This window comes from Pseudomonas sp. 21LCFQ010 (assembly GCF_024129905.1).
Classification (GTDB): Bacteria; Pseudomonadota; Gammaproteobacteria; order Pseudomonadales; family Pseudomonadaceae; genus Aquipseudomonas.
Window position 1 is genome coordinate 1 of the sequence record NZ_JAMYDZ010000010.1, and the last position, 191,958, is coordinate 191,958.

The 191,958-nt window shown below is 59.1% G+C and carries 174 protein-coding genes, 9 tRNA genes and 3 pseudogenes; 72 read left to right on the top strand and 114 right to left on the bottom strand.

The window, feature by feature from the left end; all coding sequences use genetic code 11:
- Positions 1-70: 70 nt before the first annotated feature.
- The 6 genes from NJC38_RS13430 to NJC38_RS13455 all read right to left on the bottom strand — a co-directional run bounded on the left by NJC38_RS13430 (position 71) and on the right by NJC38_RS13455 (position 5,005).
- Positions 71-147 (bottom strand) — tRNA-Asp (locus NJC38_RS13430).
- 12 nt (positions 148-159) lie between these two features.
- Positions 160-235: transfer RNA gene (locus NJC38_RS13435), tRNA-Val, on the bottom strand.
- A 215-nt stretch (positions 236-450) separates the two neighbouring features.
- Positions 451-1,626, bottom strand: coding sequence for an L-rhamnonate dehydratase (locus NJC38_RS13440; protein ID WP_045489106.1), 1,176 nt, complete (start codon positions 1,624-1,626; stop codon positions 451-453).
- An 88-nt stretch (positions 1,627-1,714) separates the two neighbouring features.
- Entirely contained in the window at positions 1,715-2,731 is a 1,017-nt protein-coding gene (locus NJC38_RS13445) for a 4-hydroxythreonine-4-phosphate dehydrogenase PdxA (RefSeq protein ID WP_253115138.1), read from the bottom strand.
- Positions 2,728-3,687, bottom strand: coding sequence for an amidohydrolase (locus NJC38_RS13450; RefSeq protein WP_253115139.1), 960 nt, complete (start codon positions 3,685-3,687; stop codon positions 2,728-2,730). Before NJC38_RS13450 ends, NJC38_RS13445 begins: the two co-directional genes overlap by 4 nt.
- Positions 3,680-5,005 carry an MFS transporter gene (locus NJC38_RS13455; protein WP_253115140.1) on the bottom strand — a complete coding sequence of 442 codons (1,326 nt, stop codon included), beginning with the start codon at positions 5,003-5,005 and terminating at the stop codon, positions 3,680-3,682. The genes NJC38_RS13450 and NJC38_RS13455 overlap by 8 nt, the downstream gene beginning before the upstream one ends.
- A 260-nt stretch (positions 5,006-5,265) precedes the next feature.
- Between NJC38_RS13455 and NJC38_RS13460 the strand changes: the two genes are divergently transcribed.
- The 4 genes from NJC38_RS13460 (at position 5,266) to NJC38_RS13475 (ending at position 9,453) form a co-directional block, all read left to right on the top strand.
- A complete protein-coding gene (locus NJC38_RS13460; protein ID WP_290447253.1) occupies positions 5,266-6,276 on the top strand; it encodes a tripartite tricarboxylate transporter substrate binding protein in 1,011 nt (336 codons plus the stop codon).
- Positions 6,277-6,345: 69 nt separating this feature from the next.
- Complete coding sequence (locus NJC38_RS13465; RefSeq protein WP_253115141.1) at positions 6,346-6,876, top strand: tripartite tricarboxylate transporter TctB family protein; 531 nt, start codon at positions 6,346-6,348, stop codon at positions 6,874-6,876.
- Positions 6,873-8,396 carry a tripartite tricarboxylate transporter permease gene (locus tag NJC38_RS13470; protein ID WP_253115142.1) on the top strand — a complete coding sequence of 508 codons (1,524 nt, stop codon included), beginning with the start codon at positions 6,873-6,875 and terminating at the stop codon, positions 8,394-8,396. The genes NJC38_RS13465 and NJC38_RS13470 overlap by 4 nt, the downstream gene beginning before the upstream one ends.
- A 112-nt stretch (positions 8,397-8,508) precedes the next feature.
- Positions 8,509-9,453: a LysR family transcriptional regulator gene (locus tag NJC38_RS13475; RefSeq protein WP_045489086.1), complete on the top strand. Its 945-nt coding sequence runs from the start codon at positions 8,509-8,511 to the stop codon at positions 9,451-9,453.
- Positions 9,454-9,559: 106 nt separating this feature from the next.
- Here NJC38_RS13475 and NJC38_RS13480 read toward each other — a convergent pair.
- Positions 9,560-9,636 (bottom strand) — tRNA-Asp (locus NJC38_RS13480).
- 12 nt (positions 9,637-9,648) lie between these two features.
- Positions 9,649-9,724 (bottom strand) — tRNA-Val (locus NJC38_RS13485).
- A 157-nt stretch (positions 9,725-9,881) separates the two neighbouring features.
- Here NJC38_RS13485 and rdgC point away from each other — a divergent pair.
- The 3 genes from rdgC (at position 9,882) to tyrS (ending at position 13,232) form a co-directional block, all read left to right on the top strand.
- On the top strand, positions 9,882-10,802 hold the full coding sequence (rdgC, locus tag NJC38_RS13490) for a recombination-associated protein RdgC (protein ID WP_045489083.1): 921 nt from the start codon (positions 9,882-9,884) through the stop codon (positions 10,800-10,802).
- Between the two features lie 70 nt (positions 10,803-10,872).
- Positions 10,873-11,835 carry a bile acid:sodium symporter family protein gene (locus NJC38_RS13495; RefSeq protein WP_253115143.1) on the top strand — a complete coding sequence of 321 codons (963 nt, stop codon included), beginning with the start codon at positions 10,873-10,875 and terminating at the stop codon, positions 11,833-11,835.
- A gap of 164 nt (positions 11,836-11,999) precedes the next feature.
- On the top strand, positions 12,000-13,232 hold the full coding sequence (gene tyrS, locus NJC38_RS13500) for a tyrosine--tRNA ligase (protein WP_253115144.1): 1,233 nt from the start codon (positions 12,000-12,002) through the stop codon (positions 13,230-13,232).
- Here the strand turns inward: tyrS and NJC38_RS13505 are convergent.
- Positions 13,229-15,103 carry an MFS transporter gene (locus tag NJC38_RS13505; RefSeq protein ID WP_253115145.1) on the bottom strand — a complete coding sequence of 625 codons (1,875 nt, stop codon included), beginning with the start codon at positions 15,101-15,103 and terminating at the stop codon, positions 13,229-13,231. The two genes, tyrS and NJC38_RS13505, sit on opposite strands and share 4 nt — an antisense overlap.
- 299 nt (positions 15,104-15,402) lie before the next feature.
- The gene (locus NJC38_RS13510) at positions 15,403-16,713 is read right to left on the bottom strand and encodes an OprD family porin (RefSeq protein ID WP_253115146.1); all 1,311 of its coding nucleotides are present in this window, start codon (positions 16,711-16,713) and stop codon (positions 15,403-15,405) included.
- A gap of 469 nt (positions 16,714-17,182) precedes the next feature.
- Here NJC38_RS13510 and NJC38_RS13515 point away from each other — a divergent pair, with 469 nt between their 5' ends.
- The 4 genes from NJC38_RS13515 (at position 17,183) to NJC38_RS13530 (ending at position 23,779) form a co-directional block, all read left to right on the top strand.
- Complete coding sequence (locus tag NJC38_RS13515; protein WP_253115147.1) at positions 17,183-18,136, top strand: tripartite tricarboxylate transporter substrate binding protein; 954 nt, start codon at positions 17,183-17,185, stop codon at positions 18,134-18,136.
- On the top strand, positions 18,124-18,585 hold the full coding sequence (locus NJC38_RS13520; RefSeq protein WP_253115148.1) for a tripartite tricarboxylate transporter TctB family protein: 462 nt from the start codon (positions 18,124-18,126) through the stop codon (positions 18,583-18,585). The genes NJC38_RS13515 and NJC38_RS13520 overlap by 13 nt, the downstream gene beginning before the upstream one ends.
- The gene (locus NJC38_RS13525) at positions 18,585-20,093 is read left to right on the top strand and encodes a tripartite tricarboxylate transporter permease (RefSeq protein ID WP_253115149.1); all 1,509 of its coding nucleotides are present in this window, start codon (positions 18,585-18,587) and stop codon (positions 20,091-20,093) included. The genes NJC38_RS13520 and NJC38_RS13525 overlap by 1 nt, the downstream gene beginning before the upstream one ends.
- A gap of 212 nt (positions 20,094-20,305) precedes the next feature.
- Entirely contained in the window at positions 20,306-23,779 is a 3,474-nt protein-coding gene (locus NJC38_RS13530) for a PAS domain-containing hybrid sensor histidine kinase/response regulator (protein WP_253115150.1), read from the top strand.
- A 315-nt stretch (positions 23,780-24,094) separates the two neighbouring features.
- Here the strand turns inward: NJC38_RS13530 and aceK are convergent, their stop codons facing one another.
- The 3 genes from aceK to cysK form a co-directional block, all read right to left on the bottom strand.
- Positions 24,095-25,810, bottom strand: a complete 1,716-nt coding sequence (gene aceK / locus NJC38_RS13535) for a bifunctional isocitrate dehydrogenase kinase/phosphatase (protein WP_253115151.1) — start codon at positions 25,808-25,810, stop codon at positions 24,095-24,097.
- 76 nt (positions 25,811-25,886) lie between these two features.
- The gene (locus tag NJC38_RS13540; RefSeq protein WP_045489057.1) at positions 25,887-26,825 is read right to left on the bottom strand and encodes an aspartyl/asparaginyl beta-hydroxylase domain-containing protein; all 939 of its coding nucleotides are present in this window, start codon (positions 26,823-26,825) and stop codon (positions 25,887-25,889) included.
- Between the two features lie 322 nt (positions 26,826-27,147).
- A complete protein-coding gene (gene cysK / locus NJC38_RS13545) occupies positions 27,148-28,122 on the bottom strand; it encodes a cysteine synthase A (RefSeq protein WP_045489054.1) in 975 nt (324 codons plus the stop codon).
- A gap of 145 nt (positions 28,123-28,267) precedes the next feature.
- Between cysK and NJC38_RS13550 the strand changes: the two genes are divergently transcribed.
- From NJC38_RS13550 to NJC38_RS13560, 3 genes are read left to right on the top strand one after another with little or no spacing between them, the layout of a single operon-like run.
- Complete coding sequence (locus NJC38_RS13550; RefSeq protein ID WP_253115152.1) at positions 28,268-29,338, top strand: DUF748 domain-containing protein; 1,071 nt, start codon at positions 28,268-28,270, stop codon at positions 29,336-29,338.
- Between the two features lie 48 nt (positions 29,339-29,386).
- Positions 29,387-30,232, top strand: a complete 846-nt coding sequence (locus tag NJC38_RS13555) for a MoxR family ATPase (protein WP_253115153.1) — start codon at positions 29,387-29,389, stop codon at positions 30,230-30,232.
- A gap of 15 nt (positions 30,233-30,247) precedes the next feature.
- Positions 30,248-31,426, top strand: a complete 1,179-nt coding sequence (locus tag NJC38_RS13560; protein WP_253115154.1) for a VWA domain-containing protein — start codon at positions 30,248-30,250, stop codon at positions 31,424-31,426.
- A 129-nt stretch (positions 31,427-31,555) separates the two neighbouring features.
- On the opposite strand, the gene NJC38_RS13565 is transcribed toward NJC38_RS13560, so the two are convergent.
- From NJC38_RS13565 to NJC38_RS13575, 3 genes are all read right to left on the bottom strand, one after another.
- Entirely contained in the window at positions 31,556-32,080 is a 525-nt protein-coding gene (locus tag NJC38_RS13565) for a DUF2937 family protein (protein WP_045489043.1), read from the bottom strand.
- A 50-nt stretch (positions 32,081-32,130) separates the two neighbouring features.
- Positions 32,131-32,913, bottom strand: a complete 783-nt coding sequence (locus NJC38_RS13570) for a class II glutamine amidotransferase (RefSeq protein WP_045489041.1) — start codon at positions 32,911-32,913, stop codon at positions 32,131-32,133.
- A 67-nt stretch (positions 32,914-32,980) separates the two neighbouring features.
- Positions 32,981-33,463, bottom strand: a complete 483-nt coding sequence (locus tag NJC38_RS13575; RefSeq protein ID WP_253115155.1) for an MFS transporter — start codon at positions 33,461-33,463, stop codon at positions 32,981-32,983.
- A 102-nt stretch (positions 33,464-33,565) separates the two neighbouring features.
- Here NJC38_RS13575 and NJC38_RS13580 point away from each other — a divergent pair, with 102 nt between their 5' ends.
- The 7 genes from NJC38_RS13580 (at position 33,566) to NJC38_RS13610 (ending at position 40,432) form a co-directional block, all read left to right on the top strand.
- Positions 33,566-35,620 (top strand): S9 family peptidase, encoded by a 2,055-nt coding sequence (locus tag NJC38_RS13580; RefSeq protein ID WP_253115156.1) that lies wholly within the window; start codon positions 33,566-33,568, stop codon positions 35,618-35,620.
- Positions 35,621-35,710: 90 nt separating this feature from the next.
- A complete protein-coding gene (locus NJC38_RS13585; protein ID WP_253115157.1) occupies positions 35,711-36,184 on the top strand; it encodes a cyclic nucleotide-binding domain-containing protein in 474 nt (157 codons plus the stop codon).
- Positions 36,185-36,233: 49 nt separating this feature from the next.
- Positions 36,234-36,599 carry a YajD family HNH nuclease gene (locus NJC38_RS13590; protein WP_045489033.1) on the top strand — a complete coding sequence of 122 codons (366 nt, stop codon included), beginning with the start codon at positions 36,234-36,236 and terminating at the stop codon, positions 36,597-36,599.
- 105 nt (positions 36,600-36,704) lie between these two features.
- Positions 36,705-38,444 (top strand): copper resistance system multicopper oxidase, encoded by a 1,740-nt coding sequence (locus NJC38_RS13595; RefSeq protein ID WP_253115158.1) that lies wholly within the window; start codon positions 36,705-36,707, stop codon positions 38,442-38,444.
- A gap of 11 nt (positions 38,445-38,455) precedes the next feature.
- A complete protein-coding gene (locus NJC38_RS13600) occupies positions 38,456-39,409 on the top strand; it encodes a copper resistance protein B (protein ID WP_253115159.1) in 954 nt (317 codons plus the stop codon).
- A gap of 42 nt (positions 39,410-39,451) precedes the next feature.
- Positions 39,452-39,988: an RNA methyltransferase gene (locus tag NJC38_RS13605; protein WP_045489027.1), complete on the top strand. Its 537-nt coding sequence runs from the start codon at positions 39,452-39,454 to the stop codon at positions 39,986-39,988.
- Positions 39,989-40,033: 45 nt separating this feature from the next.
- Positions 40,034-40,432: a DUF2892 domain-containing protein gene (locus tag NJC38_RS13610; RefSeq protein ID WP_253115160.1), complete on the top strand. Its 399-nt coding sequence runs from the start codon at positions 40,034-40,036 to the stop codon at positions 40,430-40,432.
- 4 nt (positions 40,433-40,436) lie between these two features.
- On the opposite strand, the gene NJC38_RS13615 is transcribed toward NJC38_RS13610, so the two are convergent.
- Positions 40,437-40,886: a YcgN family cysteine cluster protein gene (locus NJC38_RS13615; RefSeq protein ID WP_253115161.1), complete on the bottom strand. Its 450-nt coding sequence runs from the start codon at positions 40,884-40,886 to the stop codon at positions 40,437-40,439.
- Positions 40,887-41,088: 202 nt separating this feature from the next.
- Between NJC38_RS13615 and NJC38_RS13620 the strand changes: the two genes are divergently transcribed.
- Positions 41,089-41,682, top strand: a complete 594-nt coding sequence (locus NJC38_RS13620; protein ID WP_253115162.1) for a nitroreductase family protein — start codon at positions 41,089-41,091, stop codon at positions 41,680-41,682.
- A 114-nt stretch (positions 41,683-41,796) separates the two neighbouring features.
- Here the strand turns inward: NJC38_RS13620 and NJC38_RS13625 are convergent, their stop codons facing one another.
- The 5 genes from NJC38_RS13625 to gvpU form a co-directional block, all read right to left on the bottom strand.
- On the bottom strand, positions 41,797-42,729 hold the full coding sequence (locus NJC38_RS13625; RefSeq protein WP_253115163.1) for a D-2-hydroxyacid dehydrogenase: 933 nt from the start codon (positions 42,727-42,729) through the stop codon (positions 41,797-41,799).
- Positions 42,730-42,818: 89 nt separating this feature from the next.
- On the bottom strand, positions 42,819-43,112 hold the full coding sequence (locus NJC38_RS13630; RefSeq protein ID WP_045489014.1) for a YcgL domain-containing protein: 294 nt from the start codon (positions 43,110-43,112) through the stop codon (positions 42,819-42,821).
- Positions 43,109-44,242 (bottom strand): ribonuclease D, encoded by a 1,134-nt coding sequence (gene rnd / locus NJC38_RS13635; protein WP_253115164.1) that lies wholly within the window; start codon positions 44,240-44,242, stop codon positions 43,109-43,111. Before rnd ends, NJC38_RS13630 begins: the two co-directional genes overlap by 4 nt.
- A 143-nt stretch (positions 44,243-44,385) precedes the next feature.
- Positions 44,386-46,077 carry an NAD-dependent malic enzyme gene (locus NJC38_RS13640; protein ID WP_253115165.1) on the bottom strand — a complete coding sequence of 564 codons (1,692 nt, stop codon included), beginning with the start codon at positions 46,075-46,077 and terminating at the stop codon, positions 44,386-44,388.
- Positions 46,078-46,613: 536 nt separating this feature from the next.
- Positions 46,614-47,087, bottom strand: a complete 474-nt coding sequence (gvpU, locus tag NJC38_RS13645) for a gas vesicle accessory protein GvpU (RefSeq protein ID WP_253115166.1) — start codon at positions 47,085-47,087, stop codon at positions 46,614-46,616.
- A 291-nt stretch (positions 47,088-47,378) separates the two neighbouring features.
- On the opposite strand from gvpU, the gene NJC38_RS13650 reads away from it, so the two are divergent.
- From NJC38_RS13650 to NJC38_RS13660, 3 genes are all read left to right on the top strand, one after another.
- Positions 47,379-48,692: a glycosyltransferase gene (locus NJC38_RS13650; RefSeq protein ID WP_253115167.1), complete on the top strand. Its 1,314-nt coding sequence runs from the start codon at positions 47,379-47,381 to the stop codon at positions 48,690-48,692.
- A 75-nt stretch (positions 48,693-48,767) separates the two neighbouring features.
- Positions 48,768-49,889, top strand: a complete 1,122-nt coding sequence (locus NJC38_RS13655; protein ID WP_253115238.1) for a DegT/DnrJ/EryC1/StrS family aminotransferase — start codon at positions 48,768-48,770, stop codon at positions 49,887-49,889.
- Positions 49,886-50,587, top strand: coding sequence for a WbqC family protein (locus tag NJC38_RS13660; RefSeq protein ID WP_253115168.1), 702 nt, complete (start codon positions 49,886-49,888; stop codon positions 50,585-50,587). The genes NJC38_RS13655 and NJC38_RS13660 overlap by 4 nt, the downstream gene beginning before the upstream one ends.
- Before the next feature lie 3 nt (positions 50,588-50,590).
- Here the strand turns inward: NJC38_RS13660 and NJC38_RS13665 are convergent, their stop codons facing one another.
- Genes NJC38_RS13665 through NJC38_RS13685 form a run of 5 tightly spaced genes read right to left on the bottom strand, consistent with a single transcriptional unit; the run spans position 50,591 to position 54,469 of the window.
- Positions 50,591-51,319, bottom strand: a complete 729-nt coding sequence (locus NJC38_RS13665; RefSeq protein ID WP_253115169.1) for a class I SAM-dependent methyltransferase — start codon at positions 51,317-51,319, stop codon at positions 50,591-50,593.
- Positions 51,320-51,321: 2 nt separating this feature from the next.
- The gene (locus tag NJC38_RS13670) at positions 51,322-52,101 is read right to left on the bottom strand and encodes a phytanoyl-CoA dioxygenase family protein (protein ID WP_253115170.1); all 780 of its coding nucleotides are present in this window, start codon (positions 52,099-52,101) and stop codon (positions 51,322-51,324) included.
- Positions 52,102-52,109: 8 nt separating this feature from the next.
- Positions 52,110-52,889, bottom strand: a complete 780-nt coding sequence (locus tag NJC38_RS13675) for a TylF/MycF/NovP-related O-methyltransferase (protein ID WP_253115171.1) — start codon at positions 52,887-52,889, stop codon at positions 52,110-52,112.
- Positions 52,882-53,805, bottom strand: coding sequence for a hypothetical protein (locus NJC38_RS13680; RefSeq protein ID WP_253115172.1), 924 nt, complete (start codon positions 53,803-53,805; stop codon positions 52,882-52,884). The genes NJC38_RS13675 and NJC38_RS13680 overlap by 8 nt, the downstream gene beginning before the upstream one ends.
- A 7-nt stretch (positions 53,806-53,812) precedes the next feature.
- Positions 53,813-54,469, bottom strand: a complete 657-nt coding sequence (locus tag NJC38_RS13685) for an acetyltransferase (protein WP_253115173.1) — start codon at positions 54,467-54,469, stop codon at positions 53,813-53,815.
- A gap of 116 nt (positions 54,470-54,585) precedes the next feature.
- Here NJC38_RS13685 and NJC38_RS13690 point away from each other — a divergent pair, with 116 nt between their 5' ends.
- Positions 54,586-55,431: a phytanoyl-CoA dioxygenase family protein gene (locus NJC38_RS13690; RefSeq protein WP_253115174.1), complete on the top strand. Its 846-nt coding sequence runs from the start codon at positions 54,586-54,588 to the stop codon at positions 55,429-55,431.
- Positions 55,432-55,520: 89 nt separating this feature from the next.
- Here NJC38_RS13690 and NJC38_RS13695 read toward each other — a convergent pair whose 3' ends face one another.
- From NJC38_RS13695 to dapA, 9 genes are all read right to left on the bottom strand, one after another.
- Positions 55,521-56,834, bottom strand: coding sequence for a PAS domain-containing methyl-accepting chemotaxis protein (locus NJC38_RS13695; protein ID WP_253115175.1), 1,314 nt, complete (start codon positions 56,832-56,834; stop codon positions 55,521-55,523).
- 56 nt (positions 56,835-56,890) lie between these two features.
- Positions 56,891-57,292, bottom strand: coding sequence for a hypothetical protein (locus NJC38_RS13700; protein ID WP_253115176.1), 402 nt, complete (start codon positions 57,290-57,292; stop codon positions 56,891-56,893).
- A 136-nt stretch (positions 57,293-57,428) separates the two neighbouring features.
- Positions 57,429-58,430 (bottom strand): GGDEF domain-containing protein, encoded by a 1,002-nt coding sequence (locus NJC38_RS13705; protein ID WP_253115177.1) that lies wholly within the window; start codon positions 58,428-58,430, stop codon positions 57,429-57,431.
- A 36-nt stretch (positions 58,431-58,466) separates the two neighbouring features.
- Complete coding sequence (locus NJC38_RS13710) at positions 58,467-59,321, bottom strand: hypothetical protein (protein ID WP_253115178.1); 855 nt, start codon at positions 59,319-59,321, stop codon at positions 58,467-58,469.
- Positions 59,322-59,715: 394 nt separating this feature from the next.
- A tRNA-Ser gene (locus NJC38_RS13715) sits at positions 59,716-59,805 on the bottom strand.
- An 81-nt stretch (positions 59,806-59,886) separates the two neighbouring features.
- A complete protein-coding gene (gene purC, locus NJC38_RS13720) occupies positions 59,887-60,597 on the bottom strand; it encodes a phosphoribosylaminoimidazolesuccinocarboxamide synthase (protein ID WP_045488992.1) in 711 nt (236 codons plus the stop codon).
- A gap of 27 nt (positions 60,598-60,624) precedes the next feature.
- Complete coding sequence (locus NJC38_RS13725; protein ID WP_253115179.1) at positions 60,625-61,383, bottom strand: MBL fold metallo-hydrolase; 759 nt, start codon at positions 61,381-61,383, stop codon at positions 60,625-60,627.
- A complete protein-coding gene (gene bamC / locus NJC38_RS13730) occupies positions 61,384-62,505 on the bottom strand; it encodes an outer membrane protein assembly factor BamC (RefSeq protein ID WP_045488989.1) in 1,122 nt (373 codons plus the stop codon).
- 18 nt (positions 62,506-62,523) lie between these two features.
- Positions 62,524-63,402, bottom strand: coding sequence for a 4-hydroxy-tetrahydrodipicolinate synthase (dapA, locus tag NJC38_RS13735; RefSeq protein WP_045488987.1), 879 nt, complete (start codon positions 63,400-63,402; stop codon positions 62,524-62,526).
- 314 nt (positions 63,403-63,716) lie between these two features.
- On the opposite strand from dapA, the gene NJC38_RS13740 reads away from it, so the two are divergent.
- A complete protein-coding gene (locus NJC38_RS13740) occupies positions 63,717-64,280 on the top strand; it encodes a glycine cleavage system protein R (protein WP_045488985.1) in 564 nt (187 codons plus the stop codon).
- A 10-nt stretch (positions 64,281-64,290) separates the two neighbouring features.
- On the top strand, positions 64,291-64,764 hold the full coding sequence (locus NJC38_RS13745; protein WP_253115180.1) for a peroxiredoxin: 474 nt from the start codon (positions 64,291-64,293) through the stop codon (positions 64,762-64,764).
- Positions 64,765-64,812: 48 nt separating this feature from the next.
- Here NJC38_RS13745 and NJC38_RS13750 read toward each other — a convergent pair whose 3' ends face one another.
- Positions 64,813-65,883, bottom strand: coding sequence for an AI-2E family transporter (locus NJC38_RS13750; RefSeq protein WP_045488982.1), 1,071 nt, complete (start codon positions 65,881-65,883; stop codon positions 64,813-64,815).
- 29 nt (positions 65,884-65,912) lie between these two features.
- Positions 65,913-66,161, bottom strand: a complete 249-nt coding sequence (locus NJC38_RS13755) for a sulfurtransferase TusA family protein (protein ID WP_045488980.1) — start codon at positions 66,159-66,161, stop codon at positions 65,913-65,915.
- 138 nt (positions 66,162-66,299) lie between these two features.
- On the opposite strand from NJC38_RS13755, the gene NJC38_RS13760 reads away from it, so the two are divergent.
- Positions 66,300-67,730 carry a M48 family metalloprotease gene (locus NJC38_RS13760; protein WP_045488978.1) on the top strand — a complete coding sequence of 477 codons (1,431 nt, stop codon included), beginning with the start codon at positions 66,300-66,302 and terminating at the stop codon, positions 67,728-67,730.
- Positions 67,731-67,793: 63 nt separating this feature from the next.
- Here NJC38_RS13760 and nadA read toward each other — a convergent pair whose 3' ends face one another.
- The 18 genes from nadA to NJC38_RS13850 all read right to left on the bottom strand — a co-directional run bounded on the left by nadA (position 67,794) and on the right by NJC38_RS13850 (position 82,750).
- Positions 67,794-68,852, bottom strand: coding sequence for a quinolinate synthase NadA (nadA, locus tag NJC38_RS13765; RefSeq protein ID WP_253115181.1), 1,059 nt, complete (start codon positions 68,850-68,852; stop codon positions 67,794-67,796).
- Positions 68,853-69,194: 342 nt separating this feature from the next.
- Positions 69,195-69,270: transfer RNA gene (locus NJC38_RS13770), tRNA-Lys, on the bottom strand.
- Between the two features lie 60 nt (positions 69,271-69,330).
- Positions 69,331-70,005 (bottom strand): 7-cyano-7-deazaguanine synthase QueC, encoded by a 675-nt coding sequence (gene queC / locus NJC38_RS13775; protein WP_253115182.1) that lies wholly within the window; start codon positions 70,003-70,005, stop codon positions 69,331-69,333.
- Positions 70,006-70,017: 12 nt separating this feature from the next.
- Complete coding sequence (gene queE / locus NJC38_RS13780; RefSeq protein WP_045488972.1) at positions 70,018-70,665, bottom strand: 7-carboxy-7-deazaguanine synthase QueE; 648 nt, start codon at positions 70,663-70,665, stop codon at positions 70,018-70,020.
- Positions 70,666-70,842: 177 nt separating this feature from the next.
- The gene (gene ybgF / locus NJC38_RS13785) at positions 70,843-71,652 is read right to left on the bottom strand and encodes a tol-pal system protein YbgF (protein WP_253115183.1); all 810 of its coding nucleotides are present in this window, start codon (positions 71,650-71,652) and stop codon (positions 70,843-70,845) included.
- Between the two features lie 6 nt (positions 71,653-71,658).
- A complete protein-coding gene (pal, locus tag NJC38_RS13790) occupies positions 71,659-72,159 on the bottom strand; it encodes a peptidoglycan-associated lipoprotein Pal (protein WP_045488968.1) in 501 nt (166 codons plus the stop codon).
- Between the two features lie 55 nt (positions 72,160-72,214).
- The gene (gene tolB / locus NJC38_RS13795; protein WP_231906435.1) at positions 72,215-73,465 is read right to left on the bottom strand and encodes a Tol-Pal system beta propeller repeat protein TolB; all 1,251 of its coding nucleotides are present in this window, start codon (positions 73,463-73,465) and stop codon (positions 72,215-72,217) included.
- A gap of 47 nt (positions 73,466-73,512) precedes the next feature.
- Entirely contained in the window at positions 73,513-74,619 is a 1,107-nt protein-coding gene (tolA, locus tag NJC38_RS13800) for a cell envelope integrity protein TolA (protein WP_045488965.1), read from the bottom strand.
- Entirely contained in the window at positions 74,619-75,074 is a 456-nt protein-coding gene (gene tolR, locus NJC38_RS13805) for a protein TolR (RefSeq protein WP_173426719.1), read from the bottom strand. The genes tolA and tolR overlap by 1 nt, the downstream gene beginning before the upstream one ends.
- 23 nt (positions 75,075-75,097) lie before the next feature.
- Positions 75,098-75,763, bottom strand: coding sequence for a protein TolQ (gene tolQ, locus NJC38_RS13810; RefSeq protein ID WP_045494459.1), 666 nt, complete (start codon positions 75,761-75,763; stop codon positions 75,098-75,100).
- Between the two features lie 19 nt (positions 75,764-75,782).
- Positions 75,783-76,262 carry a tol-pal system-associated acyl-CoA thioesterase gene (gene ybgC, locus NJC38_RS13815; protein WP_045488960.1) on the bottom strand — a complete coding sequence of 160 codons (480 nt, stop codon included), beginning with the start codon at positions 76,260-76,262 and terminating at the stop codon, positions 75,783-75,785.
- A 136-nt stretch (positions 76,263-76,398) separates the two neighbouring features.
- Positions 76,399-77,457: a Holliday junction branch migration DNA helicase RuvB gene (ruvB, locus tag NJC38_RS13820; RefSeq protein ID WP_045488957.1), complete on the bottom strand. Its 1,059-nt coding sequence runs from the start codon at positions 77,455-77,457 to the stop codon at positions 76,399-76,401.
- Positions 77,458-78,066, bottom strand: coding sequence for a Holliday junction branch migration protein RuvA (gene ruvA / locus NJC38_RS13825; protein WP_045488954.1), 609 nt, complete (start codon positions 78,064-78,066; stop codon positions 77,458-77,460).
- Positions 78,067-78,156: 90 nt separating this feature from the next.
- Entirely contained in the window at positions 78,157-78,681 is a 525-nt protein-coding gene (ruvC, locus tag NJC38_RS13830) for a crossover junction endodeoxyribonuclease RuvC (RefSeq protein ID WP_045488951.1), read from the bottom strand.
- Positions 78,682-78,791: 110 nt separating this feature from the next.
- Complete coding sequence (locus NJC38_RS13835) at positions 78,792-79,538, bottom strand: YebC/PmpR family DNA-binding transcriptional regulator (RefSeq protein ID WP_045488949.1); 747 nt, start codon at positions 79,536-79,538, stop codon at positions 78,792-78,794.
- A gap of 119 nt (positions 79,539-79,657) precedes the next feature.
- Positions 79,658-81,433, bottom strand: a complete 1,776-nt coding sequence (gene aspS / locus NJC38_RS13840) for an aspartate--tRNA ligase (protein ID WP_045488948.1) — start codon at positions 81,431-81,433, stop codon at positions 79,658-79,660.
- A 244-nt stretch (positions 81,434-81,677) separates the two neighbouring features.
- On the bottom strand, positions 81,678-82,007 hold the full coding sequence (locus NJC38_RS13845) for a ribbon-helix-helix domain-containing protein (protein ID WP_144403265.1): 330 nt from the start codon (positions 82,005-82,007) through the stop codon (positions 81,678-81,680).
- Between the two features lie 269 nt (positions 82,008-82,276).
- The gene (locus tag NJC38_RS13850; RefSeq protein ID WP_045488947.1) at positions 82,277-82,750 is read right to left on the bottom strand and encodes a Dps family protein; all 474 of its coding nucleotides are present in this window, start codon (positions 82,748-82,750) and stop codon (positions 82,277-82,279) included.
- Between the two features lie 300 nt (positions 82,751-83,050).
- On the opposite strand from NJC38_RS13850, the gene NJC38_RS29040 reads away from it, so the two are divergent.
- On the top strand, positions 83,051-83,656 hold the full coding sequence (locus NJC38_RS29040; protein WP_045488945.1) for a cold-shock protein: 606 nt from the start codon (positions 83,051-83,053) through the stop codon (positions 83,654-83,656).
- Between the two features lie 46 nt (positions 83,657-83,702).
- On the opposite strand, the gene NJC38_RS13860 is transcribed toward NJC38_RS29040, so the two are convergent.
- Together NJC38_RS13860 and NJC38_RS13865 are read right to left on the bottom strand one after the other, a co-directional pair.
- A complete protein-coding gene (locus tag NJC38_RS13860) occupies positions 83,703-83,909 on the bottom strand; it encodes a SlyX family protein (protein ID WP_045488941.1) in 207 nt (68 codons plus the stop codon).
- Complete coding sequence (locus NJC38_RS13865) at positions 83,906-84,334, bottom strand: HIT domain-containing protein (protein ID WP_045494454.1); 429 nt, start codon at positions 84,332-84,334, stop codon at positions 83,906-83,908. The genes NJC38_RS13860 and NJC38_RS13865 overlap by 4 nt, the downstream gene beginning before the upstream one ends.
- Positions 84,335-85,042: 708 nt before the next feature.
- Here NJC38_RS13865 and NJC38_RS13870 point away from each other — a divergent pair.
- The 3 genes from NJC38_RS13870 to NJC38_RS13880 all read left to right on the top strand — a co-directional run bounded on the left by NJC38_RS13870 (position 85,043) and on the right by NJC38_RS13880 (position 89,277).
- Positions 85,043-86,365 carry an OprD family porin gene (locus tag NJC38_RS13870; protein ID WP_045488938.1) on the top strand — a complete coding sequence of 441 codons (1,323 nt, stop codon included), beginning with the start codon at positions 85,043-85,045 and terminating at the stop codon, positions 86,363-86,365.
- Positions 86,366-86,533: 168 nt separating this feature from the next.
- The gene (locus NJC38_RS13875) at positions 86,534-88,249 is read left to right on the top strand and encodes a proline--tRNA ligase (protein WP_253115184.1); all 1,716 of its coding nucleotides are present in this window, start codon (positions 86,534-86,536) and stop codon (positions 88,247-88,249) included.
- A 71-nt stretch (positions 88,250-88,320) separates the two neighbouring features.
- A complete protein-coding gene (locus tag NJC38_RS13880; RefSeq protein WP_253115185.1) occupies positions 88,321-89,277 on the top strand; it encodes a hypothetical protein in 957 nt (318 codons plus the stop codon).
- Positions 89,278-89,280: 3 nt separating this feature from the next.
- Here NJC38_RS13880 and dinB read toward each other — a convergent pair whose 3' ends face one another.
- Positions 89,281-90,336, bottom strand: coding sequence for a DNA polymerase IV (dinB, locus tag NJC38_RS13885; protein WP_253115186.1), 1,056 nt, complete (start codon positions 90,334-90,336; stop codon positions 89,281-89,283).
- 224 nt (positions 90,337-90,560) lie between these two features.
- Here dinB and NJC38_RS13890 point away from each other — a divergent pair.
- The 5 genes from NJC38_RS13890 to NJC38_RS13910 all read left to right on the top strand — a co-directional run bounded on the left by NJC38_RS13890 (position 90,561) and on the right by NJC38_RS13910 (position 95,632).
- A tRNA-Met gene (locus NJC38_RS13890) sits at positions 90,561-90,637 on the top strand.
- Positions 90,638-90,928: 291 nt separating this feature from the next.
- Positions 90,929-91,005 (top strand) — tRNA-Met (locus NJC38_RS13895).
- A gap of 135 nt (positions 91,006-91,140) precedes the next feature.
- Positions 91,141-91,217: transfer RNA gene (locus NJC38_RS13900), tRNA-Met, on the top strand.
- A 435-nt stretch (positions 91,218-91,652) separates the two neighbouring features.
- Positions 91,653-94,295, top strand: a complete 2,643-nt coding sequence (gene mprF / locus NJC38_RS13905) for a bifunctional lysylphosphatidylglycerol flippase/synthetase MprF (RefSeq protein WP_253115187.1) — start codon at positions 91,653-91,655, stop codon at positions 94,293-94,295.
- A complete protein-coding gene (locus NJC38_RS13910; RefSeq protein WP_045488925.1) occupies positions 94,295-95,632 on the top strand; it encodes an AcvB/VirJ family lysyl-phosphatidylglycerol hydrolase in 1,338 nt (445 codons plus the stop codon). The genes mprF and NJC38_RS13910 overlap by 1 nt, the downstream gene beginning before the upstream one ends.
- Before the next feature lie 58 nt (positions 95,633-95,690).
- Here NJC38_RS13910 and NJC38_RS13915 read toward each other — a convergent pair whose 3' ends face one another.
- Positions 95,691-97,586 carry a potassium transporter Kup gene (locus tag NJC38_RS13915; protein WP_045488922.1) on the bottom strand — a complete coding sequence of 632 codons (1,896 nt, stop codon included), beginning with the start codon at positions 97,584-97,586 and terminating at the stop codon, positions 95,691-95,693.
- Between the two features lie 257 nt (positions 97,587-97,843).
- On the opposite strand from NJC38_RS13915, the gene rimO reads away from it, so the two are divergent.
- The 5 genes from rimO (at position 97,844) to tsaA (ending at position 101,675) form a co-directional block, all read left to right on the top strand.
- Positions 97,844-99,190: a 30S ribosomal protein S12 methylthiotransferase RimO gene (gene rimO, locus NJC38_RS13920; RefSeq protein ID WP_253115188.1), complete on the top strand. Its 1,347-nt coding sequence runs from the start codon at positions 97,844-97,846 to the stop codon at positions 99,188-99,190.
- Between the two features lie 74 nt (positions 99,191-99,264).
- A complete protein-coding gene (locus NJC38_RS13925) occupies positions 99,265-99,705 on the top strand; it encodes a GNAT family N-acetyltransferase (RefSeq protein ID WP_253115189.1) in 441 nt (146 codons plus the stop codon).
- A 69-nt stretch (positions 99,706-99,774) separates the two neighbouring features.
- Entirely contained in the window at positions 99,775-100,488 is a 714-nt protein-coding gene (locus NJC38_RS13930) for an rRNA pseudouridine synthase (protein ID WP_045488800.1), read from the top strand.
- A 24-nt stretch (positions 100,489-100,512) separates the two neighbouring features.
- Positions 100,513-100,983 (top strand): DUF1456 family protein, encoded by a 471-nt coding sequence (locus NJC38_RS13935; protein ID WP_045488797.1) that lies wholly within the window; start codon positions 100,513-100,515, stop codon positions 100,981-100,983.
- Complete coding sequence (tsaA, locus tag NJC38_RS13940; RefSeq protein WP_253115190.1) at positions 100,980-101,675, top strand: tRNA (N6-threonylcarbamoyladenosine(37)-N6)-methyltransferase TrmO; 696 nt, start codon at positions 100,980-100,982, stop codon at positions 101,673-101,675. Before NJC38_RS13935 ends, tsaA begins: the two co-directional genes overlap by 4 nt.
- 61 nt (positions 101,676-101,736) lie before the next feature.
- On the opposite strand, the gene fpr is transcribed toward tsaA, so the two are convergent.
- Positions 101,737-102,516 carry a ferredoxin-NADP reductase gene (gene fpr, locus NJC38_RS13945; RefSeq protein ID WP_045488791.1) on the bottom strand — a complete coding sequence of 260 codons (780 nt, stop codon included), beginning with the start codon at positions 102,514-102,516 and terminating at the stop codon, positions 101,737-101,739.
- Positions 102,517-102,639: 123 nt separating this feature from the next.
- Here fpr and NJC38_RS13950 point away from each other — a divergent pair, with 123 nt between their 5' ends.
- The gene (locus NJC38_RS13950; RefSeq protein ID WP_045488788.1) at positions 102,640-103,572 is read left to right on the top strand and encodes a LysR family transcriptional regulator; all 933 of its coding nucleotides are present in this window, start codon (positions 102,640-102,642) and stop codon (positions 103,570-103,572) included.
- 6 nt (positions 103,573-103,578) lie between these two features.
- Here the strand turns inward: NJC38_RS13950 and NJC38_RS13955 are convergent, their stop codons facing one another.
- The 3 genes from NJC38_RS13955 to NJC38_RS13965 form a co-directional block, all read right to left on the bottom strand.
- Positions 103,579-103,947 carry a diacylglycerol kinase gene (locus NJC38_RS13955; RefSeq protein ID WP_162484335.1) on the bottom strand — a complete coding sequence of 123 codons (369 nt, stop codon included), beginning with the start codon at positions 103,945-103,947 and terminating at the stop codon, positions 103,579-103,581.
- A 75-nt stretch (positions 103,948-104,022) separates the two neighbouring features.
- On the bottom strand, positions 104,023-104,670 hold the full coding sequence (gene erdR, locus NJC38_RS13960) for a response regulator transcription factor ErdR (protein WP_253115191.1): 648 nt from the start codon (positions 104,668-104,670) through the stop codon (positions 104,023-104,025).
- A gap of 199 nt (positions 104,671-104,869) precedes the next feature.
- Positions 104,870-105,580, bottom strand: coding sequence for a tRNA-uridine aminocarboxypropyltransferase (locus NJC38_RS13965; protein WP_253115192.1), 711 nt, complete (start codon positions 105,578-105,580; stop codon positions 104,870-104,872).
- A gap of 197 nt (positions 105,581-105,777) precedes the next feature.
- Here NJC38_RS13965 and NJC38_RS13970 point away from each other — a divergent pair, with 197 nt between their 5' ends.
- The gene (locus NJC38_RS13970) at positions 105,778-106,206 is read left to right on the top strand and encodes a quorum-sensing-regulated virulence factor family protein (RefSeq protein ID WP_253115193.1); all 429 of its coding nucleotides are present in this window, start codon (positions 105,778-105,780) and stop codon (positions 106,204-106,206) included.
- A 56-nt stretch (positions 106,207-106,262) separates the two neighbouring features.
- Here the strand turns inward: NJC38_RS13970 and NJC38_RS13975 are convergent, their stop codons facing one another.
- The gene (locus NJC38_RS13975; RefSeq protein WP_045488776.1) at positions 106,263-106,478 is read right to left on the bottom strand and encodes a hypothetical protein; all 216 of its coding nucleotides are present in this window, start codon (positions 106,476-106,478) and stop codon (positions 106,263-106,265) included.
- Between the two features lie 344 nt (positions 106,479-106,822).
- On the opposite strand from NJC38_RS13975, the gene NJC38_RS13980 reads away from it, so the two are divergent.
- Positions 106,823-107,938: a TIGR00730 family Rossman fold protein gene (locus tag NJC38_RS13980; protein ID WP_253115194.1), complete on the top strand. Its 1,116-nt coding sequence runs from the start codon at positions 106,823-106,825 to the stop codon at positions 107,936-107,938.
- 5 nt (positions 107,939-107,943) lie between these two features.
- Here NJC38_RS13980 and recX read toward each other — a convergent pair whose 3' ends face one another.
- The 3 genes from recX to NJC38_RS13995 form a co-directional block, all read right to left on the bottom strand.
- Positions 107,944-108,408, bottom strand: a complete 465-nt coding sequence (gene recX / locus NJC38_RS13985; protein WP_253115195.1) for a recombination regulator RecX — start codon at positions 108,406-108,408, stop codon at positions 107,944-107,946.
- An 8-nt stretch (positions 108,409-108,416) separates the two neighbouring features.
- Positions 108,417-109,484 carry a recombinase RecA gene (recA, locus tag NJC38_RS13990; protein ID WP_253115196.1) on the bottom strand — a complete coding sequence of 356 codons (1,068 nt, stop codon included), beginning with the start codon at positions 109,482-109,484 and terminating at the stop codon, positions 108,417-108,419.
- Positions 109,485-109,576: 92 nt separating this feature from the next.
- Positions 109,577-110,077: a CinA family protein gene (locus tag NJC38_RS13995; protein ID WP_253115197.1), complete on the bottom strand. Its 501-nt coding sequence runs from the start codon at positions 110,075-110,077 to the stop codon at positions 109,577-109,579.
- Between the two features lie 208 nt (positions 110,078-110,285).
- Between NJC38_RS13995 and mutS the strand changes: the two genes are divergently transcribed.
- The gene (gene mutS, locus NJC38_RS14000) at positions 110,286-112,853 is read left to right on the top strand and encodes a DNA mismatch repair protein MutS (protein WP_253115239.1); all 2,568 of its coding nucleotides are present in this window, start codon (positions 110,286-110,288) and stop codon (positions 112,851-112,853) included.
- Positions 112,854-113,098: 245 nt separating this feature from the next.
- Complete coding sequence (gene fdxA / locus NJC38_RS14005; protein WP_045488752.1) at positions 113,099-113,422, top strand: ferredoxin FdxA; 324 nt, start codon at positions 113,099-113,101, stop codon at positions 113,420-113,422.
- A 530-nt stretch (positions 113,423-113,952) separates the two neighbouring features.
- Here the strand turns inward: fdxA and rpoS are convergent.
- From rpoS to NJC38_RS14045, 8 genes are all read right to left on the bottom strand, one after another.
- Positions 113,953-114,963 (bottom strand): RNA polymerase sigma factor RpoS, encoded by a 1,011-nt coding sequence (gene rpoS, locus NJC38_RS14010; RefSeq protein WP_045488748.1) that lies wholly within the window; start codon positions 114,961-114,963, stop codon positions 113,953-113,955.
- A 105-nt stretch (positions 114,964-115,068) separates the two neighbouring features.
- Positions 115,069-115,926, bottom strand: coding sequence for a peptidoglycan DD-metalloendopeptidase family protein (locus NJC38_RS14015; RefSeq protein ID WP_045488745.1), 858 nt, complete (start codon positions 115,924-115,926; stop codon positions 115,069-115,071).
- Between the two features lie 185 nt (positions 115,927-116,111).
- Positions 116,112-116,747 (bottom strand): protein-L-isoaspartate(D-aspartate) O-methyltransferase, encoded by a 636-nt coding sequence (locus tag NJC38_RS14020; RefSeq protein WP_045494436.1) that lies wholly within the window; start codon positions 116,745-116,747, stop codon positions 116,112-116,114.
- 35 nt (positions 116,748-116,782) lie between these two features.
- Positions 116,783-117,532 (bottom strand): 5'/3'-nucleotidase SurE, encoded by a 750-nt coding sequence (surE, locus tag NJC38_RS14025; RefSeq protein WP_045488742.1) that lies wholly within the window; start codon positions 117,530-117,532, stop codon positions 116,783-116,785.
- Positions 117,520-118,578, bottom strand: coding sequence for a tRNA pseudouridine(13) synthase TruD (gene truD, locus NJC38_RS14030; RefSeq protein ID WP_253115198.1), 1,059 nt, complete (start codon positions 118,576-118,578; stop codon positions 117,520-117,522). The genes surE and truD overlap by 13 nt, the downstream gene beginning before the upstream one ends.
- On the bottom strand, positions 118,575-119,048 hold the full coding sequence (ispF, locus tag NJC38_RS14035; protein ID WP_045488736.1) for a 2-C-methyl-D-erythritol 2,4-cyclodiphosphate synthase: 474 nt from the start codon (positions 119,046-119,048) through the stop codon (positions 118,575-118,577). Before ispF ends, truD begins: the two co-directional genes overlap by 4 nt.
- Positions 119,049-119,258: 210 nt before the next feature.
- Entirely contained in the window at positions 119,259-120,107 is an 849-nt protein-coding gene (gene fghA, locus NJC38_RS14040; protein ID WP_253115199.1) for an S-formylglutathione hydrolase, read from the bottom strand.
- An 80-nt stretch (positions 120,108-120,187) separates the two neighbouring features.
- Positions 120,188-121,300 (bottom strand): S-(hydroxymethyl)glutathione dehydrogenase/class III alcohol dehydrogenase, encoded by a 1,113-nt coding sequence (locus tag NJC38_RS14045; RefSeq protein WP_045488731.1) that lies wholly within the window; start codon positions 121,298-121,300, stop codon positions 120,188-120,190.
- A gap of 123 nt (positions 121,301-121,423) precedes the next feature.
- Here NJC38_RS14045 and NJC38_RS14050 point away from each other — a divergent pair, with 123 nt between their 5' ends.
- On the top strand, positions 121,424-122,326 hold the full coding sequence (locus NJC38_RS14050; protein WP_253115200.1) for a LysR substrate-binding domain-containing protein: 903 nt from the start codon (positions 121,424-121,426) through the stop codon (positions 122,324-122,326).
- Positions 122,327-122,741: 415 nt separating this feature from the next.
- Here the strand turns inward: NJC38_RS14050 and ispD are convergent, their stop codons facing one another.
- From ispD to rpsB, 23 genes are all read right to left on the bottom strand, one after another.
- Positions 122,742-123,452, bottom strand: coding sequence for a 2-C-methyl-D-erythritol 4-phosphate cytidylyltransferase (gene ispD / locus NJC38_RS14055; protein WP_253115201.1), 711 nt, complete (start codon positions 123,450-123,452; stop codon positions 122,742-122,744).
- An 8-nt stretch (positions 123,453-123,460) separates the two neighbouring features.
- Positions 123,461-123,739 (bottom strand): cell division protein FtsB, encoded by a 279-nt coding sequence (gene ftsB / locus NJC38_RS14060; RefSeq protein ID WP_045488725.1) that lies wholly within the window; start codon positions 123,737-123,739, stop codon positions 123,461-123,463.
- Positions 123,740-124,029: 290 nt separating this feature from the next.
- Positions 124,030-125,319, bottom strand: a complete 1,290-nt coding sequence (gene eno, locus NJC38_RS14065) for a phosphopyruvate hydratase (RefSeq protein ID WP_045488724.1) — start codon at positions 125,317-125,319, stop codon at positions 124,030-124,032.
- Positions 125,320-125,460: 141 nt separating this feature from the next.
- The gene (gene kdsA, locus NJC38_RS14070; protein WP_253115202.1) at positions 125,461-126,306 is read right to left on the bottom strand and encodes a 3-deoxy-8-phosphooctulonate synthase; all 846 of its coding nucleotides are present in this window, start codon (positions 126,304-126,306) and stop codon (positions 125,461-125,463) included.
- Between the two features lie 17 nt (positions 126,307-126,323).
- Positions 126,324-127,955, bottom strand: coding sequence for a CTP synthase (locus NJC38_RS14075; RefSeq protein WP_045488719.1), 1,632 nt, complete (start codon positions 127,953-127,955; stop codon positions 126,324-126,326).
- A 274-nt stretch (positions 127,956-128,229) separates the two neighbouring features.
- Positions 128,230-129,552: a tRNA lysidine(34) synthetase TilS gene (tilS, locus tag NJC38_RS14080; RefSeq protein ID WP_253115203.1), complete on the bottom strand. Its 1,323-nt coding sequence runs from the start codon at positions 129,550-129,552 to the stop codon at positions 128,230-128,232.
- A gap of 50 nt (positions 129,553-129,602) precedes the next feature.
- Complete coding sequence (gene accA, locus NJC38_RS14085) at positions 129,603-130,550, bottom strand: acetyl-CoA carboxylase carboxyl transferase subunit alpha (protein WP_045488716.1); 948 nt, start codon at positions 130,548-130,550, stop codon at positions 129,603-129,605.
- Between the two features lie 112 nt (positions 130,551-130,662).
- Entirely contained in the window at positions 130,663-134,181 is a 3,519-nt protein-coding gene (dnaE, locus tag NJC38_RS14090; protein ID WP_253115204.1) for a DNA polymerase III subunit alpha, read from the bottom strand.
- A 66-nt stretch (positions 134,182-134,247) separates the two neighbouring features.
- On the bottom strand, positions 134,248-134,889 hold the full coding sequence (rnhB, locus tag NJC38_RS14095; RefSeq protein WP_253115240.1) for a ribonuclease HII: 642 nt from the start codon (positions 134,887-134,889) through the stop codon (positions 134,248-134,250).
- A gap of 11 nt (positions 134,890-134,900) precedes the next feature.
- Positions 134,901-136,037 (bottom strand): lipid-A-disaccharide synthase, encoded by a 1,137-nt coding sequence (gene lpxB, locus NJC38_RS14100; RefSeq protein WP_253115205.1) that lies wholly within the window; start codon positions 136,035-136,037, stop codon positions 134,901-134,903.
- A gap of 2 nt (positions 136,038-136,039) precedes the next feature.
- Positions 136,040-136,816: an acyl-ACP--UDP-N-acetylglucosamine O-acyltransferase gene (lpxA, locus tag NJC38_RS14105; RefSeq protein ID WP_045488706.1), complete on the bottom strand. Its 777-nt coding sequence runs from the start codon at positions 136,814-136,816 to the stop codon at positions 136,040-136,042.
- Positions 136,813-137,253, bottom strand: coding sequence for a 3-hydroxyacyl-ACP dehydratase FabZ (gene fabZ, locus NJC38_RS14110; RefSeq protein WP_045488704.1), 441 nt, complete (start codon positions 137,251-137,253; stop codon positions 136,813-136,815). Before fabZ ends, lpxA begins: the two co-directional genes overlap by 4 nt.
- Positions 137,254-137,361: 108 nt before the next feature.
- Positions 137,362-138,417, bottom strand: coding sequence for a UDP-3-O-(3-hydroxymyristoyl)glucosamine N-acyltransferase (lpxD, locus tag NJC38_RS14115; RefSeq protein ID WP_045488701.1), 1,056 nt, complete (start codon positions 138,415-138,417; stop codon positions 137,362-137,364).
- 2 nt (positions 138,418-138,419) lie between these two features.
- Positions 138,420-138,923 carry an OmpH family outer membrane protein gene (locus NJC38_RS14120; RefSeq protein WP_045488698.1) on the bottom strand — a complete coding sequence of 168 codons (504 nt, stop codon included), beginning with the start codon at positions 138,921-138,923 and terminating at the stop codon, positions 138,420-138,422.
- A 45-nt stretch (positions 138,924-138,968) separates the two neighbouring features.
- On the bottom strand, positions 138,969-141,353 hold the full coding sequence (gene bamA, locus NJC38_RS14125; RefSeq protein ID WP_253115206.1) for an outer membrane protein assembly factor BamA: 2,385 nt from the start codon (positions 141,351-141,353) through the stop codon (positions 138,969-138,971).
- 71 nt (positions 141,354-141,424) lie between these two features.
- Positions 141,425-142,777 carry a sigma E protease regulator RseP gene (gene rseP, locus NJC38_RS14130; protein WP_253115207.1) on the bottom strand — a complete coding sequence of 451 codons (1,353 nt, stop codon included), beginning with the start codon at positions 142,775-142,777 and terminating at the stop codon, positions 141,425-141,427.
- Positions 142,778-142,876: 99 nt separating this feature from the next.
- Positions 142,877-144,067, bottom strand: a complete 1,191-nt coding sequence (ispC, locus tag NJC38_RS14135) for a 1-deoxy-D-xylulose-5-phosphate reductoisomerase (RefSeq protein WP_253115208.1) — start codon at positions 144,065-144,067, stop codon at positions 142,877-142,879.
- Entirely contained in the window at positions 144,064-144,879 is an 816-nt protein-coding gene (locus tag NJC38_RS14140; protein WP_253115209.1) for a phosphatidate cytidylyltransferase, read from the bottom strand. Before NJC38_RS14140 ends, ispC begins: the two co-directional genes overlap by 4 nt.
- Positions 144,879-145,634, bottom strand: coding sequence for a polyprenyl diphosphate synthase (gene uppS / locus NJC38_RS14145; protein ID WP_045488687.1), 756 nt, complete (start codon positions 145,632-145,634; stop codon positions 144,879-144,881). Before uppS ends, NJC38_RS14140 begins: the two co-directional genes overlap by 1 nt.
- 15 nt (positions 145,635-145,649) lie before the next feature.
- Positions 145,650-146,207 (bottom strand): ribosome recycling factor, encoded by a 558-nt coding sequence (gene frr, locus NJC38_RS14150; protein WP_253115210.1) that lies wholly within the window; start codon positions 146,205-146,207, stop codon positions 145,650-145,652.
- A complete protein-coding gene (pyrH, locus tag NJC38_RS14155) occupies positions 146,207-146,947 on the bottom strand; it encodes a UMP kinase (RefSeq protein ID WP_045488672.1) in 741 nt (246 codons plus the stop codon). Before pyrH ends, frr begins: the two co-directional genes overlap by 1 nt.
- Before the next feature lie 214 nt (positions 146,948-147,161).
- Positions 147,162-148,025 carry a translation elongation factor Ts gene (gene tsf, locus NJC38_RS14160; RefSeq protein ID WP_045488670.1) on the bottom strand — a complete coding sequence of 288 codons (864 nt, stop codon included), beginning with the start codon at positions 148,023-148,025 and terminating at the stop codon, positions 147,162-147,164.
- 189 nt (positions 148,026-148,214) lie between these two features.
- A complete protein-coding gene (rpsB, locus tag NJC38_RS14165; RefSeq protein ID WP_045488668.1) occupies positions 148,215-148,952 on the bottom strand; it encodes a 30S ribosomal protein S2 in 738 nt (245 codons plus the stop codon).
- A gap of 281 nt (positions 148,953-149,233) precedes the next feature.
- On the opposite strand from rpsB, the gene map reads away from it, so the two are divergent.
- The 6 genes and pseudogenes from map to NJC38_RS14195 form a co-directional block, all read left to right on the top strand.
- The gene (map, locus tag NJC38_RS14170; RefSeq protein ID WP_045488666.1) at positions 149,234-150,019 is read left to right on the top strand and encodes a type I methionyl aminopeptidase; all 786 of its coding nucleotides are present in this window, start codon (positions 149,234-149,236) and stop codon (positions 150,017-150,019) included.
- A 30-nt stretch (positions 150,020-150,049) separates the two neighbouring features.
- Positions 150,050-152,746: a [protein-PII] uridylyltransferase gene (locus NJC38_RS14175; protein WP_253115211.1), complete on the top strand. Its 2,697-nt coding sequence runs from the start codon at positions 150,050-150,052 to the stop codon at positions 152,744-152,746.
- A gap of 57 nt (positions 152,747-152,803) precedes the next feature.
- Entirely contained in the window at positions 152,804-153,997 is a 1,194-nt protein-coding gene (dapC, locus tag NJC38_RS14180; RefSeq protein ID WP_253115212.1) for a succinyldiaminopimelate transaminase, read from the top strand.
- A gap of 159 nt (positions 153,998-154,156) precedes the next feature.
- Positions 154,157-155,026: a hypothetical protein gene (locus NJC38_RS14185; RefSeq protein WP_253115213.1), complete on the top strand. Its 870-nt coding sequence runs from the start codon at positions 154,157-154,159 to the stop codon at positions 155,024-155,026.
- A gap of 577 nt (positions 155,027-155,603) precedes the next feature.
- Positions 155,604-156,062 (top strand): hypothetical protein, encoded by a 459-nt coding sequence (locus NJC38_RS14190; RefSeq protein WP_253115214.1) that lies wholly within the window; start codon positions 155,604-155,606, stop codon positions 156,060-156,062.
- Positions 156,063-156,404: 342 nt separating this feature from the next.
- Positions 156,405-157,019 (top strand): annotated as a pseudogene (locus NJC38_RS14195) (tyrosine-type recombinase/integrase); the annotation flags it as partial.
- On the opposite strand, the gene NJC38_RS14200 reads toward NJC38_RS14195, so the two are convergent.
- From NJC38_RS14200 to NJC38_RS14210, 3 genes are read right to left on the bottom strand one after another with little or no spacing between them, the layout of a single operon-like run.
- Positions 157,016-157,627, bottom strand: coding sequence for a hypothetical protein (locus NJC38_RS14200; RefSeq protein ID WP_253115216.1), 612 nt, complete (start codon positions 157,625-157,627; stop codon positions 157,016-157,018). The pseudogene NJC38_RS14195 and the gene NJC38_RS14200 sit on opposite strands and share 4 nt — an antisense overlap.
- Positions 157,624-157,995, bottom strand: a complete 372-nt coding sequence (locus NJC38_RS14205; RefSeq protein ID WP_253115217.1) for a hypothetical protein — start codon at positions 157,993-157,995, stop codon at positions 157,624-157,626. The genes NJC38_RS14200 and NJC38_RS14205 overlap by 4 nt, the downstream gene beginning before the upstream one ends.
- Entirely contained in the window at positions 157,992-159,137 is a 1,146-nt protein-coding gene (locus NJC38_RS14210; RefSeq protein ID WP_253115218.1) for a hypothetical protein, read from the bottom strand. The genes NJC38_RS14205 and NJC38_RS14210 overlap by 4 nt, the downstream gene beginning before the upstream one ends.
- A gap of 167 nt (positions 159,138-159,304) precedes the next feature.
- On the opposite strand from NJC38_RS14210, the gene NJC38_RS14215 reads away from it, so the two are divergent.
- From NJC38_RS14215 to NJC38_RS14230, 4 genes are all read left to right on the top strand, one after another.
- Positions 159,305-159,652 carry an ArsC family reductase gene (locus NJC38_RS14215; protein WP_253115219.1) on the top strand — a complete coding sequence of 116 codons (348 nt, stop codon included), beginning with the start codon at positions 159,305-159,307 and terminating at the stop codon, positions 159,650-159,652.
- Between the two features lie 46 nt (positions 159,653-159,698).
- Positions 159,699-160,733, top strand: coding sequence for a 2,3,4,5-tetrahydropyridine-2,6-dicarboxylate N-succinyltransferase (gene dapD, locus NJC38_RS14220; RefSeq protein ID WP_253115220.1), 1,035 nt, complete (start codon positions 159,699-159,701; stop codon positions 160,731-160,733).
- Positions 160,734-160,802: 69 nt separating this feature from the next.
- Positions 160,803-162,008, top strand: coding sequence for an aminotransferase class V-fold PLP-dependent enzyme (locus NJC38_RS14225; RefSeq protein ID WP_253115221.1), 1,206 nt, complete (start codon positions 160,803-160,805; stop codon positions 162,006-162,008).
- Positions 162,005-162,415 (top strand): SufE family protein, encoded by a 411-nt coding sequence (locus NJC38_RS14230; protein ID WP_253115222.1) that lies wholly within the window; start codon positions 162,005-162,007, stop codon positions 162,413-162,415. Before NJC38_RS14225 ends, NJC38_RS14230 begins: the two co-directional genes overlap by 4 nt.
- A 142-nt stretch (positions 162,416-162,557) precedes the next feature.
- On the opposite strand, the gene tcdA is transcribed toward NJC38_RS14230, so the two are convergent.
- Positions 162,558-163,373 (bottom strand): tRNA cyclic N6-threonylcarbamoyladenosine(37) synthase TcdA, encoded by an 816-nt coding sequence (gene tcdA / locus NJC38_RS14235; protein WP_045494430.1) that lies wholly within the window; start codon positions 163,371-163,373, stop codon positions 162,558-162,560.
- A 179-nt stretch (positions 163,374-163,552) separates the two neighbouring features.
- Here tcdA and dapE point away from each other — a divergent pair, with 179 nt between their 5' ends.
- From dapE to NJC38_RS14265, 6 genes are all read left to right on the top strand, one after another.
- On the top strand, positions 163,553-164,704 hold the full coding sequence (dapE, locus tag NJC38_RS14240) for a succinyl-diaminopimelate desuccinylase (protein ID WP_253115223.1): 1,152 nt from the start codon (positions 163,553-163,555) through the stop codon (positions 164,702-164,704).
- The gene (locus tag NJC38_RS14245; protein ID WP_253115224.1) at positions 164,704-165,513 is read left to right on the top strand and encodes a putative RNA methyltransferase; all 810 of its coding nucleotides are present in this window, start codon (positions 164,704-164,706) and stop codon (positions 165,511-165,513) included. The genes dapE and NJC38_RS14245 overlap by 1 nt, the downstream gene beginning before the upstream one ends.
- A 19-nt stretch (positions 165,514-165,532) precedes the next feature.
- On the top strand, positions 165,533-165,910 hold the full coding sequence (locus tag NJC38_RS14250; protein ID WP_045488643.1) for a hypothetical protein: 378 nt from the start codon (positions 165,533-165,535) through the stop codon (positions 165,908-165,910).
- A gap of 441 nt (positions 165,911-166,351) precedes the next feature.
- Entirely contained in the window at positions 166,352-168,838 is a 2,487-nt protein-coding gene (plsB, locus tag NJC38_RS14255; RefSeq protein WP_253115225.1) for a glycerol-3-phosphate 1-O-acyltransferase PlsB, read from the top strand.
- Positions 168,839-168,891: 53 nt separating this feature from the next.
- Positions 168,892-169,293, top strand: coding sequence for a YbaY family lipoprotein (locus NJC38_RS14260; protein ID WP_045488637.1), 402 nt, complete (start codon positions 168,892-168,894; stop codon positions 169,291-169,293).
- A gap of 55 nt (positions 169,294-169,348) precedes the next feature.
- Positions 169,349-170,038 carry a DUF4197 domain-containing protein gene (locus NJC38_RS14265; RefSeq protein WP_045488634.1) on the top strand — a complete coding sequence of 230 codons (690 nt, stop codon included), beginning with the start codon at positions 169,349-169,351 and terminating at the stop codon, positions 170,036-170,038.
- Positions 170,039-170,121: 83 nt separating this feature from the next.
- On the opposite strand, the gene NJC38_RS14270 is transcribed toward NJC38_RS14265, so the two are convergent.
- Positions 170,122-173,187, bottom strand: a complete 3,066-nt coding sequence (locus tag NJC38_RS14270; protein ID WP_253115226.1) for an efflux RND transporter permease subunit — start codon at positions 173,185-173,187, stop codon at positions 170,122-170,124.
- A 6-nt stretch (positions 173,188-173,193) separates the two neighbouring features.
- Positions 173,194-174,294, bottom strand: a complete 1,101-nt coding sequence (locus tag NJC38_RS14275) for an efflux RND transporter periplasmic adaptor subunit (protein ID WP_045488629.1) — start codon at positions 174,292-174,294, stop codon at positions 173,194-173,196.
- Positions 174,295-174,393: 99 nt separating this feature from the next.
- Here NJC38_RS14275 and NJC38_RS14280 point away from each other — a divergent pair, with 99 nt between their 5' ends.
- The gene (locus tag NJC38_RS14280; RefSeq protein WP_253115227.1) at positions 174,394-175,029 is read left to right on the top strand and encodes a TetR/AcrR family transcriptional regulator; all 636 of its coding nucleotides are present in this window, start codon (positions 174,394-174,396) and stop codon (positions 175,027-175,029) included.
- Positions 175,030-175,120: 91 nt separating this feature from the next.
- Here NJC38_RS14280 and NJC38_RS14285 read toward each other — a convergent pair whose 3' ends face one another.
- Entirely contained in the window at positions 175,121-175,903 is a 783-nt protein-coding gene (locus NJC38_RS14285) for a class I SAM-dependent methyltransferase (RefSeq protein WP_253115228.1), read from the bottom strand.
- Positions 175,904-176,001: 98 nt separating this feature from the next.
- Between NJC38_RS14285 and NJC38_RS14290 the strand changes: the two genes are divergently transcribed.
- The 3 genes from NJC38_RS14290 (at position 176,002) to NJC38_RS14300 (ending at position 178,675) form a co-directional block, all read left to right on the top strand.
- Positions 176,002-176,625, top strand: a complete 624-nt coding sequence (locus NJC38_RS14290) for a hypothetical protein (RefSeq protein ID WP_045488623.1) — start codon at positions 176,002-176,004, stop codon at positions 176,623-176,625.
- Between the two features lie 130 nt (positions 176,626-176,755).
- Positions 176,756-177,658, top strand: coding sequence for a LysR substrate-binding domain-containing protein (locus NJC38_RS14295; protein ID WP_045488621.1), 903 nt, complete (start codon positions 176,756-176,758; stop codon positions 177,656-177,658).
- Positions 177,659-177,748: 90 nt separating this feature from the next.
- Positions 177,749-178,675 carry an AEC family transporter gene (locus tag NJC38_RS14300; protein WP_253115229.1) on the top strand — a complete coding sequence of 309 codons (927 nt, stop codon included), beginning with the start codon at positions 177,749-177,751 and terminating at the stop codon, positions 178,673-178,675.
- 15 nt (positions 178,676-178,690) lie between these two features.
- Here NJC38_RS14300 and NJC38_RS14305 read toward each other — a convergent pair.
- A pseudogene (locus tag NJC38_RS14305) lies at positions 178,691-178,879 on the bottom strand (PLP-dependent aminotransferase family protein); the annotation flags it as partial.
- 281 nt (positions 178,880-179,160) lie between these two features.
- Positions 179,161-180,858, bottom strand: a complete 1,698-nt coding sequence (locus NJC38_RS14310; RefSeq protein ID WP_253115230.1) for a phosphoethanolamine--lipid A transferase — start codon at positions 180,856-180,858, stop codon at positions 179,161-179,163.
- Positions 180,859-181,960: 1,102 nt separating this feature from the next.
- Here NJC38_RS14310 and NJC38_RS14315 point away from each other — a divergent pair.
- Positions 181,961-182,719, top strand: a complete 759-nt coding sequence (locus tag NJC38_RS14315) for a hypothetical protein (RefSeq protein WP_253115231.1) — start codon at positions 181,961-181,963, stop codon at positions 182,717-182,719.
- Positions 182,720-182,806: 87 nt separating this feature from the next.
- Here the strand turns inward: NJC38_RS14315 and NJC38_RS14320 are convergent, their stop codons facing one another.
- From NJC38_RS14320 to NJC38_RS14345, 6 genes are read right to left on the bottom strand one after another with little or no spacing between them, the layout of a single operon-like run.
- Entirely contained in the window at positions 182,807-183,799 is a 993-nt protein-coding gene (locus tag NJC38_RS14320) for an SdiA-regulated domain-containing protein (RefSeq protein WP_253115232.1), read from the bottom strand.
- 42 nt (positions 183,800-183,841) lie between these two features.
- Positions 183,842-185,371 (bottom strand): glycosyltransferase family 39 protein, encoded by a 1,530-nt coding sequence (locus tag NJC38_RS14325; protein ID WP_253115233.1) that lies wholly within the window; start codon positions 185,369-185,371, stop codon positions 183,842-183,844.
- On the bottom strand, positions 185,371-185,652 hold the full coding sequence (locus NJC38_RS14330) for a lipid-A-disaccharide synthase N-terminal domain-containing protein (RefSeq protein ID WP_045484948.1): 282 nt from the start codon (positions 185,650-185,652) through the stop codon (positions 185,371-185,373). The genes NJC38_RS14325 and NJC38_RS14330 overlap by 1 nt, the downstream gene beginning before the upstream one ends.
- Entirely contained in the window at positions 185,649-186,392 is a 744-nt protein-coding gene (locus NJC38_RS14335; protein ID WP_253115234.1) for a glycosyltransferase family 2 protein, read from the bottom strand. Before NJC38_RS14335 ends, NJC38_RS14330 begins: the two co-directional genes overlap by 4 nt.
- An 11-nt stretch (positions 186,393-186,403) precedes the next feature.
- Entirely contained in the window at positions 186,404-187,399 is a 996-nt protein-coding gene (locus NJC38_RS14340) for an NAD-dependent epimerase/dehydratase family protein (protein ID WP_253115235.1), read from the bottom strand.
- Entirely contained in the window at positions 187,396-188,724 is a 1,329-nt protein-coding gene (locus tag NJC38_RS14345; protein WP_253115236.1) for a UDP-glucose/GDP-mannose dehydrogenase family protein, read from the bottom strand. The genes NJC38_RS14340 and NJC38_RS14345 overlap by 4 nt, the downstream gene beginning before the upstream one ends.
- Positions 188,725-189,508: 784 nt before the next feature.
- Between NJC38_RS14345 and NJC38_RS14350 the strand changes: the two genes are divergently transcribed.
- Both NJC38_RS14350 and NJC38_RS14355 read left to right on the top strand, forming a co-directional pair.
- Positions 189,509-191,443 (top strand): LTA synthase family protein, encoded by a 1,935-nt coding sequence (locus tag NJC38_RS14350; protein WP_253115237.1) that lies wholly within the window; start codon positions 189,509-189,511, stop codon positions 191,441-191,443.
- Between the two features lie 284 nt (positions 191,444-191,727).
- Positions 191,728-191,829: pseudogene (locus NJC38_RS14355) on the top strand (EamA/RhaT family transporter); the annotation flags it as partial.
- Between the last annotated feature and the right edge of the window lie 129 nt (positions 191,830-191,958).

A 191,958-nucleotide genomic window follows, 5' to 3' on the forward strand; every position in this document is an offset into this window, starting at 1 on the left:
AGCAAAAAGGCGACCCTGAGGTCGCCTTTTTGGCAGTGATTCAAGCCGTTCAGTGAGCTTGAATCGAAAGTGGCGCAGCGGACGGGACTCGAACCCGCGACCCCCGGCGTGACAGGCCGGTATTCTAACCGACTGAACTACCGCTGCGCATTACACTGATGGTGGGTGATGACGGGATCGAACCGCCGACCCTCTGCTTGTAAGGCAGATGCTCTCCCGGCTGAGCTAATCACCCTCTCGGTGTGGCGCGCATTCTACGGAGCAATTCCATAGCTGGCAAGCACTTAGCTGCAAATAATTGAAAAAAATCGATAATCCGAAAAACCCTCGGCACCCGGCTGCTTCGTGACGCTTGCGCGGCCAGCGCCCTCCCTCATGCGTGTGCATGGGCATACTGCCCTCTTTGACCGAGGGCAGCAGGGGCCAGAGCGTTATGCTTGAGCCAGGCCGTCACTCGATGATGTTGAACTCGCTCAAGTACTCGGTCGATATTTCCAGACCAAGGCCCGGTTTGTTGTCATCGAGTTGAATGTAGCCATCGACCGGCGCCGGTTCGCCCTTGAACACGTAATAGAACAGTTCGTTACCCACCTCAACGTCAAACACCGGGAAGAACTCGGACATTGGCGAGGCGGTGGTGGACATGGTCAGGTGATAGTTGTGCATCTGCCCGGCATGCGGGATGACCGGCACCGACCAGGCTTCGGCCATCGCGTTGATCTTGCGTGCAGCGGTGATGCCTCCGACCCGGTTGGTGTCGTACTGGATCACGTCGACGGCCCGGCGTTCGAGCAGGTCCTTGAAGCCATAGGAGGTAAACTCGTGCTCACCGCCGGAGATTGGCATGATGCCCATCTTCTTCAGCTCGATGTAGCCTTCCAGGTCATCAGCGATCACCGGCTCTTCCAGCCAGCGCGGCTCGAACTCGGCCAGCTTCGGCAACATGCGCCGGGCGTATTCCAGGGTCCAGCCCATGTAGCACTCAAGCATGATGTCGACATCCGGACCTGCCAGCTCACGCAGGGCACGCACCTGCTCGATGTTGCGGCGCATGCCGGCCGGGCCGTCTTTGGGGCCGTAACCGAAACGCATCTTCAAGGCAGTGAAACCCTGATTCAGGTAGCCTTGGGCTTCTTCGAGGAACAGGTCGAGGTTGTCGTTGGCATACAGCTTGGATGCGTAGGTCCAGATCTTTTCCTTGGTGCGGCCGCCGAGCAGCTTGAACACCGGCTTGCCGACCGCCTTGCCCATGATGTCCCAGATGGCGATATCGATTGCCGAAATCGCCGCCATGCCGATGCCTTTACGCCCCCAGGCATGGCTCTGCCGGTACATCTTCTGCCAGATGTATTCGTTGTCGAACGGGTCTTCGCCAATCGCAATCGGGGCCAGATAGGTGTCGATGATTTGCTTGGCGACCCGCGGCGCCAAGGCACAGTTACCGATGCCGACGATGCCGTTGTCAGTCTCCACTTCCACCACCAGCCAACCGTGGAACCGGAACGAGCCCATGGCATCGCCACGCTCGAAAAGAATGTCGCTGGCGTTGGTGCAGAAATGTGCCTGGGGCGGTACGACCTTGCCCTTCCATTCGAAAACGCGGGTGCGGATGGATTTTATTTTCATGGTCTAGCTCCTGTTTCAAAGCATGAGTCAACCTGACCGGCTGACGAGCGCGAGCCGGCAGAGAAAAAATCAGCAATACGGTCTGGCGTCAGGCCTGACGTCGAGCGCCCATACGGCAAGCGATCTCGAAGGCCTGCCGGGTTGCGCCGACATTGGCCTTGCCCTGCCCGGCAATATCAAACGCCGTGCCGTGGGCCGGGGTAGTGATAGGGATCGGCAAGCCGCCCTGCACCGTCACCCCTCGGGAAAAGCCCATCAGCTTGATCGCGATCTGGCCCTGATCGTGGTACATGGTCACCACCGCATCGAAGGCCTGGCTATCGCCCTGCACCTTGAGAAAGATGGTGTCGCCCGGATATGGGCCGACGGCGTCGATGCCCTGCTCGCGAGCCAGTTCCACTGCCGGGCCGATGATGTCCAGCTCTTCCCGACCGAAGCTGCCGTTGTCGCCGTTATGCGGGTTGAGCCCGCAGACGCCGATGCGTGGTTTATCAAGACCATTGCGCTTGAGCGCGGTATCGATCAGGCCAATGGCCTCCAACACCCGTTGCTGGCTGAGCATGCCAGGCACATCGGCCAGCGCCACGTGGGAGGTCACCCGCGAGGTCCACAGGTTATCGAGCACGTTGAATTCGCAGAACGGTCCCTCGAACCCCAGGTATTCGGCGAACCAGTGCAGCTCATCGCTGTGCCCCATGCCAGCCATGTGCAGTGAGGTTTTGTTCAACGGCCCGAACAGTATCGCGTCGGTGCTGCCGGCCGCCGTCAGACGCAGTGCCTGCTCCAGGGTATCGAGGCTGTAGCGGCCGCCGATGACACTGGCTTGGCTGCGCACAAACTCGCCCTCGGCATGGCCGCGAAATGGCAACAGCAAGGGTGTGTCGTCGGTGAATTGCAGCGCCTCGGTCGAGTCGATGATGCGGTAGGGAAACGACCGCCCCGCAATGTCCATACCGCGGCGCATTTCTGCTTCATCGGCGATCAGCAAAACATGGGCCTTGCCCCGCACCTCCGGCTCGCTGAGCAGCCGGGCGATCAGTTCAGGACCGATGCCGGCCGGATCACCCAGCACCATGGCCAGACGGGGAAGAGTCGAGTTACTCATGCAATGGTCCTCAGGTCGGCAGAGACGTCCGCAAGGCGGATGACATCCGGCACGGTGCGATAAAGGCGCCGCGCATTGGTGTGAAATAGCTGCTCCTGCTGCTGGCGCGGCAGGTCGGCGACGATGCGTTTGAAGCCGCCGTAGATGTCGTCGAACGAGCCACACAGGCTGTCGACCGGAAAATTGCTGGCGAACATCACCCGCGCGGCGCCGAACATGGCGATGGTTTCGCGCACGATCCAGGCGCTGTCTTCAACGCACCAGCGCTTGCCGGGCAGGCCGATGCCAGAGACCTTCACCGCGACGTTTGCGCAATCAGCCAGGCGCGCCATAGCGGCATGCCAGCCTGCCAGCCCCTGCTCGCTGCGATCCGACGGCAGCCCGGCGTGGTTGAGGATCAGTTGGGTTTGTGGAAAGTCGCGGGCCAGTTCGATTGCCTCATGCAGGTTCCACCACGGGCTTTGCAGGTCGAAGTGCAGGCCATGGCGCGCCAGCTCGGCATAGCCGCGGCGCCATTGCTCATCACTCATCAACGTCCGCTGCTGACCGACGTGATCCGGCGTAGCCGGACCACCCGGCTTGTGGCGTACGCTGCGTACGCGCTCAAAACCTGCCTGGGCGGCCAGCACCTCAGCAGCATCCGGGGCGTCCAGCCAGGCTTGCGCGACCACCGCATTGGGCGCGCCATACTGCGCGGCGACCTGATGAATGAAGCGCGTCTCACCAATCGGGTCGCGGGCATCCCACTCGGTCTCCACATACACAGTGGCCACCACCTGATGCTCACCGGCATCGGCCAGGTAATCATCCGGAAAGTAACGACGCTTGATCGCGCTGTAGTCACCGTAACGGAACGGGATGTTTTGCTTGCCCGACAACCACGGATGGTAATTGCGCTGTGGGTCCCAGAAATGATGGTGGGCATCAGTGATCGGCCCGTCATACAGATCAGCCATGGGCCACCTCGGCCTGGTCCAGAGAAATCAACAGCGTGCCGGCGATAAAAAGCCCCGAGCACACGGCGAAGAAGCCCAATACCGCGCTGTAGCCGCCAGCATGTTGCAACAGCAGGCCGACCAGGATCGGCACCGCGATACCGCCCAGACTACCCGCCAGATTCATCACGCCACCGATCAGGCCCACCCTTGCCGGCGATGCCAGCAGGCCTGGAAAACTCCAGTACAAACTGCCCCACATCAGGAAGAATGCCGTTAGCGAAAGTAGCCCGACCGCTTGGTAGGGGTCGCCAAGGCCGGGCAGCAGCAAGAAGGCGCACAGCGCGATCAGCCCGGAAAACGTCAGCAGCCCTTTGGCGGCCAGCCCCCGGCGCATGCCTTTGCGGATCAGCAGATCACAGAGAAAGCCACCGGTCAGCGAGCCGGCGGCGCCACACAGAAAGATCACGAACGTCGCCGCGCCAATGCCCTTTATGTCGAAGCCACGCGCCTGCGCCAGATAGCTTGGCCCCCAGGTCAGCAGACCGAAGAACACCATGGCCCAACTGGCCCGGCCAAGCATGATGCCGGTCAACGAGCGGGCGGCGATGCCCAGGCCCTTCACGGCCTGCTGCGCGGCCTCGGCCATCGGCACGCTGCGCCCCTCATTGATCGACGCCAGCTCAGCCTTATTGACACCTGGATGTGCCGCCGGATCGTCACGCAGGTAATGCCAGGCCAGCCAGCCCATCGCCAGGGTGGCGATACCGGCGATGAAGAACGCGATCCGCCAGGAGTCGAGCACGGCAATCATGTAGGCGATCAACAAGCCACCCAGCGCCACGCCCAACGGCCCGCCGCAGTCCATCAGCACCGCACCGCGACTGCGCTCGCCAGAGCCCAGCCACAACGAGTTGAGCTTGCCGCCTGCCGGAAACAACGGTGCCTCGGCAGCGCCCAGAGCGACCCGCGCGAACATCAGCGAGAGCCCTCCGGTGGCAAATGCGGCCAGCGTCTGGAAAGTCCCCCACAGCCCGGTTGACCAACCGATGACCCGACGCGGGCCGTAGCGGTCGATCAGCCAGCCGCCGGGAATCTGCAGCAATGCGTAGGCCCAGAAGAAGCTGCTGAGAATCAGCCCTTGCATGCTCGGGCTGAGGGTGAACTCCTTGGCGATGATCGGCATGGCGATCGACAGCGATACCCGATCGACCAGATTGATAACCGTAAGCGCGAAGATGATCGCGAAAATGCGCCAGCGCACACGACTGGGACTGGCAGCCAGAACCTGGTCCGAGGCGGCGCGCACTTGTCGGGCGACAGGGTGAGCCTGAGCCATTGAAAGTACCTCTGCATTGTTGTTTTTGTAATTCCGGGACGGCAGGGGACCGTCCGGGCTGAGCGCACTATCGGCCTGCGAAACGATAACCGTCTAATCAAAGATTCTCATATGGACATAGCCTGGGGTTATCACTCGACCGACGCGGTCGACATAACCTGAGGCTATCGGAGTATCAGTTATTTTGAGTAGACGCTTATCGAGATGCTTCGCACACTCCCGGCATCCCACATAACAACGACAACAATGAGGTAGCCCCGATGCGCATCGTTCGCTCGCGTCACATTCCCGTCCTGCTCAGCGCCTGCTGCTTGCTGTGCAGCGCTCCGCTCAGTGCCCTGGCCGACTGGAAACCGCAGAAAAACGTAGAGATCGTTGTGGCCGGCGGCCCCGGCGGCGGCACCGATCAACTGGGCCGGGTGATCCAGTCGGCGATTACTCAGCACAAGCTGCTCGACGTCAATACTGTGGTGCTCAACAAGGGCGGCGGCAACGGTGCCGAAGCCTTTCTGGAGATGAAGCTGGCCAACCGCGACGCCCACAAGCTGGTGATCGGCACCAATAACATCTACTTGCTGCCACTGGTCGCCAAGCTGGGCTACCAATGGACCGACCTGACCCCGGTAGCCGCCGTCGCGGAAGATGACTTCATCCTCTGGACCTATCAGGACTCACCGTGGAAGGACGCCGCCGCGTTCAAGGCCGCCCTTGCCCAGGATCCGGCAAAGATGCGAATCGGCGGCAGTCAGTCCAAGGATGTCGACCAGACCCTGACCCTGCTGCTCGGTCAGCAGACCAACACCCGGCTCACCTACATACCGTTCAAGAGCGGCAGCGAAGCGTCCACCCAGTTGGCCGGCAAGCACATCGCAGCCAACTTCAACAACCCGGCCGAAAGCGTCAGCCAGTGGCGCGGCGGCCAGGTGGTACCACTGTGCGTGTTCAGCCAGCAACGCATGAGCTACACCCAGAAAGTCACCGACACGCAGTCCTGGGCCGACGTACCCACCTGCAAGGAGCAGGGCCTGGGCATCGACCAGTACCGCTTCCCGCGTACGGTGTTCCTGCCTGGCGGGGTCAGCGACGAGCAGCGCGAGTTCTATGTCGAATTGCTGCGCAAGGTCAGCCAGACCCCGGAATTCAAAACCTACGTCGAGCGCTCGGCGCTGGCCCCGACCTTCCTCGCCGGCCAGCAACTGGTCAGCTACATCGAGAAGGATCGCGAGCGCGTCATCCCCGTGTTCAAGCAGGCCGGCTGGCTGCGCGAGTAAGCCTCGCCTCGACCTCTCCCGGCGCGCAGCGAAGCCGCCGGGCTGCCCAGCCCACAGCGAGGAACTCTCATGTCCAACACCACCGACACGCCGCTGGTGACCACCCGCCGGGTGGAAATCGGCCTGGCATTGTTTACCGCCGCACTTGGCAGCATCGTCATGTATGGCGCCATTGATATCGGTATCGGCTGGGGCGATGCCGGCCCCCAGGCCGGTTACTTCCCCTTCTACATCGGTCTGCTGATGACCGCCGCCAGTCTCGGCAACCTGATTCTGGCGCTGCTGCGCAGCCCGGCGATGAGCGCCGGGTTCGTCGGCCGCCAGGCCTTTCGCCAGGTGCTGGCGGTATTCGTGCCGATTACCCTGTATGTAATCGCCATGCCGTTTGCCGGTATCTACCTGGCCTCGGCGGTGTTCATCGCCTGGTTCATGTGGCGCGACCGCCAGCGCAACAAGCCTTACGGCATCGCCCTGATCGCTACCATAGCCTGCGGCGCGGCATTGGCCAGCTATCTGATCTTCGCCCTGTGGTTCAAAGTGCCGCTGGACAGCGGCCTGCTGGGTGATCTGCTGACCCTGGCCGGAGGAAAGCCGCAATGAGCGAAATCGACTCTCTGATGCAGGGCATGGCGCTGATCCTGACCCCGCATCACATCGGCCTGATGGTCATCGGTGTGCTGCTTGGCATTCTGGTCGGCGTACTGCCCGGCCTCGGCGCGCCCAACGGCGTGGCGCTGCTGTTGCCGCTGACCTTCACCATGGAGCCGGTGTCAGCGATCATCCTGCTGTCGTGCATGTACTGGGGCGCACTGTTCGGCGGCTCCATCACCTCGATCCTGTTCAACATACCCGGCGAACCCTCGTCGGTGGCGACCACCTTCGATGGCTACCCGATGGCGCGCAACGGCCAGGCCGGCGAAGCACTGACCGCCGCCTTCACCTCGGCGCTGCTCGGGGCACTGGTGGGCGTGCTGCTGCTGACCTTCCTGTCGACCCGTATCGCCGAATTCGCCATGGCGTTCAGCTCGCCCGAGCTCTTCGCCGTGTACCTGCTGGCGTTCTGTACTTTCATTGGCATGAGCAAGAACCCGCCACTGAAAACCGTGGTCGCGATGATGATCGGTTTTGCCATGGCTGCCGTGGGGATGGACACGGTGTCTGGCGAACTGCGGCTGACCTTCGACCAGACCTGGCTACTTTCCGGCCTGAGCTTTGAAGTGGCGGTGATCGGCCTGTTCGGTATCGGCGAGATTCTCTGCACGGTCGAGGAAGGCCTGGTGTTTCGCGGCGAACGGGCGCGCATCACGCCAATGACCATCCTGCGCACCTGGGCCAAATTGCCACGCTATTGGCTGACCTGGCTGCGCAGCGCGCTGGTCGGTTGCTGGATGGGGGTTACACCCGGCGGACCGACCGCCGCCTCGTTCATGAGCTACAGCCTGGCGCGACGCTTCTCGAAGAACCGGGACAACTTCGGCAAAGGTGAAGTGGAAGGTGTTATCGCCCCTGAAACCGCCGATCACAGTGCCGGCACCAGCGCCCTGCTCCCGATGCTGACCCTGGGGATTCCGGGCTCGGCAACCGCCGCGGTGATGCTCGGCGGGCTGATGATCTGGGGCCTGCATCCAGGACCGACACTGTTTGTCGAGCAGCACGATTTCGTCTGGGGGCTGATCGCCAGTATGTATCTGGGCAACGTGGTCAGCCTGATCGTGGTGCTGGCGACCGTGCCACTGTTCGCCTCGATCCTGCGCATCCCGTTTTCGATCATTGCGCCGATCATCATCATGATCTGCTCGATTGGTGCCTACTCGGTGCACAACTCGATGTTCGACGTCGGCTTGATGCTGATCTTTGGCGCGCTCGGTTACCTGTTCAAAAAGCTCGGCTACCCGATTGCGCCATTGATTCTTGCGGCGGTGCTGGGCGACAAGGCCGAAGACGCCTTTCGTCAGTCGATGCTGTTCTCCGACGGGCAATTATCGATCTTCTGGTCGAATCCGCTGGTTGGCAGCCTGACCACGGCAGCCCTGCTGATGCTGTTCTGGCCACTGCTGGCGCGCGCCATAAAAGCACTGTTCACGCGCCAAGGCTGCGGGCAGACCAAGCATGTCTCGTGACCGGGCACAGGCCGGGCTGTTTCCGGGCATTGCCAGGGGCCGCTCGCTTATGACTGGCGAGCGGCGCGATTTGTTGTCACCCTTGGCCGGTTCTCCTGCCAAGAGTCGCGCCATGTCCCGTATTCCAGACGCCAGCATCATCCACAGCCGCCTGCGTTTGCGGCAACTGCGCCTGATGCTGGCGCTTCAGGAGTTCGGCTCATTGCGCCGCGCGGCCGAAGAGATCGGCATGACCCAGCCGGCAGCCACCAAGATGCTCCACGAAGCGGAAAGCCTGCTTGGCGTCGAGCTGTTCGAGCGCTTGCCGCGCGGCATGCGCGCCACCGCGTTTGGCGAGACGGCGATCTACTACGCGAAGATGATCTTCGCCGAGCTGTCGGGCATGCGTGAGGAGTTCGTGGCGCTGGAGTCCGGCAATCTTGGCAGGGTAACCATCGGCGCCATTCCGGCGCTGGCTTGCGGGCTCCTGACCCGCACCATCGCCACCCTCAAGAACAGTCATCCACGGCTGTCGATGAGCATTCAGGTCGATACCAGCGATGTACTGGTGCAGGCCCTGCAACAGGATCAACTGGACGTGGTGCTCGGCCGTATTCCAGATGGCGCCCGCACCGATGATCTGCTGTTCGACAGTCTGGGTGAAGAAACCCTGTGTGTAGTTGCCGGCGCCCAACACCCGATGGCAGGCGCCACCGAACTGAGCTGGGAGCAACTGCAGGACATGACCTGGGTACTGCAACAGCACCCCAGCCCGATGCGCACCATCATCAATCAGGCCTTCCACAACGCCCGGGTGGATATCCCCAACAGCATCGTCGAAACCACTTCGATCATGACCCTGCTGTCGCTGCTGCAGCAGACCGACATGATTGGTGTGACGCCGGTGTCGGTAATCAACGATTACCCCGGCAAGCACCTGCTGGCGGTACTGCCGATCATCTTCGAACCGCGTCTGCCGCCTTACGGCCTGATCACCCGCCGCCATCGCATCCAGTCATCGGCCATGCAGGCGTTCATGGACGCGGTGCGGGCTGAAAGGACCCGTGAAGACGATTGAAGGCTTGCGCCTGAAGCGCCGAACAAAAGCCGGAAAAGCAAAAAGGCGACCCTGAGGTCGCCTTTTTGGCAGTGATTCAAGCCGTTCAGTGAGCTTGAATCGAAAGTGGCGCAGCGGACGGGACTCGAACCCGCGACCCCCGGCGTGACAGGCCGGTATTCTAACCGACTGAACTACCGCTGCGCATTACACTGATGGTGGGTGATGACGGGATCGAACCGCCGACCCTCTGCTTGTAAGGCAGATGCTCTCCCGGCTGAGCTAATCACCCTCTCGGTGTGGCGCGCATTCTACGGAGCACCCCAAACTCTGACAAGCACTTTTTGAAAAAAAATTTATAAATTTTCCAATGACTTAGCTCAGGGCTGGTCCAAGGGAGCCGGGCAGCGAATAATGCCCCACTTTGTATATGAGGAGAGACTCAGCCCATGTGGTTCAAAAACCTGCTTGTCTATCGACTGACCCAGGACGTGCCCTTTGACGCCGAAGCGCTGGAAACTGCACTGGCGACCAAGCCTGCCCGCCCCTGCGCCAGCCAGGAGTTGACCACTTATGGCTTCACGGCGCCGTTCGGCAAAGGCGAAGACGCACCCTTGGTGCATGTCAGTCAGGACTTCCTGCTGATCGCGGCGCGCAAGGAAGAGCGCATTCTGCCTGGCAGCGTGGTGCGCGATGCCCTCAAGGAAAAGGTCGAAGAGATCGAGGCCGAGCAGATGCGCAAGGTCTACAAGAAGGAGCGCGACCAGCTCAAGGATGAAATCATCCAGGCCTTCCTGCCGCGCGCGTTCATCCGCCGCTCGGCGACCTTCGCCGCCATCGCGCCGAAACAGGGCCTGATTCTGGTCAACGCCTCCAGCGCCAAGCGCGCTGAAGACCTGCTGTCGACCCTGCGTGAAGTGATCGGCTCGCTGCCGGTGCGCCCACTGACGGTCAAGGTCGCCCCAAGCGCCACCCTCACCGACTGGGTCAAGACCCAGAAAGCCGCCGACAATTTCTTCGTGCTGGATGAATGCGAACTGCGCGACACCCACGAAGACGGCGGCATCGTGCGTTGCAAGCGCCAGGACCTGACCGGCGATGAGATCCAGCTGCACCTGAACACCGGCAAAATCGTCACCCAGCTGTCGCTGGCCTGGCAGGACAAACTGTCGTTCGTGCTCGACGACAAGCTGGTAATCAAACGCCTGAAGTTCGAAGACCTGCTGCAAGAGCAGGCCGAGCAGGACGGCGGTGACGAAGCCCTGGGCCAACTGGACGCCAGTTTCACCCTGATGATGCTGACCTTCGGCGAGTTCCTGCCCGAGCTGTTCGAAGCCCTGGGCGGCGAAGAGCAGCCACAAGGCATCTGATCAGCCCAGCGCCATCGCGCCGCCCTCGCTGGCGGCGCTTTTCATTAAGCAATCACAAAAGGATAAGGCCATGCGCGCACTGGCAGCCTTGAGCCGCTTCGTCGGCAACACCTTCGCGTACTGGGTGCTGTTGTTCGCCATCCTGGCGTTCCTGTTCCCGCAGGTTTTCATTGGCCTCAAAGGCTGGATCGTCCCGCTGCTGGGGCTGGTCATGTTCGGCATGGGCCTGACCCTCAAGCTTGAAGATTTCTCGGAAGTGGCGCGCAACCCCTGGCGCGTGGCACTCGGCGTGGTCGCCCACTTCGTGATCATGCCCGGCGTGGCCTGGCTGCTTTGCCAGGTCTTCCACCTGCCGCCGGAAATCGCCGTCGGGGTGATCCTGGTCGGCTGCTGCCCCAGCGGCACTTCGTCCAACGTCATGGCCTGGCTGGCCAAGGGTGACCTGGCCCTGGCAGTGGCCATCGCTGCGGTGACCACCCTGCTCGCCCCGCTGCTAACCCCGGCGCTGATCTGGTTCCTGGCCTCTGCCTGGCTGCCGGTCTCGTTCGCCGACATGTTCATGTCGATCCTGCAACTGGTGATGCTGCCGATCATCCTCGGAGTACTTGCCCAACGTCTGCTGGGCGCCCGGATCAGCTATGCGGTAGAGGTGCTGCCGCTGGTGTCGGTGGTCAGTATCGTGATGATCGTCTGCGCCGTGGTGGCGGCCAGCCAGGCGAAGATCGCAGAATCAGGCCTGCTGATCATGGCCGTGGTGATTCTGCATAACAGCTTCGGCTTCCTGCTCGGTTACTTCACCGGCAAGCTGTTCAAGCTGCGCCTGCCACAGCGCAAGTCGCTGGCGCTGGAAGTCGGCATGCAGAACTCCGGCCTCGGCGCCGCCCTGGCTGCCGCACACTTCTCGCCACTGGCGGCGGTGCCCAGTGCGCTGTTCAGCGTCTGGCACAACATCTCCGGTGCATTGCTGTCGACGTATTTCCGCAAGATGAAAGACGAGCAGCCGCAAGTGGCAAGCCACAAGCTGCAAGACTAAGCGCGCCTTTCGTGGACCGGCCGATACAGGCTGGTTCACGCCCCTCCTCTGCTCCTGACTTATCGAGTCATTGCCCTGCCGGGCAAGCTTGTCTATGATCGGCCCAGCAAGCCTACCTATCGGTAGGTTTTATAGTTTTTCATCTATACAACGGCCGAGCCACCATGAGCGCACCCTCCGACATCATCGAAACCCTGCAACAACGCGGTTTCATTCATCAATCCACCGACCTGGATGGCCTGCGCGAGCATCTGGCCGAGGCGCCGCGCACCGTGTATCTGGGTTTCGATGCAACCGCCGACAGCCTGCACGTGGGGCACTTGCAAGGCCTGATGCTGATGCGCTGGCTGCAAAAGGCCGGACATCGACCGTTGATGCTGATCGGCGGCGCCACCACGCGCATCGGCGACCCGAGCTTTCGTGACGAGAGCCGCCCGCTGCTGAACCAGGCGCAGATCGAGGCGAACATCGCCGGTATCTGCAAGACCTTCGCCCGTTATGTCGAACTGGGTGACGGCGCCGGGCGTGTGGTGGATAACGCCCAGTGGCTGGACGGTATCGGCTACCTGCAATTTCTCGACGAGGTGGGCCGCTACTTCTCGATCAATCGCCTGCTGACCTTCGATGCCGTGCGCCAACGCCTGGATCGTGAGCATTCATTGTCGTTTCTGGAATTCGGCTACACCCTGCTGCAAGCCCATGACTTCACCGAGCTGGCCAAACGTTTTGACTGTACCGTGCAACTGGGCGGCGCCGATCAGTGGGCCAATATTATCAATGGTGTAGAGCTGGGTCGGCGCCGCGACAGCCGCGAACTGTTCGGCCTGACCATGCCGTTATTGGCCACCAGCGACGGCAAGAAGATGGGCAAATCCCTTAACGGCGCAGTGTGGCTCAATGGCGAGCGCTTGGCGCCGTTCGAGTTCTGGCAGTTCTGGCGCAACTGCGATGACCGCGACGTGGCCCGCTTTCTCAAGCTGTTCACTGAATTGCCGCTGGACGAGATCGAGCGCCTGACAGCCGCAGGCGGTGCGGCGCTGAACCAGGCCAAGATCGTGCTGGCCAATCAGGTTACTGCCCTGGCCCACGGTCAGGACGCGGCTGACCAGGCGCAGCGGCAGGCCAACGCAATCTTCGCCGAACACGACAGCGCCGGGCTGCCGCAGATTGCGCTGAAGCGTGAAGCGCTGCACGCCGGGGCTACGCTTGCCAGCGTGCTGGTCGATGCCGGACTGGAGCCGTCACTTAGCGCCGTGCGCCGGCTGGCGGCCGGCGGCGGCTTGCGCTGCAAGGGTGAGCGGCTGGACAACCCGGACCTACCACTGGATGCCGAGCAGGCACCGTGGCAGGTCAGTCTGGGCAAGAAACGCCATGTACTGATTGTGCTTGCAGACTAACGGGCCTGGCCGCGCAACTGCTTGACCACCTCACGCACCTCCACCGGCTTTGCCGCTTCGGCGGCAATCTGCAGGCCAGCCACCAGCACCACCCTTGACCACAGGCGACGGAACAGCCCCTTGCTCGGATCACGACTGAAAAAGCTGCCCCACAGACCTTGCAGCGCCATGGGAATCACTGGCACCGGGGTTTCCTCGATGATCCGGCTCATGCCCGCCTTGAAGCCGCTGATTTCACCGTCAGTGGTCAGCTTGCCTTCCGGGAAGATACACACCAGTTCACCGTCGGCCAGATAACGGGCAATGCGGGCAAAAGACTGCTCGTAGATCTGCATGTCTTCGTTGCGCCCGGCAATCGGAATGGCCCCAGCGGTACGGAACACAAAGTTGAGCACCGGCAGCTGGTAGATCTTGTAGTACATGACGAAGCGGATCGGCCGCCGCACGGCACCGGCGATCAGCAATGCATCGACAAACGACACGTGATTGCACACCAGCAACGCCGCGCCCTCATCAGGGATCTGATCCAGGTTGCGGTGTTCGACGCGGTACATGGAATGGCTGAGCAGCCAGATCAAAAAGCGCATGGTGAATTCGGGCACGATGCGGAAGATGTACACGTTGACCGCGATATTCATCAGCGAAACGGCCAGGAACAGCTCCGGGATCGACAGCTTGGCCACACTGAGAAACAGGATCGAGACCAGTGCCGAGATCACCATGAACAACGCATTGAGGATGTTGTTGGCCGCGATGATCCGCGAGCGCTCCTTCTCGGCGGTGCGCGACTGGATCAGGGCGTACAGCGGCACGATATAGAAGCCGGCAAAGACCCCGATGCCAAGGATGTCCAGCAACACCCAGCGCCCGGCACTCAAGCCGAGAATCTCGCGCCAGCCATGCACCGTGGCAGGCTCGATCAGATGCGCCGAATGCCACCACAACAACAGGCCGAACAGGGTGATGCCGAACGAGCCGAACGGCACCAGGCCGATTTCGACCTTGTGCCCGGACAGCCGCTCACAGAGCAGCGAGCCCAGCGCAATACCCACCGAGAACACCGTCAGAATCAGGGTGACCACGGTTTCATCGCCGTGCATCAGGTCCTTGGCATAGGTTGGAATCTGGGTCAGGTAAATCGCCCCGACAAACCAGAACCACGAGTTGCCGACGATCGAGCGCGACACCGCCGGGGTCTGGGTCAGGCCCAGCCGCACGGTTGCCCAGGTTTCACTGAAAATGTTCCAGTTCAGACGCAAATCCGGCGTCGCAGCGCCCGCCTTGGGAATGCCGTAACTGGCCAACAGCCCCAGGCACGCTGTGAGCAGGATGGCGGCCGAGACGATCCAGGCGTAATGGCTGAATGACAACATGATTCCGGCACTGATGGTGCCGGCCAGAATGGCCAGGAAGGTGCCCATTTCCACCAGCCCGTTACCGCCGACCAGTTCGTTCTCGCGCAGATGCTGGGGCAATATCGAGTACTTCACCGGACCGAACAGCGCCGAGTGAGTGCCCATGGCGAACAGTGTCAGCAACAGCAGCGGCAGATTACTGAACACAAAGCCCACCGCAGCGACAGCCATGATGCCGACCTCGGCCAGCTTGATCAGGCGGATCAGCGCATCCTTGGGATACTTCTCGCCCAACTGCCCGGCCAGCGCCGAAAACAGAAAGAACGGCAGAATGAACAGCATGGCGCAGAGGTTGACGTACACCGAGGTGTCGCCCTGGATGCTGAGTTTGTAAAGGATGGCGAGGATCAGCGCCTGCTTGAACACGTTATCGTTGAAAGCCCCGAGGGACTGGGTGATAAAAAACGGCAGGAAGCGCCGCTTTTTCAGAAGATCGAATTGTGACTGCTGACTCATCGTCCGTGCACCTGAGAGGCTTTGAATAGAGGCGCGCAACACGCCAAAGCCGCTAATCTGCACGTTCACGGCACAGACTGACAAGCCGCATTGCAAATCTCTGTGCGATGACAGGCATTCTGTAGGAGCGACCTTGGTCGCGAAGAGGCCAGTAAAAACACTGCATCTGCTGTGACTTTACCGTCCCTTTCGTCGGAATGCTGCCCAGACCAAGGTCGCTCCCATAAAGGCATGCAGCGCTTATCCGCGGTGCCGAGGCGGCGGGTGATCTCCCACAGCGGTTCGCAATGCCTGCGATTTTAGAACAGCGCCAAGGTGTAGTTGATGATCACCCGGGTCTGGTCGGCATCACGCGCAGCTTCGCTGCGGGCCACGGCATGCCGCCAGGCAACGCCAAGGCCTTTGAAAGCGCCGTCCTGCACGACGTATTCCAGTGCCAGGTTACGCTCCCATTCCGACTGTTCGGCGCCGTTCACGGTCTGGATATTGTCGCCCTTGAGGTACATCACGCTGGCCTTGAGCCCCGGCACGCCGTTGGCGGAAAAATCGTAGGCGTATTGCGCAAAGGCGGTCTGCTCGCCGGCACGGCTGAAGTTGAGCACCATTTTCTGGGTCCACAGGTACAGGGTGGTCCCCCCGGCGCCCTCATCGATCGAACCCTGATTGAGCTGGACGAAGTTGCTGTCGTCGGAAACGCTCTGGTAGCCGAGCAACACCGAATGGCCGCGCAGCCGGTAAGTAAACGCCGCGCTCCACAAGCTATTGTCGATTTCGCCATTGCCTGCCGAGGTATAACCACTGGTGCGATAGCCTTGGGCGCGACCGGAAGCACTGCGGTTGGCGCCGTCGGCAAGGGTGCGGAAATAGCGCAGGTCGGTGGTCAGCGAGCTGTCGTCGCCCAGCGTCCATTTGTGATTGAGGCCCAGAAAATGCTGGGTGTAATAGTCTTCGAGCTGGCCTGCGTAGTATTGCAGCAGCAAGTCGCGGTCAACCCGGTAATCGACCCCGGCGAAGTAGAAGCGATCGCTTTGCTGCGAACCACCGGCCACCGCCATGCCGGTACGGTTGGTCGAGCCGCGCCCTGTGGCCCGGTTCAGGCCACCTGCCAGAAAGGTGAAGTCGTCCAGCTCTTTGGACTGCACCTGCACGCCCTGATAGGTCTGCGGCAGCAGGCGACCATCAGTGGCCACCAGTACCGGAATTTTGGGGATCAACTGGCCGTAGCGCAGTTCGGTCTTGCTGGCCTTGAGCTTGGCTGTCGCACCGAAGCGGCTCCACTGATCGGCGGCGCGGTCGCCGTCAGACGGAATCATCGTGCTGCCGACATGCCGCCCACGACCACTGTCGAGGGTCAGGCCGAGCATACCGGTGGCATCCACCCCCAACCCGACCGGCCCTTCGGTAAAGCCTGAGCGGTAGTTGAGCATGAAGCCCTGCGCCCATTCTTCGGTTTTCGAAGGATCGGCGCTGCCATCGCGGTTGTCGTTGTTGAAATAGAAATTGCGCATCGACAGCGTGGCTTGGCTGTCCTTGAGCAAGTCGGCATGCGCCTGCAGGCCGACGATCGCGCAACCTGTTGCGATTGCCAGACGAGAGATGGAAAGGCTCACAGAGCCAGGCCTTGGCAGTGACAAGCCACGTAATAGCAAACCGCCGTTCAGGACCGGATGGCGCAGGGAAGGTTTTGCAGCGCAGTGCATATGCAGCTCCATTTTTCTTGTTTTTTTGAAATAGCATTCCCTTTATAAAAATTCACAGCCCCCTTCCTGTCAACCCCAGATGGACACACCAGGAAGCGCCCTACACGACTTTCAGAAAGCGCTGACAGCGCTATTGATTGCTATCGAAACACCAAGAAATATCTTGTCACAAAAGCTTATTTTTAAAATATCATTTCAATCTGTTAGCTTTTTTAACGTCACCTCATACCTGAACAATAAAAATACAGGTCAGCCTATGCCCCGCCTTGCCGCTCATCCCAAGCCGCTGCGTCATTCATTGTCACGCCGTCCACTGTCGCGCCGACTGCGCTGAATTTCACCTGCCAGTACCTCAATAAAAACAACCCGAGGAACCTTGATGAACAAGCCCACATTCTGTTCGAGTGCAGCCCTGCTCGCCCTTGCCCTCAGCTCATTCAACGCCCATGCGCAATGGCCGCAAGACCGGCCGATCGAGTTTCTGGTGGCCTATGCACCCGGTGGCAGCACTGACGTGATGGCCCGCGCCATGGAGCCGTTCATCGAGAAGCGCCTGGGCGCCGACATCGTGATCGTCAACCGTCCCGGTGCAGCCGGCGAAATCGCCTACACCGCGCTGAGCAAAGCCAAGCCTGACGGCTATACCTTTGCCTTTATCAATACCCCGGGTTTTCTCAGCACCCGCGTACAGCGCAAGGTCGGCTACGACACCGACAAGATCCGTCCGGTGGCGCGGATCGTCGATGACCCGACCGTACTGGCGGTGCCCAAGGAGTCGTCCTACAAGAACCTTGCCGACTTCATCGAAGCCGCCAAAGCCGCGCCGGGCAAAATGTCGATCGGCACCTCCGGCGTAGGCACCGACGATCACCTGATGATGGTCCAGTTGCAGCAACTGACCGGCACCCAACTCACCCACATCCCGTTCAGCGGCGCGTCCGAATCACGCACTGCCTTGATGGGCGGGCATATCAGTGGTGCCGGGCAGAACATCAGCGAACTGAACGCCGACGACGACTTCCGGGTGCTGGCCCAGTTCTCGGCCGAGCGCATGCCGCAGCAACCGGACCTGCCAACTGCCAGGGAGCAAGGTGTCGACCTGGTCATGAGTTCCGAACGTGGTATTGCGGCGCCTTCAGGCATTTCTGCCGACATCGAAAAGCGCATGTCCGAGGCGGTCCGCGATGTGCTGCAAGACCCTGATTTTCTCAACAAGGCCAAGGACCTGATGCTGCCGATCGCCTACTTGTCAGGTGAAGACTGGGCAGCGCAAATGCCCGCCCAACTGCAAGGCTACCAGAAGCTCTGGAGCGTCTCGCCATGGGTGCAGTAAGCGCAGCAACACGCGGCAACCGTCCCGATCTGCTGGCCAGCGCCACCCTGATCGGGCTGGGCGGCCTGGCGTTATGGTCGAGCAAAGACCTGGCCTTTGGCAGCGCGGCCATGATGGGGCCGGGCTTCATGCCCATGGTGGTTGGCAGCATGGTGCTGGTACTGGGCCTGATCATTGGCCTGGCAGGTTTGTGCAAGGGCGCCGAACCCATCGGCAAGGTGCGCTTGCGCCCCCTGCTGATCCTGCTGGCCGCTGTTGGCGGGTTCGCGCTGGCGGCCGAGCTGGCCGGTTTTCTGATCGCGTCGGCCGGGCTGATCCTGTTCGGCAGCATGGCCGACAGAGAGTGGCGCCTGCGTGAAGCCCTTATCTCCAGTGTCGTGCTTAGCCTGTTCGGGCTGGTCGTGTTCATCTACGGACTGGACGTCCAAATGCCAGTGGGGCCGTTCTGATGGAATTTTTCGACGCGCTGTACCTGGGCTTTTCTGCCGCAATGAGCCCGACCAACCTGGCGTTCTGCCTGATTGGCGCGCTGCTGGGCACCCTGATTGGGGTCTTGCCGGGTATCGGCCCGACCGCCACGGTGGCAATCCTGCTGCCGATCACTTACTTCCTGCCGCCGCTGGCAGCGCTGATCATGCTCGCCGGCATCTTCTATGGCGCCCAGTACGGCGGCTCGACCACAGCCATTCTGGTCAACCTGCCCGGTGAAGCGTCTGCGGTGGTGACCGCACTGGATGGTCATGCCATGGCCAAGCGCGGCCGGGCCGGTGCGGCACTGGCCACTGCCGCACTGGCTTCGTTCTTTGCCGGCACCGTGGCCACCGTTGCACTGGCGGTGGCCGGCCCGCTGTTGTCGAAGTTCGCCCTGTCGTTCGGCCCGGCCGAATACGTCGCCCTGACCGTCTTTGGCCTGATGGCCGCCACCATCCTGGCCAGCGGCTCGGTAATCAAGGCGGTGGCCATGGTCTGCGTAGGGCTGTTGCTGGGCATGGTCGGCATGGATGTCAGCAGCGGCAGCACACGCCTGACATTCGGCTCCACCGACCTGTATGACGGCATCGATTTTGTGGTCATCGCCGTGGGCCTGTTCGGTATCGCAGAAATCGCCGTTAACCTTGAATCACCCGAAGCACGGGGCTCACTGGCCGGCAAGATCACCCGCCTGTGGCCGACCCGTGAGGACTTTCGCAAAGCCTGGCCGGCCACCCTGCGCGGCACCGCACTGGGCACCTTCCTGGGGGTGCTGCCGGGCGGCGGCGCGACCTTGAGTGCGTTCAGCGCCTACTCGCTGGAAAAGAAAGTCTCCAAAACCCCGGAAAATTTTGGCAGCGGTGCAATAGAAGGGGTCGCCGCACCGGAAGCGGCCAACAACGCCGGCGCACAATCGTCGTTCATTCCTTTGCTGACCCTGGGCATTCCGTCCAACTCGATCATGGCGATGATGCTTGGCGCGATGATGATCCACGGCATTACCCCCGGCCCGTCGGTGATCAATCACCAGCCCGAGCTGTTCTGGGGACTGATCGCCAGTATGTGGATCGGCAACGTGATGCTGCTGGTGATCAACCTGCCGCTGATTGGGGTCTGGGTTCGCTTGCTGCGCGTGCCTTACCGCCTGTTGTTCCCGGCAATCCTGCTGTTCTGCTGTGTCGGCGTCTACAGCGTCAACAACCGCGGCTTTGATGTGGCACTGGTGATCATCTTCGGTTTGCTGGGCTACCTGTTGCGCAAAGCCAAATGCGAGCCGGGGCCGCTGCTGCTGGGCTTCGTGCTCGGGCCACTGCTGGAAACCAACCTGCGCCGGGCGATGCTGATCTCTCAGGGCGACCCGATGGTGCTGGTCGAGCGTCCGATCAGCGCCGGCCTGTTCGCCGCCTCGGCCATCCTGCTGGTGCTGATGATCCTGCCCGCGCTGCGCAAAAAACGCGAAGAAGCGTTCAAGGACGAAGAAATCTGACCGCCATCTGAGCGCAAAAGCCCTGACACGGGGGCGAGGCTGCCCGGCGCAACCTCGCCCCCGTTGTTTCAGGTTTGCCTTCATAGCCCTCGGCACTGACTGCGCCGCCAATTGATTTACAGCCACTGCGACCATGGTCGGCGCTGACTTGCCACGAGCCACGTGCCAGACTCTCAGGCCAGATTGCGTTCCATTTCTGCTCCGGAGTTTCCATGTCGTTGTCCAGCGGCCTTATTGCGGTCGTCGCCCTGTCCTATATGGCGATCATGTTCGCCATCGCCTTCTATGGCGACCGCTACAGTAACGCCCTGCGCCCGACCCAGCGGGCCTGGGTGTACAGCCTGTCGCTGGCGGTGTACTGCACCAGCTGGACGTTCTTCGGCGCAGTGGGCCAGGCCGCCGAGCAGTTGTGGTCGTTCCTGCCGATTTATCTGGGGCCTATCGTGCTGATGCTGCTGGCGCCTTGGGTGCTGCAGAAGATGGTGCTGATCAGCAAGCAGGAAAACATCACCTCGATTGCCGACTTCATCGCCGCACGGTATGGCAAATCCCAGCCACTGGCGGTGATGGTGGCGGTGATCTGCCTGGTCGGCATGCTGCCCTATATCGCCTTGCAGCTAAAAGGCATCGTGCTGGGGGTGAATATCCTGATCGGCGCCGGGCCCGACTCGACCGGCACCAGCGCCCAGGACACGGCACTGGTGGTGTCACTGGTCCTGGCCTTGTTCACCATCGTGTTCGGCGCGCGCAATCTGGACGTCACCGAACACCACCGGGGCATGGTCCTGGCGATTGCCTTCGAAGCGGTGATCAAGCTGCTGGCATTCATGGCCGTCGGGGTGTTCGTCACCTACAGCATGTATGACGGTTTCGACGACCTGCTCAGCCAGGCACGCACGGCCCCGCAACTGGAAGCCTACTGGCAGGAGACCATCAACTGGCCGGCGATGATCGTGCAGACCGGGGTGGCGATGATGGCCATCGTCTGTCTGCCGCGGCAGTTTCACGTGACGGTGGTGGAAAATATCGAGCCTGGCGACCTGAACCTGGCCAAATGGGTATTTCCTGCCTACCTGGCGCTGGCTGCGCTGTTCGTGATCCCCATCGCCCTGGCCGGGCAGATGATGCTGCCCGACGGGGTACTACCCGACTCGTTTGTAATCAGCCTGCCGCTGGGCCACGCCCACCCTGCCCTGGCCTTGCTGGCCTTTATCGGTGGCGCTTCGGCGGCCACCGGCATGGTGATCGTCGCCAGCGTGGCGTTGTCGACCATGGTGTCCAACGACATGCTGCTGCCATGGCTGCTGCGGCGCAAAAATGCCGAGCGGCCGTTCGAAGCCTTCCGCCACTGGATGCTCACCGTGCGCCGGGTAAGCATCGTGGTGATTCTGCTGCTGGCCTACGTCAGCTATCGCATGCTGGGCTCCACCGCCAGCCTGGCGACCATCGGCCAGATCGCCTTTGCGGCCATCACCCAACTGGCGCCGGCGATGTTCGGCGCGCTGTACTGGAAACAGGCCAACCGCCGTGGCGTATTCGCCGGCCTGGCCACGGGTATTTTCCTGTGGTTCTACACCCTGGTGCTGCCGGTGATTGCCCACAGCATGGGCTGGGCACTGGAGAGTTTCCCGCTGCTGGCCTGGCTGCACAGCAACCCCTTCAATCTGCCGATCAGCCCGCTGACCCAGGGGGTGGTGCTGTCGATGACCGGTAACTGCATCCTGTTCGCCTGGGTCTCGATCCTCTCGCGCCCACGGGTCACCGAACACTGGCAGGCCGGGCGCTTCATCGGCCAGCAGACCCAGGCCCGCTCCGGCAGCCGCTCGCTGCTGTCGGTGCAAGTCGAAGACCTGCTGCACCTGTCGTCGCGCTTCGTCGGTGACGACCGGGCGCATAAAAGCTTCCTGCGCTTCGCCTTCACCCAGGGCCAGGACTTCAACCCTGGCCAGAACGCCAACGGCGAATGGATCGCCCACACCGAACGCCTGCTGGCCGGTGTGCTGGGCACCTCTTCGGCACGCGCGGTGGTCAAGGCAGCCATCGAAGGCCGCGAGATGCAGCTTGAGGACGTGGTGCGCATCGCCGACGAAGCCTCGGAAGTGCTGGAGTTCAACCGCGCCCTGTTGCAAGGCGCCATCGAGAACATCACCCAGGGCATCAGTGTGGTCGACCAGTCGCTGCGCCTGGTGGCCTGGAACCGCCGCTACCTGGAGCTGTTCGACTACCCCGAGGGTTTGATCGGGGTCGGCCGGCCGATTGCCGACATCATTCGCTTCAACGCCGAACGCGGCCTGTGCGGCCCTGGCGAGGCCGAAGTCCACGTGGCCAGGCGTCTGCACTGGATGCGCCAGGGCCGTGCGCACACCTCCGAACGGCTGTTTCCCAATGGTCAGGTGATCGAACTGATCGGCAACCCAATGCCCGGCGGCGGTTTCGTCATGAGTTTTACCGACATCACCGCGTACCGCGAGGCGGAAAAGGTCCTCAAGGATGTCAATGAGAGCCTTGAACAAAGGGTAACCGAGCGCACCCATGAACTGTCACAGCTCAACCAGGCACTGGGCGAGGCCAAGGCACATGCCGAGTCGGCCAACGAATCAAAAAGCCGCTTTCTGGCCGCCGTCAGCCATGACCTGATGCAACCGCTCAATGCTGCGCGGCTGTTTTCCGCCGCGCTGTCGGCGCAGCAGGAAGGCATTTCCTGCGACGCCCAGCAACTGATCCAGCACCTGGACAGCTCATTGCGTTCAGCCGAAGACCTGATCAGCGATCTGCTGGATATTTCGCGCCTGGAGAACGGCAAGATCGCCCCGGATCGTCAGCCCTTTGTCCTCAACAGCCTGTTCGACACACTCGGCACCGAGTTCAAGGCTCTGGCTCAGGACCAAGGCATCCCGTTCAGGGTGCGGGGCAGCGCGTTGCGGGTCGACAGTGATATCAAGCTGCTGCGCCGGGTCTTGCAGAACTTCCTGACCAACGCCTTCCGTTATGCCAAAGGCCCGGTGTTGCTGGGTGTGAGGCGTCGCGGCCGGCATCTGAACCTTGAGGTCTGGGATCGCGGGCCAGGCATTGCGCAGGACAAGCTGCGGGTGATTTTCGAGGAGTTCAAGCGTCTGGACAGCCATCAGACCCGCGCCGAAAAAGGCCTGGGGCTGGGGCTGGCGATTGCCGATGGCTTGTGCCGGGTGCTTGATCATCCGTTGCAGGTTCGCTCATGGCCGGGCCGTGGCAGTGTGTTCAGTGTGCAGGTGCCACTGGCCGAGACTCAGCCGCTGGCGCAGGCGGTGGTGGTCGAGGCGGACAAGCAGCCGCTCAATGGGACGCAGGTACTGTGTGTCGATAACGAAGACAGCATCTTGATCGGCATGCAGAGCCTGTTGAGTCGCTGGGGTTGTCAGGTGTGGACCGCGCGCAATCGCAGTGAGTGTCAGGCGTTGCTGGACACGGGGGTCCGGCCGCACCTGGCGCTGGTCGATTACCACCTGGATGACGGTGAGACCGGCGCTGAGTTAATGGCCTGGTTACGCACGCGGCTGGGTGAGCCGGTGCCGGGGGTGGTGATCAGTGCCGATGGTCGCCAGGAGTTGATTGCGCAGGTGCATGCAGCCGGGCTGGATTACCTGCCCAAGCCGGTCAAGCCTGCGGCGTTGCGGGCGTTGTTGAGTCGGCATGTGGATTTGCATTGAGGATATAGGGCTCAACCGCAGGACTAATGATCAACGCGGTCTCTGCGGGAACGAGTTCGCTCGTGAAGAGGCCGGTAAAATTCATACATCTATTGTGAATGTGCTGCACTCTTCGCTAGCACGGCGATCTTTCGATCAATGGAAAATCCAATACCGAGTTGCTTGAGACGCAGGTTTCGCCCTGCTGGGCGAGTTACTTTGGAGCGCCAACGTAACCAAAATGCTTGCGACGGCTAGTCCCGCTTCAAGCGGGATTCGAAGAGCAAAAGCAGAAGCAAGATCAACAGCAACGGCGACCTTTGTCGTCCGCTCGATTCAGTGCCCTCTGCGGTAGGGAAATACGTCGATCACGTTGCCGGCGCGGATGTCGGTTTGAACGCTTTGCCACCAGTGGGCATCGAACAGTTCGCCATGCAGGCGGGTAAAAAGCTGGCGTTGTTCGCGGTCGGCGAACAGGAAGGTAGGGAACTCTTCGGGAAAAACGTCGTGGGGGCCGACGGCGTACCAAGGCTCAGCGGCCCATTCATCTTCCGGGGTGCGCGGTGCAGGGATGCGGCGGAAGTTGACCTGGGTGAGCAGGCTGATTTCGTCGTAGTCGTAGAACACCACCCGACCATGACGGGTGACGCCGAAGTTTTTCAGCAGCATGTCGCCGGGAAAGATGTTCGCCGCTGCCAGTTGGCGGATCGCCAGGCCGTAGTCGTCCAGTACTTCATGTCGCTGCGCCGCGCTGGCCTGCTCCAGATACAGGTTCAACGGCATCATCCGCCGTTCGGTCCAGCAATGGCGGATCAGCACCGTATCACCATCCACCACCTGGACAGTCGACGGCGCTGCCAATAGCAGCTCGGTCAGGCAGGCAGGTTCGAAGCTGGTCAAGGCAAAGCGAAAATCGGCAAATTCCTGGGTGTCGGCCATGCGGCCGACCCGGTCGCTGTTTTTCACCAGCCGGTAACGGTCGATCACCGTGGCACGGTCAACCAGCTTGGCCGGCGCAAAGCGGTCGCGGATGATCTTGAACACGGTATTGAAGCCAGGCAGGGTAAATACGCTCATGACCATGCCCGGAACACCCGGGGCCATGACAAAACGGTCGTCAGTGCGATTGAGATGACGAATCAGGGCCCGGTAGAACTCCGACTTGCCCTGCTTGTAGAAGCCGATCGAGCTGTACAGCTCGGCCAGGTGCTTGCCCGGCAGGATGCGCTTGAGAAAGGCCACGAACTGCCTGGGCACCCGCACATCAACCATGAAGTATGAGCGAGTGAAGGAGAAGATGATCGACACCTCGGCCTCGTCGACAATCAGGGTGTCAATCCGCAGGCCCTCGCCTTGGTGGTGCAGCAGGGCAATCACCAACGGCCAGTGTTCATCTGCGGTAAACAGCCGGCCTACCAGGTACGCGCCCTTGTTGCGGTAGAACACGCAGGTAAACAGTTCGATACACAGTTCAGGGTCACGCACCACCCAGTCCGGCAAGTTGGCTTGCAGCAGCGCCTCAAGGCGCAGCAGGTCTGCGTCCAGGTCGCAGTAAGGGACCTTGAAGCGGTAATCATTGAAAATCCTGCGCAGCAGCACCGGCAGGTTGCCATTGGGCCAGTAACGCCGGATCTGCGCGAGCGCAGGCTTGCCCCGTAACGGTGGACAAGTGCTGTGCACGAACATGCAGCCATCGCTGATCAGGTCATGACTGAACAACCCGCAGAACACCGAGTTGAACCAGGTCTCGGCCAGTTCGCCGTCGCGGCGCGGGGCGATCAGGCCGGTGAACAGGGTCTTGATCAGGGGCCATCCCCTCACCCCCGGCCAGCGCTCACCGGCAAAGCGTCGGCGCAGCCGGACAATGGTGCGGTTGACCTGAACTTCATAGAGTTCGATGCGCTGCGCGGAGGCATCCTGAATGGCTTGCCAGCGCGCTTGCTCGAAGCGTTGCCGGGCAGCGTCGGTGATGCGCCGGAAATGCCTGCGGTAATCGTCAAAGCCGGCCAGGATCAGCCGGGCGATGGCCTGCGCGAGGGGGTGGGGAGGCACGGTCAATCCTCCAGAGCGCCCTCTATGGGGCACCCTATGGGCGTGAGTATCTGCCGGCCCCTACCCCGTTATGGGCTCAACCAAACAGCCAGTAACCCAGCAGGGTCAGCACCAGCACGGCCAGCACCGGGCGCAGGATGCGGTAGGCCTTGGGGTTGCTGCGCTTGAACTGCTTGACCTGAGTGCTGATCACGTTGCTGAAGCGCTTGCTGAAAGCATAGGCCTGGTTGATGCCGCCGACGCGCTCGTCGTCGAGATTCTGCGGCGCGGTGGCGCGGCCCAGAAAGGCGCTGACGCTGCGGTTGATGCGGGTCATCAGGTTATTGGTCAGTGGCCGCTCGACATCACAGAACAGAATCACCCGGGTCACGCTGGTCTCGTTCTTGACCCAGTGCACGTAGGTTTCGTCGAACATCACGTCTTCACCGTCACGCCAGGCGTACTCCTCGCCATCGACGAAGATCCGGCAGGCGTCGGAGTTGGGCGTCGACAGGCCCAGGTGATAGCGCAGCGAACCGGCGAACGGGTCGCGATGCGGGTTGAGGTGGCTGTCGCCAGGCAGCAAGGCGAACATCGCGCCCTTGACGTTGGGGATGCTGTTGACCAGCGCCACGGTTTGCGGGCACAGGGTTTCGGCCGACGGCAGGGCCTTGTCGTACCATTTCAGGTAAAACCGCTTCCAGCCTTTCTTGAAGAACGAGCCAAAACCGGCGTCGTTATCCTTGGCTGCAGCACGGATGTAACCCTCGTCGAACAGGCGCATGGCCTCTTCACGAATGACTTGCCAGTTGTCCTTGAGCACATCGAGCTCGGGAAACTCGCGGCGGTCCAGGTATGGCTTGGACGGCACTTTGGAAAACAGGTACATCAGGCTGTTGTAAGGAGCGAACAACGCCGAATGATTGACAAACTGACGCAGCAGCGGCAAGCGTGCCCGGCCACGCAAGTGGACGTACAGCGTGCTGCCCACGAACAACAGCAGGATCGACGCCTTTACAGCGAACGATAGGGTCATGGAGCTCTCCTTGAAAACCAACGGGCGGCCTTTGGATCAAGGCCGCCCGTCAGTTCGGGTCGTAAGGCAAATACTGTTCAGTTAAGTGCTTTATGGCCCCGGTGGGAGCGAGCTTGCTCGCGAAGAGGCCGGTAAAGCCACAGCACCTGCTGCGAATGTGCTGCCGTCTTCGTTGTGGTCCGGCACTCCGGCAAGCCAACTCCCACCGGTCTAACTGAACAGTATTGGTCGTAAGGCCGGTACGCACCGGCCAGAAGTTCTTCAGCGCATCAAGCACTTAACAAGTCGGCCATCATAAACCTTTGACCGACCGGCAAGAAACTCACTGCTGCAATTGCTGGTCGGTGAACAGGTCGCTGAACAGCATGCTCGACAGGTAGCGCTCGCCCGAGTCGGGCAGGATCACCACCAGGGTCTTGCCCTGCATCTCGGGCTTTTCAGCCAGCCGCACGGCAGCGGCCATGGCAGCACCGCAGGAAATACCGCACAGGATGCCCTCTTCCTGCATCAGGCGCAGGGCCATGCTCTTGGCTTCGTCTTCGCTGACAGACTCGACGCGGTCGAGCAGCGACAGATCGAGGTTGTTCGGGATGAACCCGGCGCCGATGCCCTGAATCTTGTGCGGGGCCGGCTTGATTTCTTCACCAGCCAGCGCCTGGGCGATGATCGGCGAGGTCTCAGGCTCGACCGCCACCGACAGGATCGGCTTGCCAGCGGTTTGTTTGATGTAGCGCGAGACGCCGGTGATGGTGCCGCCGGTACCAACACCCGCGACCAGCACGTCGATCGCGCCGTCGGTATCAGCCCAGATTTCCGGGCCGGTGGTTTTCTCGTGAATCGCCGGGTTGGCCGGGTTGTCGAACTGCGCCGGCATGAAGTACTCGCCGGGGTTGGCCGCCAGCAACTCTTCAGCCTTGGCAATCGCGCCTTTCATGCCCTTGGCAGGCTCGGTCAACACCAGCTCTGCACCGAGCGCCTTGAGCACTTTGCGGCGCTCCAGGCTCATGGAGGACGGCATGGTCAGGATCAGCTTGTAGCCCCGCGCCGCCGCAACGAAGGCCAGACCAATGCCGGTGTTGCCGGAAGTCGGTTCGACAATGGTCATGCCCGGCTTGAGTTTGCCGCTGCTCTCGGCGTCCCAGACCATGTTCGCGCCGATCCGGCATTTGACCGAATAGCCAGGGTTGCGACCTTCGATCTTGGCCAGGATGGTCACGCCGCGCGGCGCTATCCGGTTGATCTGCACCAGCGGCGTATTGCCGATGGAGTGGGCATTGTCTGCATAGATCCGGCTCATGACGGTGTCCTTGTTGCAAAGGCATTTGAGAAAGACCCAACAGCCTATGCGCAAGGCTGTTTTGCGTCCAGTCACAGCGAAACGATTGATCTTGACGGCAGTCAACTCTCAACAGCCTGTTAACCGTCTTTTCGAGGCCAATACCATGAAACGTCGCTACCGCTGGCCATTATGGACCCTGGCCGGTCTGGCCAGCCTGCTGCTGGCCCTGCACCTGGCCCTGCCTTATCTGGTGCGCGACTACCTGAACGACAAGCTGGCAGACATGGGCGATTACCGTGGCCGCATCGCCGATGTCGAGCTGGCCTGGTGGCGCGGCGCCTATCGGATCAAGGCGCTGCAGATCGTCAAGGTCGACGGCAAAGTGCCGGTGCCGTTTCTGCAGGCGCCGCTGATCGAACTGGCCATAAGCTGGCGCTCGCTGTGGCAGGATCATGCCGTGGTCGGTGAGGTGATTTTCAGCGAACCGCAACTCAACTTCGTCGACGGCGGCCAAGACCGCAGCGCTTCGCAGACCGGTCAGGGCACCGACTGGCGGGCGCAACTGGATAAAGTCCTGCCGTTCACCCTCAACGAGTTGCGCATCGATAACGGCCAGATCACCTTCAATAACTTCAGTACCACCCCGAAAGTGCGTATCGAGGTCGATCAGGTCAACGCCAGCCTGTACAACCTGACCAACGTGGTCGACCTGCAGGGCCCTCGGGACGCACGCTTCGAAGGCAAGGCCCGGCTGTTGCAGAGCGCCCGCCTTGAAAGCACCGCCACGTTCGATCCGATGAACAACTTTCAGGACTTTGACTTTCGTCTGCGCGCCACCGGCATAGAGCTCAAACGCATGAACGACTTTGCCTCGGCCTATGGCAAGTTCGACTTCAACGCCGGGCACGGCGATCTGGTCATCGAAGCCCAGGCGGTCGACGGCCGGCTGGACGGCTACATTAAGCCCTTGCTGCGCGACGTCGAGGTGTTCAACTGGCAGCAGGACGTCGAGAACCAGAACAAGGGCTTGTTGCGCTCGGTCTGGGAGGCCCTGGTCGGCGCCAGTGAAACCGTGCTCAAAAACCAGCAAAAGAACCAGTTCGCGACCCGTGTAGCGCTGTCCGGCAGCGTCAAGCAGCAGAACATCAGTGGCTTGCAGGCGTTCTGGGGGATTTTGCGCAATGGCTTTATCCAGGCCTTCAATGCCCGATATGAAGGCACCGATGCGCAGTGATACAGGCTATATTCATCCCTTTGCCCGGGTTACGAGGATCCATCAACGATGAAGTTCGAAGGCACCGCCACCTACGTCGCCACCGACGACCTCAAACTGGCGGTCAACGCCGCCGTCACTCTGGAGCGACCGTTGCTGGTCAAAGGCGAGCCAGGCACCGGCAAGACCTTGCTGGCCGAGCAGTTGGCCGAATCCTTTGGCGCACGGCTGATCACCTGGCACATCAAGTCCACCACCAAGGCCCATCAGGGCTTGTACGAGTACGATGCGGTCAGCCGCCTGCGCGACTCGCAACTGGGCGTGGACAAGGTTCACGACGTGCGCAACTACCTGAAAAAGGGCAAGCTCTGGGAAGCCTTCGAAGCACCCGAGCGGGTGATTCTGCTGATCGACGAGATCGACAAGGCCGATATCGAGTTCCCTAACGACCTGCTGCAAGAACTCGACCGCATGGAGTTCTACGTCTACGAGACCGACGAGACCATCAAGGCCCGGCACCGGCCGATCATCATCATTACCTCCAATAACGAGAAGGAACTGCCCGACGCCTTCCTGCGCCGTTGCTTCTTCCATTACATCGCCTTCCCCGACCGCCAGACACTGCAAAAGATCGTCGATGTGCACTTCCCGAACATCAAGCAAAGCCTGGTCAGCGAAGCGCTGGATGTGTTTTTCGATGTGCGCAAAGTGCCGGGCCTCAAGAAGAAGCCCTCGACCTCGGAACTGGTCGACTGGCTGAAGCTGTTGATGGCCGACGAGATTGGCGAAGAAGTGCTGCGCGAGTGCAATCCGACCAAGGCCATTCCACCGCTGGCCGGTGCCTTGGTGAAGAACGAGCAGGATGTGCAATTGCTCGAACGCCTGGCGTTCATGAGCCGGCGCGGCAACCGCTGAACAAAGGCCCTCGCCATGCTGATCAATCTGTTTAACGAAATGCGTGCCGCAAAAGTACCGGTGTCGTTGCGCGAACTGCTGGACCTGATCGAGGCCCTGCAACAACGTGTGGTGTTTGCCGATATCGACGAGTTCTACTTTCTGGCCCGCACCATTCTGGTCAAGGACGAGCGCCACTTTGACAAGTTCGACCGGGCTTTTGGCGCTTACTTCAATGGCCTGCAGGATCTTGATGATGCGCTGCAGGCGCTGATTCCCGAAGACTGGTTGCGCAAGGAATTCGAACGTTCGCTGACGCCTGAAGAGCGGGCGCAGATCCAGTCACTCGGAGGCCTGGACAAACTGCTGGAGGCGTTCAAGCAGCGCCTGGCCGAACAGAAAGAGCGCCACGCTGGCGGCAACAAGTGGATCGGCACCGGCGGCACCAGCCCGTTTGGCTCCGGAGGCTATCACCCCGAAGGCATCCGGGTGGGCGATGCCGGGCAGCGTCAGGGCAAGGCGGTCAAAGTCTGGGACCAACGCGAGTACCGCAACCTCGATGATCAGGTCGAGCTGGGCACCCGCAACCTGAAAGTCGCACTGCGAAGGCTGCGCAAGTTCGCCCGTGAGGGGGCGGCCGAAGAGCTGGACCTCGATGGCACTATCGAACACACCGCGCGCGATGCGGGACTGCTGAACATCCAGATGCGCCCGGAGCGGCGCAACGCCGTGAAACTGCTGTTGCTGTTCGACATTGGCGGCTCGATGGATGCGCATGTGAAGGTTTGCGAAGAGCTGTTCTCGGCGTGCAAGACCGAGTTCAAGCACCTGGAGTATTACTATTTCCACAACTTCGTTTATGAAACGCTGTGGAAGGATAATCAGCGGCGCAATGCCGAGCGCATCGCCACCCAGGACGTGCTGCATACCTATGGCGCCGATTACAAAGTGATCTTCGTCGGTGATGCGTCCATGGCACCTTATGAGATCACCCATGCCGGTGGCAGCGTCGAACACTGGAACGAGGAGCCGGGCCATTTGTGGATGCAGCGGTTCATGAGCAAGTTCAAAAAGCTGGTGTGGATCAACCCTTACCCGAAGGATGTCTGGGATTACACCACCTCGACGCACATTGTGCGCGACCTGGTGGAACAGCGGATGTATCCGCTGACCCTGGAAGGGCTGGAGGAAGGGATTCGTTATTTAGCCAAGTAAGAGCGGCCGATACGGTTCAGCCGGGAAGCCTTCGCGGCTAAAGCCGCTCCTACGGGGCCGTGTTTACTGCGCGACAGCGCGGCGCCGAGGCGGCGGGCGATCTCCTGCGGACAATCACCAGCGTTTTGCTCAACGCCACTCGGCGCGCATTTTCGGTTTGCGCCGGCCGCCGTTGACCACCCAGCCCAGCAGCAGGAACAGGCCTTCAACCAGGAAGGTGAGGATGACCGCGCTGGCGATACCCCAGCCGATCACCACGGGGGTGAGCAGCAGTTGCCAGGTGTAGCCATCAAGGGTTTCGCGGCGGATGTCAGGGTCGGCGGCAGTCGCGACGTGCCAGGCTTTGCCGGCCATGGAGCCTTGCAGGCCCAGCCATTGACGTTCCAGTACCTGGGTGCGGCTGAGCAGGTTTTCGATGTTGCTGGCGTCGTTGCGAAATACCGGGTCTTCGCTGTTGCGGTAGTGCTGGATCAGTGCCTGAATGTCACCGTTGAAGAACTGCTGCGCGGTCGCCTTGAAGCCCTTGATCGCCTGCTGCGCCTCGATCAGGTGCGCCTCGACCCGCTTGCTGTAATCACTGATGAACCCTGGCGCCTGGACGCCGAACAACAGTGCGGTGGTGAACAGAACCAGTCGCAGGTAACTACGCAGCATCGATATCCCTCTTTTTGATTTTTTGGCGGGTCGGTCGTTCAAAGCAGGTATTACGGTGTTGCGGTGGTGCCGTGGGTTACACACTCCCCCTTGCGCCACAGCCCCCACTGGCCCGGTTCGTAACCGGTCCAGGTCTCATTCTCGGTCAAGGCTTCGGTGGCGATCACGGTGACCACGTCGTGGGGCGTTGTTTCAGCCTGGAAATCGACGATCACATCGACATCCTTCAACCGCGCAGGGCCAAATGGCGCCCGTCGGGTAATGTGCACCAGCTTGGTGGAACAAAAGCAAAATAGCCAGTCGCCATCACTCAGCAAGCCATTGAATACCCCTTTGCCACGGTACTCGTTACAGGCCTCTACCAGCGTTGGCAAAAGCTGCTCGATTTCCACGGGCTCAGGGTACGCCTCGCGAATGCGGTTAAGCAGGTCGCAGAACGCCGCTTCGCTGTCAGTATCGCCCACCGGCCTATAGAAACTGTGCTGCGGATTGAAATCCGCCAGCTGGCCATTGTGGGCAAAGCACCAGTTCCGGCCCCACAGTTCACGTACAAACGGGTGCGTGTTGGACAGGCAGACTTTGCCGACGTTGGCCTGGCGGATATGGCCGATCACCACTTCGCTCTTGATCGGATAACGCTGTACCAACTGCGCGACTTCCGACTCGCTGCTGGCCGCCGGATCCTGAAACAGGCGCAGGCCGCGCCCCTCATAAAAACCGATGCCCCAGCCATCACGGTGCGGACCGGTGCGGCCGCCGCGCTGCATCAGGCCGGTAAAGCTGAAAACGATATCAGTCGGGACATTGGCACTCATGCCCAGCAGTTCACACATGTTCAGGTACTCGCTTCAAAACATTGCCTGCGCAGGCGTACAGCCGGCGCCCCCACGAAGCGAAAGGTTACAGCCGCGGCTCGACCCGGGTGCGCAGCGTCGGCGCCGGTTCCGGGCTGCGGGCGTAAGGCTCACTCTTGCCGAACGGCTCATCGTCCTCATCATCCTGCGCAGCGGCCTGTTGCTTGCGGGCTTCAAGCTGCTCCTGGCGTGCCTTGCGGCTTTTTTCGATGGGCATGCGCACCAGCACGAACACCAGGTAAGCAATGAACGCACACAGACCGTACATGGCAAGGTCGAGCACTGCAGTCCAGACATTGCTGCCCACCTTGAACAGCAGATCCAGTGCCGAAATGGCCACCGCCGGCGCGTAAAGATCACGTGCCGGATCAACCACGGTCGGGGTAAACAGCAGCACCGCGCCAATCACCCGCAGCGGCTCCTTGAGGTAGCGCCACATCCAGCCGGTCATTACAAACAGCACCAGCAGGCAGCCCAATGCGGCAACGGCGTAGAGACCCCAAGCGATCAGATAGTCATGTTCAGTCATGTGGTGCGTGGTCAGCCAGTCAAATAGACGCTTATGATAACGGCTTTTCACGGCCCCGGCGCGTCCGGCATGTGAACCACGTTTTATCCAGGAGAGCCCGGCATGACTTCACCTACTACCTGCGCCAGCGCCCCTGTAGCCCGTAAGGCCGATGGCCAGGACCCTTATGTCTGGCTGCAAGAGCGCGACAGCACTGAAGTACTCGATTACCTGAAAGCCGAAAACGCTTATACCGATGCACAGCTAGGCGACCAACAGGCTCTGCGCGAGGCGCTGTTTGAAGAAATCAAAGCGCGCATCCAGGAGACCGACCTTTCGCTGCCCTCGCCCTGGGGCCCGTACCTGTATTACACCCGCACCACCGCCGGCGACGAATATGCCCGGCATTACCGCTGCGCACGCCCGGCCGACGGCTCCCATCAGGCAGACGAACCCAGCGAACAGCTGTTGCTGGACCCGAACGTACTGGCCAACGGCGGTTTCCTGTCGCTGGGCAGCTTCAGCATCAGCCCTGACCACCGCCGTCTGGCCTACAGCCTGGACACCTCGGGCGATGAGATCTACCAGTTGTTCGTCAAGGAACTGGACAGCGGCGAGGTGCACAGCCTGCCCTTCGAGGACTGCGACGGGAGCATGACCTGGGCCAATGACAGCCAGACCCTGTTCTTCGCAACGCTGGACGACACCCACAGACCCTGGAAGCTCCATCGCCATCGTTTGGGCGAGGCAAATGCCGAGGAGGTGTTTTGCGAGCCGGACGGGCGCTTTTTCCTGCAATGCGCACGCAGCAGCTCGGAGCGCCAGTTGCTGCTGCAACTGGGCAGCAAGACCACCAGCGAAGCCTGGGTACTGGACGCCGATCAGCCAGCGCAGGCGTTCACTTGCCTGGCACCACGGGTCGAAGGCCACGAATATGACGTCGACCATGGCCTGCTCGATGGCCAATGGACCTGGTTCATTCGCAGCAACCAGGACGGTATCAACTTCGCGCTTTACCAGGCACCGGCCACCGGTATTCCAGCCCGCGCCGACTGGCAGCCGCTGGTGCCCCACAGCGAAACAGTGATGCTCAATGGCGTGACCCTCAATGCCAAAGCCATCACCCTGAGCCTGCGTGAAGGCGGCCTGCCAGTGATCGAGGTGCGCCCGCAGAACCTGCCGTCCTACCGCGTGCAGTTGCCTGATGCCGCCTACAGCCTGTACGTGCAGGACAGCCTGGAGTTCGACAGCGACCGTATTCGTCTGCGCTACCAGTCACTGAACCGCCCGTCTCAGGTACGCCAGTTGCAACTGGACAACGGCCAGCAACAGGTACTCAAGCAGACCCCGGTACTCGGCGAGTTCGATGCCGATGCCTATGTGAGTCAGCGCCTGTGGGCAACCGCCGCCGACGGCACTCAAGTGCCGATCAGCCTGGTGGTGCGCCGTGACTGCCTGGGCCAGCCGACGCCGGTTTACCTGTATGGCTACGGCGCCTACGGCGCGAGCCTCGACCCGTGGTTTTCCCATGCCCGCCTGAGCCTGCTCGACCGCGGCGTAGCCTTTGCCATCGCCCACGTGCGTGGCGGCGGCGAGCTGGGCGAAGCCTGGTATCGCGCCGGCAAGCAGGAACACAAACACAACACCTTCGGCGACTTCATTGCCTGCGCCGAACACCTGATCGACAAAGGCCTGACCCGTGCCGGGCAACTGGTGATCAGCGGCGGCAGCGCTGGCGGGTTGTTGATCGGCGCGGTACTCAACCAGCGCCCTGAACTTTTCCGTGCGGCAATTGCCGAAGTGCCGTTTGTCGACGTGCTCAACACCATGCTCGACCCGGAGCTGCCACTGACCGTCACCGAATACGACGAATGGGGTAATCCGCAAGAATCGCAAGTGTATGAGCGGATCAAAGCCTATGCGCCTTATGAAAACGTCCAGGCCCAGGCCTACCCGGCGACGCTGGTGATCGCCGGTTACAACGACAGCCGCGTGCAGTACTGGGAGGCAGCCAAGTGGGTGGCGCGGTTGCGCGAGCACAAGACCGACGACAACCTGCTGCTGCTCAAGACCGAGCTGGGCGCCGGCCATGGCGGCATGAGCGGCCGCTATCAGGGCCTGCGGGATGTGGCACTTGAGTACGGTTTCGTGTTCAAAGTGCTTAACCTGGCAGGTTGATAGCCGTGCTTCGCAGCCAGACCGTCATCGGGCGCCTGGCTGCGACAAGCGTTGACCGTGAGCGTAAACCAATCAGAACAAGACCGAATCATGCCTGAACCGTCCAACATGAACACCGCGATTCACACCATGCTGCTCGACTGCGGGCTGTTTGATTCCGTGTCATCCAGCGAGTTGGCCAGCGTCGCCGGTTATTTCAGCATCACTGAATTCGACAAGGACCAGGTCATCTTCAATGAAGGCGACCCCGGAACCTTCATGTGCATCATTGACCAAGGCAGCGTGGTGGTGCGCAAACTCAACCCCGATGGCCAGGCGGTGGATATCGCCAGCCTGCGCCGCGGCCGGGCGTTGGGCGAAATGGCCGTGCTCGATGGCGAACGTCGCTCGGCCAGTTGCATCGCTGCCAGCCACTGCCAGTTGCTGACCCTGGGGCGTGACTCGCTGGACAAGATGATCGAGGAGGCGCCGAAGATTGCGGCAAAGATTATTCGCGCATTGGCGATTTCATTGTCCAGGCGGCTGCGCATGGTCGATGGGCAGTTGCTTGCACAGCAGGTTTGACAGCCTGATAGACTGACGGCGTATTCCACACCTGCAGCAAGGCCATTGTATGAGCACGCCGTCGAACACTTCCAAACTGGACCGCATCCTCGCCGAAACCCAGCGCGAACGGGAAAAAGGCTACCGTGACAAGGCCCTGCGCATGTACCCGCATGTCTGCGGGCGCTGCGCCCGGGAGTTTTCCGGCAAGCGCCTGAGCGAGCTGACGGTGCACCATCGTGACCACAACCACGACAACAACCCGCAGGACGGCTCGAACTGGGAGTTGCTGTGCCTGTACTGCCATGACAACGAACATGCGCGATACACCGACCAGCAGTACTTCAGCGAAGACTCACTGAGCACACCGAAAATCGCCAAGGCCACGCATAACCCGTTTGCGGCGCTGGCAGGCTTGATGAAGAAGGATGAGTGAGCGCTGCACAGCCACTCATGCTTTTTCACCTGACGTAAATGTAATCACCCGCCGCAGTGCGTTATGGCATCTTCACGCCCATCGATGCATGGGACTTCTACTGCGATGCCTTTCAAGACTTCACGACGTACGTTCGTTCAGGGCCTGGCCGCCGGCGGGCTGCTGGGTGGGCTGGGCCTGCTGCCTGCGCCGCTGCGGGCCGCTGCGGTCGGCAATCAGCAGCCGCTGGAACTGAACGGCACCGAATTCGAGCTGTTCATCGGTGAAACGCCGGTGAACATCACCGGCCGACCGCGTACCGCACTGACCATCAATAACGGCTTGCCCGGCCCGCTGTTGCGCTGGCGTGAGGGCGATACGGTGACGGTGCGCGTGCGTAACCGGCTGCAAGAACCGACCTCCATTCACTGGCACGGCATCATCCTGCCAGCCAATATGGACGGTGTACCGGGCCTGAGTTTTGCCGGAATCGCCCCTGACGGCATGTATGAGTACCGCTTCAAGGTGCGCCAGAACGGCACCTACTGGTATCACAGCCACTCCGGGTTACAGGAGCAGGCCGGGGTCTACGGGCCGCTGATCATCGATGCCAGGCAACCCGAGCCGTTCGAGTACCAGCGTGAGCATGTGGTGATGCTCACTGACTGGACCGACGAGAAACCTGCCACGCTGCTGAAGAAACTCAAGCAGCAAGGCGATTACTATAATCGCCAGAAACGCACCCTGATCGACTTCATTGACGACGTCGGCCGGCACGGCTGGAGCCAGACTGTCGCCGATCGGAAAATGTGGGCGCAGATGCGCATGAACCCCACCGATATCGCTGATGTCGGCGGCGCGACCTACACCTACCTGATGAACGGCCAGGCACCGGACATGAACTGGACCGGGCTGTTCACGCCCGGCGAAAAGGTCCGCCTGCGGCTGATCAACGGCTCGGCCATGAGCTACTTCGACCTGCGCATACCGGGCCTGAAAATGACCGTGGTTGCCGCCGATGGCTTGCATGTCGAACCCGTGACCGTCGATGAACTGCGTATCGCCGTGGCAGAAACCTATGACGTGATCATCGAGCCACAGGCCCCCGCCTATACCCTGTTCGCCCAGGCCATGGACCGCAGCGGCTTTGCCTGCGGCACGCTGGCCAGCCAGCCGGGGCTGCGTGCGCCAGTGCCGCAGTTGGACCCACGGCCACTGCTGGGCATGGCCGATATGAACATGAGCCATGCGGGCATGGGCCATGACCAGATAAACCATGGCCAAATGAATCACGCCGCCATGCCAGCGATGCCGGGCATGCAGCATGGCAGCGGTTCGCAACCCATCGAACACCCCGCCAGCGAAGAGGGCAATCCGCTGGTTGATATGCAGACCACCCAGCCAACGGCCAAGCTGGATGATCTAGGTATCGGCCTGCGCGATAACGGCCGACGGGTGCTGACTTACGCTGACCTGCGCAGCCGCTTCGCTGACCCCGATGGCCGCGAGCCAGGCCGCAGCATTGAACTGCACCTGACCGGGCACATGGAAAAATTCGCCTGGTCGTTCAATGGTGTGAAGTTTTCCGACGCCGAACCCTTGTTGCTCAGGTATGGCGAGCGGGTGCGTATCGTGCTGGTCAACGACACCATGATGACCCACCCCATTCACTTGCATGGCATGTGGAGCGATCTGGAGGACGAGCACGGGCGCTTCATGGTCCGCAAGCACACCATCGACATGCCGCCCGGCACGCGGCGCAGCTACCGGGTGACTGCCGACGCGCTGGGCCGCTGGGCCTATCACTGCCACCTGCTGTACCACATGGAGACCGGCATGTTCCGCGAAGTGAGGGTACAAGAATGAGCCTGACGCACATGAGCCGCCGCCCTGCCCTGCTATTGACCACCAGCCTGCTGTTCAGCCCGGTCGCGCTGGCCGCGCAAGGCACCGGTCACAATATGGACCACTCCAGCCACGGCGCCATGGCGGACCCTGCCATGCACGCCCAGCCGCTAGACGAGCATGCAGGACACGCGCCTGCGCCCGCCACTGATGCTCATCAGGGTCACGCAGGCCACGACATGAGCACACACAGCGGCCATTCAATGCCAGCCGCCGTTGCCTCGCCAGTCCCGCCCCTGACCGACGCTGACCGGGCGGCGGTGTACCAGCACCCGGCAGGGCACCAGATGCACGACAACGCCTGGAATCACCAGGTGTTGCTGGACAGGCTCGAACGGCAGGATGGCGAACACGGCAGTGCGCTGGCCTGGAATGTCGACGGCTGGGTCGGTGGGGACATCGACCGGTTGTGGTTACGCAGCGAGGGCGAACGCAGTCAAGGGCGTACCGAGCACGCCGAAGTACAGGCGCTGTGGGGCCATTCAATTTCGCCCTGGTGGGATTTGCTGGGTGGCATACGTCAGGACTTCAAGCCCGGTGCCGCGCAAACCTGGGCGGCGTTCGGGATTCAGGGCATGCCGCTGTCCGGGCTGGAAACCGAAGCTACGGCGTTTATCGGCGAAGGCGGCCAGGCTGCGCTACGCCTGGAGGCCGAGTACGACTTGCTGATTACCAACCGGCTGATCCTGCAGCCTTCGGCAGAGGTCAACCTGTATGCCAGCAACGATGAGCAACGCGGGGTCGGTGCAGGTCTTGCCGACAGCGAACTGGGTTTGCGCCTGCGCTATGAGATCCGCCGCGAGTTTGCGCCCTATATCGGCGTGACCTGGAACCATCGCTACGGCAATAGCGCTGACTACGCCAGGGCTGAGGGTGAAGCGCGCAGTGAAACACGGCTGGTGCTGGGGGTACGGCTGTGGTTCTGAATCTGCCGTATACTTGCCGGCTTTTCTCCAGAGCACTTCACCGTGGGCAACAAACGCTACGCCTGTATCGGACTGTATAACCCCAAATCCCCGGAAAATGTCGGCTCGGTCATGCGCGCCGCCGGTTGCTATGGCGTGGCGTCGGTGTTCTACACCGGTAAACGCTATGAGCGCGCCAGGGACTTTGTTACCGACACCAAGAAGATCCACCAGGATATCCCGCTGATCGGTATTGAAGACCTCAAACAGATCCTGCCGCTGGGCTGCACGCCAGTGGCAGTCGAGCTGGTCGAAGGTGCCCGCGCCTTGCCGGAGTACACCCACCCTGATCGCGCCCTGTATATCTTCGGCCCGGAAGATGGCTCGCTGGACCAGGAGATCCGCGACTGGTGCGAGGACGTGGTGTACATCCCTACCGAAGGCTGCATGAACCTCGCGGCGACGGTCAATGTGGTGCTCTACGACCGCATGGCCAAGGGCAACAACACCCGCTCCGGTGCGCAGTTCGGTCGTGACAAGGTCACCGAGCCCACGCCAGCCGCCCGCGCAGCCATTGATGCAGATTCGGGGAACAGTTGACTTGGCTGGCAGTCAGTAATGGTTCAACCCGTCAGGAGAGCAATCATGAGCGATACCCCGATCATCGAACGCATTGACCGCCCATTCCCGCCACAACGCCCGGAACAGAACGTTCAGGGCTGGGAGCGCATCACCTCGCTGGCCGGTGGCGTGGCGCTGGTAGGCAAAGGGCTGCGCCGGGGCGGGCTGTTCGGTCTGGTACAGCTGGCCATCGGCGGCGCGGTTCTGGCCCGTGGCATCACCGGCCACTGCTCGGCCAAGAGCCTGCTGGAAAACAGCCGTAGCGATCTGCACCGTGCACGGACCGATATCGAACGTGCCGGCGCCGAACTGCACCATCTGAAAAGAAAAGCCGAAAAAACCGCGCCCAAAGTGATCGAGGCGGTGAAAGAGACGGTCATTGACGAGGTCGCCACCGCGAAGACCTCCAGGCCTGAGATCTGAAGCGTTAGCCGGCGCGGAAAATCAGGTAATCCTCCCAGTCATCTTCAGGCACGCTGTCTTCGCTGAGCATGCGTCCGGACTGGGAGATACGCTTGCGGTGGACCGCCTTGCGGTCACCGCTGACCAAGTGGTGCCACTCAGGCAGATCCTTGCCTTCGCTGACCAGCCGATAACCACAGGTCGGCGGCAGCCACTTGAACTCATCGGCCTGGCCTGGGGTGAGCTGGATACAGTCCGGCACGGCCTCGCGACGGTTCGGGTAGTCCGAACACTGGCACGTCTTGAGGTCCAGCAGCTTGCAGGCGATGCGTGTGTAGTAGACGCTGTTGTCTTCTTCGTCTTCGAGCTTTTGCAGGCAGCACAATCCGCACCCATCGCACAGCGACTCCCACTCATCCCGGTTCAGTTGGTCGAGGCGCTTGTGGATCCAGAAAGGTTCGAGTGTGGCGGTCATGGGCGGCTAAACAGCGTCGGTGCAGGAAAAGGCCGCCAGTCTAGTGGCACAACTGCTGCGGGCCAAGCGCTGGCTGTCGCCAGACTTGTCATTGGTAGTGCGAAACAGTAATTTTGACAGGCTTTGTTACATCCTGATGCCTGCCGACCACGGCCCATCCTGTCTGCCCGTCATTCAACCCCTCCCTACGACAAGGACTGCCATGAGCACTCATCCTCGCGTTGCCGACTTTGACATTCACCCGCAATTCATCCAACGCTGGTCGCCGCGGGCGTTCAGCGATGCGGTGATCCCGGAAGAAACCCTGCTGAGCTTCATCGAAGCCGCGCGCTGGGCGCCTTCGGCCTACAATTCACAGCCTTGGCGCTTCCTGTATGCGCGCCGTGGTACACCGAACTGGGAACGCTACCTGGGCCTGCTCAATGAATTCAACCGCAGCTGGGCCCAGCACGCCTCAGCCTTGGTGGTCATTGTGTCGAAGACCACCTTCACCGCACCGGGCGCCAGCGAAGAAAGCCCGGCCCTGTGGCACACCTTCGACACCGGCTCCGCCTGGGGGCTGTTTGCCCTGCAGGCCAGCCTGAGCGGCTGGCACACCCACGGCATGGCCGGCTTCGATCAGGACCTGACCCGTCAAGAGCTGAAGATTCCGGAGCACTACGCGATTCACGCGGTGATCGCAGTGGGCAAGGCCGGTGACAAGGCAAGCCTGCCGCAATACCTGCAAGGCCGTGAAGTACCGAGCCCGCGCCAGCCGGTCAGCGAGCTGGCTGCCGAAGGTGATTTCAGCCTGTAGGTTGAATCACGCAGCAAACACCGGGCCTCGTAGGAGCTGCTTCAGCGGCGAAGGCTTCGCCGCTGAAGCGGATCGCCGCCCGGCGGCTCCTACGGATTTTGACAGGCGCAGCCGTCAGTAACCGCGCGCGAAATCCACTTCACCGCGCAATGGCTCGCCCGCTTCAAAGGCGCGCAGGTTGTCCAGAAACAGTTCGACCATCGCCGGTGGCGAGGTGGGCGCTGAACTGTGTCCGGTCAACAACAGGCCGTAAGCAGTCCAAAAAGGATGACGCCGGGGCAGGGGCTCCTGGCGGCAGACGTCGATCACTGCACCGGCCAGATGGCCTTCCTTGAGCGCCTCTACCAGGTCGGCATCGACCACCGACACACCGCGCCCGGTGTTGATGAACAGCGCCGAAGGCTTGAAGCAAGCGAACAGCTTCGCATCGTACAGGTCATGGGTCTGCGGCGTGTTGGGCAGCAGATTGATCACATAGTCCATATCACCGAGCAGTTGCGCCATATCAGCCAGCGTGACGACCTGTTCAAAGGGCGGCAGCTCACGCGCCGTGGAGGCCACGCCGAACAACTGCACGCCAAACGGCCGGAGAAACTGCGCGACACTCTGACCAATGTCACCGGCACCAACGATCAGTACCTTGCGCCCGGCCAGGCTATGGCCTGGGCGGTTATCCCATTTGCGCTCGACCTGGCTCATCAGCCGTGCAAGCACTTCACGCTCATGACCAAGCATATAAGTGAGAACATATTCGGCCATCACCTGGCCAAAAATACCCACCGCACGGGTCAGCCGGTACTCACGGCTCAGGTGCTCACTGAGCAGCGGCGTGATGCCGGCCCAGGTTGATTGCATCCACTGCGGTTTGTGCCCCTGACGCAACAACGTGGCGAGCAGATCGGGCTGGCCCAGCCAGACCGGCGCATCACTGGCCATTTCGGCCAACTGCGCCGAATCACCACTGCTCAGGACTTCGAGTTGTGGGGCAGCCTGTTGCAGCAGTCGGGTATAGAGAGCGTAATCATGTTCAGCGATCAGAACGCGCATGCAAGGCAATCCTGGAATTCGGGCAGGCAGGTCAATACGAAGTACCGGGCATCACCAGACCGGCACCCGTCGGATGCCGGCAGACACGATCACACCGGATCGTTGCGACGCAGCAGTTCTTCGGGCAAATGCTCGATGTATTCTTCTTCGGCAGGCGGCATTTGCAGGTGATAACCCTGGTTGTCGAGGTTTTCCAGCACCTTGGTGATGTCCTCACGCGCCAGCGCACGCTCAGGGCTCAGGACCAGGTCAAAGGCATGCTGCGGCTTGCCGAACGCGGTCAGCAAACCCTCAGGTACACGGCTGAGCACGTCACTTTTCAGGACGTACAGGTACATCTCGTTCTTCTTGGGGCTGCGATAGATGGAGCAAATACGTTTCAAGGCTGTTCTCCGACACTGGCCAGGCTGTCGAGCAGTGCCTGGCCCATCAACTCACGGCGCCAGCCACGCAGCGAATCGGGTAATTGGTAAGGCCCTTGGGGATAGCCGCTTTTGAGCAGCAACTCCAGGGTTTTCTTGCGCAGCATCAATTCCGGCGCCATATCCAGGCGCTCGGCGTACTGCTGGCCGATGGCGCGCAATGACTTGAGCATGGCCGAGGCTTCGATCGGCAGCGGCTCCGGCAGCGGCGCCGGCCATTGCTCGGCAGGGGTATTGCCCGCGCTCTTGATCAGTTGCAAGAGAAACTCGCCATCCTGACGCACGGTACGCGGGTGCATGTCTTCGATGCGCGCCAGCGTGGTGAGCTGATCCGGCTGGGTCTTGGCCAACGGCCACAACGAAGCTTCACGCAGGATACGATTACGCGGCTGGTTGCGAATCCGCGCCTGCTGCTCACGCCAGGTGCACAGCTCACGCAGCACCGCCAATTGCTGACGAGACAGCTTCCAGGCCAGCTTGGCCTCGCGGTAAGCCTCGCGCGGATCGCTTTCGCGACGCAGATTGGCGACCAGTTCGGCGCCGTCTTCCAGAACCCAGGCGTACTTCTCGGCCGATAGCTGTGGCTGCAACTTGTTGAACAGCTCGGCCAGATGCATGGCGTCTTCTGCCGCATAGCTGACCTGCGTATCGGACAGTGGCCGCTGCAGCCAGTCGGAACGGGTCTCGCCCTTGGGCAGTTCGATGTCCAGCACCGCGTGCACCAGCCGCGAATAGCCCATCGAAAAGCCGATGTTCAGGTAACCGGCTGCCAGTTGGGTATCGAACAACGGTAGCGGCAGGCTGCCGGTGAGGCGCAACAGGACCTCGAGGTCCTCACTGCAGGCATGCAGAACTTTGGTAACGGCCGGGTCTTCCAGCAGTACCGCCAGCGGGTGCCAGTCGTTGATCAGCAAAGGATCGATCAGCCAGGCGTTGTTGCCATATCCGACCTGCAGTAAACCGGCGATCGGATAGAAGGTATCGACCCGCATGAATTCGGTGTCGACGGCGATAAACGGCAGGGACTGCCATTGCGTGCATTGGCGGGCAAGGCTGTCGTCGTCGCGGATCCAGTGAATATCGATGGCCACACGGCTCTCCCTTGGATAATGGCGCGCAGTATATATCGCCGTGGGAGCTTGTCGCGCATCAGCCGGCAAGTCTTTGCACAATCTTCATAGTATTGAGCAGATGTTGCAGGAGGCCGGGGCGCATTGCGCGCCCCGGCTGTCGGTCAGTTGGAACGCCGACGGTAGGTACGGTACTCAGGCGTCCAGAAGTTGCGCTCGATGGCGTCGAGAATAACGTCTTCCGGCGTTTCCAGCGCCAACCCTTCGGCCTGGGCCTCTTTGGCCACGGCCAGAGCGATCTTGCGGCTGACCTGCTGAATGTCCTTGAGCGGCGGCAACACCGCATCGCCCTCCCCGGTCACCATAGGCGAGCATTCGGCCAGGGCGTTCGAGGCTGCCATCAGCATGCGGTCGCTGATTCGCGAAGCCTTGCACGCCAGGACACCCAGACCGATGCCCGGGAAGATGTACGAGTTGTTGCACTGGGCAATGTGTACGGTGCGACCGTTGATGTTCACCGGGGCAAACGGGCTACCGGTGGCAACCAGGGCCTGGCCGTCGGTCCAGCGCAGGACTTCCTCAGGCGTGACCTCGACCTTGGAGGTCGGGTTGGACAGTGGCATCACCAGCGGACGCGGGCAGTGCTTGTGCAACTCACGGATCACTTCTTCGCTGAACAGGCCACGCTGACCCGAAACCCCGATCAGTACGGTGGCGCCAGCGTTGCTGACCACATCCAGCAGTGACGCATAGTCCTGACCGGCGCTTGCCCAACCGGCCACGTCAGCAGACTGCTGCGCCAGGCGCTTCTGGAAGTCCAGCAGGTTATCCATGCCCTCGGTGAGCAGACCGAAACGGTCGACCATGAAGATCCGCTTGCGTGCCTGGGCCTCGCTCAGGCCCTCGACCTGCATGGCGGCGATGATGTGTTCGGCGATACCGCAACCGGCGGAACCGGCGCCCAGAAACACCACTTTCTGCTGGCCGAGGGTTTCCTGCTTGGCCTTGCAGGCCGCCAGCAGCGTACCCACCGCCACGGACGCGGTGCCCTGAATGTCATCGTTGAAGCAGCACAGCACGTCGCGGTATTTGTCCAGCAACGGCATGGCGTTGGCCTGGGCAAAGTCTTCGAACTGCAGCAGCACGTCCGGCCAGCGGCGCTGTACCGCTTCGATGAACAGCGCAACGAAGTCTTCGTACTCCTTGCCGGTCACCCGCTCGTGGCGCCAGCCCATGTACATCGGGTCATCCAGCAATTCACGGTTGTTGGTGCCGACATCCAGCACGATCGGCAGGGTGTAGGCCGGGCTGACCCCACCGCAGGCGGTGTACAACGACAATTTGCCGATCGGGATCCCCATGCCGCCGATGCCCTGGTCGCCCAGACCGAGAATGCGCTCGCTGTCGGTTACCACGATGATCTTGATCCGGTCCTTGGTCGCGCTGCGCAGGATGTCGTCGATACGATCGCGGTCAGGATAGGAAATGAACAGGCCGCGGTGGGTGCGGTAGATCTTGGAGAATTCCTGACACGCCTGACCGACCGTCGGGGTGTAGATGATCGGCAGCATCTGTTCCAGATTCGCGTCCAGCAGACGGAAGAACAGCGTCTCGTTGTTGTCCTGGATCGAGCGCAGGAAGATGTGCTTGTCCAGATCACTGGCGCACTGCTGATACTGGCTGTAGGCCCGGGTCACCTGTTCTTCGATGGTTTCCACGTTTTGTGGCAACAAGCCGATCAGGTTGAAATCGATCCGCTCTTGCGGAGTGAACGCACTGCCCTTGTTCAGAAGGGGCATTTCCAACAGGGAAGGACCTGCGTAGGAAATGTACAGCGGTCGTGTGGTATTGGTCATTTCTTCTTCGCCTTTTCGTCTCTCGTAAATTCTGTGCAAGACCGGGGCGTGCAACCTGGCGTGTTGCGTTATTGTTTTTTTGCCAGCTCTCTCAGGCCATACCGGAAAAATTCGGTGAGCAATACAGGCCGCACATATTACTCGCGACACCCGCCCCGCTGCGACATATTGTCGCTAAAAAACGACAGTTTTCAGCGAGATCGCCTGCACCACGCTGCACAGATTTTGTTGCCATCTGACGACAACGGCCAATGACGACGGCGCGCGCTGATTTGGCGCTGGAGAACGTCGACGTGGGAAATTCAGCGGGCATTCGCAACGACGGCCGAAACCCAGCCTTGGCGAACAAAAAAACAAAAACTAACAGACTGCAAAACCATGACATGAAGTTCACGAACTTTTCACAGCGGCTGTTGCATCTTGAAGTCGCTCCCAAGTGTGAACCTTAAGCCCGCTCCCCCCATCCGGCGGGCTTTTCTTTGCCCGTTGATAAAGTGAACCGCCGGCGAGGCTTGCACCGCGCCGGACAGCTGCCATCAATGAGTCACGATCCGACCGATACTGAAGCCGTCTACCGCAGCGATGCGGCCACGCCACAGCACACCGGTTTCGCAGATCGGGCTCTGGTCCGAAGAGTAGGTTTTGGCGTCTTTGAGATGAATGAAGTGGAAGGCGTGATTATCGTCCTCAGCCAGCTCACCGGGTTTGAACGACAGAATCATTTCCTTCATTGATTGATCAGTACCGTTGTGAAATTGACCAAAAGGCGCCGCCAGTTCCTCGGCCAGTTGATCAAAATAGGCATCATGAGAAACAAGATGTCCTGACAGCAGATTTCCACCGACCGACAGGGTGACACCCAGCTCGACCTTGGTACTCACCACAAACCTGACCAGCCACTGCAGCAGCCAATCAATCTGCCGACCCTGTGCCTGAAACTGGGCGATCAGCTCATCGTAGCCTTGATCCGGAAGCGAAGGGGCTTGTTCTGCTTGATCTACATCGGTCATTTGCAACTCCTTGCATGCAACTGAGTGAACCGAGGCCGTGTGGCACTTCGGGCGACAGCGGAGGGTGCTGCGCAACCGTAGGAAGCCCCCGATAGCGTATGCACTTGCAGGGAGAATAGACCAGATGGATGACATGCAGTCGGCCGGGAAAACGCTAAAACGCTTGTTACTTCTGAATGTGACCTACGGTGCAAGGGACAAGCCTGCAAAACACAATCATGATTCACTGATCGCAGCCGATACAAAGGCTGCGGCGGACGAGTCCCTGATCACCTTTTCGAAACGAGAACTATGCACCCCATTTACCTGAACCTCGGTTGTGCCACTCACCTGCGTGAAGGCTTCTTGAATATAGACTTGGATGCCAAAGGCGCTGATTTCCTGTTAGACCCCAACAAAGCGTTGCCTTGGGAGAGATGTACTGTCTCGGGGATTTACAGCGCCCATCTACTCGAACGTCTTAGCCGCAATCAAGGTATTCGCCTATTGCACGAGTGCCGTCGAGTCCTGCAACCTGGCGGCGTGATTCGTCTGATCACCCGTGACCTTGAAACGCTGGTCACCCGTTACCTCAACGCTCCTGCACTATCCGAGACACCCGGGATTAGCAATGGCGAGCGGCTCAATAGCGTGTTACGCCAATGCGCCTGGATCTACGATGCCGAAGAATTGACGAAAGTATGCAAGATGGTGGGCCTGGAGCCTGTTGAAGCCAGTGAGACGAATAGCAGTTGTGATCCGAAATTCAATGGTTTGGATACCCCAGCATCAGGGCAACTGATATTGGAATTGCGCAAGCCACAACGCCAACTGGCTGCGAATGCAGAGCCATTGGTGAGCATCGTAATGCCTACTTATAAAGTCGAGCATCTGCACGAAGCACTGCAAAGCGCGCAAAACCAGACCTACCAAAATCTGGAGATTGTTGTATGCGACGATTGTCCGACGGACATGATCGAGAACATCTGCGCTGAGATCGGCCAGTTCGACCATCGTATCCGCTACGTTCGCAACCCGGATGCGGGCAAGGACATCGGTCGCCTCAATCATGTGCTTTGCCTGAACGAAGCAAAGGGCGAATTCATCAAATTTCTTAATGATGACGACTTGCTGGATATTGAGTGCGTAGAGCGGATGCTTGACAGTTTCCGTCGCTATCCGGATATCACGCTCGTGACCTCCAAACGCCAGCGCATCGACCAACACGGAGCACCGCTACCCGATATTGCCGCGACCCAAGCGCCGGTAGCGGACGACGCGATGATCGAAGGCTTGTCGCTGGGCACAGCACTGATGCAGACTGAAGTCAATTTTGTCGGTGAGCCGAGCACAGTAATGTTTCGTCGCGCAGATATGTTGGAGATCACGCCTGACTTCATGTCGGTAGACGAACAGCCTATCGCCTGGGCCTCGGATGTTGCAATCTTCCTCAATCTTGCATTGCGGGGTAATACGATTTACCTGATCAAGCCGCTGAGTAGTTTCCGTATTCACGGCGAACAATGCCAAGTGCTTTACGGTAGCGCTGCACAATCTGAGTCACGGCGCTGCTGGAATATCATGCGCGACTTCTGGGCTCGCCATGAGTTCGATAAATCGCTCTGACCTCCGTATTGTGCATGGAGCCAAAAAATGAAAGGCCAGCAAGCACCCATAACGGCCAAAGGAACAAAACTGCCCATGACTGACCGGAAGCCGATTTTCGTAACCCAGCCCGCACTGCCCCGACTGGAAGCCTTCACACCTTACCTGCAGGAGATCTGGGACAGCCGCATACTGACAAATGGTGGGGCGATGCATCAGCGGCTCGAAACGGCACTCTGTGAATACCTGGGCGTCGAATACATTTCGCTTTTCTGTAACGGGACCCAGGCGTTGATAACCGCGCTGCAAGTGGCCAACCTGAGTGGCGAAGTCATCACCACACCATACTCGTTCGTGGCCACTGCCCATTCGTTATTGTGGAACAATCTCACGCCAGTATTTGTAGATATCGATCCGGGTACTTTAAACATTGATCCTGCGCGAATCGAGGCAGCTATCACCGACAAGACCACGGCAATCCTGCCAGTGCATTGTTATGGCCACCCCTGTGCAGTCCAGGAAATACGCAAAATCGCACGACGTCACAACCTGCAGGTAATCTACGACGCAGCTCATGCCTTCGGGGTACGCGACACCACTGGGAGCCTCCTCAACCATGGCGAACTGGCAGTCCTGAGCTTCCACGCCACCAAGGTATTCAGTACTGTGGAAGGCGGTGCGATCATCTGCCACGACGAAACGACTAAGCGGCGTATCGATCAGTTGAAAAACTTCGGCCTATCGCCCGACGGCAATACCGTCGAGTTCACCGGCGCCAATGGCAAGCTCAGCGAGATCCACGCCGCCTTCGGACTGTTGCAACTGAAAAGCCTGGACGAAGCCCTGAACAATCGTCGACTGATCGACCAACGTTACCGCACAGGCCTGAGCGGCATACCCGGTATTCGATGTATCGAAGGTGCAGGTGAAACTGTCGCCAACTACGCTTACTTCCCGATTCTGGTAGGCCCGGAATACCCACTGAATCGCGACAAACTATTTGCCCACTTGGCGGCGCACAACGTTCACGGTCGACGCTACTTTCAGCCTCTGATCAGCAGCCTTCCCATGTACTGCGGACACCACTCTTCTAGTGCTGAAAACTTGCCGGTTGCACACAGGGTCGTAGAGCAAGTCATCTGCCTGCCAATCTACCCCAACCTTGAGCACGAAAGCGTCGATTTCATCATCGACTTGATTGCACAGGCCGCCGTATGAGCGCCGTTGCAATCATGCAGCCATATTTGTTGCCCTACATTGGCTACTGGCAACTGCTCTTGGCTTCGGACTGCTTTGTGATCTACGACGATGTGAACTACATCAACCGGGGCTGGATCAATCGTAACAGAATCCTGATCAATGACGAGCCAGGCTTGATCACCTTACCGCTCTTGCGAGCATCGCAGAACCGCAAGATCAATGAAATTAAGATTGCCCCTACCGAACAGTGGCAGCGCCGTATGCTGGCGAGCGTGGAAATGGCTTATCGCAAAGCCCCCTGCTTTGACCAGGTGCTTCCTTTGGTCGAGCGCATACTGAATTACGAAAATAATAATCTTGCGCAATTTCTCACCCATCAAATCCAGGCACTCGCAAACTTCATGGGCCTCAAAACACGAATTGTGCCCAGCAGTCAAGTCTACGGAAATGCACATCTGACTGCGCAAGAGCGGATTCTGGATATCTGCCGTCAGGAAGGTGCCACTCGCTACATCAACGCTCAGGGCGGCCAGTCATTGTACCAGCCATCGGCTTTCGCCAATGCCGGTATCGACTTGAAGTTCATCGCCATGCAGCCACTGCCCTACCGCCAGCGTGGCAAGGCATTTACGCCATACCTATCGATAATTGATACGCTGATGGAAGTCGGTACAGAAGGCATAGGGCCGCACCTGGCGGCCTACGACTATCTGTGAGACTCATGCCTCACAGACCACATACACACTGGCGGTCAGGTCAGGGTACCTCATACCCATTGCGAAACAACCGTCAAAAAACGCTTGATCAATGATTCCCGCGCGCAAAGCTGCATCGAACTGAAAATTGGCCATAGGTTTGAACAAAATACCACCGCGCTGCATTACCTGAAAACCCGCTCGCAAAGCCTCATGCTCAAGAGTGTCGAGGCTGTAAGTGCAGCGGTGACCATGCTTGCGTTCTCCCTCGGTAACGGCAGCATTGAAGTCAATCAAACCCATGCCCACGGCGATCTGCCGCGACGCCGCATTGGCATTAGGCACGACAATAAACAAGCGCCCGCCCGGCGCCAACCACTCCCGCACTTTCCTAAGGACTGATTGTGGCTCGGTCAGGTGTTCGAGTGTATGGATCAAGAAGATATTGTCGAAACAGCTCTCCAGCGTGGCGCTCTCGAACTGATCAAGAATAAACGTCACATGCTCATTAGCAACGTTTTGGCGGGCAATCTCGATCAGGTCAGAGGAGCCTTCAAGCACCGTCACATCCGAAAATACCTGTAACAATTTCTTGGTGAACGCACCGTGATAACAGCCCATTTCCAAAGCATTGCCCGGACGGAGACTTCCCTTGAGCGCCTTGATCATGTAATCACGATGGATGTAGTCGAAATCGTAAGCGTACAGGCGATTTTCTGTGTCTTGGTATTCAGTGTTCAAATCGCGTGACATAGTTAGCCCTGATTGGAGTGGTACATACGCTTGGCAGGTGGTTGGTACCACTCATCCAGCGTCGCAGGTACTCGCGAGTTGTAGCCTATTACTTGGCGCAGCACCGCATCGAAGTCAGCTCCTCGGTCGTAGCCTATGGCGCGTGGGTAATCAAATTGCTGCTTCATGAACGGTTTGGAAAACATCGGCGTGACCGAACGCCGTACCTGATCGGTCAGGTTGCTACCGCCAGCATGCCAGACATTCGAGTTGAACATCAGAATGCTGCCAGCCGGTGCAATAGCTTGTTCGGCATAAGCTTTGAAGTACTCATCATCCGGTTTGGCTTCGGCTTTATGCGACCCGGAAAGCATCCAGGTTGCACCATTATCCGCTGTAAAATCATCAAGCATGACAAGAGTATTGAGCAACAGGGGCATCTCCCCGGAATAAGAGCGAATATCCCGGTGTACACGCTGTGCGTAAGACTGACTGTCACGAGTATTGATAGCACCGCCGAAAGAGTTGAGAATGAACTGACCAGCGAAGTAACGCTCTATAAACCCATAAATAGGGTACGCCTGAAGGCAATCGAGAAAGCTATCGAACTGGCCAAGTAAGTGATGCACCGTAAAGCTGGTGTCTTGATCAATACCATTTTTGATCTGATAATCACGACAAACAATGTATGCTTTGTGAATATCTTCGCGCATCTGCTCAACGATGGCAGGATGAATCGCTTGCTCGAAAATGACCCACCCTTTCTCTGCCATGCACTGGTCGAAAACCTCGGTGGTAATCATAAATCCCCTTACTTGATCACTACAATGCACTTGGACGGATACAGCTCGCATTTTTCAAGGCTATATTCGGCAGGCGTGAAGACCTCCTTGAACGCCAGCGCCTCGCCCGGGGATTCAGGCCAGGTCAACTCATCCATAAGCAGCACGCTGCCAGACACCAAATGCGGTTTTATCGCTTTCAGCGCCGCCAGCGTCGGCTCGTACAGGCCCATATCAAAATAAGCAAAAGCAATGATGGCCGACGCATTGGCCTTGAAGTAATCCGGTGCGGTCTGACACACATCACCTGCGACCAATTGATGTACGCCGCGCTTATGACCCAGCACGTTGTTGCCTTCATGAACCTGCAACAGCTCACTAAGATAATCTTTATAACTAGACTGCGTGGAATAAGAATTTTCCACCCACACGCCACTCTCTTTGCGATCCTTTTCGCCCGGCGCAGAATAACCTTCAAAGGTATCAAAGCCGACAATCTGGCGCTGCTTGTTAAACGGCTCATACATAGCGCGCAGATTCTCAAGCAGCACTAGATTGTGTCCATACCAGGTACCGAACTCGCAAATCATGCCAGGAAGATGTTTGAATCGTTTGTACAGATCGCTCAGCACAATGAACTTTACCAGCACTGAACTACGCGTATACAAACCGATATTAAACAACACATCGTCATCCGACAACGGGCTATTCAGGTACATGTCACGCAGCTTCTCGCGGAATGCGTACTGCAAATCCGACGCCGTAGACTCGAGCTTGTAGACATCGTCTTGAACCTGTTCGTTACTCATCATCACTCCACTGGGCCAAGCCGAAGCCACTGGTCCCGAAACGGTTGCCGTTGTACAGCATGTATTTTTGAGAATTAATTTCGAAGATGAACGGGTAGCACGTCATCAGCGAATCCCAGCCTTCAGCAGAAGGTGCAATGCCGTCATCGTCATGACGGACCCAGGCCTTACCATCAACCGACTCGGCATAGCGGATCCGATAAGAGCCCGCGCCGTTACGGTAATCCTCAGAAGCGCGGGAGCAAAACCACATTTTGAACATCCCGCCTTCCTTGATCACACAAGGACGGGAAAAAGCTTCGGTCTCGAAACGAGACTCAAGACACTGTTGCGTAAAACGGACCCAGTCATAACCATCTCTCGACTCGGCATACTTGATCACATAAAGCGGCTCGTACTTACCACTTACCTCCAGCCAGCGAATACCGGAGACATACCACATTTTCCACAGTCCATCGTCAAGCAAGACCGTAGGTGTCACAGCCAAATAAGGCTCGGTAGCAGTGCGATCCATGATCGGACCTTCGAACACTTTATCGAAGTGCAGGCCGTCGTCATCAGACACCGCAACCCCCATGGCATTGTGGTAAGGCACGGTTAAACGTTGATTCCAGCCGCTGTAGTACAGATAAGTGCGACCGTCTTTTTGTACCGCATAACTTGGCATTACACCCTCATCATCGAAGGTGCCAGGAACGCCAAAACCAAGGCATGGCTCGCGATGACGGGCCACGACCTTGCGTGGATCCTGCTTGTCCAGATCGACTGCATAACACAGGCTTTTACCCTGCGTATTGCGGGTAGAGATAAATACCCGCACAACATCTTCGAGCACAAGTGCCGTAGGCACCTGAGCATGAGAGCCAATCCAGTCTATATCCGGGTCAAAAATTCTACCGAGTTTCTTCCAGGCCATGCTCTACCTAAAAATCCAGGTCCTGACTGCTTTTCACCGCGCGCGCCGGGGCGCCGATATATAACTGCCAAGGTTGAGTGTCTTTAGAAATCAGCGCCCCCATAGCCACACAGGTGCCCTCGCCGATCGTACAATTATTGGTAATGGTCGAATTAACGCCGAACCAGGCATAAGAATTGACCAAGCAATGCCCAGACAGAACGACATGGGACGTGAAAAATGCATGATCACGGATTTCACCATGATGACCGATATGGTTACCGCTCCACATGACCACATTGTTGCCGATGGTGGTGAACGGCTGCAGGGTATTGTCTTCGAGAATGAAACAATTCTCGCCGATCACGTTGTCATTTACCGTCGCCTGAGGGCTGACATAGGAGATAAAGTCATAGCCTTTTTCTTTACCTTGAAGGTAAACCGACTCCCGCTGACGGTTCATCTTGCGACCGGTCATCGGCGCGAACAGTTTGTACTCAGCACAGGGAAAATACTCATGGAGAGACTCGAACGGCACGACCGGCAGCCCCTCGAAATACCTCGATTCGGGGAGATAACGCTCGTTGACAGTGAAGCCGACGACGTCTACCGATGGGTCTTTTTTTAGGTAGTAGTGCGCCAACTGTGCTGTATCGAGTACTCCAAAAATGACAACCTTTTGCATCATGGCACCCTGAGCATTCGAGAGTGAGTCAGGTCAAAACGACGTGAGAGGTACGCTGTGTATAATGATTTCCACGATAGCACTTCCGCTGACGTAACGAAAAGGGAACGGGGAAGATGGGAAAGATTCTTGATCGAGATCAAATCCGCTTTTATCGCGAGCAGGGTTATCTGATAGCCGAGGACATTTTTGACCCTCGATCCCTGGACGAAACTCTTACCCATTTTAATCTGGCGTTCGCCCAGCAGTTGGAGCGCTTGGCTCTGCCTGTCGCCGCTGGCACGACCCTTGACTCCCTGCACCAGAACATGATCACCGTGTTTGGAGCAAGCGTGGAGCTCTATCTCGCAACCTTGCGCATGTGCTCCAAACTCTATGGGGTTTACCAACTGATGACTACGGAGCGATTGCGAGATGTGACCGCCGACCTGGGCATCACCACCCCACTGTTCCAGACCACCCCGGTGCTGCACCTGATGTCCAAGAAACTCATAATCCCCGGGGGGTATCAAGGCTTTGATGCCCATCAGGACTGGACATCGGTGCAAGGCAGCCTGGACACCATTACCACCTGGATTCCGTTCATGGATATTGATCCGCACTTGTTCACCATGGAAGTAATACCAAAGAGCCACCTTCTAGGTCTGCTTAGCGGTGCGCAAGAGCAGCACGTTCTCAAGGTCAGCGACACACATTTCACAGAAGAAGACTTCGTTCCTATCTGTGTCGGCAAGGGGGGCGTTTGCTTGATGTCGAATTTTACGATTCATCGCTCGTCCCGGGACGGAGATGAACGCATTAGAATTTCAGTCAGCGGGCGCTATGAGAATGCCAGTGAACGGTCATTTGTAGAGCGTGAATATCCATTTACCCAGCACAAGTCCATGCAGCGCGGCTTTATTACCGAAAATTTCCCAAGCGTCGAACAGGTCCGTGCCATGTATGCCCGCGAGGGCGAGTAATCAGCCGTTTCGCCCCCCATACTCACAGGCGTTGCACAGGAATCACAGCGACGCCCCACCCACGAGCATTGAGGTTTCCGTCATAACTCTCAACCCAAATCCACCGTGACCCTTCCTACAGCCTGAACCACCTCAATGGCCCCATTGCGAATATCGATGATCGCGGTGTCGGCCTGCTCGGCCATCAGCAGGCCTTGCTCGGCCTTTGTCCGACTGGATTGGATGTCTTCGACCGCCTTGTCAGCCAGGGTCTTGTTGTGCTGGACAATCTGGACGATTTCACCGGTGGCCGCGCTGGTGCGCCCGGCCAGTTGACGCACCTCATCGGCCACGACTGCAAAGCCCCAACCTTGCTCACCGGCACGCGCAGCCTCGATAGCCGCGTTGAGGGCAAGCAGATTGGTCTGCGAAGCAATCGCGCTGATCTTCTCCACCATGCTGCTGATCAGCAACGACTGGTCGCCCAAAGCCTGCATGCTGGCGGTCGCCGATTGCATCTGACCGGCGATGGATTTCATGGTTTTGATGGCCTGCTGTACGACCTCAGTACCCTGCGCGGCGCGGGTCTCGGTCTGGCGCGAAATATCGTAGGCGATCTGTGCAGCGCTTTTGACCTGTGCCTCGCGGCTCACCTGGTCGGTCACGACGCTGGCGAACTTGACCACTTTGTACAGCCGCCCTTCAGCGTCATAGACCGGATTATAGGAAGCCTCCAGCCAGACCGGATGACCACGATTGTGCAGCCGGCAAAACCGGCCCGCCACGTATTCACCCTGCCGCAGCCTTTCCCAAAACGCCACGTACTCGGCAGAGGCGGCATAATCCGTTGCGCAGAAGATCCGGTGATGACGTTTCTGGATCTGCGCCAGCGAATACCCCATGCTCTGCAGGAATTGATCGTTGGCGGTGATCACGGTGCCGTCGGCATTGAACTGGATTACCGCCGTGGACCTGAGCAGCGCCGCCAGGATTTGCGAATGATCGCTGATCTGCTCGACCATGTCGGTGATAGCCGAACCGTAACCCTGCACATGTTCGAGACGGCCCGCATCGTCATACACCGGCAGCCAATGCAGGCTCAGCCAGGCCGTGCCGCCATCGGTGCGTATAAACCGGTAACGATCATGCACAGGCTTTGACAACTTCAGCGCGTCTTCCAGCGCTGCGAAGAGCCTCGCGGTGCTGCCTGAGGTTGGCATGAGCTGCTGCAGACTCTGGCCATGCAGCCGCTCAGGCACGCGCCCCAGCGAATCGGCAAATGCGCTGTTGAATGCCATGACTTTCAAATCCGGACCCAGGCGCACTGAGAGCATGCCCGCATCCAGCTGTGCGCCAAGTTGCTGTAACTGCCGTAACTGGTTATCGCGCTTTATCAGCTCTTGTTTCAAGCGTCGGTCGAACATACTCACACCTCGCAATGGTTACGGCGAATGAGCCACCGGCAGAACCTGCCAAGTGGTCACTCAAGGGCGCCCTTGTTCTGTTTCAAGGCATCAAGCGCCAGCAACTGAACGCTGGATCGCGCCAGAATCGAGACACATAACGACTCGACGTCATCCAGCACCGTCTTCAGGGCATTCAAACGACCACGCGCTGAATCGAACTCGCAAAACACCCGACTGATGATCAACAGTCTCTGACGAACGTCGTCGATCAACATGCCGGTCAGCCCCAGAACTCTTCTGACGCCCTCCTCGACGACCGCAATAAGCCTCAACAACTCGCCCTTGAGATGAACACAGGACGGGTCACTCAAACTGCTCGCATTGGCCTGGGGCCCGCCCATCAACCGATCTGTGCTGGCCAGCAGCGACTTGGCAATGTCAATGGCGCAATCGACCTGGTTGATCTTCAGTAACATGCATGACACTTGACCTTTCAGATGCGCGACACCGGACTCCAGATCGGCAACGGCTGTCGCTATGCTGTGCCTCATGGCACCTCCCTGCTCTATCGCGATGGTTTCTACAGCGGTATGAGCGATAGCAGCCGAACGCTCAGCACACCTGCATCTTGAAGTTGTCTTTACCGGCACTCTTGGCCTCGTAAAGTTTGCGATCAGCGCTTTTGAGCACGTGCGAGACATCCGCCCCCCGCTCGAAAGACACCAGGCCCGCACTCACGGTGAACCTGCAGGGCAAAAAGTCGCAGCCGCGCACCGCCTGCAGCAGGCGCTCGGTATAAGCGACGGCCTCCTGGGTATTACGCGTATCGAGCAGCACACCGAACTCCTCGCCACCAAGGCGCCCATGACAGTGACTGCCTTGCACCTGATCCAGGCAACGCGCCAGGGCACACAGAACCTGATCACCGACGTCATGCCCCCAGCCATCGTTGACACGCTTGAAGTTATCGATATCAATCATCAGAAAGCACCCGCCCCGCACGGACAGCGCCAGGCGCTCGAAACGCGCCATGAACGCACGACGGTTGTAGATACCGGTCAGATAGTCGGTTTCAGCCATGACCCGATACTGTTGCTCGGCCGCCAAAATGCTCCTCAGAGAATCCATGAACGAATAATTGTTAAGCCCACCCAACGCGACGGAAAACAGGGCAAAGATAACGACATACAGATTGGCGTCCGGCACCGCCAAGGGTGGGACGGGCCAGATAATCAACCAGGTCAATAACGCAGTGACCGTGTAATCATGAGGACTGCGTATCAGCAACGAAGCGCCCAATACGGCAATGACTGCAAAAGCCAATGAAAACGCCTGATACAGCTCGGGGTGCGAAACAAATAAAAACTTGTAAGATGCAGAAAACACCAGAACAAATATCACACCCGCCAGCCGCCAGACTTTATCGCTACGGGTAAATGTCTGGACAAGACTGATGGCAATCATCAGAAAAAACAGCAGGAGCGCCTCGATCACTGTCTGACGGGAGTAAATGACCCACTGCACCACACACCAACTGGAAATCGCCAGACACTCCGCACGCACAATACCGCCATGCAACACCGTTCTGATTCGCCTGTCTTGAGTTCGCTGCAACTTTACCCTGCTCCATGTTGGTCTTCATGTGCCTCCTTATTGGCCGGTGTGCTGTTCACCCAGCCGGATGCTTACTCGGGTAATAGCGAAGTTGATCAGCATCATTTTTCGCACCAACTGCATGAAGCTTTCCGACAGTTCCAAGGTGCTCTTGGCCGTTGTGAAATAGCCCTTCGTTTCACCCTCCCTCACCAGCCTGATCAAATGAGTGCTCGACACCGCAAGCCCGGCAGACATTTCTCCGTAGCTCGACCTTTTGCAACCCGACCCGGCCTTGGCCTGCTTTTCCAGCGCCTCGACGAACAGGGCCAGCATCGGCATGTGCCCGCCGTCGCGATTAATCAGCCAGCGGCTTTCCGGCAGCAGCATGTCAAGGGTGATGTCAGCATCCAGAATCCGCTTGAAGCCGCGAAAGAACGCCTCTACCGTTCGTCCACTGACCTTTGCAGAGCCATCACAGGTATCGGTCATACCGAGCGCCGGAAAGTAATAGGCACTGACGATATTGACGGCCTCAGCCATGGCCCGCACAGAAGGCCTGTAAATCCTGAGCCGTCGATCATCCGGGTGATGCGTCACCTCCATGTAACCGGAAATAATGAAAAAGGAGAAATACGACTCCAGGCTGTTTTTGGACAGGTAACCACGCTGCAAACACAACTCGCGAACCTTTGACAGCGAAGGAAGATGCTCATCGTAATAGTTGGTCAACATGGCCAACACCACCATAAACCTGTCAAATTTCAGAACATTCTTATAAAAGAACGGCCGAACTTTATAGTACTGCCCCAGATACTGATAATGCTGCTTGATGAGCGAATCAATATTACCTTGGGCATACAGTTCATCTACCTCAGCCTCCAGGCAGGCTCTTAATTGCGCGCCATCCATAAATAACCTTGCCCACAATCAGGGTTTAAATGCGTGGATCGTCAGACAATACCGGGCCCATGGTAACCGATTTGATACCAGACATATTTCCACCCCAAAAATGTTTTACATCATCCGGGCGAGTGGTAGATAAAAATGATATCTCTGGATCCAATCAAGCCGCTATACCCTTAACTTGTTAATGGGTATGGCAAACCAATTAAATTTATATGATGTCTGACGCAGTTGTAGGATAACTGCCAAGATCTATACAAACGGCAACCGGCTGAAATCAGCAGACCATGCCACGCGATACAGTTGGCTGATACCGGGCCAAGGATGATGCTCAAAAGCATGCAGCAGCAGTGAAACGAAAAAGCCCCGCAGATTTTCATCTGCGGGGCTTTTCGTTGTATGGCGGAGAGATAGGGATTTGAACCCTAGGTACTGTTGCCAGTACAACGGATTTCGAATCCGTCCCGTTCGACCACTCCGGCATCTCTCCAATGGCGCGCATCATACCAGCTTGATCGTAGTTGTCGAGACATTTCTACAATTTTTTTCGTGGTATCAAGCGCTTGCAAACTTACAGTGGCACGCCCAGACGCTGCGCGACTTCTTCATAGGCTTCGATGACGTCGCCCAGCCCCTGACGGAAACGGTCTTTGTCCATCTTCTTGCGGGTTTCCTTGTCCCACAGGCGGCAGCCATCAGGACTGAACTCGTCGCCCAGCACGATCTGGCCGTGGAACACACCGAACTCCAGCTTGAAGTCGACCAGCAGCAGGCCAGCGTCGTCGAACAGCTTGCTCAGCACTTCGTTGACCTTCAGCGACAGCTCTTTCATGCGCGCCAGTTGCTCGGCGGTGCCCCAACCGAATGCCACCACGTGAGATTCGTTGATGAACGGGTCACCCTTGGCGTCGTCCTTGAGGAACAGTTCGAAGGTGTAAGGCTCAAGCTTCAGGCCTTCTTCAACGCCCAGACGCTTGACCAGGCTGCCGGCAGCGTAGTTACGCACGACGCACTCGACCGGGATCATGTCGAGCTTCTTGACCAGTGCTTCGTTGTCACCCAGCAGCTTGTCGAACTGGGTCGGCACGCCGGCCTCTTCGAGCTTCTGCATGATGAAGGCGTTGAACTTGTTGTTCACCATGCCTTTGCGGTCCAGTTGCTCGATACGCTTGCCGTCGAACGCCGAGGTGTCGTTACGAAACAGCAGGATCAAACGGTCGGCGTCATCGGTCTTGTAAACCGATTTGGCTTTACCGCGGTAGAGTTCTTCGCGCTTTTCCATGATGGGCTCCGCTTGCTAATGATTGGGCTAGGCGATCTGTCGCCAGTCGAGCCCACAATCTTGATCGGCCAGTTGCAGCCAGTCCGGGTCGCACCCGAGGGTATCGACGAAACATTGCCGGGCCAACTGCGGCCGGTTGTTCTTGCTGCTCAGATGGGCCAGCACCAGGTGTTGCAGTGTCTGCCATCCCAGCTCGCTCACCAGGCTCGCGGCCTGATGATTGTTCAAATGTCCTGTGTGGCCTCCCACCCGCTGCTTGAGAAAGACCGGATAAGGCCCTCTGGCAAGCAGATCGCGGCAATGGTTGGCTTCGATCATCAGGGCATCCAGGCCCTGATAGCGTTGCAATACGTCCGTGCAATATGACCCCAGGTCGGTCAGCAGGCCAAAGCGCCGCTGCCCGTCGCTGAAGACAAACTGGGTTGGCTCCAGCGCATCGTGGGCGACCGACACCACGTCGATGTCCAGCGCGCCAATGCGCAGCGACTCGCCGGCGCTGAGCAGTGCCGCGGCCTCCACAGGCTTGCGCATGCCGCGCAACGTCCCGCGACTGAGGTACACCGGCACATTGTAGCGCCGAGACAGCAAACCCACGCCATGCACATGATCGGCATGTTCGTGGGTCACCAGAATCGCACTGAGCTGTTCTGCAGCGACGCCCAGCCGGGCCAGGCGTCGCTCGGTCTCACGCAGCGAAAAGCCGCAATCGACCAACACATAAGTATCGTGGCTTGCGACCAGCGTGGCATTGCCACGACTGCCGCTGCCGAGGACCGCGAAGCGCACTTAGCCCAAGTGATCCTGAATGATGCTCAACACGCGACGCGCCACATCGGCAGGTGCCACGGTGTTGATGTTCTTCTCGACCGTCACCTGGACGCTGTCACCGACCTTGCTCAGGCGCACCTGATAACGCTCGGCACGCGCTTCAAGCTCTTCCTTGGTCGGCTTGCTGCCGAACAGACCACTGAAGAAGCCACCGGATTCGTTTTCAGGCGTCTTGGCCCGCTCTGCCAGGTTGATGTAATACAGACCCAGGCTGCGGTTGATGTCTTCAACGCGCCAGTCTCCCTGTTCCAGCGCACGACCGACACTGGACCAGGCACGATCAAGGTCTTCACCCACATTCAGGACCGGGTTACCGCTACCGTCCGAGCCCAGGGCCACGCGGCTCGGGGCATCGTAGTCACGCGCAGCGAGCAGCGACACCGAACCGCCCTGCCCGGCATTGCGGTTCAGGCTGGCCAGCAGGTCGTCGGTCAGCGAAGCGTCAACGCCGAGGTTGGCGCTGCGCGCCGGAAACTCGACATCGCTGGTGCTGCCCGCGGCACGGGAAACGCTGACCACGTAGATTTCACTGGTGTTGCGCTGCACGCCAGGCTCGATACGTACCCGTACGCGGGTTTCGCCGTCAGCGGGGCTACCACCACCGGCCAGACGACGAGCCACCGAAGCCGAGAGTTCGTCGCCACGCTGCCAGCTTGTGGTGAACTCACCGGTCTGCGGGCGCTCTTCAGCGATCCGGAAACCATTGTCTTCGAAGTACTGGTGCGCCACCGGCCAGACTTCGGCCGGCGGGCGTTGGGCCAGGATCGAACGTGCTTCGCCGTTACGCTGCAGGCTGAAATCGCCGGCCTCGGCCAAGGAAGTGCTCAGCGGTTGCGGACGCGGCACGACGTATTCACCTTTGTGGGTGCTATCGGCAACGTTGCGCGGAATCGGCAGCAGCGGATCGAGGCGCTTGGCACCACTGATATCGGCTGGCACCTGCATCGGTGCTGTCTGGGTCGCTTCCAGGTAATCGCTGCCGCGATCACGGAAGTAACCGTCTGGGCCCCATACCCAGCCACAACCACTGGTGCTGGAGATGATCAGGGCAAGTGCGGAAAGTCCGGCCAATCGCTTCATTGCGTTGTACTTCCTCAATTAAACCAGTACGCCGGCCTGGCGCAGGGCCTGGCGCAGCGGCTCGTGACAGGACTGGCTGAGCCAGGTCAGTGGCAGGCGGATACCGCTCTGCATCAGACCCAGCTCGGTCAGCGCCCACTTCACAGGGATAGGGTTGGATTCGACGAACAGGGCGTTATTGAGCGGCGCGAGCTTGTCATTGATGGCCCGGGCGGCGGCGGCATCGCCTCGCAGGGCGGCGGCGCACAGGTCGCTCATGGCCCGTGGCGCAACGTTGGCAGTGACCGAGATATTGCCTTTGCCGCCGAGCAGCATCAGTTCTACCGCCGTGGCGTCGTCACCGGAGTAGACCAGAAAATCACTGCTGACACCGGCCAGGATGTCCTTGGCGCGCTGCAGGTTGCCGGTGGCCTCCTTGATACCGATGATGTTCGGCACGGTCGACAGGCGGATCACGGTCTCGGCCTGCATGTCGCAGGCGGTGCGGCCAGGGACATTGTAGAGGATCTGCGGGATATCGACGGCGCGGGCAATGTGGCTGAAATGCTGGAACAGGCCTTCCTGGGTAGGCTTGTTATAGTACGGCACCACCAGCAGGCAGGCATCAGCGCCGGCATTCTTGGCATTGGTGGTCAGTTCCACCGCTTCGCTGGTGGAGTTGGCGCCGGTTCCGGCGATCACCGGAATGCGCCCGGCCACCTGGCCGACCACGCGACGAATCACTTCGATGTGCTCGTCTACGCTCAGGGTCGCCGATTCGCCGGTCGTACCGACCGCGACAATGGCGTTGGTGCCCTCTTGCAGGTGGAAGTCCACCAGTTTGCTCAGGGCGTCCCAGTCCAGACTACCTTGTGCATCCATGGGTGTGACGAGTGCCACCATACTGCCCGCAATCATGCAACCGCTCCTGCCGGAAAAAGAGAGCCGTAATGGTACTGGCGCCATCAGCCTTGTACAAGCGAACTCCGGCGCTCTGAGCATTCCCCTTGGCGAAGGATTTCGCTACCCTTCACCCTTTGCTCAGTATCGTTCGTCTGCGCTCGGCGACCAATCGCCCGGTTTTGCCCCTGACAGCCCTGTTCCAGCGCGTTGCGACCCTGCCACGGCTGGCCAGGCCAGGAAGGTTCGGAACACCAGCGGAGCAGACCATCCCTGCCAGCGGCTCGAAAAGGCCCGGAAGATACCGACCGTTCATCATCTAGGAATGCTGCATGTCCTCCACCCCCCCGGTTCGCGAACAATTTCTTGTCATCAGCGCCCTAGGCGCCAACCCTATGGAACTGGCCAACATTCTCTCCCGCGCCAGCCATGAAAACCGTTGCGCGGTGGTCAGCTCGCGCCTGACCCGGCATGGCGAGTTCAGCGCCCTGGTGCTGCAGGTGTCCGGCAGCTGGGACGCTCTGGCGCGCCTGGAAGTCGCGCTTCCCAACCTGGCCAAGAAACACACTTTCACCATCAGCGTGGTGCGCAGTGCCGCTCTTGAAAGCCGTCCCGAGGCACTGCCGTACGTTGCCTATGTCAGCTCGGCCTATCGCCCGGACATTATCAATGAGCTGTGCCAGTTCTTCATCGACCACAACGTCGAGCTGGAAAACCTCACCTGCGACACTTACCAGGCACCGCAGACCGGCGGCACCATGCTGAATGCGACCTTTACCGTAACCCTGCCGGCAGGCACCCAGATCAGTTGGCTGCGCGACCAGTTCCTGGATTTCTCCGACGCCCTGAACCTCGACGCGCTGATCGAACCATGGCGCCCACAAGCCCCAATGTAAGGAATGCCTGATGGCCGTTGCAGTAGACCAATCCGTTAGCGATTTCCAGGTAGCCGCCACTGGCGGTCAGACCGTCAGCCTGTCCGGCCTCAAGGGACGTCAGGTGGTGATCTACTTCTACCCCAAGGACAATACCCCTGGCTGCACCACCGAGGGCCAGAACTTCCGTGACAGCATGGCGGCATTCGAAGCCGCCAACACCCTGGTGTTCGGCGTATCGCGTGACAGCCTCAAGACTCACGAGAACTTCAAGGCCAAGCAGGCATTCCCGTTCGAGCTGATCAGCGACAAGGATGAAGCACTGTGCCAGTTGTTCGATGTCATCAAGCTCAAGAAGCTGTATGGCAAGGAGTACCTGGGAGTGGATCGCAGCACCTTTCTGATCGACAAGGGTGGCGTGCTGCGCCATGAGTGGCGCGGCGTGAAAGTGCCCGGCCATGTAGAGCAGGTGCTGGCCAAGGCTCAAGAGCTGAATCAGGCCTGATTGCGCATTATGAACCCGGGCAGCGCGCCCTGCGCCGCCCGGAATACCCTACAACATCGGTGCCACAACAGGCTCCTGGCGCGGCCAGGCATCGAGCACGGCTTTGAACAGGGTGGCCAACGGAATCGCGAAAAAGATCCCCCAGAAGCCCCATAGCCCGCCAAACAGCAACACGGCGCAAATGATTGCCACCGGATGCAGGTTTACCGCCTCGGAGAACAGCAGCGGCACCAGCACGTTGCCATCGAGCGCCTGGATGATCCCGTGAATGGCCATCAGGTAGATGAACTGATCCCCCCAGCCCCACTGGAACAGGCCGATCAATGCCACAGGCACGGTGACGACCACAGCGCCAACGTAGGGCACGACCACCGAAATGCCCACCAGCATCGCCAGCAGCGCCGCGTAGTTGAGCCCCAGCGCGACAAACGCCACGTAGGTCACCCCACCGCAGATGACAATCTCGATGACCTTGCCACGGATGTAATTGGCAATCTGCCGGTTCATCTCTCTGGCCACCCGGGTCAGCAGTGCCCGCTCACGCGGCAGATACCCCCGCGCCCAGCGGCCCATCTGATGACGGTCTTTGAGGAAGAAGAACACCAGGATCGGCACCAGCACCAGATAGATCATCAGGTTGACCAGCAGCGGCAGGCTGGACAATGAAAAGGTCAGTGCCAACTGGCCGACCTTGCCCACCTCACCCCGCGCCACCTCGATTGCCTGCAACACCTGCTCATCGGATACCAGATGCGGATAACGCTCAGGCAGCAACAGCAGCAGCGACTGCCACTTGGCGAGCATGCCGGGCAACTCATTGAGCAAGGTAATCAACTGATGCCACAGCAGCGGCACCAGGATCAGCAAAAACACCAGCAAACAACCGATGAACAAGGTGAACACCAGACTCACCGCTACGCGCTCCGGGATGCGCAAACGCATCAAGAGCCCGACCTGCCCCTGCATCAGAAACGCCAGTACCAGCCCGGCCAGGACCGGCGCAAGCATCCCGCCCAGGGTCAGAATCAGGGTGAAGGCCAGAGCCAACAGAACCGCCAGCACCACCGCCTCTTCATCAGAAAAGTAGCGCTGCATCCAGTCTTGGAGCACCTTGTACATCAAACGTCCTTTTGAAGAAAAACGGCCAGCTACGCTTTGCGCAACCAGTAGGTATAGACCCCCGCGTCGCTCTGCTCATGCAACAGCTGATGACCGGAGAGCCGTGAGAAACTGCGAAAGTCACGCTGGGAGCCGGCGTCGGTGGCCAGCACCTTGAGCACCGCACCACTGACCAGGCGGTTGAGTTCCATCTTGGCCTTGAGCAGCGGCAATGGGCAATTGAGCCCGCGTGCATCCAGTTCAGCATCACAGTTTTCGGGGACTACAGCTTCAGACATCGTTTCTCTCCAGCCAGGCACATCGTTGTGGCAAAAAGTAATCAGGATGTTTCATACATGGCTTGAAGAATACCGCACTCTGGTCAGCAAGCCATTGAGGCAGCTACAGTAGCTGCACATTTACCCAGAGCTTCGTGCATGAATTTTCTGCGTCCTACACTGCTCACCCTCGCCTGCCTGCTGGCCACTCCGGTCATGGCCGATGACCTGCCCTCGCTGGGCGACTCCAGTTCGTCCATCGTCTCCCCGGAACAGGAACATCAATTGGGGCGGGCATGGCTGGGCATGTTGCGCTCGCAGGTCGATCAGCTTTCCGACCCGCAACTCAAAGACTTCGTCGAGTCCTCGGTCTATAAACTGGCCGAGACCAGCCAGGTCCAGGACCGGCGCCTCGAATTCATCCTGATCAACAGCAACCAGCTCAACGCCTTCGCCGCCCCCGGCGGAATCATTGGTGTCAACGGCGGCCTGTTTCTGCACGCCCAGACCGAAGGCGAATATGCCTCAGTCATGGCCCACGAACTGGCCCACTTGTCGCAGCGCCACTTCGCCCGTGGTGTCGAGGCCCAGCAACGCATGCAGGTGCCGGTAATGGCCGCGATGCTGGCCGGTATCGTCATGGCTGCGGCCGGCGCCGGGGATGCCGGCATGGCCGCGATTGCCGGATCACAGGCCGCAGCGATTCAGGAGCAGCGACGCTTCTCGCGCCAGAACGAGCAGGAAGCCGACCGCATCGGCATCCTCAATCTGGAAAAAGCCGGCTACGACCCGCGCAACATGCCCACCATGTTCGAACGTCTGATGCGCCAGTACCGCTTCGATGCGAGGCCGCCAGAGTTTCTCCTGACCCACCCGGTCAGCGAGTCACGTATCGCCGACACCCGTAACCGCGCCGAACAGGCCGCGTCCGGCGGCAAGGAAGACAGCCTGCGTTATCAACTGATGCGTGCCCGCATCGCCTTGATCTATGAAGAAACCCCAGGCATTGCTGCCAAGCGCTTCCGTGCCCAGCTCAGCGAAAACCCGAAGTCAGACTACGCTCGCTATGGCCTGGCAATTGCCCAGATCAAGGGCGGCCAGCTCAACGAAGCACGCGAAGGCCTCAAGCCGCTGCTGGACAAGGCACCTAACGACATCACCTTCAACCTGGCCCAGATCGACCTGGACATCACCAGCAACCGCCTCGCCGAAGCTCAGCAGCGCGCAGAGCGCCTGCTGACTCAATACCCTGGCAACTACCCGCTCAATCAGGCGCGTATCGACACCCTGCTCAAGCAAGGCAAAAACGCTGAAGCCGAAAAAGCCCTGGATGCCTTGCTGAAAAACCGTCCGGTCGACCCGGACATCTGGTATCAGGTGGCCGAAGCCCGTGGCCTGACCGGCAATACCGTCGGCCTGCACCAGGCCCGCGCCGAGTTCTTTGCTCTGGTCGGCGACTTCCGCCAGGCCATCCAGCAACTGGACTTCGCCAAGCGTCGTTCCAGCAACAACTTCCAACTGGCGTCACGCATCGACGCCCGCCAGAAAGAACTGGTCGAACAGGAACGTCTGGTCAAAGGCATGATGTAACAATCGAGGGCAGCGCAAATAAAAAAGCCCGGCAGCGATGCCGGGCTTCTTATATCCACTGCCTCAAGCGTTGCCCGCCTGCTTCAGACGGGCAGCCTGGGTGAAGTCCAGCATGCGCTGCAACGGGCGTACGGCATGCGGAATCAGGGCCGGATCGACAAAGATCTCGTTGCTACCGTCCTGCAGGCACTGCAAGGTACGCTCCAGGGTATTCATGGCCATCCACGGACAATGCGCACAGCTGCGGCATGCCGCGCCGTTACCGGCGGTGGGCGCCTCGATGAAGATCTTGTCGGGGCACACCTGCTGCATCTTGTAGAAAATGCCTCTGTCAGTGGCAACGATAAAAGTCTTGTTCGGCAGACGTTGCGCGGCAGCGATCATCTGACTGGTAGAACCGACTGCATCGGCCAACGCAATCACCGCTTCCGGCGACTCCGGATGCACCAGCACTGCCGCCTCAGGGTACAGCGCCTTCATGTCCTCAAGCTGCTTGGACTTGAACTCTTCATGGACAATGCAGGCACCGTCCCACAGCAGCATGTCAGCGCCGGTCTCGCGCTGGATCCAGCGCCCCAGATGCTTGTCCGGTGCCCAGATGATCTTCTCGCCGTTATCCATCAGGCTTTCGACGATTTCCAGCGCACAGCCGGAAGTCACCACCCAGTCAGCGCGAGCTTTAACGGCTGCCGAGGTATTGGCATAAACCACCACCGTACGGTCAGGATGCTTATCGCAAAACGCCGAGAACTCATCGACAGGACAACCCACATCCAGCGAACAGGTTGCCTCCAGGGTCGGCATGAACACGCGCTTCTCCGGGTTGAGGATCTTGGCTGTCTCGCCCATGAACCGCACCCCGGCAACCAGCACGGTGCTGGCAGGGTGGTTATTGCTGAAACGCGCCATCTCCAGAGAGTCCGCCACACACCCGCCGGTCTCTTCGGCCAGCGCCTGAATAACCGGGTCGCAGTAATAATGCGCAACCAGCACCGCATCACGCGCTTTGAGTTCGGCAGCGATCTGCGCACGGTAGTGGGCTTGTTCTTCGAGGCTCAACTCTCTTGGCTGCTTGGCCGCCAGATGGGCCTGCACCAGAAAGCGTTCGGAAATCTGCGTCATGTTGGCTGGACCTGAGTGCGCGGTGGCGCGTAATGCAAGTTTACACCCGAAAGGCATGCGAAAAAAAAGCCGGCGCCCCGTAGATCTGGGAGCATCCAGCTCTTGAACACAACCTCAAGCCCTGCGGCCTGAAGCGGGCAGATTCTAACCCTAATGAACGGTATCAGCACAAATATTTAAACTGCCAAATCCGCTAATGATTACTATTTAAATAAAGTTCAAAAGTGCTCGGTCGTTGAGCCAAAACAAGCAGTGCCGCAAATCTTGCCCGACAGAAGATCAAAAATTATTTAAGCAGCCAAACGCAAAAACCCTCCACTAGGGAGGGTTTCTGCGTATATATGGTGGGTCGTGTAGGATTCGAACCTACGACCAATTGGTTAAAAGCCAACTGCTCTACCAACTGAGCTAACGACCCGTTGGATGGCGCGTATATTACTGATTTTTCACAGTAATTCAACACCTTCCGATAAAAAAATTAAAAATAATTGGTTGGGTCATTCACACCGGCCGCAGCGAAGCCTTCTGCACGCAGGCGGCAGCTATCGCATTTACGGCAGGCACGGCCCTGATCATCAGCCTGATAGCAGGAAACCGTCAGCGCATAATCCACACCAAGTTCCGTCCCCGCCTTGATGATGTCAGCCTTGCTCAAGTTTTGCAGCGGCGCACGGATGGTAAAGCCTTGCCCTTCTACACCGGCTTTGGTCGCCAGGTTGGCCAGGCGCTCGAAGGCTTCGACGAACTCGGGGCGGCAGTCGGGGTAGCCGGAGTAATCCACCGCGTTGACGCCGATGAAGATGTCCCGCGCCTCCAGCACCTCGGCCCAGCCCAGCGCCAGCGACAGGAACACGGTGTTTCGCGCCGGCACATAGGTAACCGGGATACCTTCGGTGGGCGCCTCGGGCACATCAATGCTGCTGTCAGTCAGGGCCGAGCCGCCCATGCCGTCCAGATTCAGACCGATAACCTTGTGCTCGATGGCACCCAGGTCTTTCGCCACACGTGCAGCTGCATCGAGCTCGGCGCGATGGCGTTGGCCATAATCAAAGCTCATGGTGTAACAGGCGTAACCTTCGGCGCGAGCCATAGCCACAACCGTGGCCGAATCCAGGCCGCCAGACAGCAGGATGACCGCTTTCTTGTCACTCATTGCTTTCTCCTCTCAACGCCCGGGCTCATCGTCCCAAAGCAGCTTGTGCAATTGCATCTGCATACGCACCGGCAGATTATCTGCGACGATCCAGTCCGCCAGATCACGCGCTTTCAACTGATGGTGACTGGCCGAGAACAGGACTTCGCTCACTCGCTGATCAAGCCGGTACTGAATCAGCTTGGACACCGCCCAGTCGTAGTCTTCCCGAGAGCAGAGCACAAACTTGACCTGATCATTAGGCGTCAGCAACTCGATGTTCTCGTAGCGGTTACGCGAGACTTCCATCGAGCCCGGGGTCTTGAGATCCACAACACGACTGACACGGGTGTCGACTGCCGAGATATCAAGCGCCCCGCTGGTTTCCAGAGAGACGTCATAGCCAGCATCACACAGGCGCTTGAGCAGCGCGATCGCATTGGGCTGGGCCAGAGGCTCACCGCCGGTCACGCATACATAGCGCGGTCGCCAGGTTGCAACCTGTTCGACAATGGCGTCCAGCGTCATGATGGTGCCGCCGCTGAACGCATAGGCGCTGTCGCAGTACTGGCAGCGCAGCGGGCAACCGGTCAACCGCACAAATACAGTGGGCAGCCCGGACGTGCGGGTTTCACCCTGCAACGAGTGAAAAACTTCGGTGATACGTAATGTGTCTTGCATGAGAGCCACGGGCGTAACAGCTAAACAGGCCGTCCGCCTCCGTCAGGCACTTCAGGACACCGCGCAATCACGCAATGCCATGAAGCGAAACTAATGATGACCGATATTTCGGGTGGGCGATTCTAACGAAAAAAGCCGCGACAGGCGCGGCTTTTCTGGACAACTGTCAGGTTTGGCTCAAAGACGCTGAAGGTCACGCTGCGCCAATTGAGCAGCGGAAGTACCCGGATACTGGGCTACAACCTGCTGCAAAATACCTTTGACCTTGTCGGTATGACCCAGGCGACGCTCGACATCTGCCAGCTTGTAAAGCGAATCGGGCACTTTACCGTGCTTGGGGTACAGCTGACTTACCTTGGCAAATGCCTGACCGGCACCTTGCAGGTCACCCTTGGCCAGGTTTACCTCACCCAGCCAGTACTGGGCGTTGCCCGCGTAAGTGCTGTTGGGGTATTTACGCAGGAATGCGGCAAGTGCCTGACTGGCCTTGTCGAAATCCTTGGCTTTGACCAGATCCAGGGAAGCGTCGTAGTAGAGCTTCTCTTTGGCCGGGTCTGGCGGCTCGGTGCCAGCCGTCGGAGCCTGGGCTGCCGGGGCCGATGGTGTACCGCTGGCGTCGATTGCGCCGCCAGCCGGTTGGGAATTATTGTTCGCCGCAGCAGAAGCGCCACTGACGATACGCTGGTCCAGGTCCTGATAACGCTCCAGAGCTTCCTGCTTCATGCGCTGGATGTCATTCTGCTGAACTTCGACGATACCGCGCAAACGCGATATTTCTTCCTGCATCTGTTGCAGCTGCATGAACAGCTGACCCTGCGCCGAAGGCGCGGCCGAAGCCTCGCCTCCGACGTAGGCGCCGGACGTGCCATAACCCGCTGGCGGATAACTGCTGCCAGAGCCAGAATTGTCACCGACTACAGGAACCGCACCCCATGCAGTAAGCGGCAGGGTGAGGGCCAGAACGGTTAGAGCACGACGGCAAGTCATATCGAATTACTTACGCAGTTCGACGCGACGGTTCTGAGCCCACGATTGCTCGTCGTTGCCGGTAGCAACTGGACGCTCTTCACCGTAGGAAACCAGCTCCAGCTGAGCTGGAGACACGCCCTGCAGAACCAGGTAGCGTTGAACGGCTTTCGCACGACGCTCGCCCAGTGCCAGGTTGTATTCACGAGTGCCGCGCTCGTCGGTGTTACCTTCCAGAACGACGCGAGCGCCGTTGGCTTTCAGGTCCTTGGCGTGAACGTCCAGCGCGCGCAGGGCTTCTTGCTTCAGGTCCGAGCTGTCGTATTCGAAGTAGAAGGTGGTGATTGCGCGCAGAGCAGCTTCTTCGCTCAGGCTGCCGTCGACAGCACCAGAGTTGGCGCCGTAACCAGCGTTAGGATCAACTGCACCACCAGCGCCGGCATTGTCGCCGCCTTTGGAGGAACAACCTACAGCTACGGCCATGGCCAGAGCCAGCGCAGCAAACTTACCAAACTTCAGCATTTCCATCTTGAAACTCCTAATGAACCCCAGTGTGTTAAGCAAAAACTTGTGTAGCGCCGCGTCAGTTCAGGTAAGGGGACCAGGAAGGTTCTCTGACTTCGCCTTGAGCGGTAGGAAGCGGGAGCCTTACGCGTCCGTTAAGGGACACGAGCATCAAGACTCCCCGGCCCTGCTGGCGGGTGGCGTAGATTACCATGGTGCCGTTGGGCGCAACAGTAGGTGACTCATCAAGGTTGCTATCTGTAAGGATTTTTACACTTCCGCGGGCCAGATCCTGAGCCGCAACCTTGAAATTGGTGAAGCCTTCCTGGCGATGGATCATTACCAGGGTCTTTTCGTCAGCCGACAGTTTCGGATTGGCATTGTAGTTGCCCACGAACGTTACGCGAGTGGCACCACCACCATTAATGCTGGTTTTGTAGATCTGCGGTTTGCCGCCACGGTCAGACGTGAAGTAGATGGTCGAGCCATCCTTGCCGAAGAACGGTTCGGTATCGATCGAAGAATCGTTGGTGACTCGGCTCAGCTGACGGCTGGCCAGGTTGATCACGTAGATCTCCGGGTTACCGTCCTTGGACAGCACGAACGCCAGTTTGCTGCCATCCGGCGACCAGGCTGGTGCACCGTTCAGGCCTTCGAAGTTGGTGATCTGCTCACGGCGACCGGTATCGATATGCTGTACAAAAATACGCGGACGCTTCTGCTCGAACGAGACGTAAGCGATGCGTTTGCCATCCGGCGCAAAGCGTGGCGAAAGGATCGGCTCACGCGATTGCAGCAGGGTCACTGCACGTGCGCCATCGTAGTCGGAACGCTGCAAGGTGTAGCGAGTGTTGGTTTCGGAGAAACGCTCGGCAGTCACGTACAGCATACGGGTCGAGAACGCACCTTTAATACCTGTCAGCTTCTCGAACGACTGGTCGGAAATAAAGTGCGACATGTCGCGCAATTGATCAGTAGTCCCCGACACACTGCCAGTCAGCACTTGCTGCTCGGTAGCGACGTTGAACAGTGCGTACTGCACTTGCAGGCGACCACCAGCGGGCACGATGTTACCCACCATGACGTATTGGGCGCCCAGCGCTTTCCAGTCACGGAAGATCACTTCGCTGGCCTGGGCCGGCAGACTGATCATGTTCTGCTTCGGAATCGGCGAGTAGTAACCCGAGTTACGCAGGTCATTGCCGATGATTTCAGCCATGTCATCTGGCAGGACGTTACCGCCCTGCCAGCCGAATGGCACGACCGCAATCGGCGTGGCGCGGTCACTGCCACTGGTAACCAGAATGTTCTTCTCTTCTGCGTTGGCCATCCCGGCCACACAGCAGAGAACGACGAGCAGTCCTCTAAAAAGCTTGATCACAGGGCTAGATCTCCTGGAGTAAATGTCATCTTGAATGAGCGATAGGGCGCGAACTCAGCCGGCTTCAGACCCTGCATTTCTGTCAAACGCCCAATGTTCCTGACGGCAGCAACAGCAGAGCTGTCAAACGGCCCGTCACCACTGGACTTGGCAACTGTTACCGAAGAAATCGTCCCGTCGGGCAACATCTTGATCTGCAACTGTACAGACATGTTGTTGCGGGCAGACGGCGGACGACTCCAGCCTTCAGACGCGCGCAACCTGATCAGATCGTCGAAACTACCAGCAACCTGATCGCCCACCTCGTCGGCCAATGCCTGCTGTCGCTCCGGCTTGTCGGAAAGCAAGTCAGCCAGCGCCTGCGCTTTCTTGTCTTCGGCTGCCTTGCGTGCAGCTTCCTGAGCCTTCTTGGCAGCAGCATCTGCAGCAGCCTTTTTCTTGGCGTCTTCAGCGGCTTTCTTTTTCGCGTCCTCGGCAGCCTGCTTCTTGGCATCTTCGGCGGCCTGTTTCTTGGCCTCGTCCGCTGCCTTCTTCTTGGCTTCCTCGGCAGCTGCCTTCTTGGCATCTTCCTCGGCTTTTTTCTTCGCTTCTTCTTCAGCTTTTTTCTTGGCTATATCAGCCTGCTGTTTCTCTTCGGCCTTTTTCGCTTCGGCCGCTTTCTTGGCTTCATCAGCCGCCTTGCGCGCCTCTTCGGCTTTCTGTTCGGCAGCTTTCTGTTCAGCCGCCTTCTTGGCTTCTTCGGCGGCAGCAGCTTTCTGTTCTTCGGCTTTTTGAGCCTCATCGGCTTTCTTTTGTTCCGCCGCTTTTACAGCTTCCTGCTTCTGCTGCTCGATCTTTTTCTGTTCCAGCTGCTCGACTTCAGTCTGCCGTGCAGCGGTTCTTTTCGCCTCGCCAGCGATCTTCTGGTTAGTCTGGGTGGTTGCCTGACTCTTGGACTTGAGCTGATACAGCGTAGCCTGAACCACAGGCTTGGCTTCAGGCAGCTCAGGGGTCATGGCAAAACTGACAAAGAGCATGCCGAAAATCAGGATATGCAGGGCCACCGCCCAGACACTGGGCCAGAAGTAGCTTTCCGAGGCGGATGGCTCTCGAATTGGCTGCATCAGGGGGCCTCAGTAATCAGGCCGACATTGGCAATACCGGCTTTCTGCAGTCCACCCATGGTGACCATGACCGAACCGTAGTCCACCGCCTTGTCACCACGGATAAAGACCTGGGTCTGCTTGCCGGCATCACGCCCGGCCGCAATGATCTTGGTCACTGCACTGGTCAGCTGGGGCAAGGTCATCGCCTTGTCCATCTGCTTGTCGGTATCGACCTCGCTGCCCACATTCCAGTAATAGGTTTTGTCAGCCTTGATTGAAATGGTCAGGACCTGGTTGTTGTTGTCCTGCGGCAGGCTCTCACTGGAAACCTTGGGCAGGTCGACCTTGACGCCCTGGTTGATCATGGGCGCGGTGACCATGAAAATGACCAGCAGTACCAGCATCACGTCGATGTAAGGCACCACGTTCATTTCGGCGACCGGCCGGCGTTTGTTGCGACGATCTCGAGCGATCAAAGCCATGGGGAATTACCTGCTCACTCTTCGCTGGTATGCACTTTACGGTGCAGGATGGCCTGGAACTCGTCGGCAAAGGTGTAGTAACGGCCGATCAGAGTCTCGGTGCGCGCGGCGAAACGGTTGTAAGCCATAACGGCCGGGATGGCTGCAAACAGGCCGATGGCCGTTGCAATCAGAGCCTCGGCAATACCTGGCGCTACGGTGGCCAGTGTCGCTTGCTGGGCGGTGGCCAGACCCCGGAAGGAGTTCATGATCCCCCACACAGTACCGAACAGACCAATATAAGGACTGGTCGAGCCGACGGTTGCCAGAAACGGCAGGCCGGTTTCGAGCTTTTCTTCTTCGCGGGAAATGGCCACGCGCATCGCACGCGCTACGCCTTCCATCACCGCATCCGGGTCAACGCCCGGTTGCTGACGCAGACGGGAGAACTCCTTGAAGCCGGCACGGAAGATCTGCTCCACACCCGAATCCGGATCAGGGTTGCTGCCAGCCTGACGATACAGCTTGGACAGATCGATGCCCGACCAGAACCGCTCCTCGAAACTTTCCAGCGCACGCCGGCCGGCCCTGATCATGTTACTGCGCTGAAAAATCATTACCCATGAGGCAACCGAGGCAGCCACCAGGCTCAGCATGACCAACTGCACGACAATGCTGGCATTGCTGACCAAACTCCACATGGAGGTATGGTCGACGACGTTAGCAGCTTCCACGTTCTATCTCCTGCTCTGAATCTGAAGGTAAGCCCGCGCCACTGTGCTGCAAGGCAAAAGCCGCACGCAGCGTTTCTGGAATGGCCCGGGGTCTGAAACTATCGGCGCTGACACACGCCACCAGGAACTGCCCCTCGCAGAGCAGCGTTGCATCGGCCACTCGCGTGACCTGCTGGCGAAAACGCAGGCTGGCGCGGTTGAGTTCGATAACTTGCGCGGTGACCAACAGTTCGTCGTCCAGCCGCGCCGGCTTGTGGTAACGCGCCTCACTGGAATGCACGACAAACAACAGGTTCTCATCGGCCAGCGTGGACTGGTTGAACCCCAGTTGCCGCAGCTGCTCGGTGCGAGCCCGTTCCATGAATTTCAGGTAATTGACGTAGTAGACGACGCCGCCGGCATCGGTGTCTTCGTAATAGACGCGACAGCGATGTGCGAACGACTGAACCCCGTTTTGCGCGCGCATACTCTAGTGCTTACTCCTCGGGTTGCCAATCGGATGTAGCAACTGTTTTTCAAGGTTTGGCCCGCTAACGCAAGGCGCCTGCCCGAGAACAGCAATCCACCAGCTTGCAGCGCAGGCTAGTGCCGCTCCAGAGCCATTAGTCGGCATTATCATCTACAGGTTCCCCGGTAGCTGGCATTTCGCCCATTCGTGACGGAATATTCAGCCCGAAATGCAAATACGCATGGCGAGTGACGACTCGGCCCCGAGGGGTACGCATGATATACCCCTGCTGGATCAGGTAGGGCTCAAGTACATCTTCAATGGTATGGCGCTCTTCACTGATCGCGGCCGCAAGACTGTCGACCCCCACCGGACCACCGTCGAATTTCTCAATCATGGCCAGCAGCAAGCGGCGGTCCTGATGATCAAAACCATGCTCATCGACATCCAGCAGGTTCAAGGCCTGGTCCGCCGCCTGCCGAGTGATCTGGCCATTGCCGCGCACCTGCGCGAAATCGCGTACCCGGCGCAGCAGACGGTTGGCGATTCGCGGCGTACCGCGCGCCCGGCGGGCGATCTCAAAGGCGCCCTCAGGCTCGATGACCAGCCCGAGGATATTGGCCGAGCGCGCGACAATGGTCGACAGGTCGGCAATGTTGTAGAACTCCAGACGCTGCACGATTCCGAAGCGATCACGCAGTGGATTGGTCAGCATGCCGGCACGGGTGGTGGCACCAACCAGGGTGAAAGGCGGCAGGTCCAGCTTGATCGAACGGGCTGCCGGCCCCTCGCCAATCATGATGTCGAGCTGGAAGTCTTCCATCGCCGGATACAGCACTTCTTCGACAATCGGCGAAAGCCGGTGGATCTCGTCGATAAACAGTACATCGTTAGGTTCGAGGCTGGTCAGGATCGCTGCCAGGTCGCCAGGCCGCTCCAGCACCGGTCCGGAGGTACTCTTGATCGAGACCGCCATCTCCTGAGCAATGATATTGGCCAGCGTGGTCTTGCCAAGGCCGGGCGGACCGAAGATCAGGGTGTGGTCGAGGGACTCACTGCGCCCTCGCGCGGCCTGAATGAACAGTTCCATCTGCTCGCGCACGGTGGGCTGGCCAATGTAGTCGGCCAGGCTCAGCGGGCGAATGGCGCGGTCGAACTGCTCGTCCCGGTCGCGCCCCCCGCTGGCAGTTATCAGGCGATCGGCTTCTATCACTTACGCCATCCCCTTCAACGCACGACGAATGAGTTCGGCACTGTTCAAATTCTTTTCCTTGATCGCGGAAACGGCTTTGCTCGCTTCCTGAGGTTTGTAGCCCAGGGATATCAGCGCACTCATCGCATCGGACTCGGCACTGGCCACTGGCTCAAGCGCTTCGGGCCCATTGGAAACCAGGGTAAAGGCACCCGGCAAGACCTCCCAGGCCTTGAAGCGGTCCTTGAGCTCGACCAGCAGACGCTCGGCGGTTTTTTTGCCGACCCCCGGTATACGGGTCAGTGCCGAAGTGTCCTGGGCCTGAACACAACGCACCAGCTCATCGACATCCAGCCCCGACATGAGCGCCAAGGCCAGCTTGGGGCCTACACCGTTGAGCCGTATAAGCTCGCGAAACAGCTCACGCTCGCGCTTTTCGAAAAAGCCATACAGCAGGTGCGCGTCTTCACGCACCACCAGATGAGTGTGCAAGGTCACGGTCTCACCGGCATGAGGCAGCCGATAAAGCGTACTCATTGGCACCTCCAGCTCGTAGCCGACACCATTGACATCCAGCAGCAGATGCGGAGGCTGTTTCTCGATCAGGGCACCGCGTAAACGTCCTATCACCTGTCAAATCCTGTATTGCCTGTCGCCCAGGCGAAAAATGGACATAAAGCTTGCCGCAGGCAAGTGAAAAAATGCGAGCGAATGCTGCAATCAGAGCCGCAAGCGCCCGCCCCGACTGCGTGCAGCCCCCAGGCCATGAGCTATCAGGCTTGAACGGGTATGGGCATGACACAAGGCGATTGCCAAGGCATCGGAAGCGTCAATCTGCGGCTTGCTGGTCAACTTGAGCAGATGCATGACCATGATCATGACCTGTTCTTTGTTAGCCCCGCCGGTACCCGCCACTGCCTGCTTGACCTGAGTCGCCGTGTACTCGGCAATTTCCAGGCTCTCTTCGGCACCGGCCACAATCGCCGCTCCGCGCGCCTGCCCCAGCTTGAGCGCAGAATCGGCATTGCGCGCCATAAACACCTTCTCGATGCCCATGGTGACCGGCTCATAAGTACGAATCACCTCTCGCACACCGCGATAGACGATTTGCAGGCGCTCGTGCAATTGCCCCTCACCGGTACGGATGCAACCGGAGGCCACATAGATGCAACCACGGCCGGTATCGCGCACAACGCCATAACCGGTAATCCGGGAGCCTGGGTCGATACCTAAAATAAGAGTCATAACGCTTGCTGTCCGATCACGCTATCGATACCGCATAAAACAGAAACCGAAGGTGCACAGCGCGGCCGGAGCCGTCACTGCGCGCCTTCGGCGCTCTGGTGTTATCAGGATCAGCCGAGCTGTTCCATGATCTCGTCAGGGATTTCCGCGTTCGAATAGACGTTCTGCACGTCGTCGAGGTCTTCAAGCATGTCGATCAGCTTGAGAACCTTCTGTGCATTGTCCAGGTCCAGCACCGCACTGGTGCTTGGCAACAGCACGATTTCCGCATCACTACCCTTGAAGCCAGCAGCCTCCAGCGCATTACGCACCGCATAGAAACCGGCAAAAGAAGTAAACACATCGAAAGAGCCATCAGGATTACTGACCACGTCGTCAGCATCGGCCTCCATCGCCGCTTCCATCAGGGCATCTTCTTCGACACCGGCAGCGAAAGAAATCTGCCCCTTGCGATCAAACAGGTACGCAACCGAGCCGTCCGTGCCCAGATTGCCGCCACATTTGCTGAAAGCATGGCGCACTGCAGCAGCGGTACGGTTGCGGTTATCGGTCATGGCCTCGACCATGATCGCCACACCGCCAGGACCATAGCCTTCGTAGCTCAGTTCGACTACATCATCACCATCGACGGCGCCGACACCACGTGCCACGGCGCGATCAATGGTGTCGCGAGTCATGTTGGCACCCAGAGCCTTGTCCAGCGCCAGGCGCAAACGTGGGTTGGAAGCCGGGTCGCCGCCACCGGCACGGGCAGCGACAGTCAGCTCACGAATCCACTTGGTGAAGATCTTGCCTTTTTTGGCATCCTGACGCTCTTTGCGGTGCTTGATATTCGCCCACTTGGAATGACCTGCCATTTATTGCTCCGGTATCTCTCAGAAACACGATCGCCTCTCGCCCACACAAAGCAGGCGAAAGGCGCAATTGCATGACCTTGGCGCAAACTGCAAGGCGCGATCAAACGCCCTGCACTGCCTTATTCGGCTTTCTGTTGCTCGCGCAGGCGGATGTGCAGCTCACGCAGGGCTTTGGCATCCACCACACCCGGAGCCTGGGTCATGACGTCTGCAGCACTCTGGGTTTTCGGGAACGCGATGACTTCACGGATGGACTGGGCGCCGGTCATCAGCATCACCAGGCGATCCAGACCGAAGGCCAGACCACCGTGCGGTGGAGCACCGTACTTCAGTGCATCAAGCAGGAAGCCGAACTTCTCTTGCTGCTCGTCTTCGGCAATGCCCAGCAAACGGAATACCGCCTGTTGCATTTCCTTGCGGTGAATACGAATGGACCCGCCACCGAGTTCAGTACCGTTGAGCACCATGTCGTAGGCACGCGACAACGCGGCACCCGGATTGGCTTCCAGCTCTTCAGGGCTGCACTTTGGCGCCGTGAACGGGTGATGCAGCGCCGAGAACGAACCGTCATCGTTCTCTTCGAACATCGGGAAGTCGACAACCCACATCGGCGCCCATTCACAGGTGTGCAGATTCAGATCGTTACCAAGCTTGATCCGCAGCGCGCCAAGAGCCTCGCTGACAACCTTGAACTTGTCGGCACCGAAGAACACGATATCGCCATCGACCGCACCCACACGATCAAGGATCACATTGAGGTTAGCTTCAGGAATGAACTTGACGATCGGCGACTGCAGACCCTCGACACCCTTGGCGCGCTCGTTGACCTTGATGTAAGCCAGCCCCTTGGCGCCGTAGATACCGACGAACTTGGTGTAATCATCGATCTGGCTACGCGGCATGTTCGCAGCACCCGGAACGCGCAGCGCGGCAACACGCCCTTTCGGATCGTTGGCCGGACCGCTGAACACCTTGAAGTCGACCGCATTGAGCTGATCGGCAACGTCGACCAGTTCCAGCGGAATGCGCAAGTCAGGCTTGTCCGAACCGTAACGGCGCATGGCCTCTTCGAAAGGCATGTGCGGGAACTCGCCGAACTCGACGCCCAGCACTTCCTTGAACAGTTGACGAACCATTGTCTCGGTCAGACCAATGATGTCTTCTTCGTTCAAAAAGCTGGTTTCGATGTCGATCTGGGTGAATTCAGGCTGACGATCGGCACGCAGGTCTTCATCGCGGAAGCACTTGGCGATCTGGTAGTAACGATCAAAGCCCGCCACCATCAGCAGTTGCTTGAACAGCTGTGGCGACTGCGGCAGAGCGAAGAAACTGCCGGGGTGGGTACGGCTTGGCACCAGGTAGTCGCGAGCACCTTCCGGCGTAGCGCGCGTCAGGATCGGCGTCTCGACGTCCAGGAAGCCGTTGTCGTCCAGGTAACGACGGATGCTGCTGGTGATGCGCGAGCGCAGCCGCAGCTTCTCTGCCATTTCCGGGCGACGCAGGTCGATGAAACGATACCGCAGGCGGGTCTCTTCACCGACATCGGAGAATTCGTTGAGCGGGAACGGCGGCGTTTCCGACTCGTTCAGCACTTCCAGCTCATAGCCAAGGATTTCAATGGCGCCGGAAGCGATATTGGTGTTGGCAGCACCGGCCGGGCGGGCGCGCACCTTGCCAACGATCTTGACGACGAACTCGCTGCGGACCCGGTCGGCTGCGGCGAAGGTCTCGGCGCGATCAGGATCGAAGACCACTTGGGCCATACCTTCACGGTCACGGATATCGAGGAAGATCACTCCCCCGTGGTCACGACGACGATGGACCCATCCGCAAAGGGTAACTTCCTGACCTTCCAGACTCTCGTTCAGTTGGCCGCAATAGTGGCTGCGCATCATGATGGTGTATTCACTTCCCGTAATTCGAAATTCAGTGGAGGCTTCGTCCTCCCTGGCGTGGACCCAATAGTGCAAGAGCCTGGACGTGCAGTTCAAGCGGATCCGCCCACGCGCAGGCGTGCCAGTGGCAGACGGGGCAGTATATAGAGTTAATCGCAGCGTTGCAGCCGCACGCCCCGCGAATTACGGACAGCAGAACGGGGCTGCCCGAAGGCAGCCCCGCAGAATAGAGAGCCAGGGATACTCAAAGCCGGACTTGCGCCTTGAGCAGATGGGCTACGCACACGACCCGAATCAGACCACTGAAATTCTTGACCCCACCGTAACGCAGATGAACCTCCCGATCGATATTCGACAGCACGGCATTGATTGAACAGTTGTTCGACCGAGCAATCGTCGACAGGACATTCCAGTAGACATTTTCAAGCCGCAGGCAAGTCGCCAGGCCATTGAGCCTGACCGACTTGGAATGGGGCTGGGCCAGCGCCATGCTGAACCCTTCTATAAAGGGATCTTCGGACACCGCACCCAAGCCTCCTGGCTCACCGACCTCACGTTCAACATCTCGAACCATGATAATCATCACCTCTGAACAAGCATCTAAACGAACCTGAGAGAAACATTTAAAAATAAACAAATGCCTCGCTATAAAGCCCGAAACGAGAACGCTTATCCAGCAGGTCTGGCAAGCAAACCATGTAGGACATAACCACTACAACGCGAGGAATAGTCAATTCAACCGCGCTTACAGCAACAACTAACGGAGCGGGTAATAAATATATATATAGAAGCCCCCAGGAATTCTGTCAGTGAGTGGCACCGAAGCGCCACTCACCGGAGAACTCAGCGGGTTTCGAGCATCGAGCGCAGCATCCATGCTGTCTTTTCATGCACCTGCATACGCTGGGTCAGCAGGTCTGCGGTCGGCTCATCACTGACCTTGTCGAGCAGCGGAAAAATGCTCCGCGCAGTGCGGACCACGGCCTCTTGCCCCTGAACCAGGCTGCGGATCATGTCCTCGGCATGCGGCACACCCTCTTCTTCCTTGATGGAAGACAGACGCGCGTAGGTCGAGTAGGTGCCCGGCGCCGGAAAACCAAGCGCACGAATACGCTCAGCGATGGAGTCCACTGCCAGGGCCAGTTCGTTGTATTGCTCTTCGAACATCAGGTGCAGCGTGCGAAACATTGGCCCGCTGACGTTCCAGTGAAAGTTGTGCGTCTTGAGGTACAACACATAAGTATCCGCCAACAGATGGGAAAGTCCGTCAACGATCGACTTGCGATCCTCTTCACTGATGCCGATATCGATTGCCATGCTGCATATCCTTTTAGCGACGATGAAAATTCAACAGGCATTACTTTAGCAAGAGATGCCCTGCGAAGCAGCCCTATCGAGACCATAGAAAACCTTGATACGCCGCGGCCCTGAGAACACTGCAACCGCACAAGGGTTCCACCGGACCAACGGCAACCGGCTCACCTGAGCACTGATTTGAGTAGGTCAAGGCTTTGCTGTTAAATACACAGCCCGTGTATCACGCCTTCCTTATTTTTGAAGCGTACCGGGCGTTACCCGCTATTTCCTCGTGATCCATCCTGATGTGAGTTTTTTGACATGTTGAAAATCGTCCACCTGGTAACGGGAACAGCAGCCTTGCTGCTGTCACTCATACCCAGCCTGCGCAATGAAGCATTATTGTCCTACCTGCCACAGCCCGATGCGTTGTACCTGGCATTCTTCGGCCTGCTCAATCTGTTGATCGCACCGGTCATTCCCCACTGGAAAAAGGGCCCGCGCCGCAGCCTGCAAACCCTGGCCAGCATTCTGCTGGTCCTGGCAGTCGTCGCCCAGATCCTGGTCTTGCTGGTGCCACTGCCAAGCGTCGCCGGTCAGCCCGCCGTCGTGCTCGGGCTGGCAATCACCTTTTGTGCGATCATCCTGCATCTGGGCACCACCCTGCACAAGCGCTCCCCCACACCGGTGCCGCAAAGCCATGAACTTGGCCAGCGCGATACCGGCACGGTGAAGTGGTTCAACTCTTCAAAGGGCTTCGGTTTTATTTCCAGAGACTCAGGCGATGACATCTTCGTCCACTTCCGTGCGATTCGCGGAGAAGGTCACCGCGTCCTGGTCGAAGGCCAGCGTGTAGAGTTCTCGGTCATGAATCGTGACAAGGGCCTGCAGGCAGAAGATGTGGTAGCTGCCGCGCCACGCCGCTAATACCTGGCAACATGAAAAAAGCCGCGTGATACGCGGCTTTTTTCATTTAGTAATGAGGCGGTGGAGCCTCATCATCCAGACCATCGACCCGATGGCTCATTTCTTCCTGGCGCCTGGCGAGCAGCAAAAACTGCTGCTGCAAACGTTCCACGATTCGCTGCTGGCCTACCAGCTCATCATTGAGCGCCTGAATAGTATCGTCCTGAAATGCCAGCCTGCTCTCAAGCTCGGTGATCCGCGCCTCAAGGCTCATACGCTCGACTCCAGCCTGAAATCCTCTGGCAGCACAGGCCGCAGACGCTCAATCAGTGCAGCAACCTGCCTTGGCTCATAAGGCAGCGCCGTCAGCTTGCCCCATACCGGAGCAGGCCACGCCCCATCATCGCGCTTGCGCACGATCACATGCATATGTAACTGGCTGACGACGTTACCCAAAGTGGCAACGTTAAGCTTGTCGGCATTGAAGGTATCTTTAAGGATGGCCGCCAGAGCGGTGGTTTCCCGCCATAACTGCGCCTGGTCATCGGCATCGAGTTCAAAAACCTCGCTGATACCTGCGCGACGCGGCACCAGAATAAACCAGGGATAGCGAGCATCGTTGCTAAGCAGCAAGCGGCATAGAGGAAAATCCCCCAATGGCAGAGTGTCTTGCTGCAAACGTGAATCCAGAGCGAACACCATACGACTCCTGACGGGAGAACAAAAACATCACACAAGGCTGGCAGGATAACAAAAACCCGACACGACCGGCTCGCTCTCAACCCGGCGTGCAGAAACGCCAGCCCCGGCTAAGCTGTCGAGTCAGTCAAAGGACCGCTCGCCGCGTCTTCAGCACGATGAACCAGATTCTGACACTCGCACATGCAAACGCACCAAAACGAATCAAGAATGTGTATCTGGCATACCTCAATACCAGGATCTACCCAGAACCGGCGGCGTCCGGTAACACTTTTTGTCACGCCTGGCCGGATGGGCAGCGGCAAGCAAGAATGACGAGGCCACCGCTAAAAAATGGATTTTTTCCTTAATAAACAAGAATTTATTAACAAGTCAGAATGTAAAACCTGTGATTTTCACAAATTTTTTTCATTTTCTGGGAGTTTGAGCACGCTTGTTGCTTTAACACTCGCACGCCAATTTTGAGCTCAGTCGGCGGCACCCTGTACTTGGCAAGCATCTTGCTCAAGACAAAATAGAGAAAATAAAGTTCTTGTAAAAAAGCGACATTTTAAGCGACATACGTATCCTTTTCGACGACATTGACGTATACAGCATTTGCACCCTGACCGGCACAAACCAAAAATAGCCGGCATAACAAGAAAGAGCCGCCCCTAAAAAAAATACAGATGGGGCAGCGAAAACTTCTAAACCAAAGGAGCAATCACGATGAGAGTGATGAAGTGGAGCGCAATCGCACTGGCCGTTGCGGCGGCAGCCAGCACCCAACTGGCATCGGCTGCGCCGTTTGTCAGCGACCAAGCCGAAGCCAAGGGCTTCGTTGAAGGCAGTTCGCTGAACCTGAAAGCACGCAACTACTACTACAACCGCGACAAGAAAGCTGGCGCAGTTGACGACAAAGACTGGACTCAGGGTTTCTGGGGTATCTACAACTCCGGCTACACTCAAGGCACTGTCGGTGTCGGTGTTGACGCCTTTGGTTACCTCGGCTTCAACCTCGACGGCAGCGACAAGTACTCCGGCTCCGGCAACCTGCAGACCGACAGTCAAGGCCGCAACTCCGACAGCTTCGGCAAAGCCGGTGCCGCCGCCAAATTCCGCATTTCCAAAACCGAGCTGAAAATCGGCGACATGCAGCCTAGCAGCCCGGTATTCGCAGTTGGCGGCTCTCGCCTGCTGCCACAGACCGCCACCGGTATCAGCCTGCAAAGCAGCGAAATCAAGGGCTTGGATCTGGAAGCCGGTCACTTCACTTCGACCACCAGCCAGGATGAAACCAACCGTAGCGGCGAAATCTTCGCCAACTACGCTGGCGTGAGTGCCAAATCTGCCGATTTCGTCGGCGGCAAGTACTCGATTACCGACAACCTCGGTGTAGCCCTGTACGGCGCCAAGCTTGAAGACATCTGGAACCAGTACTACGCCAACGTGAACTACGCCCTGCCACTGGGCGGCGATCAGTCCCTGGCATTCGACGCCAACCTGTATCGCACCGTTGACGAAGGCTCGGCCAAGGCCGGCTCGATCAGCAACACGGCCTTCTCCGGCTCGGTCGCTTACTCGTTCATGGCAGCTCACACCCTGACTGTAGCCCTGCAGAAAATCAACGGTGACACACCGTTCGACTACATCGGCACCGGCAACAACAACCGTGGCGGCGACTCGATCTTCCTCAACAACTCGATCCAGTACTCCGACTTCAACGGCCCGAACGAGAAATCTGCCCAGATCCGCTACGATCTGAACATGGCACCTTACGGGGTTCCAGGCCTGAGCTTCATGACCCGCTACATCAAAGGCTGGGACATCGACGGCAGCAACGCTCCAACCAATGGCCCTTACGGCTATTACGGCGCAGACGGCAAACACCACGAAACCAACTTCGAAGCCAAATACGTACTGCAGTCCGGCCCGGCCAAGGATCTGTCGTTCCGTATCCGTCAAGCATGGCACCGCGCCAATGCTGACCAGGGCGAAGGTGATGTTAACGAGTTCCGCCTGATCGTCGACTACCCGATCTCGATTCTGTAACCAGAATCCTGCACCGTGTAGCACTGGAAGCCCGGCGATTGCCGGGCTTCTTCTTTATATAGCCTTTGCACTGAAGGGCACCTCCCCGGCCATAGCCTGTACTCGACACGCCTGTGGCCGTACAATGCCGAGTCATTTTCAGTCCCAAGCAACCGATAACGGCTAATCATGCGCACCAGTCAATTTTTGCTCGCCACACAGAAAGAAACCCCTTCCGATGCGGTCGTGGTCAGCCATCAGCTGCTGCTGCGTGCCGGCATGATTCGCAAACTGGCTTCGGGCCTCTATACCTGGCTGCCGATGGGCCTGCGCGTACTGCGCAAGGTCGAGGCGATCGTGCGTGAAGAAATGGACGCCGCCGGCGCCCTGGAAATCCTGATGCCGGGCATCCAGCCTGCCGAGCTTTGGCAAGAATCCGGACGCTGGGAGCAATACGGTCCCGAGCTGATGCGCCTGGTCGACCGCCATGCACGCGATTTCTGCCTGGGCCCAACCCACGAAGAAGTGATCACTGATCTGGCCCGCAACGAGCTCAACAGCTACAAGCAGTTGCCGATCAACATGTACCAGATCCAGACCAAATTCCGCGACGAGATCCGTCCGCGCTTCGGCCTGATGCGCGGCCGCGAGTTCGTCATGAAAGACGCCTACTCGTTCCACGCCGACCAGGCTTCGCTGCAGCAGACCTACGATCGCATGCATCAGGCCTACACCAATGTATTCACCCGCCTGGGCCTGAAATTCCGTCCGGTGGAAGCCGACAACGGCTCCATTGGCGGCGCAGGCTCCCACGAGTTCCATGTGCTGGCCGATTCCGGTGAAGACGACATCGTTTTCAGCAACGGCTCCGACTATGCGGCCAACATCGAAAAAGCCGAAGCACTGCCGCAAGAAAAGAGCCGCCCTGCGCCGACCGAAGAGCTGCGCCTGATCGACACCCCGAATGCCAAGACCATTGCGCAACTGGTCGAAGGCTTCAACCTGCCGATCGAAAAGACCGTCAAAACCCTGGTCGTGCGCGCAGCCGAAGAAGGCAAGCTGATCGCGCTGATCATCCGCGGCGACCACGAACTCAACGAAATCAAGGCCGCCAAGCTTGAACAGGTCGCCAGCCCACTGACCATGGCCACCGAAGCCGAACTGCGTGACGCCATCGGTGCCGGCGCCGGTTCGCTCGGCCCGCTGAACCTGCCACTGCCGTGCATCATCGACCGTTCGGTCGAGCTGATGAGCGACTTTGGCGTCGGCGCCAACATCGACGACAAGCACTACTTTGGCGTCAACTGGGAACGTGACCTGCCCGTACCTCAGGTTGCCGACCTGCGCAACGTGGTCAGCGGCGACCCAAGCCCCGACGGCAATGGTGTACTGGAAATCAAACGCGGTATCGAAGTCGGCCATATCTTCCAGCTCGGCACCAAGTACAGCGAAGCCATGAAGTGCCAGGTACTGGGTGAGAACGGCAAGCCGATCGACCTGACCATGGGCTGCTACGGCATCGGTGTTTCTCGCGTGGTGGCGGCCGCCATCGAGCAGAACAACGACGAGAACGGCATTATCTGGAACGACACCCTGACCCCGTTCCACATCGCGCTGGTTCCTTTGCGCTATGAAACCGATGCCGTACGCGAAGCCACTGACAAACTGTATGCCGAGCTGACTGCTGCAGGCTTCGAGGTTCTGCTCGACGACCGCGACAAGAAGACCAGCCCAGGCATCAAGTTCGCCGATATGGAACTGATCGGCATTCCGCACCGCATCGTGGTCAGCGACCGCAGCCTGGCCGAAGGCAACATCGAGTACAAGAGCCGGACCGAGTCGCAACCACAAGCACTGGCCCTGGCCGACGTGCTGTCGTTCATTCAGGCTCGCATCAAGCGCTGATTCAGCGGCGCACCCGCAACCTGCGGGTGCGCCGTTTCAGTTCTTGAGCGCCCAACCTACCCAGAGACCTCATGTTCAAGCGAAGCCCCCTGAGCCTCGGCGGTGCCGCCCTGTGCGGCACCCTGCTTGTCAGCGGCTGTGCCAATCAGCTGTCACAACGCAGCGAGCACGAAGAACGCGTCGAGCGCAAACTCCTCGAACACACCCTGCAAATCGACATCGGCGAGCCCAAGACCCTGGAGCTGCCGCAGCGTCGCATCCGCATTCACGAACACAAGTCGTTTGAAGTCACCGAGTATGAAGTGACCCGCCATTACGACCGCTACACACCCTATCAACCCTGGCGCGAAATCTACGAGATTCCGCTTGGCGCGGTTGCAGTAGTAGCCGGCGCAGGCGCCAACGTGGTGAACATTTTTGCCCTTGGCAACCTGCCCGACAGCGTCACCCACGACTGGATCAACTACGGCGTGGCGGGTCTGAACCCGTTCATGAACGCCCCGTCTCACGGGCGCGCCGAGCAAAACCTGGCCAGCATTGACGAAGTCCAGCAAGACAAACGCATCGAAAATTCGACACTGCCATGGAATGAACGCCCGGTCCTGATCAAGGCCGGCGCCACCACCCATGAGCTGAGCACAGACCGCAATGGCGTGCTGCGCCTGAACCTGCTCGACAGCCCGTTCGCCGAGCAGGACTTGCGTCAGGTCACCCGCCTGTACATCAGCGTGGAAGATGATCAGGACAATGCCCGCGCCAGCGACAGCCTGCCTGTCAGCCGTAATTTGCGTGGCAAGCTGCTCGAAGCTCACGGCTTGATCTACGACGATCTGGAAGATGACGAAGTCAGCCAGTGGGTTCACAGGGTCAAGCGGCTGGCCGAACTGGGTCTGGACGAACAGGCCAGCGAACTCGAACAGAGCCTGCTGGAACTGACCCGCAATGACCAGGAACTGCAGAACGAACTGATCAAGTCACTGGCAAAAGATGCAGGTCGTCTGGTTGCACCGACTGCGGCAGAGGAATAAACGCTAGAAAAGCTCAAGCTGCTCATGTGCGCCACGCAGATCCTGCAGGCGCACGCCTATTCCGAGCAACCGGACCGGCCTGTCGCCCCGGGCAAATGCCTGACTCAGCAACTGCTGATAACTGGCCAGATCCCTTCCCGCCCCCGCCTGCTCCAGGGTGGTCTGGGCGAAATCATGAAACTTGACCTTCACGAACGGTTTGCCGGGCCGGTAATGGCTATCCAGGCGTGCCAGGCGCTTCTCCAGCGACTCCATCAGCTCGGGCAGTTTTGCGACACAACTGGCCAGATCAGGCAAATCGGTGTCGTAGGTGTTTTCGACGCTGACCGACTGGCGCCGACTGTCATTCTGCACCGGCCGCTCGTCGATGCCCCGCGCCAGATTCCACAACCGCTCGCCAAAGCTGCCGAACTCACGAACCAGCGCCAGCTTCTGCCAGCCGGCCAGGTCCGCACAACTGACAATCCCCAGACGCCCCAACTTGTCGGCGGTCACCTTGCCGACACCATGCAGCTTGTTGACCGGCAAACCAGTGACAAACGCCTCGACCAGCTCAGGGGTAATGACAAATATCCCGTTGGGCTTTTTCCAGTCACTGGCAATCTTGGCCAGGAACTTGTTGGGCGCTACCCCGGCCGAGACCGTGATATGCAATTGGCTGGAGACCCGACGGCGAATGTCCTGGGCAATGCGCGTCGCACTGCCGGCGAAGCGACTGGACCCGGAGACATCCAGATAGGCCTCATCCAGCGAGAGCGGCTCGATCAGGTCGGTATAGTCGCGAAAGATCGTATGAATTTCCCGGGATGCTTCTTTATAAGCATCCATACGCGGTTTGACGATGGTCAGATCCGGGCAAAGTTTTAACGCATGGTGGGAAGACATGGCTGAGCGCACACCGAAAGCTCGCGCCTCGTAATTACAAGTCGCAATCACCCCGCGCCGATCCGCAGAGCCTCCCACCGCCAACGGAATACCCGCAAGCTTCGGGTTGTCGCGCATCTCGATGGCTGCGTAAAAGCAGTCACAGTCGATATGGATGATCTTACGCTGCGCCATGTCCTGCGATCAGTGAACTTCAGATGGGCAGTATCGCATCACCCTGCGCAGCTGACACGCCTGAACACGGCAAGGCACTTAAAAAGTCGGCTGATCTGAGTCAACCGACTGACCAAACCCGCCGCCGGTCAGACAAACGATCACTAACTGATTGAAGAAAAAGCACTTTTTTGAATTATGCGCTTGACAGAAAATTATCATTCTGTAGACTCTCCATCCACAGGCGCGGGATGGAGCAGCCTGGTAGCTCGTCGGGCTCATAACCCGAAGGTCGTCGGTTCAAATCCGGCTCCCGCAACCAGATATACGAAAAGGCCACTTGAAAAAGTGGCCTTTTTTGTTGCTTTATTTTTAAAAGCAATACTGTTCGATCAGGCGCTTTATGCCCCCGGTGGGAGCGACCTTGGTCGCGAAGAGGCCAGCAAAGTCACTGCATATGCTGTGATCTTACTGGCCTCTTCGCGAGCAGAGCTCGCTCCCACCCGGTCCGCAGCGTTTATCTGAACAGCATTGTCTTTCAAAGACATATCCCTACTTCTTCGACTATTTTATTGACACACTCTTTTTTATCTGTAGAATGCGCAACCTCAGACGCGGGATGGAGCAGCCTGGTAGCTCGTCGGGCTCATAACCCGAAGGTCGTCGGTTCAAATCCGGCTCCCGCAACCAGATACACGAAAAAGGCCACTTGAAAAAGTGGCCTTTTTTTGTGCACCGTTTTTATCTGCGCCACTGCTTACAACCTGTTATTTTCACTTCACGCTTGACACAAACTTATTAATCCGTACAATGCCGCCTCACAGACGCGGGATGGAGCAGCCTGGTAGCTCGTCGGGCTCATAACCCGAAGGTCGTCGGTTCAAATCCGGCTCCCGCAACCAGATACACAGAAAAGGCCACTTGAAAAAGTGGCCTTTTTTGCGTCTGCACGAAAGCTTTTCCAGCCACCAGAAGCATTCACGCAAGTCGTTGATAAAAAACTCTTTAGCCTGACTGCCAGGAACCCCCTATTATCCTTCCCCGTAACCGGATGTGTCGGCAACACCAGTTTTTTGCTGCCCTGCCGACACCTTTATGACTAGTCTCAAAATGCAACGATCTCAACCGGCTATCAGTAATGGCACGCGCCCACTCATCGTCTTGCGATCATTGTGATAAAGAGCCAGTCTGAATCGCTGCTGAACAGTTGCGCCCTGCTCCATTGGCCAGTCGCTCGCCAGTCGCTGACGCGCTAACATCTCGACATACTTTTGCGTAGGGATCGGTAACTTGGTTGTAGACCTCAATCCTGTCGCGCGCACTCCAGGAAGTGAATGATGCGCGATCATCCGTCAGAGCCCCTCGAAGCCGTTACGGCGACCCAACCGATACAACCTGTGCGCCTGCAATGGCTGGAGCGCCTGAGCAAGTATCGCCAGCCCATAGGGCTGGCAGTCATGCTGGTGCTGTTTGGCATGGCTTTGATCGCCTGCCGGCACATGTTGATCGAAATGGATTTCTTTGCCCTGCGCGACGCACTGTACGCCGTCCCGCTCCCGGCGCTGGGCGGCGCTCTGCTGGCAGCGATCATCGGCTACGTGATTCTCATGGGCTATGAACTCTCAGCCAGCCGGTACGCGGGCGTCAACCTGCCAACCCGCACCCTCTTGCTGGGTGGTTTCACCTCATTCGCGATTGGCAACGCGGTTGGCCTGTCGATGCTATCCGGCGGCTCGGTGCGTTACCGCCTGTATTCACGCCATGGTATCGGCGCCATCGAAATTGCCCGCATGACCGTGTTCGCCAGCCTGTCGCTGGGTTGCGCACTGCCGCCACTGGCCGCCATTGCGACACTGAGTAACCTGTCTGGCGCATCGCTGGCGTTGAAGCTGCCCGTCGACGTGCTGGCCAGTGTGGCCATCGCGGTACTGGCTGGCAGCCTGATCCTGGCTATCGCGGTCTATCGTCGGCGCCTGCCGGAACAAGACGTGCCCCACGTGCTGCTGGTGCGCGCCGGGCGGCGCTCGCTACGTCTGCCAGACCTGCGCCTGACCCTGGCTCAACTGGTGATTACCGCACTGGACGTCGTTGCAGCAGCATTGGTGCTGTACCTGCTCCTGCCACAGTCACCGCCCTTGGGCGCGTTCATTCTGGTTTATCTGCTGGCCCTGGCGGCTGGCGTGCTCAGCCATGTACCAGGCGGCGTCGGAGTGTTCGAAGCCGTCCTGCTGGCGGCGTTCGCCAATGAACTGGGCGCCGCACCACTGGCCGCCGCCCTGCTGCTCTATCGCTTGATCTACGTGGTCCTGCCACTGCTGCTGGCGTGCCTGACGCTGCTGTTCACCGAAGCCAAGCGCCTGCTGTTTGCCCAACAGGCGCTGCGGGTTGCCTCCGGGCTGGGCGCACCGGTCCTGGCATTGCTGGTGTTTCTCTCTGGGGTCGTATTGCTGTTCTCCGGTGCCACCCCAGAGATCGACACCCGCCTGGAAAATGTCGGGTTCATGATTCCGCATCGCCTGATCAATGCCTCTCACTTTGGTGCCAGCCTGATCGGCGTGCTCTGCCTGCTGTTGGCCCAAGGACTGCGGCGGCGCCTGTCAGCGGCGTGGATGCTCACCGTGATCCTGCTGGTGACAGGTGCAGTGCTGTCGATGCTCAAGGGCTTTGACTGGGAAGAAGCCAGTCTGCTGCTGCTGACCGCCGTGCTGTTGATCGCTTTCCGGCGCTCGTTCTACCGTCCCAGCCGCTTGCTGGAACTGCCGTTCTCTGCGCTGTATGTGATTGCCAGTACCTGCGTAGTAGGTGCGTCGATCTGGCTGCTGCTGTTTGCCTACCAGGACGTGCCTTATAGCCATCAACTGTGGTGGCAGTTCACCCTGGACGCCGACGCCCCGCGCGGCCTGCGCTCGGCGCTGGGCAGCGCGGTATTGCTGCTGGTGGTGTCCCTGACCTGGCTACTGCGCACCGCCCGCCCCGGCATCAAACTGCCTGACGCCCAGGAACTGGACAAAGCCGCCGCGATCCTCAAGGCCTCCAACCAGCCCGACGGCGGCCTGGCGCTGACCGGCGACAAAGCCATTCTGTTCCACCCGGACAACAACGCCTTCCTGATGTATTCGCATCGCGGGCGCAGCCTGGTGGCCTTGTATGACCCGATCGGCCCGGCCCAGCAGCGCGCCGAAATGATCTGGCAGTTCCGCGACCTGTGCGACGTACACCACGCAAGGCCAGTGTTCTATCAGGTTCGCGCCGAAAACCTGCCCTACTACATGGATATTGGCCTGACCGCGATCAAGCTCGGTGAAGAAGCACGGGTTGATTTGCGGCGCTTTGACATCGACGCCAAGGGCAAGGAGATGAAAGACCTGCGTTATACCTGGAACCGCGGCAGCCGTGACGGCCTGACCCTGGAGATCCACGAACGCGGGCAGGCTCCGCTGGACGAGCTCAAGGTGATTTCCGATGCCTGGCTCAGCGGCAAGAATGTGCGCGAAAAAGGCTTCTCGCTCGGACGCTTCACCCCCGAGTACCTGCAGTATTTCCGCATCGCCATCATCCGCTTTCAAGGCAAGCCGGTGGCCTTCGCCAACTTGCTGGAGACTTCCAGCCTGGAGCTGTCCAGCCTTGATCTGATGCGCGCCCACCCCGACGCACCGAAGTCCACCATGGAGTTCATGATGATCGGCCTGATCCAGCACTATAAAGCCGAAGGCTATGCCCGCTTCAGCCTGGGCATGGTGCCATTGTCGGGCCTGCAACCAAGGCGCGGCGCGCCGCTGACTCAACGCCTGGGTTCGATGGTGTTTCGTCGTGGCGAACAGCTGTACAACTTCCAGGGGCTACGCCGCTTCAAGGACAAATTCCAGCCTGACTGGGAACCGCGCTACATGGCCGTACCGGCCGGACTCGATCCGCTGGTGGCCCTGGCAGACACCGCCGCCCTGATTGCAGGCGGCCTGACTGGATTGGTGAAACGCTGATGATTCGACGTGTATTACGCTATGTACTGATAATACTGGCGCTGGTTCTGCTTGCCGCATTGGGTACATGGTTCTGGCACCGCCCCGCTACACCGGCCACCGTCGAGCACGCCTCTCTTGAGGATGGCTCGGCTATCACCCTGGTAACCCCGGCCAGCCGGGTCAAGGCCCGCATTGCTCTGGCAGTCAACAGCAAAGACAAACTCAGCGACAAGCAACTGCAGGCACTGGGCACTGACGCCGCCGCCAGCATCATTCAGGTAGAACTGCCTGCCGATGACTGTGTGCTGCAAAGCCAGGTGTTCAGTAACGCTTTGCAGAAACTGGACGGCCCGGCCACCGTCGTCGGGGGCATCGGCCACGGTGCCACCCTGGCCTGGCGCTGGCTGGCTGCCCAGACCGACGACAAGGCCCAGGCAATTTCGGTGGGCTTTGCCCTGCAGCATGTCTCCAATCCGCCACCGGAACTTGAAGAAGGCGACATCCCGCCGCAGATCTGCGACGAGCCACTGCCGCAAAAAGCCCCGCATGGCAAATGGCTGGCAGCCTTCAACGACGCCCCGGATGACCCGAGTGCGGCGTTTGTACGCGACCAGCCCAATGCCGAGACCAGCATCAGCGACTACGACATCCCCCTGAGCCAAGTGCTCAATACCGAGCTGCGTCATGCCCTGCTTGGTGAAAATGACGCCGGCGGCCTGGGCGTGCCCACCGTTGAGGTACCAGCCAGCCAGAGCAGCGATACCGTGACCCTGTTCCTGTCCGGTGACGGCGGCTGGCGCGATCTGGACAAGGTTATCGCTGGTGATATGGCCAAGGTCGGTTACCCGGTGGTGGGCATCGATGTGCTGCGCTACTTCTGGGAGCGCAAGTCACCGGAACAGATCGCCACAGACCTGACCGAACTGATGAATCACTACCGGCAGAAATGGGGCGCCAAGCGCTTTATCCTGGCGGGCTATTCATTTGGCGCCGACGTGTTGCCAGCGGCGTATAACCGCATGGCACCGGAAGATCAGGAGCGCGTCGATGGCATGATCCTGCTGGCCCTGGCGCGCAGTGGCAACTTCGAGATTCACGTCGATGGCTGGCTGGGTAATGCCGGCACCGAGGCCAGGACCGGACCGGAGGTTGCCAAATTGCCGGCAGCCAAAGTGCTGTGTGTCTACGGTGCCGAGGAGAAGAAGGACAGCGGCTGCACCGATACCAGCATCGTCGGCGAGGTGCTGGAACTGCCGGGCGGGCATCACTTTGATGAGAACTATCCGGCACTGGCCAAGCGACTGATGCGCAAAATCGATCAGTGGCAAGGCAAGGTGCCTGCGAACGCTCAATAAGCCGCCAGCTTGGTAAAAAAAGCCCCGCCACCTTCCGGTCGCGGGGCTTTTTTGCGGTCTAGATTTCGACCTGGGTCCCGAGTTCGATCACCCGGTTGTATGGCAACTTGAAGAACCGCAGGTTGCCGTTGGCATTCTTGAGCATGAAGGCGAACAGCGCTTCGCGCCAACGGGCCATGCCGACAATTTTCGAGGGGATCACGGTCTCCCGACTCAGGAAATAGGTGGTGCGCATCGGGCTGAAGTCCAGATCCTCAAGATGACACAGAGCCAGGGCCTGAGGCACGTCCGGTTCGTCAATGAAGCCAAAGTGCAGGATCACCCGATAGAAACCCTCACCATAAGCTTCAACTTCGAAACGCTCACTGGCCGGTACTCGCGGACGATCTTCATAGACGACTGTCAGTAACACCACCTGTTCGTGCAGCACCTGGTTGTGCAGCATGTTATGCAGCAACGCATGCGGCACAGCATCAGAGCGCGCGGTCAGGAATACCGCCGTACCCTGTACCCGGTGTGGCGGTTGCACACGAATACTGCCGATAAAGATCGGCAGCGGCAGACCCGCCTCGTCAATGCGCTCGGACAACAACTGCCGGCCGCGCTTCCAGGTGGTCATCAGGATGAACAGTACCGCACCGGCCAGCACCGGGAAGGCGCCGCCCTGGACGATCTTCGGCACGTTGGCAGCAAAAAACAGACCGTCGACCAGCAACAGGCCGACGAGTAGCGGCACCGCCAACAGCGGCGGCCACTTCCACAGCAGCAGCATCACTGCCGCCACCAGGAACGTGGTGCACAGCATGGTTCCGGTCACCGCCACACCGTAGGCCGAGGCCAGCGCGCCGGACGACTCAAACCCCAACACCAGCAGGATCACGCCGACCATCAGCGCCCAGTTCACCGCACCGATGTAGATCTGCCCTTGGGCGTCACTGGAGGTGTGTTGAATGAACATGCGCGGGATGTACCCGAGCTGAATGGCCTGCAGGGTCATGGAGAAGGCCCCGGAAATCACCGCTTGGGAAGCAATGATGGTCGCCAGGGTCGAGAGCGCGATCAGCGGCAACAGCGCCCAGCCCGGTGCCAGCAGATAGAAGGGGTTGCGCACTGCTTCAGGGTGTTCCAGCACCAATGCGCCTTGACCGAAATAGTTAAGCAGCAGCGCCGGCAGCACCAGGATGAACCAGGCCCGGGAAATCGGCTTGCGGCCAAAGTGGCCCATGTCGGCATACAACGCCTCGGCACCGGTCAGCGCCAGCACCACAGCGCCCAGAATCGCCACGCCGATGCCAGGATGGACGATAAAGAACCGCACCGCCCAGACCGGGTTAACCGCCTTGAGCACCTCGGGCGTATGCACGATGCCATAGATGCCCAGTGCCGCCAGCACCAGAAACCAGGTCACCATCACCGGCCCGAACAGCACCCCGATTCGCGCCGTACCGTGTTTCTGGATCAGGAACAGCCCCACCAGCACCACCAGCGCCATGGGCACGATCCAGCGCTCCAGCCCCTCGAAGGCCAGTTCCAGCCCCTCCATGGCCGACAGCACCGACACCGCCGGGGTGATCATGCTGTCGCCATAGAACAGCGCTGCACCGAACAGGCCAAAGGCAATCATCACCATCTGCAAGCGCGGGTACTGCGTCGTAGCCCGCCGCGCCAGCGCGGTCAGGGCCATGATCCCGCCCTCACCCTGGTTATCGGCACGCAGCACAAACACCATGTACTTGAACGACACGACCCAGATCAGCGACCAGAAGATCAACGACAAGACGCCGAGAATCGCATCATGGGTGACCTCCACCCCATACCCCCCCTGAAACACTTCCTTGAGCGTGTACAACGGACTGGTACCGATATCCCCGTACACCACCCCGACCGCCGCGACCAGCAGACTCAAGGGCTTGGCGGCACTTCCTGTTCCGGCCTGACTACTTGCATGACTCATCGAACACTCCCGAAGCCGGAACCTGAGATCCAAAACAGAATTAACAACAAGAAACAATTGAGTTTGCACGGTTTATTGACATTCGCCGTACGCAACGGCGCGAAGCATAGCGCAGCACTCGTCTTATTTCTCTTCTAACCACTGGTCATGACGCCGCGTGATCGCTAGAATTGCGCACTTTTTGACCAGAGGCGCACCCAGCGCCCAGTCGGTGCCCGCGCTGTGCGACGAGGCCCACCATTACACCGAGGTTTGCCATGTCCACCACTAATACCCCCGCATCCGCTCCCAAAGTCGGATTCGTAAGTCTCGGCTGCCCAAAGGCGCTTGTAGACTCCGAACGCATCCTGACCCAATTGCGCATGGAAGGTTACGAAGTCGTGCCGACCTATCAGGATGCCGATGTGGTGGTGGTCAACACCTGTGGCTTCATCGACTCGGCCAAGGCTGAGTCGCTGGAAGTGATCGGCGAGGCGATTGCCGAGAATGGCAAGGTGATCGTGACCGGCTGCATGGGCGTCGACGAGAACGTGATCCGCAATGTGCACCCGAGCGTGCTGTCGGTCACCGGTCCGCAGCAGTACGAGCAAGTGGTTACCGCCGTTCACGAGGTGGTGCCGCCCAATCACGAGCACAACCCGCTGATCGACCTGGTGCCACCGCAAGGCATCAAGCTCACCCCGCGCCACTATGCGTACCTGAAGATCTCCGAAGGCTGCAACCACAGCTGCAGCTTCTGCATCATCCCGTCGATGCGCGGCAAGCTGGTCAGCCGCCCGGTGGGTGATGTACTGGACGAAGCGCAGCGTTTGGTCAAGGCGGGCGTCAAGGAACTGCTGGTCATCTCTCAGGACACCAGCGCTTATGGCGTGGACGTCAAGTATCGTACCGGCTTCTGGAACGGCCAGCCGGTCAAGACTCGCATGACCGAACTGTGCCAGGCCCTGAGCACGCTGGGCGTATGGGTTCGCCTGCACTATGTTTACCCATACCCGCACGTCGATGAGCTGATCCCGCTGATGGCCGCCGGCAAGATCCTGCCGTACCTGGATATCCCGTTCCAGCATGCCAGCCCGAAAGTACTCAAGCTGATGAAGCGCCCGGCCTTTGAAGACAAGACCCTGGCGCGGATCAAGAACTGGCGCGAACAGTGTCCGGAGCTGATCATCCGCTCGACCTTTATTGTCGGCTTCCCGGGCGAGACTGAGGAGGACTTCCAGTACCTGCTCGACTGGCTGACCGAAGCCCAGCTCGACCGCGTCGGCTGCTTCCAGTACTCGCCGGTAGAAGGCGCACCGGCCAATGACCTGGACGTGGCTGAAGTCCCCGATGACGTCAAACAGGAACGCTGGGATCGCTTCATGGCTCACCAGCAGGCAATCAGCGCGGCACGCCTGCAGATGAAGATTGGCAAGGAAATCGAAGTACTGATCGACGAAGTCGACGAGCGCGGCGCAGTCGGCCGCTGCTTCTTCGATGCCCCGGAAATCGACGGCAACGTCTACATTGGTCTGGAAGACGACAGCCCGGTCAAACCTGGCGACAAGATCATCTGCCGGGTCACTGACGCAGACGAATACGACCTGTGGGCTGAAGTGCTGTAAGCCGCCTGGCGTGCTTTCGAGCCCTGCCATTGGCAGGGCTTTTCATTTTCGGCAGCTGGTTGAAGGATTGCGAGATGGATTTCTACATCCCCGAAAAAAACGACTACCCGCGCCTGCTCGATGTCTGGGAAGGCTCGGTGCGTGCCACCCATCTGTTCCTGCCCGAGCACTACATCATCCGGCTCAGGAAGCTGCTGTTCGAACAGTACCTGGATTCGGTAAGCCTGTTTTGTACCCGTGACGGCGAGTTGATCACCGGGTTTGCCGGCGTCAGCGGCGGCAAGCTGCAAATGCTGTTCATCGCGGCCGACTATCGCGGCCAGGGCCTGGGCCGACAACTGCTGGCCCACGCCATCGAACACTTCGGCATCCGTGAACTGGACGTCAACGAACAGAATCCCAAGGCCTTGGGGTTCTATCAGAAACAAGGCTTCAAGATCAGCGGCCGTACAGCCGTCGATGGCCTCGGCCAGCCCTACCCCATGTTGCGCATGACACTGGCACGCCGCGGCTGATATCCGTACGTTCAGGCGTGCCAGCCAGCGTACAATGGCGCCATTCACCTCTTTCAACGGTTACCAGCAATGTCAGACCCTATACGCCTCTCCAAACGCCTTATCGAGCTGACCGGCTGTTCGCGCCGGGAGGCCGAGCTGTACATCGAAGGCGGCTGGGTGACTGTCGACGGCGAGGTGATCGAAGAGCCGCAATTGAAGGTCACCGCCCAGCAGAAGGTCGAGCTGAACGCCGATGCCAAGGCCACCGCCCCGGATCCCGTGACCCTGATCCTGCACAAACCGGCAGGCATGAGCCTTGACGCTGCGCTGCAGTCGATCACACCGGGCACCTTGTGCAATGAACTGAGCTTCGGTAAACGCGTGCTCAAGGGGCACTTTCTGCGCCAGAAGGCCATTTCCACGCTGCAGGACAACGCCAGCGGCCTGGTGGTGTTCAGCCAGGACTGGAAAACCCTGCGCAAGCTGACCGACGATCGCAGCAAGATCGAGCAGGAATATCTTGTCCAGGTCAGTGGCGAGATGGTCGCTCATGGCCTCAATCGCCTGAACCATGGTGTCACCTGGAAAGGCAAGGAACTGCCTGCCGTCAAGGCCAGCTGGCAAAGCGAAAACCGCCTGCGCCTGGCCATGAAAAACCCGCAACCGGATCTCGTCGCGCAACTGTGCGCGGCAGTCGGCGTGCAGATTGTCAGCTTACGCCGGCTGCGCATTGGCACCGTGTCAATGGGCAAGCTGCCTGAAGGACAATGGCGCTACCTGAGTAGCCGGGAAAAATTCTGAAATCGCTTCACTGGACCTTTCACCATGCTTAACAACGATATCCTGCGCAGCGTGCGCTACATCCTGGCGGCCGGCGACAACAAGATCGTCGAGATTCTGAAACTGGCCGACCAGACCGTAACCCGCGCCGAAGTGGCCGGCTGGATCAAGCGCGAAGAGGAAGAAGGCTTTGTCCGCTGCCCGGACACGGTCATGGCGCACTTTCTCGATGGCCTGGTCTATTACAAACGCGGCAAAGACCAAAGCCGGCTGGCGCCGCCCATCGAGCTGCCGGTCACCAATAATCTGGTTTTGAAAAAACTGCGGGTGGCGTTCGAACTCAAGGAAGAAGACCTGCACGCGATTCTCGATGCCACCGGCTTCCCGGTCTCCAAGCCGGAACTCAGCGCGTTGTTTCGCAAGGTCGGCCACAACAACTATCGCGAGTGCGGTGATCAGTTGCTGCGCAACTTCCTCAAAGGCCTCGCCCAGCGCCTGCGCCCTGCCCAGCCATGAGTTTTCAGGTTTCACCGGTCGGTATCGTCCGCTCCTGTTTCAAGGAGAAGTTCGCCATCCCCCGTCAGCCACAATTGGCGCCGGCGGCGCGGGGGGTTCTGGAGCTGCTACCGCCCTTCGATCAGGGCGATGCCGTGCAGGGACTGGAGCAGATCAGCCATGTCTGGCTGCTGTTCGTCTTCCATCAGGCGCTGGAACAAACGCCGCGACTGAAGGTCAGGCCACCACGCCTGGGCGGCAACCAGAGCATGGGGGTGTTCGCCACCCGGGCGACCCACCGGCCCAACGGCATCGGCCAGTCGGTGGTGCGCCTGGACAAGGTCGAACCCGGCCGCCTGTGGCTGTCGGGCATTGACCTGCTCGACGGTACGCCGGTGCTGGATATCAAACCCTATGTGCCTTACGCCGACAGCATCTGCGAGGCACACAACGGCATGGCCAGTGCCGCTCCTGCGCTGATCCCGGTACTGTGGCAGGACGATGCCTTGCAACAGGCCCACGGGCACGCTCAGCGGCTGGCAGAGCCGCTGGTGGAATTGATCGAACAATGCCTGGCGCAGGATCCGAAGCCGGCCTATCAGACCCCATCCCCCGAACGCCGCTACGGCGCGCAGTTCTGGGATCTGGATGTGCGTTGGCACTACCCGCAGGCCGGGGTCATTCGGGTGCTTGAGGTTGTGCTTTCAGCCTGACGAACAGGCACAAAAAAACCGCCGGTTCTGACGAAACGGCGGTTTTTTTATTACGCTGGGCTTACTTCTCGACGAAAGCACGCTCGATCAGGTAGTCGCCCGGCTCGCGCATGCGCGGCGAAACTTTCAGGCCGAAGCTGTCGAGCACTTCGCTGGTTTCATCCAGCATGCTCGGGCTGCCGCACAGCATGGCACGGTCGTCCTGTGGGTTGATCGGCGGCAGGCCGATGTCTTCGAACAGCTTGCCACTGCGCATCAGGTCGGTCAGACGGCCCTGATTGTGATAAGGCTCGCGGGTCACGGTCGGGTAGTAGATCAGTTTTTCACGCACCGCCTCACCGAAGAACTCGTTCTGTGGCAGGATTTCGGTGATGAACTCGTGATAAGCCACTTCGCTGACCCAACGCACGCCGTGCACCAGAATGACCTTGTCGAAGCGCTCATAGGTTTCCGGGTCCTGGATGACGCTCATGAATGGCGCCAGGCCGGTGCCGGTGCTCAGCAGGTACAGGTGCTTGCCCGGTAGCAGGTCGTCGAGGACCAGAGTACCGGTAGGCTTTTTGCTGATCAGGATCTCGTCGCCTTCCTTGAGGTGCTGCAGCTGCGAGGTCAGCGGGCCGTCTGGCACCTTGATGCTGAAAAATTCCAGATGCTCTTCCCAGTTCGGGCTGGCGACAGAGTAGGCACGCATCAGCGGACGCCCGGTGGGCTGCTGCAGACCGATCATGACGAATTGACCGTTCTCGAAACGCAGACCTGGGTCCCGGGTGCACTTGAAGCTGAAGAGGGTGTCGTTCCAATGATGAACACTGAGGACACGCTCGTGATACATGTTACTCATGTACGGGAAAACTCCTGAAAAAAATCATCCACGCCAGCACAGGCACTATTGCGCGCCATTCTAGTGGCAGACACAATATCTGTTAACTGGATTATCAAGATATGGGTTATCGGTTATATAGATATGCGATTTACTCTCCGCCAGCTTCAAGTCTTCGTCGCCGTTGCGCAGCAGGAAAGCGTGTCCAAAGCTGCGGTCATGCTGTCGCTGTCGCAGTCAGCGGCCAGCACTTCGATTACCGAACTGGAGCGCCAGTCGAGCTGCCAGTTGTTTGACCGTGCCGGCAAGCGCCTGAGCCTTAACGCGACTGGGCGCCAGTTGCTGCCGCAGGCTGTGGCCCTGCTCGACCAGGCCAAGGAAATCGAAGACCTGCTCAACGGTAAATCCGGCTTCGGTTCGCTGGCGGTGGGTGCCACGCTGACCATCGGCAATTATCTGGCGACCCTATTGATCGGCGGCTTCATGCAGCGCCACCCGGAAAGCCAGGTCAAGCTGCATGTGCAGAACACCGCGCATGTTGTACAGCAGGTGGCCCATTATGAAATTGATCTGGGCCTGATTGAAGGCGACTGCAGCCATCCGGACATTGAAGTGCAGTCCTGGGTCGAGGATGAACTGGTGGTGTTCTGCGCCCCACAACACCCACTGGCCCGACAAGGCCGGGCGAACCTGGAAGAGCTGACCCGTGAAGCATGGATTCTGCGCGAACAGGGTTCAGGTACTCGCCTGACTTTCGACCAGGCCATGCGTCATCATCGTAACGGTCTTAACGTGCGCCTGGAACTGGAGCACACCGAGGCCATCAAACGCGCAGTTGAATCAGGGCTGGGGATTGGTTGCATTTCCAGGCTGGCACTGCGCGATGCGTTTCGGCGCGGCAGCCTGGTGGCGCTGGACACTCCAGAGCTGGATCTGTCCAGGCAGTTCTATTTCATCTGGCACAAACAGAAATACCAGACCTCGGCCATGCGCGAGTTTCTTGAGCTGTGCCGCGCGTTCACCGCCGGTGTCCAGCGCAGCGACCAGATTGTGTTGCCAAGCCTTTATCAAGACTAAAAGGCTTCAGCCGAGCAACACCACCATCCATACTGCGGCGATCATGCTCAGGGCTACCAGTTGCGCGGCGCTGCCCATGTCCTTGGCGTTCTTGGACAACGGATGCAGATCCAGAGAGATACGGTCAATCGCTGCTTCCACCGCCGAGTTGAGCAATTCGACAATCAGCGCCAGCAAGCACACAGCAATCAGCAGCGCCCGCTCGCCACGACTGACATCAAGCAAGAATGCCAGCGGAATCAACAGCACATTGAGCAAGACCAGTTGACGAAAAGCGGCTTCGCCCTTGAAGGCTGCGCTCAGGCCATCGAAAGAATAGCCCGCAGCATTGAGAACACGTTTAAGGCCGGTCTGGCCCTTGAAAGGCGACAACATACAAAAACTGCCATGCAGAAAGGATGAGGGAAGCTAAGCGAGGCTCAGTCAAAAAAACGTGAACCTGTGGTGCGATCAATGCGCCGCAATTGATTCCAGCTGTTGCAGCAACAGCGCCGCCTGGGTGCGGGTACGCACACCGAGCTTACGGAAGATGGCGGTTACATGGGCCTTGATGGTTGCTTCCGAAACATTGAGTTCAAAGGCGATCTGCTTGTTGAGCAGCCCCTCACAAACCATGGTCAAAACCCGGAACTGCTGGGGTGTCAGACTGGCCAGGCCGGCGCTGGCGGCCTTGGCTTCAGCCGAGACACTGACCGGCTCATCGGCCTGCGGCGGCCACCAGGTATCGCCGTCAAGCACGGCGCGCACTGCCTGCTGGATCGTCTGCAGAGGACTCGACTTGGGAATGAAGCCACTGGCACCGAACTCACGGGAACGTACGACAATCGCGGCCTCTTCCTGAGCCGAGACCATCACCACCGGAATCTGCGGGTATTGCCCACGCAGCAATACCAGACCGGAAAAGCCATAGGCGCCCGGCATGTTCAGATCCAGCAGAACCAGATCCCAGTCGGTCTTGCCCTGCAGATGCGCCTCGATCTGCGCGATGCTCTCGGCCTCGACCAGTCTCACCCCAGGGCCCAGTCCCAGGCTAAGGGCCTGATGCAAGGCACTGCGAAACAACGGGTGATCATCGGCGATCAAGATATCGTAGGTCATGGTCTGATCCTGTTCTTATAGTGAGTACGGGTACTCAACAAGGCATCCGGGAGATGCTGGCCACTCTCCATTGCCCCTGCGAACCACGTCCGGGAAATCAAGCCTCAGGGCGGCGCCAAGAATGCCCAGCCATCCGGTGCGGGTCAAGCGAGATACCCGCCAGAAGATGGCAATTAGCCTCTTGATGCACGCTTATATATTACCGATAGCCTTTCACCAGACTGTGCGCGGCATCGTCAGGATCAATGGGCCGCTGGAACTTGGCACCCAGATAGTGGGCAGTGAAAACATCCAGCCAGGCATCCAGCACATGGCTCGCCTCGACATCCCCGGCCAGCTCCAAACACAATGCGGCGACTTCGGCCGTACAAAAATGGTCTTCACGCTTTGAACGCCGCAGGCGATAACGCGAAAGCTGCTCCGGCGCCAGGCTCAGCACCGGAAAGCGCTCCAGATACGGACTTTTGCGAAACATCTTGCGCGCTTCGGTCCAGGTCGCATCAAGCAGAATGAACAACGGCCGCTTGCCCGGTTCAGGAATGACCTTATCGACCACCCGCTCCTGCGCCACGAACTCGCCTGGAAACACCAGATAAGGCTGCCACTGGGGATCGTCCAGCAGGCTCAGCAGTTGCGCGTCAACCTCGATGCGCGACCAGCCAAACGCATGAGTGTCTGCGATCACATCCGCAATCAGCCAACCGGTGTTGGTCGGTTTCAACGGCTCGGTGTCGTACATCAGCAGGCATATCCCGGAGCTGGCGGCCACTTTGGGGCGCAAGGCGCACAGGCAATAGCTGAAAATGACCCGGCAATCAGGACAACGCGGCGCCCGCGAACCGCGAGCCAGAAAAGGTTTGCTACTGCGCGCCAGGCGGTCCTGGCGCAAACGGGATACGGCATGGCTCATTGCAGAATGAACCTGCACAACGACAGCATCGGCACAACAGATACCCGACAGAACAGAAAAGTGCGCGAAGTCTACCAGAGCCCGACCGGCAAGTGCCCAGGTGTGAAGCAGCCTGGCAAGCCCTATACTTGTGCCACTACGGTGAACGCCAATCGATGGCGCTGGTCAGACCCTCACCACCGAATCAGGAGAATTCCATGCTGCGCCTCATCGCCCCAACCCTTACCCTGCTGCTGGTAGCCCCTCTGGCTGCCCAGGCGGCCTCCAAGCAGGAGTATGAACTGAGCCAGATGCTGGAAAAGGTCGCCAAAGAGAGCAGCGTCGGTACCCCACGGGCCATCAATGAAGACCTTCTGGATCAAGGTTATACCGTCAACGGCCACGAGCTGATCAATCATCTGAGCGTGCGTGAGGGCCAGGCCCAACAAATGCGTGCCAATCCTGACACCGTGCGCGCTCAACTGGGCGCCAGCGTTTGCCACAATAATGGCTATCGCCAGTTGATGACCAAAGGTGCAGTGCTGAAATATCAATTCAGCGAATACAAAACCAACCGGCCGATCATGGCCCAGACCTTCAGCAACGCCGACTGCACCGCAAAGCCTGCCGCCAAGGCCAAGAAGTAGCAGGCCGTTGAAAAACATAGGCGAGGCAGGTAGTTTTTCAACAGCCTAGCAAGCCTTCAGCCACCCGCCCTGCGCTTGGCTGCCAGCACTGCGCGCCGCTGTTCATCATCGGCACGCAGTTCGGCAATCAGGGCATTGATATAACGTGAACGCCTTCCTTCACCGCACAAGCGCCGCTGGCACTCCTGACGCAGCGTCAGCCTGTTATCCCGAGCCGCCTGTACCAACGCATCGTAAAGTGCCTGATCCACTTCCAGTTCGATGAATACCATCTGCAGCCTCCCTGCATACCTCATCGCACCCACACCAACCCGCTCTGCAGTGCTTGTGAGCGAGTCCTGTTCTAAGTAAATCAGAGCAACGGGCGACCACCTGCCCGCCTGACGAGCGGGCATCGCGACCTCAGTGTTCATGAAGAGAAACATCATCAAGTCGACATCAGCGGCGCGCTGACGCTATAAATCTTCACATGCGTTGCAGATGCTCTGCGCTTTACGGACTACGTGCGGACACCCCACGTATTCCGTCAACCACGTACACCGACAGGACACCTCAGCACCGTTCGAAAGTGCGCTTGTTCAAAGGCAACCAATGCCTGTCGAAGGAGAAGACCTTTATGCCGTATGTAGCCAACGACGTTTTAGCCCGGCACTTCCAGAGCAACGGCCTGGACCTCACCTCGCAGATCGAGGAGCACATCAGGCAGATCGCACCGGCCACCGCCAACCTGCCGCTGTACCGCGACATGATCCTGACGGTGCTGCGCATGGCCGAAGATGACCGCAACCGCTGGAACGCCAAGATCGTCTTGCAGACCCTGCGCGAACTGGACAATGCCTTTCGCGTACTGGAACAGTTCAAGGGGCGCCGTAAAGTCACCGTATTCGGTTCTGCCCGTACACCTGTAGAACATCCGCTTTACGCCATGGCCAGAGACCTGGGCGAACAACTGGCCGAAGCCGACCTGATGGTCATCACCGGTGCCGGTGGCGGCATCATGGCCGCAGCTCATGAAGGAGCGGGTTTCGGTCACAGCCTGGGTCTGAATATCACCTTGCCGTTCGAACAGCACGCCAACCCGATCGTCGATGGCAGCGACCATTTGCTGTCGTTCCACTTCTTCTTCACCCGCAAGCTGTTCTTCGTCAAGGAAGCCGACGCGCTGGTGCTCTGCCCAGGTGGTTTCGGCACGCTGGACGAAGCTCTGGAAGTACTGACCCTGATCCAGACCGGCAAAAGCCCGTTGGTACCGGTGGTACTGCTCGACACAGCTGACGGCAGCTTCTGGCAGAGCGCGCTGGACTTCATGAAAAACCAGTTGCAGGACAACCGCTACATACTGCCCAGCGACATGAAGCTCATGCGTCTGGTGCACAGCCCTGAACAGGCCGTCGATGAGATCAACCGCTTTTACAGCAATTTCCATTCAACCCGTTGGCTGAAGAAGACCTTTGTTATCCGCATGCATCATGCGCTTAGCGAAACAGCGCTGGAGCAGATACGTGAGGAATTTGCCGACCTGTGCCTGAGCGGCAGCTTTGAGCAACACAGCTACCATCCCGATCACGACGAAGAACGCTTCAGCCAGCTCAGCCGTCTGACGTTCAACTCCACCGGCCGTCAGCAGGGGCGCCTCAGAGAATTGATAGACGTGATCAACGAGCCACAGAACCGGGCTGAAAAAACCATAGCACCGGCAGCAGAACAATCCTCAGCGCTCGGCGCGCTCTGAACGGATCAGTCGTCTTCTCGGCCGCTTAACAAGCGGCCAATCAGATCCATTGGATAACCCCGATAAGCCAGAAAGCGGGTTTGTTGAGCCCGCTCACGCGCATCGGCGGGTCGCCGGCCTGCGAACTTGCGCTGCCAGACTTCAGACAGACGAGCTCGCCAATCGACCTCGCACTCTTTTAGCGCCTGCTCGATATCGGCACGCGCCAGACCACGCTGCCCCAGCTCCTCACGAATGCGTAAGGGACCGTAGCCGGAACGTGCACGTGAGGCGACAAAACTCTCAAGGTAACGGGCTTCGGAAAGCAGTCCTTCGTCGGTAAGACGATCCAGAGCAGCTTCGATCATTTCAGGCGGGGCGCCGCGCTGACGCAACTTGCGCGTCAGCTCGACACGACCATGCTCGCGTCGTGCGAGCAGGTCCATTGCAGAACGCCGTACAGCGACAGGCGTATCGAGTACGGTGGTCATGAGCGCAATCAGATATCGGCGTCAGCTTCAGCCATATCGTCAGCGGACTCATCGATGTCCACTGCGCGGTTGTCGGCAGCAGCGGCACCACCACTGAGCAGCTTGTCACGAATCTGCTTTTCAAGTGCCTTGGCAATTTCCTGATTCTCGGCAAGGAACTTGGCCGAGTTGGCCTTGCCCTGGCCAATCTTGTTGCCCTGGTAGCTGTACCAGGCGCCGGATTTTTCCAGGAAGCCATGGGCCACAGCCAGGTCGATAATTTCGCCGTTAAGGTAAATGCCTTTTCCGTACAGGATCTGGAACTCAGCCTGACGGAACGGTGGCGCAACCTTGTTCTTGACGATCTTGACCCGGGTCTCACTACCGACCACTTCATCACCCTCTTTCACCGCGCCGGTACGGCGGATGTCGAGCCGGACCGAAGCGTAGAACTTGAGGGCGTTACCACCGGTGGTGGTTTCCGGGCTACCGAACATCACACCGATCTTCATCCGGATCTGGTTGATGAAAATGACCAGGCAGTTGGCGTTCTTGATGTTACCGGTGATCTTGCGCAGCGCCTGGGACATCAGGCGGGCCTGGAGGCCCACGTGCATATCACCCATCTCGCCTTCGATTTCAGCCTTGGGTACCAGTGCTGCCACGGAGTCGACAACAATCACGTCAACAGCGTTGGAACGCACCAGCATGTCGGTGATTTCCAGCGCCTGCTCACCAGTATCGGGCTGCGACACCAGCAGGTCGTCGACATTGACACCCAATTTACCAGCATACTCGGGGTCCAGCGCGTGCTCGGCGTCAACGAAGGCGCAGGTAGCGCCCATTTTCTGGGCCTGGGCAATGACCGACAGGGTCAAGGTGGTCTTACCGGAAGACTCCGGACCATAGATTTCAACGATCCGGCCTTTGGGCAGGCCACCAATGCCCAGCGCGATGTCCAGACCCAGCGAGCCGGTAGAGATGGAAGGAATCGCCTGGCGCTCGTGGTCACCCATGCGCATTACGGCACCTTTGCCGAATTGACGCTCGATCTGACCCAAGGCCGCAGCCAAGGCTTTCTTCTTGTTCTCGTCCATTGAAGTCCTCACGTAATCAAATTCAAAAAGGGCCTTGCGGCCACAACACCTGTATAAGTAGCCAGTATTATTCCACAGCCTTGAGCGAACGCCTACCCCTGTTTGGAGTTTTCTCCGGCACAAAGCCCTACGAGCCCCTCTAGCGCAGCCTTTACCGTCTGTCGGCGCACGGCATCCCGATCACCGGCAAACACATGGCAACGGGCAATGATCTGCTCGCCGGCCACCCAGCACAGCCACACCGTACCGACCGGCTTGGACGCAGAGCCGCCGCCTGGCCCGGCGACACCACTGACCGCCACCGCAAACCGTGCACCACTGTGACGCTGCGCACCGAGGGCCATGGCCTGCACAACCTCCTGACTGACTGCACCCACGCTGGCGAACAGTTCTTGCGGCACATCCAGCTGGCGGGTTTTCTGCGCATTGGAATAGGTCACATAGCCGGCTTCGAACCAGGCCGAACTGCCCGCTATGCGGGTAATGGCTTCGGCAATACCGCCACCGGTACAGGACTCGGCGGTGCTGACCTGAGCCTGCAGACGTTGCAGATGCTCACCAAGCAAGCCGGCAAGCCGGGTAAGGTCGTCCATGCAGCACTCCTGATGCCATTGATCTGGATAAGTTGGGCGCAAAGTCTACACAGGGAATCGGGGTAGAAGGCAGCAGCAAAACGTGAGGTCATGATTCGACCTGATGCGCATGGTAACCTTGATGTCATTGGTCGGCAGACAACTCGTCTGCCTTGAAGCGCCCTTACTTTATAGAACGAACCCGCCTGACCCACTGATGAATAAAGCCATTACCGATCTGTCCGCCCACACCCCCATGATGCAGCAGTACTGGAAACTGAAAAACCAGCATCCAGACCAACTCATGTTCTATCGCATGGGCGACTTCTACGAAATCTTCTACGAAGATGCGAAAAAAGCCGCCAAGCTGCTGGATATCACCCTCACCGCCCGCGGTCAGTCGGCAGGTCAAAGCATCCCCATGTGCGGCATTCCCTTCCACTCGCTCGAAGGTTACCTGGCCAAACTGGTCAAACTCGGTGAGTCGGTGGTGATCTGCGAGCAGATCGGCGACCCGGCCACCAGTAAGGGACCGGTAGAACGCCAGGTGGTTCGCATCATCACTCCCGGTACGATCAGTGATGAGGCGCTGCTCGATGAGCGCCGTGACAACCTGCTGGCCGCCCTGCTCGGCGATGAGCGCTTGTTCGGCCTGGCGGTGATGGACATCACCAGCGGTCTGTTCAGCGTTCAGGAGATCAAAGGCTGGGAGAACCTGCTGGCCGAACTGGAACGGATCAACCCGGTCGAGTTGCTGATCCCCGACGACTGGCCACAGGGCCTGCCGGCAGAAAAACGCCGTGGTGCCAGACGCCGCGCGCCCTGGGACTTTGAGCGTGACACGGCGCACAAGAGCCTGTGCCAACAGTTCGGCACTCAGGACCTCAAGGGGTTTGGCTGCGAAACCCTGACCCTGGCCATCGGCGCTGCCGGCTGCCTGCTCGGTTATGCCAAAGAAACCCAGCGTACCGCCCTGCCTCACCTGCGCAGCCTGCGCCACGAGCGCATGGACGATACAGTGATTCTCGATGGTGCCAGCCGGCGCAACCTGGAACTGGACACCAACTTGGCGGGCGGGCGCGACAACACCCTGCTGTCGGTCATGGACCGCTGCCAGACACCAATGGCGACCCGCATGCTGATTCGCTGGCTGAACCGCCCGCTGCGCGATCTTGGCGTGATCCAGGCCCGCCAGAGCGCGATCGCCTGCTTCCTGGACCGCTACCGCTTCGAAAGCCTGCAACCGCAGCTCAAGGAAATCGGTGATATCGAGCGCATTCTGGCGCGGATCGGCCTGCGCAATGCGCGCCCTCGTGATCTGGCTCGTTTGCGCGATGCGCTGAGCGCCCTGCCCGAGCTGCAACAGGCGATGGCCGATCTGGAAGCGCCGCACCTGCAACAACTGGCGAAAACCGCCGGCACTTACCCGGAACTGGCAGACCTGCTGCAACGCGCAATCATCGATAACCCGCCCGCGGTGATCCGCGACGGCGGCGTGCTCAAGACCGGCTACGATGCCGAGCTGGACGAGCTGCAATCGCTGAGCGAGAACGCCGGTCAGTTCCTTATCGACCTTGAAGCCCGGGAGAAGGCCCGCACCGGCCTGGCCAACCTCAAGGTCGGCTATAACCGTGTCCATGGCTACTTCATCGAGCTACCCAGCAAGCAGGCCGAACAGGCACCGGCCGACTACATTCGACGCCAGACCCTCAAGGGCGCCGAGCGCTTCATAACCCCGGAACTCAAGGAGTTCGAAGACAAGGCGTTGTCGGCCAAAAGCCGCGCCCTGGCAAGGGAGAAGATCCTCTACGAAACCCTGCTTGAAGACCTGATCGGCCATCTTGCGCCGTTACAGGACACCGCAGCGGCGCTGGCCGAGCTGGATGTACTGAGCAACCTCGCAGAACGGGCCCTCAATCTGGACCTCAACTGCCCGGACTTCGTCGCGCAACCGTGCATGAAGATCGAGCAAGGCCGCCATCCGGTGGTCGAGCAGGTGTTGTCCAGCCCCTTCGTGGCCAACGACCTGGCACTGGACGACAACACGCGCATGCTGGTGATCACCGGTCCCAACATGGGCGGTAAGTCGACCTATATGCGTCAGACCGCGCTGATTGTCTTGCTGGCCCATATCGGCAGCTTCGTCCCGGCTGCGGCTTGCGAGCTGTCGCTGGTCGACCGGATCTTCACCCGGATTGGCTCCAGTGACGACCTGGCCGGCGGCCGTTCGACCTTCATGGTCGAGATGAGCGAGACGGCCAATATCCTGCACAATGCCACCGACCGCAGCCTGGTGTTGATGGACGAAGTCGGTCGTGGCACCAGCACATTCGACGGATTGTCGCTGGCCTGGGCTGCGGCAGAATGTCTCGCCCAATTGCGCGCCTATACGCTGTTCGCGACCCACTACTTCGAGTTGACCGTGCTGCCCGAGAGCGAGCCGCTGGTCAGCAACGTGCATCTCAATGCCACCGAACACAACGAACGGATCGTGTTCCTGCACCGGGTGCTGCCTGGCCCTGCCAGCCAGAGCTATGGCCTTGCCGTGGCCCAGCTGGCCGGCGTGCCGGCGCGAGTCATCAGCCGTGCCAAAGAGCATCTGCAACGCCTGGAAACCACCAGCCTGCCCCACGACCTGCCCAAGGCCAAAGCCGGAAAACCTGCAGCCCCCGTGCAAAACGACCTGTTCGCCAGCCTGCCCCATCCGGTACTTGAAGAACTGGGGCGAATCAGGCCCGATGACCTGACTCCGCGTCAGGCCCTGGACTTATTGTATTCATTGCAAACTCGACTATGACGCGGAGCATAACAAGCTGTTAGAATCCTGCGCGGTTTTGGGATGCTCTCAGTTTGAATCTGGTCGAGCAGTCATATGAGCCGCGTGAACACGCAGCGAACCAAGGTCAAGCGGCAGGCGGATCCAACCAACCTGCCTTAAGGCCGCTTACCTGCACGTGCTTTCATTCGGCCCGGTGTCATTCCCGAGCCCGGTATCGCTGGCTGACACAGCGATGCTGCCGCCGCCTGAGGAGAAAATTAGAAATGACCTTCGTCGTCACCGACAACTGCATCAAGTGCAAGTACACCGACTGCGTAGAAGTCTGTCCGGTGGACTGCTTCTACGAAGGCCCGAACTTCCTGGTGATTCACCCGGATGAGTGCATCGATTGCGCACTGTGCGAGCCTGAATGCCCGGCCCAGGCCATCTTCTCGGAAGACGAGATCCCGGCTGGCATGGAGAACTTCATCGAGATCAACGCCGAACTGGCAGAAATCTGGCCAAGCATCACCGAACGCAAGGACGCTTTGCCGGATGCTGCCGAGTGGGACGGCAAGACCGGCAAGATCGCCGATCTGGAGCGTTGATTCCAGGGTTCTGCGCGGGCCATTCGCGCAGCGCCTGCCGACACTTTCGGGCAGGCAAAAAAAGGGGCGGTATGACCGCCCACATTTTTTCCATGGTCCATTTGATCCTTTTCATCATCCTGATGAATCGCATCCTGCGATGTCCTTGAGGTGTTCTTCCTTGAGCGCCTGCGCCACTCCGTTGGCACAGTTCAGATACTAGTGATTTTTTCGCTCAGGGCAATGCCCTGAAAACCGGAAACAACCGGCGAAGCTTCACGTCAAAAACCTGAAACCCCATTCAAATCAACAGGATGGGAAACTTCCCAATACTCTATAGCTAATAATCTGCAACCCAGGACTACAACGACTTACAACATGGGTAAGCAATGGATTACACGCGCAGTCATCAGTCGCTGAAAGTATTGGTTACAGGATAAAAATGCGGACATATAAACGCTATTGTCAGCAATATGTCATAAGAATATGCAGATATGAAAAAGCCGATATCAACATCGGGTTGGTTGATATCGGCTTTTTCGCTCGCCAGCCTAGCGGAACAGGGATTCGCTGGAGAGGCCGTTCTTTTCCAGAATCTCGCGCAGACGCTTGAGCCCCTCGACCTGAATCTGCCGCACCCGCTCACGGGTAAGGCCGATCTCCAGCCCCACATCCTCCAGGGTACTGCTTTCATGACCACGCAGACCGAAGCGACGGATCACCACCTCACGTTGCTTCTCGGTCAGCTCTGACAGCCACTGGTCGATGCTCTGGGAAAGGTCATCGTCCTGCAGCAGCTCAAACGGGTCGGTTGGCCGATCATCGGTGAGGGTGTCGAGCAGGGTCTTGTCCGAATCAGGCCCCAGCGAGACGTCCACAGAGGACACCCGCTCGTTGAGCCCAAGCATGCGCTTGACTTCGCTGACCGGTTTTTCCAGCAGGTTGGCGATCTCTTCCGGGGAAGGCTCGTGATCGAGCTTCTGGGTCAACTCGCGCGCTGCACGCAGGTAGACGTTCAGCTCCTTGACCACATGAATCGGCAGACGGATGGTCCGCGTCTGATTCATGATAGCCCGCTCGATGGTCTGGCGAATCCACCAGGTCGCATAAGTCGAGAACCGGAAGCCGCGTTCGGGGTCGAACTTCTCGACCGCCCTGATCAGCCCCAGGTTACCTTCTTCGATCAGATCAAGCAGAGACAGACCGCGGTTGACGTACCGCCGGGCAATCTTGACCACCAGCCGCAGGTTGCTCTCGATCATGCGCTTGCGGCCGGCCGGATCGCCCTTTTGCGACAGACGTGCAAAATGGACTTCTTCTTCCGGGGACAGCAAGGGAGAGAAACCGATCTCGTTCAGATACAGCTGGGTGGCGTCCAACGCCCGGGTGTAATCGATGTACTTATGCTGTTTGAGCGACGAGGAAGTTTTGGCCTTGGTGCGAGCCGAGACTGCAGTAGACGGCTGCTTCTCGTCCGACACCTGCTCCAGGACAATGCCAGCGTCCATGAGGAGCACTTCATCATCGATGTCAAACTCCGGCGCCCCGTTGCTAAGAGCCATTGTTATAGTCCTTTGGTGAGTTCGACCTCAAGCTCCAGCGTCGCCTGATCTCCGTGGCAACACTTGAGCCTGTTCCTAATTACGTCAGGAACAGGCTGGCAACACTCAACGGCGCGGCAAAAATTGCAGAGGGTCCACAGGCTTTCCTTGACGGCGAATCTCAAAGTGCAGCTTCACCCGGTCAGTTCCCGTTGACCCCATCTCGGCAATTGTCTGCCCTGCCTTGACTTGTTGTCCTTCCCGTACCAAGAGCCTGCGGTTGTGACCGTAGGCGCTGACGTAGGTATCGCTGTGTTTGATGATGATCAATTCGCCGTAGCCCCGTAATCCACTTCCGGCGTAAACAACAGATCCATCAGACGCTGCCAAAACAGGCTGTCCCAAATCCCCGGCGATATCAATTCCTTTATTCAAACTACCGTTTGATGAAAATTTGCCTATCAACACGCCACTGGCCGGCCATGTCCAGCCGCTCGGCGAACGCTCGGCAACACCGCCCGGGGTGGTTGCCGCAGGCGCAATGACCACTGGCGTGACAGCCACCGGCTTGGAAATGACCGTGGTTTTTACAGAGCCTGAACCACTGCTGGTGGTGGAACTGGAAGTCACCACCGGAGCACGGGTCGCCACGACTGGAGCCGGGTCGGAGCGCCCGTCAAAACGGATTGTCTGACCCGGACGAATGGTGAAAGGCTCGGGGATTCCATTGCGCACCGCCAGAGCCTTCCAGTCCCAGCCATAGCGGAAGGCAATGGAAAACAGGGTATCACCGCGCTTGACCACGTATTGCCCCTTGGTGACCGGCGCCCGTTGCGCGACGGCATTACCGTTGCGATCGACGACGCTCACGCCGCCCGAAGGCGAGCTGGCACAGCCAACCAGCACAACACTGAGCACAACGCCCAGCAGCAGATGCTGAAAACCTGTGAAAGAACCAAGCTGTCGAATGACCCTATGACTCACCCGCCACTCCCTTTACTGGTGACTGAATTGGAAAGACTTCAATTGTGTCGCAACACCACTGAACCGCCAGTGTAACCATTACGAACGCTAGCCTCTGGTGCACAGCCACCGCTCGCTAGTGCCACCTTGCCACATCCGGGGTGCTGGATAGACCGGTAAGCGCGGGCAGAATTCACTGCGACCACTCACGCCAGCGGTCCATTGAGTAACGGCACAAAGCGCACCGAACCCAGTACGTGTCGGGAAAAGCCGTGTTCCTCACGGATGATCAGCATCAGTTGCTGAACCTCACCCGCCCCAACCGGGATGACCATCCGCCCACCAGGCGCCAACTGATCGAGCAGCGCCTGAGGCACATCAGCGGCCACTGCAGTCACGATGATGCCGTTGTAGGGCGCCAGCGGCGGCCAGCCTTCCCAGCCATCCCCCCAGCGGAACACCACATTGCGCAGATTCAGCTCGACCAGACGCTCTTTGGCACGGTCCTGCAGGACCTTGATCCGCTCGACAGAAAACACCCGTTCAACCAGTTGCGCCAATACCGCCGTCTGGTAGCCCGAACCGGTGCCAATCTCCAGCACCTTGTCCAACGGGCCAGCCTCCAGCAGCAACTCGCTCATGCGCGCCACCATGTATGGCTGGGAGATGGTCTGGTTATGGCCGATCGGCAAAGCCGTATCTTCATAGGCGCGGTGCGCCAGGGCCTCATCGACAAACAGATGCCGGGGCGTCTTGAGGATTACATCCAGTACCCGGGAGTTGCTCAGCCCCTCTTCGTACAGACGCTGGATCAGACGCTCGCGGGTGCGTTGCGAGGTCATGCCGATACCACGGCGCAGCAGATCATCCCTTGAATTCAACGCAGCCCCTCCAGCCAGACGTTCAGGCTGTCGAAACCATCCCGATAGGTGCGATCAAGCTGCAATGGCGTGATCGACACATAGCCCTGCATCACGGCATGAAAATCAGTCCCGGCACCACCGTCCTCCGCATCTCCGGCGGCTGCAATCCAGTAGCCGGCGCGGCCGCGCGGGTCGACCACCTTGACCGGCGCAGCCGCACGGGCGCGATGCCCCAGGCGGGTCAACTGGATACCGCGTATCCGGTCCAGCGGCAGATTGGGCACGTTCACATTCAGCACCGTACGCGCAGGCAGATCGAGCTGCTCGTGCGCTTCGACCAGCAGGCGCGCGTAATGCGCCGCCGTGGCCAGGTTGTCCGGCTGACGCGACAAAAACGAAAAGGCGATGCTCGGGCGTTGCAGAAACCGGCCTTCCAGCGCAGCGGCCACAGTCCCCGAATACAGCACATCGTCGCCCAGGTTGGCGCCCAGATTGATCCCGGACACCACCATATCCGGTTCGTCCGGCAACAGACCATTAAGGCCCAGATGGACGCAGTCGGTCGGGGTGCCGTTGACGCTGATAAAGCCGTTGGCCAGCACCTGCGGGTGCAGTGGACGATCGAGGGTCAGCGAACTGCTGGCACCGCTCTTGTCCTGGTCAGGGGCGATCACCACGCACTCGGCATAATCCGACAGCGCTGCATACAACGCTGCCAGACCGGGCGCGGCGACCCCGTCATCGTTAGAAATCAGAATACGCATGGGTTATCCGTAAGCCCCACCGGCACCAGATCGACAAGTTCGCGGACCAGTACGGTCGCGAAACATCCAGGCGGCAGGACGAATTCCAGTTGCAGAATGTCAGGCTCGGGATAATGCCACGTCAGACGACCGATGGGCAGTCGCAGGATGCGACGCTCGTGTTCCATTCCCGCCCTTACCAGCCAGTCACGCAATGCCGGCTCCTGCGCAGCCACGCCATTCTCGAGTTCCGCTGTGGCCGCCGCCGCAGGTGAATCACCCTCGCCCCACTGCGGGCCGGTCGGGTGCAGGTCGAGAATCGCCAGCCGCGGGTCGTTGCATTCCTCAGGCCCGGCCGGGAAAAAGCTGCGGCTGTCAGTGAATGCCAGCAAGTCGCCGACCTGGGCGCGGTTCCAGCTGCCGTCGGCGACCCGTGCGGCCAGTACCCGGTTGAACAGATAACTGCGCGCCGTCGACAACAGCCGCGAGCGTACCGCGCGTTGCTCGGGCAACGCCATGCGCTCGGCATATTCACGAGCGTGCGGCAAATTGCCGCCGTCATGACCAAAGCGCTGGGCACCGAAGTAGTTGGGAATACCCTGCGCGGCAATGGCCTGCAAACGTTTGTCCAAGGCCACCTTGTCGGCATTGAGCGCAGTCAGACGCAGGGTGAAACCGTTGGCCGAGTGGGCACCGCGCTGTAATTTGCGCCGATGCCGGCCGCGCTTGAGGATCGCCAGGCTGGCATCCTCTGCGCCAGCCAGATCAGGGTCAGCCTTGCCCGGCAACTGGATACTGAACCACTGGCGGGTCAGCGCCTGGCGATCCTTGAGGCCGGCATAACTGACCGTGCGCAACGGCACGCCCGCAGCCCGCGCCAGACGACGCGCAGCGTCCTCGGTGTTCAGCTCACGCTTCTCGACCCACAGCCACAGGTGTTCGCCATCGCCAGACAACGGGATGTCCAGCACTTCATCGACCTGGAAATCTTCGGCCACCGCCTTGAGTTGCGCGGTGCCCAGCGCATCGCCATAAGCCCGCGGGCCAAGCAGTTCGAGTTCGGTCATGCGCGCAACAACAACGCGACGGCATGCACCGCGATGCCTTCTTCACGGCCGACGAAGCCGAGTTTTTCCGTGGTAGTGGCCTTGACGTTGACCTGATCGAGATCGACCTGCAGGTCCTGGGCAATCAGCTCGCGCATGGCCTGGATATGCGGGGCCATCTTGGGCGCCTGGGCAACGATGGTGGCGTCGACATTGGCGACCTTCCAGCCCTTCTCCCCGACCAGCTTGATCACATGACGCAGCAGCACGCGACTGTCGGCGCCCTTGAACTGCGGGTCGGTATCCGGGAAGTGCTTGCCGATATCGCCCAGCGCTGCTGCACCCAGCAGAGCATCGCTCAGGGCGTGGAGCAGGACATCGCCATCGGAATGTGCCAACAGGCCGAAACCGTGTGCTATCCGCACGCCGCCCAAGGTAATGAAATCGCCTTCGGCGAAACGGTGCACATCGTAGCCATGGCCTATACGCATAGAAAAACGCCCCGATAAAAGTCAGGGCGAGATTCTACCTGCTTTGGCAGACCTTGGGGGTGCTTCTAAAAACGTAGGCGAGGCAGTCAGCGTAAGGCAAAAACAGGCAAGGAAGCGGAGTTTACGGGTTGTAAATGAGCATTCCGCGCCTGTTTTTAACGCAGCGATGACAACGTAGGTAGTTTTTAGAGGCGCCCTTGGGGCGGCCAGTCAATAGGCTTTGAGGGCCGTCGCGTGATGGCGCAGGTGTTCTTCGATGAAGCTGGCGATGAAGTAGTAGCTATGGTCATAGCCAGGCTGCATGCGCAGGTTCAGCGGATGCCCGGCGGCCTTGGCAGCCTGCATCAGGGCCTCGGGTTTGAGCTGATTGACCAGAAAGTCATCACGGTCGCCCTGATCGACCAGGATCGGCAGCTTTTGCGTGGCCTGGGCCAGCAGCAGGCTGGCATCCCACTCGCGCCAGCGCGAGCGGTCTTCACCCAGATAACGCGAGAAGGCCTTCTGGCCCCACGGGCAATCAACCGGGTTACTGATCGGCGAAAAGGCCGAGACCGACTGGTAGCGACCCGGATTGCGCAGCGCGCAGACCAGCGCACCGTGACCACCCATCGAGTGGCCGCTGATACCACGGGCCTGGGAAGCCGGAAAATGCTCTTCGATCAACGCGGGCAGTTCATCGACCACGTAATCGTACATCCGGTAGTGCCGGGCATACGGCTGCTCGGTGGCGTTGAGGTAAAAACCGGCGCCCAGACCGAAATCCCAGGCACCCTCCGGGTCACCGGCAACATCCGGCCCGCGCGGGCTGGTATCAGGCGCTACGATGATCAACCCCAGCTCGGCGGCCAGGCGCTGGGCACCGGCTTTCTGCATGAAGTTCTCGTCAGTGCAGGTCAGCCCCGACAGCCAGTACAGCACCGGCAGCTTGCCACCCTGTTCGGCCTGCGGCGGCAGATAGACCGCGAACACCATGTCGCAGCCCAGCGCCTTGGAGTGATGCTTGTAACGCTTGTGCCAGCCGCCGAAGCTTTTCTGGCAGGAGATATTTTCCAGACTCATGGAGCCTCCAGCTATAAACCTCAAGCTACAAGCAGCAAGCAAGAGCGAACTCCACTTGCTGCTTGAAACTTGCAGCGCTCTTAGAAGTGGACGACGGAACGGATGCTCTTGCCTTCATGCATCAGTTCAAACGCATGGTTGATCTCATCCAGGCCCATGGTGTGGGTGATGAACTTGTCCAGCGGGATTTCGCCGGTTTCCGACTTCTGCACATAGGACGGCAACTCGGTACGGCCTTTCACGCCGCCGAACGCCGAACCACGCCATACCCGACCGGTCACCAGCTGGAACGGACGGGTGGAGATTTCCTGACCGGCGCCGGCAACACCGATGATCACCGACTCGCCCCAGCCTTTGTGGCAGCATTCCAGCGCGGCGCGCATCAGGTTGACGTTGCCGACGCACTCGAAGGAGTAGTCCACGCCGCCATCGGTCAGCTCGACGATGACTTCCTGGATCGGACGCTCGTGATCCTTTGGATTGACGAAATCGGTGGCTCCCAGCTCACGGGCGATGTCGAACTTGGCCGGGTTGATGTCGATAGCGATGATGCGCGAGGCCTTGGCCATCTTGGCGCCGATGATCGCCGCCAGACCGATGCCGCCCAGACCGAAGATCGCTACGGTGTCGCCTTCCTTGACCTTGGCGGTGTTGAGCACCGCACCGATACCGGTGGTCACGCCGCAACCCAGCAGACAGACCTTCTCCAGCGGCGCCTCTTTGGGGATTTTGGCCAGCGAGATTTCCGGCAGCACGGTGTACTCGGAGAACGTCGAGCAGCCCATGTAGTGGTAGACCGGCTCGCCGTTGTAGCTGAACCGGGTAGTGCCGTCAGGCATCAGGCCCTTGCCCTGAGTGGCACGTACCGCCTGGCACAGGTTGGTCTTGCCGGAGGTGCAGAACTTGCACTTGCCGCACTCGGCGGTGTACAGCGGAATGACGTGATCGCCCACCTGCAGCGAGGTGACACCCTCACCCACCGCCTCAACGATACCGCCACCCTCGTGACCGAGAATGCACGGGAAGATACCTTCAGAGTCCTGACCCGACAGGGTGTAGGCATCGGTGTGGCAGACGCCGCTGGCCACGACACGCACCAGCACTTCGCCAGCACGAGGCGGCTGGACATCGACTTCAACGATACGCAGGGGTTCGTTAGGGGCGAAAGCTACAGCGGCACGCGACTTGATCATGCGGTTCTCCTTGGAAGGCTTTATGGGCTTGAAGGGTAAAAAATGATTTCAGCAGTGTATTACAGGCTGCTCTGGTGAATAATCGGACCAAAGCAAAACATTATTGCCATACAGGGATAATCAATGTTCGCCAGCGGTTGGGAAGGAATGGACGAATTCGTTGCGGTTGCCGAATGCGGGCAGTTCACCGCCGCCGCACAGCGCATGGGCGTCTCGTCGTCACACATCAGTCGGCAGATCGTGCGCCTGGAAGAGCGCTTGCAAACCCGCTTGCTGTATCGCAGCACCCGGCGCGTGGCGCTGACCGAAGCCGGCCAGACGTTTTTGCAGCACTGCCAGCGCTTGCAGGACGGCCGCGAGGAAGCCTTGCGCGCGGTGAGTGACTTGACCAGCGAGCCCAAGGGCTTGCTGCGCATGACCTGCGCCGTTGCTTACGGCGAGCGCTTCATCGCACCGTTGGTGACACGATTCATGGAGCAGTACCCGCAGTTGCGTATCGATATCGAGCTGTCTAACGACACGCTGGATCTGGTTCACGAGGGCCTGGACCTGGCGATTCGCCTCGGGCGGCTGCAGGATTCACGACTGGTCGCCGCCCGCCTGGCACCGCGGCGCATGTACCTGTGCGCTTCACCGTCCTATCTGGAGCGCTACGGCCGACCGCACAGCCTGTCGGAGCTCAACCGCCATAACTGCCTGATCGGCAGCAGCGACACTTGGCTGCTGCAATACAACGGTCGGGAGTTTTCACAACGGATCCAGGGTAACTGGCGTTGCAACAGCGGTCAGGCGGTGCTGGACGCCGCCTTGAATGGCATGGGGTTGTGTCAGTTGCCGGACTATTACGTGCTGGAGCATTTGCAAAGCGGTGCACTGGTGTCGCTGCTTGAAGCGCACCAGCCGCCCAATACCGCGGTGTGGGCGCTGTATCCGCAGCAACGCCACCTGTCGCCGAAAGTGCGCAAGCTGGTGGATTACCTCAAGCAGGGGTTGGCGCAGCGTAAGGAATATGTGGGCGGGGGTTAGTAGGAGCGGCTTTAGCCGCGAATTAACATTTGGCATTTAAAGAGATGGGAAATCTTGCCTAGCGGGGGCAGGGCTGCAGGTTTCGCCCTGCTGGGCGAGTTCCTTTGTCTTGGCAAAGGAACCAAACCGCTTGCTCCGGTCTTGGCCCCGCCCTTGAGGGCGGGGTTCCCTCGCTCCGGCGCCGCATCACCGGTACGCGCTGACGGCCCGTCCATGGGCCGGCAGCGCTGACTCGGCATCAATGCCTCGTCCCCGGTTCTGCGACACCTGCGCTCGGCCAGCGCCAATCGTCGCGTTCGGCGTCGTCTGTGACATCTCGGCTCGAAGATCAAAATCAACAGCAACAGCAACAGCAACAGCAACAGCAACAGCAATGGCAATGGCGCTTTGGGGGCTTAACTGATCGGCATTACACTTACAACCCGTTAAACAAGCGCCGCTGCCGCAACCACTCCAGATCTTCCGGCCGCGTGACCTTGATATTGTCCGACCGCCCCTCGACCAACCGCGGCGCCTGCCCAGCCCATTCAATAGCCGAAGCTTCATCGGTAATTGCAGCGTGAGCCACCAGGCTGTCAGCCAAAGCCCGATGCAAAGTGCCCAGGCGAAACATCTGCGGCGTATACGCCTGCCAGATCAAACTGCGGTCCACGGTTTCCGTCACCCGCCCCTGGTTATCAGCGCGCTTGAGCGTATCGCGCGCTGGCACCGCCAACAGACCACCCACCGGGTCATCGGCCAGTACCGACAGCAAGTTATCCAGGTCGCCACGCGACAGATTGGGCCGCGCCGCATCATGCACCAACACCCAATCATCGTCGTCAGCACCCTGCGCATGCAGATGCAACAACGCATTGAGCACCGAATCGGCCCGTTCCTTGCCGCCATCGACACGCTGGACGCGTGAATCCAGCGCACAGGGCAAGGTCGGCCAATAGGGATCATCCGCCGCCAAGGCGATAACCAGCCCCTTGAGGCGTGGATGATCGAGAAAACACAGCAGGCTGTGTTCAACAATAGTCAGAGCGCCCAATTGCAGGTACTGCTTGGGACGGTCAGCTGCCATGCGGGCACCCACACCCGCAGCAGGAATAACTGCCCAGAAGGCAGGCAATACGCTAGTCATCAGCTTACTCAGCGAGCCAGTTGATAGAGGGTTTCGCCGTCCTTGACCATGCCAAGCTCGTGACGGGCACGCTCTTCGACGGTTTCCAGGCCCTTCTTCAACTCCATGACCTCCGCGTCCAGAACCCGGTTGCGCTCCAGCAGGCTTTCATTCTCGGCCCGCTGCTCTTCAATCTGTTTGGTCAGGCTGGCGACTTGCGCAAGGCTGCCATTACCCACCCAAAGTCGATATTGCAGACCGCCCAGCAACAGCAGAAGGACAAGAAACAACCAGTAAGGACTGCGCATTGAAATATCAGTTACCCGGTAAGAAGACGGCAGAGCCAACACATGGGTGCCTCAAAAAACCTAGGCGAGGCAGCCAGCGAAAGGCAAAAACAGGCAAGCGGAGTTTACGGGTTGTAAATAAGCATTGTGAGCCTGTTTTTAACGCAGCGATGGCAACGCAGCTAGTTTTTAGAGGTGCCCACATGCGACAAACAGCATTGAGCCTGACAGATGCCAGGCTCAATACATTACAACGTTGGCCAAGGCCCGCACAGGTTGCCTGCGGGTCTTGCCGTTTTAACACTTATGACTCAACCGCGAAACTCTGCACGACCGCGGTACACAGCCTTGGAACCCAGTTGCTCTTCGATGCGCAGCAGCTGGTTGTACTTCGAGACGCGGTCGGAGCGGCACAGCGAGCCGGTCTTGATCTGGCCAGCAGCAGTGCCCACGGCCAGGTCGGCAATGGTCGAGTCTTCGGTTTCACCGGAGCGGTGCGAGATCACTGCGGTGTAACCGGCGGCCTTGGCCATCTGGATGGCTTCCAGGGTTTCGGTCAGCGTGCCGATCTGGTTGAACTTGATCAGGATCGAGTTACCGATACCCTTCTCGATGCCTTCCTTGAGGATCTTGGTGTTGGTCACGAACAGGTCGTCGCCAACCAGTTGCACCTTGGCACCGATCTTGTCAGTCAGGATCTTCCAGCCAGCCCAGTCAGACTCGTCCAGACCGTCTTCGATGGAGATGATCGGGAAACGTTCAGTCAGACCTTTGAGGTAGTCAGCAAAACCTTCGGCGTCGAACGACTTGCCTTCACCGGACAGGTTGTACTTGCCGCCTTCATAAAACTCGCTGGCCGCGCAGTCCAGTGCCAGGGTCACGTCGGTGCCCAGCTTGTAGCCGGCTTTTTCAACGGCTTCGGCGATGGCGCTCAGGGCGTCTTCGTTGGAGGTCAGGTTAGGGGCGAAACCACCTTCGTCACCGACGGCAGTGTTCAGGCCACGAGCCTTCAGCACGGCTTTGAGGTGATGGAAAATCTCGGTGCCGATACGCAGCGCGTCGGAGAAGGTCTTGGCGCCAACCGGCTGAACCATGAACTCCTGGATATCGACGTTGTTGTCGGCGTGCTCGCCACCGTTGATGATGTTCATCATCGGCACCGGCAGCGAGTACTGACCCGGCGTGCCGTTGAGGTTGGCGATGTGCGCGTAAAGCGGCAGGTCCTGATCCTGGGCAGCGGCCTTGGCAGCAGCCAGGGACACCGCGAGGATGGCGTTGGCACCCAGGGTGGCTTTGTTCTCAGTACCGTCCAGCTCAATCATGGCGCGATCCAGAGCTTTCTGGTCTACCGGATCCTTGCCCAGCAGCAGGTCGCGGATCGGACCATTGATGTTGGCAACGGCTTTCAGAACGCCTTTGCCCAGGTAACGGCTCTTGTCGCCATCACGCAGCTCAAGCGCTTCACGCGAGCCGGTTGAGGCACCGGACGGCGCACAGGCCGAACCGATGATGCCGTTGTCGAGCAGTACATCTGCTTCCACGGTGGGGTTGCCACGGGAGTCGAGAACTTCACGACCTTTGATGTCGACGATTTTTGCCATTGTTGTAAACACTCCGGGATAGACGAGAACGACACAGCAGTAAAAACGATACACAGCGGGCGAAAAACAGTCAGGCCCGATGGTGGCCCGGCGTCTTGACAGGCAAGACCACCGGGCACGGCACTTTACCGGAAACCGCTATCAGGCGGTTTCGACAGGGGCGAAACTTTTCACCAGATCGTCAAGCGCCTTGAGCTGGGTGAGGAACGGCTCAAGCTTGTTCAGGCGCAAGGCACATGGACCATCACACTTGGCCTGATCCGGATCCGGGTGGGCTTCCAGAAACAGCCCCGCCAGGCCCTGAGACAAACCGGCCTTGGCCAGCTCCAGCACCTGGGCGCGACGGCCGCCGGCGGAATCGCTGCGACCGCCCGGCATTTGCAGGGCATGGGTCACGTCGAAGAACACCGGGTATTGGAACTGCTTCATGATGCCGAAGCCGAGCATGTCCACGACCAGGTTGTTATAGCCGAAGCTCGAACCGCGCTCGCAGAGAATCAGTTGCTCGTTACCCGCTTCCTCGCATTTGGTCAGGATGTGTTTCATTTCCTGAGGCGCGAGGAACTGGGCCTTCTTGATGTTGATCACCGCACCAGTCTTCGCCATCGCCACGACCAGATCGGTCTGGCGCGACAGGAAAGCCGGCAACTGGATGATGTCGCAGACCTCGGCGACAGGCGCCGCCTGATGCGGCTCGTGCACGTCAGTGATGAGCGGTACGTTGAAGGTGCGCTTGATCTCTTCGAAGATGCGCAGGCCTTCTTCCAGGCCAGGGCCACGGTACGAGTTGACCGACGACCGATTGGCCTTGTCAAAACTGGCCTTGAACACGTACGGGATGCCGAGTTTCTCGGTCACCCGCACGTACTCTTCACAGATCTGCATGGCCAGGTCACGGGACTCGAGCACGTTCATGCCGCCAAACAACACCATAGGCTTGTCGTTGGCAATCTCGATGGAACCGACGCGGATGGTTTTCTGAGCCATGTACTTGGTATCCCGAATCAGGCGTTCTTCTGATGTTGAGCCAGGGCGGCCTTGACGAAGCCGCTGAACAACGGATGGCCGTCACGTGGCGTCGAGGTGAACTCAGGGTGGAACTGGCAAGCGACGAACCATGGATGATCCGGTGCCTCGACCACTTCAACCAGCGCGCCGTCACCGGAGCGACCCGAAACCTGCAGGCCAGCCTCAATCAGTTGCGGCAGCAGGTTGTTGTTGACCTCGTAACGGTGACGGTGACGCTCGACGATCACATCCTTGGCATAGCAGTCATGGACCTTGGAACCGGCTTGCAACTGGCATTCCTGGGCACCCAGACGCATGGTGCCGCCCAGGTCGGAGCTTTCGGTGCGGGTCTCGACCGCACCAGTGGCGTCTTCCCACTCGGTGATCAGGCCAACCACCGGATGCTCGACGGTGCGGTCGAACTCGGTGGAGTTGGCGTCTTTCCAGCCCAGCACGTTACGGGCGAACTCGATGACCGCCACTTGCATGCCCAGGCAGATACCCAGGTACGGCACCTTGTTTTCACGGGCGTACTGTACGGCGGTGATCTTGCCTTCCACGCCGCGCAGACCAAAGCCGCCCGGCACCAGAATGGCATCCACCCCTTCGAGCAGGCCAGTGCCCTGGTTTTCAATGTCTTCGGAGTCGATGTAGCGCAGGTTCACCTTGGTGCGGTTGGTGATACCGGCGTGGCTCATGGCTTCGATCAACGACTTGTAGGCGTCGAGCAGTTCCATGTATTTACCGACCATGGCGATGGTGACTTCGTGCTCAGGGTTGAGCTTGGCGTCGACCACCGCGTCCCACTCGGACAGGTCCGCGCCACCGCACTGCAGGCCGAAGCGCTCGACGACGAAATCGTCCAGCCCCTGGGAGTGCAGGATGCCCGGGATTTTGTAGATGGTATCGGCGTCTTCCAGACCGATCACCGCACGCTCTTCAACGTTGGTGAACTGGGCGATCTTGCGACGCGACGAGACATCGATCGGGTGATCGGAACGGCACACCAGAACGTCTGGCTGCAGGCCGATCGAGCGCAGTTCCTTGACCGAGTGCTGGGTAGGCTTGGTCTTGGTCTCGCCAGCGGTAGCGATGTACGGAACCAGAGTCAGGTGCATCAGCATCGCGCGCTTGGCGCCCACTTCAAAACGCAACTGACGGATAGCTTCGAGAAACGGTTGCGACTCGATGTCGCCCACGGTACCGCCGATCTCGACCAACGCCACATCAGCGTCGGCAGCACCCTTGATGATGCGGCGCTTGATTTCGTCGGTGATGTGCGGAATGACCTGGATGGTCGCACCCAGATAATCACCACGGCGCTCTTTGCGCAGCACGTGCTCGTACACACGACCGGTGGTGAAGTTGTTGTTCTGGGTCATCGTGGTGCGGATGAACCGCTCGTAGTGACCCAGGTCCAGGTCCGTTTCGGCGCCGTCGTGGGTAACGAACACTTCACCGTGCTGGAACGGGCTCATGGTGCCCGGATCGACGTTGATGTACGGGTCCAGTTTGAGCATGGTGACCTTAAGTCCCCGCGCCTCCAGGATGGCCGCCAAAGATGCAGAGGCAATGCCTTTCCCCAATGAAGAAACAACACCGCCCGTGACGAAGATGTAGCGCGTCATGAAAAACCCTAGAAGTCTGCGTTAAAGCGGTCAGAGCCGCCGGGGAAAGCGAAGGAAGGCCGAAGCCCCCGGTTACCGACAGGGTACATGGTGCACTCCGAAAACTGCTGCGTTGAAGAACGACCGAGCATAAGCCTGTCCTGTCCTTTGCATAGCGCCACACTTTGAAGATTGCCCAGCAAACACTGGAGGTAAAACCGGCAACTGGTGTCGTTCAGAATCGACTGACACAAGCTGTATCAAGAAGGGAGCGTAGTCTACCGGAAAGGCCTTTTTATCTCAAACATTGGTCGCTCGTCGGTGCGCACCAGATCAGTTTGCCTGCGCCGGGCAGCGGACAATCAAGCCCCGCGAGGTTGGCAACTGCCAGCAACTGATCGCCCTGAAACACCAGCGGCAGACGGCTGCGCGCAAAACCCGGCACGCCGCGCTCGTTGAGCAGGCGCTTGAGGTCACGCTGTCCGCGCCCGGCCAACTGCATCACCTCGCCGCCTTGGCGATAGCGTACCTGCAATACTCCCGACGGCGCTTCGCCGTCAAAGCGTAACCGGCCGTTACCAGGCAATACCAATGGCTGCCGGGGATCATCCCAGGCCATGACGCCAACCGCAGGGCGCAGCCAGTCACCGGCCAGCCACCACAGATGGCCAGCGGCCCGGTGCAGCTCTCCGTCAGCCAGACGCCACAGCGGATGCGCCGCGGCACTGGCATCACGCAAGTCTTCCCAGCCGGCCCAGTGATCGGTGTCGGGCAGCCGGCTCAGCGGCGCCAGCCAATGACGCAGAGCATTGCGTTGCCGCGCCGCAGACAAACCGCTCAGCGGCGTCAGCGCCAGACTTGGCAGGCCAAGCCAGTCAAACCCACTCGGCAAACGAGCACGCTGCAGATCCTGCTCTGCCAGCTCACCGAGCAACTGCTGCGCCTCAGCCAGATGCGCAGCACTGCGCGCCAGGCTGGCAGCCGCCTGCGGCCAGCGCGAACGCAACAACGGCAGCACCTGCCCGCGCAGCAAGTTGCGCGCAAACTGCACATCCTGATTGCTCGGATCCTCGATCCAGCGTAGCCCGTGACGCCGGGCATACGCCTCAAGAGCAGCGCGCGGCACCTCCAGCAAGGGCCGCACCAGATACCCCTGACCAAGCCTGCGTCGCGGCGTCATGGCCGCCAGACCGCGCACGCCGGCACCGCGCAATAACCGCAACAGTAAGGTTTCAGCCTGGTCATCACGGTGCTGGGCACTGAGCAACCACTGCCCTGCCCCCAGCACATCGGCAAATACCGCATAACGCGCCTGACGCGCCGCCTGCTCCAGACTCGCGCCTGAAGCCACCTGCACGTGCCTGACGCTAAGTGGCACACCCAACGCCGCGCAGACCTCACGACAATGTTGCGGCCAGCTGTCAGCTACCGCCTGCAGGCCGTGATGAACATGAATGGCGTGAAGCTCAGGGAGGGATTGGTGCTGGCGCAGATCGCTCAGCAGATGTAGCAGGACAGTGGAGTCAAGACCACCGGAGAAAGCGATGAGCAAGGCCGGGGCCTGGCTTGCGTCAGTCAGCGCGCTGGCGAGCGCGGCGCGCAGCTCAATATCGTTCATGGCAAGAAACCGGCCGGCCAGGCGTGACGCCATGGCCGACCAGCAGCATGTCAGACGCCGTAGCTCATCAGACGCTCATAGCGACGAGCCAGCAGCGCGTCGGTGTCGAGCTTCTTCAGCATGGACAGCTGGCCGAGCAGCTCTTCACGAATAGTCGCCGAAACCAGCACCGGATCGCGGTGCGCGCCACCCAGTGGCTCCTTGATCACCTTATCGACAATGCCCAGGCCCTTGAGGCGCTCGGCAGTGATGCCCATGGCCTCAGCGGCGTCCGGGGCCTTCTCGGCGGTTTTCCACAGGATCGACGCACAGCCTTCCGGCGAGATCACCGCGTAGGTCGAATATTGCAACATGTTCAGTTGGTCGCAGACACCGATGGCCAATGCGCCGCCCGAGCCACCCTCACCGATCACGGTGGCGATGATCGGGGTTTTCAGGCGGGCCATGACACGCAGGTTCCAGGCAATGGCTTCGCTTTGGTTGCGCTCTTCAGCATCGATGCCCGGGTAAGCACCAGGGGTATCGATGAAGGTCACGATCGGCATTTTGAAGCGCTCGGCCATTTCCATCAGGCGGCACGCTTTGCGATAGCCTTCAGGGCGCGGCATGCCGAAATTGCGGCGCACCTTCTCACGCACTTCACGGCCTTTCTGGTGACCGATCACCATCACCGGCTGGTCATCCAGACGCGCAACACCACCAACGATGGCGGCATCATCGGAGAAGTGCCGATCGCCATGCAGCTCATCGAACTCGGTAAAGATGTGCTCGATGTAGTCCAGGGTGTAAGGACGGCGCGGATGACGTGCCATCCGGGCAATCTGCCAACTGGTCAGGTTGCTGAAAATGCTTTCGGTGAGCGTTTTGCTCTTGTCCTGCAGCCGGGAGATTTCGTCGCTGATGTTCAGCGAGTTGTCATTGCCTACCAGGCGCAGCTCTTCGATCTTGGCTTGCAAGTCAGCGATAGGCTGTTCGAAATCGAGAAAATTCGGGTTCATAGGCATCCGTCTTGGGTCGACGGCCAAGAGGCCGGCCGGTTGATCCGTTAGCGCCCCACCTTACGGAAGAGGCGCATTCAGGTCGAGATTAAAAATTCTGGATTTTAAGCGTTTAACGATACTGGAGAAAGACGTTCTCGCGTCCGAACTGGTCACGCAGCGCCTGAATCAGGTTGTCAGCAGGGTCAATTCGCCAACTTTCGCCGAACTGCAGAACCGCTCTGGCGTCCAGCCCGGTGTAATCGAGGGTCACAGGACAGGCACCGCGATGGCGCTTGCACAGCTCGCCCAGCCAACGCAGACGGTCACCCTTGAGTGCCTCGGCACTTACGGTCAGGCGCAGGCTTTCAGCAAGGCCGGTGCGCGCATCTTCGATACTCATGACCCGCTTTGCCCGTAACCGCAGGCCACCGGAGAAATCGTCGTGACTCACTTCTCCTTCGACCACCACGATAGCATCAGTCTGCAATAACGACTGCGCCGAGTGGAAAGCATCGGCGAACAAGGAGGCTTCAATACGCGCCGACCGGTCGTCCAGGGTGATGAATCCCATCTTGTCACCCTTCTTGTTCTTCATGACCCGCAAAGCAATCACCAGGCCGGCTACCGTCTGAGTATCACGTGCAGGCTTCAGATCAATGATGCGCTGGCGAGCAAAGCGGCGAATCTCGCCCTCATACTCATCGATAGGGTGACCGGTCAGGTACAGACCCAGGGTCTCTTTCTCACCACGCAAACGCTCCTTGAGAGTGATCTCGCGGGCTTTGCGATGGTTGGCGTAGACATCGGCGTCTTCGGCCTCGAACAACCCGCCAAACAGGTCCGAGTGACCGCTGTCACGGCTGCGTGCGGTCTGCTCGGCGGCCTGGATGGCTTCCTCCAGGGCCGCCAGCAGCAACGAACGATTACGGTCGATATTGGCCTGATAGGCCTTGGGCTCCAGCTCGAAATACGGCCCCAGACGATCCAGCGCACCACTGCGGATCAAGCCGTCGAGCGTGCGTTTGTTGACCCGCTTGAGGTCGACCCGCGCACAGAAATCGAACAGATCCTTGAATGGCCCATCCTTGCGCGCCTCGGTAATCGCCTCGACCGGCCCCTCGCCCACGCCCTTGATCGCCCCAAGGCCGTAGAGAATGCGCCCGTCGTCGCTGACGGTGAACTTGAATTCGGAGATGTTCACATCCGGCGCATCAAGGCGCAGCTTCATGCTGCGCACTTCCTCGATCAGGGTCACGACCTTGTCGGTGTTGTGCATATCGGCCGACAACACCGCGGCCATGAATGGCGCCGGGTAGTGCATCTTCAGCCAGGCGGTCTGGTAAGAGACCAGGCCATAGGCGGCCGAGTGGGATTTGTTGAAGCCGTAACCGGCAAACTTCTCTACCAGGTCGAAAATGTTACCCGCCAGGTCGGCGTCGATATTGTTCGCCGCACAACCCTCGATGAAACCGCCACGCTGCTTGGCCATTTCCTCGGGCTTTTTCTTACCCATGGCGCGGCGCAACATGTCGGCGCCACCGAGGGTGTAGCCAGCCATGACCTGAGCGATCTGCATCACCTGTTCCTGATACAGAATGATGCCGTAGGTCGGTGCCAGCACCGGCTGCAGGCCTTCGTACTGGTAGTCAGGGTGCGGGTAGGCCAGCTCGGCGCGGCCGTGCTTGCGGTTGATGAAGTCGTCAACCATGCCGGACTGCAAAGGTCCCGGACGGAACAGTGCCACCAGTGCGATCAAGTCTTCGAGGCAGTCGGGCTTGAGCTTTTTGATCAGCTCTTTCATACCCCGCGACTCGAGCTGGAACACCGCCGTGGTCTCGGCGCGCTGCAGCAGCTCGTAGGTCGGTTTGTCGTCCAGCGGGATGAATGCAATATCGAGCGGCTCTTCGCCATCGCGGCGCCGGTCGCGGTTGATGGTGTCCAGCGCCCAGTCGATGATGGTCAGCGTACGCAGGCCAAGGAAGTCGAACTTCACCAGGCCCGCCGACTCGACGTCATCCTTGTCGAACTGGGTTACCAGGCCATCACCGGCCTCATCACAATAGATCGGCGCAAAGTCGGTCAGCTTGGTTGGCGCGATGACCACGCCACCGGCGTGCTTGCCGACGTTACGCACCACGCCCTCAAGCTTGAGCGCCATTTCCCAGATTTCTGCGCCTTCCTCATCGTTCTTGAGGAAGTCACGCAAGATTTCTTCTTGCTCGTAAGCCTTTTCCAGGGTCATGCCGACTTCGAAGGGGATCATCTTCGACAGCCGGTCAGCCAGGCCGTAAGACTTGCCCTGCACCCGCGCCACGTCGCGCACCACCGCCTTGGCCGCCATCGAACCGAAGGTGATGATCTGGCTCACTGCGTTGCGGCCGTACTTCTCGGCCACATAGTCGATCACCCGGTCGCGACCATCCATGCAGAAGTCGACGTCGAAGTCGGGCATCGAAACCCGCTCGGGGTTAAGAAAGCGCTCGAACAGCAGGTCGTATTCCAGCGGGTCGAGGTCGGTAATCTTCTGCACGTAGGCGACCAGCGAGCCGGCACCCGAACCACGGCCCGGGCCTACCGGCACACCGTTGTTCTTGGCCCACTGAATGAAGTCCATAACGATCAGGAAGTAGCCGGGAAAGCCCATCTGGATGATGATGTCCAGCTCGAAATTCAGCCGGTCGATGTAGACCTGCTTGCGCGCCTGGTAGTTTTCAGAATCCGGCGGGAGTAATACGGCCAGACGCTCTTCCAGGCCATCGAACGACACCTTGCGAAAGTACTCATCGATGGTCATGCCATCGGGAATCGGGAAGTTGGGCAAAAAGTGAGTGCCCAGCTTGACGTCGATATTGCAGCGCTTGGCGATTTCGACCGTGTTCTCGATGGCCTCGGGCAGATCGCTGAACAGCTCGGCCATTTCCTCAGGGCTTTTGAGGTACTGCTGATCACTGTAATTGCGCGAACGGCGCGGATCGTCCAGCGCCCTGCCTTCACCGATGCACACGCGGGTCTCGTGGGCCTCGAAGTCGGACTGCTTGATAAAGCGTACATCGTTGCTGGCCACCAGCGGCGCGCCATGTTTATCAGCCAGCGCCACTGCAGCGTGCAGGTGTTCTTCGTCATTGACCCGGTTGGTGCGCTGCACCTCGATATAAAAGCGATCAGGAAAAACCGCCATCCATTCGCTGAGCAACTGATCGGCTTCATCAGTATTACCGGAGAGCAGCGCCATGCCGATCTCACCCTCTTTGGCTGCCGACAAGGCGATCAGGCCGTCGCTGGCCTCAGCCACCCACTGGCGCTGAACCACGACATGGCCGTTGCTCTGCCCTTCGGTGAAGCCGCGAGAGATCAGCTCGGTAAGGTTGCGATAGCCCTGCGGGTTCATGACCAGCAGGCTCAGACGGCTGAGCGGCGCATCGGCGTTCTTGCCGGCCAGCCACAGGTCGGCACCGCAGATCGGCTTGATCCCCGCGCCTTGCGCGGCCTTGTAGAACTTGACCAGCGAACACATGTTGCTCTGGTCAGTGACCGCAACGGCAGGCATGTTCATGCCGGTCAACGCTTTGACCAGTGGCTTGACTCGCACCAGACCGTCGACCAGAGAGTATTCGGTGTGCAGGCGCAGATGAACGAAAGAAGCCGACATGGAGATCCTATAGCGCGAAGACAGGTAAAACGAAGCTCGGGATTGTACCCAGCCCAGACGCAAACGTCAGTGCTGAAGCAAACCGTCCGGCACTTGCGGGGCGACGGCATCGCGCGCTTCCCAGGCGGCACGTACCGGTGCGAACGAGCGCCGATGGATAGGCGTAGGGCCCAGACGCGCCAGCGCCTCCAGATGAACAGGCGTTGGGTAGCCCTTGTGCCCGCCCATCCCGTAGCCGGGATAGATCAGTTCCAGTGCGGCCATTTCCCGGTCGCGACTGACCTTGGCGAGAATCGATGCCGCGGCAATCGCCGGCACCTTGGCATCACCCTGCACCACCGGTGCCGATGGCACCGCCAGCTTCGGGCAGCGATTGCCATCGATCAGGGCCAGCTTCGGGGTAACGCTCAGCCCCTCGACCGCGCGTTGCATGGCCAGCATCGTGGCATGGAGGATATTCAACTGGTCGATTTCCTCGACCTCGGCACGGGCGATATGCCAGGCCAGGGCCTTTTCGCAGATTTCGTCGAACAGCTGTTCGCGGCGCGCCTGGGTGAGTTTCTTGGAGTCGTTAAGGCCAATGATCGGCCGCGCCGGATCCAGAATGACCGCAGCGGTGACCACCGGGCCACACAGCGGGCCACGCCCCACCTCATCGACACCGGCAACCAGCTCTTCGACCAGGGTGAAATCAAGGCCCATCTGCATAGCGTTCACACTCACTCGGGGTTACGACCAATCAGTTCCAGCACCGCTTGTGCCGCCTGGTTGGAGGCGTCGCGGCGCAGGGTGCGGTGAATCTGGTCAAAGCCTTCGGTCTGCACCAGCCCTGCGTCGATCAGGGGCAGCAACTGGCCAGCCAGCGTCTCGGGAGTTGCCGCTTCCTGTAACAGCTCAGGAACCAGCAGGCGACCGGCCAACAGGTTGGGCAACGACACGTAAGGACTCTTGACCAGCCGCTTGAGAATCCAGAAAGTCAGCGGGGCCAGGCGGTAGGCCACGACCATCGGCCGTTTGTACAGCAGCGCTTCGAGCGTGGCAGTGCCCGACGCGATCAGCACCGCGTCACAGGCGGCCAGAGCGACATGGGAGCGGCCATCAAGCAGCGTCACCGGCAGATCACGACCTTGCAGCAACTGTTCGACCTGCGCCCGACGCTGCGGGCTGGCACAAGGCAGGACAAAACGCAGATCAGGACGTTCGGCGAGCAGCCGCGCAGCGGTATCGAAGAACAAGGCGCCCAGGCGCCCGACTTCGCCGCCCCGACTGCCCGGCATCAACGCCACCACCGGCCCGTCACCCAAGCCCAGTTCGGCGCGCGCCGCAGCCCGGTCAGCCTCAAGCGGGATGGTATCGGCCAACGGATGACCGACAAAGCGCACCGGCACGCCCTTTTCTTCGTAGAAACGTGCCTCGAAGGGCAGCAGGGTCAACATCAGGTCGCAGCCTTCACGAATCTTCAGCACGCGCTTCTGACGCCAGGCCCAGACCGACGGGCTGACGTAGTGCACGGTCTTGATCCCGGCCTGACGCAGCTTCAGTTCGATGGTGAGGGTAAAGTCCGGCGCATCGATGCCAATGAACACATCCGGTTGCTCGGCGATCAGCGTCTGGATCAGCTCTTTGCGCCGCCCAAGCAGCTCGCGCAAGCGACCCAGCACCTCAACCAGCCCCATGACCGACAAGCGCTCCATGGGAAAGTACGAGGTCATGCCCTCGGCCTCCATGAGCGGCCCGCCAACGCCGATGAAGGTCGCATCCGGATGACGCGCCTTGATGGCCCGCATCAGGCCGGAACCCAGAATATCGCCGGACGCCTCGCCCGCGACCAGAGCGATACGCAATGGACTGGCCATGATCAGCGGGTAATGCCGCGGGTGGACGATTGAATCGACTGGAGAAAGATCGCGACTTCAGGAAACGCCGCAGCCGGCTCAGCCAGCTCGGCAATGGCCTGTTCGACCGTCAGGCTCTGGCGGTAGACCGTCTTGTAGGCCTTGCGCAGGGCCAGAATGGCCTCTTCGGAGAACCCACGCCGGCGCATGCCTTCAAAGTTCATGCTACGTGCCTCGGCGGGGTTGCCAAACACGGTGACGAACGCCGGCACGTCCTTGCCAATCGCAGTACCCATCCCGGAAAAACTGTGTGCGCCAATGTGACAGTACTGATGCACCAACGTATAACCGGACAGGATCGCCCAGTCATCAACATGCACATGACCGGCCAGAGCAGTGTTGTTGACCAGAATGCAGTGGTTGCCGATCACGCTGTCGTGACCGATGTGCGCATAGGCCATGATCAGGTTGTGATCACCCAGCGTGGTCTCTGCGCGGTCCTGAATGGTGCCGCGATGGATGGTCACACCCTCACGAATCACGTTGTGATCACCGATCACCAGGCGTGTGTCTTCGCCCTTGTACTTGAGGTCAGGGGTGTCCTCACCAACGGAAGAGAACTGGTAAATACGGTTGTGACGACCGATGCGCGTCGGCCCACGCACAATCACGTGGGGGCCGATCACAGTACCCTCGCCAATTTCCACACCGGCCCCGATGATCGACCAGGGGCCGACTTCAACGTTGTCGGCCAGTACGGCCGTCGGATCGATGATTGCGCGAGAGTCAATCAAACTCATAGTTCGCGTTCCGCACAGATGATTTCGGCGGAGCAAACCGACTTGCCGTCGACCGAGGCCTGGCACTCGAACTTCCAGATCTGGCGCTTGCGGCTGACGAATTTGGCCTCAAGCGTCAACTGGTCGCCCGGCACCACTGGCTGGCGAAAACGCAGTTTGTCCGAACCCACGAAGTAATAGAGAGTGCCATCAGCAGGTTTGGCGTCAAGCATTTTGAAACCCAGGATACCCGCAGCCTGAGCCATGGCCTCAATGATCAATACGCCCGGCATGATCGGATGCTGGGGAAAGTGACCATTGAAGAACGGCTCGTTGACACTGACGTTCTTGTAGGCGCGAATGGTCTTGCCCTCAAGATCCAGCTCCGCCACGCGATCCACCAACAGGAAAGGGTAACGATGAGGCAGATATTCGCGTATTTCGTTGATGTCCATCATTTCGAGGGGAAGCCTGTAGTAAAGAGTGAGAGCGCACACAACTGCGGCGCTCTTCTACAACTCAGGGAGGCGGTCCAGCGGCCGCACTCGCCTGATGGGAAAAAGATATCAGCCTTCAGATGATCCAGCGGCGTCGCAGGTCACCGTTTCGACGATCTTTTCCAGTTTCTGCAGCCGACGAGCCATATCATCGAGCTTGCGCAGTCGTGCGGCACTCTTGCGCCACTCCGCTGCCGGCTGCATGGCCGTGCCTGACGAATAGGAGCCAGGCTCGGTGATCGAGTGAGTCACCATGGTCATGCCGGTGATGAACACACCGTCGCAAATCTCGATATGTCCGACCAGACCCACACCACCGGCGAGCATGCAATGCTTGCCGATCCTGGTGCTGCCAGAGATACCGACACAAGCCGCCATCGCGGTGTGGTCACCGACCTGCACGTTGTGGGCAATCTGAATCTGGTTGTCCAGCTTCACACCGTTACCGATGCGGGTATCGGCCAGCGCACCGCGATCAATGGCCGTATTGACGCCGATTTCCACATCGTCACCAATGACCACGCCGCCGATCTGGGCAATTTTCTGCCAGACGCCCTTCTGATTGGCAAAACCGAAGCCTTCGCCACCCAGCACGGCACCGGACTGAATGACCACTCGCTGACCAATGCGCACATCGTGATACAGCGTGACACGTGGCGCCAGCCAGCCGCCCTCGCCAATCACACTGCGTGCACCGATGAAGCATTGGGCACCGACCGTAACATTCGCGCCGATCTGCACGCCGCTCTCGATCACGGCAAAAGCGCCGATACTTGCACTCGGATCGACCTGCGCATCATCAGCGACAACCGCCGTCGGGTGAATCCCGGCAGCAGCTTTTGGCTTGGGGTCGAACAGGTGCGAAATGCGCGCATAAGCCAGATACGGATCCGGCACCAGCAACGCATCGCCGGCATAGCCTTCGGCATCAGCTGGTTTGAGCAGCACGGCACCGGCCTGGGTCTCATTGAGAAACTTGCGATATTGCGGGTTGGCCAGAAAGCTGACCTGCTCAGGACCCGCCTCTTGCAAAGTGGCGAGTCCGGCGATGTCCTTGTCCCCGTCGCCACGCAAGGTGGCGTCCAGGAACTCGGCCAAACGGCCGAGCTTGATGGAGGCGCTCATGGTTACTTCAGCTGGTTCATACGCTCGATGACCTGGCGGGTCACGTCGTATTGAGGCTTGACGTCGATCACGGCGCCACGCTCGAACACCAGGTCAAAACCGCCCTTCTTGATAACCTCTTCAACAGCCTGATCCAGCTTAGGCTTCAGTTGCTTGAGCATTTCGCGGTCAGCAACGGCTTTGGCTTCGCTCAGTTCCTTGGACTGGAACTGGTAGTCACGGGCCTTTTGCTTGAATTCCAGCTCAAGACGCTCGCGCTCAGGCTGGGCCATCTTGTCGCCGCCGCTGACCAGACGGTCCTGGATACCCTTGGCACTGGTTTCCAGGCTTTTCAGTTTGGTGAACTGAGGGCCAAATTTCTTCTCGGCATCCACGGCGTACTTCTTCGCCGCATCGGATTCCAGCAGAGCCATCTGATAGTTCAGCACGGCAATTTTCATGTCTGCCAACGCCGGGGTTGCAACAAGAACGGTGGCCAGCAGTACCAATTGAGTCAACTTACGCACGATACACTCCTACAGAATTCGTTATCGTTTTCGGGAGCCAGACCCTTAGAAGGTCTGGCCCAGGGAAAATTGGAACACTTGGGTTTCGGAATCGTTGTCCGGTTTCTTGATCGGCATCGCTAGCGCGAAGCTCAGCGGGCCAAGCGCGGTAATCCAGGTCACACCGACACCAACCGAGCTGGCCATGCCGGAGAAGTCGACGTTATTGCACTCGACAGGCTCGTTGTTGATGGTTCGGCTGGAGCTGCAATTGCTGTCGAAGACGTTACCTACGTCCCAGAACAGCGAAGTGCGCAAGGAGCGCTGGTCCTTGATGAACGGCAGTGGGAACATCAGCTCCACACCGCCCTGCACCAGCACGTTGCCACCAAATGGCAGCGGATCCTGATCCGGGTCGGCGATGGTACCTGGGCGACCACCATCGGCCTCACCGCGGCTCGGTGTACTGCGCGGACCAAGGGTGCTGTCCTTGAAGCCACGTACCGAGTTGAAGCCACCGGCGTAGTAGTTCTCGTAGAACGGCAGGCCACTGGTCGAACCGTAACCGTCGCCATAACCCAGCTCGGTGTGCAGACGCAGGGTGTAGGTGTCGCTGATCGGATAGAAGTACTGGCCGCGGTAGTCAAGCTTGAAGAACGACAGGTCGCTACCTGGCAGGGTCGACTCAAGCACCAGGCTTTGCGAGTGACCACGGGTCGGCAACACGCCTTTGTTGAGGGTCGATTCGGACCAGCCGACAGACGCCTTGAAGTTCAGGAAGCTGCTGCCCTCACGGTCGATGAAGTCGAAAATCTCTTCAACGGTGTAGGTACCGGTCTTGATCTTGTCCTGCTGCACGTTCAGGCCATAGGTCAGACGCGAGGTTTCGCTGATCGGGTAACCCAGGCTGATACCGGCACCGTAGCTGTCTACCGCATAGCTTGCCACGTCGACGTCGAGGTCATCGTAGTTGGTGCTGCGATAGAAGGCGTTGTAGCCCAGGCTCACACCATCGGGCGTCCAGTACGGATCGACATAGCTGAAGTTATAACGGCTCTGGTATTCGCTGCGGGTCAGGCCGATGCTGACCTTGTTACCGGTACCGAGGAAGTTGTTCTGGCTGATCGAACCACCAAGGATCAGACCGGCGCTCTGGGCGAAACCGACGCTGGCGGTGATCGAACCGGAGGCCTGCTCTTCAACGGTGTAGTTCACATCGACCTGGTCGTCGGTGCCCGGCACCGCCGGGGTCTCGACGTTGACTTCCTTGAAGAAGCCCAGGCGATCCAGACGGGTTTTGGACTGATCGATCAAATAAGTCGAAGCCCAGCCGCCTTCCATCTGGCGCATTTCACGGCGCAGCACTTCGTCGGCCGACTTGGTGTTGCCGCGGAAGTTGATGCGGTTGACGTAGGCACGCTTGCCCGGATCGACCACGAAAGTGATATCGACGGTGTGATCCTGATCATTTGGCGTCGGCACGCCGTTGACGTTGGCGAAGGTGTAGCCTTCGTTACCCAGACGCCGGGTAATCAGTTCGGAAGTCGTGGTCATGACCTTGCGCGAGAACACCTGGCCAGGCTGCACCAGCATCAGCGACTTGACCTGATCCTCGGGCACCTTGAGGTCGCCACTGAGCTTGACCGAGTTGACGCTGTACTTTTCGCCTTCGTTGACGTTGACCGTGATGTACACGCTCTTTTTGTCAGGCGTGATCGAGACCTGGGTCGAGGCGATATCCATGTTGATATAGCCGCGGTCCAGGTAGTAGGAGCGCAGGCGCTCCAGGTCGCCGGAGAGTTTCTCACGGGCGTACTTGTCATCGTTCTTGAAGAACGACAGCCAGTTGGTGGTCTTGAGCTCGAACAGGTCGATCAGGTCCTGATCGGGGAACACCGTATTGCCCACCACGTTGATGTGCTGGATAGCGGCAACGGTGCCTTCGTCGATGTTGATCTTCAGGCCCACGCGGTTACGCGGCTGCGGCACGACTTCGGCCTTCACTTCAGCCGAGTAGCGGCCCTGGGCAACATACTGACGCTGCAGCTCGTTACGCACGCCCTCAAGGGTGGCGCGCTGGAAGATCTCGCCTTCAGCCAGGCCTGACTGCTTGAGGCCTTTGGTGAGGTCTTCAGTGGAAATGGCCTTGTTGCCTTCGATCTCGATACTGGCTACCGACGGACGCTCGACTACAGTAATGACCAGGACGTTGCCCTCGCGGCCCAACTGGATGTCCTGGAAGAACCCGGTCTTGAACAGCGCACGAGTGGCTTCGACCAGACGACCATCGTCTGCGTGCTCGCCGACGTTCAATGGCAGCGCACCAAAGACGCTGCCGGCGGATACCCGCTGCAGGCCATTGACACGAATATCGGAGATGGTGAAGGACTCGGCGTGAACTTCAGCAATCATCAGTGCGGCAAGAGCCGCAGTTAGCAGCAGACGTTTCATGAAGTCCTTTTATTCCAACTGGCAATAAACAAGCTGCCGCTGATGCGGCAGATTCGTAACGGAACGAAGCTTCAGAGTCGGCCCAGATCGTTGACCAGCGCGAGCAGCATAACGCCCACCACCAGACTGATACCGATCTGAACGCCCCAACCCTGTACCCTTTCCGACAACGGGCGACCACGCGCCCACTCGATCAGGTAGAACAGCAAATGCCCCCCATCCAACACTGGAATGGGCAGCAAATTGAGAACCCCCAGGCTTATGCTCAGATACGCCAGGAAATTCAGGAAGTCACCCACGCCCGACTGGGCTGAAGCGCCCGCCACTTTAGCAATGGTTATCGGTCCACTCAAGTTTTTTACCGATAGCTCCCCGAACAACATTTTCTTCAAGGATTCGAGGGTCAGCACACTCATGTTCCAGGTGCGTTTGAAGCCTTCGGCCACCGCTTCCAGCGGCCCGTAGCTGACTTCACGCAGCATGTGTGCAGGCCATTCACCGCCTTTCACACCGGCACCGAGGTAGCCGGTCGCGGCCGCAGCCTCGCCACGGGCCGCCAGCGTGACGGGAATATCCAGTTGCACACCATCGCGCTCGATACGCACGGAAATCTGCACACCGGGTCGCTCACGCACCCAGTCGACCACCTGTTGCCACTCACTGACCGGCTGCTCGTTCAACGCCACCAGGCGATCACCGGTTTTCAGACCGGCTGCCTGTGCTGGCCCTTTGGAGTCGAGCTCGGCCAGCACTGGTGACAGCACCGGGCGCCACGGCTGGATCCCCAGCGAGCGGATCGGATCCGGCTCCTCGGCGCCCTTGAGCCAATCCTTGAGCACCAACTGACGAGAAGTCTCGGTAGCTGAACCTTCGTCACGCACCTTGAGATCGACCGTGCCGGTTTCACCCAGACGACGCACCAGCTGCAGGTTCACCGCCGCCCAACCGCTGGTCGCCTTGCCGTCAACCGCCACGATTTCCTGGCCGGCCTGCAAACCGGCCTGCTGAGCGATACTGCCTTGCTCGACCGAACCGACGACCGGTCGAACCTGCTGACTGCCCAGCATGGCCAGCGCCCAGAAAAACACGATGGCGAGAATGAAGTTGGCCGCAGGACCGGCGATGACAATGGCGATGCGCTGATAGACCGTCTTGCGATTGAACGACTGCCCGGCAAGCTCGGGCGGCACGTGCCCTTCGCGCTCGTCGAGCATCTTCACATAACCGCCCAGCGGAATGGCGGCCACGACGAACTCGGTGCCATGACGATCATGCCACCGCACCAGCGGCGTACCGAAGCCAACCGAGAACCGCAGAACCTTGACCCCGCAACGACGCGCCACCCAGAAATGGCCGAACTCGTGGAAGGTCACCAACACACCCAGGGCGATCAGAGTCCCCAGGATCATGTACAAAGCGCTCATCAACTTTCTCCGGGGACCGGCTTGCCGGCCAGTGAGTCAATCATCGCAAGCCTGTCGCTTGCCCCTGATGCCGCACAAAACCCCAAGCGTCCGAAAATTTCATCGCCCATTGCGTTCCAGCCAGTGCGCAGCCAAAGTCCGCGCCCGGGCATCCATGGCGAAAACAGTCTCCAGCTCATTGACCGGGACCACCGGCTCCTGATTCAGAACCGACTCAATCATACTCGCGATATCCAGATAGCCAATGCGCCGATCGAGAAACGCGGCCACGGCCACTTCATTGACCGCATTGAGTAACGCCGGCGCACTGCCGCCCGCCTCCGCCGCCTGGCGCGCCAGGCGCAGACAGGGAAAGCGCTGTTCATCCGGCGCTTCGAAATTCAACTGACCGATACGAAACAGATCCAGCGGCTCGACACCCGAATCGATACGCGCAGGCCAGGCCAGCGCATTGGCGATGGGGGTACGCATGTCCGGATTGCCCAGTTGAGCCAGCACCGAACCATCCACGTAATCGACCAGCGAGTGAACCACGCTTTGCGGATGAATGACTACTTCGACCTGGTCAGGCCGGGCATCGAACAGCCAGCAGGCCTCGATAAGTTCGAGACCCTTGTTCATCATGGTGGCCGAGTCGACCGAGATCTTGCGCCCCATCGACCAGACAGGATGCGCGCAAGCCTGCTCAGGCGTTACTGCCTGCAATTGCTCAAGCGGGGTCTGCCGGAACGGCCCACCGGAAGCGGTCAGCAGGATCCGCCGGACACCCACTGCGCCCAACCCGCGAGAAAAGTCACCGGGCAGGCACTGGAAAATTGCATTGTGCTCACTGTCGATCGGCAGCAGCAGCGCACCACTGCGGCGCACGGCCTCCATGAACAAGGCGCCGGACATCACCAGCGCCTCCTTGTTGGCCAGCAGCACTTTTTTGCCAGCCTCCACCGCCGCCAGGGTCGGGCGCAAGCCGGCGGCCCCCACGATAGCGGCCATGACCGCATCGACTTCAGGGTGCGCAGCCACTTCGCAGAGCCCATCCTCACCCAACAGCACTCGGGTTCCGAGGCCAGCACCGATCAGCGCGGCCTGCAGGCGTCCGGCAGCTTCAAACGTCGGCACCACTGCATAGCGCGGCTGATGACGCACGCACAACTTCAACAGCTCATCCAGACGGGTGAAACCGCTCAACGCGAAAACCTTGAACAATTCAGGATGGCGAGCAATGACATCCAGCGTGCTCAGACCAATCGAACCGGTCGCGCCAAGCACCGTTACCTGTTGCACCTTGCTCACATCACACCCCAATCAGCGATCCACAACAGCACCGCGAACACCGGCACTGCGGCTGTCAGGCTATCGATACGATCCAGCACACCGCCATGACCCGGCAGCAGATTGCTGCTGTCCTTGATCCCGGACTGACGCTTGAACATGCTTTCGGTCAGATCACCGACAACGGAAATCAGCACGATAACCGCCGCAGCGGCCAGGCCCGCGACAAACTCACCGAACGACCAGTCACGCATGACACCCACCACGAAGGTGAGCATCAGACTGACCGCCAGGCCACCATAAACCCCCTCCCAGCTCTTGCCGGGACTGACTTTTGGCGCCAGTTTGCGTTTGCCGATCGCCTTGCCAGTGAAATAGGCACCAATGTCTGCCGCCCATACCAGCACCATCACCGACAGGATCAACCAGTTGCCCAGCGGCCACTGCTTGATCAGCACCAGACCTTGCCAGGCCGGCAGCAAAATCGCCAGGCCGATGGCCAGCTTGCACAGTGCACTGGCCCAATGCTCGCTGGACGCCGGGTAGGTGAGCACCAGCCAGGTTGCCACCAGCCACCAGATGACCGCAGCGGTGAGCACCCAAGGCGCCAGGCCCGGCAACAGATAAAGCAGAAACAGCAGCACAGCGATGGCCGCTGCATAACCGATACGCATCGACTGACTGGCAAACCCTGCCAGCCTGGCCCACTCCCAACCGCCCAGCACCACAACCGCACCAATGAACAGCGCGAAATTGGCACCCTTGAGCAGAAAGAACCCACACAGGGCAATCGGCAGCAGAATAAGCGCAGTGATGATCCGTTGTTTGAGCATCAGGCACGGGCTCCGGCTTCGACCTGCTCGCTGGTTTTACCAAAGCGGCGCTGGCGCGAAGCAAAATCGGCCAGCGCAGTGCGCATGGCGTCGTGTTTGAAGTCCGGCCAAAAAAGGTCGGAGAAGTACAGCTCGGCATAGGCCAGCTGCCAAAGCAGAAAATTGCTGATCCGGTGCTCGCCACCGGTGCGAATGCACAGATCGGGCAACGGCAGATCGCCGGTAGACAGGCAAGATTGCAACAGCTCGGGCGTGACGTCCTCAGGCTTCAGATGACCTGCCTGCACTTCGCGCGCCAGCCGCTGCGCAGCCTGGGCAATGTCCCACTGGCCGCCGTAGTTGGCAGCGACCTGCAGCACAAAGCGATTGCTGCCGGCGGTAGCCTGCTCGGCCTCACGCATGGCCGCCTGCAACTCTGGATGAAAACGGCTGCGATCACCAATGATCCGCAAGCTGATTTCGTTCTCGTTCAAGCGCCGGGTCTCACGACGCAGCGCTGTGAGGAACAACTCCATCAGCGCACCCACCTCATCGGCCGGGCGCTGCCAGTTCTCGCTGGAGAACGCAAACAGGGTCAACACTTCGACCCCGGCCTCGGCACACACCTCGATCACGGCGCGCACCGCATCCACACCAGCCTTGTGGCCGGCGACACCGGGCAGCAGGCGTTTTTTCGCCCAGCGATTGTTGCCATCCATGATGATCGCGACATGGCGCGGCACTGAAGACAGTGCCGCCTGCTTGGTCTTTTCCATTAAAAAACCCCGACCTCAAACGGCCATCAGGTCTTTTTCTTTGGCTTCCAGTGCCTTGTCGACTTCAGCGACATATTTGTCGGTGAGCTTTTGCAGCTCATCGGCGGCACGACGCTCTTCGTCTTCGCTGATTTCCTTGTCTTTGGACAGCTTCTTCAGGTCAGCCAGAGCATCACGACGCACGTTGCGCACTGCAACCTTGGCGTCTTCTGCCACACCACGCGCCTGCTTGGTGTAACCCTTGCGGGTCTCTTCGGTCAGGGCAGGCATCGGTACACGAATGGTGGTACCGGCACTGCTCGGGTTCAGACCCAGGTCGGAGGTCAGGATGGCCTTCTCGATGGCCGCGCCGAGATTCTTGTCGTGAGCGACGATCTTCAGGGTACGCGCGTCTTCGACGCTGATTGCGGCAACCTGGTTAAGTGGCATCTCGCTGCCCCAGGCAGTCACCTTGACGCTGTCGAGGATGCTGGGGTGTGCACGGCCGGTGCGGATCGAAGCCAGGTTACGGCCCAGCGCTTCGAGCGACTTGCCCATACGTTCCTGGGCATCTTTCTTGATGTCGTTGATCATTATCGAACTTCCTCGATCAGGGTTCCTTCAGCGCCACCTTGCACAATATTGAGCAGGGCGCCGGGCTTGTTCATATTGAAGACACGCAACGGCATCTTGTGGTCGCGGCACAGGCAGATTGCAGTCAGGTCCATCACACCCAATTTGCGATCGAGCACCTCATCGTAAGACAGGTGATCGAACTTCTCGGCATTAGGATCCTTGAACGGATCAGCGGTATAAACGCCATCCACCTTGGTAGCCTTGAGCACAACGTCGGCATCGATTTCGATGGCCCGCAGGCACGCGGCCGAGTCAGTGGTGAAGAACGGATTGCCGGTGCCGGCCGCGAAGATCACCACTTCCTTGGCGTTCAAGTGACGCATGGCCTTGCGCCGATCATAGTGATCGGTCACGCCGGTCATGGAAATGGAGGACATCACGATGGCAGTGATATTGGCGCGCTCCAGAGCGTCACGCATGGCCAGCGCGTTCATCACGGTGGCAAGCATGCCCATGTGATCGCCTGTCACCCGATCCATGCCGGCCGCGCTCAGCGCTGCACCACGGAACAGGTTGCCACCACCAATCACCAACCCTACCTGAACACCGATGCCGACCAGTTGGCCGACTTCCAGCGCCATGCGGTCGAGCACCTTGGGATCGATGCCGAAATCCTCGGAGCCCATCAGGGCTTCGCCGCTAAGTTTGAGTAGAATGCGTTTATAGCGAGCCTGATGACCACTGCCCTGCTGAGCCATTGCGAATCTCTCCTGCGGCATTACTTGATTATGAAATCCATACAGGCCTGACGACCTGCGTCAACTTTAGTCTGACGCTACCGGGGCGCCAGAAAAAGCTGCCTTGCAGACCATGCCTGCAAGCAAAAATTCCTCTGTTTCTTTTGAAAAAGAGGCCGCACGCATGAGCGGGCAGCCTCTTTTTCAGCCTGCAGTACGACAGTTGAAAACCGTCTTACTTCTTGCTGGCAGCCACTTGAGCGGCAACTTCTTCAGCGAAGTTATCAACCGGCTTCTCGATGCCGTCACCCACTTTGAAGTAAGTGAAGGAAACGATCTCGGCACCGGCTTTCTTGGCCAGCTCGCCAACCTTGACTTCCGGGTTCTTGACGAAAGGCTGCTCGACCAGGCTGGCTTCAGCCAGGAACTTGGAGATACGGCCTTTGATCATGTTTTCAACGATGTTCTCAGGCTTGCCCTTGATCTTGTCTTCGTTCAGTTGCAGGAAGACACCCTTCTCGCGCTCGATCGCTTCAGCCGAAACTTCCGAAGGCAGCAGGAACTCAGGGTTGGTCGCCGCAACGTGCATGGCGATGTCTTTGGCCAGCTCGCTGTCGCCGCCCTTGAGGACCACAACCACGCCGATCTTGTTGCCGTGCAGGTAAGCACCCAGCACGTCACCTTCAACACGGACCAGACGGCGAATGTTGACGTTTTCGCCAGTCTTGCCGACCAGTACCAGACGGTCAGCTTCTTGAGCTTCGATCAGTGGCTCGACAGTGGTCAGCTTCTCTGCGAAGGCTTTTTCGACGCTGGCAGCAACGAATGCCTTGAAGTCTTCCTGCAGGGCCAGGAAGTCGGTCTGCGAGTTGACTTCCAGCAGGACAGCGGATTTACCGTCGTCCTTGATGGCGATAGCGCCTTCAGCAGCAACGTTGCCAGCTTTCTTGGCAGCCTTGATGGCACCGGAAGCGCGCATGTCGTCGATTGCCTTTTCGATGTCGCCGCCGGCCTTGGTCAGGGCCTTTTTGCAATCCATCATGCCTTCGCCGGTACGCTCACGCAGTTCTTTGACCAGCGCCGCAGTAATCTCTGCCATTTCAAAATCCTCTTGGATAGGTTTTAACCACACCACCCGAAGTCACGGGCGTTCAAATTCTTGAAAAACCATCTTGGCAGCAGCAGATGACAACATAGCCATGGCCGCGCCAGCCGATGTTTTCCGAGGTGGCAAAAAGGGGGCCAAGCCCCCTTTTTGCGTACTGAGTCAACGCCTGGCGTTGGTTACTCAGCCTTCTACAGCAGCAGCCGGAGCTTCTTCGTAGACTTCGGTGCCGCCAGCAACGTTGTTGCGACCACGGATGACGGCATCAGCCATCGAACCCATGTACAGCTGGATGGCGCGAATGGCGTCATCGTTACCCGGGATCACGTAGTCAACGCCTTCCGGGCTGCTGTTGGTATCGACAACGCCGATGACCGGGATGCCCAGCTTGTTGGCTTCGGTGATTGCAATGCGCTCGTGATCAACGTCGATAACGAACAGGGCATCAGGCAGGCCGCCCATGTCCTTGATACCACCCAGGCTGCGATCCAGTTTTTCCAGATCACGGCTGCGCATCAGGGCTTCTTTCTTGGTCAGCTTGGCGAAGGTACCGTCTTCAGCCTGGACTTCCAGTTCGCGCAGACGCTTGATCGACTGACGAATGGTTTTGAAGTTGGTCAGCATGCCGCCCAACCAGCGGTGATCGACGTACGGCGAGCCGCAGCGTGCTGCTTCTTCAGCAACGATCTTGCCAACGGAACGCTTGGTGCCGACGAACAGGATCTTGTTCTTGCCGTTAGCCAGACGCTCTACGAACGACAGGGCGTCGTTGAACATCGGCAGGGTTTTTTCCAGGTTGATGATGTGAATCTTGTTGCGCGCGCCGAAAATGTACTTGCCCATTTTCGGGTTCCAGTAACGGGTCTGGTGGCCGAAGTGCACACCGGCCTTCAGCATATCGCGCATATTGACTTGGGACATGATAGTTCCTTGATAAGTCGGGTTAGGCCTCCACGCATCCCAATGACCAACCGGCGGCTTTGCCAACGGCACCCAGGTCATCGTGTCGACACGTGTGTGGGTTTATGCTCCAGGGGCAGCCCCTGCAAAGCGGCGCACTTTATATCACATAAAGCTGACAAACAAAACCCACAGTTATTACAGGCTGATTGATCGCCCTGCGTATCCGGTGCCGGGGATCGCCACCAGAGGCCCGGCGGTCTGTTAGAATCGGCGCTTTGTGCATTACCGAGAGCGCCCGAATGACTGTCAGCATTAAAAATCACGAAGACATCGAAAAGATGCGCATCGCGGGCCGCCTGGCCGCCGAAGTACTGGAAATGATCGAGCCCCACGTGAAGGCCGGCGTCACCACCGAGGCACTGGACCGCATCTGCCACGATTACATCGTCAACGTTCAGCAAGCGATTCCGGCACCGCTGAACTACAAAGGCTTTCCCAAGTCGATCTGCACCTCGATCAACCATGTGGTGTGCCACGGCATTCCGGCCGACAAACCGCTCAAGAACGGCGACATCCTGAACATCGACATCACCGTCATCAAGGATGGCTATTACGGTGACACCAGCAAGATGTTCCATGTCGGCCAGGTGCCGGAGTGGGCCGAACGCCTGTCACGCGTCACTCAGGAGTGCCTGTATAAAGGCATCGAGGTCGTCCGTCCTGGCGCCCGGCTGGGCGATATCGGTGAAGTCATCCAGAAGCACGCTGAAAAGAACGGCTTTTCGGTGGTCCGTGAATTCTGCGGCCACGGCATCGGCAAGGTCTTTCACGAGGAGCCACAGGTGCTGCATTATGGCCAGGCCGGCACGGGCATGGAGCTCAAGGAAGGCATGACCTTCACCATCGAGCCGATGATCAATCAGGGCCGCGCCGAAACCAAGATCCTCGGCGACGGCTGGACTGCGATCACCAAGGACCGCAAGCTCTCGGCACAGTGGGAACACACTCTGGTCGTCACCGCTGACGGTTACGAGATCTTCACCCTGCGCAGCGACGACACCATCGCCCGTACCAACGCTGGCTGACAACCACTGACCCGAAGGAAAGCCACGCCCATGCCGCAGGTGGATCCCGAATTGTTCGACCGCGGCCAGTTCCAGGCTGAACTGGCCCTGAAGTCCAGCCCCATCGCCGCGTTCAAGAAGGCCATTCGCCAGGCGCGCGAGGTGCTTGACCAACGCTTTCGCGAAGGCCGCGAGATCCGTCGCCTGATCGAGGACCGCGCCTGGTTCGTCGATAACATCCTGCAACAGGCCTGGAGCCAGTTCCAATGGCAACCTCAGGCCGACATCGCCCTGCTGGCGGTGGGCGGCTACGGGCGCGGCGAGCTGCACCCCTATTCCGATATCGACCTGCTGATCCTGCTCGACAAGGACGATCACGAAGTCTTTCGTGACTCCATCGAGCGGTTTCTGACCCTGCTGTGGGATATTGGCCTGGAAGTCGGGCAAAGCGTGCGCTCGGTGCAAGAGTGCGCCAGCGAAGCCAAAGCCGACCTGACGGTCATCACCAACCTGATGGAAAGCCGCACCATTGCAGGCCCCGAACGCTTGCGCGAGCACATGCTCGAAGCCACCAGCACCGGTCACCTGTGGCCGAGCAAGGATTTCTTCCTCGCCAAACGGGCTGAGCAGCGCGCCCGCCACCACAAGTACAACGACACGGAATATAACCTCGAACCCAACGTCAAGGGTTCACCGGGCGGCCTGCGCGATATCCAGACCATCCTCTGGGTCGCCCGTCGCCAGTACGGCACCCTGAACCTGCAGGCCATGGCCGGTGCCGGCTTTCTGCTGGAAAGCGAGAACCAGTTGCTGGCCTCCTCGCAGGAGTTTCTCTGGAAGGTGCGCTACGCCCTGCACATGCTGGCCGGGCGCGCCGAAGACCGTCTGCTGTTCGACCATCAACGCTCCATTGCTGCGCTGCTTGGCTACCAGGACACCGACTCCAAGCGTGCCGTCGAAAACTTCATGCAGAAGTATTACCGGGTGGTGATGAGCATCGCCCAGTTGAGCGACCTGATCATCCAGCACTTCGAGGAAGTCATCCTCTGCGAGGATGACGGCAACACCCAGCCACTGAACTCACGCTTCCAGCTCCATGATGGCTATATAGAAGCTACGCGTCCGAATGTCTTCAAGCGCACCCCTTTTGCGATCATCGAGATTTTCGTGCTGATGGCACAAAACCCCGAGATCAAAGGCGTGCGGGCCAATACCATCCGCCTGCTGCGTGAGCACCGGTACCTGATCGACGACGAGTTCCGCAACGATATTCGCAATACCAGCCTGTTCATCGAGCTGTTCAAATGCGAGACGGGCATCCACCGCAATCTGCGACGCATGAACCGTTACGGCATCCTCGGCCTGTACCTGCCGGAATTCGGGCATATCGTCGGGCAAATGCAACACGACCTGTTTCATATTTATACCGTCGATGCCCACACCCTCAACCTCATCAAACACCTGCGCAAGTTGCAGTACACCGAGGTGTCGGAGAAATTCCCGCTGGCCAGCAAGATCATGGCCCGCCTGCCCAAGCCGGAGCTGATCTACCTGGCCGGGCTGTACCACGATATCGGCAAAGGCCGCGGTGGCGATCACTCGGAGCTCGGCGCCGTCGACGCCGAAGTCTTCGGCCACCGCCACCAGCTACCGGTGTGGGACACGCGGCTGATTGTCTGGCTGGTGAGCAACCACCTGGTCATGTCGACGACCGCGCAACGCAAGGACCTGTCCGACCCGCAGGTGATTCACGACTTCGCCCTGTTTGTCGGTGATGAAGTGCATCTGGATTACCTGTATGTACTGACCGTGGCCGATATCAATGCCACCAACCCGACCCTCTGGAACTCGTGGCGGGCCAGCCTGTTGCGCCAGCTGTATACCGAGACCAAGCGTGCACTGCGCCGCGGCCTGGAAAACCCGGTGGACCGTGAAGAGCAGATTCGCCGCACCCAGACCGCCGCCCTGGACATTCTGGTGCGCAATGGCACCGACCCGGACGATGTGGAACAGCTCTGGTCAGGGCTGGGCGATGATTACTTTCTGCGCCATACCGCCGGTGACGTGGCCTGGCACAGTGATGCGATCCTGCAACAGCCAGTCAACGGCGGCCCGCTGGTGCTGATCAAGGAAACCACCCAACGCGAATTCGAGGGCGCGACGCAGATCTTCATCTACGCCGCCGACCAGCACGATTTCTTCGCTGTGACGGTGGCCGCCATGGCCCAGTTGAACCTCAATATTCATGACGCACGGATCATCACTTCCAGCAGCCAGTTCACCCTCGACACCTACATCGTGCTCGACAGCGATGGTGGCTCGATTGGCGACAATCCGCAGCGCATCGAAGAAATTCGCCAGGGCCTGACCGAGGCCCTGCGCAACCCGGACGACTACCCGACCATCATCAAGCGCCGGGTGCCGCGTCAGCTCAAGCACTTCAGCTTTGCTCCGCAGGTCACCATCCATAACGACGCCCAGCGCCCGGTCACGGTGCTGGAGCTACTGGCGCCGGATCGCCCCGGGCTGCTGGCACGGATTGGCAAGATCTTCCTGGAGTTCGACCTGTCGCTGCAGAACGCCAAGATTGCCACCCTGGGCGAGCGGGTCGAAGACGTGTTTTTCATCACCGATGCCGACAACCAGCCGTTGTCCGACCCGCAACTGTGTGCCCGCCTGCAGGAAGCCATTGTCGAACAACTGAACGTCAACAGCGAACCGGACGGCGGATTTCGCCTGAGTATCTGAATTTATCCATTTACGGCGCCCGGCTCAGGGCGCCTTGCACCTTGAGACATTTGCCTCATGAACAACGCCATGCAACAGCTTCAGCCCTACCCGTTCGAAAAGCTGCGTGCCCTGCTCGGCAGCGTGACGCCCAACCCCGACAAGCGCCCCATCGCCCTGTCGATCGGCGAGCCCAAGCACAAATCGCCGGCGTTCGTGGCCAAGGCGCTGGCTGACAATCTCGATCAGATGGCGGTGTACCCGACCACCCTGGGCCTGCCGGCCTTGCGTGAAGCCATCGGCCACTGGTGCGAACGACGCTTTGGCGTGCCCGTCGGCTGGATCGACCCGGCCCGCCACGTACTGCCGGTCAACGGCACCCGTGAGGCGCTGTTTGCCTTCACCCAGACCGTGGTCAACCGCGAAGCGGGCGGCCTGGTGGTCAGCCCCAATCCGTTCTACCAGATCTACGAAGGTGCGGCGTTTCTGGCCGGCGCTCAGCCGCATTACCTTCCCTGCCTGAACGACAACGGCTTCAACCCGGATTTCGACGCGGTGGCCCCGCACATCTGGCAGCGCTGCCAGATCCTGTTCCTGTGCTCGCCGGGCAACCCCACCGGTGCACTGATTCCGCTCGAAACCCTGAAAAAACTGATCGCCCTGGCCGACCAGTACGACTTCGTGATCGCCGCCGACGAATGCTACAGCGAGCTGTACTTCGACGAGCAAAGCCCGCCACCCGGCCTGCTGAGTGCCTGCGCCGAACTGGGCCGCCAGGATTTCAAGCGCTGCGTGGTGTTTCACAGCCTGTCCAAGCGCTCCAACCTGCCAGGCCTGCGCTCCGGCTTTGTGGCCGGCGACGCCGAGATCCTCAAGGCCTTCTTGCTGTATCGCACCTACCACGGCTGCGCCATGCCGGTACAAACCCAACTGGCCAGCATCGCAGCCTGGAACGACGAAGACCACGTGCGCAGCAACCGCGACCTGTACCGTGAGAAATTCGACGCCGTGCTCGACATTCTAAGCCCGGTGATGGACGTGCAACGCCCGGACGGCAGCTTCTACCTGTGGCCCAGCGTCGGCCAGGACGACGCCGCATTCTGCCGCGACCTGTACGCTGAACAGCACGTCACTGTAGTGCCAGGTTCGTACCTGTCGCGTGAAGTGGACGGCTTCAACCCCGGCGCCGGCCGCGTGCGCCTGGCCCTGGTCGCACCACTGGCCGAGTGCATCGAAGCGGCTGAGCGGATTCGGGCGTTTGTAACCCGCTGACGTCCCGGCCCTGCTCCACGGCATGCAATGTGCCGTGGGGCACCATTCAGATAGCAGGCGACATCAACCCGTATAACTTTCTCCAATTCCTCCGACGGCTATAGTATCTGGCTACAAAGCCGATACATCAGGCAAACCCATATCAAGGATGAATTCTGGATGACTTCCGTCAACAACCTGCCCAACGCGGCCATTGCCACCTACGGCCGCATGGGCGCGGCGAATCAGGTCAGCACCGGCAACGGCAAGCAGACCACCTCGCAAGCCGAGGTAGCGGGCCAGCCATCGCAAACAACCGATCAGGCAACCTTCTCCAGCACGGCCGTGCAGATGAGTCAGACCACCAACGCTGCCTCGGGACAGTTTCCGGGTCGTCCCGGCATGAGCACCTCGGCGCTGGTCATGGCGACCGGCAATCCGGGACTGGTCAGCAGCTCGAAAGACCTGACGTTCCCTCAAGTCGCCAGCGACGCCCGTGCCCGGCTGGATGCGAAATACGCCCAGATGCAGGCCGGCGGTGCGCCGTATGACGCCAACAGCTACGAAGGTCGGGATACCCATTCGTTGCTGGGCGACCTGGACCGCCGCTCGTTGTATGCCGTCAGCAGCAACAAGGATGGCCTGTTTACCAAGGCCGAGCAGACTGCTGCAGCTAACGCCATGGGCCGACAAGTGGGTATCGCGATGGGACTGTATGACAGCAATGCTGCAGCAGCCTTCGGAGCCGATCCTGCGAAGTCCTACAAGGCAGGCCTGGACTTCCTCAATAACGTCAGCCCCGAAGAGAAGAACTCGGCAGGCTGGCTTGAGCAACACATCAAGCTCGAAGAAGCCTTGACCTCCGTCGCCAAAGAAAAGAAGCCCGACGTACAAAAAACACTGTTCGACATCATTGCCGAAATGTACGCCGAGCAGGCCGAGGACGAACAAGCCGAGCCCCCGCCCGGTGGCGCCTCAGACAGCGCCAGTAGCGCCACGCCGACCTCGGCGTCCACCTCAACGAACAAAACGCAATCATCCGGAGCATAAACTCCGTTCTGATAGCCAACTTGCCATAATGAAGCCCCTTTTGTACGAAAAGTAGGCGAGCGAAGGTCAGGCAAGGCAAAAATAGGCGAGGAAGCGACCGGAGTCGCGCTCGACTTTACGGGTGTAAATGAGCATTCCGAGCCTGTTTTTAACGCAGCATGACCGAACGCAGGCACTTTTCGTACAAAACCTAAAGCCCTGTGCCCGGATTGTCCGACAGATATCGAGACAGGCCGGGCGCAGCACGTGTGGGCATGGCATGATCACCGGCTGTTTTCAGCGATGCATGGGAAGTTTCGGCAATGGCCAATACCGCCAACGACAGCAAGGTCGTACGCATTTACGGCATCAAGGCCTGGAATGCTGCACCGCTCAACGATAAATCTATGTAAATCAACAGCTTGAATAAAAAAAGGCCTCTTTTTAGACGGCCTTTTTTGTGCGTGTGGCACCCAGCAAAATCAGGGGATTGTGGTTGGGTTTTGGGGAGGGACAGGACGGAATTTCAAACTTTACTGCCCGCCCGTTTGTGGATAGCATTTAGAATTCAAAATGCCACTACACGGATGAAACGGTTATGACAAGCAAGACTGAGCTGATTGCTAAGATCAATGCCAGAACGGCCCTCAGCGCCAAAGCGGCCGAAGACAAAGCTCAGCGGAAAAATTTTTTCTTCGCTCAGGCGCGGAAATTTAATACAACGCTTACGAAAATGCTGGATGACATTCCAGAGATAAAGATCACCACCTTCTCAACTCAGGCTGAATCCGATGACCCCGAATCTACTTCTTGGTCAATTACGCTATTTGAGCAGACCATTGATCTAACTCCATTTGAAAGAGATGGCGAATACAGCCTCAAGGCTGACAATCTTTTTGATGAGCAAGTCTTTTTTACTCCGGAAGTGTCTGGTCTCTGGGTAGCCACCAAAGAAGACGGGCAGCGTATCACCCTGAACCATGAGACACTTTTTGGACGACTTTACGAGTTCACCACTGAACGGCCAGCCAGTAAAACAATTAAACTTTGGGATTGAAGGCCAAATAAGTAGGCATACTCCGCCACACTCGCTTGGCTTGACGCATCAGTTGTATTTAGTCAAGTCAAGCGCCACCTCATAAGCTCTTGTAATATCCGTTTCTGGCAGGGAGAACTCTAATTAGACGCCGTCACCAGCCGTAACCTCCCCCGCCACACGACCCTCTCCCGCTCGCTCAACAGCTCAAACGCCAGGTCCTCGGCCTTCATGCCACCCTTGCAGCAGGTCCAACCCTCTACACCATCCAGGTGTCAGTGGCTTAGTCTCGACGGTCGGCTACGTTGATTGCCAATTTTGCAAAACGTATGAGAAGGGCTTACAGGCTATGGACACATCACTGGGTGGGCGGAAACAAACCCGGTCGAAGTGACCAGGGCGGCCAAGGTAACCATCAAACGAGAGCGGCTGACGCTTGACCTTTGGCAGGCAACTTATGAGCAGGCCAAGCAGCCTTGGTTGAAGCGTGCAATGGAACTTGCTGTTCTGACTGGCCAGCGGCGGGATGATATCGCCTCGATGCTATTCAAAGATGAGCGCGACGGATTCTTGCATGTTGTGCAATCGAAGACCAAGACACGACTGCGAATAAGTACCGCACTGAGGCTTGAGTCCTTGAACCTGGAACTTGGCACCGTAATAAAGCAGTGCCGGGACCGAGTTCTGTCACAACATCTGGTGCATCATACACGCACTGTCAGCAGGGCGAAGGCCGGCTCTCCGATAGTGCTCGACACTTTGAGTAGGGAGTTTGCTGCAGCCCGCGATAGAGCGGCCGCAAAGCTGGGCATTGTTCTTGGCAATAGCCCGCCGACATTTCACGAAATGCGCTCGTTGGCGGCCAGGCTGCATGATGCAGAGGGCCGAGATCCGCAGGCACTGCTGGGGCACAGGTCCGCAAAAATGACGGACCTTTACCGAGATAGTAGAGGAGCAGAATGGATTGACGTAGCTTAGCGCTCTCGATCCTGCGGATCGAAATATAAGGGGATATTATAATGGTCAACCAAAAATGATCTACCACTGCCAGCATGAATACCCTTGCTGGCAAAATTTAAACCATCCTCTATTTCACCCAATTCAACATCCGGGTAGTTTTCAACCATAACCTTACGCCACTCATGGGTAACTTGAGCAGCATTTTTATTAAAGTTATAAATCAAAAATGCGCCACAATCTTCACCTGCCATCCCGGTCATATATCGCGTAGTGAGTTGCGCCCAACCTTTTTGAAGGGTCGCATAACAAGTATGAATTTTTGCCTCCCCGTACCATAGATAATCACCATGCTCAATGGTTATATCTACATGACCGCCCACTTGCTTATCATGACTAGCATTAAAACCTAACGAGTGGAATTGCGAGATGACATGAAAAGTTATTTTATCCTCACCCATACCCTCGAAATGATTTCTGCCTCTTACCATATTCTTAATGGTGCGCGAAATCACATGCCGAATGACATCAACAAAATCGCCGTAGCTCTCTATCGCAGACGAAACAGCACCTCTGAAAATCGGATTTAAGTCCTTTTCCCTAGCAGCCTTCAGAGTTAGAGCGGTCATAGAACCACCTCGAACTCTATAATCACCCTACTCTCTACATCCGGATCATCTATGACCGCGTTACTAATTGGATGATAGAGCTCACCGAACTTTAAATAATGATTAACCACATCATTACCAAGCCTGACCAAGCCATATTCATCATCCACATAAAAATAAACATAGTTTAAAACATCAACCCTCCTATTAGATAGGAGCTCAATAATTTCGGCCAACCGACCATCGCCGCCTTCAAAATTTTCAACCTCGAAAATTTTGCGCAGCCTTACAAATGAAAGAATTGCTCCCGCATAGGCCTGTAAACGTCCTCTAGCGTCACTTATCACGCTTTCCGCTTCAGAGCTTCCTATCGGAATGGCCATAATCATATTGAATATGCGAGCAAACGTTCATATGCAAAATCGAACGAAGCCTTTTCAGTACACCCTAAAATCAGAGCATGACGCACATCCCCTGTAGAGAGAGACTTATAACTACCTGGAATACTTAAGATAGGCTGATCCGCGCTCATAACGATTTTCCAGCTAACGCTTAATCTGTAAATATCAATTGTATCAGGGATTTTGGCGGTTGCGATGGCATTGCGACCACCGGCATGCCAAGTTTCAATGCGAAGATCAGCAGTATTTCTCTTCATCTTCTCTTTCTTCACAGAGCCGCCTATGGCCGTGACAAAACCGAGCTCACAGACATTTCCATCTTTAGAATTGTAAATCTTGTCCATCGCACTAAAAAAATTAAGGGACGGAGAAGACTGGAAACTCGGCAACGCACTTTTTAACGCAGCAGAAATCAGAGCATCATACTTTTTCAGCCTTCGTGAAATCTCATCTTGATTCAGCACCGCCGCCCCTGGCCTCGACACGTCCAAAATAAGATCAACGCTAACCTGATCACTCCCCGTAACCCCATGACAGATCCGAATCACATCAACATGCTCGTAGGCCGCTTTTCGGACACCGAATATTTCCGAGTATCCCGATAGCTTACCGACCGCTGCGCTATCAGCCTTTGTGACATTAATCTTTTCTCGTACCATGTACTCAGAAACAGTACTCGTCGTTATAAGTACTTGACTCGAAAGTTTCTCGATATGGCGAAAATAGAATTGCTCTACGATTTTGCCACACTGATCCTTGCTTGACAGCGCAGGGTAATCTCCCGCTGGATGATTTGAGCTAACCCCGGCGTTTGTAAGCCCTTTGATAAATCCATCGGCCAAGGTCAAAAACTGCGACATCGGGCACTGACCAGCTTCAAAAACCGCTATCGCTTTTGATACATTTTTCAGGTATGTCCCTACCCAGGTTACAAGAGTTGCCAAGCTAGCAAGGTCTTTTGGCTGTGCATTTGGAGAGTCGATAATTGCCTGCAAATTGGCCAGCGTCTTGGTCCAAGAGTTTGAAACCGGCAGCCCTAAGGTTCTCAGCTGGACAGTAAAATCAGGTAGGGAAATTTTGCTGCTTAGATTAGCGAGGGCGGCACTAAGGGCATTTGGGTTCGGTGTCATGCGGCGGTTCCATCCAAGGGTATGAGCCGTGGCTTTTTACCATCATCCACGTTAGGGAGAAAGCTGGACGTGCACACAGCCGCGGATCGGCATGGCATAATCGTGGGCTGAATTTTGGGGAGGTATTGGGGGAGTTTTGGGGAAGACCTGCTGCCCTATGTAAATCAATGACTTACACTCTTTACGGCATCAAAGCCTGCGACACGATGAAAAAAGCCCGTACATGGCTAGAACAACACGCCGTGAGCCATGATTTTCACGACTACAAGACCCAGGGCATCGACCGCGAACACCTGAGCCAATGGTGTGACGAACACGGTTGGCAAGTGGTGCTCAACCGCGCCGGTACGACGTTTCGCAAGCTCGAGGAGGCGCAAAAAGCCGACCTCGACCAGAACAAGGCCATCGAGCTGATGCTGGCGCAACCGTCGATGATCAAGCGCCCGGTGCTCGATCTCGGCGAGCGAACCCTGATTGGCTTCAAACCCGAACTGTATGCGGCGGCGTTGCAGTAAGCCCACGAGCTGCTGGCAACCCCCTGATCACTCAAGAGGAATATGCATGTCCACTACTCTGTTCAGCCTGGCCTTCGGTGTCGGCACCCAGAATCGTCAAGGCAACTGGCTGGAAGTCTTCTACGCTCAGCCGCTGCTCAAGCCATCGGCCGAGCTGGTCGCGGCAGTCGCGCCACTGCTGGGCTACAGCGGCGGTAACCAGGCCATCGCATTCAACACCGACCTGGCGTCGAAACTGGCCGAAGCGGTCAAGCCTGTCGATGCTGCACAAGCCGCACTGCTGACCCGGCTGGCCGAGAGCCACAAGCCGCTGGTCGCCACCCTGCTGGCCGAAGACGCCTCACTGACCTCGACCCCTGAGGCCTACCTGAAGCTGCATCTGCTGTCGCACCGTCTGGTCAAGCCGCACGGCCTGAGCCTGGCCGGTATTTTCCCGCTGCTGCCAAACGTCGCCTGGACCAACGCCGGTGCAGTCGATCTGGGCGAGCTGGGCGAGCGGCAACTCGAAGCGCGCCTCAAAGGCGAGCTGCTGGAAGTCTTCTCGGTCGACAAATTCCCGAAAATGACTGACTACGTGGTGCCGGCCGGCGTGCGTATCGCCGACAGCGCCCGGGTGCGCCTGGGTGCCTACATTGGTGAAGGCACCACCGTGATGCACGAAGGCTTCGTCAATTTCAACGGCGGCACTGAAGGCCCGGGCATGATCGAAGGCCGTGTATCGGCTGGCGTGTTCGTCGGCAAGGGCTCGGACCTGGGCGGCGGCTGCTCGACCATGGGCACCCTGTCCGGTGGCGGCAATATCATCATCAGCGTTGGCGAAGGCTGCCTGATCGGTGCCAACGCCGGTATCGGCATCCCGCTGGGCGACCGCAACACCGTTGAAGCCGGCCTGTACATCACTGCCGGTACCAAAGTCGCGCTGCTCGATGAGAACAACGAACTGGTCAGCACCGTCAAGGCCCGCGATCTGGCTGGCCAGACCGACCTGCTGTTCCGTCGCAACTCGCAAACCGGCGCTGTGGAATGCAAAACCCACAAGTCGGCCATCGAGCTGAACGAAGCACTGCACGCTCACAACTGATGCCGTGTACGGGTCCAGGCGCGCGGGCAACCCCGCGGCCTGGACCCGCCTGACAAGCCGGACGGACCAATGCCCCTGATTTCTCCCTGGCGCGCCGACTTTCCTGCCATCGACGCCCTGCAGCGGCAAGGCCAGACCTATCTGGACAGCGCTGCCACCACGCAAAAACCCCAGGCATTGCTCGATGCCTTGATGCATTACTACTGCAACGGTGCGGCCAACGTACACCGTGCCCAGCACCTGCCTGGTGCCCACGCGACCCAGGCCTTCGAAGCCTCGCGCAGCAAGGTCAGCCACTGGCTCAATGCCGCTGACAGCGGGCAGATCATCTTTACCCACGGCGCAACCTCGGCACTCAACCTGCTGGCCTACGGCCTGGAAGGCGTGTTCAGCGCCGGTGACGAGATTGCTATCAGCGCCCTGGAGCACCACGCCAACCTGTTGCCCTGGCAACAACTGGCCCAGCGGCGCAATCTGAAACTGGTGATCCTGCCACTTGATGCGCACGGCCTGATCGATCTCGACGCGGCCAGCGCGCTGATCGGCCCGAATACTCGCCTGCTGGCCGTCAGCCAGTTTTCCAATGTGCTCGGTGCCTGGCAACCGCTGCCACGCCTGCTGGCCCTGGCCCGTGCCCAAGGGGCGCTGACGGTGGTCGATGGCGCGCAAGGGGTGGTGCATGGTCGCCACGATGTGCAGGCGCTGGGCTGCGACTTCTACGTTTTCTCCAGCCACAAGCTGTATGGCCCCGAAGGCCTGGGCGTGATCTACGCAGGCAACGAAGCGCTGCCCAAGCTGGCCCACTGGCAGTTCGGCGGCGAGATGGTACTGACCGCCGACTATCGGCATGCCGAGTTTCGCGCCGCGCCGCTGGGCTTTGAAGCCGGAACCCCGCCCATCGCCAGCGTGATCGGGCTGGGGGCAACGCTCGATTACCTGGACAGCCTCGACCAGCGGGCAGTGGCCGACCACGAAGCGCAGTTGCACAAACGTCTGCTTGAAGGCCTGCAGCAGCGCGACCGGGTCCGCGTGCTGGGCGCGCCTGAACTGGCGTTGGTCAGCTTTGTGGTCGAGGGCGTGCATAACGCCGACCTGGCCCACCTGCTCACCGAACAGGGCATCGCCGTGCGCGCCGGCCATCACTGCGCCATGCCGCTGCTCAAACACCTCGGCCTGCCCGGCGCGATTCGGGTGTCGCTGGGGCTGTACAACGACTCGGACGACCTGCTGCGCCTGTTCAGTGCTCTGGACCAGTCGCTGGAGCTACTGGCATGACGCTGGGTTCAGAAGCCGTCGCGGCGCAGCAAGCTTTCAGCCAGTTACAGGGCTGGGAGCAACGCGCCCGGTTGCTGATGCAGTGGGGTGAACGCCTGAGCGCACTGAGCGAAGCGGAAAAGTCCGAACAGCATCGGGTACACGGCTGCGAAAGCCAGGTCTGGTTGCTCGCTGACGCCGCTGAAGGCCGCTGGCAGTTTCGCGCCAGCAGCGATGCGCGGCTGTTGCGCGGCCTGTTGGCACTGCTGCTGGTGCGGGTCAACGGCCTGTCCGCCGAGCAGTTGCGCCAGGTCGATGTGGCGCAATGGTTCGACAGCCTGGGGCTTGGTCGCCAATTATCGCCGTCGCGCAGCAACGGCCTTAACGCCGTGCTGCAACGCATGCGCGATCTGGCTGCTCAGTCCTGAGCGGCTTCGGCGAGCAAGCCGTTGAAAAACGTAGGCGAGGCAGGCAGTGCAAGGCAAAAACAGGCGAGCAAGCGGAGTTTACGGGTGTAAATGAGCATTGTGAGCCTGTTTTTAACGTAGCAATGGCAACGCAGGTAGTTTTTCAACAGTTTGCTGGCTTGACCCGTTCCGCTGGCCGGCGGGTCCCGGCTACCAGTTTGTCCACCGCCTTGCTCGCCGCGACCATGCCGAAGGTCGCGGTAACCATCATCACTGCGCCAAAGCCTCCGGCACAGTCCAGACGCACGCCCTCGCCGACAAAGGTCTTGCTCTGGCACACGCTGCCGTCGGGCATCGGATAACGCAACTGCTCGCTGGAAAATACACACGGCACGCTGTAGCTGCGGCTGGGGGTACGCGAGAAGTTGTAGTCGCGGCGCAGGGTCGAACGCACCTTGGCCGCCAGCGGATCGTTGAAGGTACGGTTCAGGTCACAGACCTGAATTTGCGTCGGGTCGATCTGCCCGCCTGCACCGCCGGTGGTCACCAGGCCGATCTTGCGCCGTTTGCACCAGGCAATGAGCGCGGCCTTGGCCTTGACGCTGTCGATACAGTCGATCACAAAATCCAGCTCTTGAGTGATGTACTCAGCCAGTGTGTCTGGGGTCACGAAGTCCATCACCGCATGCACCACGCACTCCGGGTTGATCGCCCGAATACGCTCGGCCATCACCTCGACCTTGGCCCGCCCCACAGTACCGTCCAGCGCATGCAACTGGCGGTTGGTGTTGCTGACACAGACGTCGTCCAGATCGAACAGCGATATCTCGCCCACGCCACTGCGCGCCAGCGCCTCAGCAGCCCACGAACCCACGCCACCAATACCAATCACCGCGACATGGGCCGCTTGCAGGCGCTCCAGCCCCTGGCTGCCATACAACCGGGCGATACCGGCAAAACGTGGATCTGCTGTGCTCATGTTCATGACCTCGAAAACCGGCGCGCATTATAGGCATTGGCGCCGCGCAGGACACCCACCGCCAGCAACGGACTGTCGCAAAGCCGCCGATTCAGGCGCATGGAGCGGGCAAATTTGCTTTAAGATATCGGCCTTTTCGCACCTCGCACATTCTGCGCCCTGCAACCGGAGTCCTGTTCATGACGGCCCCAGCCGACCTCTCGCCCACTCTCCAACTGGCCTGCGACCTGATTCGTCGGCCATCGGTTACGCCGCTCGATGCCGATTGCCAGGCGGTGATGATGCAACGCCTGGGCGCGGTCGGCTTCAAGCTCGAACCAATGCGCATCGAAGACGTCGATAACTTCTGGGCCACCCACGGCAACGGTGACGGCCCGGTGCTGTGCTTTGCCGGCCACACCGACGTGGTGCCCACCGGCCCGGTACAGGCCTGGCAGAACGACCCGTTCGACGCGCTGATCGACGAGCACGGCATGCTCTGCGGCCGTGGTGCAGCCGACATGAAAGGCAGCCTGGCGTCGATGGTGGTGGCCAGCGAACGCTTCGTGCGCGACTACCCCGACCACAAAGGCTCGGTGGCCTTTCTGATCACCAGCGATGAAGAAGGCCCGGCGCACCACGGCACCAAGGCAGTGGTCGAACGCCTGGCAGCACGTAACGAGCGTCTGGACTGGTGCATCGTCGGCGAGCCGTCGAGCACCACGCTGGTCGGTGACGTGGTCAAGAACGGCCGCCGTGGCTCGCTCGGCGCCACCTTGCAGGTGCGCGGCAAACAAGGCCACGTGGCCTACCCGCATCTGGCCAAAAACCCGATTCATCTGGCCGCCCCGGCCCTGGCTGAACTGGCTGCCGAGCACTGGGACGAAGGCAACGCATTCTTCCCGCCGACCAGCTTTCAGATCTCCAACCTCAACTCGGGCACCGGTGCGACCAACGTGATTCCCGGTGAGCTGGTCGCGGTGTTCAACTTCCGCTTCTCTACCGAGTCCACTGTCGAGGGCCTGCAACAGCGCGTCGCAGCAATTCTCGACAAGCATGGCCTGGACTGGCACATCGACTGGGCGCTGTCGGGCCTGCCATTTCTGACCGAGCCAGGCGCGCTGCTTGATGCCGTGTCGGCGAGCATCCGTGACATCACTGGCCGCGAAACCCAGGCCTCGACCAGCGGCGGCACCTCTGACGGTCGCTTTATCGCCACGCTGGGCACCCAGGTCGTCGAACTCGGCCCGGTCAACGCCACCATTCACCAGGTCAACGAACGCATCCTGGCCAGCGACCTCGACGTGCTGACCGAGATCTACTATCAGACCCTGGTCAAGTTGCTCGCCTGATGCTCACCTGTCCAATCTGCGCAGCGCCACTGGCCAACGCCGACAACGGCGTGGCCTGCCCGGCCAATCATCGTTTCGACCGTGCACGCCAGGGTTACCTGAATCTGCTGCCGGTGCAGCACAAGAACAGCCGTGAGCCGGGCGATAACCAGGCGATGGTCGAAGCCCGGCGGCGCTTTCTCGACGCCGGCCATTACGCGCCGGTGGCCCGCCGTCTGGCGGAACTGGCCGCCGAGCGAGCGCCGGGGCGCTGGCTGGACATCGGCTGCGGCGAAGGCTATTACACCGCGCAAATTGCCGAGGCACTGCCCAAAGCCGATGGCTATGCGCTGGATATTTCCCGCGAGGCAATCAAACGCGCCTGCCGGCGTGACAGCAGCCTGACCTGGCTGGTCGCGAGCATGGCGCGCATTCCGTTGCCGGACGCCAGTTGTCAGTTTCTGGCCAGCGTCTTCAGCCCGCTGGACTGGCTTGAGGCCAGGCGTCTGCTGACGCCTGGCGGCGGCCTGATGCGCGTGGGGCCGACCAGCGGCCATCTGATGGAGATGCGCCAGAAGCTGTACGACGAAGTCCGCGACTACGCCGATGACAAGCATCTGGCACTGGTACCGGAGGGGATGGAGCTGGCTCACAGTGAGACCCTGACCTATACCCTCAAGCTGATCGACAGCCAGTCGCGTGCCGATCTGCTGGCAATGACGCCACATGGCTGGCGGGCCAGCGCCGAGCGCCGGGCAGCGGTCATTGATTATCCTGGCCCGTTCAAGGTCACCGTTTCCATGCGCTACGATTATTTCGTGCTGCAGTAAGCCATTTTTCGAGGCCATCATGCGTCAACCTGATATCGAGATTTACCTGAAGGACGAAGACGTCGATCACAAGGCGATTACTGCCTGGCTGAGTGTCGCGCTGGGGCCGTGCAGTGAGTGGCAGCAGAAAGGCCAGACCTGGAAGTGCCGGGCCGGCGAGGTGCCGGTGACCTGGGTGCCCAAGGCAGTGGGCAAGTGGAACAGTCTGTTTCTGGAGAGTGACAAGACGCCTTGGGACGACGATATTGCCTGCGCCCATGCGGCGTTTGCGGCGCTGGCTGTTGAGGTACGCTGTGCGCCGGGCAGTTGGGCGGAGGATGATGGTGAGGAGGACGCTGACCGGTGGATCAGGATCAGTGCCGAAGGTGAACAAGAGATTATCTGGCGCACCTCCTGACATCAGCTGGCCTGGCGCGGGATCGCCCGTAGGAGCGGCTTTAGCCGCGAAGGCCTTTCGTTTTGTGCAAGGGTCATTGCCGCGGTTGTTTGATCCTCGGGGGCCGGCGCGATGGGCGTCCTGCCCAGCGCACCTGCTCCTGATATCAAGAGCAGCGACATCCATGTCGGTTTCTCCCCCGAATCGACGCCTACCCTCGGCCTGCGCCAAAGTCGCGATTCGCGTCGTCTGCGCCATCTTGGTTCGAGAGCAAAAGCAAAGCTACAGCAGAGCAAGATCACGAGCCAAGCATGGACAGCGAGCTCCTGCTTGGGGCTGTCGCTGCGAACTTTCCTACGATTCTTGACACCAATAGACGACACCGGTCTTTTTGCCGTTCCCTGGCGGATACGGCACACTGTCGCCCCGGCCGCCCATGCCTTCCTTGTTAGCAGACTCCGTATGACCCGATCTCCGTTGCACCGCCTTGTCTTCGGTGCCTTGCGCCGTGTGTTGTTTCTCTGGGTTCGTTCGGAGACGATCAATCAGTCGTCGCTGAAGCTGGATCTGGATCGCAGCAAGCCGGTGTTTTATGCCTTGCAGTCGCCAGCGCTGAGTGATCTGGCAGTGGTGGATCGGGAGTGCACCAAGGTGGGCCTGCCGCGTCCGGTACTGGAAGTCGCGGTCAATGGTCAGCTAGAGCCAGCCGGGTTCTTCTATCTGACCCCGGAGCCAGACTGGCTGGGGCGCCATGACAAACGCGGGGCGCCACCGGTGCTGGAGCGGTTGCTCAATACGCTCAATGAGTATCCGGGCGAGGATGCGCAGATCATTCCGGTGAGTGTGTTCTGGGGGCAGTCGCCCGACCATGAGTCCAGCGCCTGGAAGTTGCTGTTCGCTGACAGCTGGGCGGTGACCGGGCGGTTGCGGCGGCTGGTGACCATTCTGATTCTGGGCCGCAAGACCCGTGTGCAGTTTTCCGCGCCCATTCACTTGCGCGACCTGCTGGCGCAGAACAAGGGACCGGCCCTGACCCTGCGCATGACCCAGCGGCTGCTGCGGGTGCATTTTCGCAATGTGCGCAGTTCGGTTATCGGCCCGGACGTTTCGCACCGACGCAATCTGGTCAAGGACCTGATCAGAGCACCGTTGGTGGTGCAAGCGATCAAGGAAGCCGCCGAACGCGACAACCTGCCTGAAGCCAAGGTCCGTGAGCAGGCGCTGGGCTATGCCAACGAGATCGCCTCGGACTACACCTATACCGTCATCCGCTTCATGGAAGTGCTGCTCAGCTGGTTCTGGAACAAGATCTACGACGGTATCAAGGTCAATCACATCGAGAACGTGCAAAAGGTCGCACCAGGGCATGAGGTGGTCTACGTGCCGTGCCACCGCAGCCATATCGACTACCTGCTGCTCTCCTACCTGTTGTTCCGCAATGGCCTGACCCCGCCGCACATCGCCGCCGGGATCAACCTCAACATGCCGGTGGTCGGTAACCTGCTGCGCCGTGGCGGGGCGTTTTTCATGCGCCGCAGCTTCAAAGGCAATCCGCTCTACAGCACGGTATTCAACGAATACCTCAACACCCTGTGCAGCAAAGGCTTCCCGGTCGAATACTTTGTCGAAGGCGGCCGCTCGCGCACCGGGCGCATGCTGCAACCCAAGACCGGCATGCTGGCCATCACCTTGCGCAGCTTTTTGCGTAATCCACGCATGCCGCTGGTCTTCGTGCCGGTCTATATCGGTTATGAACGGGTACTCGAAGGCCGTACCTATCTGGGTGAATTGCGCGGCAAGACCAAAAAGAAAGAATCGGTGTTCGATCTGTTCAAGGTCTTCGGCGCGCTGAAAAAACGCTTCGGCGAGGTGGCGGTCAACTTTGGCGAACCGATCCGCCTGGCTGAATTTCTTGACCAGCAACAACCAGACTGGCGTCAGCAGTCGGTCGGCCCGCACGATCGCCCGCAATGGCTGAGCACGACCACTAACCAGCTGGCCGAGCGCGTGGCGCAACGGATCAACGAGGCGGCCGCCATCAACCCGGTCAATCTGGTGGCCCTGGCCTTGCTGTCCACGCCGCGCTTGGCACTGGGTGACCAGGCGCTGGAGCGCACCCTGGATCTGTTCCTGACGCTACTGCGCCAGGTGCCTTACTCCGCGCACACCACGCTGCCGGACGGTGACGGCAAGGCGCTGATCGAGCATGTGAAAAGCATGGAACTGCTGGCCGAGCAAAAGGACGCGCTGGGGCGCATCTATTATCTGGACGAGCAGAACGCGGTGTTGATGACCTACTACCGCAACAATGTCCTGCATATCTTTGCCCTGCCCTCGCTGCTGGCCTGCTTCTTCCAGAGCTGGTCACGGATGAGCCGCGAGTTGATCCTGCGCTACACCCGTGCCCTGTACCCTTATCTGCAGTCGGAGCTGTTCATCCGTTGGTCGCTGGCCGAACTGGACGAAATCATCGAACAGTGGCTGGCAGCGTTTGTCGAGCAAGGTCTGTTGCGCCTGGAAAATGACGTGTACCTGCGCCCCGAGCCCAGCTCGCGGGAGTTCGTGCAACTGACCGTGCTGTCACGCGCCATTGCCCAGACCCTGCAGCGCTTCTATATGGCTGTCGCGCTGCTGCTGGATAACGGCCAGCACGCGCTGAGCGCAGAAGAACTGGAAGACTTGTGCACAGTCATGGCACAGCGCCTGTCGATCCTGCATGGCCTCAATGCGCCGGAGTTCTTCGACAAAAGCCTGTTCCGCCACTTCATCCAGACCCTGCTCGACCAGGGCGTATTGCGCAAAGACGTCAATGGCAAACTCAGCTACCACCCGCAGCTTGGCGAGATGGCCGAAGGCGCCGCCAAGCGGGTACTGACCGCAGAAATCCGCCTGTCGATTCACCAGGTCACGTTGCAGGGCGCAGACGACGAAGCACCTGCAGCTGGCTAGTGTTATGTTCAACCCGCCTGCTCCGGGCAGGCGGTTTCTCAAGGAGCCCCGGCATGAAAGCCATCCCCCTTATCGCCCTGACAGCACTACTGAGTGCTTGCTCGGCCATGCACAAACCCGGCACCGCCAGCCTTGAAGGCGAGGTGTTCTACCTGCAACGCAGTGCCCTGCCGCCTGCCGCGACGCTGAGTGTCAGCCTGCAAGACGTGTCACGCGCCGACGCACCAGCGACCACGCTGGCCCAGTACAACACGCCCATCAACACTCAGGTACCACTGCCTTTTCATCTGCAATACGATCCTGCACAGGTGACGCCCGGCCACAGCTACGCCGTCAGCGCGCGCATAGAGGCCGACGGGCGCCTGTTGTTCATCAGCACTGAACGGCACAGCGTGAACCTGGATGGCAGTGACCGGCAGCCGCTGCGCATCCGGGTCAATCCGGCACTTCCCTGATACTCTTGCAGCACTTGCTCCATTCAAGATGTTTCAACCGGAAAAGGATCCTGCCATGTTTCGCCCCTCGTTCACTTTCGCTGGCCTGTGTGCAGGCCTGTTGCTCTCGGCTAATGTTTTCGCCCTGTCGCTGAGCGATCTGTCGCAATCGGACGCCAGCGGCGGACTCAAGGATGCCCTGACCCAGGGTGCGCAGATCGCGGTCAAGCAACTGGGCACACCGGGCGGTTTCAGCAATAACCAGGACGTGCGCATTGAACTGCCGGGCAATCTGGGCAAGGTCGCCAAGAAGATGCGCCAATTCGGTATGGGCGCTGAGGTCGATCAACTCGAAACCAGCATGAACCAGGCCGCCGAGGCCGCGGTGCCACAGGCTCAGGCGTTGCTGGTCGATGCGGTGAAGAAGATGACCGTGGCTGATGCCAAGGCGATTCTCAGCGGCGGCCAGGATTCGGCTACCCAATACCTGGACAAAACCAGTCGTGAAGCGATTCGCGCCAAGTTCCTGCCGATCGTCAAGCAGGCCACCGACAAGGTTGGCGTGGCGCAGAAATACAACGCTTTCGCTGGCCAGGCTGCCGCGCTGGGCGTGCTGGACGCGAAGAACGCCAACGTCGAAAACTATGTGGCCGAGCAGGCGCTCAATGGTTTGTTCGAGATGATTGCCAAGCAGGAGCAGAGCATCCGCGCCAACCCGGCCGCTGCCGCGACCAGCCTGGCGAAGAAGGTATTTGGCGCGTTGTGATCTCGCGGCTCCCGTAGGACCGGCTTTAGCCGGGAAAGCATCGACTCTTTCCCCGACCAAAGCGGATCGTCGCCCGGCCGGTCCTACTCCGGCTTTTTCACCCTGAACCACGCCGCATACAAGGCCGGCAAGAACAGCAGGGTCAGGGCCGTGGCGACGATCAGGCCACCCATGATTGCCACCGCCATCGGGCCGAAGAACAGGCTGCGTGACAGCGGGATCATCGCCAGCACTGCGGCCAGCGCGGTGAGTACGATGGGGCGGAAGCGCCTCACCGTGGCGTCGATGATCGCGTGCCAGCTGTCTTGCCCGGAGCCGATGTCCTGTTCGATCTGATCGACCAATATCACCGAGTTGCGCATGATCATTCCCGACAGGGCGATGGTGCCGAGCATGGCCACAAAGCCGAACGGCTGGTTGAACACCAACAGAAACAGGGTCACGCCTATCAGCCCCAGTGGCGCGGTGATGAACACCATGAACATCCGCGAAAAGCTGCGCAGCTGGATCATCAACAGGGTCAGCACCACGATGAGGAACAGCGGCATCCCGGCATTGACCGAACTCTGGCCACGCTCGGAATCCTCCACCGTACCGCCGACCTCCAGCAGATAGCCATCGGGCAGTTCGGCACGCACCTGGGCAAGGCTCGGCAGAATCTCCTTGACCAGGCTAGCCGGCTGCTGTGGACCGTAGATGTCAGCGCGCACCGTGACGTTCGGCAGGCGGTTGCGATGCCAGATGACGCCTTCTTCGAAGCCGTATTCGAGGGTCGCGATCTGCGCCAGAGCGATGCTTGTGCCGTTGCTGGTCGGCACGGCCAGGCTCGACAGGTCCTGCAACCGCTCACGCTCACTGCGGGTGCCGCGCATGACGATATCGATCAACTGATCGTCTTCACGAAACTGGCTGACGCTGGAGCCGGTCAGCGACGACTGGAGGAATTTCGCCACGTCGCCGCTGCTCACTCCCAGTGCCCGGGCGCGGTCCTGGTCGATGTTCAAATGCACCACCTTGCTGGGCTCTTCCCAGTCCAGGTGGACGTTGGCCACGTGCGGATTCTCGCGCACTTTGGCCTGGACCTTACGCGCCAGCGCCCGAACCTCGTCGATGTGTTCGCCGGTAATCCGGAACTGCACCGGGTAGCCGACCGGCGGGCCGTTCTCCAGCCGGGTCACTCGTGAGCGCAAGGTCGGGAACTGCTCATTAAGGGCGCTGATCAGCCAACTGCGCAATTGCTCACGGTCTTCGATGGTCTTGGCCAGTACCACAAACTGGGCAAAGCTCGCTGCGGGCAGTTGCTGGTCCAACGGCAGGTAGAAACGCGGTGAACCGGTGCCGACATAGGCCACATAATTTTCGATACCGGGATGATCCTTGAGCAGTGCCTCCAGGCGTTTGACCTGTTCGGTGGTATTGCTCAGCGACGCGCCTTCGGCCAGCTTCAGGTCAACCATCAACTCAAGACGTCCGGACGCCGGGAAGAACTGCTGCGGCACGAAGCGGAACATCACCAGCGACAGTACAAACAGCGCCACGGTGGCAACAATCACCGTCTTGCGGCGCCGCACGCACCATTCGATCACCACCCGTACCCGCTGGTACATCGGCGTCGCGTAGGGGTCAGGCTCAACCCCGCTGCCATGCCGCAGCGCGTGCTTTTTCGCCAGGTCCGGCAGCAGTTTTTCACCCAGCCATGGGACGAACATCACCGCCGCCACCCACGAGGCCAGCAAGGCGATGGTCACGACCTGGAAGATCGAGCGGGTGTACTCACCGGTGCTCGATTGTGCAGTGGCGATGGGCAGAAAGCCTGCTGCCGTAATCAAGGTGCCGGTGAGCATCGGGAACGCGGTGCTGGTCCAGGCAAAGCTGGCCGCCTTGAGCCGGTCGTAGCCTTGCTCCATCTTGATCGCCATCATTTCCACGGCAATGATCGCGTCGTCCACCAGCAACCCCAGCGCCAGTACCAGCGCGCCCAGCGAAATCTTGTGCAGGCCGATGCCCAGATAGAACATGCAGGCAAAGGTCATTGCCAGCACCAACGGGATGGCCAGCGCCACCACCATGCCAGTGCGTACGCCCAATGAGAAAAAGCTCACCAGCAGGACGATGATCAACGCCTCGGCCAGCACCTGAACGAACTCGCCCACGCCGGTGCGCACCGCCGCCGGTTGATCAGACACCTTGCGCAGTTCCATGCCGGCCGGCAGGTTGGCTTGCAAGCGGGCAAACTCGGCTTGCAGCGCTTTGCCCAGCACCAGGATATCGCCGCCACCTTTCATTGCCACGGCCACGCCAATCGCGTCCTGATCCATGAAGCGCATGCCTGGCGCCGGAGGATCGTTGAAACCACGCGTCACCTCGGCCAGGTCACTGATACGCAAGGTTCGACCCTCGACGCGGATCGGGAAGTCACGAATCTCATCGACCGATACAAAGCGCCCGCTGACCCGCAGGTGAATACGCTCCTGTGAGGTTTCGAAGAAGCTCGACGAGGCCACTACGTTCTGCGCTTCCAGCGCCTGCTGGACAGCCTGCAATGGAACCCCCAGGGTCGCCAGTTTGACGTTGGACAGCTCGATCCAGATTTTCTCGTCCTGCACGCCGATCAGTTCGACCTTGCCGACATCCTTGACCCGCTGCAGGCGAATCTGGATGCGCTCGGCATAATCCTTGAGCACCGCGTAGTCAAAGCCCTGGCCGGTCAGCGCGTAGATATTGCCGAACGTGGTGCCGAACTCGTCATCGAAGAATGGCCCCTGCACCCCGGCCGGCAGGGTGTGCCGAATATCGCCGACCTTCTTGCGCACCTGGTACCACAGCTCGGGCAGGAACGCCGAAAAAAGCGAATCGCGGGCCATGAAGATCACCGTGGACTCACCGGGCCGGGAGAACGAGGTCATGCGTTCGTACTCGCCGGTTTCCATCAGCTTTTTCTCGACCCGGTCGGTGACCTGACGCGCCACTTCCTCGGCGCTGGCACCCGGCCACAGGGTACGAACCACCATGACCTTGAAGGTGAACGGCGGGTCTTCGCTCTGCCCCAGCTTGCTATAAGACAACGCACCGACCACGGCCAGCACGATCATCAGGTACAGCACCACCTGGCGATGCCGCAGCGCCCATTCGGAAAGGTTGAAGTGCATCGCGGGTTACTCCTTGCCAGCCAGGTCGACCACCCGGTTACTGCGATCCACCGGGCGGATTCGCTCACCTTCGCGCAGCACATGTACGCCAGCGGCCACCACCCAATCGGTGGCGCGCAGCCCTTCGAGCACCGGCACGGTTTCCTGGCCCCATGGCCCAAGCTGCACGGCAACACGTTTGAGGGTGCTGTCGGCCTCAACCCGCCAGACATAGCTGGCGCCCTGCTCGGCACTGACCGCTGACAACGGCACCGCCAACGCGACTGCATGCTCGTTGGCGACATAGACCCGCGCGCTCTGGCCCAGCTCGACCGGCACCTGACCGGCCTCGAAAGCAATGCGGGCAGCGAAGGTGCGCGAACGCGGATCGGCGGCTGGCGAGAGCTCGCGAACCCGCCCCGGCAGACGCCGGTCACGTTGGGTCCACAGTTCAACCGTAACCGGCTGACCGATCTTGAAACGGGCAAAATTCTGCTCCGGCAGGCTGATACTCACCTCCCGCTCACCATCGGCGGCCAGGGTGAAGACTGTCTGCCCGGCAGCGACCACCTGGCCAACTTCCACGCTACGCCTGGCAATCACGCCCTCTTGCGGCGCCCTCAATACGGTGTAGTCGGCCTGGTTATCGGCCACGGTAAGTTCCGCGCGTTGCTGCTTGAGGCGCGCCTCACCAGAGCGATAGAGGTTTTCGGCATTGTCGTATTGCGACTGGCTGACCATCTGCTTGCCCAGCAGGGTTTTGTAGCGGTCGCGCTCGGCGCGCACCAGTTGCAGGTTGGCCTCGGCCGCTGCCACTTGAGCACGCATCGCCTCGCGTTGCAGGCGTACATCCTGAGCATCGAGCTCAGCCAGCGGCTGGTTGGCCTTGACCCGCTGCCCCTCCTCGACCAGGCGGCGACTGACCTTGCCGCCGATTCTGAAGGCCAGCTCCGGCTCGAACCTGGCACGGACCTCACCGGGGTAGCTGTCCATGGAACGTGACGCAGGGAGGGGTTGCACCACCAGAGCCGGACGGACGGTAACTGGCGCAGCTGCTTCCTGACCACAAGCGGTCAGTAGCGTTACCAAGCCGATAGCGAGGATCGGAGACAGGATATGACGCGGCATGATGTAGGCAGATTCTTCCGTGAGTGTGGGCTTGGAATATTTGTACCGGCGAGTATATTAAAAAATACAAAACTCACCAGTACATTATTAGACCCAAAAATGCCTGATTTACCGTCCACACCTGGCCCTGGCCGTCCCAAGGATCTGGAAAAGCGCCGTGCCATCCTTGAGGCCGCGAAAAACCTGTTCATCCGGCATGGCTACACCGGCACCAGCATGGACAGCATCGCCAGCGATGCCGGGGTGTCCAAGCTCACCGTCTATAGCCATTTCACTGACAAAGAAACCTTGTTCATCGAGGCGGTGACCGCTTGCTGCGAAGAGCTGTTGCCTGATCCGTATTTCGAATTCAACGACAACTTGCCCGTGGCAGACATGCTGCTGACGATTGCCCGGGCCTTCGAGCACTTGATCAATAGCCCCGAATCCCTGCAATTGCACCGCTTGATGGCCACATTGGGGATTCAGGACCCGGTCCTGTCGCAGACCTTTTTCAAGGCGGGCCCGCAACGGGTGCTCGACGGCATGCAGCGTTTCATGATCCGTGCCGATCAGAGCGGGCAGTTGCAGATCCCGTCGCCGCACAGCGCGGCGGGGCACTTTCTCAGTCTGATCAAGGGCATCGACCACTTTCGCCTGCTGGTGGGCTGTTGCGCCGAGCGCGACCCGGCCAGTGTCGAGGCCCACGTGCAGGAGGTGGTGAAGCTGTTCGTCAGGGCTTATGCAAAACCGTAGCGACCGGGCGGCGCTACGCTTTAGCCGCGAAAGCCTTACCGTGTTTCGCTGCTAAAGCAGCTCCTACAAGCATCTCCTACAAATGCAAGCCTCAGGGTTTTAGCGCTTTCTTCGGATAGATGTCGTACCGGCTGGACTTGCCCTCCAGGGTATAGCCCGGCTTGGCACCTTCGATAGGCGGGGCCTTGCGCGGGCGTTTGACCACCACCCGATGGCTGGCCAGCGCCAGAGCGGCATGCAGCAGCGCCGGGGCATCGAGGTCGTCACCGACCAGCGGGCGGAACAGGCGCATTTCCTTTTTCACCAGCGCGCTCTTGTCGCGGTGCGGAAACATCGGGTCCAGGTAGATAACCTGCGGCGGCTCGCCCTGCCAGTTGCGAATCAGCTCGATGGAATTACCGCTCAGCAATTGCATGCGACGCAGGATTTCGCCCACCTCGGCGTCTTGCCGGCCACGGGCCAGACCGTCTTCGAGCAGTGCGGCGATGATCGGCTGACGCTCGATCAACTGCATTTCACAGCCCAGAGTAGCAAGTACGAAAGCGTCCTTGCCCAGCCCCGCCGTGGCATCCAGCACCCGTGGCCGCACACCGGGTTGCAGGCCCACCGCCTTGGCAATCATCTGCCCGCTGCCACCGCCGAACAAGCGTCGGTGCGCTGCCGCACCGTCGACGAAATCCACCCGCACCGCACCGGGCGCATCCTTGCCCAGTTGCTGCAACTGCAGGCCGTCGGCGCTGACCTGCAAGGCAAAGTCGGCCTGTTCGGCCTGCAACGCCAAACCGAGACGCTGCGCCCAGTAATGGGCTTGTTCCTGCCCGGCCGGGTCCAGGGCTTCGACCCGGATCACGCTGCCACCTGACTGCTCGCTCATGGCTTTACACACTCGAAAAATAAATTAATGATCGGCCAAAGCGGCCGATAACTTCGGTATCAGGCATTTTGCCAGAGCCAGAGTCAGTACTGATCGCCATGTCAGATAATGTTCAATCAATCGGGTACTTGTCGCACAGTGGCGACTTCAGCCTGCGCAACAACCGGGTCCTGGGGGATGTAACCCAGCTCTGGTCAGATGCGTTTGCCCGAGCAATGGCCGAACAGTCTGGCGATGACAAGGCGGTCACTACAACCGCTTTCCCTGAAATTCTGGATCAAAGCACGGGTGAGCCGATTGCTGGCGCCCAAACCCTGAGCAAAATCGTTGAACAGCGCGCCTGCCCGGTGACTGACACTCAAGTGCGTCCGCCTGAGCCGCTGTTTCTGCCGATTGCCGAATTTGAACTGGATCTGCTGCCACCGGCTGCCGAACCATTCAGTGCCATGGAACTGATCGAGCAGCAGCGTAACCTGGAGTTCGATACCGAGTGGGTTCGCCCGACGGTGTTCCATGCGTACGATGACAGTGGCAAGTCGCCAAGCGCCGCCCCACGACCTCGCCCGCTGCATTTGCCGATCGCCGAGCTGGAATGGGATCTGGCCGAGAAGCCGGCCGAGCCTTACGACCAAGCAACCCTGGTCAGTCAGCAGCGTGCACTGGACTTCGACAATGGCTGGGCACGGCCCCTGATTCTGCAAAACCTGCGTCAGGTCGCCTGACCGCCCCTGCGCTCCTGCTCTAAGCCAAGTACCCTGGACAGCGAACTACGGCTATGAATCTGGCCGCCTGATCAGCCGATTGATTATGCTGGTCAGGCCACGCATTAGTTCCCGCCGTTCGGAGCCCCCAATGTCTTTACGCGCCTTGCGCACGCTGGTCGCCATTGCCCAACACGGCTCCTTTGCCAGGGCCGCCGAGGCGGTGCATCTGACCCAGTCGGCAGTCAGCCTACATGTACGCGGCCTGGAAGAGGAATTCAATGCGCCGCTGTTCGACCGTGCGCGGCGTTTGCCGGTACTGACCGAAGCCGGCCATCTGGCGGTGGAGCGTGCCCGGGAAATCCTGGCCCTCTACGACAGCATCGCCGCCGAACTGGGTGATGGCAGCGAATTACGCGGGCGGCTGCGCATCGGCGCGATCCAGACCGCGCTGGCCGGTGTGCTGCCAGCAGCGCTGGCGGCGATGGGCGCCAGTCATCCGCACTTGCGGGTCAACGTCTCATCGGGGATGTCGGCCGAACTGGCGGGGCTGATCGACGCCGGTGATCTGGACGCCGCCATTACCACCGAGCCGGTCAAGCCTTACCCGCATGGCCTGGTCAGCACCACATTGTTCGAGGAGGGCTTCTGGATCATTGCCCCACCCTCAGCGCCAAGCCGCGATGCCAAACGCCTGTTGCAGAGTTATCCGTTTATCCGCTTCGACCGCCGCGCCTGGGCCGGGCGCACCATCGAACGCGAACTGCGTCGCCAGCGTTTGCGGGTCCAGACCAGCATGGAGCTGGACAGCCAGGACGCGATCATCCGCATGGTCGCCAAGGGTTTGGGAGTTGCCGTGATTCCGATCTCGGCGCATAACCTCACAGTCTTCGCTGAGCTGGTGTGCCTGCCGTTCGGCGAGCCGCAACGGATGCGTCGTGTGGTGCTGCTGGAGCGCGAAGACCGCCCCGCCGGGCGTCTGGCGGTGGCGCTGGCAGAGGCGGTGCGGGCACAGGCCATCGATCGGTCATTCGCAGGGCAGCCCAACCCATGAGAATTACTTGAGAAAGCCTCAAGTTAATATCGATTTTTCTTGCCTTTGGCTGCCGTTATCGTGACTCGACTCTCTGTGTTGAGGCACGCCATGACCACCGCCCTGATTCTGGCCCTGTTGCCCATCGCCTTACTGATTGCTCTGGGCGCCTGGCTGCGCCATCGGCAGTTTCTCAGCGAGGCCTTCTGGCCGCAGGCTGAACGCCTGGGCTATTACCTGCTGCTGCCGTCGCTGTTCCTGCACAGCCTGGCGACGGCACAACTCGATGAGGTGCCGGTACGCGAGATGGTCAGCGTTCTGGTGCTGTCAACGGTCGGGGTCGCCGTCGCGTTCGTCACGTTGCGCGGGCTGTTCAAGGTCGATGATGCAGCCTTCACCTCGCTGTTTCAGGGCGGTATCCGCTTTAATAACTATGTGGGAGTGTCGGCAGCGGCCGGCTTGTTCGGGAGCCACGGTATCGCCCTGGCAGCGGTGGCCAACGCGACCATCGTACCAACGGTGAATATTCTCTGCGTGCTGGTGTTTGCCCGCTACGGCAGTGCCGGGCGCTTGTCGCTCAAGGCCACACTCAAGCAACTGGCGCTCAATCCGTTGGTGCTGGCGTGCTTTCTCGGTATTTTCCTGCAGTGGGCTGAAATCCCCTTGGTCCCAGGCCTGGAGCCAGCACTCAAGGCGCTGGGCCAGGCTTCATTGCCGCTGGGACTGTTGTGTGTGGGGGCGGCGTTGAATTTCTCGACGGCGGGCAGTTGGCTGAAGCCAGTGGGCATGTCGTCACTGTCAAAATTCCTGGTGATGCCAGGGGTGACGCTGCTGGCCTGCCATGCACTGGGCTTGCGCGGTGAGGCGGCAATCGCAGCGATTATGTTCCAGAGCCTGCCGACCGCTTCGTCGTCTTACATCATGGCCCGGCAACTGGGTGGCGATGCTCCGTTGATGGCCGGGATCATTGCGATGCAGACGGTGATTGCCGCAGTGGCGTTGCCAGTGGTGGTAATTGGCTTGTCGGGCTGGATCTGATGCCGCCATGTTTTTTCAGGTATGAGCCTGCACCACCCACTTCACCTTCTCCAGCGCCTGACGCAGGGTCGTCAGGTCCACCGAGCCCAACGCCAGGCGCAGGGCGTGAGGCACATGGCCGGATACGGCAAACGGCTCAGCGGTGCAAACCGCTACCTGCTCGCGCTTGAGCGCTGCGGTGATGAGGTCGGCGCGGGCGTCCTCGTGCCAGCTCCGTAAGATCTAGCAGAAAAAGGCTAAAGACCCATTCAATACAGTGGAATTTGAGAAGTGGCATATTCCTTCAGGCACCAGTCGTGGCGAGCAGGTGAACTGGAAAGCCTTGAGTGAGGTGCCAGGTGTTCAACGAAACGGGGCAGAGAAGCGAATGAAAATGGCTAATTCCAGCCGGCAGGTTTGCACATACCATCTGTGTACTGGCCCATGAGTTCAGTCTAGCAGTGCTGCACCTACAACACTGCTATGAGGAGAGCCGGCCCCCCTACCTACTGCTCCGACTGCGGGTTGTAAGCGGTGTCATTACTTGCCAACCGGCCCGCCTGGCAAGGCTGAAATAGATCCAACTTGTCGCGATAGACCGAGGTTTGTACATCCATCAGGCCAAGAACGGAATGGAAAAGATTGTCATGAGACAACGCCACATCTGTACGCTTCGCTATACAAGACTGGGAAATGCCTCGCTTCTCTGCCAACTGTCGAGACAGCCACAGAACCATCGGCACCTGTGTTTGCTCCGCTGGTGCCATAGCATAAGGTAAGCCGTGCAGGTATACGCCCTTTTCGCCAAGTGATTCGCCGTGGTCGGAAACGTAAAGCATTGCGGTATCGAACCTACTGTCGTTGCTCTTCAACATATCGATCACCAAGCCCAGCACGTGGTCGGTGTATAACAAGGTGTTGTCGTAGGCGTTGCGGATTGCCTCGTCTTCACACTGGTCAAGCTGGTTGTCACGGCACACCGGGGTGAAGCGTTCGAAAGCGGCGGGGTAGCGCTTGTAGTAAGAAGGGCCATGGCTACCTTTCATGTGCAGCACTACCACGGTGTTGCCTGTACTCTGGTCGAAGTAGTTTTGCAGGCCGGAAAGCAAAACTTCGTCGAAGCACCCACTGGTTCCACAAAGCGCAGCGAGATTGGCATGAGACATGTCCTGGCTGGGCACGCGATCACAGGCGCCCTTGCAACCGGAGTTGTTGTCGCGCCACAGCACGTCGACACCGGCCCGTTGCAGTACATCAAGCAGGCCTTCGCGGTGGTCGCCATACTGGTCCTTCCAGTCCTTGCGGCCCAGATCCTGAAACATGCAGGGTACTGATACTGCCGTAGAGGTGCCACAGGAACTGACATCACGCAAGCTCAGTACCTGCCGGCGTGCAAGTTCGGGGTTGGTCTCGCGCTCGTAGCCATTGAGTGAGAAGTTCATCGCCCTGGCTGTCTCACCAACAACAAGCACCAGGAGCTTGCGACGTCCGTCGGCGCTCGTGTCGCCCCGCTGCTGAGCATCAAGGCCAACCTGGATGAAAGCCTTGGGCTTGGCCAGGCTGCCTTTGGCATAGCGGTGCACAGCGCCCAGCACATTTGACGGCACAAGGATCAGACGCACTTCGCGGTTATTGCGCAGCAGCGAAGCGTAGGACTGGTACTGGGTCGCCAGGATGACCCCTACCATCGCCAGCACCGCCGCCATGCTGCCTATGCGCCACAAGGCTTGCCGCTGCCAGCGTGGGCGATGCAGCGGCAAGCGGTAAAGCACCGCAATAGGCAGCACCGCCGTTGCCAGCAGCCAGACCAGCATGCCGGTACTGAGCAGGTCACGGGCCTCGGCGACGTCGGTTTGCAGCATATTCGTCATCATCGACGCGTCGATGACAATCCCATAACGGGAGATGAAGTAACTGGCGGCCGACGCCACCACCAGCAGTAGCGCCAGCATCGGCCGCAGCAAACGGCCCCAGCAAAGCACCCAAAGAATAACGAAGTGCCAGGCCAGCACGAACAACGGCAGGCTGATCAGGAACAACGGATTACCGTTGTTGAAACCATCGATGGCCCTCCAGACCTTCGACCAGAACGCCGCGTTGACCCCCACGGTCATCCATAATGCCACCAGTAAAATGATCCCAAGTGGGTTGATGCCTTTCCTTTCCCCGCTAACTGCCGGGGAAGTTACCGCTTCCTTGTTCATTGACCTACCGCTCCACAATCAGGTTGGCAAACACGTTCTAGTTATGTAATGGAAACTGCGATGACGTATGGGTGCGTGGCATTTGTTGATCAGCACCGCTCCCCAGGGGATCACTGGCAGCGCTCCCGTCAACGAAACGGAGCCTGGGTTGCCGAGATGCGTGCGGCTCAGCGGCTGGTTGCGGACGTAACCCACCAACCAGAGGAACACCCACGTCACTATCGATGCCATGAACAACATGAGAAGCCGTAATCGATAGGTGAACATAGAGTCAGGCATGACCTGGACTCCGCGCACAGGTAGGCGTGACCATCCCTTTAATGCCCAAGATGAAAAGTGTCAGGAAATCATGCTGCGCAAATTGAGGGATAGCCGGAGGCTGCCCGGCAGCATTTAACGCGCAGGGGTATGGAGCATTCATGAGCAGACGTTCCTTATCTGGGTCGTGATAGGTGCTCGTGACTCTAGCAGCCCTGCTCCAGACCGCCAGCGCGTAGGCGCATATTCATAGGGGCTAGCACAGGCATACCGACCAACCACTAACGCTGGCTGCATGAGTGAATGCCGACCTCGAGTTGCCCGCCTGAGCGTTGCACCAAAGTCTGTAAGATGAACAGCCCCAGTCCCAAACCCGGCACTTGGTGGCCCTACCCTGCGATAGAATCGGTCCAATACTCGCGCCCATTCCTCGGGCGCCATGCCGCGCTGACTACCACACCCACCGCTTGGTGGGTTAGGGTTGATGGTCTTCTCGACCAGATCTTGGCATTGTCAGCGAGTGTGTAATCTGGCGGTGGGACGAGCCATCGTGATGCTGCTGATTTGATCTTTGCCTAGACTGGTTTAATTGACTGCGCTGTCTGAATTTTACACAAACGATGATTTTACGAGTGGTTTTCAGATTCTGTACATGAGCGAATAAAAATCAGCTGCCCGTGATCAAAATAGCATCAGCGCCGACACAAAAAGATATGTGATTAGGTCTGGTACGTTTTTTTCATATTCGCCACACAAATATTCAACATGCTCCTTGTGATCATCACCCCTGTTAGCCCCCATTACCTTCAGCCTGCACCATCCACTAATACGTCAGAACCATGAAATGAATAAGCTACCTCAAATCACACTCGCGTTTTGGATTATGAAAATTTGCGCCACCACACTGGGTGAAACGGCTGGCGATTTATTATCAATGACCTTGAACGTTGGTTATGCCCTAAGCTCACTTATACTCATAAGTTTGTTTGTGGCAACTTTGTTTACGCAGCTTGCCAGCAGGCAACATCACCCAGCACTTTATTGGACCGTCATTCTATCTACCAGTACTGCTGGCACCACAATGTCCGACTTCATGGATCGTACGCTAGGCCTTGGTTACGCGACGGGTTCCGCAATTTTGATCGCCGTGTTGTTGGCGATCTTCTCAGTCTGGTACTGGAGCGAGAAGTCATTATCGGTGGATCGTATTAGCTCATTGAAAGCGGAATGCTTTTACTGGTTTGCAATTCTGTTTTCCAACACGCTCGGTACGGCTCTAGGCGATTTCCTCGCTGATGATTCGGGGTTAGGTTTCATGGGTGGCGCATTGCTCGTGGGCAGCGCTATCGCCGTAGTGGCAGTCCTGCACTACACAACGCGAATATCCTCTGTCGCTTTATTCTGGATCGCTTTTGTACTTACTCGCCCGTTTGGTGCGACGCTGGGAGATGTGCTGACCAAACCCTACTCAAAAGGTGGTCTAGACTTCGGCACTGTTGGTTCTTCAGCGGTACTACTGGGTATCCTGCTCGCTATGGTTTTGGCTGCGACGATTTATAACCAGAGGAAATCGCTTGCTTATAATCGGGTCACTGACCGTTGACGACGTGATGATATCGCACGATTCAGGGGGCCCAATCAGATCCGGCTTTTTCGACACCCGCACAACTCAGTGTCATCAGGGGCTGGCTCATTCTACAGGGTGTTTAGATACTCTCGAAAACTTGTAGAACAGATTCGGCTCGCTGACCACGTAAAGGTTGCCATCTCGGTCCATGGTCAGCCCTTCCGGCTGTGGAGCGCTGTTTTTTAGACCAGAAAACCCCGCTGTTAACGATTTCATGCTGATAAACCTTCCGTTACCGTCCAGCTCCGTGATTGAGCGAGATTGATCGCTGAGCAGCAGCAGGTGTCCGGTAACCGGATCATAGTAACCATCCGAAAGATCACGTGAAGCAACACTCTCAGTCACCCATTCCAGTCGGTCGATGACCTTTATCTGCAATCGACCCTGATCAATTGACCGCAAGACGCCAGATACTTCGAATAGCTGGCGCGGATCACGCTCCTTGATCGCAAACAGACGGTCGTTATCAGGGTCATAGGTCACGCCTTCAAAGCCCTTGTTATGACTACTGGGATTGATCACTAACGCGATGTACTGAGCCTCCTCGACCTGAATGGGGCGAGCTTGCGCTGGTAATGTGATGATGTCGAGCTGCTGGAGCTGTTCGTCGCAAAGCGCCACACGGCCATTACCCAGGTAAGCCAACCCTTCGGTGTCATCAAAACCGATCAGTGGATAGCGCTCCAGAACATCTCCGTTCATATCCAGCGCCAGCAGCTGCATAGGCCCCTTATTGGTCACGGCTAGCAGGCGATGGTGGTCGTAGTCGTAAGCTATCCCGGAGATATTGGACACATCCGGGCCGATTGGCTTGGCGTCGACAACCACATGAAAGCCCGGCAGCCAGATGTTTTTCTCGGGTGTCTCGTTGCCTTTGAGCCAGATGCGCCCGTACTGATAGATCTGCTGATGAAGCTGAAAGTGCGTCGACACAGCGGATGCCATCAACAACACGCCCACTGCACTTGTGACGAATAGTATCTGCGCAAATGATACTCGTCGCCGATGAAGGCTCGACGAACCCAGCCGCGTTGTTTTCATCTTCTCCAGAAGCATGGCTTCAGGCACTCCCTGCTTGGTTTCCGACTGGGCTGTGTGTCATTGAACATTTTGCTTCCAGGCGAAACGATAAACTTCCAGAGGGTGTTCAGACCGGCATAAGCCGTTGTCAGCTTGGGCATTGACCACGAACCAGTCCGCTCTGGACGTCTGCCCCAAGGCATGGGCTTTTTCAGGCAGGAAACAGTTTGCCAACAGTCCGTCAGGAACCAGCGCAAAGGTGCCAGGGTGCTCTCGTAGCCAGCTGGCAGCCTGCTCGGCCGCCAATTCGCGGGCAAAGCCAAAGTGCACAATGGGTTGACGGGCATAGAGCCAGTGGCCCTCACGCCAATTGACCAATACCAGATCGGCTCCTTGGGTGACGTTAGCGGCCTGTTGCATCAGGTCTTTGTGGGGGTTATCACCTTCAATGACAGGCTCGATGAAACCTCTTGCAAACCACAGACCCAGCCATACAACAACCACTATCGGTAAGAATCGCGCAGCCCGCGCGCGCTTTTGAAACCAGCGTCGCACAAGCCATGGCACCAGTGGGGCAGCCACCAGAACCAGGCCAGGCAGGGCCGGGAAGATATAGAGCTTACGCTTGCCACTGGAAAGGCTGAAAAACAGCAGGACCAGCAAGACCCAGCCGAGCAGTACCAGTACTCGGCCGTCCTGCTTGCTCAATTGCCTTCGCCAAGCCGGGATCAGCCAAGGTAGTGCGAATACCAGCGGGAGCCAGTACTGAGGGATGACGTTGACAAAGAAATACCAGATAGGCTCACGGTGGTGCCAAGCGTTGGCGTAGCGATTGGCCGTCTGGTGCAGAAGTATTTCGTGTATATAAGCAAAGCCTTCCGGCCCACCGTCACGCACGACCGAAATCACCATCGGCACCAGCCAGGTACAGCACGCAAGTAATACGACCAGTAGACCCAGTGTCCAGCGTGCGGCCTGACCAGGCATTTTCACCACACCGTGCCAGCCTTTACGAACGGCGTAGGCATAGGGGATCAGCATTAATGCCGGTACAAAACCCACGCCTTTGCTGATGATTCCGAGGCCCATCGCTGCGCAACTGAAATAAAACCAGCCCCAGGCCGGTCCAAGCAACAGATGGCGAGTCAGTCCGTAGAAGCCCAGCGCGATCCATAAGCAAAGGAAACTGTCGATCTGACCGGTCCGCAGGATACTGTAGGTTTGATAGGTGGCCAGGAACAGCAAGGCGGCGTATCGACCGATACGTCGGTTCCAGAGACGGCTCCCCAGGTCGTAGAGAACGGCAGTTGTTGCACCTGCCGAGAACAGGCCTGGCAGGTAGAGGGCAATGTTCGGGCTACCGGTCAGCCAGATAAAGAATGCGACTGCCCACATGAACAATGGCGGTTTATCAGCATAGATCTCGGCCGCCCTGTGAGGGACAAACCATGACCCGTTCTGTAGCATCTCCAGAGCGACGCCCAGAAAGCGTTCTTCATCCACGTTCTGCGGTTGACGCAAGCCTAGACCGGCCCCGACCAGCAAGACTGCCAGCGCGACCAGCAGCCATCCTTCGAGGCGAGGCGAAAAGGGAGTTCGCAACGTCATTACTCCTTAGGTGTCTTGGCCTGCTGGCTGATCAACTGAAGGTTGCGCATGTACACGACCAGACCAAAGGCTTGACCTGCTATGAACACCGGGTCTTCTCGGTAAATGGCGTAGACCAACAAGATTGAGCTGCCAAGCATGCTCAGGTACCAGAAACCCACTGGAATGACGCTGCGCTTCTTGAATTCGCTGTACAGCCATTGGAGGACGAAACGGCCGGTAAAGACGGCCTGCCCTACAAAACCGAGGATCAGCCAGAGGGTTTCGTTATCTGGTTTCATGGGCGCTGCTCCTGTGCCGAGGCATTCAGGCGGGTGCGGCGGATCAGCCACCAGACACCGAGCAGATCAAGAACACCGACCAGCGCACGGTCCAGATTGCCGTACTTGGAGACACCCGCCCGACGGTAACGGTGATTGACGGGGTGGACGACCATCCGGCCGTTGTGTCGTTGAATCAGCGCAGGAATGAAGCGGTGCATATGGTCGAAGTAAGGCAGGCGCAAAAAGGCAGCTCGTTCGATCAGCTTCAAGCCGCAGCCAGTGTCTGGTGTGGCGTCTTTGAGCAGCCGGCTGCGCAGGCCGTTCGCGAATCGCGAGGCCCAACGTTTGCTGGCCGTGTCACGACGATTCACCCGATGCCCCGCGACCAGATGGAGAGGATCCGACCGCCCTTGATGAGCACGCACCAGCGACAGCATCCCCGGAATGTCGGCAGGATCGTTTTGGCCATCACCGTCCAGCGTTGCCAGCCAGTTACCCTCAGCCGCCAAAGCGGCGTGATAAATCGATGTGCTTTGACCGAGAGACTGCTCATGGCGCAGGATGCGCAGCTCATTGAGGCCGCTTTCCTTGAGAGCCGTCAGCACTTGTAAGGTGTGATCGGTGCTGCCGTCGTCAACAACCAGGATCTCGTAGTGTTCTCCAACAAGCGCTGTGCTGATTTCGTTTAGCAGAGTGGGGAGGTTTTCAGCTTCATTCTTGGCCGGAATCACGACGGAAAGAAAAATGGGCGTGGTCATGGATGTCCTTGTTAAAGAGAAGGCAGACGAGGCCCGGATTGATAATGCTTCCGATACCAGGCAACGAATGCGCTGACGCCGGTGTCGACGGATACCTGCGGCTGAAAATCGATCCATTGGTTCAAGGCAGTAACGTCAGCCCAGGTTTGCAGTACATCCCCGGCTTGTAGGGGGAGATAGCGACGCTTGGCGCATATGCCCAGCGCTTTCTCAAGGCAATCGACAAACTCCAGCAGTTTGACGGGCTGACCGCGACCGATATTGAAGAGCTGGTGGGGCGGTTCGCCCCCCAGTGATTCAGGCGGGCGCAGACGCAGACGTAAAATGCTTTCTACAATGTCGTCGATGTAAGTGAAGTCTCGCGCCATTTCGCCGTGGTTGTAGATATCCACAGGCTCTTCGCAAAGCATGGCCTGGGTAAACTTGAACAGCGCCATGTCTGGCCGCCCCCAAGGCCCGTAAACCGTGAAAAAACGCAGGCCGGTAGCTCGTAATCCGTACAAGTGCGAGTAGCTGTAGGCGGTTAGTTCATTCGCTCGTTTTGTAGCGGCATACAAAGAGAGCGGCCTGTCAGCGGCATCTTCTATCCGGAACGGCATCTGCGTACTGGCCCCGTAGACCGAACTGCTGGATGCGTAAATCAGGTGTGCTGGGCGGTGATGGCGGCAGGCCTCAAGCACATTGGTAAAACCGACCAGATTGGACTGGACATAGGCATTGGGTTGCTCCAGGGAATAGCGCACACCGGCCTGGGCCGCGAGGTGAATGACTTGTTCGAAGCCATGTCGCTCGAACAACGCGCACAGCCCCTCTGCGTTGGTAATGTCTAACCTGTTGAAGTTGAAACCAGGCATGCCCTGAAGCAGGGCCAGCCGTGACTGTTTCAGCTCGACGCTGTAGTAATCGTTGAGGTTATCGATGCCGACGACTTCAACCCCGAGTTCACACAGGCGCTTGGCCACGTGAAAACCAATGAATCCGGCTGCGCCGGTCACGAGCACCGTCATGGCTGGATCCTCTGGCCACGCCCAATACCGTAGTATTCAAACCCCGCTTCACGCAATTGCGCAGGATCAAACAGGTTTCGGCCATCGAAAACCACCCGATCACGCAGTGCCTTGCCGAGTTGATCCAGATTCAGAACGCGGTAGTCCTGCCACTCCGTGACCACCACCAACGCATCTGCCCCCTCAAGCGCCTGTTCCTTACAGTGAACCAGCTTCATATCATCACGCTCGCCATAATGGTGCTTTATGGCTTGCATCGCCTGCGGGTCATGAGCCTGTACCTGGGCGCCCGCTGCCCATAGTGCTTCAAGCAAGACGTGGCTGGAGGCTTCGCGGATATCGTCGGTTTCGGGTTTGAAAGACAGTCCCCAGACAGCAAATACCTTACCCGTGAGTTCACCTTGGTACTGAGTAAACACTTTCTCAAACAGGCGATGCTTTTGACGGCGGTTGACCTGTTCCACTGCGTTGAGCAAGGACGTCTCGACACCGTGTTCCTCGGCTGTACCGATCAAAGCCCGGAGGTCCTTGGGAAAGCACGAACCGCCAAAACCGCAGCCAGGGTAGATGAAGTCATAGCCAATGCGCGAATCGGACCCGATGCCCAGACGAACCTGCTCAATATCAGCATCAACCTGCTCAGCCAGATTGGCCATTTCATTGATGAAGGAGATCTTGGTCGCGAGCAAGCAGTTGGCCGCGTACTTGGTCAATTCAGCGCTCCGTGCATCCATGACCACAAATTTCTCGCGGTTACGGCTGAACGGTTGATACAGCTCACGCATGAGTTCCAGCGCAGACTGGCTGGCACCACCGACGATGATCCGGTCCGGACGCAGACAATCACTGACCGCGGAACCTTCCTTGAAAAACTCCGGGTTACTGATCACTTCGAAACCCTCATCGCGTCGCGGGCTGGCAGCGATCTCCGCGAGCAGGCGATCCACAGTCCCGACTGGCGAAGTAGATTTGTTGATAATGATTCGAGCACCGTTGGCGTGCTTCAGCACAGAGTGCAGCACAGCAAACACCTGACTCAGATCCGCCTTGCCGTCTGCTTGCGGCGGTGTACCGACAGCAATGAATACCACCTCAGCAAAGCGGCTGGCTTCAGCAGCGTCCGTGGTGAAGTGCAATCGCTGACAGTCCAATCCATTTCGCAAGAGGTCTTCAAGACCAGGCTCAAAGATCGGGCATATGCTTGCACGTAGCGCTTCGATGCGTTTTTCGTCTACATCCACGCAGCAAACGGTGTGACCCACTTTCGCGAGGCAGGCGGCTTGTGTCAGTCCGACATAACCAGTTCCGAACACTGTCACTTTCATGAGCTACTCCCTCTGCTCCACGAATCGATGAGCCTAGTTTGTTTTCTGGTGCCCGACGGGGCGCTGGACACATAGCGCAAGAAAAATGTCATGAATTTGTTAAGGAACGATGACTGCGCTTGTCACATAAGGCCGATTATCAGAGCACTTGTTGACTTGGAGGTGGATTATCAGTTGCGCCGTCAGGGCATCTCTGAAAACTGGCTACGTTGTGATCGCTGCGTTAAAAACAGGCTCGGACTGCTCATTTACCACTCGTAAAGTCGGACGCGCCCCCGCTCGCTTCCTCGTCTGTTTTTGCCTCGTGCTCACTGTCTCGCCGACGTTTTAGAGGCACCCGTTAGTTCCAGAGCTCTCGGGCGAAATGAGCCGCATCTGACAACCGCCAGACGCTGGTCTTATCATTCTGAGATGGTCCAACTATTCCGCACTTGTCCCTGGGCTTTGATGAAGACAGTGACTCAGAGACTCGGATGTCAGGTTTGGGCTATTACTGAGGACCCGTGCTCAGTGTGATCCGGCTGTCAGCGCGATGACTAAGCCGAACACACCCGAGCATATCCTCAGATTTTCCTATACTCACGTTGTTGCGTCGCAACGCTGTCCGGACCAAAGCGTGTGTATAGCCAAACTATCGTTCGTCCCACGCCAGCTTTTAAACAAAACGTTGACGAAATTTTGGCAATCGCAGCCTCAACATCTACACCAGCAGCCTCCTCCAATCCACAGTCTTGAAAAAATCTGCTCCCTACGGGCAGGACGAAAATAAAGAAAGGATTCGCAAATGTTTAAAATGCGTCACTCTCCTCTGCGCCTGTTAGCGCTGATCAGCGGCATTTGGCTGGTCATTTTCCTGGTTACCCGACTGGCGCTGATAGTTGGCCATCTCGATGAACCCGTTGGTGGCTATGCTTCGGTCTTCGCCAAAGGCTTGCTGTATGACTTGAGCTTCCTCACCTATGCCATGTTCCCGTTAGGGCTTTACGCCCTGTTGTGCCCCCCCGTGTTATGGCGCTCAACGTGGCACAAGTGCGTTCTGCAAGGGCTGGTATTCATCATCTTTTTCGTCATGTTGTTCACAGCAGTGGCGGAATGGCTATTCTGGGATGAGTTTGGAGTGCGCTTCAACTTCATCGCGGTGGATTACCTCGTGTATTCGGACGAGGTATTGAACAACCTGCTGGAGTCCTACCCCATGGGCACCTTGCTGACAGCACTAGGGGCTTCTGCGATGGCGCTCAGTTGGGCGTTACGTAAAACACTATGGAAGATTCTCGATGCCCCCTTGCCTGGTTGGCGCACTCGCGTTGTGGCAGTGGCTTCGTTGTGTCTGCTGATGGGGGCAAGCCTGATGCTGATCGATCAGGATACGCCACGTGGCCGAGGTGGAAATACCTATAACAACGAACTGGCAAGTAACGGGCCCTATCAGTTTTTTGCAGCCTTTCGCAACAATGAACTGGATTACGAGCAATTTTTCGCGAGCCTCCCGGCTGATCAGATTGGCCCCCGTATTCGCGACGAGTTACGTGAGCCAAATGTCGTGTTCACGGGTACCGACCCTATGGACATCCGTCGTAAAATCACGCGCCAAGGGCCGGTAAAAAAGCTGAATATCGTGCTGGTGACGATTGAAAGTTTAAGCGCCAAATACATGGGCAGTAATGGGGATGCTCGTAATCTGACGCCCAATCTCGATGAGCTGCGTAAACAAAGTCTGTACTTCAGTAATTTTTATGCAACTGGCACCCGGACAGATCGGGGCCTAGAAGCCATCACCCTCTCCATACCACCGACCCCCGGCCGTTCGATCGTAAAACGCATAGGTCGCGAAGCCGGGTTTGCGAGCCTTGGACAGCAACTCTCTGCCGTGGGCTATGACAGCGTATTTGTCTATGGCGGCCGTGGCTACTTCGACAATATGAATGCGTTTTTTAGTGGAAATGGCTATCGAGTGGTGGATCAGAGCAGCGTTGCCGAATCGGATATCCATTTCAAAAATGCATGGGGTATGGCTGATGAAGACCTCTACAAGCAAACGCTCAAGCTGGCAGACGCAAACTTCGCCGCCGGCAAGCCCTTTCTACTTCAGTTGATGACTACGTCAAATCATCGCCCATACACTTACCCTGACAACAGAATCGACATCAAATCAGGTAAGGGCCGTGACGGCGCCGTGAAGTATACGGATTACGCCATCGGGCAGTTCTTGCTTGCCGCTAGAGAGAAGCCGTGGTTCGACAACACGATCTTCGTCTTTGTCGCAGACCATACCGCCGGCAGTGCGGGTAAGGAGGATTTGCCTGTGGCGAATTACCAGATCCCGCTTTTTATCTATGCTCCAAAAATCGTGATCCCAAAAGATGATGCTCAGTTGGCGAGTCAAATTGATTTGGCGCCGACCCTGCTAGGGCTACTCAATATGAGCTACGAATCAACGTTCTTTGGGAGGGATCTGCAACTTGCGCCAACACTGCCCCCCCGTGCAGTACTGGGTAACTATCAGCATTTGGGACTCTTTGATGGACAGAATCTCGCTATCCTAAGCCCACGTAATGGACTACGACGTCACGACGACACGTTAGGTGCAAGTCTTGAAAAGGTCTCTCAAAGTACAGATCCGCTGATTGCTCGGGCGATTACCTATTACCAGGCAGCAAGCCACGGTTTCAAAAGTCACCTGCTAATGTGGACTAATGAGTCTGTAAGCAAGAGATAGCAATCTGTTGTGGCTGACGCAGAATTGACTCAGTGGCGGATCCCACGCTGACCCAGGACTATTCAGTAAATACCTTGCTCTAGTAATCAGAAGGTAGAAGTCTGAATCAGTGAAACGTCGTCAACAGGGTCAATTTTGCGCTGTTCATAACACTATATGGATACACAAAAAAATCCAGGATTTCTCAGAACACGTTAGCCTCTGGCGTGCAGAAGGTAGCCATCAGGAGTATTTACCAACCATAAAGGCCGGCACATATTGCACAAGTAGCAGTCGGCAGGCTTTTCGGCCTGGCGCTGGCCGCCTGGCTGCTGGGCGAGCACGTCAGCCTGGGCATGCTCGGGGTGAGCCTGGCGGTCATCCTCTGCGTCGCGGCGGCAAAACGATTGTATGCGATCCATAAACCCCACCTGCCCAACGATGGGTTAACGGTTTACTGTGGCATTTCTGGCGAGCAGTTCCACGGTAGCAGAGCTTCGTAGTCTGCTACTGACGAGGCGTGCGGCAGCCGCTCG

Coding starts and splice junctions, on each gene's coding strand:
- NJC38_RS13440 (WP_045489106.1), bottom strand. CDS start 1,626: ATGAAAATAAAATCCATCCGCACCCGCGTTTTCGAATGGAAGGGCAAG.
- NJC38_RS13445 (WP_253115138.1), bottom strand. CDS start 2,731: ATGAGTAACTCGACTCTTCCCCGTCTGGCCATGGTGCTGGGTGATCCG.
- NJC38_RS13450 (WP_253115139.1), bottom strand. CDS start 3,687: ATGGCTGATCTGTATGACGGGCCGATCACTGATGCCCACCATCATTTC.
- NJC38_RS13455 (WP_253115140.1), bottom strand. CDS start 5,005: ATGGCTCAGGCTCACCCTGTCGCCCGACAAGTGCGCGCCGCCTCGGAC.
- NJC38_RS13460 (WP_290447253.1), top strand. CDS start 5,266: ATGCGCATCGTTCGCTCGCGTCACATTCCCGTCCTGCTCAGCGCCTGC.
- NJC38_RS13465 (WP_253115141.1), top strand. CDS start 6,346: ATGTCCAACACCACCGACACGCCGCTGGTGACCACCCGCCGGGTGGAA.
- NJC38_RS13470 (WP_253115142.1), top strand. CDS start 6,873: ATGAGCGAAATCGACTCTCTGATGCAGGGCATGGCGCTGATCCTGACC.
- NJC38_RS13475 (WP_045489086.1), top strand. CDS start 8,509: ATGTCCCGTATTCCAGACGCCAGCATCATCCACAGCCGCCTGCGTTTG.
- rdgC (WP_045489083.1), top strand. CDS start 9,882: ATGTGGTTCAAAAACCTGCTTGTCTATCGACTGACCCAGGACGTGCCC.
- NJC38_RS13495 (WP_253115143.1), top strand. CDS start 10,873: ATGCGCGCACTGGCAGCCTTGAGCCGCTTCGTCGGCAACACCTTCGCG.
- tyrS (WP_253115144.1), top strand. CDS start 12,000: ATGAGCGCACCCTCCGACATCATCGAAACCCTGCAACAACGCGGTTTC.
- NJC38_RS13505 (WP_253115145.1), bottom strand. CDS start 15,103: ATGAGTCAGCAGTCACAATTCGATCTTCTGAAAAAGCGGCGCTTCCTG.
- NJC38_RS13515 (WP_253115147.1), top strand. CDS start 17,183: ATGAACAAGCCCACATTCTGTTCGAGTGCAGCCCTGCTCGCCCTTGCC.
- NJC38_RS13520 (WP_253115148.1), top strand. CDS start 18,124: ATGGGTGCAGTAAGCGCAGCAACACGCGGCAACCGTCCCGATCTGCTG.
- NJC38_RS13525 (WP_253115149.1), top strand. CDS start 18,585: ATGGAATTTTTCGACGCGCTGTACCTGGGCTTTTCTGCCGCAATGAGC.
- NJC38_RS13530 (WP_253115150.1), top strand. CDS start 20,306: ATGTCGTTGTCCAGCGGCCTTATTGCGGTCGTCGCCCTGTCCTATATG.
- NJC38_RS13540 (WP_045489057.1), bottom strand. CDS start 26,825: ATGACCCTATCGTTCGCTGTAAAGGCGTCGATCCTGCTGTTGTTCGTG.
- cysK (WP_045489054.1), bottom strand. CDS start 28,122: ATGAGCCGGATCTATGCAGACAATGCCCACTCCATCGGCAATACGCCG.
- NJC38_RS13550 (WP_253115152.1), top strand. CDS start 28,268: ATGAAACGTCGCTACCGCTGGCCATTATGGACCCTGGCCGGTCTGGCC.
- NJC38_RS13555 (WP_253115153.1), top strand. CDS start 29,387: ATGAAGTTCGAAGGCACCGCCACCTACGTCGCCACCGACGACCTCAAA.
- NJC38_RS13560 (WP_253115154.1), top strand. CDS start 30,248: ATGCTGATCAATCTGTTTAACGAAATGCGTGCCGCAAAAGTACCGGTG.
- NJC38_RS13565 (WP_045489043.1), bottom strand. CDS start 32,080: ATGCTGCGTAGTTACCTGCGACTGGTTCTGTTCACCACCGCACTGTTG.
- NJC38_RS13570 (WP_045489041.1), bottom strand. CDS start 32,913: ATGTGTGAACTGCTGGGCATGAGTGCCAATGTCCCGACTGATATCGTT.
- NJC38_RS13575 (WP_253115155.1), bottom strand. CDS start 33,463: ATGACTGAACATGACTATCTGATCGCTTGGGGTCTCTACGCCGTTGCC.
- NJC38_RS13580 (WP_253115156.1), top strand. CDS start 33,566: ATGACTTCACCTACTACCTGCGCCAGCGCCCCTGTAGCCCGTAAGGCC.
- NJC38_RS13585 (WP_253115157.1), top strand. CDS start 35,711: ATGCCTGAACCGTCCAACATGAACACCGCGATTCACACCATGCTGCTC.
- NJC38_RS13590 (WP_045489033.1), top strand. CDS start 36,234: ATGAGCACGCCGTCGAACACTTCCAAACTGGACCGCATCCTCGCCGAA.
- NJC38_RS13595 (WP_253115158.1), top strand. CDS start 36,705: ATGCCTTTCAAGACTTCACGACGTACGTTCGTTCAGGGCCTGGCCGCC.
- NJC38_RS13600 (WP_253115159.1), top strand. CDS start 38,456: ATGAGCCGCCGCCCTGCCCTGCTATTGACCACCAGCCTGCTGTTCAGC.
- NJC38_RS13610 (WP_253115160.1), top strand. CDS start 40,034: ATGAGCGATACCCCGATCATCGAACGCATTGACCGCCCATTCCCGCCA.
- NJC38_RS13615 (WP_253115161.1), bottom strand. CDS start 40,886: ATGACCGCCACACTCGAACCTTTCTGGATCCACAAGCGCCTCGACCAA.
- NJC38_RS13620 (WP_253115162.1), top strand. CDS start 41,089: ATGAGCACTCATCCTCGCGTTGCCGACTTTGACATTCACCCGCAATTC.
- NJC38_RS13625 (WP_253115163.1), bottom strand. CDS start 42,729: ATGCGCGTTCTGATCGCTGAACATGATTACGCTCTCTATACCCGACTG.
- NJC38_RS13640 (WP_253115165.1), bottom strand. CDS start 46,077: ATGACCAATACCACACGACCGCTGTACATTTCCTACGCAGGTCCTTCC.
- gvpU (WP_253115166.1), bottom strand. CDS start 47,087: ATGACCGATGTAGATCAAGCAGAACAAGCCCCTTCGCTTCCGGATCAA.
- NJC38_RS13650 (WP_253115167.1), top strand. CDS start 47,379: ATGCACCCCATTTACCTGAACCTCGGTTGTGCCACTCACCTGCGTGAA.
- NJC38_RS13655 (WP_253115238.1), top strand. CDS start 48,768: ATGACTGACCGGAAGCCGATTTTCGTAACCCAGCCCGCACTGCCCCGA.
- NJC38_RS13660 (WP_253115168.1), top strand. CDS start 49,886: ATGAGCGCCGTTGCAATCATGCAGCCATATTTGTTGCCCTACATTGGC.
- NJC38_RS13665 (WP_253115169.1), bottom strand. CDS start 51,319: ATGTCACGCGATTTGAACACTGAATACCAAGACACAGAAAATCGCCTG.
- NJC38_RS13670 (WP_253115170.1), bottom strand. CDS start 52,101: ATGATTACCACCGAGGTTTTCGACCAGTGCATGGCAGAGAAAGGGTGG.
- NJC38_RS13675 (WP_253115171.1), bottom strand. CDS start 52,889: ATGAGTAACGAACAGGTTCAAGACGATGTCTACAAGCTCGAGTCTACG.
- NJC38_RS13680 (WP_253115172.1), bottom strand. CDS start 53,805: ATGGCCTGGAAGAAACTCGGTAGAATTTTTGACCCGGATATAGACTGG.
- NJC38_RS13685 (WP_253115173.1), bottom strand. CDS start 54,469: ATGCAAAAGGTTGTCATTTTTGGAGTACTCGATACAGCACAGTTGGCG.
- NJC38_RS13690 (WP_253115174.1), top strand. CDS start 54,586: ATGGGAAAGATTCTTGATCGAGATCAAATCCGCTTTTATCGCGAGCAG.
- NJC38_RS13695 (WP_253115175.1), bottom strand. CDS start 56,834: ATGTTCGACCGACGCTTGAAACAAGAGCTGATAAAGCGCGATAACCAG.
- NJC38_RS13700 (WP_253115176.1), bottom strand. CDS start 57,292: ATGTTACTGAAGATCAACCAGGTCGATTGCGCCATTGACATTGCCAAG.
- NJC38_RS13710 (WP_253115178.1), bottom strand. CDS start 59,321: ATGGATGGCGCGCAATTAAGAGCCTGCCTGGAGGCTGAGGTAGATGAA.
- purC (WP_045488992.1), bottom strand. CDS start 60,597: ATGGAAAAGCGCGAAGAACTCTACCGCGGTAAAGCCAAATCGGTTTAC.
- bamC (WP_045488989.1), bottom strand. CDS start 62,505: ATGAAGCGATTGGCCGGACTTTCCGCACTTGCCCTGATCATCTCCAGC.
- dapA (WP_045488987.1), bottom strand. CDS start 63,402: ATGATTGCGGGCAGTATGGTGGCACTCGTCACACCCATGGATGCACAA.
- NJC38_RS13740 (WP_045488985.1), top strand. CDS start 63,717: ATGTCCTCCACCCCCCCGGTTCGCGAACAATTTCTTGTCATCAGCGCC.
- NJC38_RS13745 (WP_253115180.1), top strand. CDS start 64,291: ATGGCCGTTGCAGTAGACCAATCCGTTAGCGATTTCCAGGTAGCCGCC.
- NJC38_RS13750 (WP_045488982.1), bottom strand. CDS start 65,883: ATGTACAAGGTGCTCCAAGACTGGATGCAGCGCTACTTTTCTGATGAA.
- NJC38_RS13755 (WP_045488980.1), bottom strand. CDS start 66,161: ATGTCTGAAGCTGTAGTCCCCGAAAACTGTGATGCTGAACTGGATGCA.
- NJC38_RS13760 (WP_045488978.1), top strand. CDS start 66,300: ATGAATTTTCTGCGTCCTACACTGCTCACCCTCGCCTGCCTGCTGGCC.
- nadA (WP_253115181.1), bottom strand. CDS start 68,852: ATGACGCAGATTTCCGAACGCTTTCTGGTGCAGGCCCATCTGGCGGCC.
- queC (WP_253115182.1), bottom strand. CDS start 70,005: ATGAGTGACAAGAAAGCGGTCATCCTGCTGTCTGGCGGCCTGGATTCG.
- queE (WP_045488972.1), bottom strand. CDS start 70,665: ATGCAAGACACATTACGTATCACCGAAGTTTTTCACTCGTTGCAGGGT.
- ybgF (WP_253115183.1), bottom strand. CDS start 71,652: ATGACTTGCCGTCGTGCTCTAACCGTTCTGGCCCTCACCCTGCCGCTT.
- pal (WP_045488968.1), bottom strand. CDS start 72,159: ATGGAAATGCTGAAGTTTGGTAAGTTTGCTGCGCTGGCTCTGGCCATG.
- tolB (WP_231906435.1), bottom strand. CDS start 73,465: ATGGCCAACGCAGAAGAGAAGAACATTCTGGTTACCAGTGGCAGTGAC.
- tolA (WP_045488965.1), bottom strand. CDS start 74,619: ATGCAGCCAATTCGAGAGCCATCCGCCTCGGAAAGCTACTTCTGGCCC.
- tolQ (WP_045494459.1), bottom strand. CDS start 75,763: ATGTGGAGTTTGGTCAGCAATGCCAGCATTGTCGTGCAGTTGGTCATG.
- ybgC (WP_045488960.1), bottom strand. CDS start 76,262: ATGCGCGCGCAAAACGGGGTTCAGTCGTTCGCACATCGCTGTCGCGTC.
- ruvC (WP_045488951.1), bottom strand. CDS start 78,681: ATGACTCTTATTTTAGGTATCGACCCAGGCTCCCGGATTACCGGTTAT.
- NJC38_RS13835 (WP_045488949.1), bottom strand. CDS start 79,538: ATGGCAGGTCATTCCAAGTGGGCGAATATCAAGCACCGCAAAGAGCGT.
- aspS (WP_045488948.1), bottom strand. CDS start 81,433: ATGATGCGCAGCCACTATTGCGGCCAACTGAACGAGAGTCTGGAAGGT.
- NJC38_RS13845 (WP_144403265.1), bottom strand. CDS start 82,007: ATGGTTCGAGATGTTGAACGTGAGGTCGGTGAGCCAGGAGGCTTGGGT.
- NJC38_RS13850 (WP_045488947.1), bottom strand. CDS start 82,750: ATGGCAATCGATATCGGCATCAGTGAAGAGGATCGCAAGTCGATCGTT.
- NJC38_RS29040 (WP_045488945.1), top strand. CDS start 83,051: ATGTTGAAAATCGTCCACCTGGTAACGGGAACAGCAGCCTTGCTGCTG.
- NJC38_RS13860 (WP_045488941.1), bottom strand. CDS start 83,909: ATGAGCCTTGAGGCGCGGATCACCGAGCTTGAGAGCAGGCTGGCATTT.
- NJC38_RS13870 (WP_045488938.1), top strand. CDS start 85,043: ATGAGAGTGATGAAGTGGAGCGCAATCGCACTGGCCGTTGCGGCGGCA.
- NJC38_RS13875 (WP_253115184.1), top strand. CDS start 86,534: ATGCGCACCAGTCAATTTTTGCTCGCCACACAGAAAGAAACCCCTTCC.
- NJC38_RS13880 (WP_253115185.1), top strand. CDS start 88,321: ATGTTCAAGCGAAGCCCCCTGAGCCTCGGCGGTGCCGCCCTGTGCGGC.
- dinB (WP_253115186.1), bottom strand. CDS start 90,336: ATGGCGCAGCGTAAGATCATCCATATCGACTGTGACTGCTTTTACGCA.
- mprF (WP_253115187.1), top strand. CDS start 91,653: ATGCGCGATCATCCGTCAGAGCCCCTCGAAGCCGTTACGGCGACCCAA.
- NJC38_RS13910 (WP_045488925.1), top strand. CDS start 94,295: ATGATTCGACGTGTATTACGCTATGTACTGATAATACTGGCGCTGGTT.
- NJC38_RS13915 (WP_045488922.1), bottom strand. CDS start 97,586: ATGAGTCATGCAAGTAGTCAGGCCGGAACAGGAAGTGCCGCCAAGCCC.
- rimO (WP_253115188.1), top strand. CDS start 97,844: ATGTCCACCACTAATACCCCCGCATCCGCTCCCAAAGTCGGATTCGTA.
- NJC38_RS13925 (WP_253115189.1), top strand. CDS start 99,265: ATGGATTTCTACATCCCCGAAAAAAACGACTACCCGCGCCTGCTCGAT.
- NJC38_RS13930 (WP_045488800.1), top strand. CDS start 99,775: ATGTCAGACCCTATACGCCTCTCCAAACGCCTTATCGAGCTGACCGGC.
- NJC38_RS13935 (WP_045488797.1), top strand. CDS start 100,513: ATGCTTAACAACGATATCCTGCGCAGCGTGCGCTACATCCTGGCGGCC.
- tsaA (WP_253115190.1), top strand. CDS start 100,980: ATGAGTTTTCAGGTTTCACCGGTCGGTATCGTCCGCTCCTGTTTCAAG.
- fpr (WP_045488791.1), bottom strand. CDS start 102,516: ATGAGTAACATGTATCACGAGCGTGTCCTCAGTGTTCATCATTGGAAC.
- NJC38_RS13950 (WP_045488788.1), top strand. CDS start 102,640: ATGCGATTTACTCTCCGCCAGCTTCAAGTCTTCGTCGCCGTTGCGCAG.
- NJC38_RS13955 (WP_162484335.1), bottom strand. CDS start 103,947: ATGTTGTCGCCTTTCAAGGGCCAGACCGGCCTTAAACGTGTTCTCAAT.
- erdR (WP_253115191.1), bottom strand. CDS start 104,670: ATGACCTACGATATCTTGATCGCCGATGATCACCCGTTGTTTCGCAGT.
- NJC38_RS13965 (WP_253115192.1), bottom strand. CDS start 105,580: ATGAGCCATGCCGTATCCCGTTTGCGCCAGGACCGCCTGGCGCGCAGT.
- NJC38_RS13970 (WP_253115193.1), top strand. CDS start 105,778: ATGCTGCGCCTCATCGCCCCAACCCTTACCCTGCTGCTGGTAGCCCCT.
- NJC38_RS13975 (WP_045488776.1), bottom strand. CDS start 106,478: ATGGTATTCATCGAACTGGAAGTGGATCAGGCACTTTACGATGCGTTG.
- NJC38_RS13980 (WP_253115194.1), top strand. CDS start 106,823: ATGCCGTATGTAGCCAACGACGTTTTAGCCCGGCACTTCCAGAGCAAC.
- recX (WP_253115195.1), bottom strand. CDS start 108,408: ATGACCACCGTACTCGATACGCCTGTCGCTGTACGGCGTTCTGCAATG.
- recA (WP_253115196.1), bottom strand. CDS start 109,484: ATGGACGAGAACAAGAAGAAAGCCTTGGCTGCGGCCTTGGGTCAGATC.
- NJC38_RS13995 (WP_253115197.1), bottom strand. CDS start 110,077: ATGGACGACCTTACCCGGCTTGCCGGCTTGCTTGGTGAGCATCTGCAA.
- fdxA (WP_045488752.1), top strand. CDS start 113,099: ATGACCTTCGTCGTCACCGACAACTGCATCAAGTGCAAGTACACCGAC.
- rpoS (WP_045488748.1), bottom strand. CDS start 114,963: ATGGCTCTTAGCAACGGGGCGCCGGAGTTTGACATCGATGATGAAGTG.
- NJC38_RS14020 (WP_045494436.1), bottom strand. CDS start 116,747: ATGACCTCGCAACGCACCCGCGAGCGTCTGATCCAGCGTCTGTACGAA.
- surE (WP_045488742.1), bottom strand. CDS start 117,532: ATGCGTATTCTGATTTCTAACGATGACGGGGTCGCCGCGCCCGGTCTG.
- truD (WP_253115198.1), bottom strand. CDS start 118,578: ATGACCGAACTCGAACTGCTTGGCCCGCGGGCTTATGGCGATGCGCTG.
- ispF (WP_045488736.1), bottom strand. CDS start 119,048: ATGCGTATAGGCCATGGCTACGATGTGCACCGTTTCGCCGAAGGCGAT.
- fghA (WP_253115199.1), bottom strand. CDS start 120,107: ATGAGTCTGGAAAATATCTCCTGCCAGAAAAGCTTCGGCGGCTGGCAC.
- NJC38_RS14045 (WP_045488731.1), bottom strand. CDS start 121,300: ATGATCAAGTCGCGTGCCGCTGTAGCTTTCGCCCCTAACGAACCCCTG.
- NJC38_RS14050 (WP_253115200.1), top strand. CDS start 121,424: ATGTTCGCCAGCGGTTGGGAAGGAATGGACGAATTCGTTGCGGTTGCC.
- ispD (WP_253115201.1), bottom strand. CDS start 123,452: ATGACTAGCGTATTGCCTGCCTTCTGGGCAGTTATTCCTGCTGCGGGT.
- ftsB (WP_045488725.1), bottom strand. CDS start 123,739: ATGCGCAGTCCTTACTGGTTGTTTCTTGTCCTTCTGCTGTTGCTGGGC.
- eno (WP_045488724.1), bottom strand. CDS start 125,319: ATGGCAAAAATCGTCGACATCAAAGGTCGTGAAGTTCTCGACTCCCGT.
- kdsA (WP_253115202.1), bottom strand. CDS start 126,306: ATGGCTCAGAAAACCATCCGCGTCGGTTCCATCGAGATTGCCAACGAC.
- NJC38_RS14075 (WP_045488719.1), bottom strand. CDS start 127,955: ATGACGCGCTACATCTTCGTCACGGGCGGTGTTGTTTCTTCATTGGGG.
- tilS (WP_253115203.1), bottom strand. CDS start 129,552: ATGAACGATATTGAGCTGCGCGCCGCGCTCGCCAGCGCGCTGACTGAC.
- accA (WP_045488716.1), bottom strand. CDS start 130,550: ATGAACCCGAATTTTCTCGATTTCGAACAGCCTATCGCTGACTTGCAA.
- dnaE (WP_253115204.1), bottom strand. CDS start 134,181: ATGTCGGCTTCTTTCGTTCATCTGCGCCTGCACACCGAATACTCTCTG.
- rnhB (WP_253115240.1), bottom strand. CDS start 134,889: ATGCAGATGGGCCTTGATTTCACCCTGGTCGAAGAGCTGGTTGCCGGT.
- lpxB (WP_253115205.1), bottom strand. CDS start 136,037: ATGGCCAGTCCATTGCGTATCGCTCTGGTCGCGGGCGAGGCGTCCGGC.
- lpxA (WP_045488706.1), bottom strand. CDS start 136,816: ATGAGTTTGATTGACTCTCGCGCAATCATCGATCCGACGGCCGTACTG.
- fabZ (WP_045488704.1), bottom strand. CDS start 137,253: ATGATGGACATCAACGAAATACGCGAATATCTGCCTCATCGTTACCCT.
- lpxD (WP_045488701.1), bottom strand. CDS start 138,417: ATGAGCGCCTCCATCAAGCTCGGCCGTTTGGCCGAGTTCCTGGACGCC.
- bamA (WP_253115206.1), bottom strand. CDS start 141,353: ATGAAACGTCTGCTGCTAACTGCGGCTCTTGCCGCACTGATGATTGCT.
- rseP (WP_253115207.1), bottom strand. CDS start 142,777: ATGAGCGCTTTGTACATGATCCTGGGGACTCTGATCGCCCTGGGTGTG.
- NJC38_RS14140 (WP_253115209.1), bottom strand. CDS start 144,879: ATGCTCAAACAACGGATCATCACTGCGCTTATTCTGCTGCCGATTGCC.
- uppS (WP_045488687.1), bottom strand. CDS start 145,634: ATGGAAAAGACCAAGCAGGCGGCACTGTCTTCAGTGCCGCGCCATGTC.
- frr (WP_253115210.1), bottom strand. CDS start 146,207: ATGATCAACGACATCAAGAAAGATGCCCAGGAACGTATGGGCAAGTCG.
- pyrH (WP_045488672.1), bottom strand. CDS start 146,947: ATGGCTCAGCAGGGCAGTGGTCATCAGGCTCGCTATAAACGCATTCTA.
- tsf (WP_045488670.1), bottom strand. CDS start 148,025: ATGGCAGAGATTACTGCGGCGCTGGTCAAAGAACTGCGTGAGCGTACC.
- rpsB (WP_045488668.1), bottom strand. CDS start 148,952: ATGTCCCAAGTCAATATGCGCGATATGCTGAAGGCCGGTGTGCACTTC.
- map (WP_045488666.1), top strand. CDS start 149,234: ATGACTGTCAGCATTAAAAATCACGAAGACATCGAAAAGATGCGCATC.
- NJC38_RS14175 (WP_253115211.1), top strand. CDS start 150,050: ATGCCGCAGGTGGATCCCGAATTGTTCGACCGCGGCCAGTTCCAGGCT.
- dapC (WP_253115212.1), top strand. CDS start 152,804: ATGAACAACGCCATGCAACAGCTTCAGCCCTACCCGTTCGAAAAGCTG.
- NJC38_RS14185 (WP_253115213.1), top strand. CDS start 154,157: ATGACTTCCGTCAACAACCTGCCCAACGCGGCCATTGCCACCTACGGC.
- NJC38_RS14190 (WP_253115214.1), top strand. CDS start 155,604: ATGACAAGCAAGACTGAGCTGATTGCTAAGATCAATGCCAGAACGGCC.
- NJC38_RS14200 (WP_253115216.1), bottom strand. CDS start 157,627: ATGACCGCTCTAACTCTGAAGGCTGCTAGGGAAAAGGACTTAAATCCG.
- NJC38_RS14205 (WP_253115217.1), bottom strand. CDS start 157,995: ATGATTATGGCCATTCCGATAGGAAGCTCTGAAGCGGAAAGCGTGATA.
- NJC38_RS14210 (WP_253115218.1), bottom strand. CDS start 159,137: ATGACACCGAACCCAAATGCCCTTAGTGCCGCCCTCGCTAATCTAAGC.
- NJC38_RS14215 (WP_253115219.1), top strand. CDS start 159,305: ATGACTTACACTCTTTACGGCATCAAAGCCTGCGACACGATGAAAAAA.
- dapD (WP_253115220.1), top strand. CDS start 159,699: ATGTCCACTACTCTGTTCAGCCTGGCCTTCGGTGTCGGCACCCAGAAT.
- NJC38_RS14225 (WP_253115221.1), top strand. CDS start 160,803: ATGCCCCTGATTTCTCCCTGGCGCGCCGACTTTCCTGCCATCGACGCC.
- NJC38_RS14230 (WP_253115222.1), top strand. CDS start 162,005: ATGACGCTGGGTTCAGAAGCCGTCGCGGCGCAGCAAGCTTTCAGCCAG.
- tcdA (WP_045494430.1), bottom strand. CDS start 163,373: ATGAGCACAGCAGATCCACGTTTTGCCGGTATCGCCCGGTTGTATGGC.
- dapE (WP_253115223.1), top strand. CDS start 163,553: ATGACGGCCCCAGCCGACCTCTCGCCCACTCTCCAACTGGCCTGCGAC.
- NJC38_RS14245 (WP_253115224.1), top strand. CDS start 164,704: ATGCTCACCTGTCCAATCTGCGCAGCGCCACTGGCCAACGCCGACAAC.
- NJC38_RS14250 (WP_045488643.1), top strand. CDS start 165,533: ATGCGTCAACCTGATATCGAGATTTACCTGAAGGACGAAGACGTCGAT.
- plsB (WP_253115225.1), top strand. CDS start 166,352: ATGACCCGATCTCCGTTGCACCGCCTTGTCTTCGGTGCCTTGCGCCGT.
- NJC38_RS14260 (WP_045488637.1), top strand. CDS start 168,892: ATGAAAGCCATCCCCCTTATCGCCCTGACAGCACTACTGAGTGCTTGC.
- NJC38_RS14265 (WP_045488634.1), top strand. CDS start 169,349: ATGTTTCGCCCCTCGTTCACTTTCGCTGGCCTGTGTGCAGGCCTGTTG.
- NJC38_RS14270 (WP_253115226.1), bottom strand. CDS start 173,187: ATGCACTTCAACCTTTCCGAATGGGCGCTGCGGCATCGCCAGGTGGTG.
- NJC38_RS14275 (WP_045488629.1), bottom strand. CDS start 174,294: ATGCCGCGTCATATCCTGTCTCCGATCCTCGCTATCGGCTTGGTAACG.
- NJC38_RS14280 (WP_253115227.1), top strand. CDS start 174,394: ATGCCTGATTTACCGTCCACACCTGGCCCTGGCCGTCCCAAGGATCTG.
- NJC38_RS14285 (WP_253115228.1), bottom strand. CDS start 175,903: ATGAGCGAGCAGTCAGGTGGCAGCGTGATCCGGGTCGAAGCCCTGGAC.
- NJC38_RS14290 (WP_045488623.1), top strand. CDS start 176,002: ATGTCAGATAATGTTCAATCAATCGGGTACTTGTCGCACAGTGGCGAC.
- NJC38_RS14295 (WP_045488621.1), top strand. CDS start 176,756: ATGTCTTTACGCGCCTTGCGCACGCTGGTCGCCATTGCCCAACACGGC.
- NJC38_RS14300 (WP_253115229.1), top strand. CDS start 177,749: ATGACCACCGCCCTGATTCTGGCCCTGTTGCCCATCGCCTTACTGATT.
- NJC38_RS14310 (WP_253115230.1), bottom strand. CDS start 180,858: ATGAACAAGGAAGCGGTAACTTCCCCGGCAGTTAGCGGGGAAAGGAAA.
- NJC38_RS14315 (WP_253115231.1), top strand. CDS start 181,961: ATGAATAAGCTACCTCAAATCACACTCGCGTTTTGGATTATGAAAATT.
- NJC38_RS14320 (WP_253115232.1), bottom strand. CDS start 183,799: ATGCTTCTGGAGAAGATGAAAACAACGCGGCTGGGTTCGTCGAGCCTT.
- NJC38_RS14325 (WP_253115233.1), bottom strand. CDS start 185,371: ATGACGTTGCGAACTCCCTTTTCGCCTCGCCTCGAAGGATGGCTGCTG.
- NJC38_RS14330 (WP_045484948.1), bottom strand. CDS start 185,652: ATGAAACCAGATAACGAAACCCTCTGGCTGATCCTCGGTTTTGTAGGG.
- NJC38_RS14335 (WP_253115234.1), bottom strand. CDS start 186,392: ATGACCACGCCCATTTTTCTTTCCGTCGTGATTCCGGCCAAGAATGAA.
- NJC38_RS14340 (WP_253115235.1), bottom strand. CDS start 187,399: ATGACGGTGCTCGTGACCGGCGCAGCCGGATTCATTGGTTTTCACGTG.
- NJC38_RS14345 (WP_253115236.1), bottom strand. CDS start 188,724: ATGAAAGTGACAGTGTTCGGAACTGGTTATGTCGGACTGACACAAGCC.
- NJC38_RS14350 (WP_253115237.1), top strand. CDS start 189,509: ATGTTTAAAATGCGTCACTCTCCTCTGCGCCTGTTAGCGCTGATCAGC.